Here is a 230,686-nt window from a genome sequence, read left to right on the forward strand (position 1 = left end):
CGTGCCGTCGGGTTGGCGGAACTGAGTGTGACGCTTGGGGGGAATCTCCCCGACTTGCTGGTAGAAAGGCATCGTTGACTCCTCGTGCGTTGTGAACGGCCGATTGCGTCGGCCCTGGGACGAAGCGGGATGGACGCTTCTTTCGGGGCCTCTCGTCACTCGATCGGAGTGGGATCGTGCCCATGAGTGGGCCCCTCCCTTCAGTTTGAGACTAACCCAACATCCCCCGCTCGCAAAAAGCCGGTTATGATGCACGCCCGTTCACCAGGTACCGCGCCGATGTACGGCGCGAGCTGCCACGGAAATAGACACCGTGAACGTCCTTGCGTATGCTCAGTCACATGGCTTCACTGATACCGAGAGTTTTCCAAGGTCTGGTGGACGATGCCGCAGTATTCCCCCCGGGGAACGCTGACCTGGCCGATGCGCTGGTCAATCACCGCAATTATCGCAACAGTTGGTATGCCGATCTGGTCGGTCCGCTGCTGGTTCCCGCCAGCCGGCTCAGCGACGTTCCCGCGCTCAGCGATCACCCGCCCGCCGTCGGGGTGGTCGTCGACGTCGATCCGGCGGCGGTGGTCCTGCCTAAAGGACTCATCGTGACGCACTTCGAAATGAAGACCCCCACCACCGACGTGATCGCCCGCCTGGGGGCTGAAGGCGGATGCCTCCCCGGATTCAGCCAACCGGTATTCGCCGAATTGCCGTTCGAGGAACGGCTCCCCGAGCTGCTTGACGCCGTCGCGAAAGCCGACCTCACGCCCAAATTCCGCACCGGAGGACTGGAGGAATCGTTCTTTCCCAGCCCGGAAGTCCTAGGCGAGGCCCTCTGGGGATGCCTGCGGCGCGGACTGGGATTCAAGCTCACCGCCGGACTGCATCGGGCCGTGCGCCACACCGACCCGGAGACGGGATTCGTTCATCACGGTTTCCTCAACGTACTGTCCGCGAGCCGTGCGAACAGTCAACGCGAACTCATCGACCTGCTGAAACTGAGGGACCCGGAGGAACTCACCGAGGCCGTTACACTTCACATGAGCCAGGCTCGTCAACACTGGGTCGCCTTCGGCTCGTGTTCGATCCAAGAGCCCCTGGACGATCTCATGGCAATGTCGCTAGTGGAGGAAAAATAAAACATGGTTCTACGCACTTGGGTACCCGACGCTGAATCCAGCGGTTTTGGAATTCACCACCTACCGTATGGAGCGTTCGTCGGTCCCACCGGTCAACCTGCACGGCTCGGAGTGCGCATCGGCGAATACGTCCTCGACCTGCATGCGCTCGCCGACCGGCTATCCGATTCCCAGGCGGAGGTGGCCACGGCCCTGCGGGCCTCGAATCTGAACCCGTTCTTCGAGCTGGGCCCCGAAGCCTGGAACGCGGTGCGGGAGCGAATCCAAACGTTCCTGAGCGAGGAATCGAATGCGCAGACGGCGGCTCTCATTCCCCTGAACGAGATCGACATGCGCGCCCCGTTCGAGACGGCCGATTACGTCGATTTTTATGCCTCGGAACATCATGCGACGAACGTGGGAAAGATGTTTCGCCCCGACGGCGATCCCTTGATGCCCAACTGGAAACACCTGCCGGTCGGTTATCACGGACGTTCGGGAACCGTGGTTCCCTCCGGAACCGACGTGAAACGCCCCAACGGTCAGCGCCGTACCCCGGACGGCGGGATCGAATTCGGCCCCAGCAAGCGTCTGGACATCGAAGCGGAAATGGGATTCGTGGTCGGCCGTCCCAGCCGACTGGGCACTGCGGTCGGGGTCGACGACTTCACCGAGCACGTATTCGGAATGACGCTGGTCAACGACTGGTCGGCCCGCGATATTCAAGCGTGGGAATACCAACCTCTGGGGCCGTTCCTCGGGAAATCCTTCCTCACCTCGTACTCCGCCTGGATCACTCCGCTGGCGGCCCTGAGCGAAGCTCGGACCGAGGCACCACAACAGGACTTCGAGCCCCTGCCGTACCTGCGGGAGAAGGACCGGTTCGCCTACGACGTCTCCCTGTCGGTGCGGCTCAACGATACGACGATCGCGCACCCGAATTTCGACGCGATGTACTGGACTCCGGCGCAGCAACTGGCACATATGACCGTCAACGGCGCCAGCCTGCGGGCGGGCGACTTCTTCGCCTCGGGTACGATCTCCGGGCCAAACCAGGAGCAGCGCGGTTGCCTGCTGGAACTGACCTGGGCGGGGAAGGAACCGGTGAACCTCGCCGACGGTTCGACCCGGACATTCCTGGAAGACGGCGACACCGTGACCATTGCGGCCGAAGCGCCCGGCCCCGAGGGCAGCACCTTGACGCTGGGGGAGGTCACCGGCACCGTCACCCCTGCCGACTAGGGGTCGCATCGTAGCGACGAGACGAATTGAGGGTCGAGCGTGGGCAACGCTCGGCCCTCAACGTGGTTGGGGAGGATTCGTACCGGCTTTCATGCCCGGGTTGGCCGATGCGGCCACCAAGGGAAGCGTCCGGTAGGGAATGCGATCGGCCAAGGCGATCACCGTGGAAGCCCGCTGCACCCCGGGGGTGGCCAAGACCTGGTCGATGACCCGTTGCAGATCGGCGTTGGTGCGTGCCACGACGCGGCAGAGCATGTCGCCCGAGCCGCTGACCGTATGGGCCTCCAACACGTAGGGAATCCTGGCCAGCTCGGCACTGACCGAATGGTGTCCGTCGTCCTGGCGCAGTTCCAGGGTGACGAAGGCGGTCACGGTGTATCCGAGGGAATCCGGGTCGATCTCCGGTCCAAAACCGGAAATGACACCGCGATCCCGCAGTTTGTCCAGGCGTGCCTGAACGGTTCCTCGGGCGACGCCCAGCCGACGCGAATACTCCATCACGCCGAGCCGGGGCTCGGTGTTCAGCAGGGCGATGAGCTTGGCATCCAAAACGTCAAGATTCGGGGCATTGGTCATAGTGACCAGAGTAACGTACATTTATGCGGTAAATCTGTACAAGGTGCGCAGGAAAGAGGTGCACAGTTGCGCGCCCGCCCGTCCCGGGTGCACTATCAAGACAGGAACGCGAGTGCGACGTGTCACCACTCGCCTACCGGATGTCGCCGGCGGTCGACCCAAAGACCGTCGCACGTCCGCGTACAAACCCAACAGTGCTCAGCGAGGAGACGAATCATGGTTGATACCCCAGTCAACGACGCGCAACTGGTAGGCGCGGTGGAGCACGACATTTCGGCCGACAGTTTTCCGATCAAAGGTTGGGACCACGTCCGCTACTTCGTCGGGAACGCGAAACAGGCCGCCCACTATTACTCCACGGCCTTCGGCATGACCTGCATCGCCTATCGTGGGCCGGAACAAGGATGGCGGGAACACGCCGAATACGTCCTCAAATCCGGCGGCGTCACCTTCGTCATCGCCGGGGGAGTCCGCTCCGACTCGGCGGCCACCAAACATTACGCCGCACACGGCGACGGCGTCATCGAAGTCGCCCTCGAGGTTCCCGACGTCGACAAGAACTGGGAATTCGCCATCAAACAGGGTGCGATCGCCCTGGAAGAACCCCACGACATCAGCGACGAGCACGGCACCGTTCGGGTGGCCGTCATCGGAACCTACGGTGAGACCCGCAATGTGCTGGTCGACCGCAGCCAGTACCACGGCCCCTTCTGGCCCGGATTCGTCGAACGCGGCCCGATCGTGGACCGTAGTGCCAAAATCGACGCCGGAATCGAACCCAAACGTTTCTTCCAGGCCATCGACCACGTGGTCGGTAACGTCGAAGAAGGCAAGATGCGCGACTGGGTCGAATACTACGAACGCGTCATGGGATTCACCAACATCGTCGAATTCACCGACGACGCCATCGCGACCGAGTACTCCGCACTCATGAGTAAGGTCGTCGCCAACGGGACCCGCAAGGTCAAGTTCCCCATCAACGAACCGGCCGTGGGGAAGAAGAAAAGCCAGATCGACGAGTACCTCGAATTCTACGGCTCCCCGGGTGTACAGCACATCGCCTTGGCGACCAACGACATTATCGCCGCCGTCAGCGCCATGCGCGCCAACGGGGTCGAGTTCCTCGAAGCGCCTGACACCTACTACGACGATCCAGAACTCCGCGACCGGATCGGTGAGGTGCGCGTGCCCATCGAGACCCTCAAGGAACACCGCATCCTCGTCGACCGCGACGAAGACGGCTACATGCTGCAGATCTTCACCAAACCGCAGCAGGACCGTCCCACGGTGTTCTACGAAATCATCGAGCGCCACGGCTCCCTGAGCTTTGGAAAGGGCAACTTCAAGGCCCTGTTCGAAGCCTTGGAGAAGGAGCAGGAACGGCGCGGAAACCTGTAGAACCACGCCAGGCGGTGCCGGGAAGAAGCGCTACGCGCGATCGGCACCGCTGAGAGCGGGTTTACCGGCCCGCCACCGTTTCAGGGCCGTCGACCTGGCCTCGCGAGCCGCGCGTCGGCCCGCGCGGTTCGCCCCCACAGTGGACGCCGACGGGCCGTACCCCACGAGGTGTACGCGCTCGTCGGCGGCCGCCACAGTCCCGTTCATCCGGATTCCCCCGCGAGATGAACGCAGATTCAGGTCATGAAGATGATCGAGATTCGGGCGGAAACCGGTCGCCCAGAGTATGACGTCGACGTCCAGCTCACGCCCGTCGGGCCACTCGACACCGGTGGAGTTGATTCGACGGAACATCTCCCGACGATCCAATACCCCTGAATCCAGTGCCGCACGAACCTCGTCGGTCAGCGGAATACCGGTCGCCGACACCACCGGCTGCGGTGGCAGACCAGCGCGAACGCGGCGTTCCACCTCGTTGACGGCGGCTAGAGCGCGCTCGCGAGTGAAGGCACCGTCCAGCCAGCGCGGCTGTGAACGAGTCACCCAGGTGACTTCGGCGGCGTAGCGGTGGATCTCCATGACGTGTTGCACCGCCGAGATGCCGCCCCCGACGACGAGGATCTTTTGTCCGGTGAACTCGTCGGGTCCCCGATACTGGGCGGTGTGCAGGTGCCGACCGCGAAAGTCGCCGAAGCCGGGGTAGTAGGGCCAAAAGGGCCGCTCCCAGGTGCCGGTGGCATTGATGATCGCGCCGCTACGCCAGCGTCCGACGTCGGTATCGATCTCAAGCAGTCCGTCCGGCAGGCCGCGGACGGATCGAACCGACACCGGTCGCCGCACTCGAAGCTCGAATTCCTCCTCGTAACGGCGAAAGTAGTCGGATATGACGCCCGCGACCGGGGTGTCGACGTCGACGTCGGGCACGTCCAGTCCGGGAAGCTTGAAAATGCCGTTGACGGTACGGAAGGTCAGAGTCGGCCAGCGAAACTGCCAGGCACCACCGGCATGGGGTGCGTGGTCGAGTACGACGAAGTCGTCGGGAGCGGTCAGGCCTGCGCGACGCAGGTAATAGGCCGCTCCGAGCCCTGCCTGTCCCGCCCCGATGACGGTCACGTTCACGTCCGCATTCACATGGTCTGTAACAGACGTGAACGCCGATCTATTTCGTGGCCGGTTCCTCAACGCCGAGAAGGTAAGGGGCGTCACCGACCGGGATGCGGTGGTAGAACCGCACCGCCAGATCGACGAGATCCCCCGGACGTTCCAGGTGGATCAGGTGGTCGGATTCCTTGATCTGGACGAACTGCGCGGACGGGCAGGTTTGCGCCAGACTGCGGCACAGATGCGGCGGAGTGAAAGTGTCGTGTTCACCCACTCCGAACAGTATCGGAGCCTGCGGGCCGACGGTGGTGTCGATCAGGTTCGGCTCCAGGAGGCGGCGGGTATTGGCGACGAACTTGTCGATTTCCGCGTCTTCGATCGCCACGAGCCGTCCCCACAGAATTCGCCGAATCACATTGAGCATCTTCACCGTGACCCCTTCCTTGCGAGTGGTCAACCACTGCAGGGACATGGCGGCGAACTCCTCTTTACGTCCCGCCAGGGCATGCTCGATGCCTTCGTAAACCGCAGGCCGGATGTCGTCGGGAATCGCGGGCATGGTGCCGATGAGGACCATGCGTTCGAGAAGGTCGGGGCGCAGTTGCCCGAGGCGGTAGCCGATGGCGGTTCCGTAGGACCCGGCCAAGACGTTGATTCGGGTCAGACCGTAGTCGTCCAGCAGTCGAATCAACGCGTGAGTGAGAAAGTCGATGTCGTATTCCGGAGGGAGAAGATCCCCGGCACCCCAGCCGGGCAAGTCCACCGCCAGGACATCGGCATGCATGAGCAGGCCCTTTTCGATCCTTCCCCAATCCTCTTTACGCTGAAACGCACCGCCGATCAGGACGACGGGAAAAAGAGTGGGTTCGGACGATCCGGTGTTGTCTGGGGAGTTGCAACCGTAAGGGGAGAAACGGCTCTCGTAGCGGAAACCCTCGTAGTGGTGTTCCTTGACAGTCGTAGTATTGATGCGAGTCGCCGTAAGCACGTAATTGCTGCCCTTTCTAGAACGATGGCGCGTCCGATCACCATAGAACGTGCAGGGCAGCCAACACGTGAAGCGAACTTTTAATCGGGGCGTGTCGCCCCGATTGATCCTCGGAATCGCCCGTACGAGTGAGTACGTCACCTTTCGTTCTTCCACGCGCGCCACAGGTGCGCGTACTGACCGTCGTGATTGACCAGCTGTTGATGCGTGCCCAACTCGGCAATCCGTCCCTCGGAGACGACCGCGATCTGATCGGCGGTGCGAGCCGCGTCAAGCTGGTGCGCGATCGCCAATACCGTACGGCCCTCCAAGGCCCGGGACAAGGCCCGTTCGACCCCACCGGCGTTTTCGGGAGCGATGCCGGCGGTGGCCTCGTCCAGGATCACCACCGGTGGGTCGGCGACGATCACTCGCGCCAACGCCAACTGTTGTGCTTCGGCGGGGTCAAGTTGATTCCCACCGTCTCCCAGCACGGTGTCCAGCCCCTCCGGCAGTGAATCCACCCAGGTGGCTCCCACCGATTCCAGGGCCGCCTTCACTTCCGAATCGTGGGCCTCCGGTCGTGCTAGACGCACGTTGTCACGCACCGAGGAATTGAATACGTAGTGCTCCTGGGTGATGAGGATGATCGAGCGACGGAGCAACTCCGTTTCCACCTGCGAGGCCTCCGCGCCCCCAATGGTCACCGAACCCGAACGCGGACAGTCGATGCCGGCCAGCAGGCGTGCCAGCGTGGATTTTCCGGAACCGGACGGACCCACGATCGCCAAGCGTCGTCCCGTGGCCGGAATGAGATTGACGTCCTTAAGCACGTCCGGACCGTCGCCGTATCCGAAGGTGACGTGGCGAAACTCGATGTCATGGCCGTGAGGAACCGCCGATTTACGGGGCGGCTCCAATGCCGCGACCCCCTCGACGCGCGCCACCGCCGCCGCGCCCTGCTGGAAGTCCACCAGGCTGAACAGCACCCGATACAAGGGGCCGTCGAGTCGCAGGGCCAACATCGCCACCGCCGAGATCGCCCCGACCGATATGCCGCCCCAACCCAAGTACCACAGTCCTCCGGCCAGCGTCACCAGCACAATCGGTACGGTCAACGTCAAATCGGCCGCCGGCAGGAAGAAAGCGAACAGACGTCGAATCCGATAGAGAAGACGTTGATGCCCGGCCGCCTCGGTCTCCACCGCGTCCTCGCGCCGACGATGCAGACGATAGTTCTCCACCGTCCGCGAACCGTCCACCGTCGCTCCCAGATTGTCGGCGATCTCGCTCATGGCCGCTCGTTCGGCGACGAAGAGCCCCTGAGAACGGCGCCAATAGATCCGAGACGTGACTACCAAGGGCACGATCACGATTGCCACCCCCAGACCGAGCACGGGCTGGACGATCAGCGCCGCCACCGCGAGAACGGCGATTTCCAACGCACCCGACAGCAGATCCGGACCGTTGGTGTGAAACAGCCGAGTCGCGGCCGCGATATCGGCGGACGTGCGGGTAGCCAGATCCCCGCGTCCCGCCGCCTCCACCGTTCCCAGATCCAACTCGAGGACACGGGCGGTGAACCGCTCCCGCAACATCGCCGCCGCCTGTTCACCGAAACGCCGTCCCAACAAGGCGCCCGACCGCACGAAGACCCCGGCGGTCACCAGCGCCAGCACCAAAGCCGCACAGGTCCAGTTGATGCGGGTCACACTCCATCCGGCCGCCAAACCGTCGATGAGAGAGCCCAAGAGGACGGGTATCAATGCCGTAGCGGCGAAACCGACGGTAAAACACAGGAGAAAACCGGTGACCAGAGCCTTATGCGCGCTCGCGACTTCTCGCAGAGTCCGCAGAATCCGTCGACCGTCCGCCACCGGCAACCGGCCGGCACGGTGCTGGAGATCGGAATCGGTGGGGGCGTCCTCCAGAGCGCCGCGGGATTGCGTCTTACTTGTCGTCGGCATGGTCGTCTCCATTGTCGTCGAGGTCGATGACGTGGTCGGCCAGCCCCGTCCACAGTCGCGAAGCGGTCAACACCACCGTCGTACGTCCCGAACGGAGGTCGGCGACACGTTCGGCGATGACGGCCTCGGTCGCGGCGTCCACCGCCGAGGTCGGTTCGACCGCGATGAGCACGTCGGAATCGTCCGCCAGAGCTCGTGCCAGGTTCAGGCGTTGGCGCTGGCCTCCGGAAAGATTGCGTCCACCGTTCTGCACGAGGCCGTCGGGGCCTCCCAAGGAGTTGCCGACGTCGCCGGCCGCGGCTTGCCACAAGGCCGTATCGACGTCTGCGGCAGGCACGTCCAGCGTGTGTTGCAGCGTGGTGGGGAACAGGTAGTCGTCGTCCAGGAGGTTGACGCGTCGACGCAGCTCCTCTTCGTCCACCTCCGAAATGCGGGTGTCACCCCACCGCGCCGCGGACGAATCGAAACCCGTCAGGCGGCGTGCCACGCCGCGAGCCGACGGGCGATGATTGGCGACGATGACGGTCAAGCCGCCCGCTGGGACGGTTACTCCGCTGTCGGGGTCGTACAGATCCCCGCCGGACGTCGATACGGTACCGGGGTGACGTTGGGCCGGAATCGAAAAGAACCGGGCCAGTTTGCCGGCTGCCACCCACGTGGTCACGAAGGCATGGAAGTTGCCGATGAGGTTGCGGGAATACATGACCAGGACGGTGGTGTAACCGGTGACGGCCACCAATTGGCCGACGGTGATGTCGCCGGCGGCGGCCCGGTTGGCCCCCAACCAGATGATGGTCACGACCAGGCCGAGGGGGAGAATCTCGCCGAAGGTCTTGACCCAGGAATCGTGTCGCGCCACGTGGTAACCGGCGTCCAGGACGCGCTGTGAATGCCCTCGGTAGTGGTCGTAGAACTGTCGTTCCCCACCGAGTCCTCGCAGGATGCGGAGACCACCGGCGATGTCGCTCGCCTGCGTGGTGAGATCGGCCGTGGCGTCACGATATTGGTCTTGTTTGGCGTGCAGTTTATTGAGGACGGGACCGGCGATGACTCCGGTCAGAATGGAACCGAGCAGTGTCACCACGCCCAGCACCGGGTCGATCCACCACACCATGACCGAACCGAGCCCGAACGCCGCTATGTTCATGACGAAGAAGCCCAGGTGCATGCTGCTACTGGCCACGTGAAAGGTGTCGTCGGTGGCCAGATTGGTCATGTCGCCGGAGGTGGTGCGCCCGTTGACGTTCGTTCCCACGGCGCTGAGGTGGCGGCCCAGGCCGGTGGCGATGCGGTAACGATGGCGGATTTCGGCTTTGAATATCAGCTGAAAGGCGAAGATGAAAACCACCGCGTAAGCGATCCCGGCAAGAAGAATGAAGCCGACCCAACCGAACAATGCGGTGGTGGAGCCGGACGGCAGCGCCTCATCGATGATCTTCGACAGTCCCCAAGGGACGAACATCCAGCTGGCGCCGGACAGGCAATATCCGATGGTGCCGATGATCAGCCGAAATGTTTCATTGCGGAGCAGCCAGCCGATTTGTTTGCTGCGGGTGTCGGGGGAATAAGACTCGATTGCCACGGCTAATGAGGTTAGGCTAATCGCGCAGAATTGTCGACGATTTTTCCGTCGGCGGTATCAAAGGCCACTGGAAGAACATGACGTGGTTCAACACACCGCCACCCAGCTTGAAACGTGCCAGATTGATAGCGTAATGTCTGATTCATACGGAATGACTGCTTACTTCAACATTCCGATGACCTCGGGGAAACTAGTGCCCAAGAGACTTTTTTCAGGGGGATAGATTGGCCGGCGGGGAAACCCGTCGGCCAATTCTTTGTGTACTTCCTTATGCGGCCGAACCGGGTGTGAGGCCGATGCTTTGAGGACATAAAAAATGTGCCGGAGGCCACCCCAGACCTCCGGCACTCCCCCCGGTTTGGTTTATCCGCTAGTCACGAAACATCTCGTCGTGACCTTGCGTGCTTATAAGATTACTCCATGATTTGACTCTGTCAAGTCGGTAGCCCCAAAAAGTCCTAAAAACTTGTAGTGGAACGAATCACTATAACGCGCCGGTTCGTTGACCACCTACCAAGCGGCTGTTTCGTCACGCCGTACCATTTCCACATGGGCAAAACTCTCCAGGCGAACGACTTCAAAGTAGCCGACCTCAGCCTCGCCGATTTCGGCCGTCACGAGATTCGATTGGCCGAAAACGAAATGCCGGGCCTGATGTCCGTGCGCGAACGATACGCCGACAGTCGGCCGTTGGCGGGCGCTCGCATCACCGGCTCTCTCCACATGACGATTCAGACCGCCGTGCTCATCGAGACGCTCACCGTGCTCGGGGCGCAAGTGCGCTGGGCCTCCTGCAATATCTACTCCACTCAGGACCACGCCGCTGCTGCCGTGGTCGTCGGTGACGGTACCCCCGACGATCCTCAGGGAGTCCCCGTCTTCGCATGGAAGGGCGAGACCCTGGAAGAGTACTGGCAGTGCACGGCCAATGCCTTCGACTGGGGTGAACTGGAACCGAACCTCATCCTGGACGACGGTGGCGACGCCACCATGCTGGTCGTCAAGGCCGCCGAGTTCGAGTCCAAGGGCGAGACGCCTAAGCCCGCCGACGGTGAAAGCGACGAAGAGCAGGTTTTCCTCGGCCTCATTGCCGATTCGCTGCGGGACGACGATACCCGCTACAGCCGTAAACTGTCATCCCTCCAGGGCGTGACGGAGGAAACGACGACCGGGGTACACCGCCTGTACGAGATGGAACGCGCCGGTACGCTTCCGTTTCCCGCCATCAATGTCAACGACGCGGTGACCAAGTCGAAGTTCGACAACAAGTACGGTTGCCGCCACTCGTTGCCCGACGGGATCAACCGCGCCACCGACGTACTCATCGGCGGTAAGACGGTGGTGGTCTGCGGCTACGGCGACGTCGGCAAAGGCTGTGCCGAGGCCATGCGCGGCCAGGGCGCGCGCGTCATCGTCACCGAGATCGATCCGATTTGCGCCCTACAGGCGGCCATGGACGGATTCCAGGTTCTGACCTTGGACGACGTCGTCTCCGACGCCGACATCTTCGTCACCGCGACCGGCAATCGCGACATCATCACCGTCGACCACATGCGCCGCATGAAACATCAGGCGATCATCGGCAACATCGGCCACTTCGACAATGAAATCGACATGGCCGGTCTGACCGCCGAACCCGGAATCACCAAATTGAACGTCAAGCCACAGGTCGACGAGTGGCGTTTCTCTCCGAGCGAGTCCGGGACCGGTCACTCGATTCTGGTTCTGTCCGAAGGGCGACTGTTGAACCTTGGCAACGCCACCGGCCACCCGAGCTTCGTCATGAGCAATTCCTTCACCAACCAGGTTTTGGCGCAGATTGAACTGCACACGAAGCTGGAGGACTACCCGGTCGGGGTGTACACCTTGCCCAAACACTTGGACGAGGAAGTGGCACGGCTGCACCTGGACGCGCTGGGAGTCAAACTCACGACCATGACGCGGACCCAGGCCGACTACATCGGTGTGAGCGTGGACGGCCCCTATAAGAGCGAACACTACCGCTACTGATCGTCCAGACGTGAAGGCGGGGCCCCCGGACGTCCGGGGGCCCCGCCTTCACGTTGTTCGGGCTTAGTACGACGGTAGGGAAGGGTCGACCTGGTTGATCCAGGCGGTAATTCCACCCTGGACGTGGACGGCGTTTTCCAGGCCGGCGGCCTTGGCCGCCGCCAGCGCCTCAGCGGAGCGGACCCCGCCCTTGCAGTAGAAGACCGCCTGCTTCTCGGCGGGCAGCTGATCAAGTGCGGCACCAGAAATAATGTCGCCCTTGGGAATCAGCCGTGCGCCCTCGATGCGGACGATGTCCCACTCGGCCGGTTCACGTACGTCGATGATGTCGATGTTGCGTCCTTCCTTGATCCAGTCGTTCAATTCGGACGCGGTGATGGTGGAGTTCTCCACGGCTTGTGATGCCTCCTCGGTGACGGTTCCGCAGAAGTCGTCGTAATCGATCAGTTCTTTAATGGTGGCGTTGGGCCCGCAAATTTCGCAGTTCGGATCCTTGCGGACCTTGATCTTGCGGTATTCCATTTCCAGGCCGTCATAGACCATCAGGGAGCCTACCAGGGGCTCGCCGATTCCGGTGATGATCTTAATGGCTTCGTTGACCTGAATCGAACCGATCGAGGCGCACAGCACGCCGAGCACACCGCCCTCGGCGCAGGAGGGGACCATTCCCGGAGGCGGCGGTTCGGGGTACAGGCAGCGGTAGCAGGGTCCCTGTTCGGACCAGAAGACGCTCGCCTGGCCGTCGAAACGGAAGATCGACCCCCACACGTACGGCTTGTTGAGCAGAACGGCGGCATCGTTGACCATGTATCGGGTGGCGAAGTTGTCGGTCCCGTCAATGATGAGATCGTAGTCGGCGAAGATCTCCATGACGTTGTCATTGTCGAGAGCCCGCTTATGCAGGACCACGTTGACGTTGGGGTTGATTTCCTTGATGGTCGAGGCGGCGGATTCGGCCTTGGGACGGTCCACGTCGCTCTGTCCGTGGATGATTTGACGTTGCAGGTTACTTTCGTCCACCGTGTCGAAATCGACGATTCCGAGGGTGCCGACGCCCGCGGCGGCCAAGTACATCAGGGCGGGGGAGCCCAGTCCGCCCGCACCCACACAGAGGACACGTGCGGATTTGAGACGACGTTGTCCGTCCATACCCACGTCGGGGATGATGAGGTGTCGGGAATAGCGCTGGATTTCGTCCACGCTGAGTTCAGCGGTTGGTTCTACTAGTGGCGGCAAACTCATACTTCGATAATGCCGTACCAGGATGTGGATATTCCACAGGTGGCGCCCAGGTGACGTTTTCGGTACCCTCAGACGGAATAATTCGAGCTAATCGTCGTACGAATCCGCCGGTAGCCGTGGTCCGCCGTACTCGCCCGGCGGACCGCTGAGGTATTCCTCACCGTTTGGATAGGGCCAGGCGTTTTCCTCGCAGCCGCCCAATTGATACGTCTGTTGCGCCATGACAGGTGACGGGGTGTCGTCTTCCCCGCATACTTCGTGTCCGTAGCCGAGACGGTGCCCGACCTCGTGATTGATGACGTACTTGCGGTACGACTCGAGGTCGGTCTCCCAGTGTTCGACGGCGTTCAGCCACCGCGCGGCGTTGATGACCACGGCGTCTCCGTTACGGCACGACACCGACACGTCCTGGGACTCGCACAGAACACTGCGTTGGTGCGGGCTGACCAGGTAGAGAGTGAAATCGGCCTGGTCGTCCTCGCCGACCAGCTCGAAGGAGACGTCGCCCGCGATCCACGAGCGTTCGTCGCTGAGCGTGTTGACCGCCGTTTCGGTGAACTCGTCGAGGTCGAGTTCCGTTCCCTCTTCGACGGCGATGTTGAAACGATAGTGGTTCGAGCCCTCGCCCCACGTCTGACCGGTGCCTTCGGTGTAGCGGAACGTACCGTCGCCTTCGTAATAGAGCGGAGTCGGCTCGGGAGTCTCCTCGGGGTCCGGCTCGTCGACTTCCACGGGATCGGGTTCCGACGAGGTGTCGGCCTCCAGTTCGGTTTTCGCCGTCTCGTCCAGCGAGGTGGATTCCTGGTCGTCCGACAGTTCTCCGTAGGCGATGGCACCGCCGACGAAAGTGCACACGGTGACCACAAGAGCCGTCAACCCCGCACGTGACGTCCGCTCCGCACGGCGTTTACCTTTGCCCTTGCGGTGATTGCCGCTCGAAGGTTGGGCCATATTCCTACCTTACTCACCGGGAACTCGCTTTTTCGCCACTGCCCGTTCTCGTCGTCTCCGTTTCAGGGGAGAGGTGTCGGGGCGGCTCCAAGAGTGGCACTATCGCCCGTGCCACCACGTCCGGGGCCTCGATTTGAGCGACGTGCCCGACATCGGACAGGATGAGCAGTCGGCCGTCCCGAAATGCGCGCGCCGTCCGAGGAGCTTGGCGCACATCGATAATACGGTCTTTGTTCCCCCAAATTACCAAAGTGGGAACGGTGATTACCTCCGCCAAGCGCCACAGGGTGGCGGCTTTGGGGACGAGCGTCTGAAAGAACACTCCCATGAGGCTGCGGAAGGAATGAATATAGGCGGCGGTGGTCCAGGGAGTCATCTGTCGCCATCGTGCTTCCGCGACCGCCTCCTGGAACCGTTGCGCATGCATGCGGTCCGGACGGGCCCAGGTCGACTCCACGATCTCGCGCACGATCTGATCGGGAGAACGACTGCGGAACACCTTACCGGCCATGATCTCCAGCCCCGGCAGGGCCAACATGGGGACGATGTGCGACTGTCGCGATCGGTTGGGATTGCGAAAGGGCATCGCCGGTGAAATCAACGTCAACGTCCGCACCAGGCGCGGCCGAGTCGCGGCCAGGTACACGGCTACCGCACCGCCCAGGGAATTGCCGATCAAATGCACCGGGCCCCGTCCGGACCTGACGATCCAACCGGCCACGATATCGGCGAAATGTTGAATCGACGCCGAAGTACTGGGAGCCGAGTGTCCGAACCCGGGAAGATCGATCGCATCGATCGACAGGTCATCGGAGAGACGATCCGCCAGATCGGTCCAGTTCTGCGATGACCCGCCGAGTCCGTGAATACACACCGCCGGTTCGGCGTCGGCGGAGGTGGCGGGCGTACGGCGTACGAAGACCCGCACACCCGCCACAGTGTATTCACGCCCCGGCCATGGTGGATGGGGGCGGCCCGGTTGTCGGATTCGGTCCTTTCCTACCCACTGTGCCCTGCGCATGGTCCTAGTGTGTCATTTTTTGCGTCAGTGCGCCTACGGCCGCGAAAACCACCGCACGCATCTGCTCGCCGTCGACGACGTGTGCGCCCGCCAAGCGACGCGGTCCATCGGAGTCCATCCACAAGAGGGTGACCACCGCCGTCTGAACCGGTGCCGTATCGAGCAGGGAGACGTGTTCGATTTCCACACGGGCTCCGTCCGGAACCAACCAGGGCCGCAAGGCCTCCAAGGAAGCGGTCGCACAGGCCCGCTGCACGTGCCAATCGGACGCCGCGGCGGTCGCGCGCCCCCGAGCCTCCTCCGCGCCGACATTGAAGTCCACCAGGACCTCGGCGGTCAGTTCCTCGGAATCGACCGTCAAACGATTGAGCCCGATGGACAAAACCTCGTTCGGTTCCTCCGGCAGCGACAATGCGGGTGGCAGCGCCTCTTTCACCGGAACGGTGGGAATCGCACGTCCTCGGCCCACAAACGTCGCCTCCGTGTCCGCATCGGAGTCCGGCCGCGTCACCACCGACGGCTCCGAATCACTGCGATGCTGTGCTTGCGGTATCGACGGCTCCGACCGTTGCGACAGGTCTTCCGCGCCACGACGCGGTCTACTGGGTTCGGCGGGTGCGACCGGCTCTTCGGGAACCGGCGGCACTGAAGACACCGGTTCGGGAGCCGGGCTCACGTCGTCGTCCGACACCGGCTGAGCGGAATCGACCGGCTCGGAGACCTGTTCGGGCTCCCGTTCGTCGGCCGCCTCCGAATCGTCGGCCTCCGGCGGTTCCATCTGCTCGGCCACGACCGCCGAAACCTGGTCTTGAATCTCCGCGGGGTCCACGCCCTCCTCCAAATCCAGCCGCAGGCTGGGCGAACCGTCCCGCGCGGTCACGTAATACGCGTCGCGTACGCCGACCACCTCGCGCACCCGCGAGAGCAGGGCCTCGCGTTCCTCGTACTCCTCATCGGTGGTATGCGGCGGTGTCGGATGTGCCGGAGGCGGTTCCGGCGGTGGGGGAACGGTGTTGACCTCGGGCGACGGGGTTGGGGCCGGAGGGGCGGGCGTCTGTGAGGCGAGCGGCTCTCCCGAACGCGAGGCGGGACGGGGACGACGGCTCGGGGCCGGTGTCGGCGATTCCGCGGCAGGACCCGGCACTTCCGGAGTGACAGGGGCGGGACCGGCGAACTCGGCTTCCCCGGCCGGAGTCGGCCCTGGAGGAGACATCGACTCCGGAGCGGTCGTCTCCTGGTGCCCTTCATACCGTCGCGGCATCTGTGGACCGCGCGCCCGGGGAGACGGCTGTGGAGTGGCCGCCACGTCTCCGTACTCCGGAACAGGTGGTGCCTCGGGGGTATCGGTCCCCGCCTGCTCCCGGTGCGCCGCGGCCTCGCCTACCTCGTCGGCACGCTCGTTCGGCCCCGGTTCGGGGCGGCGGCGCTCGGCGAAGCGATAGCTTTCCGGTGGCTCCTGGCGTGGTATGGGTTCACTGGTTTCTTCAGGCGGACGCGGGGGACGGGCCGCCTGGTTGTGTTCGTAGGTCACGGTTACTCCTTCTGACTTCCTTGGGAACGGTACCCTGCCATCGCTAGCGAAGGCCATCCGAAAACCGTTGGCTGGAGATGGAACACGATTCGGCTAACTTCTGCAACCTCGACTGATCGACATCCGGTCGCCTGCCGGCCTGCCGTATCGCCGTGATGGACGGAGATACCCTGCGGCGGCGTGGTGGACAATGTCCGATACGGCCCAGTTTATTGGTTCGGTCGGACACGAAACAACCACCGCTAACGGTGAGTGTGTTGCGCGGTAACGTCTGTGGGGAAAGGAAAGGTGCGTGATGGCAAAGATCGTTCTGGATCTACACGATATTTATAACAAAGGTCGTGAAATCGACAAAGCCCTACACGAGGTTGTCCAAGAAGCGATCGACAAGCGTATCGACACCGTCGAGATTATTCCCGGCAAGGGTTCGGGGCAGCTGAAGAAGAAGGTCCTGCGGTTCCTGGATCGGAAGGACATCAAGGCGCTCTATCATCGAGTCGACAAGGACTCCAAGAACTTCGGTCGCCTCTTTGTCTACTTTAAACATAAGCGGGCGCAAGGGCGGCGCGGTAAGAAACGCTAGAGCGTCCCGCGCTCGCAACCTCGCGCCCGCGTGCCAGGGCGAAGGTTCACCCAGGATGGTGAACGCGATGAGAATTATTCGGACAAGGAGCCCGTGTGAGCGGTCACCACTCCGTTTTTGACGACCAGATCGGGCTGCGGGTGGGTCATGACGGCCTCCGGGGCGTTGCGCGCCTGGACGACCAGCAGGTCCGCACGCGATCCTTCGGCCAGTCCATAGTCCGGCAGTCCGAGGATGTGCGCGCCGCCGTAGGTGGCCGCCTCCAATGCCAGCTCGATGTCGGGGTCCTTGCTGAAACCGGAATTGCGAGCGAACCACAGGGTCCGCTCCAACATCTCCCCGGTCCCATAGGGCGACCAGAGGTCGCGCACGCCGTCATTGCCGATTCCCATGGCGACGCCGGCGGCGTCCAAATCGCGGAGAGGCAGCACCTTCCGGGGTGCCACGGAGGTGACGTTGATGCGGTTCTCCGCCAGATCGTCGATGAGCCGTTGCCGCGTCGCCGGGTCGGCGTCGAAGAGGGCGAACGCGTGGCTGACGGTCACTTTGCCCTGCATGGACAGGGCCTTGGTGCGTTCGATGATCAGGTCGAATTCGTAGACACCGAGGTTGTCCCCGTCGTGGAGGTGAATATCGAGACCGATGCCGTACCGTTCCGCCAGCTCGAAGATGTGATCGAGATGCCCGACCGCGTCGCCGTCGAATCCCCCGGGATCGATGCCACCGACGAGCTCCACTCCGGCCTCAACGGCCTCACGCATGTAATCGAGAGTGCCGGGGCTGGTCAACAGCCCGGTTTGGGGGAAGGCCACCAACTCGACGTCGATGCGGCCCCGCAGACGGTCGACGGCCTCGCGCACGGCGTGGACGGCGTTGATCCCCAGATCCGGATCGATGTCGATGTGGCTGCGAGCGTGGGTCGTGCCGTGCACGACCATGTTCGTCAACAGGGCTTCGATGTAGTCGGGATGGGGTACACCGTATTTGCCGCGCTCCACCCGGCCGTATTCGATGGCCGCCGCCAAACCGGGACCGGCCGTGCGAGGGACCCAGGGGCCGCTGAACAGGGTCTTGTCCACGTGGGCGTGGGCGTCGACGAGTCCGGGAAGGACGAGCGCTCCCTGGAGGTCGTACTCGGAGGCGTCGGCTCCGACCTGCGATCGGCCGTGCTGCAGAATACGACCGTCACGAATCGTCATGTCGGTTGGCTCTGGAATGCCCCACAAACGCGCATTGCGAAGTACGAGATCGGACATGTTCATCCCCCTTTAGTTAATGGTATACCACTAAAAATAATGGTATACCATTAATGGACTGTCAAATGAGGCGTGCATCGGACACGAGGTGAAGTCATGACCAGTAGACGCTCCACGGCCGTGGAGGAGATCACAGGACGTATTATGCGGCTGGAATACCGCCCCGGGCAGCGTCTTGTGGAGAGAGATCTTGCCGCCGACCTGGGGCTATCGCGAGTGCCCGTGAGAGAGGCACTGCATCGCCTGGAAGTCGACGGCCTGGTCATCAGCGTTCCACGTCAGGGCACCATAGTGAGCACTTGGAGTCGGACTGATATTACCGACCTGTTCGAGATTCGCGCCGCCTTGGAACCCATGGCGGCGGAGTTCGCCGCGCACAGGCGTACCGACGTTCAGTTGCGTCGGCTGGAGGAGACCACTCGCCTGAAGCCTGAATCCGGAGTCGTAGAACAGACCGAGTACAACGCCGAGTTCCATCGTCGCTTGGTCGAAGCGGCCAATAGTCCGCAGCTGCGGGACGCGATGCGTCCGATGTACGCGCGGATGCGGTGGCTTTTTCATCTCACCCGGGAGCGCGGTCCGCTGCATCAGGGTACCGAGCATGTCCGCATTGCCGCGGCGATACGTGACGGCGACGCGGACCGGGCGCGGCGGTTGACCGCACAGCACGTCCTCGACGGATTGCGTCCGACCTTGGCGGCCCTGGCGGACTGGGGTGAGGAGCGCGCCGATCCGGTCGCCGCTACGAAATCGCGTCGCAGGTGACACCGTCGGGCGCCGGTCCATTGCCGGTCATTTCCCGATACGAGCCCGGTCGTGGGCGTTGAATTCGTGTAAGAGCAGCACGTCGCGATCGTGGAAAGTGGTCTGTAGCAGGGCGTCCACAGCGGCGTCGTAGTGTTCGGTGCCCGATTCGGGGATGGAGGCCATGCCCGAGAACACGGCGTCGTCTTCCAACTCCACGAGAAGCAGGGCCACGTCCTCGTAGTCGTCCTCGGTGCAGTCGCCGCCGTCGTCCCAGCTGATGGTGGTGGTGGCCAGCGCGGCGGGATAGCCGTCGACGCGGGAATACGTGACGTCGATCGGGGAGTACTGCGGATTAACCGTGCAGGCGAAGGGGTTGCCGTGGGTCCAGGTTTCAAGGGCCGTATCCGCGGCTTCTTCGATGTCTGCGATATCGGCGTCCAGACTGAATTGGGAGAACTGGCCGACCGAAAAGTAGGAGATCCAGTTTCCGGTGTGTTGGACGCGAACCGAGTGAGAGTCGGTGGAGAATTCATCGGTCGCCCCCGGCCCGCGGTCATTGGTCCAAGGGCCCTTGGGGCGCGGGGTGAGGGCTCCGATGCTGGCCACGCCGAGGTGGTCGTCGGGGATCTCGAAATCACCGAGGCCGGGCTCGACGTCTTCGGTGCAGCCCTCTGCGTCCAGGCAGTTGTCGGCGCGATGGTCGTCGGGGCTCGGTTCCGAGGTGGTACAGGCGGCAAGAAAAGCGGTGGCGAGCAGGGCCGCCACTACGGTGGCCCGTTTCCCGCTTCGTTCGGGCAGGGGGAGGTTCCCGCTCGGCTTCGTTTGCGCGGAGGGTGAGTGGCGGGAGCGAACAAACATGACTCCATCGTAATGAGAGCCGTCATCGTATCGGTAGTGGTGGGGAGGATTGTGTTTGTTTGGAGATTTCCTGCCTTTTCACGGCGGGGAAATACAGGTGTGAGGGCCTATGAAGTCACCGAAACGGGAGACGCTCGGCGCCATTGACACGGATCGGGCAATACGGGGAGAAACGGTCCAGGACTGCTCAATGCAATGAGGTCGTGCCTATCTGTCGGACCATCCGCTGCGTGTACTGATTGGGCCCGGGACCAAAGCGTGGTCCCGGGCCCAATTTCAGCGCTTTTCAGCTGGGATTACGAGCCTGCGGATGTTTTCGGGCGGTCATCGTCAGCATCGGGGTCCCAACAGGGGACCTCTCCCGCGCCGTCGATGGAATCGCGTGTGAACACCGGGTCTTTCCCGTCCTTCAGCTGTCGACTGTAATCGTTGAGCAGCTTGAGAGCGACAGGCGCCAGCATGAGGATGGCGATCAGGTTGACGGTGGCCATGGCTCCCATGGTTACGTCGGCGAAGCCCCATACCGTGTCGAGCGACGCTACACCGCCGATGATGACCATTGCCAGAATCCAGAAACGGTATCCGGTGAATACGGTGTTGCTCTTGCTGAGGAATCGGATGTTGGATTCACCGTAGTAGTAGTTACCGAGGCAAGAGGTGAAGGCGAGGAACAACAGCACGATCGTAATGACGTGTACGGACCATCCGCCGAGACTGTCGCCGACGGCGATTTGTACCAGCTGTCCTTCGATATCGGAATTGCCGAGGTCCGGCTGCGACACCATGATGATCATGGCGGTGATCGTGCAGACGATCATGGTATCGAAGTAGACACCGGCCGCCTGAGTCAGACCCTGCTTGGCGGGGTGGCTGACCGAAGCGGTCGCACCGGCCACCGGGGAGGAACCCATACCGGCTTCGTTGGAGAACATACCGCGTTGGAAACCAACCACGATGGCAGTACCGATACCGCCGCCTACGAATTCGCGAACCCCGAACGCACCTTCGAAGATTGCGCTGAACGCGGGGCCGATTTGGTCGATGTTGATTGCCACCATGACAATCCCGACGATGAGGTACAGCAGTGCCATGGCCGGAACCATCAGCTGAGCAACGTGTGCAATGCGGCGGAGACCGCCGAAGATAATGAGGGCAATGATGGCCGCAAGAATGATGCTCACGGTGAGGAGACCGATATTGCCGATGTCGAAGCCGAACTCCTCTGCCGAGGAATTGACAGCGTCGGTGATGGTGTTGGATTGAACCATCAAGAATACGGTCGGGAACGTGATGATCAGAACGACGGCGAACAGTTTCGCCATCCACGCTTTGCCCAAGCCGTATTTGATGTAATTGGCGGGGCCGCCGACGAATGTATCCCCTTCGCGGGTTTTGTAAAGCTGCGCGAGAGCCGATTCGATGAATCCGACGGAGGCGACCATGATACCCATGGTCCACATCCAAAATACGGCACCGGGGCCGCCGGTTGAGATGGCGACGGAAACACCGATAACGTTCCCTGTACCGACGCGGGCGGCTGCCGACACCGAAAATGCCTGATAGGCCGAGATGCCTTTCTTGCCGTTGCTCTCAATTCCCGCCGGTTCGAAAAGGCTTTTGACCATTTTCGGGAAAAGGCGGAATTGTACGCCCATGGTGCGAATCGTGAAATATACGGCCGCGAATCCAATCAGGGGCACGAGGACCCACGTCCAATATTCGCCGCTGGCGGTCATGATCGCATCGACGATTCCATTCAAAAATTCATTTATGGCATCCAAAATTTATCCCCTTATTGTGATTTCCGGGTGCGGACACCCCAGGGAAGTTACCAGTGGAATCGCAGAATATGAGACGTTCTTATCGAATGGTTATGTATTGAGACGTCGTCGTGACCCATTTAGGTCGGTTAATATCAAGTGTTGTTGCAGGTAATTGGCGACTGACTGGCAGGGTGGCGGATCCGGAACCGAAACCGTGTGGGCGGGGATACAGTTCTCTGCCCATCATGCCGTCAAGAGCCGTCGGAACCCCCCAGGACTGACGGTAGTCAGTGTCCCGGCAATCCGGAACGCTTCCAATAAGCCACGACAATGGGACAATGAAGTTGCCAATCCAATGGCAACAGTCGTGGCGAGGTGAGGATCGTGGATGCGGCGTTGGCGGCTGACCTAGTGATGTACGCGCACTTCGCGTTCCTGGTGTACCTGGTTCTAGGCGGCTTTCTAGCCTGGAAATGGCCCTTGGCATGGTTTCCACACGCGGCCATATCCATGTACGCGCTGGCGATCATCACCTGGAACTTCACCTGCCCGCTGACACCCTGGGAGGACAACCTACGTCGCCAAGCCGGGCAAGAGGGCCTGGAGAGCGGTGGATTTCTCGGAACCTACATCGAAGGGGTGATCTACCCGGCGGAATACATCACCCCGATACGGTTCGCGGTAGCGGGAGTCATCGCCGTGTCCTGGCTGGGAGCGGCAATACTGATACATCGTCGACGTGCTCGGAAACGGGCGTTGAGCGCCTCATGAACCCTGATACGTGAAACGGTGCTGGTAATAGATCTGGCCGCGTAGCCGAAGTTCGGATTCGCCCCCGTCGAAGGCAAAGCCGTTCTTCCGGTAAAACGCCTTACCGACCTCGTTCTTATCAACCACCCACAAGCGAATCGGCTGGTAATCGTGCTCATGGAGCCATTCCATACCCGCTTGAAGCAATAGCTTTCCCACCCCGGTTCGCCAGTGGTCAGGATCGGCATAAATCGCCCAGATCTCTCCTCCCAGATCCGGACGTAGTTCCATCCCATCGTCCCCGTGCTCCCGCCACGGACCAACGGTGATGAAGCCGGTCAGATGCCCGTCCTCGAAACTGACGAACGTATCGCGATCCGTCACCTCGTCCTTGAGCCCGTGCAGGAACGAATCGTTCGGACGGGTCGGAAGCACATTGAGGACTCGATCGGAGATGATGCCGCTGTATACCACCCGCCATGACCGATTGCGGATTCGATAGATTTCCTCAGCATCGTCGACGGTGGCGCGGCGCAATTCCATACCGCGAGTATCGCACTCCACGACTACGGAGAACAAACGAATTCCCCTCCGCAACAACAATCGTGGCCGGGCACCATTACCCGACCACGACTTCTACCAGTGGGGCGAAACGACCATCATCCCCGGTCAAGCCACTTCTGCGAGGTCAACTGCAGCAGGAGTCCCGACTTTTCTCCGCCTCAGGCGACTCACTCTGTTCGTCACCTTCACGACCGTGAATCACTCCAGTGGCCAATCCACGGGACGGAGGTGCGACATCGCAGGACGTGCCACAGCCGTCATCGTCACCCGCTGCCTCATCCGCCGCGTCGGTAGAACACACTCCGGTCTCGGGCAGCTGTAGCTCGACCCTGTCCGCCGCCTCGCGGTCCCCCGCCAAAGCGGCGACAATAGAGCGAACCTGCTCGTACCCGGTGGCCAGCAAGAACGTCGGCGCGCGGCCATAGGACTTCATCCCGGCAAGATAGAAGTTCGCGTCAGGGTGCGCCAACTCGCGCTCGCCATGCGGCGGAACCGTTCCACACGAATGGAAGTTCGGATCGATAAACTCCCCGAGACGAGCCGGGGCCTCTACCACCGGGTCCAGGTCGAGGCGGATCTCACGCAGCATGTCGAGCCCGGGGCGGAATCCGGTCGCGGCGGCGATCCAGTCGACGGTGAGGGCGATCGGTTTCCCTCCACCGGTAGCCTCCACTTGGAGGCGATCGTCCTTTCTCTGAAATGACTCGATACGGAATTCCTTATGCAGCGTGACCTTCCCCGATGCGACGGCCTCCTTCAGCCGGGAACCGAGGCGGCCGCGCTCGGGCAGGGCATCGTCGTCCCCGCCGCCGTAGACCTTTCGGGCGCTGGAGGAACGAATGGCCCACGATATCTTCGTGCTCGGAGAGTCGTCAGCCAATTCGACCAGAGCGAGGATCGTGTTGGCGGCCGAGTGGCCCGCTCCCACGACGAGGGTGTGCTTGCCCGCGAACCGCTCCCGGTCCGTGCCTGTCACATCGGGAAGCGGCCCGGCCAAGTGCGCGTCGATCGTTTCCTCTCCCGGGACCGCCAAACCGCCGGTTCCCAGCGGATTGGCGTGGTCCCATGTGCCAGAGGCATCGATGACCGCGTCGGCGACGACGTCCTCGTAGCCGCCGTTGATACGTGCTCGGATCAGGTAGGGCGTTCCTTCGCGACCCAGTGTTCGGGTCTTGTCGATCCCTTGGCGAGTAACGGCGACGACCTCGGCCTGGTAGCGAATATGTTCCTTGATCCCAGGCAACGTGGCCAGCGGACTCAGGTAGTTCTCGGCGAGTTCGTTACCGGTGGGGTGTTCGTCCGGTTCGGGCTCACTCCATCCCGCTCGATCAAGCAGTTCGTGTGCGGCGGAGTCGATATTGAACTTCCAAGGTGAGAAGAGACGTACTTGACCCCATGCACGCACCGCTGCGGCAGGGCCGTCACCTTTCTCCAAGACGATCGGGGTGATTCCGCGTTTGACGAGATGCGCGGCCGCTGCGAGGCCGACGGGCCCGGCACCGATGACGGCGACGGTTCGGGCGGGGTGATTGTTCGGTTGTTCCATGGCGGAACTCCTTCACAGTCAATTTTTAATTGCAATCTCTATTATTAGCAGTGAATGCTGTTGTAAACAAGTCTTATGACATAATTTCCTCATGACCCGCCATGAAGTTCCACTGAGCGTCACCCACAGCGACGAGACAATCCTGCGGCGGTCCAAAGACGCCGCGCCCCTGTTCAAAGCTCTGGCCGATGAAAATCGCCTCATGCTCGTCCTGCTGCTGGCTGAACGCTCCCGCACCGTCCGCGAACTCAGCGACGCCACCGGCCTTTCCCAGACGCTCGTCAGCCACCACCTCAAGCCCTTGCGCGAACTGAACCTGGTGGAAGTGACCCCGAAAGGACGCTCCAACGTTTATTCGGTCTGCTGCGCACCCTTCTCCGACCCGTTGAAAACCCTGGCCGGAATTGCAACCGCGCAGGACAGAATTGACCAACTGTCAGAGGCAACGTTGTTGACGCGTGAATCGCCACCGCAGTGGGGCAGATAACCACCCCCGGGGTTGGCGGCTGATTTGAAATCAATCAAACTAGACGCATGTCGAAGCAACTCACGGACGGTTCAGACCTGTCCGATTGCCGCATCCCCCTAGTGAAGGAACCGCTGCTCCCAGATCAAGCAGAACGCCTCGCCCCCTCCTTCAAAGCCTTGGGCGACCCGGTGCGGCTACGCCTCCTGTCACTCATCGCCTCCCACGAAGGCGGTCAGGTATGCGTATGCGACCTGACCGAATCATTCGACCTGGCCGCGCCCACGATCTCCCACCACCTCAAAGTACTCAAAGACTACGGCCTGGTCACCTCGCAACGACGAGGCACATGGATCTACTACACCGCCACCGCCGCAACCCTCGACCTTCTGTCCACAGTCCTTTCCACCCGTGAGGTAACCACTGCATGAGCACGGACGTCGAAACACCCCAAACAAACAAAACGGGTGGACAACTCTCCACCCTCGACAAATACCTACCCGTCTGGATCGGCGCGGCCATGCTCGCCGGCCTCGCTCTGGGACGCTGGGTACCCGGAATCGAAAGCGCCCTGGAATCGGTGGAAATCGGAGGCATCTCCATGCCCATCGCCGCCGGGCTCCTCCTGATGATGTACCCCGTCCTCGCCAAAGTCCGCTACGACCGGCTGGACACCGTCACCGGCGACAGAAAACTGCTGATCTCGTCGCTGATCCTCAACTGGCTGGTCGGCCCCGCCGTCATGTTCGCGCTCGCCTGGACCTTCTTGGCGGATCTACCGGAGTTCCGCACCGGACTGATCATTGTCGGATTGGCCCGTTGCATCGCCATGGTCATCATCTGGAATGACCTCGCCTGTGGGGACCGCGAAGCCGCTACCGTCCTCATCGCCCTGAACTCGATTTTTCAGGTACTCGCTTTCGGATTCCTCGGTTGGCTGTACCTGTCGGCCCTGCCGAACTGGTTGGGTCTCGAAGGTGCCGGTCTTGACGTCTCTGGATTCGAAATCGCTCTGAATACCGCTGTTTTCTTGGGAATTCCGCTGGCCGCCGGATATCTCACGCGGAAATTCGGGGAGCGATCCCGGGGCCGCGAATGGTATGAAGACAACTTCATTCCCAAGATCGGACCGTTTGCCCTCTACGGGCTACTGTTCACCATCGTGATTCTCTTTGCCCTCCAAGGCGAGGCCATCACGACTCGCCCAGGCGACGTCGCCCGTATTGCCCTACCGTTGTTGGTGTACTTCGCCGCAATGTGGGCCGGGTCGTTCCTACTCGGCAGGGCGATCGGTTTGCCGTACGATCGCACGGCGACCCTTGCCTTCACCGCCGCCGGTAACAATTTCGAACTGGCCATCGCAGTGGCCATTGCGACCTTCGGCGTCACCTCTGGGCAAGCACTGGCCGGTGTCGTTGGTCCCTTGATCGAAGTGCCGGTATTGGTCGCCTTGGTATACGTCAGCCTGTGGGCACGTAAGTTCTTCCGCAATCCAGACGACGCCCTGCGGGCATGATGTGGTGCTCTATGGACTCTTCGGTTACGGTCGCATCGATCAAGACGAGCCGTCTATCGCTGGGCATTGAAAATTGGCCCTCGACACAACCAAGCAAAGGATGACTAGCATGTCCGAGATACCGTCCGTGCTGTTCGTGTGCGTCCACAATGCGGGCCGGTCACAGATGGCCGCCGGTTGGCTGAGGCATCTGGCCGGTAACCGTGTCGAGGTTCGCTCGGCTGGATCGGATCCGGCCGATGCGGTCAATCCGGCTGCCGTCGAAGCGATGGCGGAAGTCGGCATCGACATCACCCAGCAGGAGCCCAAGATCCTCACTACCGACGCGGTGGAAGCCTCTGACGTCTGCATAACCATGGGCTGCGGTGACGCCTGCCCGGTGTTTCCCGGTAAGCGTTACCTCGATTGGGATCTTGCGGACCCCGCCGGGCAAGGAGTCGAAGCGGTTCGTCCGATCCGGGACGACATCAGGGCTCGGGTGGAGGAGTTGTTGACGGAACTGCTACCGGAACAGGAAAGATGAGTTCGTTGGGGCTGGGCCTACGGGCGTGTCTCAATTCAATGAACTACCAAGCAAGTCCATAGGTATCCAGTTGGTCTATACGATCCGGCGAGATCCCGGACGCCTCGATGAGATCAGAGGCATTATCTCCACATCGGTTCAGCAGCGCCAAACTGGTGATGATGAACCCTTCCTGCAAGAGGCCGCCGACATCATGTCTGTACAGGCCAGAGTCGATCAGTGTTGATAGGAAGGACCGCAAAACGGGTGGGTCAATCTTGCACTCATCGGAAGTAATGTTACTGATACCAGAATCGAGATTGTGGTCCGTTTCCAAAGCTGATTTGATCGCGACAAATAGACGGCCCGGTCCATTTGAGGGATTCCAGATTGTTGTGTCCCCAACGTCAAACATAATGCTCATATTTCTCGATCCAATGTATTGTTCATGTTTAATCAATTGGGCTGTAAAGTATCACGACATCGACACGACTGGACATCGATTTTTGTGGGCGGCTTTGGTGCTGCCGCTTGGGCTCAGGCGAATCCGGCTGTGCCTTGCTTCGCCGTGAGGTGACGATGGTGCTCTGATGTATAGCGCGATAAGCAGAGTGACGTGGATTAGCCGTTAGTACTCTAGCCGTAGTTTGTGTTTTAGCGGTGGGAGGTGGTCGTCTCGTCGCTTGTAGTGGCATTCTTTTGCTGTTCGTGCGTGTCTTCGTTTTCTGTCTGACCAGGCTATAACCTGTTGTACGGTGGCGCGCATGGATAGGCAGAACACGGCAATCAAGTGAGCGGTGTGGGGCAGGCTGATCGGGTCGACGTCTTGTGACTGGTTGGTGGTTCTGAACTGGAGCGTGGCGATCAGATGGATGAGAAACGCCGTGATGACGAATGTCAGGTGTCGGTAGGTGGACGTCCAGGTCCGTACCTGATGGTGGTCGAGTCCGTGGCAGCTTTTGGCGTGTTGGAAGGCCTCTTCGATCGACCAGCGTGATCCGGCAACGTGGATCAGTTGGGCCAGTCCGGCCGGTGTGGGCCACCAGGCGTGGTAGAACGCTCGTTCACCGGTGGAGCGGTTTTCGCGAACCAGCAGGTAACGGTATCCGTCCGCGTGGTCGGGGTCGTCGAAGGTGACCATCGCCCACCGGTAGGTGCGCCTTCCTTTGGCGCCCTGTCCGATCGCTCGGGTCTGCCAGGAGTCGTCCGGGAGCCAATCGGTGACCCGTCCGGCTGGTTCGGCTCGCCGTCGGGGGGCGGGTGCGGATCCGGGTGGTGGCCTTGACGGCGAGAACGAACGGGATCTGTTGCTTCCAGAGTTCGTCCTTGAGGTCAGGGGATTGCCCGTAGACGGCGTTACCGGTGGCCGCACTGATCGCTTCTGACCCGATCCGGTCGGCCCACGTAGCGGTCATGGCCGCCGCCATCTGACCCTTGGTAGCGAATTCGACGTCCTCGTCGATGCCTGCTGCCGCGCGGCGGCCGGAATCGGCGCACCAGGATTGGGGAAGATAGACGGCCACATCTAGTGGAGCGAAACCCCGATCGGTCTTCCAGGCGGCCCAGACGTGGACTTGTGCGTTTTCGGTCCGACCGGCCGTCCCGGTATATTGGCGCTGAACCCCCAGCGTGTGGGTGCCTTTCTTGACGTGTCCGGTCTCGTCAAACACCAGAATGCCACCGGTCCCGAGAACGTCTGTGGTGATCTCGCCGAGCGTGGAACGGACGGCCGCCTCGTCCCAGCATGCGCGTTCCAACAAGTATTGCAGCCGGTCGGGAGTCGCGTGCCCGGCCCATTCGCTGATCGTCCAGGCGTTTTTCGACGCCAGCTCGCTCATCAGTCCCTGCGTATAGGTCTGGGCATTCCAGAACGTCTCCGGTCGTTTGAATTGTGATGAGAGGGCGGAGAACACCCGGTCGGAAGCGTCCTCGTGAACGTCGGTGATTATGCTGGCTTGAGCGGCCGCTGCTTTATTTTCTTCTGTCACAAGAGAAAACACAGGCAGCGGCCGTCTCTGGTTTCACCAACTTGTCCAGCGCCACACCAACCTAAGGGCTCAAAACTCCCTAAAACACAAACTACGGCTGGAGTATTAGGCTTCCTCGATTACGGCCATTTAATCCAAGATCTGGCGGACGATGATATCCCTGTCCGTGGCCATTTGATTCCCGGGCAGAATGATAGCTCAAGGGTTGGACACCCTTGCCTGTGGTGGCTTCAATAAGGCGGTATGAGTCACCAGTGGTGACGATGACGTGGGCATGGTGCAGCAACCTGTCGACAGTGGCCGAAGCCAGGGTCTTCGGCATGATCTCGTCAAACCCATCTGGGGGTGGAGGTTGGACGACCCGCCAAAGGATCGTTTCTCGTAGGCGGCAACGACCAGGCGGTAAAATCCTTCGGCGGGCGGTGTGTTCGTTCGTTACCAAGTTCGACCGTTGGCTGGTGCCCGTGGGATCGTCGGTTTAGGACAGATCGCAGTCCTTGCTTTATCTTGAGGTATTTACGATTCTATATTTAGGGGTTATTTGTGACCAGATTGGATACTAGTGGTGTCACCTACTTGACTCTAGTTCCCAAGTCTCGTAACGTGAAATATGGTTACGATCCGTGACCGTCCCTTCAAGATAGGAACCATTCCCAATGCATACGAAGATCCGTAGATCCAAGATCTCCGGAAAAATCCGTGCAGCAGTGGTTGTGTCTGCTGGACTTACAGCAGCCATCGCATGTCAACAATCCGTCTCAGCGTCTCCGGCTCACAGTGAGAACGCCCCCTCACCGGCCGAATCCTCCGAACAGGCATACACGACTGACGCTGAATGCACCACCGACTCAACCACGTACGAGCCGGTAGAGCTAATGGAGGACCCGAGCGAATGGGCGGACCTCACCCGCGAGGGAGTCAACAACGGGAGCATCCCTCTTGTGAATATCGGCGAAACAGACCTCCAATGGGACGGCGTTAAAGCCATCCCAAACCCGGACGACGGAAGAACCGCTGTCGTTGTCCCCGCCCACAAGTACGCCACTGACTCGTCAGGGCTGATTCTTGAATACTCCGCGTCGCAGGAACTCCTCCAGACTCGGGAGAACCACTTCGAGCGGATCGGCAGCCACGAGATCGAGTTCACCAACTCGGTAGACGGTGCCACCGTGACCACCGAAAAAATCCAGGAACCTGAGGTCTCCATCCAGGGGTTCAGCTGGAGCACGTTCAAGAAGTGCGCAAGCAGTCTGGGTGTTCCGAACTGGGCGGTCGGGATCGTCGTCGCGGCCTGCTTCGCTGGACCCGCAATCGCCGCCTGTATCGCCGGATCGGCCGTTTTCGGCGCCAGCAGGCTTGCACAGTGCGCTGATAGGGCGCAAGGACTCCCTATGGCCCTGAGCAACGAGAGCAACATGGTTGCGTAACATTGATGAAGGTTTCGCGGTACTGAAACTACCGGAATCATAGACGGTGGTTGCTGAAGCCCAATTTCCGGCCTCAGCAACCACCGTCGTCTAGAAGAGAATCTATGAGGCAACATGAGTAAAGAAAGAATCTGGGGCCTAGGGTACATCGTCTTTATTGCTGTCTGGGCGTACACGCTCGGGCAAAGTTGGTTCGACGGATGGTGGCCTGTTATTTCTTGGGGCATCTTTTTCGTCGTGAGCATAACCTTTTTCATTTTTATTCCCTCAGGATCCACAGAAGACACGGACGGTTCCACTACGGATCAGTCATAACCACTCTGGCAGCCCTGGCTTGCCGAGAGAACTCCACGGCATAAACACGAGTTCGCGTCATGGGCGCACCAAACCCGCCAGGTCTTGAACGCTGCCACGAAAGAAGCCCGGGCAGGGCGGCCTTCACACGCTAGATCACTTGACGGCGTGCGCAGGTAGTCGTCCCGGTAGTATCTCGCCAGAATCCAACAGTTTGACGTAAGCGATCGTCGATTCTTGACATGTCCGGTCTCATCGAATGCCAGAATACCGGCGGTGCCAAGAGCCTCGACGGCCATGGGGCCAAGGGTCGTGCGAACGGCCGACTCGTCCCACCGGGCACGTTCCAACAAATATTGCAGCCGGTCAGGACTAGAGTGTCCAGCCCACTCGCTGATCGTCCAGGCGTTCTTCGATTCCAGATGGGACATCAAGCCCTGAGTGTAGGTCTGGGCGTTCCAGAACGTCTCCGGTCGTTTGAAGTGTGACGAGAGGGCGGAGAACACCCGGTCGGAAGCTTCCTCATGAGCGTTGGTCATTACACTGGCCTGAGCGGTCGCTGTTTGATTTTCTTGTGTCACAACTAGAAACACAACCAGCGTCCGTCTCTGGTTTCATCAACTTGTCCAACATCACAAGTCCCCTGCCACCTCCCGAAACTCCCTAAAACACAAACTACGGCTGTAGTATTAGTCGGAGGTCCATACGCTATGGGTATGGGCAGATACACGAAATTTATGCTGGCGGAGCCCGGTCGCGAAAGCTCGAAACTAGCTCCAACGCTGCTCGGCCTCCGGGTTTTTCTTAGTATTTATATGGTTTTGGCAGCATTGTTTTTCGCGCCGATATTGTTTGCTGTTATTGGAATCAGCGTGATGGTCACCGAAGATGAGGCAAAAATACTGGGCTATGCCATGGGGGTCGTCGTCCTAATTGTTCCCGCCCTGTGCCTCTCAGCTATCACTCTAGGACTGCTGTGGAAGTACCCACCTGCCGCCCGAGGGTGGCTGGGACTAGCAGCGATATTTGTCATGATGCAAGGTGCGTTCGTGGGGATAGTCGCGTTCGAGGTTCCTCTGTTCCTGGTTGTGTCACTGCCTTGTCTAGGCGGACCGATTTGGTTCTTGATCGTGGCTTCGCGGGACAGTATCTGGGATCGAGAGAATTACGGTAAACACCCTGGTGTCTGGGTCCTGGTGCTTGCAGCGGTTATTCCGCTGGGGATTTCTTTTGCCATCGTCGGCACCGCACTATATGTGGGTTGGCATGGTCTTTGACCTGGAGTGAAAGTGATTGCACTGGTGCGCTCGGTGTTGGATGAGAGATAACCCGTTTTCGGGGTAATTACGTGCTGAAACGATGCGTGGACGATATTCCATATTATGGATTTATGAGTGAAACTACTGATTCGGAATCGACTGCCCTTGAACGCCCTAAGTTTCGATCATCACCAATTTTTATTGGAGCGCAGTCTGTTGTGTCGGGTTATATCCTAATAATGGGCTTCCTTTCTGTATTTTCCCTGGTTTTCGCCAATGCCTTGACAGCGATGACGTCGGACGAAGATAAAACCGCTTCTCAGCTGATGCTCGGGGTAGTCATGTATTTTGTGCCGCCCCTGGTGCTTAGCGCTGTTTCAGTTGGTCTATTGTGGGCGTATCCTCCCTCAGGAAGAGGCTGGTTGTTTGCATTGGCTATGTACGTATTCCTTCAGGGGCTCGTGCTTATTGTCCTAGGCTCGAAACTTCCACCTCTCCGAGAGATGTCAGTAACCCCAATTGTGACGTTGTGGAGTGTGGCGACCTACCTATTCGTCATCGTTGGGCGAGGTCGTAATTGGGCGCGTGCGGAATTTGGGCCTACTCCAGATAGCGGTCGACTAGTTGTTGCCGCAGTTGTTCCCACCGTTGTGGTGTTGGCACTGGTTGCCGGCGGCGTAATGGCAATCCAGTTTGCTCTTTAAACAAGGGTAGTGGACCGATTGTCGAGCTTCCGGACTATTCCATGCAAGATTCGTGCTATTGGCCCTTGTCTGTTGCACAACGTTATCCGGCCATGTCGTAAGTTGCTGATACGTTTCCTGCGAAAGGGAATGACGGGAGGAGGAACCGCTGTCGTGACTGTAGAACTGCGACCGGTCGAGGATGTCGATCTCGACGCGCTGTTCGACCTCATGCGTGATCCGGAGTCGGTGCGGATGGCCGCCTTCACCGCACAGGATCCCAACGACCGGGAAGTATTCGACGCACGCATGGCAAGGTTGCGAGCCGCTCCGGACGTCACCATTCGCGCGATCATCCGCGACGGTCGGCTCGTCGGCAGCATCGCCAGCTTTGTCATCGACGGCGACACCGAGGTCACCTACTGGGTTGACCGTTCGGTCTGGGGCCAGGGCGTGGCAACCCAAGCTCTCACACGTTTCCTAGAGATTCTCGACACCCGACCCGTATACGCCCGCGCGGCCAGTGACAACGCCGCTTCGCTTAAAGTGCTGCGGAAGGCGGGATTTCAAGCGATAGGCACTGAGGTCGCCTATGCCCCCGGGCGAAACACCGAGCTGGAAGAAACCATTCTCCGTCTCTACTAAGCCGTTGCCTGTCAGGCCAATCCCCGACATCGCAGTCTGTTGGACTCTGGTGCCCATGGAGTGCGGCTATGGGAGAGCCACAGCACGATGCCCTGTTCGTCTAAAACAGATATGTCTGCGTGCCTAGACACGCATAATCGGGTCAGCCGTCCAAAGTGATATCTATGGAAGTGGTTTCTCCACGTGTCGCTGTGACCGTTTCAGTTGCTCTGTTGCTGCCGTCCGGCATTGTCACGGTGAAAACGTAGGTGCTGGGCGAAACGGTCCATGTGAAATGCCCTTGAGCGTCGGTGGCAATGACCTCCTCACTGCTGTCTCCGGTCTCTCCCTCCGCCGGTGTACGGCTGACAGTCGCTCCTTCGATCGGTTGCCCATCCTCGTCCAACACGGTGCCTTCGACAACCGCCTCATCCTGTGTTACAGCGTCTTTGGTAGGCGACGGGTCATCTGATGAGTCAAGTACTTCGTTCTGGGACACGTACCATGACCCTGCGGCCAAGGTGATGATGGCGGCAGTGGCTCCGATGACCAGTGCAATCCGATGCTTCATCGATTCCCTAAGCAAACGTTGAGTGTGTTGTGGCAGGTGTTTGAAATTGAGACGAATGACAGCCCGGCCGCGTTCCCGGTTTGTTCCAACAGGTGCGGCCGAGCCGATTTCATAACTTCAGCGACTGAATGGCGTCAAACGCCGCTTCGGTGATCCGCCGACCATGGTTGTATTCCCCGTGCGGACCGTCAGCGCCGGATGCGACTCCGTTGGTGTGGACGGCAAAGGCCGCCCAGCCGTACTCGCTGTGATTGCGGTACACCGGACTTCCCGACTGGCCGCCTTCAGTGTCGTTTCGGTAGAACACTTGGTTCGTCGTGGACTCCTCGACCGTCTGGTTCGCATGCGTCATCTGTAGCCGGGCGAACCCCGGGTACCCGGTCACAGTCGTTGATTCTCCATCAAGGCTGGCAGATTGCCACCAGTATCCGAACCACCCCGTCTGATTGCCGACCGTGCAGTCCAGGTCGATCAAACCGAAGTCGTACTCTTCGTCGCCGTTGTTCGTCCAACCGTTGAACGCGTACAGCGTGTTGGCTCCGCAGGTGCCGTACGGATCGACGCCGTCGTTACGGGCCGGTGCGATTTCGTATGAACCGACGTCGTTCCATTCATCAGAACCGTTATGTACGCAATGTCCGGCGGTGACAAGCAGATCCGCGTCCACCATCCAGCCGGTGCACGCGGAGCCGTTTCCGGCGGCATTGGTGAATTCCATTGCCACAACCGCACGATGCGGGAACGTTGTCGTTGGATCGACGCGGGTGCGGTCGTCGGTACCGATAATGCTGTCGGTACCGAAGTCGCCTTCAGCGTCCGTTTGGGAATTGGTGGACGGGCTGAGAGTGCCGGTACCGGAGTAGGACGAAGAGCCCGTCGCGTCTGACTTGGTGACGTCATCGACGTCGACCGACGTGCCCTTGGACGATTCAAGAGTGAACTTGTCGGTGGGCGTCGGATCGACTTGTGCTGCTGCTGGAAGAGCGGTGAAGAGAGAGATTATGGAAAAGCCTGCTGTAGCGGCTATGGCGGTAAGCCGTATTCGCTTGGAGTGAGTCACCGTTGAGTTCCTTTCGGTGGGAGACAGTGACATGCACAATCGTATGCGAAATGAACACGTACGGCTATTATCTATTCATAATTGTCTATAATATGACACACGGATGTCTACTGCATCGGCAAGGTCAGAGAGCTCCAGAATGGGCCTGTGATTCGCAATGGCTTTTATGGCTTGGATGGGATACAACGCCGAGAGCGCCTGTCGAACACGGCGTTTAAGCGATCCTCAGTTCATTCTGTTCCAAATTCATCGAAGGAGACGAACAACGATGGATTGACCCCTTATGAACGGCGGCTCGTAAAACACAGGCAGAAAAAGCGGGTTGACCACGCACATGGACGACATGTGGACGGCAGCCCACTCATAAAATAAAACCGCGGGATAGATAGCGTTGCTGTAGATTACTGCTGTAGAAACGATTCAGGGCCGGATTTCCTCATTGGGAAACCGGCCCTGAACTGCTGTGGAGCTGAGGGGAATCGAACCCCTGACCTTCTCATTGCGAACGAGACGCGCTACCTACTGCGCTACAGCCCCAACTGCCTTTGACAGCGACTCTTACTTTAGCACGGCTCGAATCACTGTTGTCACCCGTGGGGTCTGGTGCCAGAGAGACCACATCAGTATGTTTCGGCCGCCGTGCGGGCCGCGTCCCGGCTGTTCAACATCCTCGTGCTGTATCTGCTAAATCCAGCGGTCACTCAACCAAATACGACTGTGCCAATCGTCATAGTTCATCGGCTCCCCGGTATAGAGCGGCCAGAAATAGGCGAAGCAGAGTACGACCGCAGCGACGTAGGCCCCGACGATCAGGGCACCGATCAAGCGTCGTTCCGATGACGAACCGGCCGGACCGAGAATCAAGCCCAGCATCCACACCACGGCGATGATAAAGAACGGGACCACTGGAGCGATGTAGAAGAAGAACATGGTGCGGTCCGGGTAGAACAGCCACGGAAGTATTCCGGCGGTCACCACGACGACCACCAGGCCCGCGCGCCAGTCCTTACGCGCAATTCCCCACAGAGCCATGGCCAGAAGGGCCGGAATAAACAACCACCACAACAGGGGAGTTCCCAGGAGCAGAACCTCGGCGGCGCACTTATCGGCTCCGCAGGACACGTCGCTGCTCCAGTAGAAGACGACCGGACGTAGATTGAACAGCCACTCCAGCGGGGTGGATTGGTAGGAGTGCTCTGCCGACAATTGGGCGTGGAAGTTGTAGATGTCCAGGTGATATTGGAACCAATTGGCCACATCGGTGACGACGGGAATATAGGTCGACCCTTGCTCTTCGAGTTGGCGACGCCCGTACGCCTCTGAATTCGCGAACCAACCCCACCAGCTCGCCAGGTATACTCCGACGCTCACCGCCCCGGGCAGGAGGACGCTGGGAAGCGCCCGCCACCACGGTCGGCGGCGTTTGACCGCCGTATTGCGACAGGCGTCCCACACGACGACGAGCAGCAAGGCGGCAAGAATGAACCACAACGCGGACCATTTGATGCCCATCGCGAGTCCGAACGCCGCTCCACAGGCGATACGCCACCGATGACGCACAAGAAACGCCGTTCGCTTGCCCCACAGCTCGTGGTCATGCGTCTGGCGATCCCTCACCAGACAGTAAAAGCCAAGCAATACGAAGAAGGCGAGAAACACGTCGAGAAGCGCGACTCGCGACAGCACGACGTGCGAACCCTCCAAGGCAAGCAGGAGTCCCCCGAGTGCCGAGAGTGTCATAGACCCGGTCATACGCAGGAGCAATCGGATCAGAACGAACACCGTCAAGACGCCGACGGTCGCTGAAGCGATACGCCAGCCGGTTTCGTTGTATCCGAAGGTCAGCTGGCCGAGTCCGATGAGCCATTTGCCGAACGGGGGATGTGCCACGAAGGCGGCCGTATCGCTTGCCAGGTCCCATTCCACCCCGTGTTGTAGCAGGGTTCGGGCGTCTTGAGCGTAATAGACCTCGTCGAAGATCAACCCGGACGGGTGACTCAATCCGACCAGCCGCACGATGGCCGCGACGGCGGTGACGAGGAGGGTCGCCGTCCAAGCGTGGTTCTTTTCCGGATGGTGGAAGCGTCGGCGCAGCCAGGGGGTCGGTCCCGGCGGTCGCTTGGGATGCCATCCGGGCGGCATGTCGGGGGGTGTGGGGAGTCCGGTCGTGGTGGTCACGGCTTAGTCCGTTGGATCGGATTGTGCTGGCATGAGCGTATTTTAACCGGCGGGGCGTGGGGGTCGACCGTGCCCTATTCAAGCCTCGTGGTCCTGAATAGGGCCGTCGTCCGTTTAGTTGAACCAGAGGTCGATTTCACGCTTGGCCGATTCGGGTGAATCGGAGGCGTGAATGAGGTTCCTCTGTTGGGAGAGTGAGTAGTCGCCTCGGATGGTTCCCGCTTCGGCCTTGCGACCGTCGGTGGCTCCGGCAATTGTCCGCACGGCGGGAATGGCCTCGTCGCCGGTGGCGATGAGCGCGACGAGCGGCCGGGAGGTCATGAACGCCTTCAGATCGGGGTAGAAGGGCTTTTCAACGTGTTCGGCGTAGTGAGCGTCGGCGAGTTCACTCGTCATGGTGCGCATTTCCATCTTTTCGATGGTGAGGCCCTTGTTTTCGAGACGGTTGAGGACGGTACCGATGAGTCCGCGCTCGACCGCGTCGGGTTTGATCAAAATAAGTGTGCTTTGTTCTGCCATGCCGTCCATGATAAGTGTCCTTGTGCTTGTGGTCGGTGGCACGTAGCCTGGTTGGGAGGTGTTGTTCATCAACGTTGCGGCAGCGGCGTGTCGGTTGCTTCCCGGCTCCGGAAGGTTCCGGTTTCGCAGGCGAGACGCCGAGATGAGCGATATCGATAGAGCTGGTTGTCAGGCGTCTTGAATCGGTGAGGTGTGTACTTATGGCTCGTGGTGGCGGCGGTGGCGGTGCGTCTAAACCCTCGGCCCGTCCGACGCCGAAACCGTCCCGTGGCGGCGCGAAGGCCGGCGCCAAGGTCGGTGGTGCGAAGCCCGGTGGTGCCAAACCACGCCAACCGGTCAAGAAAGCGGCCCCGAACGGCCAGGCGAGAAAAGCGCAGCCACCGACCTTCAGTGGAAAAGACGCGGCCCGTTTGCAGATGGAGCGGTCCTGGTGGGCGGAACATTCGGACGCCAAAGATCACCTGGCGTCGACCCAGGGGCACGCCATGAAGTCCGAAGCCGTTGGCACGATTCTCAATGGGGACCGTCGGCTGCGTTGGCGGACCTCGCATGCGACCGGAGCGATTTTCTTCCTGTTGTTGGCCCTGTTTACCACGGCGATGGCGGTCGGGTCGCAGAACCTGATCGTGGCGATCATGGCGTTCGTCTGTGTGGCCTTTGCTCTGGTTTTCGTGACCATTGAATTCGCGGCACGGCGGTTCCCCGACCCCGTCCCCCGTCCGCATTCGATCAATCAGACGCGGGTGGAGGACCTGCTGCTGGTCGACGACATTCCCGGCCCGCGTCAACCGTCCGAGCCTGGTGGTCGCCTGGACGACCTGTTCACCCCCGAGACGCCGCCTGCGCCGGCGTCGGGTCCCGGTGCGTCGATCGGGGTCAAGGTGCCGCAGGTCGACCTTCCGAAACAGGAGGAAGAGGAGAAGGACCCGATCCGCCTGACGGGGGAGTCCGAGCGGCGGGAGAAACCGCGCCCCGTGCGTTTGCCGGACAATCTGACTGAATTGATGACCTCGGGCAAGGAAGTCGACATCGGCGAGGTGACCGGTACGTCTACGACGCTGGTGGTGGAGGATCTGGATCGGTCGCTTGATTTCTATACGCGTTGCCTGGGGCTCGACACCGTCGACCGGACCTCGGAGGCGGCCGTGGTGGAAGCGGGCTTTGGCAACATTCTCCTGTGGCAACGTCCGGACGCTCCGTCCGAGGCGGTCGGCGTCATGCATCTGACCTTCGAGGTCAATGACGTGCAGGCCGCCTTCGACCGTATGAACGAGGCCGGAGTGTCGTTCCTGCATCGTCCGCGAACCGCATTGCTGGGTGAACACTACGAACTCAAGGCCGCCGGTTTTCGTGACCCCGACGGCCACGGCCTGGCCATTACGGAGCACCGGCGTAAGTGCGAGGCGTAAGGGGCCGAACGGCGTTCGTGACATCGATGTTCCGATAAAATCCGCGCTGTCGCGTCAGGTATGGGGCGTTTGTCGTGATTTCGAGCCGAATTCGAGCCCAGAAGATTTGCTAATTATTTGATCGATTTTGATGCCGGGGTAAAATGAGGTATCCAGTCAGCCTTCCGACAATGGAACCGTGACAAATGGTTCCAAAAGGAGGAAAGATGGCCTCGCTTCTGGTATTGCTGGCGTTGATCGCCTTGGTCACTCTACTACGGATTATTTTGACTCCGACTGGTTCGTGGGGTGGGAACCCGTATCGCGCGCTGGGCCATCATGTTCGTCATTTCCGTCGGAAACGGTGGTTCAATCATCCTGACCGGGAACGCGAGACCGCCGACGACTAGGAACGTCGACCTGCGGTCGCCGGGGCGGCCGCAGCAGCTCATTGCGAACCTTCCAACAGTAGCCCCATACGGCCGCGCTGATGACACCGGCGATGCCGAGTGCCGGATGTACTGTCCAGGAAGCGACCAATACGACCTGTAGTCCCATACCGGCGGGCCATATCCAGCCGTGTCTGGAGAATCCCAGCAGGACGAGGCAGCCGAGGGCGAGCGCGCCCAGAATCACCAATGCCCAGGTCGGATCGGGCAGGACCATGTTCATCGGTGCCATTCCCAGGAGCAATGAAATCGACTCCAGGATGAGGGCGGCTGTGGCCAGGCCGCGTGCCGCCGCCGGGGGATTCTTCAAACCCGACCGTGATTCATCCGTGGGCGGGTTCGTATCGCTGTCTGACATGCCGCTTGCCTCTATTCGCGCACCAGAAGGCGGCGTGCGTCGCTGACGGTGAAGACCGATCCGGTCACGAGTACCCCGCCACCGGCCTCGTAGGCGTCGTCGTCGTTTTCCGCTTCCTGCATCGCCGTGGAGATCGCCTCGTCCAGTCGGGATACGACGGTGACCCGTTCGGGACCGAACACGTCGTTCGCCTTCTCCCCGAGTGTGGCGGCGGGCATGGCCCGGTCACTGGTGGGACGGGTAATGACCACCTCGTCCAGTACCGGCTCCAGCAATTCCAGCATGTAGTCCGCTTCCTTGTCGGCGAGAATACCGACGACCCCGATGAGCTTGCGGAAGGTGAATTCCGAGTCCACCGCGCGTACGGTGGCGTCCATGCCCGCTGGGTTGTGTGCCGCGTCCAGAATGACCGTGGGGCTGGTACGCACGACCTCCAGACGTCCGGGGGTGGAGAATTGGCCGAAGGCCTCTTCGAGCACCTCCCGGTCCAGCTCTTTCTGCTCTCCGTTCCCCAACAGCGTCTCCACCGCCGCTACGGCGGTGGCGGCATTGTGTGCTTGGTGTTCGCCGTGAACCGGGAGGAACAGGTCATCGTAACGAGCGGCCTTGGTTTCAATGCTGACCATTTGCCCGCCGACGGCCAGCTCTCGGCTGACCACCTGGTAGGAGCGACCTTCCGCTACCAGCCCCGAGCCCGTGTCCCGAGCGCGACGCAGCAGCGCGGCCATCGCCTCGGTCGGCTGTTCGGCGGTCACCAGGGTCGAACCGGGGTGGACGATCCCGGCCTTGACGGAAGCAATTTCAGCGAACGTCTCGCCCAGGTATCGCGTGTGGTCCAGTGCGATCGGCGTGATGACGGCTACCTCGGAGCCCAGCACGTTCGTCGAATCGGTGGCTCCGCCGATCCCCACTTCGACGACGCCGACGTCCACCGGAGCGTCGGCGAAGGCGGCGAAGGCGAGTGCCACGTTCACGTCGAAATACGTCAGCGATTCGGTGAACTTCTCGTCGACCATGTCCACCATCGGCGCGATTTCCGAGTACACCTCGGCGAGGCGTTGCGGGTCGATCGGTTCGCCGTTCAGGCTGATGCGCTCGGTGACGTCGTGCAGGTGCGGGGAGGTGAACCGTCCGGTCTTGAGGCCGTGAGCCTGTAGTAGTTGGTCGATGAACCGTGAGGTCGAGGTTTTCCCGTTCGTACCGGTGATGTGAATGGAGCGGAAGGTCTTTTGGGGATCTCCCAGCAGGTGCAGGAGCATTTCGATGCGTTCCATGGTGAATTCCCACCGGGCGAAGCCGCGGGCTTCCAAGGTCGCTTCGACCGCTGCGAGTACGGCCTGTTGTTCGCTCGTGTAACGAGGCATGACTTCCCCACCTTTGTTGTGCCCGGTCGCGGTGACCGTCGTTAACCTGTCAGTTCTGTTGACGTCTTGGCAGACATTGACCGGTCCACACCACAGAGGGCAGGGACCGGTCATTCGACGATAGCCGACGGGAGGGCGGGCTGGAAGGCTATTGAGGTCTATCTTGCAGGCCCGCCCACCTCTTATTTCAAGCGTTCTAGCTGGGCGTTGACACGTTCGATGTCGTTCTCCGCCGCAGTCTTTCGGGACTTGATCTTCTCTACGACCTCAGCGGGTGCTTTGGCGAGGAAGTTCTCGTTGGCGAGTTTCGCCTCGCACCCGTCGAGTTCCTTCTGGGCGGCACGCAACGCCTTGTCGAGGCGGGTGCGTTCGGCGGCGACGTCGATGCTGCCGGAGGTGTCGATCTCCACGTTCAAGGTGTCGGTGACGGCCAGGGTTCCGGTGGCTGCGAACTCGTCTCCGGGCTCGTCGAGGCGGGCCAGGTTGCGAATGAGCGGTTCGAGGTCGGCGAGCCCGGCGGTGTCGAGGCCGACCAACCGTGCCGCCACCTTCTGCGAGGGCTTGATGCCCTGTTCGCTGCGGAAGGAGCGGATTTCGGTGACGAGGTTCTGCAGGCTCGCGACGGTCGTTCCGGCGGAGTCGTCGCGAGCGTCGATCTGCGGCCAGGCCGCGACGGTCAATGAAGCGTCGTCGTTGACCAGAGTGGTCCAGAGTTCCTCGGTAATGAACGGCATGACCGGGTGGAACAGTCGGAGGAGCTGATCGAAGACGTAGCCGAGCACCCGTCGGGTGGTTGCGGCGCGTTCGCCGCCGGCGGCGAGGACGGGTTTGGTGAGTTCCAGGTACCAGTCGAATACGTCGTCCCAGGCGAAGTGGTACAGGTCGTACATGGCCTTGGCGTACTCGTACTTTTCCCAGTACCGGTCGACGGCGGCGACGGTTTCTGTCAGGCGCGACAGAATCCATCGGTCGATGACGCCCAGGTCGTCGGGTAGTGCACCGTCGACGTGTGCCCCGCTCATGAGCGCGAAGCGGGTACCGTTCCACAGTTTGTTCCCGAAATTGCGGGCAATCTCGGCGAGTTCTTCGGAGGCGACGATGTCGGATCCGGGCTCGACGTCGCGTACCAGCATGAACCGTAGGGCGTCGGCTCCGTAGCGGTCGATCACGTCCAAGGGATCGATACCGTTTCCGGAGGACTTCGACATTTTCTTGCCGTGTTTGTCACGGATGAGGCCGTGCAGGAAAACCTCGGTGAACGGGGCACGGCCCATGGCGTAGGTCCCGAACATCATCATCCGCACCACCCAGAAGAAGATGATGTCTTGACCGGTGATGAGACTGGCGGTCGGGTAGAACTTGCGCAGGGCGGCAGTGTCGTCGGGCCATCCGAGGGTGGAGAACGGCCAGAGCCCGGAGGAGAACCAGGTGTCGAGGACGTCGGGATCCTGTCGGTAGCCTTCCGGTGGCACTTCGTCGGGCCCGAGGCAGATTTCCTCCCCGTCGGGTCCGTACCAGATCGGTATGCGGTGTCCCCACCACAGTTGACGAGAGATGCACCAGTCTTGCAGGTTGTCCACCCAGGAGAAGAATTGTTTTTCCTGTTCCGGCGGGTGGATGGTGGTTTCGCCGCTGCGCACGGCGTCTCCGGCGGCGCGAGCGAGTGGTTCCACGTTGACGAACCATTGCAGGCTCAGACGCGGTTCCACGACCGTGTCGCACCTGTCGCAGTGGCCGACGGCGTGGGTGTACGGGCGTTTCTCCTCTACGATGCGGCCTTCGGCGCGCAGGGAGGAGGCGATCGCGGACCGGGCCTCGAAGCGGTCGAGGCCCTCGAACGGACCGCTGGCGGTGATGACGCCGCGCTCGTCCATGATCAGGGGCATGTCGAGGTTGTGGCGTTGCCCGACGGCGAAGTCATTGGGGTCGTGCCCGGGAGTGATCTTCACGGCCCCGGAGCCGAACTCGGGGTCGACGTATTCGTCGGCGATGATCGGGATATGGCGTCCGGTGAAGGGCAGCTCGACGGTCCGGCCCACCAGGTGCCGGTACCGTTCGTCGTCGGGGTGGACGGCGACGGCGGTGTCGCCCAGCATGGTTTCCAGACGGGTCGTGGCCACCACAATGGAATCGTCGCCGTCTCCGTATCGCATGGACACCAGTTCACCGGCGTCGTCGGAGTGTTCCACCTCGATGTCCGACAGTGCCGTCATACAACGTGGGCACCAGTTGATAATGCGTTCGGCACGATAGATCAAACCGTCGTCGTAGAGATTCTTGAAGATGGTGAGCACCGCGCGGGACAGGCCGTCGTCTAGGGTGAAGCGCTCGCGGTTCCAGTCCACGCCGTCACCGATTCGCTCCATCTGGGTGGAAATCCGGTCGTGGTAGGAGTCCTTCCATTCCCAGACCTTGTTGATGAACGCTTCGCGGCCCATGTCGTGTCGTGACAGGCCCTCTTGGTCGGCGATTTTGCGTTCCACGACGTTCTGCGTTGCGATTCCGGCGTGGTCGGTTCCCGGCAGGAAGAGAGCCTCTTTACCGCGCATGCGTTCCCGACGCACGTGCGCGTCGATGACGGCGTGGTTGAGGGCATGTCCCAGGTGCAGTTGTCCGGTCACGTTCGGAGGTGGGATGACAATGCAGTAGGGGTCGCGGTCCGACGTGTCGGAGGCAGCGAAACGCCCGTCTACTACCCATTTCGCATAACGCCGACCTTCTACTTCGGTGGGCGCGAAATTCTTTGCGAGTCGGGTCGTCGGGCTCTGGGTTTGTTTCGCTGAATCAGTCACCCGTCAATGATAGCGACCTCAATAAACGTGCCTCAAGCGACTTTCCGGCGAGTGCGGTCAAGCAACCCGGTCGGGCCTATTGAGCGACCGTCTCGTTGGGCTTCTTTTTCTTCTTGTTGCCCCCGCCGCTTGAATTACTGTTTTTAGTCTTCTTGGCCGAGCCGCCGTCGTCCGCGTCGTCCTTGGCGCCGACCTCTTCGCGGGCCTGCTCAAGAATCTTGTCCGCCTCGGCGCGCGCCTCTTCCTTGACGGATTCGGCCTGAGCTTTCGCGGTGGCCAGCATGGCCTCCACGTCGCGCCGTCCGGTCGAGTTGGCGGACTGCTTGATCTCATCGGCGCGCGCTTGTGCGCGTTCGATCTTCTTCTCGGTGTCGGCCAGACGCGTTTGTGCGTCTCGGACGGTCTCCTCGGCTTCGGTGCGGGCGTCGGCGATCAACGTGTCGGCCTTGGCCTGCGCGTCATCCTGTTGTTTCTGGGACTTGGAGGTGGCTTCGGCCAGAATGTCGTCGACTTCCCGTTCGGTGTCGGCGACGATGGTGGCGGCCTTGTCCTGTGCCTCGGTGAGCTCACGTTGAGCCCGTTCCCGCGCGTCGGCCAGTTCCTTCTGCGCGGTGTCTTCGGCCTCCGACAATTCCTTTCGGGCGGTCTCCCTCGCCTCTGCCAGTTCCTTTTCGGCGGCCTCACGTGCGTCGGCAAGCTCTTTCTCCGCGTTCTGAGTCGCGTCGGCGAGCTCTTTTTGCGCCTGATTGCGGTCGGCACGGGCCTTTTCCGCTTCGCTGTGGGCGGCTTCGTACTCGGAATTGGTTTCAGTGGTGAGGCGTTCGGCCTCCTCGCGTGCCTCCCGGCTCAACGTCTCCCGTTCGTCCTTCGACTCATTGTCGAGGCGTGCCCGTTCGGTCTCGGCCTCCGCGTTCAGTCGTTCGATCTCCTCTTCGACGGCCGACAGCTTCCGCTGCGATTCGGCTTGGACCTCCGCCAGGGTCTCGTCACGTTTGCGTTCGGCTTCCGCTTGAGCTCGCTCCGCCTCAGAACGGAGGCGTTTGGCCTCGTCGGTCGCCTCGGTCCGCATGAGAGTAGCGGCGTCGGCCGCCTCCGCACGAAGCCGAGTGGCCTCGACATCGGCTTCGGAGAGCTTCTGCTGTGCGACCGCTTCGGTGTCGCGCTTGTACTTCTCCATTTTCTCCACCGCTTCGGTGTGGAGATCGCGCAGTTCGTTCTCCGTCTCGAGATGGCGACGTTCGGCCTGTTTATCGGCTTCCGCTACGATCTTTTCGGCCCGATCGCGAGCCTCGGCGACGGTTCGTTCCGACTCCTGGGCGGCGTCTTCCCTGAGCTGAGTGGCCTCTTCGCGGAGCCGTTCCACATGGGCGACCAATTGCCGGGCCTGCTCGTCGGCGGCGGCGCGCTTGTTCTCCGCCTCCTGTTCGGCCTCGGCGATCAGATTCGCCGCCTTGGTTTCGGCCTCCTCCACCGCTTCCTGGGCTTTGCGTGCCTGCTTGTTGATTTCGGCATCGATGATGGCGCGACGGTCGGCTTCGGCCTTATCGGCGGCTTGACGGCGGTTCTGCAGGCTGACTTCGAAATCGTGTTTCGCCTTGGCGATTTCCTGTTCGGCCTCGGTGCGCAAACGGTCGACTTCGGCGCGTCTGGCGTCAACGTCCCGCAGGGCCTTTTGTTTGATGTCGTCGGCCTGCTCTTCCGCCAAGGTCAACATGTCTTCGATCCGTACGCCCAGGTGTCGATAGGACACGTTCTCGCCGGACGCCGACCGCCGACGGAGATCTTGAATCTGCGCTTGAAGCTGCTGAACCTGCACAACGAGGCGATCGATTTGAGCGAGAGCCTCGGCGCGTTCCCCGGCAAGCGTGTCGAGCTGCAGTTGCATGGCTGAGAAGTGCCGGTTGACCTGAGCTCGATCGTAACCGAACATCGCAGTCTCGAACTCGCGTTCGACGGTGTCGGATTCGAAATCGACGATGAGACTCTCGTCTTTGCCGTTATCCTTGCGCGCCATCGTTATCTTAACCTCACTTGCCTGCCGTGCCGTCTGGATCTGACTTTAAATGACAGTTATTCGACCTAAGTTCACATAGGGCACTCTACCGAGTAGCGGGGTAGTGCGCGGAGCATAATCCTGAATTTAACCCCGCACTGAACTATTTTCGCAGACTCCCTTGTTCCAGGCTAGTCCGTGCCCATGATCGAAGAAACAATCGGCAGGATCCATTGTTAATAATCTTATTCCCGGACCCTACTCAATACGGTCGATTCGGCGCGTCGAAACCGAGTCGGACCTCTATAAAACATGTCCGGTGGAGTGTCGAGGGGGAGCGGTGGGTAACTCCGGTCCGCCAATGCCGTGGGGGCGACCGCATGAGCGGCGTCCCTCACTCCTCGCCTCCTGCCTCGCTTCGCGCACCATGGCCCGTGACGTGCAGGGAAGTATGAGGATCCGGAAAAGAGTGGCGGTCGGCCAAGGCGCTGTGCAAGCCTGGTGCCTCAACCGACCGCCGCGGTCACTGATCGATCGATTTACTCGTCGTCTTTGGAACCGCCCATCATGCCGGTGAGCTGTTGGGTCATGTTCCGCAGAGTTCCTTGAATCTCGTCGCGCTGCTTGGTGAGTTCGTCCACCTTGTTCTGAGCGGTCGTGGTGATTTCTTCCGCGTCGCTCTTGGCGTCGGACAACAGCCGCTCGGCTTCCTTCTTGGCATCCGAGACGGCTTTTTCGGCGTCCTTTTTGGCCTTGCTGGTGGTTTCTTCGGCGTACTGCTCCGCATCCGCCCGCTTCTGCTCGGCCTTGGTTTCGGCCTGACGAGCGCGTTCTTCGGCTTCCCCGGCGCGTCCTTCGGCATCGCTGACCAGCTTCTGGGTCTCGGCGACCGCCTTCGAGTGGCGTTCGGATTCGTCGCGCTCGGCTTTTTCCTTGCGCTCGGCCAGTTCCAAGTCCAGGGCCTGCAAGTCCTTGTCGCGCTTTTCTTTGGCTTCGGCGAACAATTTGGCGGCTTCGGCCCGCTTTTCCTCGGCCTCACGAGCGGCTTTGGCTCGCAACTGGGTGATTTCCCGGTCGGCCGTCGCCCGCAGAGTCGCCACTTCCCGTTCCACACTGGCTTTCAGTTCAGCAACTTCATGCCCGGTCGACGTCCGCAGCTGCTTGGTCTCGCGTTCCGCGTCGGCCCGCAAGGTCTCGCATTCCCGGCGCGCGTTGGTGCGCAGCTCGGCGACTTCACGTTCCACTTGAGTGCGGAGCGAGGTGGCTTCCCGCTCGGCGTTCTGCTTGAGATTGTCCGACTCATTGCGTGCCGCATCGGTGATTTCGCGGGCCTCTAGGCGAGCTGCCGACAGAATGCCCTCGGTTTCGCGTTTAGCTTCAGCCCTATGCTCATTGGCCTGTTCCTCAGCCAACCGAAGAATCTGTTCCACACGAGTGCCCAGCCCTGACAGGGTGGGTTTGGAATTCTCTTCCAGCTGTTTGTTCTGCTCGGCCAAACGCTGTTCCAAGCCTTGAATGCGCTGCTCGGCCTGGCGCAGGCGACGCTGCGCTTCCGACATGCGCTGTTCTACCTCAGTGCGCTGTTGCTGCGCCTGGGACAGCTTGGTGAGATTCTTCTGGATGAAGTCATCCACCTGGTGCCGGTCGTATCCACGCAATTGAACGGGAAAATCCGGAACCGACGATTCATTGTCAAAAAATGTGTTATTGGAGGGCTGTTGCTGCGACATTGCCCTATAGTTGCAGATTAATTTTCAGTTATCAACACCAAGGTAGGTACTTTGTGCGGTGTTTTTCATTTGTGGCACCACTGTTGAGATACAGTGCGAACGATGGTTACCGACCACAGTGGTGCCACCCGGTCGTTACATATCGACATCGCGTCGGTGACGCGGATGACGACTACCGCTTGGCGGGTTCCACCAATTCCAAAAGCACCCCTTCGGCGTCACGCGGGTGCACGAAATTGATTCTGCTGTCTGCGGTGCCGTGACGCGGCCGCTCGTACAGTAGCTCCACCCCTTGTTCGGTCAACCCGGCGCACACCGCGTCGATGTCGTCGACCGTCAGCGCCATCTGCTGTAGGCCCGGACCGCGCTTGTCCAAGAATTTTCCGATCGGGGAGTCGTCGCGCAGCGGAGCGAGAACCTGCAATTGCGTATCGCCGTCCGGCCAGGACACCATGGCCTCGATGACGCCTTGTTCCTCGTTCTCCTCGCGGTGCACGCATTCGCCGCCAAAGAACCCCTCATAGCGTTCCAGGGCTTTGTCGAGGTCGGCGACGGCGACGCCGACGTGGTCCACCCGCCGAATGTGAAAGCTCGTTTCAAAGGACATATCATAGAGATTACCGGCAGTGTATCGAGCGCTAGACTGCGGTTGGCGCGCCGTACGGGCGACGCCCGCGCACCTGCGCTCTACTGACATTGTTCAGCGAGTCTGCCGTGGTCGGAGGTCGGCGGACCCCGTCGGGTAGCGTAACGGCTCCCGGACGGATCGCCGGTCGCGAAACCGGCCTCAGCAACGACGATTTTGGAGGACACCGTGGTCAACGACGACACAACCGTCATTCTTGCCGCCGCCCGCACACCCATTGGGCGGTTCACTGGGGGCCTCGCCGACTTCAGCGCACCCGCGCTGGGAGGAGTCGCGATCAAGGCCGCCCTGGAACGTTCCAACGTCCAGCCCGACCAGGTCGGACAGGTGATCTTGGGACACGTACTACCGGCAGGCAGCGGGCAGAATCCCGCCCGACAGGCCGCGGTGGCCGGGGGCATCCCCATGTCGGTGCCCAGCCTATCGGTCAACAAGGTCTGCCTCTCGGGGATGACCGCGATCGGCATCGCCGACCGGTTCCTGCGCTCGGGAGACGACGACTTCATCGTGGTGGGCGGAATGGAGTCTATGACCCAGGCCCCGCACATGCTGCCGAAATCCCGTCGGGGATACAAGTACGGTGACGTCACCATGCTGGACCACCTGGCCTTCGACGGACTGACCGACGCCTACGACGGCATTTCCATGGGCGAATCCACCGAACGTCACGTGCAGAAGACCGGAATCAGCCGTCAGGACCAGGACGGCTACGCCGCCGAAAGCCAGCAGCGCGCCGCGAAGGCGGCCTCGGCCCGTGCGGAGGAAATCGTTCCGGTCGAGACCCGAAAGGGGACGGTCGACGCCGACGAATCACCGCGTGGCGACACCACGGCCGAGGGACTGGCCGGATTGCGGCCCGCCTTCGCCAAAGACGGGACCATCACTCCGGGAACCTCCTCTCCGATGAACGACGGAGCGGTGGCGCTGGTGCTGACCACCAAATCGAAGGCCGAGGAACTCGGCCTGGAATGGGAATCGGAGATTCTCTCCTACTCGACGGTCGCGGGCCCCGACAACTCTCTTCTACGGCAGCCGTCCAACGCCATCAAGGCCGCGCTGCGGGACACCGGATACGGTGCCGACGACCTGGAGGCCGTCGAAATCAACGAGGCGTTCGCCGCGGTGGCGCTGGCCTCCATCGACGATCTCGGTGTCGACCCCGCACACGTCAACCGCGACGGGGGCGCGATCGCTCTGGGGCACCCGTTGGGAGCCAGCGGGGCACGCCTGGTACAGACGCTGTCACGTCAACTCTCCAGCGGAGCGGTCGGCGCCGCCGGACTGTGCGGCGGTGGCGGACAGGGCGACGGAATTATCCTGCGCGCCAAGTAAGTTCAAGTCATACTCTCCTGGCACCGCGGACCGGCCCACCCTAAGCCGACGCGGTGCCGCAGCGAACACAGCGAATAGGGCCGGAATGTCGAAGAAGATTGACGTTGACAAACAGGTGGCCGAGGCCCGAGCCGGTTCTCGTCGCGCCACCGCGCGGCTCCTGACGGCATTGGAATCCGATTCCGAGCAGGTACCGCACATCACCGCCGCTACGGCCGGAGGAAACGCCAAGGTCATTGGACTCACTGGTTCACCGGGAGTCGGAAAGTCCACCCTGACGTCAGCGCTTATTTCCGCGTGGCGGGCGCAGGGCCTGCGGGTGGCGGTTCTGGCGGTCGACCCCTCGAGCCCCTTCAGCGGCGGGGCCATCCTGGGCGATCGGGTCCGCATGGCCGACCACGCTCTGGACGACGGCGTCTACATCCGTTCGGTGGCCACTCGCGGACACCTGGGCGGCCTGGCCGCCACCACCGGTGCGTCGGTGCGCCTGCTCGAAGGCCTCGGATTCGACGTGGTCATCGTCGAGACCGTCGGCGTCGGACAGGCGGAGGTGGAGATCGCCTCGCTGGCCGACACCACCTTGCTGCTGTTGGCCCCCGGTATGGGCGACGCGATTCAAGCGGTGAAGGCCGGAGTCGTGGAAATCGCCGACGTATACGTGGTCAACAAGGCCGACCGTCCCGGTGCCGACGCCACCGTGCGCGACATGCGCGCCATGATGAGTCTGGTCCGGCGGGAGGCCGGCGAATGGCGCCAACCGATCGTCAAAACCCAGGCCGAGGACGCCGGTGGGATCGACGAACTGACCGCTGAAATCGACAACCATCGTGAATGGCTGATCAAACACGACCGACTCGCCGCGATGCGTCGGCACCGGGCGTGGGCGGAGATCCGCGCGGCCGTCGACGACCGCTTGCGCCACCACTACCGGGTAGGAGACGACCTGGCGGCCCAACTGGCCGACGGAGACATCGACGTCTACGCGGCAGTGCGGAAGGTACTTGACGATTGAGCGCCTCCTCGCCACTTGTGCCCGGAGGAAATCTCCGGGCACAAGTGGCCGGTACGGTGCCGCCGCGGACACCGCCGGTTCGCGTCACGTAGGCCATCGCTGTCGCCCGCGCGTGGCCGACCGGTGTCGTACGGGTGCATCGTGCCCCGGTCACGACGACCGCTGCGCGGAGTCACGACGGGTTCATCGCCGCTGCAACTGGTACGCTCAGGGGCCGAGCCGGGGCCCGACCTCGCGCCACCCTCTCACACCACGAATCGCACTCAATACATTACCTAGGGCAATTCCCTTGGCGTGACCAGTAACTCGTGTAAATTTGCGCGACCACACCTCAACAATGAGAGGGAAACTTGATAGCCTCACATTTGGGATAAAACCTACTACTCGGTCAGAACGCTCAAAAGGGAGGTGACACTTGACTTCCGCAAACGCCGTTGGCGCCGCCACGATCGACCGTTTACTGCATCGCGACCCGGTTGCCAGCGTATTCAGTGGAAATCATAGTGACGATCCCGCCTCCCCCGTCACCATCACCGTCGGACACGAACGCGTCGACGGCTCCCGACGCGAGGTGTTCCTGGAATGGGCCTCTCGTCTCGCCGGTGCGACCACGCACCCGCATCTCAGCAACTGCGCCACCGCAGGACTCACCGAATCCGGGCGGCCCTACATGGCCTTCCAGACCACCCGACGCACCCTGACCGACCTGCTGTTGGAAGGCGGGCCGCTACCGACGGGGCAAGTACGAGCCGTCGGTGTCGCCCTTGCCGACGCGCTCGCCCATTACCATCACCACGGCCTCATTCACGGTGCCGTACAACCCAGCTTCATCCTGGTCGGACGCAATAAAATCCTCCAGCTTACCGGCTACGACAATACCGCCCCCGTCCTTGCCCGGCCCTTGCCCGCGAGCGTCTACACCGCCCCCGAACACCTCGACGCCGCCATCGCCGGTGAAGTGGCGGCCTCCCCGGCTTCCGACGTCTACGCACTCGGGTCCGTTCTCTATACGGCTCTCGGCGGCGTCCTTCCATGGGCGCGTCCGGAAAGCGCCAGTATCACCGATCCATTGACCCGCGCCGCGCCGGTCGGCCCCATCCCCGGGGTCAGCCGGACCATCAGCGAACTTCTCGCCGCCTGCCTGTCGTCGGAACCGCAGCAGCGACCCAGCGCCTCGGACCTGGCCTCCTCCCTGTCGGAGGTCGATATAGCCTCGATCCCCGTGCAGCGAATGGCCCCCGTCAACATCCCCAACACTCAACTGCCGCAGACGGGTCTTCGTCCGGTCACGGTCAATACGTCCACCGAACTCGAGATCAGCTCCCGGAAACGTGAACCCGACGGTTTTCGCCGTCGTCTGCGCAAGGTGACGACCGGTACGGCCGGACTCGCACTGACCGGTGCACTGTTGGGCGGCGTGGCGCTGGCGACCTACGCGGCCACCAATACCGAAGAGCCGCCGCTCTGTCCTGATGAGACCGAACTGAGCAAATTGGTCGACAATACCTATCCCGACGGAGAGGTCGTCGACCGCGACTGCGGTTCGTCGGGTTTCATTACCGCCTATGTGGAGACCACGGGCGGCAGCGGGGGCGGAGAAGAGACCGAATCGGCGGCCGTTCCCATCGCCTGGCAGGTACGTAATGATCGTCTCGAACGGATTCGGGACTGCACGGCGGCAACCGTGCCCGAAGAAGTGAAGGTTCACCTGGAATGCGCGGATTGAGCGAATGAGGTCCGTCCGAGCTCCGTTCGATCGGCTGACCATCGGCGGCACAAGGCGGCAGCGCTGCCAAACCCATGACACGAATGTTGACGTACCCTGATTTGATGCATCCTTCGGACTCCCATCGGCATTACTCACTCGACATCGACCCCGGTCAATCTCCGGAACCTTCGCCGTACACCGGGCCGCCTCCGCCCGTGCCGCAGCAGCACCGGAGACGCCGTTGGAAAGCGGCGGCCGTAGTTCTGAGCCTGCTGCTTGCCTTTACGTTCGGTTCGCTCGCCACGTACCTGTATCTCGACGGCGAACTGCACGAAGACACCGCCGTCCCCGGCGTCGACGCCGAGGCGGAGACCGACGATTTTCCCGACGATCACCGTCTGCCAGGTCCGCAAGGGACGGACACGACGATCCGCGTGATCGCCGATCCTCCGGAGTCCTACTTCGACGGCCTTATGGCGGATTACTGGACCAGTGCGCTCAAGCGGAGCGGCTGGAACGTCGAGTTGGTCGAGATCGACGCCCTCGAATCGGACGCGATTGACTCCGCTTTTCGCAAAGGCACGGCCGATGTGCACCTGAGCGCCTTCTTTCCCAGTCGAATACAGAGCTCAATCGAGGATGTTCGTTATGACGACTACGGGGCCTGGAATGAGAACGTCGGGCTACACATCGCTCTACCCGATGAGATGGAAGGGAGGGTGGAGTCCCTGCGTGACCTGCAAGGTAAGGCCGAGGAGTTCGGTGGAACCCTCTTGGTGCCGAGATTCTGGGAGGCGGAGGGGAAGCGTTTTATCGAAGACGTTTTCCCCTACTACGGCATTGAGGGATTCGACATGGAGGTAATGGAGGAAGCCGAGGTGGACCCCGAGTTTCGATCCATGCGTGAGGACGGCGAGACTCCGCTGGCCCTGGTGTTCATACCGATGATGTCCACGATGACGTCCCACTCGATCGTGGTTCCCGACCCCGATGATCGAGGATCGTATGGCTCCAACATGCGTATTTTGACCAGGGACGGGTTCAAGTTGGATCACCCGGAACTCGCCGAGGCCTTCGCGTCGTTCAATATGGACACCATACACCTGCTGGAGATGCAGAGTACCGCGGCCGTCTATACTGATCTGTCGGTGGATTCCCGGAACTTTTCCGAGTGGATCATGGATAATCCGATCGGGGATTTCCTGGACGACGAACCTCGGGAGATCACCTCCGGTGGAATCGGTGACACTGAAGAGAACGACGAGTGAGTTCCCCGGTGTTCGCCTGTACTATTGCGGTTTGGGTGGGAAGCCGCCGTAGACGGCGACGGTCTGGTTCTTATAGGCGGAGGTTTCGCCTTTTTCCATGGGATCGTTCCAGGTTGTCGGCAGAGGAGAACGGCGTGGTGTCACCCGCGCCACGATCCCGTCCCAGTATCGTCTCCGTTTGACTTTCGGTGGCACTAGGCGTCAACGCTGCCGTTTCCATCACACGGATACTGACGTATCCTGATTTGATGTATCCTTCGCATTCCCATCAGCATTACTCACTTGATCCTGGCCCCGGTCAAGCTCCGCCGCCTCCGCCACCACCGTATTCCGCGCCGCCTCCACCTGTGCCGCAGCCACCCCGGAGACGTCCCTGGAAAGCTGTGGCGGTGGTTCTGAGTCTGCTGCTTGCCTTTACGTTCGGTTCGCTCTCCACTTACCTGTATCTCGACGACGAACCACGCGAGTACGCCGCCGTCGCCGGCGTCGATGCCGAGACGGAGAGCGACGACGAGGAAGAGAGCGGCGACTTTCCCGACGACCACCGTCTGCCGAGTCCGCAAGGGACGAACACGACCATCCGTGTGATCACCGATCCACCCGAATCGTTCTTCGACGGCCCTACGGCGGAGTACTGGACCAGTGCTCTCAAACGGAGCGGCTGGAACGTCGAGTTGGTCGAGATCGACTCCCTTGATTCGGATGCGGTTGACACCGCATTTCGCAATGGTACGGCCGATGTGCATCTCAGCGCCATCTTCCCCAGTCGAGTACGCAGCTCAATCGAGGACGTTCGTTATGACGACTACGGGGCCTGGAACGAGAATGTCGGAATCCACATCGCTCTACCCGATGAGATGGAAGGTACGGTGGACTCACTGCGTGACCTGCAAGGAAAGGCCGAGGAGTTCGGCGAAACCCTCCTGGTTCCGCAATCCTGGGAGGCGGAAGGGGAACACTTTATCGAAGAGGTTTTCCCCTACTACGACATTGAGGGATTCGACATGGAGGTATTGGACGACACCGAGGTGGCCATCGAGTTTCAGTCCATGCGTGAGGACGGCGAGACTCCGCTGGCCTTGGTGATCATACCGTTGTTGTCCACGATGATGTCCCATTCCATCATGGCCAGTGACCCCGACGATCAGGGGTCGTACGGTTCCAACATGCGTATTCTGTCCAGGGACGGGTTCAAGTTGGATCACCCGGAGCTCGCCGAGGCCTTCGCGTCGTTCAGTATGGACACCACGCATCTGCTGGAGATGCAGAGTACCGCGGCCGACTTCTCCGATCTGTCGGTGAATTCCCGCAATCTCTCCGAGTGGATCATGGACAATCCGATCGGAGATTTCCTGGACGACGAACCACGGGAGATCACCTCCGGTGGAATCGGTGACACTGAAGAGGGCGACGCCGAGGAAGACTAGCGAGTTCCCCGGCGTTCGACGGTGTTATTCCGGTTTGGGGAGAAAGCCGCCGTAGGCGGCGACGGTCTGGTTCTTATAGGCGGAGGTATCGCCTTTTTCCATGGGACCGTCCCAGGTTGTCGGCAGCGGTGAACGACGTGGTGCCACTCGCGCCACGATCTCGTCCAGCACCGTCTCAGCCTGACCGACCCAGAGATGTTTACCGTTGTCCACCGGAACGACCTCGGCATGCGGAACGGCGGCGAACCGTTCCTTCGCCTCCGGCGGCTGCAGATAGTCGTCGTGCTCGGGAATCAGCGCCACGACCGAGCGGTCTTCCTCGGCCCACGCTCGCAGTTCGTCCTCCGTGGTGTATCGCAGGGGAGGAGACAGGAGAATGACGCCTTCGACTCCGGGCTCGCGGCCGTATTTCAGAGCCAGATCGGTACCGAAGGACCAACCCACGATCCACACGTTCGGTAGATCGCGGAATTCGGCGAATTCAACGGCCGCGGCGACGTCGAAGCGCTCGGCGACGGCGTCGTCGAATTCGCCCTCGCTTTTACCCTGCTGAGATTCCGTGCCGCGTGTGTTGAAGCGCAGTACCGCGATATTGGCCAAGGCCGGTAGACGCCACGCGGCCTTACGGTAGACGTGCGAATCCATCATCCCGCCGTGGGTGGGCAGGGGATGCAGCAGAATAAGGGTGGCTTCGGGTTCGGAGTCGGCCGGTAGAGCCAACTCTCCGACCAGATCGAAACCGTCCGCCGTGGTCAGGGTGATGGCCTCGCGTTTGGCGGGCAATCGACTCGAAGAACGTATAACAGACACGTCCCAATGGTAACGCCCCGACATGCACGACCGCTGTGTCAGCGGACACGTGCAGACCCGTACGCCGTTATTTAAAGCCCGGCGAACGCCGTTTCCGAGCGTTCCAGCAGCCCTTGTGCCAATGGCGGCGGTCGTCGCCGTCGCCATCGTCGTCCCAGGCCACGATATGCGCGTGGCCAACCTGGATGAGGTGGTCGCAACCGGGGCAGCGGTAGAGCTTCTCGGCCTTCTGCGAGGTGATGTGCCTGATCTGCCAGCGCTGATCGCCGTCGTTCACGACGCGGCGTTCCATGCTCGCACGCAGCGGTGGCGGATTGTTGGGTTGCCGTCGATTTCGCCGTGGCATGCTACTTCGCGGCGCTGGGACCGGCTTCGTCGTCACCGGCGTCGCGGTGCGCCGCGTCGGCCTCGGTCTGCAGCCGAGTGTTGAGGCGGCGTATGTGCTTGTTCATGCCGCGGATCAAAAAGATCACCACGACGATGAGGAAAAGGGTCAAAAACAGGCCGAACGGCCCGGCCAGCGCCGGTGCGCGGTCGGGGCCGAAATCCTGTGCCATCAGTGCGAGCTCATCCACACTTCCAGATTAGAGCACGGAAACGTTACTCCGCCAGTGGCGGCAGCTCCCAGTGAACTGGCTCCGCCCCCTGCTCTTTCAGCAGTTCATTGGCGCGGGAAAACGGCTTGGAACCGAAGAATCCGCTCCGTGCGCTCAGAGGAGACGGGTGCGGCGACTCGATCGCGGGAATCGGCTTCAGCATGGGCGCCAGATTACGGGCGTCCCGACCCCACAGAACGGCCACCGCCGGTTTATCCCGAGCGGCCAAGGCCCGGATGGCCTGTTCAGTGATCGCCTCCCAGCCCTTGCCGCGATGCGATGCGGCCTGACCCGGTGCCACGGTGAGCGACCGGTTGAGAAGCAGTACGCCTTCGGTGGCCCACGGACTGAGGTCGCCGTTGGCGGGGAGCGGGTGGCCGAGGTCGTCGCGGTACTCGTTGAAGATGTTGACCAGGCTGCGCGGTAGTGGACGCACGTCGGCGGCTACGGCAAAGGACAGCCCGATGGCATGGCCGGGTGTGGGGTAGGGGTCTTGCCCCACGATGATGACCTTGACGTCGTCGAACGGTTGCTGGAACGCACGCAGAATATGTTCGCCTGCCGGGAGGTACTGACGTCCGGATTCGACTTCGGACCGGAGGAATTCGCCCATGTCGGCGATCTGATCTCGAACGGGCTCGAGTGCTTTGGCCCAACCCGGATCGAGTAGTTCGGTGAGATCTTTAGGCATCGTATTCGGAAATCCCATGTGTGTTTTGTCTGGTTGCACGTTAAACGAGGATATTGGCGGGGTGTGACAAAAGTGGACACACCCCGCCAATACTCCTGTCCATTATGCGTGACTGACGTGATAGTCGTGCGCTCGGAGGGTGTCGGCGACGTCCCGGGCGTGGTCGGGGCCCCGGGTTTCGATGGAGATGTCGATGGAGACCTCGCCGATTCCCAAGCTCGGATCACTGCGCATATGGGCGACGTCGACGACGTTCCCACCGTGTTCCCCGATGACTTGGAGGATATGACCGAGGTTTCCGGGGCGGTCGGGGCAGCGTACGTTGATGCGCAAAAAGCGCCCGGTGGCGCTGAGGCCGTGTTCGATCAGACGCATCAGCAGCAGTGGGTCGATGTTTCCGCCGGACAGTACGGCCGCAGTTGGTCCCAGCGGATCAATCGCTCCACTGTGTATGGCGGCGTAGGCGGTCGCTCCGGCCGGTTCCACAACGAGCTTGTTGCGTTCCAACAGCGACAGAAGAGCACGGGTGATGTCCTCCTCGCTGACGGTGATGACCTCGTCGACGTATTGACTGACGTATTCGAAGGGGACGGCTCCAGGGCGTCCCACGGCGATTCCGTCGGCGATGGTGTGCATGTCACCGACCGGAGTGGGTTGTCCCGCTTTGAGGCTTTCGGGCCATGCGGCCGCCTCGGAGGCCTGGACCCCCACAATCTTCACGTCCGGCTTCATGGCCTTGGCGGCGATGGCGATCCCCGCCAGTAGACCGCCGCCGCCGAGCGACACGACGATGGTCTGCACATCCGGGAGGTCATGGAGAATTTCCAGGCCGCACGTACCCTGACCGGCCACGATATCGGGGTGGTCAAAGGGGTGGATCAGTTCGGCACCGGTTTCGGAGGCGAAACGATGGGCGGAGACGAGTGCCTCGTCGACCGAGTGTCCGGTCAGGACGACCTCGGCGCCGTACCCCTTGGTCGCCGCTACCTTCGGAAGCGGTGCCGCCTCGGGCATGAATACGGTCGCCTTGGTGCCCAGCTTCTCCGCCGCCAGCGCCACTCCCTGGGCGTGGTTACCGGCGGACGCGGCGACGACTCCTCGTTTCTTCTGTTCAGCGCTGAGGTTCGCAATGCGGTTATAGGCCCCTCTGATCTTGAAGGACCCCGCTCTCTGAACGTTTTCGCATTTCAGAAAGACATTGGACACGCCCGGGTCCCGGGCCGGTTCCAAGGGCGTGTGTCGAACGATGGCGCTTACGAGATCCGCGGCGCTGCGGATCTCGGCGACGTTTACGGTTTCACTCACGTCCTTATGCTAACTTTCCGCGGCGGCGGCACCGACCGGCAGGAGCTGCGACTCGAGTAGCTCACCGCACACGAAAAAATCCCGGCACTCGAATGCCGGGATGAAGCCGTCACGGATGACGAACTCCGCGCGCCTGATACAAGTTCATTCCTTGGCGCGGAACCCGATCCGGGCGGTGGCGTTATCCTTCGAAAGGTTCGATGTTCAAAATTTTGACCGACAGCTCGGCGCCGTTGGGGGCCTGGTAGGTGACGGTGTCATTGACCTTGTGTCCCACCAGTGCGGATCCCAGGTCGGATTCGGCGCTGTAGACGTCGATATCGGTGGTCGCTCCGATTTCGCGGGACCCCAGCAGGAACCGTTCGGTGTCGTCGGGGTCGCCGTCGAAGGCGATGGTGATGACGGAACCAATGGCGACTTCGTCGGTGGTGGATATTTCGCCGACCTTGGCGTTGCGCAACAGGTCTTCGAGTTGACGAATTCGGCCTTCTTGTTTGCCCTGCTCTTCCTTCGCCGCGTGGTAACCGCCGTTTTCCCGCAGATCGCCCTCTTCTCGACGTTCGTTGATCTCGGCGGCCATAACGGGACGGTTGGCAATGAGTTCGTCAAGCTCGTTCTTCAGCCGGTCGTAGGCGTCCTGGGTCAGCCAGGTGGCTTTGTTGGCGTCGGTCGTCGTCATTGGTTAATTACCTCCCACTTAAGATACGTATAAATAAAGCCGCCGAGTCGAAATGACCGGCGGCGGCTTTAACAAGTAACGTTAATTCCGTCGGCCAACATCGTTGGACTTCGCCGGTATTGGGTGTTCCCTCAACGGTCAGTTTGTAGGTCACCTGAGTGCGTCGGGCTTCTGACGCGGGGATCTCAACCTCGGCATGACCGATTTCCGCACCGGCCACATCTCGGGATCTCACCCGGCAGGTAGCGCCTTCACCTGCTGGTTTATTAACCACAAACGTCACCTCGACGTATCCTTCCTCACTGCTGAACGCCAAAACATCGGCGCTGTATTCCGAACCATACAGGTATTCCATCCGAAGGGCCACCACAATTCCAATGGCCACGACTGCACCGGTAAGGCCGACGGCGATCCACTTGCGCGACTTTCGGGGCTCGCGGCGACGTCCGTACCGTCCGGGCGGAAAGGATGGCGCAGAATCCCTTCGCCGTTCGGATGTAGCAGTCATCACACTACTTTCTAACACATGGCTGCATGTTCCGGGAAGAATCAGTTAACGGGTATCGTTGCACAGAATGCGTGACCTGACAAGTCGCATCAGACCTAGTCAGTCCCCAGTCACATAATGAGATTTCTTCGTATCTCGCTCATTGCGACAATATCACTACGGTTGACCACTGTCGTGACGTGCGGATCGTCGGAGAGCTCTGAGAGTAGCCGAACCGTGGGCTCGGTTCGAACGACCGCTCGTGTCACGCTGGTAGGTCGCCGTTCTGCGGTGGTCGCCATAGGGGCAAGAGCGTCGCCGAATCCGGCCCATTGATAAGCGACGAGGACCCAACCATGCCTGAAAAGCTCAAAGCCATGTTCGTCCACGCCCATCCCGACGACGAATCCTCCAAGGGGGCCGCCACCATGGCGCGTTACGTCGATGAGGGCATTGAGGTGCTTGTCGTCACCTGTACGGGAGGCGAACGCGGCTCGGTCTTGAACGAGAAAATGGATCGTCCCGAGGTTTGGGAGAACATCACCTCCATCCGAGCGGCGGAAATGGCGACGGCACGGGAGGTTCTCGGTGTGCGGCAGTCGTGGCTCGGCTTTACCGACTCCGGTTTGCCGGAGGGCTGGACCAGGGATTCCGATGTAGAACTCCCGGAGGACTCCTTCTATCGGGTTCCCACCGACAAGGCCGCCGCTCCGCTCGTAGAGCTCATCCGTGACTTCAAGCCGCAGGTCATGGTGACCTACGACGAAGACGGCGGGTATCCGCACCCCGACCACATCAAAACCCATGAAATCAGTGTGGCGGCGTTCGAGGCCGCCGGTGATCCGGAGGCCTACCCCGACCGTGGAGAGCCCTGGCAGCCGTCCAAGCTCTACTACGACGTGGCCTTCACCGTCGACAAGCTGCGAGCCTTGCACAATGCCATGCTGGATGCGGGCCTGGAGTCTCCGTACGCCAACTGGATCGAACGCCGTTCCAAGATGCCCGACAAGAGCGCCCGCATCACCACCAAAGTCGAGTGCGCGCAACATTTTGCGGTGCGCGACGAGGCGCTCAAAGCACACGCCACCCAGGTCGATCCCGACGGCTTCTGGTTCGCGGTACCGCTGGACCTGCAGCAGAAGACGTGGCCGTGGGAGACTTATCAGCTTGTGAAGTCGACCGTGGAAACCGATCAACCGGAAAACGACCTGTTCGCCGGCTTGCGCTAGTCGGCTGAGAGGCCTCCATCGGCTTGGGGCGGGGGCTCCAAGCCGTTTCTGTATGTCCCGTAATAGTCTAGATCCCGACACAAGAGTGTTATTCGGAAAAAAGTGCGGGAATGTGGGTGCATAGCTTTTTAACACGCTACCGTGCGTAAAACGGTTATCTGCCTGGAGGTGAACGCCATGATCACCAACACCAACAGTACCCGCCCCGTCATTCGCGACTCCTACGTCGGTTCGCTCCTCGTCGCGACTCCCATCGTCAAGGACCCGAACTTCGATCGAACCGTTGTGATGGCCGTAGGGCAGGAGGACGACGGGGTGCTCGGGTTGGTGCTCAACCGGGCGACCGAACTACCGGTCATGGAGGTTCTCGGAGATTGGGGCGAATTGGCAGGTGACCCTGCCGTCATGTTCGAAGGCGGTCCCGTGCAACCCGACGCCGCGATCGCCCTGGGGTGGCGCAAGGAGTCCGCGCCCAGTTCGACGGTGTTTCGCCCCGTCACCGGGCGTTTGGGGACGCTCGATCTGTCACAGGGCCCGGAGTACTTCCACGATCAGCTGGACGGAATGCGGGTCTTCGCCGGATACGCGGGGTGGGAGACCGGGCAGCTGCAGGCAGAGATCAATGCGGGCGCTTGGATGGTGTTCGACGCACTTCCCACCGATCCGTTCTTCGGTGCGCCCGACGATCTTTGGTCGACAATATGGAAACGCCAAGGCGGTATGTTGGCGGCCATGGCCAACTATCCGCCGGAAGCCGAGTACAACTAGACCACCGGATTACGGCTGCCATGTCATGAGGATGATGACGGCGCTGTACAGGGCGATGTTGGCCCAGGCGAATCCGGCCAGACGTCCGCTTCTGCGTTCGATCTTCTCCACGTCCAGATCCGCCGCGCCGTCAGCCAAGGCGCTGGCAGCATTGGCCATCAGCGGTGGAAGAAGCACCAACCCGTTGATGAGCGCCAAAACATAGAGAGTGGCCGAGATGACCATCCATACCTCGGCGAAGACGTTCTCATCGGCGGTCAAGGCTGCCAAGATACCTAGCACCGCCGCTACCAGTGTCAATCCATTGAAAAGCAGAGTGCGGCGACCGGCCAGGGACACGCGCTCAGCGTCATGGGCGTGCAGGGCGGGAATGGCGGTGAACGGCAAGAGCATCGCCGGTCCTACCACTACCACGACCGCAAGTATGTGAATGATCACCAATAGTGTATTCATTCCCTTATGCTAAGAGTTTCTCGCCGTTCGCGTGGGACTTGACCACCATTCGGTCCAGAACGGGACGCGTGCTCCGCAGCGGTAGGGAGCACCTGGGGTGGGGCCAATGCCGACTGACGGAGATGTCACCGGGTGAAACGGCCAGACCTGCGATAACAGACACAATTCGGGCTGAGGAAATCCGTTTGAGAACACTGTGGCCGGTAGGATAGGATGGATACATAATCGAATAGGGGAGCTTACTCCCTCAACCAGGGGCTGATCGGTTTCGACTCTGTATGTTGAGGTGAGGGAAGCGGGCCGAGGAAGCCAACGCTGTCTCGTTAACCAACGTTGGAAACCAATAAGTGCCAACGCAAAACGCACTGACTTCGCCCTCGCTGCTTAAGCGATAGCGAAGTTGTCGCACCGGATAAGCATCCGTTCCGGATTCGCGGCATCATTAAGGATGCTAGGTTGACATCTTCGTCGCTGGGGTGTTGACGACACAAACGGCGACTAGAGCCCGTCACACCGACTTGTCCGCGTGATCAGTGGGGCTCAATAAAAGACACAGCGGACTGCGCCCGGAGAAGTCTCACTGAGGCAACGGAGGACCTGGGTTCAATTCCCAGCAGCTCCACGAAAACCTGGTTTACCAGGTAAAATGCCGAGCATACAAAAGGCGTCCTCGGCTCGTCCATCGTTTACACGGACGAGCCGAGGACGCCTTTTGTGTACGAATTTATGGACGAAGCGAATCCCGCTATGCGACGCCGATGAGTCCGTCGAACCCCGTACACGGCGGAGCCGCCACCTGGTTCCGAACGTCGTCGTCGGACTCGTGGCAGCGGACCGAACGCCTTTGCTCACGGCGGTTACTTTGGATACGAGGACGTGTGATGTCCGGTCGACCCCTCTCAGGAAGGTACCGCGATGCAAATCGATTCGGAGACAACATCGGACCCGGTGGAACCCACCAGACGACAACGTATCGTTCGCCTCCTCTGCTGGGCGGCGTCAGTCGGGGCCGGGATCTTTCTGTTCCTGCGTTTGTTCGGTCTCGAGTTCGGATACCCACTGATCGGGCTCATTGCCTACACGCCATGGGTTGCGGCCGCCCTCTTGATAGTGGCCGTGGGGCAGTTGCTGCTTCGGGCACGTCTTCCCGCTCTCTGCAGTGCGATCGCGGGCGTGGTGCTGCTGTCGCTTCTTGTCCCTCGTATGGTGCCCAGCGACCAGCGCGAGGTCACGGGTGCCGAAGTGACGATTATGAGCGTCAACGCCTATGTGGGTTCGGCCGACATGGACGCCGTGTTTACGCTCGTGGAGCGGCATCAACCCGATGTTCTGTGCGTTCAAGAGCTCACCAACGAGGTTCACCGAGTGGTCAACACCCGAGACGATTGGGACTTCGAGCACGGCTTCGTCGCCCCCAACGACACCAACGCGGCGGGAGCGGGCTGTTATTCACAGTTGAGCGCGACGGAGACGAACGCCTTCGACGGCGACAGCCTGTTCCATCAGAACGAGTTCGAAGTACGGATCGACGACGACGTGGCCTTCCGGTTCGCCAATATTCATACGGCCGCCCCGGTCAGCTCCGAGCGAGTGAGTATGTGGCGTGACGATTTCGCGGGTATTCCCCGTCCCGAGGGCGACGTGCCGTGGATTCTTGCGGGAGATTTCAACGCCACCGTAGACCACGGAGTCCTTCGCGGGCTTCTCGACGACGGATACCAGGACGCGGCCTCGCTCATGGGTGATGGGCTCACCGCGACCTGGCGAATGCCCGGGTATTTTGACGGCAACCTGCGTGCTCCGGGGCTGGTTTTGGACCATGTCCTTGTCGACGAATCGATACGGGTGGAGGACTTCCAAGTATTGAACGACGTCGGTTCGGATCACCGACCGATCCTGGCAACGCTGACCGTGCCGTCTACATGATTTTCCTGCAACCGGTGAAGCTTCGGAGTGCAAATGTATATGGGAGGGCACTTTAGGTGAACGAAACAGACCCGCATGGATCTTGTGGAATCATAGATGTGGTGGTAGAGCACGTCTTTAGCATTCGTGACAATATGTGGATTGCGTATTTCGCTTACAGCAATGCGTAGGTGTTCGACATGCATATGAACGGAACGCCAAGGTAAAGCCCCTCACCGAGGGGCACTCACAGTTGCCGGGGCGGCCGTCGCATCAAGCGTCGCTTCCGCAACCAGTGTCAGCGCGGCCCAAACCAGGATGACCGCATGAAACCTCACACACCACGGTTACCGCTCAGTCGGAAGTGACCTCCACAGGCTAATCTGCCAGGCTATTGCATATACCATCCCGAGTGCGACTATGAACGTAAAAAGGTGGGGATTCCGGATACTCCACAAACGACTGCATTCTGGACTTGAACGGCTGGTACTTCACTTTCTAGTAAAGCGTATTGAGGTGCATATTGTTACCATGGCAACGGTGGGTTCGCCTATGGCCGCGACATTCATGGAGTCAGGAGTCATGGCTGAGGCTCTAATTGTCACCTCGAGGGCCAAGAAACTTTCCATTGATAGGAATGTCCAACATTTCAGGCCATTGTTCGGTGATTAGACTGATGAATGCTTGACCGCTGAGCCGATCTTCTTCTGGCACTGACAGTAGTTTCTCGAATATGAATCGCGAATTTACTAGGGTGAATGTATCATATGCAACGTCGCTTTCAGTGAGATGAGCATTAAGCCATACGCCGCACCGGTGCTCCCAGTAGAAGAGGTCGAATGGGTTGCAAAACCGCTGTCCAACGTTGAAATCTGTCGTATCAATATACTCTTCGAACGATTTGACGAGCTTCTCATCATCGGATTTGCGACCAGTTAGCATCTTGGTCATTTCAAGAGCATCAATCTTGTCCATGTATGGACGTTTGGCCCGGAAAAATGCACGCCCGACTTCATATAGGTTGGATCGGATGTGTAGCCCATTGGGAAATCCAGCATCCCGATGGGCGGGCCCGATTCCCGGATAACTGGACCTGGCAGAGTTATCACGCATAATGGAATTCAACGGCTCAGCCGGAAAGCGTGATGGAAGTTCGATCAGCGTGTGAGACAGATTGAATCGCTGCGCGATTTGCTGAGAAACTTCGACGTCCCTAGCTTCGGACGCTTGTGTTGCATTCTTCGCGCCACGGGAAACATACGTGAAGTACTGCGCCTTCTGTGAGATTTCCCGTGTCATGGCTAGGGTGGTTCTACTATCAAGACCTGCGGTTACCGATACGATAAGTGGTGTTCGAGCAGCAAGATGACGCAATTGATTGGTCATGAGTGATCCAACGGTCTCAACGACGTCTTTAAGCGAGTTTTGTTCCAATTCGCGTCGAGGGTATATACGTCGTACCGATCCATCAAGAATATTCAGCTCGGTGTTTGGGGTGAGTGTATATACACCTGTAAACGCAGTCGCGCGACCCGGTAGGGCATATGCGTTGAATTCAGATTTCAGGGCTTGGGGATCACGGAAGTGAGCGTCATATGCGGCTCCCACGTAGCTGGCAACAAGATGCGCGTGGGACCCAACGCACGCCCCATTCGGGCGTTCAGAATAGAATATAGCTCGCATTCCAGCGGCATCACCCTGGATATGGAACGTATCCTCATCCCCATCAATTACTACATACCGGCCAGACAGCATGTCCAATCGCCGGTTGAAGTTTTCTCGACCCTCTGTGCGGCTGTTGAGTAGCAACTGAGCGATCTCACGTTCAGTGGACGCCCATGTTTCCAGGTCTACCGCAATTCCTAGGATGATGACGAATGTGCCTCGTCGTTCAGCCAACGCGAATGGGAGGCGAGGATCGTATGTAAAGTGATAGTTGCCTAGAGCTATCTGTCTCCAATGCCGCACCGGCTTGGCTGCTGATTCGTGGGTAAGTAGATATCCACGTGCATACCGTAGTGAACTCTTGTCACCGTCATCCCGAATTTTGGATTCAGCTAGAGGCTTTGACACCGAAATGTTGTCCGCATTCCTGGGAGATAGGATATCTGCTATTTTTTGACGAAATCGAAGGATTGGTGAGATGGACATTGATTGATTTCCTAACTTCCAGGGTGGCAAGGGTAGATCACGTCAATAATATATCGTTTCGATTACGTGTGCTCAATGTGGTTCGTCGGTAGTGCCCTTCAGGTATTGGTGAGCTTGCCCCTATAGAGCCAGGTGAAGGGAGTGCTGGGTTTGCGTTCTTAACGCTGAGAGCGTTTGAGCCCACCCTGGGCACGACCCTTGGGTGCTAGGCACCTAATCAATGTAAAATTCGAATCGTAAAGCCCGTACATTGATTGCCTTTGGCTTCAGTCGCCCCCGATTGAAAGGTCTCCCCATGAGGATTCGTGGACTTTCCCGCTTTTCGGTTAGACAACTTCAAATTCTAGCCGCGGTCGCGCTGTGCGGGGTAGTTGGATTTGCTGCCCTACTACTCGGGTACGCGACTGTGGCTTGGGTTGCGGTATTCGCTGTGTGCTCTTTGCTTATTGCGATCGTGTTGATTGTTAAAAACCGGATTGAGCACCAAATTCAACAACAAAACACGTTTATTTTCGAAGTTACCGAACGTCTTCGGTCGATTGACAATAAGGTATCTAAGGATGTATCGGCTGCGACCCCAGAACACAATGAGTTTTCCTTGCGTCGGATTCTTGCTGCGGTAGAGAACGAACGTTTCGAAAATGCGGTGCGCCATCACGAAGTCAAGCAGTGTATATTGATGGGCTCGGCTGGCGATCAGCCTGATATCCCCGCTCCCCGCAAGGCAACGGATAGGCGTTGAGACCATAGTCTGGGGTTGGTGCAGGCGGGATCTACTGGGATCGATTGTGTCGTGGTTTTGACCGACACCCTATAATGTGCTTAACGACGGTACAACCGTATTTAAATCTGACACCCCATTATTGATTGCAGAGGTCGGTTATGAGAAGGTCCGTTTCAAGCGTCATTCTGGCGGCAGTGGTCGTACTTGCGGCTGCTTGTGGGGATTCCGGTAAGGACTCAGAATCTACAGACTCTGAAGGAACATCGGACGTCCCTGACGCGAAGCCGGTTACCGCCCCCAGCGGTGTACCTTCGTTCAGCCCGCCTGACGGTACGGCCGAGATCGAAGACGAAGTGAACGATTTCACTCTAGATCTTCCCAGTTCTGGTACGACGTACGGTTTTAATGACGATGAAATCGCAGAAACCAATCGCTTCTTCTTGACTCGTTATGAAATCGAAGATGATGATGATTTTTCAACTCATGAATCATTGCAGGAACTTGTAGCTGAATTCGATAAGTTGGTAAATAACTCAGCGAAAGAGTTCAGTATATACCGCAGTCAAGTTGGTGGGCATCCGGCTATTTCCCGCTATACTCGGCTGGGCGATGGTATTCAGCAACAGAACTACTTCATTCCTGCTGAATCAGAATTGATTCATGTCAGTTGTCAATGGGACGGTGCGAGAGAAGATGTTCTGGCTGGTTGCGAGGAGCTGCTTTCTAGCGCTACTTGGTCCTAGTGCTAATGGCCTATGCAGAGGAATACCAGAATCGTATTACTCGGCGAAGAACCTGGAATTTGAGGAAGAAGGGGTAAGCCTCCCATGCGTTAAAAGTAAAGACTCACCCCCTTCTATTCAGTACTTTTTTTCCAGTAGTTCAAGCCTCTCCACATGGCTCTCATGGCTGAATGTGTTCCGTACATGCTCTATGGCTCGCTCAGTGAGCTCACGATAGCGATTAAAGTCTGAGTATATTTCTCGCACTGTCGGAATAACGTCTTCTTCAACGCAGTACACGGCCGCATCACCAAAGGTTGGTTCGAAATGTGGTGGCAGAATGACAAGACATCCGGATGTGATGGCTTCCAAAATTGCTCGGCCAAATGATTCGATACGGATGTCATGGTGGAAGTACACCCAAAAGTCGAGTTGATAGAGGAACGACTGTATCGCCATCTCATCGTATTCAAACGAGACCCAGTTGGCAGGAATGGTGTCCCTCTCAAGTACACGACGTGCGGATTTGGTTCCTCCCATACTTCGAATATCGAATTCAGGTGAATCCGGGTAAACATTCAGCAACTGCTCTTTAGTCCCGGGCCATTTGGTGTGGTTGTCACGTGAGTGACGGCCGATAACCGGGATGTCGTTTCGGAATCGGCTCCTGGGAAGATACCATTCCGAGATGTTCAGGATGCTGGGAAGGTCTATGTCGGCGATTCGATCCGATGGAATCGTGCCGTCGTCGAGAAGTGCCTGCCGAGTCATTGGTCCTTGCGGGACCCATACTGCTTCAGTCCCAAACATCCGTTTGGCGTTGTCAGCACAATGCCGGCCCACGTAGCGGAGGTCGCTTCCATCTAGTTCTCGAGGTGGTTGATTCGCCAAGAGAAATACTCGATCGGCAGTCACGTTACATGGACGAGATCTTTGAAATTGCAGTACTGGTGGGTATCGAACGACTAGAGTTCGAATCTGGGCCTCTTCAGCCGGAAGAACTCGTTCGACTGTCCCGTCGTCTATTAGCCGTTGAATTTCCTTGCATAGTGGTTTTACATGCAAGGAAGCGAATCGATAGGCGTCGAGCTGCATGATTCCCAGTCGCTTACCGGACTCTGCCAAGGTTCGTATTTCCTCTAGCATCGATTTAGCAGGGCCGCCAAGGTATCTCCATTCCCCGGCCCATACATAGTCGTATTTGGGTGTCGCACCTTTCTCCGCTCCACGATTGGACCGCAAATACGACGTAGCGCGAACCTGCTCTGGTTCCTTTCCCCGGGGGAGGTACGGTGAATCGTCGTTATTGCTGATACGACTGTGCCATGAGGAATAAGAAAAGCGGTAGGCTTCTCGAGCAGGGTGTATCCATCCACCGGGGCCGAAGTCGGAACGGGAAAGGGAGCCGTCACCTTGCCTCATAATGACGAGACAGTTATTGGAATCAAATCGGACGGAACCATCCCCATAATACGCTTCAATCCTACGAATAAATTCACCGTCAGCTGACTTCCTAAGTTCATGAAAGTAGCCGATATCGGATTGGATCTCCGATTTGCGGAACATCATGCTGGGAAAGCAGGAATCCCGTTTAGGGCGCTCGAGGCGCTTATATAGGAGGTTGCCTTGCAACTTCAATGCGTAGACCGCAATCAGCTTGAGGTTGTCGCTTTTCTTTAGCTGCGACACCTGGACGGCGATACGTTCCGGATGTGACCAATCATCGGAGTCCTGAAATGTGACATAAGTTCCCTGTGCTTTATCAAGACCTAGATTGCGGGCGGCATACGTGCCACGGTTCTCTGCCTGCCGTATAAGTCGAACCCGCGTGTCGAGGTCAGCGCACTCATTTAGGATACCGTCGTACTCATTTCCGGATCCATCGTCGATCAGAAGAACTTCCAATCTTGTCCATGATTGCCGTAGGATCGACCGAACTGACGTAAGGAGTTGCCGGTTAGGCTGATAACAGGTGACGATAACAGTAATCAGTTCGTCACTGTTGATATCACTTCTAGGCTCCGCGGTAAGCCGATCGAGATTCTCTCCTTCAACGGTAAGGTCGAGATTATATGTGGTAGCCGGCATAATCTTGGCAAATGAATGAGTCCAGTCAGACCAATCGTCCGTCTTTTGGACGATTGGGTGTAGTAGGTTCATTTTAAGTACCGTCTTGGCTGAGGAGTGGACTCCCTGGTAGGTCTTAAGAAGATCGTGCAATCTCTGGTAATCGGCCTGAAAATTGGCAACTTCGCAGTGGAGAGTTTGGTATCTCGAGGGGATCGAGCGTGGACCGTACCGTGAAAGTACCAATTCGAAGAGGTCAGAGCCAATATTGAGGTCGTCGTCTTCAATTTGTTGCGCGACCAGAACACGGGCTAGTTCAAGTGCCGGCTCGATAAGGAGTTTGCACGAACGAAGCATTCGTTTCCGACGTTTGTCACCGTAATGGGCGGCTTTGAGGTCGGCGACAAGGCCAGTTTGTCCTGTTGCATAATATTCGAGCAGTTCTCGTGCATCAAGCGAGCGATGGCGAATCGCTGTACTTCCCAACCGGGTAAGCTTGTGTCCCCTCCGAAAGGCTGCTACATAATCATGTAGCAGCTGGGAGGGGTGAAATTGATGGTATCCGGGCTCAATTGACACGGGAATCCTTCCAGGCACGTCGGGGGTACTACCCAATATTCTTCAGCTAGATTAACACCGGAGTCAGAAGCGAAGAACTGACTATATGGGGTTGATATCCAACTGGAGATTAATTGTGTTAGCCGGCAACATAGATAACCTAAGGTAAGTTAGTTCAAGTCAGGCAACTCAGATTCAAGTAGATCGGTGAGGGTCAGTACGAATGGAACACTCATGTGGTGCGCATCTCGATAAACTAGCAGGTTGTCCGCTATTACAGGACAGATTTCATTGGTGCAAAGCCATTCAGAAGTGTCAATTGCCTTACCATCTGCGTTGCTAAAAAGTTCTGCGGTGTACTGACGCCTGTCTTCCATTCGTAGAACTTCTGAGCGTTCGCCATTACAGTCTGCGACGTTGTCGTTTTGTGCGATGCAGTCGGGTACACGGCTAGGGAAGAATGGGGTATCTTGGATATAGACCAACTTGGAAGTATGATTCTTGACCTCGGATATTGTCGAGCGCCACCCTTCGAGCCATTCAGTTGTCGCCGTTCCGTCGACGCCGACAACCTGATTGGTTTCCGTGCTGCCAAATATGATCATATCGGGTTTAGTATCCGCTACTTCATCAAAGATGTTTTGGCGCCACTTAAGGCATTCGTCATATGGTCGTTCTTGGACGGCAAGGTACGAATCAAGGTTAGACGGTGTACATGAGCTCTTAGTACGGTTTACTAGTTTCCATTCGGAGGAATCAGCTATATTGTTCAAAGCTGGAAACCATTGAGCAGCGTGGGAGTCGCCTATAAGGTACATAACCTTCTCAGAATCTGTGTCTCCGTAGGCACATCCACTGGGTAGCTGAGTGTCGTCGAACCCTAGATGACAATCATCGTCATAGATAATGGGCTTATCGTCTGTGACGGTGGCCAATGAAGGCGTGAGGTTATCGGGAACCTCTGTGATGGAGAGTGCCTCTTCAATGCGCTTTTGCGATTCGTTCTCATCAACGGCTGAATCTGCGTGCTCGAGGTTGGAAGTGTCGTCGCCGGTAGGTATGACAACAATGAATACGACCAAAGTGGCCACACTTGCCATCGTGACGCTAACCCCGACAAGGAGTCCGTACATTTGACTTTCTCGCCACCGTTTTGGACTTCTGAGCGGTTGTTCAACGTAATGGTAAGAAAGATGGCTCAGGGCAAAGGCCACGATCAATAGAGTGAGATTCAGAGCCAATCCTGCGGGAACTCCAACGGCGAAGGGCAAAATGATCAAGACCGGCCAATGCCACAGATAGAGACTATAGGAGATTTTTCCGACGTACTGCATAGGTGGCAGCTTGAGAAGATACCCTGCCGTGGTTGAAGCGGTCCGAGCGCCGGCCGCAATAACAAGGGCAGTGCCGAAGACCGGTAGAAGTGCGTGATATCCAGGGAAAGCGGTCGATTCGGTGAATCTGACAGCGCTGTAGATTACTGCAGCCAAACCGACGGGAGCCATAATATGTGCTAGGACGATGGGTATTCTGGTCCACCACCGCAGTGTCAGAGCGAGAAAGGCACCAACGAGCAACTCCCAGATTCGGGTGTGAGTCCCGAAGTAGGCGAACGGTTCCGAAGTGTTCGTCTGCACCACACTGTAGGACAGGGAGAATAGGAAGAGCAACATTAGCGCGGCGAGCGTCGGATACAGCGGTGCTACCTCGAGTTTTCGAGCTAGTGCCAGCATTCCTAGAAGTAGCAACGGCCAGAAGAGGTAGAATTGCTCTTCCACCGCCAACGACCAATACTGTTGAAACGGTGAGGGCAAGGCGTCCGCGTTGAGGTACTCCACGCTTTCCGCGGCGAATCGATAATTGACAAAATAGGCTACCGCGGTAAAGGCGTCCTTCAAGACACTGTTGATTTGCGTAATGGGAAACCAGAGCCACGACGCTATCAGCGTGGTGATGAGAACAACGCCCGATACCGGCAGAATTCGGCGAGCGCGCCGAGAGAAGAAGCCGGATAGAGAGATGGAGCCGGTTTTGGTGTATTCCTTGAACAACAGTGACGTGATGAGGAATCCCGATATGACGAAGAATACGTCGACACCGATATAACCACCGGCAAAGTAGGGTATCCCGGCGTGCGCGGCGAGAACCAGGAGAACGGCGACTGCTCGCAGTCCTTGTATATCGGTTCTGTGGCCTAGAGAGGGATAGTTCGGCATCTGCTGCCTGCGTTGGTGTGGGGCCGTACTGGGGCGAAAGTTGCCCTGGGGAGGTGGTGGCTGGAATTGTGTCGCGTTCCCGGGCATGTGTCCCTGTACTCGTGCCTCCGGGGGAAACGGGCGCGGAGGAGCTTGGCGAGTAGGCGAATTATGGTTGTTTCCCGTGGGACGCAGGCGGTACGTTCCATCGGATTCAACCTCGTTGGTTGAATGAGGCTGTTGGTAACCTGACATATTATGCGACTCTGAGTCCCCACGCGTGATGGTTGGAAGCGATTCCGTTTCTCCCTCGATAGAAGTTGGTTCTGGTGGTCCGGAACTCGCCTCAGGATTCGCAGGATTGGAGGCTGTCATATCGTGGTTCTCTCCATACGTCGGGGGACGACCGATGTTGTTGAGGTGGCAGACTGGAAAATTCTTCTTGATCCTATGGTAACCAATCCGGGCGAGTAATACGTGGGAGCACTGAATGGGATGCGCGCCATGGAAGATTAGCGAATCAGGCAAATTCGGGGGCCAGGGGAAGGTCTACTGAGTGTCCACTTGGGGTGTTGATGACCCAAGTGGACGGTTCCTTGCTGTAATGGTCCGATGTTATTCGGTGTCAAGGTCGTGGACGTATAGATGATCCGAATGGAAGATGGCCCGTTTTGTCAGTACAGTGTTTTAACCGCGTCGGGATGGTATTCGGTCAGTTCGCCGAAGCGTCCCTGCAGTACTTTGCCTGCCCACGTCGGATCTCCCAGCAAGGCACGGCCTACGGCGGCCAAATCGAACTCGTTGTTCTCCATACGGTCGAGGAGGCGCGAGATATTGGTGGCTTCAGCGACTTCCCCGGCAAACGAATCGGTCATGCGTTTGTCGAGTCCAATCGATCCGACACTGATCGCAGGTTTTCCGGTGAGTTGACGGGTCCATCCGGCCAGATTGAGATCGGAGTCGGCGAACTCCGGCTCCCAGAATCGTCGGGTGGACGCGTGGAACACGTCGACGCCTGCCTCTGACAACGGTTCCAGGATCGTTGCCAGTTCGGAAGGACTGTCGGCGATTGTGGCGTGGAAGTCGGACATCTTCCACTGCGAGTAGCGAAGAATAACGGGGAAATCCGGAGAAACCGCTCCTCGGACCGCAGCTACGATGTCGGAGGCGAACTTGACGCGCTCCTTGACACTGCCACCGTAATCATCGGTACGGGTGTTGGTTCGTCCCCAAAGGAATTGATCGATCAGGTAACCGTGCGCGCCGTGCAGTTCCACCGCGTCGAATCCAACGGCTTCCGCTTGGCGAGCACCTTCGGCGAAGGACTCGACGATCGCGTCGATGTCCCGCAAGGAGAGCGGATCACCTGTCTGCCGCCCATCGGGGCGTCGACCGGACGGCCCCACCGGCGGCGCCTCTGGGAACGGTGGTTGGCCCGGTTCGCGAACCATACCCACGTGCCAAAGTTGGGGAGCGATTTTTCCGCCTTCCGCGTGGACGGCGTCAACGACCCTCTGCCAACCTGCCAGCGACTTCTCCCCGTAGATACGGGGTACGCTGTCTCGTTCGGAAGCGGAAGGGTGACTGATATGCGTCCCTTCGGTGATGATGAGACCGACATCGGCGGCGGCTCGACGAGCGTAATAGGCGGCCACGTCGTCTCCTGGAATGCCGTCGGGTGAAAAATCGCGTGTCATCGGAGCCATGACGATGCGGTTGTTCAATTTGAGGTTTCCGACGCCGAAGGGGCGCTGTAGCAGTCGTTGGATACGTTCGATTTCGGCAGAGGCGTTCATCGGTTTCCTTTCCTTGTCGCTGTCTGCCTTGAACGTGCGGGGAACGAACACTATTCCCCAGCCTGGACGACCCGTCTGCTGCGTGACTGTTGGAATTTGACCTCCTCCCCACGGCTAAAGCCAGGGCCCTGCGCACTACGAATCTCCGATCACAAATCGGCTCAAGGGAATCGGGGGCGCAAATGTGGCGCTTTGACCGCCGCTGGAGTGGCGGTAGGGGAAGGTGGGTGAGAGATTGAGGGGTTAAGAGGTGGATTCATCGGGCCTTTCGGCGGAGAGGACGTCGCCGACTGCACGATACGGTTCAGCCGCCTCCGCGCATGAATCCGGGGCGTATGTTCTGCGTTTGGGTCGAATGCTGATTCTGAGCCTGTTCGATCGTCTGCGTAACGATGCGCCCCAGCGACTCCCGCATTTTCAACCCCGTCGGAGTGATGACGATGTCGTCGATCTCGCCTCGCCCGGACACCGTGACCGTGACGGCACCGGAATCGTCGGTGATACTGGTTTTAGTGCTGGTGAGCTCGGCTTTGGCGGCCTCGAGGTCGTCCAGCCGCTGCCGCATCTTGGTCTGCATCGATTCCAATTTGTCCAGTGTCGCCTGGGGATCACGCATGGCGTCACTGCCGCCGCTTGTATCGCTCACGTACTCTCCTCGTCGTGAATCGTGTCGTTCCGACTAACCGCGCATCCGACGAACATGCTCACTGAGTTCGTTCTCGGATTGCTTGTTCGCCTGCTTGATCATGGTGAGTGTCAACTCGCTCAGTTCCTCTGAACCGAGACGAAAGGCGCGTTGTGAATAATTCACCTCGCGGACCTTGAATCCCGGTTTCACCGTGGCCGAAACCGAGTGGTCGTCCGAGGTCGCGGTCGCCTCGGTCTCCTCCGCAAGGCGCCGAACCTCATCGAGATCGAACGTGGAATCCTCGGTCATCAGCAGCCTCCTTCTCTCTAAACTTGAACGGGTCCATTGCCTGTTCCCGGACTGGTCCCGGGGCTATTGGGTAGAGGCTTGACTTCTATCCCGTCTTCGACGGTATGTGGAACATTGGAAAGGAAATCCAATATCTCCGAGGTGCTTTCGAACGATTCTTCCAACTGTGAGCACAATTGGCTCCCGGAGAGGAAGATTCGGGCCGCCTGCATCACAATGCCAAGTAGATCGAGGAAAAGGCGGGTCAGCAGAATAGCCAGGTCGATACCCACCGGAACAACCGCGACCCAGCCGTACTTCGCGATGTCTTCGGCCGCTCCGATGACGGCGCCGGCGACTTCGGCGAGGGTCTGTTTGGCACGGTCTTGCAGTCGGCCGGCAAAGTCGGCAAAGAGCGCCACGAGGTCGGAAAGATGGTTCGCCGACGTGGTCGCGACGTTGATGGCCTGCAAAAATTCATTACTCCGCACGATCGCGGCGTCAAAGGCGTCGCCTTCCCAGTTGGGGACGATGTTGTTGTTCGCCTCGTCGCTGTAGGCCTGCGCCAGCTTCTCCGTGGATTGGGCGACCTGTGTCCACATGTCACTGGTCGTTTCCAAACGTTCGGGATTACCGGTCACCATTCCCACAAGGTCCTGAATCGGTTGGAGCGAATCCCAAATCCAGTCCAGCCCCGCCTTGATGGCGGCTCCGGCGATAAACCCGATGTCGGGTCCGTCGATATTGGCTTGAACGGCATCGACCAGATCCAGAATCTGTCGCGAAATGTCGACGATCATTTGACCGATGGCCAACAGGTCGTCCATGGTGGCCTCGCCGTCGAACAATCGATTGACGGCACCGGTATTGTTTTCGATATCTTCGGCGATATTGGTGGCCTGAGCGATGACCGGCACGTTCCCCACTACCGCGCTCTTGGCGTTCCCCAACGGATCGTTGATGATGCCACCGTCTTGATTGACGCCGAATTGCTGCTGTCGTGGTGCTTCGGATAGGTCGACGACAGTGCCTTCGTTGTTGTCGGTCATATTCTTAGATCTCCCTGGCCTGACGCAGCGCCTGAGCGGACTTCTCGTCGGCGTTTTCGTAACGGGTGCAACTATTGTCAATGAGTCGGCCCAAGCCGGCGCCGGCCGATTCCAACTTCTCCATGAGCGACTGCACGGAGTCGGCACACTGGTAATACTGTGTGGCCAGAGGTGTACCGATGACTCCGAAGACCGTGACGTCGCCTTCTTCGTCGTTGGCGTAGTCGGCGACCATACCGAAATCCGAACTCATAGAATTGAAATTTTGTGCCGCACTACGACACTCCTCGACCTCCATGCGGAAACCCTGATTAGACATCGCTTCCCTTTTCGCGGATTGTGAATGTAAGTCTTACTATTCTAGGTTAGCCGTGCGAGGCGACGCATCATCTTTGTCGCGGTCGCGAGTGCGACGCACGAGTCGTTACGATTGACCGTAGGCCTACTCAAGGGGAGGAATGGGGATGTCACAACCACCACCCGCACATGATCCGCGATATCAGGACGGTCACGGCTATCCATCGCAGTCTCGGCAACCTCCTTGGCAGCCCAATGTGAAGAAGATAATCAAATTCAAAATAGCCACATTGGTGCTGTTGGTCCTCTTCTACGGGACGGCCATTGGTGTCGTCATTGCTTCTGCCGCGACGAACTTATCAGACATTTGTAGCGCGTAGCCCCCGCATGAGCCGTGGGGAAGACGTTAGTGAAACGGGGATCTCCATGTACCACGGTCCACATCACGATTACCGTGATCCCAGCGACCCGCCGCCGCACCAGCCGTCCGCGCCACTACCTAAATGGCCCGGACGCCCGCGGGACTGGCGGCCGTTCATGAACGCCCGTCAGTGGCGTCTGTTCCTGTTCCTGCATTGGGCAGGTTGGGGCGTCATGGGGGTGGGAACGATCGTATTGCTGGTTCTGCTTATCGTGCTCGACGTTCCCCTGGATTAGGCGTCTCGACGATTGAGTGACCTCGCTGCTCCCCAAGAGGAGTGCTGAGTTTGTGAGGGTTGTCTTCACGGTCAACGACTCTAAACTCGGAACATGGATCTTACACAATCACCCTCTGACCTGGATTCCTGTGGCAGTGTGCTGGGTCTGGCGTGCCTTATCCTGATTGTTTATCTCATTGTCAAGGCAGTCGACAAGGGCGGCAGCGGTTCCACGGGAGGTCGTTACGGCGGCGAGTCGGGAGGCGGCGGTTACAGTGAGGGTAGCTCCGGCGGCGACGGTGGCGGTGATGGAGGTGGAGGCGATGGTGGTGGAGGCTCCTAGGAACCGGCATTAATCCCGCCAACGGCACCACTGCGCCCCTAGCCCCAGGTCACTCCCTTTCCGGTTTCTCACACATGTGTTCTGTCTCGTCGTGGACACCTGTCTTGCTCGGTGGGGCGGCCATAGTGACACTATCGAGGCGTGCATGTGCGTCAGCGACCGTTCCGGGTACTGCGTGCGACGGTGTTCGCCGCCGTATGCGTCACCGTGTCCGCGATCCTGCACATTCTGGCCGGGGGGATGCCACTGAGCCCGAGCGCCATCGCCTATACGGCGGTGGGCCTCAGCGGTGTCTCCTATGCGTTGACCGCTCACGAGCGTGGGGCGATTCCGGTCTTCCTGTGGTGCGCCGGTGTACAGACGGCCCTGCACGTTCTGTTCACCCAATCGTTCATGTGGGCGTCGAGCGCGTCGCATCTCTCCCACGCCGGCGATCACCTCAGTCCAGGAATGGTCGTCGTGCACGCCTTGGCGGCGGTCTTGTCGGCCGCTTGGCTGTGCCGCTGGGAATCGGCCTTGGCGCGGTTTCTGGGGCTGGCAACGGCGGCCTTGGCGGACCTGGTGTGCCTTCGTGTCGTTCCGGGGCGATCGTCGTTTACCGTCCGTACGGTCTCCTCCGTCGGGCCACGAACTGCTCCGGGGCGTCCGACCGTCGCGGTGCTGGCGGTGAGTCGTCGTCTACGAGGTCCTCCGAGTCGATCAATTCATTTCAACTGAACGAATCATGAATTAATCGACCTTTGCAAAGGAGACCTCTATGTCATTTCCTCGTTTCCCCCTGCCCGATTGGCGGCGTAGTGGGGCCGTCGTAGGCGCGGTGAGCCTCGTATTGGGCGTGTCCGCGTGCGGTGGTGACGATCATTCCGACCACTCCCACGACGACCATTCGGTGAGCGTCGACGACGCCTGGGTCAAGGCCACCGGAGCGAACATGTCGGCGGTGTTCGGCACGATCACCAATGACACCGATGCCGAGGTGGTCATCGAGTCGGTGGAAAGCTCGGTCACCGACTCGGTGGAACTCCATGAGGCGGCCACGGACGGCGATCAGTCGGTCATGCGGCCTATGGAAGAGCCCCTGACGATCGCGTCCGAAGAGAGCCACACTCTGGAAGCCGGCGGTGATCACATTATGCTGCTGGCCCTGGACGAGCCCATTGAAACCGGTCAGGAAGTCGTTCTCACTCTCAATCTGGCCGAGGGCGACGACCTCGAATTCACGGCCGTGGCCAAAGAGTTCGCCGGGGCGGACGAAGAGTACGACCCGGGACATGCGGACGATCACGGTGACGGTGATTAGCCTTGTCACCTCACGAAAACGGTTTTAGTCGGCGTCGCTTGTTCACCACGGGTGCGGCGGCCGCTGTGGGCGGAGCCGCCGTGGGGGCGGCCGGTTCATATTGGGTGTCGGGTGAGGAGGGCGACCGTTCCGCCGCCGACCTCGGCGCGCGGACCGTCCCCTTCCACGGCCGCCACCAGGCCGGGATCGACACCCCGCCACAGGCACACGGTCTGTTTCTGGGGCTCGATCTCAGAGAGGGCATTGACCTGGAACGGTGGGCCGGGGTGATGCGGATCTTGACCGATGACGCCGCTCGGCTGACACAAGGACGGCCGCCGTTGGCCGATACCGAACCGCAGTTGGCGCAGCTGCCCGCGAATCTCACCGTCACCTTCGGGTTCGGTCCGGGGCTGTTCCACAAACTGGGAGTGGCCGAGGCGATGCCGGACAACTTCGCGAGCCTGCCGTCGTATGAGATCGACGAGCTTGATCCGGCATGGAGCGGGGGTGATCTCTTGGTGCAAATCTGCTCGGACGATCTTCTGGCTCTCACCCACGCCCAGCGGATGCTGGTGAAGGACTCCCGTGCGATTCTATGGGTGGTGTGGGCACAGCGTGGTTACCGCAATGCGAGTGGGGTGAGCGACGAGCGTACTCAGCGCAATGTGATGGGCCAGCTCGACGGGACGGCCAACCCCGTTCCCGACGGCGGGGAGTTCGACGAAACGGTCTGGGCGGCGGGCTCCGGCTGGTTTTCCGGCGGGACCACGCTGGCACTGCGCCGGATTCGTGTCGCGATGGAGACCTGGGATCGCCTGGACGACGGCTCCAAGGAAATGCACATCGGCCGCACACTGGACAACGGTGCTCCACTGACCGGGGAACGGGAGTCGGACGCCCCTGATTTGGACGCGACCGAGGGCGGTATTCCGGTGATTCACCGCAACGCCCATATTCGTCGTGCCACCCCGGCGGACGGTCGCCGTATTCTGCGGCGATCGTATAACTACGATTCCGGTCCGACGGCGGACGGTGACTCCGACACCGGGTTGCTGTTCGCGTCCTATCAGGCCGATCTGTCCCAATTCACCGCTATACAGGACCGACTGGCAGAGTCGGACCTGTTGAACGCCTACACGACTCCGGTCGGTTCGGCCGTATTCGCCATACCGCCCGGTTGCGAGGAGGGCGGCTGGATCGGTGAGGGTCTGGTGGATCTCTAATCCTTGGTGGGGCCCTAGCCACAGAGGGCCCCACCGATATCGGGTTGACGTTGATGTCGTTCGGGCCGTATAACCTAGCAGGGCACGAAACACAACCATCCCGAGTGGAACGCACTCGGGACTTTTTGACGGAGTAGGTCATGACGACAGACAATGGCGACGCCCCCGACGGAGTCGTCGCACGAGCACCCATCGGCCGCCTGTGGTTTTACGCCCGCCAGCATCTGTCCCTGCTGTTGATCGGGGGAGCGATCAGCTTCGGCGGCGGGATTATCGGGCTGGTGCAACCGGTCATCGCGATGAACATCATCGAGGCTCTCGGTCGCGGTGACTCTCTCCGCAACCTGTTGATCATCCTGGGAGCGGCGGTGGTTCTCGGTACCGCTCTCGACGCGGTGGGCCCGTACCTGATGCAGCGTGCGGGGCAGAACATCATTCTCACCGTGCGGCGCCGCCTGGTGTCGCATCTGATTCATTTGAAGGTCGGTGAAGTCGACCGCCTGCGCCCCGGCGATCTGGTATCCCGACTGACCTCCGATACCAATCTCCTGCGCACGGTCGCCAGTACCACCGTCATCGGCGGCGTCACCGCGCTGATCATGCTGCTCGGCGGTCTGGCCATCATGGCCTGGATCGACATTGTTCTTTTCGGCATCACCGTCGCCATGGCCGTCGTCGTGACACTCGTTCTGGTCTTTGTCATGCCCCGCATCGGTCGCGCCGCCGTGGCCTCTCAGACGGCATTGGGGGAAATGGGCTCGATTCTGGAACGTATCTTCGGCGCCTTTCGCACCATCAAGGCCTCTGGGGCCGAAGACGCCGAAATCGAACGGCTCGACAAAGCGGCGGTGACGGCACGTGACAAGGGCGTGCACGCGGCGGTGTGGGAGGCCTTGGCCGGAGTGACCGCGTTCCTCCCGGTCAACATCGCCTTTATGGTGGTACTGGGAGTGGGAGGTGCCCGCGTTGCCTCCGACACCATGACCATCGGCGCGCTGATCGGTTTCCTCCTCATGCTGTTTTACCTGATGGGGCCGATCAACTCCCTCGTCCAGGCCCTATCGCAATTGCAGACGGGGCTAGCGGCGGTCAAGCGCGTCGAAGAAGTGTCCCAACTGGATGAAGAGCGACCTGAAGTCGATTCTGAGCTGGAGGGAAACGGCCGCGCCGCCGCCGTCGAATTCACGGACGTGTCGTTCCGTTATGCCGAGGACTTGGAGTACGTCCACCACGGTGTCAGCTTCACCGCCTCCGGGCGTGGGCTCACGGCTCTCGTCGGGCCGTCCGGAGCAGGCAAGACCACGATCTTTTCCCTGATCGAACACTTCTACCCCGCGACCTCGGGCCGAGTCGTCGTGGACGGTCGGGACGTCAACGACTGGCCCTTGCACAGTCTGCGGTCGATCATCGGTTACGTGGAACAGGACGCCCCGGTCATGCACGGGACTTTGCGGGACAACCTGATCATGGCCGCGCCTGAGGCTTCGGAGGATGAGATTCAGGAAGTGGTACGCCTGGCGCGTCTGTCGGACCTGACGCGGCGACTACCCGACGGTCTGGATTCGGTGGTCGGCTACCGTGGTCTGACGCTGTCGGGCGGGGAACGGCAGCGGGTGGCCATCGCGCGAGCGCTGCTGCGACGTCCGCGTCTGCTGCTTCTGGATGAGGCGACGTCTCAGTTGGACGCTACGAACGAGGCGGCTCTCCGGCAGGTCATGTTGGAGGCGGCCGGGCGGACGAACGTTCTCGTCGTGGCACACCGGCTGTCGACGGTCACCAGTGCCGACCAGATCGTGGTCTTGGACGCGGGGGTGGTGCGTGCCAGCGGAACTCATGAGGAACTGGTCAGGTCGGACAGCCTGTATCGCGATCTCGCGGCGGAACAGTTGCTGACGCCCGAGGAGAACTCCGACTGAGTGCCTTGTAGCGACGGTGCGATAACGGTAAAGTAATCGAACCATTCATTGATGGAGCGATGACGATGAGGAGATTATCGTGGCCACTGGCACCTATCCCACCCGTCCCGCGCCGCGCCTGCGGCGCGATGATGCCGAAGCTGTGGAGGTCGCTCGCGCCTTTCACGACACCATGAGTCAACGCCGTTCGGTCCGCGACTTCGCCGATACCCCGGTCCCTGCCGAGGTGCTCCGGGAGGCGGTCGCTACTGCCGCGACAGCTCCTTCCGGGGCGAATCTGGAGCCGTGGCGTTTCGTCGTCGTGCGCGATCCGGAACTGAAGCGGCGTGTGCGGGAGGGCGCAGAGGAGGAGGAACGGGAGTTCTACCACCGCCGGGCCTCGGAGGAGTGGCTGGACGCCCTGGCGCCGTTGAACACCGATGAACACAAGCCGTTCCTGGAAGAGGCGCCCGCCCTTATTGTGGTGTTCGAAGTGCATAAGAGCGAGACCGAACCGCGCCCGTACTACGTGAAGGAGTCGGTCGGTATCGCGGTCGGTCTGCTCTTGGCCGGTCTACATCAAGCCGGGCTGGCGACGTTGACTCACACCCCGAGCCCCATGAAGTTCCTCGGCCCCATTCTGGGGCGTCCCGCGAACGAACGGCCCTATGTGGTGATCCCTGTGGGTTATCCGGGAGAGAACGCCACCGTGCCCGACATTTCCCGCAAGAGCGTGGAGGAAGTGATGGTGGAGCTGTAGTCAGCCTTCGCTGCGAAGGAACAGTAGCGCCGCCGTGGCCAGCCCGGAGGTGAACTGCGCGTTGGCCTTCATCTGCGGCTCGGCTCGGGCCAGCGCGCGCCAGGCTACGTCGCGGTAGCCGGTGTCGCCGATACGCTTCCAAGCGACGACGAACGCTTCGGCGGCCAGGGCCCATCCCGACGGGGTGGGCCCGTCATGGACCTCGGACAGTCGGGTGATGAGACGTTCGGCATCGTCGGCGGTGTCGTAGAAGCCGCCTTCACCGTCGCTGAAGTGGCTGGTGATGTGGTGCAACAGTTGAACGGCGCGGTCATTCCATTCGCCGCCGAGTTCGAAGTACGCGAGCGCCAAGGCGGCGTAGTCTTCCAGAACGCCGGGGTTGTCGGAGGCTTGTCCGTCCTTGCTGCTGCGGATCAAGCGGCCGGACTCGTCCTGGTGTACGGTCCGCAGGTGACCGGCGGCGGCTACGGCGGCGTTACGTACTCGGGAGTCGTTGTGTCGTTCCGCGTGGCGAACGAGCGACCGGATGGCCAGGGCGTTCCAGGCGGTGACGACCTTGTCGTCGCGGTGCGGTTGCGGGCGTTGATCCCGGGCTTCGCGGAGCAGTGATCGGATGCGCTCGAATCGGCTGCGGTCATTGACTGGACTGCGTCGCGTGGGTACGGAGGCCACACCTTCGAAATTGGGGTGTTGGTCGTCGATGCCGAACACGTGAGCGGCCCATTCGGCGTCTTCGGCGGGTAGCGCCTCGCGTAGTTGGATTTCGGTCCACACGTAGGTGAGTCCCTCTTCACCGTCGGTGTCGGCGTCGTAGGCGGCGGCGAAGGCTCCCTCGGGAGTGGTGAAGTGCGTCAGGAGGAATTCCGCGGTTTCACAGGCGATTTCGATGGTCTCAGGCGTGTCGAGACCGGTGTACAGGTCGAGGAGTTCGGCCTGGTCGTAGAGCATTTTCTCAAAGTGGGGGACGGTCCAATCGCGATCCACGCAGTAGCGGGCGAAGCCGCCCGCTAGCTGGTCGCGCAGGCCTCCGTGGGCCATGGCGTCGGCGGCATTGTGGACCACTTCTCTGCCGGCGGTTGAGCCGTATTGCCGCAGTAGCCGCAGCATCGGCACGGCGGGGAACTTCGGCGCACCGCCGAAACCGCCGTGTTCGGGATCGGCGACGCCGATGAGCTTGGTGACGGCGGAGTCGACCAGTTCGGATTTGATGGGCGGAGCCGGTGGGCACGGGCCGTCGATGGGGCAGTAGACGGTGGTGTCGGCGAATTCGCTGCCGCCCGTGGACGTCGCCTCCACCACGGCGTTACCCTGTTTGCCGAGTTCGGAACGACGGTCGGTCCAGGCTTCGGTGACGGCGGCGAGCAACTGCATGAAATGCGGTTTGGGGTAGTAGGTTCCCGCGTAGAAGGGGGTGCCGTCGGGGAAGGCGAAGACGCTCATGGGCCAACCACCCTGCCCGAGCATGGCGAGGGTGGCGCGCATGTACACGCCGTCGACGTCGGGGCGTTCTTCGCGGTCGACCTTGACGGAGGTGAAGTGCTCGTTGAGAAACTCGGCGACCTCGTTGTCTTCGAACGACTCGTGGGCCATCACGTGGCACCAGTGGCAGGTGGAGTATCCAATGGAGATGAACAGCGGGCGGTCGTGTGCGGCGGCGTCGGCCAGTGCCTCGGGGCCCCACGGTCGCCAGTCGACGGGATTGTCGGCATGTTGTAGCAGGTAGGGCGAGGTTGTTTCGGCGAGTCGATTCATGGCTCCATCGTGTCACAGATGACGGCGGGTCCGAGTGACTCGCGCGGGCGAGGGGTGACCGTCGCGGCTAGGTCGCGACGTCGGGTAGCGGAACGCCGGTGGCTTTGAGCTTCGCGGCGAGGTAATCGGCGACGAAGGCGGGGATGCCCGGGGTGATCGCGATGTCGGGAAGCAGGTGTTGGTCGATCAGGCGGGCTCGGAAGAGCGTGGCGATGGTGATGTCGTGCTGGGGCTGGTCGAGTATCTCGATGTCGTCTCCCGCCTGGATGGTTCCTTCCTGAAGCACTTGGAAGTACGTCCCGGGGCGCAGGGCGGCGGTAAAGGTCTTCAGCCAGCCGTTTTCGTCGATCCAGCCGCGGAAGGTGGCGCAGGGGACTCGCGGGTGGATGGCTTTAAGAACGGTGGACCCCACCCGGATGCTTTGCCCCAGTAGGAGGTCGTTGACGTCGATTCCGGAGGTGGTGACGTTTTCGCCGAACATTCCGGGGCGTAGGGAACGACCGAGTGCCGTTTCGAAATACCGGTAGTCCTCTTCGGCGTAAGCGTATACGGCGTTGTAGCGCCCGCCGTGGGACTTAGCGTCGGCGATCCGGTCGCCGTCGACGCCGCTGGTTCCGTCGGAATACGGGCCGGGGTCGGTGATCGGAACGGGTCCGGTCACCGGTTGCTTATCGATCCCGGTGCGTTCGAAGTCGGTTCCCCAGGGGTTGTCGTGGAGCGTGCCGATGTTGACCGAAGTGACGTTCATGGGGCGAGTTTAATGCCCCTGTGAGTGAGGCTCAAGTTCATTACATCGGTCGTTCTCCACGGCGGCCTTGTCGTCGGGATTGATCAAGCCGCAGTTCTTGGCCGACAGGCACCCACAGCCGACGCATTCGTCGAGGCGGTCGCGAATCCGTTCCAAAGTGGCGATCTTGTCCTCCAGACGTTGGTGCCAGTCGATGGAGATGCGATTCCAGTCGGCGGGTGTGGGAGTGCGGTGGTGCGGCAGCCGGTCGAGGGCGTCTTTGATCTCCCGCAACGACATCCCGACGGCTTGGGAAGCGCGTATGAAGGCGACGCGGCGGAGTTCGCGGCGATGATAGCGGCGTTGGTTTCCGGGCGTGCGATGGGAGTGGATCAGCCCCTTTTGTTCGTAGAACCGGAGGGTGGGTGCGCTGGTTCCGCTGCGCCGGGCGAACTCGCCGATGGTCAGTTCACCGAGAGTCATGTGCTGTTCCTCACTTCCCCTTGAGTTCAAGTCAACTTTAACTTTGATACTAGGTGACATGACATCGACCGACTTCGCCACCCTCAAGAACTTCGCTCCCGAGATCCAACCCGACGACCGCTACATCGACGAGCACCATACGCTTGACCTGCACTGGGTTATGTACGACTCCGTCCTCAACCTCACCCCCGAAACCGTCGACAGTCCGGATCGGGACCGGTACCTGATCTCCAAGGGACACCGATCGACCGCGTACTACCTCGTCCTCGCCCAGAAGGGATACATCCCATTCGCATGGATCGACGACATGTACGGCCCCGAATCTCCGCTGGGCGGACACCCGGACCGAACCCGCATACCCGCCGTGGAGATTTCGTCCGGCTCTCTCGGCCATGGGCTACCCCTTGCCCTTGGCATGCATGAAGTATTGCGTGCCCGTGGGCGGCGCCGGCCCCACGTATACGTGCTGATCGGCGACGCCGAATTGGAGGAGGGGTCCAATCACGAAGCCATTGCCTACGCGGGTTTGCGGTCGATGCGGGGATTGACCGTCATCGTCGACGACAACCGCTCCGCGCTGCGCGCCTGGGGCGGCGATATCGCCCCTAAATTCGCCGTACACGGGTGGTCGACTCGCAGTACACCGGCCTACGACCACACGGCGCTCGCCGAGGCCGTGACCGCTCACCATCCCGATAAGCCCAATGCCGTCATAGTCGAGCAGCCCTAACCCGAGGAGTAACGATGACCCAGGTGATAACCCGCGCCGAAATGCGCGAACAGTTCATGGAAACCACCACCGAGCTCATGGATCGCTACCGACATTTGAGTTTGGTTTTGGCGGCCATCGGAAGTGGACCCTCCGAACTCGGTCCCGTGCTGGACAGGTACCCGGAACGTGCCTTCAATGTGGGAATCCGCGAACAGCTCATGATGGGGATGGCGGCGGGGACGGCACTGGAGGGATTGCGTCCCATCGTCCACTCCTACACCCCGTTTTTGATCGAGCGGGCCTTCGAACAGATCAAGCTGGACTTCGGGCATCAGGGCACCAATGGAATCCTGGTGAGTACCGGAGCGTCCTATGACTGGTCCCAAGGAGGGTTTACCCACTACGGGCAGACCGACATCAGTCTGCTCAGCTCGATACCGGACTGGACCCTGCACGTCCCCGGCCACGCCGAAGAGGTGGACGCCATGCTCTGGAGCGCGGGAATCAGCAGCGACAGCGTCTACGTCAGACTGTCCACTCGCAGCAACCGGGAAGCGTTCCCGGAAGCGATCAACGGTTTCCAACGTTTTGCCGACGGGCATCAGGCGGTAGTGGTCGCCGTCGGCCCCATGCTGGACAACGTGTTGGACGCCGTGGAGGGACTCGACGTCGGCGTGGTGTACACGCCCACTCCGAGCGCACTGGACCGGTTCCCCGTCCACGACTACGATCACGGCGTATTCATCGTGGTGGAACCGTATTTGGAAGGAAGCAGTTCGGCACGACTGACCGCTGCACTGGAACACCGCATGCACCGACTGCTGAACATCGGGGTGAAAAACGTCGATCTACATCGGTACGGCACCCCGGAGGATCACGATCGTCGACACGGCCTCGATCCCGCCGGTCTGCGGGAACGCATTGTCGACTTTCTCTATTGACGCGTTGGCACCGGCCTGCCGAGCAGTGAGCTCGGCAGGCCGACACGGGCTACTGCATGTAGTTCGGCGGGGGAGTTTCCTTACGGAAGTAGTCATTGGCCTTGGGCATGGCCAAGAAGATGATGATGAGGATCGAACCGAGCGTCAACATCAGCAAGGACACCCAGTCGATCACGTTCAACCAGGCGGGAATCTGCGCCTCCATCTCCTCGGTGATGACCTGATCGAATTCGGCGTTCTCGCCCGTTCCGGTCATCGAATCCGGCATGGCGAAGCTGAGCATCTGCGGCAGGCCGCAGCAAAGCAGGGCGATACCGGAGAGAATCCAGCTGAGAATCCGGGCCGGGTTCTTGCCCTTGGAGTTGAACACCGCCAATATGGCGTAGGAGACGGCGAACACGATGTAGATCGCGGCGATGACGACAAAGAACATCGTCATGAATGTGGGAATGGCGTCCATGACCTCTTGCCGTTTGGCCTCGGACATCCCGTCGAAATCGGACGATTTCGGTAGTTGCTCCTGCAGGGCTTCTTCAACGCTGCTCTTGACGGCGAAGAACGCCAGAGCACTGAGAACCAAGAAGGCGGCGGTGGCGTACTGTATCCAGACCGCGGCCGATACGATGCCGGGCATCGGCTTCGGGCTGCCCGGGTCGTTACCGGGGACATTGGGTATGTTCGGTTGGGCCATTCTCTCTCCTTTAGGCACGGTGGGTGTTCACCGGTCACGGGCGATCGTGTACCTGTCGTCTTGCTGCTTGCCATTCTAGGGGAGAGCGTCTTGGCGTGTCGCGTCAGATTGTTCCGGGGACAAATCGCAAGGGAAGGCGACCGTGCACCGGGCGCGTCACCCTCCCTTACGGACGGTTAGTGCTTAACCGGCGCGGAGGCGTTCAAAGCCGGAATGAATCCGTCGGAGTGCCCGGTCGCATTGGGGTGGTAGGACTCGGCGAGATCGCTGCTGAGGCCGTTCACATACGACGTCGACGTGCAGACACCGTGTCCGGCGAACTCGTCGATCGGGTCGACGAAGGTGAACCCGGCGTTGGTGGCGGCCGTTTCGGTCACGTTCTTCAACGTGTACGTGGCGTCGTTGATGTGCGCCTGTTCGTTGCGGCTGATGCCTAGGCTACCCCAGCAGGTTTCATCGCTGAACAGAAGCGGGTAGCCGATGATGACGACCTCGGCGTTCGGAGCGGCTTGGCTGATGGTGGAGTAGAGATTCCCCAGTTCTCCGGGAAGGCGACTCACCGCTTCGGCCTCGGCATCGTTCACGCGGTCGATGCAGGTGGAGTCCGACCACAGGGTGCAGTCGGTGATGACGTCGGCGAACCCGACGTCGTTGCCGCCCACCGACAGGGTAATCAGGTCGGTGTTGGAGTCGATGGTGCCCAACTGATTGGAGTGAATATCGGGAATGGTCGCTCCGCTGCAGGCCTGAAAGTCGAACTGCGCGTTCAATTGACCGGCCCACAACGGCGCGTAGGCATTAGTGGACTGATAGCAGCCGGAACCTTTCCAGCTGTTGGACTCGAAGTAGTCGCCCGCTCCGGCTCCAGAGGCGAAGGAATCGCCCATGGCTACGTAGTCGAGCGGTTCGGCACTTGAGGCGCTCGCGGGTATTGACAACGCGGCCACCACGGCGGCCACGAATGTCAGGGCAAGATATCGGAAACGTCTCATGACGGGAACCTCCGGCGAGATAGCAGGAATTACGACAAATGCCGCTTTCGGTGCATAAGCGACATTTGAATTCTTGGAATTGAATATATCAATGTGAATTGCCTAAGGCAATACCCAGAAGTAACCGAAGCTCGGCCGGGATAAAATAGAACAAAAAGTAAGACTTATTACTATAAACCCGGCAAAGCTCCATAAACCTCACTTTAAAGCATGGCGGATCGGGCCTAAAACACGGTGCCGATGTCGCTCGCATGCGCTACGATCGACCGGTTCTCGAATCTCAACGGCGGAGTGGTCCCACTCGTGTGGGGACTTCACTCGCGACGAACCCACCGGCAAGGTAGGACGGAGAACCGAAAGCGATTGGTATCCTCCTCGCCAGGAGCAGCGGGAGCGACTGCGTGAATACCACCGCATAATCCAGCAAGCGACCATCATCTCGGGAGCATTTCAGTGCCAGCCACCACATCGCCCACCACACCCGAACACGCGCCCGCCGCACTCAGCGCGCTTCTCCAAGCCGCCGCGAACAACCCCGGGTTGCGTCGGCTCACTCGGCTGGCCGAAGACCGACACTCTGATGTAGACATCGTAACCGTGCCCGCCGCACACTCCTTGACCTTCGCCCACCTCAGCGTCACCAGCGACCGCACGGTCCTAGCCGTCACCGCCACCAGCCGGGAGGCCGAAGAACTGGTCGAGGCTCTCAGCTCATATCTGCCCGAAAACGACGTGGCCTACTATCCCGCCTGGGAAACCCTGCCGCACGAACGCCTCTCACCCCGCAGCGACACCGTCGCGCAACGTCTCGACCTCCTCCACCGTCTGCACACCGGCGACACCCCACGCATCATCGTGACCCCGGTGCGCGGAGCGCTACAGCCGCAAATGAAAAACCTCGGCCATCGCGCCCCACTCGAAGTGCGAGTGGGCGACGAAATCGACCTCACCGAACTGACCGAACAACTCACCGGCCTGGCCTACCATCGCGTCGACCTGGTGGAAAAGCGCGGCGAGTACGCCCTACGCGGCGGGATTCTCGACCTCTTCCCACCGACGGGCGCCCACCCCGTTCGTATCGAGTTCTTCGGCGACGAAATCGACACCATCCGAGAATTCTCGGTGGCGGATCAGCGCTCCCTCGACGAAGTCGACTCCGTACGTGCCCTTGCCTGCCGAGAGCTACTGCTCACCGACGCCATCCGCTCCCGCGCCGCCGACATCGCCACCGAGACGCCCGGCCTCGCCGACATGGCCGAAAAAATCTCCCAAGGCATCCCCACCGAAGGAATGGAATCCCTCATTCCTCTCTTGGTGGGAGCCGACCAACTCGAACTGTTCAACGAGACCCTGCCCAACGACACCCTCACCGTCGCCATCGACCCCGAACGCATCCACACTCGCTCGGTCGACCTGGCACAGACGTCCAATGAATTCCTCGCCGCCTCCTGGGAAGCGGCGGCCGCCGGCGGTTCGGCCCCCGTGGATCTGGGCGCAGCGGTTTTCCGCGACCTCGCCGAAGCGCGCACCACGGCACTCAAATCCGGCCAAAGCTGGTGGAGCCTCTCCCCATTCGCCTCCGAACCCGACGACAACGACCCGGTCGCCGCCGAACTGGCCGCCATCACCGGCGAAGGAGAATCCGCGTCCGTCGCCGACCACACCGCCACCGTCGACCTCAAAATCAGCTCCACACCCCGGTACCACTCCGACTCCGACAAACTCATCTCCGACATCAGCAGGTGGAAGAAGGACGGAAAGGCCATCGCCGTCGTCTACCCCGCACTCGGAGGGGCCGAACGCGCCGCCGAACAACTGCGTGACGCCGGAGTGGGCGCACACGTCGCCTCCCTACCCGAAACCTTCACCGCCGGTGAGGTCACCGCCTGCACCGGCAACATCCAACAGGGATTCCTCGACGACAGCTCCAACCTCGTCGTCGTGACCGCCGCCGACATTCTCGGCGGCAAGGCGCTCGCGGCGGTGCGGCCCCGTAAAGGCAAGGCCGTACGGCGACGCGGCGCGGTCAATCCCCTGGAACTGAAACCGGGCGATTACGTCGTCCACGACGCCCACGGGGTCGGGAAGTTCGTGGAAATGGTGCGCCGCAACATCGCCGGAGCCGAACGCGAATACCTGGTGCTGGAATACGCTCCCTCGAAACGCGGCCAGCCCGGAGACCGGCTCTTCGTCCCCACCGATGCCCTCGACCAGTTGTCGCGCTACGTCGGCGGCGAAACTCCCACGGTGCACAAGCTCGGCGGCAGTGACTGGCAGAAGACGAAACGACGGGCGCGTTCGGCGGTCAAAGAAATCGCCGGCGAGCTCATCCAGCTGTACGCGCAACGCCGCGCTGCCGAAGGCTACGAATTCTCGCCCGACAGTCCCTGGCAGCGGGAACTGGAGGACGCCTTCCCCTACATCGAAACGCCCGACCAGATGTCGGCGATCATCGACACCAAGTCCGATATGGAGCATCGAATCCCGATGGACCGGCTCGTCAGCGGGGACGTCGGATACGGCAAAACCGAGATCGCGGTTCGCGCCGCGTTCAAGGCCGTACAGGACGGTAAACAGGTCGCACTGCTCGTTCCGACCACGCTGCTGGCCAGTCAGCACTACAACACCTTCGTCGAGCGTATGGGACAGTTCCCGGTCAACATCAAACAACTGTCACGCTTCCAGACCCCCCGCCAAGGTGCGGAGATCCAGAAGGGACTCACCGACGGCAGCGTCGACATCGTCATCGGGACGCATCGCCTCCTTCAGGCCGAAACCCGCTTCAAGGACCTAGGGTTGATCATCGTCGACGAGGAACAACGCTTCGGGGTACAGCAGAAGGAACAGCTGAAGGCCCTGCGGGCGACGGTCGACGTACTGACCATGTCGGCGACGCCCATCCCGCGCACCCTGGAAATGGCGGTGACCGGCATCCGGGAGATGTCGCAGATCACCACTCCACCGGAAGAGCGTCACCCCGTCTTGACCTACGTGGGCGCGTGGGAATCCAAGCAGGTGGCCGCCGCGATCCGACGCGAACTCCTCCGCGACGGGCAGGTCTTCTATCTCCACAATCGGGTGGAAACCATCGACCGTTCCGCCCAGAGGTTGCGCGAGCTCGTCCCCGAGGCGCGGATCGTCGTAGCGCACGGCAAGATGAGCGAAAAGGAACTGGAAACCATCATGCAGGGTTTCTGGGAGGGCGAGTACGACGTCCTCGTGTCCACCACCATCATCGAATCCGGCATCGACATCCCCAACGCCAACACCTTGATCGTGGAGAGGGCCGATGTACTGGGGCTCTCCCAGCTACACCAGATCCGAGGCCGGGTCGGTCGCAGTCGCGAGCGCGCTCACGCCTACTTCCTGTACCCGTCGGAAAAGCCGCTCAGCGAGACGGCACATGAACGACTGGCCACCATCGCACAGCACACCGAACTGGGCGCGGGTATGTACGTCGCCATGAAGGACCTCGAAATACGCGGAGCCGGTAACCTCCTGGGCGCCGAGCAGTCCGGGCACATCGCCGACGTGGGATTCGACCTCTATCTCCGCATGGTCGGGGAAGCGGTCGAACAGTACAAGGAGGACGGCGAACAGCCCGCCGAGCCGGTGAAGGTGGAGTTGCCGCTCAACGCGAACGTCCCCATCGACTACATTTCGGTGGAACGTCTCCGCCTCGAGGCGTACCGCAAGATATCGGAAGTCCGCACCGATGCGGAACTGAAGGAAGTCGAGGAAGAGCTGACCGACCGCTACGGCCCCGCGCCCGAGCAGGTGCAGAATCTCTATCACCTCGCTCGGTTCCGCATCATGACGCGCAATGTGGGGCTGCGCGACGTCAGCCTGCAGGGACGCAATCTGCGGTTCTCGCCGGTGACCCTGCCGGATTCGAAACAGCTGCGACTCAAGCGGCTCTATCCGGAGGCCACCTATAAAGAACCGGCGCAGCTCATCTCGCTGCCTCGACCTAAGACCTCCCCGGTCGGTGGAAAACCGATCGAGGGTATCGCGCTCCTGCAGTGGTGCGCGAACTTCATCGACGACATCCTCCCGGCGGCGGAAAAGCGGGAATCATGACCGACATCGTTCTCTTTCGTACCAGCCCACGCGTCTCCCCGGGCCTGTACAGCGCTGCGGCCTGGAAAGCCTTGCACGAGGCCGTGAGGGTCGCGGCGTCCTTTGCTTCGGAGACGACCAAGGCCCTCGTGGACGCGGGAATCGACGTGCACACAGATGCCGCCGTCGAACCGTTGCGAGACGGAGGCGTTTGGATCGAGCAGGCGGGAGACGAGAGCGTCGTAGCCCGCTTTCGGGCCTGGCAGGAGGCGGGGCGGGTGACCGTCACCGAACTGCACGCCAACTGGGATCGGCCGGGCGCCCGTGTTCTCGACCTCGTCGACACCGTGGACGCTCTGCATGCCGATATCGGCGGCTGTCCCTGGCACAAGGGGCAAACGCACACCACTCTCGCGCCGTATCTGCTGGAAGAAACGCACGAGACCTTGGAGGCCATCGACGCCAGGTCGGACGCTGACCTGCGGGAAGAACTCGGCGATCTCCTCTTCCAGCCCCTGCTGCATGCCCGCATCAATTCGGAGTTCACTCTGGACGACGTCGCCGACGACGTGGTGGAAAAGATCCGGCGCCGTCACCCCCACGTCTTCGCCGACGCCAAGCCCGACGATCTGTACGACAATTGGGCCGCGATCAAGGGGGCCGAGAAGTCACACCGCTCCCGGCCGGACGAGGGTATTCCGCGTGATCTGCCTGCGCTTGCTTTCGCGCAGAAGCTGTTGAAACGTACCGATCCGCACTGGGCGCACGGCGATCATCCCGATAACCGCGAACGCGCCTACTCCACGGAGGAGATCGGGCAGCAGTTGCTGGAGCTGGTCGATATCGCCCGTAACAACGGTGTCGACGCGGAAACGGCGCTGCGCCGGGCCGTGCGGCGTCACAGTGAAGGCCGTTAGCGTCGGGTTCGAGCTTGTTGATGGAAAATCGGGGCGGCGACCCGCCGTTTTAGTTACCAGCTATGGACTGGCGGGTCGCCCAAACACTGGTCCTCATAGAGAGGGGACGTGTTCTTACTCAATAGTAATATATCGCTCTGTGTAAATCCATGGCTGAAGCTGGGCGGTTCGTGGCGGCGCGCCGATTCAGTGTGAATATTACTCATTTGTAGATATCGACTATAATGTGCGGTTTCGAATGCGAAGCGGCCATGACCAGGCCGCATGTGACTACCTATTGTCATTCTTTAAATCCGCACGGTGTTTTTAAGTCGATCACATGAAAATTTTTAGTGATGTGGCTCAAGTTTTTTCGTGGGACCGCTCTCGTATTTACGGTCATTTATAACAAAAACGTAACAATTTTTCGGGCGGAGAGGCCCATTGACCGTATATCCCTTCACAATACCGTTCACAGCGGCTTAACAATCCCAAGAAGGTCTGCTATTCTCGTGGACATGCCACAAGGCGATACGAATACCAGTGACCCTGACAAACGTAAGCTGTCGGAGATAACGTTCGACCGTCCAACGATCAAGGACGGGCCGACTCTCTGGCAGCTGGTTCTGGATGCGGGCAACCTGGATGTCAACAGCAGGTACGCCTACCTACTCTGGTGTCGCGATTTCGCCGACACCACGATCGTGGCTCGCCACGGAGATCAGATTGCCGGTTTCATTACCGGTTATATCCGACCTGACTCTCCCCAGACGTACTTCGTCTGGCAGGTAGCGGTAAACCCTGCGTTCCGTCGTTTGGGACTGGCCCTGCGGATGCTCGACAATGTTTACGAGCGTCTAGGCCGCAATCAGATCCGTTTCATCGAAACGACGGTCACTCCCGATAATAAAGCGTCTTTGCGTCTGTTTGCCTCCTTCGCGGAAGCGCACGATGCAGACCTGAAGCAAGACGTGCTGTTCAATGAGCATGACCTGGGAGAAGGGCACGAGCCCGAAGTTCTCCACACCATAGGTCCCATGCCCTACGCGGATACCAAATAGCCGATCGGCGTAAGTGCCAGAGGAATCTGGAAGCATGAACAGCTCAGAAGGCCGACCGAAAGTTATCATGGAAGTTTTCGAAAAGGTCGAATCACAAGTACGTTCCTACTGCCGTAGCTGGCCCACCGTCTTCACGACGGCACGGGGTAGCAAAATGAGCGACGAAGCCGGTAAGGAATACATCGACTTCTTTGCCGGAGCCGGCTCGCTCAACTACGGGCACAACAACCCGGAAATAAAAAAGAAGCTCCTGGAGTATTTGGCGGAAGACAACGTCATCCACACCCTGGACACCTACAGCACGGCCAAGCGTGAGTTCCTGAAGACGTTCGACGAACTCATTCTGCAGCCGCGTGGGATGGACTACAAGATGATGTTCCCCGGTCCCGCCGGGAACAACGCGGTGGAAGGGGCCCTGAAGCTGGCCCGTAAGTACACCGGACGTGAAACCGTCATCTCCTTCACCAACGGCTTCCACGGCATGACGCTGGGCGCACTGGCCGTCACCGGTAACTCCATGAAGCGTGGGGGTGCGGGTGTTCCACTGAACAACACCGCGACCATGCCGTTCGACGGTTACATGGACGGTCAGACCCCCGACTTCCTCTGGCTGCGCACGCTGCTGGAAGACCCGGGCTCCGGTCTGGACAAGCCCGCCGCCGTCATCGTCGAGACCGTTCAGGGTGAAGGCGGCATCAACGTCGCCAGCCCGGAATGGTTGAAGGGTCTGCAGGAGGTCTGCCACGACCACGACGTCCTGTTGATCGTGGACGACATCCAAATGGGTTGTGGTCGTACCGGTTCCTACTTCTCCTTCGAAGAGGCTGGTATCAAGCCCGACATCATCACCCTGTCCAAGTCCTTGTCGGGAATCGGACTTCCGCTGGCGGTCACTCTGATGCGCCGCGAGCTGGACGTCTGGGACCCGGGCGAACACAACGGAACGTTCCGTGGCTTCGCGCCCGCGTTCGTCACCGCGACCGCCGCGCTGGAGACCTACTGGAAGAACGACGCGTTCGCCAAGTCCGTCGTCGCTCAGGGCGAGTGGCTGCACGAGCAGCTGGAGGCCATCGTGCGGGAATTCCCCGGACTGGGGCTGTCCACTCGTGGCCGCGGACTGGCTCGTGCGCTGGAGTTCTCTGTAGCCGAGCACGCCGACGAAACCGCCGCCGAGTCGTTTAAACAGGGTCTGCTTATGGAGACCTGCGGTGCCGAGGACGAGGTCATCAAGTTCCTTCCGCCGCTGAACACCACGCAGGAAGAGTTCATCGAGGGTCTCGACAAGCTCCGCGCCGCCCTGTCGATCGTGGCCGAAAAGCACGCGAAAGTACCGGCCGCGGTCTAAAACCCAATAGTCGTCAGCAGCGGCAATATTTCATTGCCGCTGCTCTTTCGGGTACCATTACGGTACACGACAACAACTCAGGGTCACCGACCCTGCCAGACTCGTAGACTTTAAGGAAGTACATCATGCAGGTAACCAAACTCGAAGACCTCATCGGCACGGACCGCGACGTCGAAGGCAACGACCGCGACAAGGCCAAAGGCACGTGGCGTTCGCGTCGCCTCCTGCTGGCCAAAGACCGGGTCGGTTTCTCCATGCATGACACGGTTCTGAAGGCCGGCACGTCCACCACGATGCAGTACAGCAACCACACCGAAGCTGTTTATGTCATCGAAGGGAAAGCGAAGCTGACCGACCACGAGACCGGCGATGTTCACACGCTGGCTCCCGGAACCCTGTATCTCCTCAACGGGGGTGAGAAGCACACCCTCGACATTGAGGACGACCTGCGCTGTGTATGCGTATTCAACCCGCCGGTCACCGGAAGGGAGGTGCACGACGAGAACGGAGTCTACCCGCTACTTACGGAGGACGACGATGTTTAAGGAGGCACTCATTCAAACCCGTGATTATTATCCGACACGGATCGAAAAAGAACCGCGTTTGATCTACCGTTCAGAGGACCCGGTCGTTTGGGGTAACTCCGACGACGGCCCGCTGAACACCGATCAGCTTAACAATCACGAGAACAACGGGTACACCTCAATCGACAGCCTCATCGAAGGCGATGACCTGACCAGCGCCCAGAACGAGCTGCAACGTCTGATGAGCGAACCGTCGCTCGCCGACGACGAGCGCGTGATTCGGGAGCCGAAGTCCAACCAGGTGCGTTCGGTGTTCGACGTCCACAAACTGTCGGACTTCTTCTCCGAACTCATCCGGGAAGAGCGGATCGCCGGTGTGGCGCGTCAGCTGCTGGGCTCGGACGTTTACCTGCACCAATCGCGGGTCAACTACAAGCCCGGATTCGGAGGCAAATCCTTCTACTGGCACTCCGACTTCGAAACCTGGCACGCCGAGGACGGCATGCCGCGGATGCGTGCGGTCAGCCTGTCGATCTCCTTGACCGACAACTACGAGTACAACGGGTCGTTGATGATCATGCCTGGATCACACACCACGTTCGTGTCCTGCGTCGGTGCGACGCCGGAGGACAACTATCATCAGTCCCTTCAGGCACAGAAGGTCGGCACCCCCGACGAGACGTCGCTACGATGCCTGGCCGATAAGCACGGCATCGATCAGCTGACCGGAAAAGCCGGTTCCGGACTGTGGTTCGACTCGAACTGCATGCACGGATCCGGCGGGAACATTACCCCGTATCCCCGTTCTAATTTGTTCCTGGTGTTCAACAGCGTCGAGAACGAGCTGGATGAACCGTTTGGGGCCGACAAGCCCCGTCCAGAATTCCTGGGTGCACGTACCTGGGACATAGTGAAGTAGGCTCCTCCGAGCGGGTGTTCCCCGGAGTAGCCGAAGGCGGGCCGACCGCGGTTCAGCGTGGAGTCGCGAGACGGCCGAGAAATGATTTCGTAAGGCGCGGTTGTGGCTTTCTTGCCCTCCGCGCCTTATTGGTCTCCTGGGCGGTGCGACCGTGGAATTCGTCGTTAGCCGAGGCGTTCCACCGCCCCTTCGTCAACCGATGCCACGGTGGCGGTTGTCATTCCAAGGTGACGGGAGACGACCACGATGCGCGTTCGGTGAGCGGTCATGGAAGAATAAGATTATTGTATTCGATCTTAGGACATGAATAATAAGGAGTAACGGTGAGTTCCACCTCCGACGATAGAGTTCGTCTGCCGCGCAGTGAACGGCGCGCCCAACTTCTGCAGGCCGCGCAGTCGATGTTCGTCGCCAATGGATACCACGCCACCGCCATGGACGACATCGCCGACAAGGCGGGCGTGTCCAAACCGGTCCTCTATCAGCACTTCAAGTCGAAGCTGGATCTCTATCTCGCTCTGTTGGAACAGCACGCGCAGGGCCTGGTGGACAACGTCCGCACCGCCATGGCCGCCTCCGACGACAACAAAGACCGCGTGAACCTGGCCATGAAGGCCTACTTCGACTTCGTGGACGCGCAGGGCGAGGCCTACCGGCTCCTGTTCGAGTCCGACCAGCGCAACGACCCGGCCGTCGCCAAGGTCATGGGCGATGCCGAACGCGATTGCGTCGAGGCCTTGGCCGAAACGATCATGGGCGACACCGGAGTGGACAAGGCCCGCGCAGAGCTGCTCGCCACCGGTCTTACCGGTACGGCGGAAGTGGCCGCCCGCAAATGGATGGCGACGGGCCGCCCCATCCCCAAGGAAGAAGCGGTCGGACTGCTCAGCGTCCTCGCTTGGCGAGGAATCTCGTACTTCCCCATGGAAGAAGGGCAGGCACTGCCGTTCGTCGAGCAGTAGGCCCGATACCGCGACGGCTGCCGCCCATGCGGGCATGTTCGTCACCACAGGGGTTCGAGTCGGAATCGTCTCAGCAGGGTATGGGTCCGTCTATCGTGTTACGGTCCAGCGTGGGCCGTGCGTAACTTCGCCGCTCAACCGTACAAAGAGTAGTCTTAATGCTGTACTTGGACGGACGATCCTAAATTGCGTTTAAAGGAGAAGCTGATGGAAGTCAAGATCGGTGTGCAGTACGCTCCCCGTGAACTCGTCGTGGAGACGGAAGAAAAAGCCGATGCACTCGCCGACTCGATCGAGAAGGCGGTGAAGGCAGGAGGAATTCTGCGCCTGTCCGACCGCCTGGGCCGTCAGGTGATCGTTCCCGTCGAAAAGCTCGGTTACGTCGAGATCGTAGGTCATGAAAAGGGCCAGGTGGGTTTCGCCGTCGATTAGGGTTCTCCACCGGCCGCCGTTTCGCTCGGCGGCCGGTGCCGATTAATCGGGCAGTTCGTTCGGCACCGGTTGCAGAGCGACGAACGGCGTGCTGCCAGGGTCGGTACCGGCGTCGTTGTTCATCCAGTCCAGCGTTGTGGAATAGACCCGAACGAGCGTGTTGTCGATGACGGCCATGATCGGTTCCCCATGGGTGGCGGTCGAGCCGGTGGGATCGGCAGGCCGGGCGGCGATACTGTCGGCGGGCGTCGTCGTCGACGACGTAGCCCCCTGAGCGTTGACGACGGCATTGTCGATCGATACTTCAAACAACCATTCCTGGCGCCCGTCCCGATGACCGGCGATCCACAGTCCCGTTTCGCTGGCCCAGTCCAAGTCGGAAATCTCGTCGATATCGTGCCCGATACGTTTGGGATTGCCCAGCGAAATATTATTGTCGCTGTCGTAGATGAGCGGGGCCAGATAGGCCGCTCCATCGTTCACGTACGCCAGGCGACGGCCGTCCGGCGCGAGACTCAGCCGTGAAATCTCGGTATCCGACAGCGGAGTCACCTCTGATTCGGTCACGTTAATCGCACTGGGCAGCCCGTCGACAATGGCAAGAACGGTCCCCGAGTCGATCCATTCCGGGTCGCGCAGCGAATCGGCCGACAAGCGTTCCTGCATATCGGTCTCGGCTTCGCCGACGGTGGCGGTGAACAGGCGATTGTCGGCGGTGACGGCCGCGATGGAATCCACCGTAACGTCCATCTGCGTCATCCCGTTCAACTGTGTCCCGACCCAGGGAAAACTCGGGGTCCGCGTATCGGAGAGCTCATTCGAACGGGCCGAGGAATACTGCCAGACCGTACTATCGTGAACGTAAAAGGCCATCTCATTGCGGCTGGTCGGATTGCCCTCCCCGGACGGGATCGCATTCCACGAACGCAGAGTGGAAATGTCGTCCTCGCGCTTGCGCTCATCGTCGATCGACAGAAGCAGACGCTGCGACTCCGAGATGTTCAAACTCCACACCAACTGTGCGGCAATCGCCTCTAGATAGGGTTCAATGTCGATCACCTCGGAGGTGACGAGATTGACGTGAACATCCTGACCGTCCTCCGACACGTTCAATTGCGGAGTCACCGACGAGGGAATGGCACTGCGAGCCGATTGCCGCGTGAACTCGGAAGGACCGTTCAACAGCCAGGAGAAACGCTGCGTCAGCAGTTGATCGACACTATTGGTGGACTGAAACGACTCGCGGTACGTCCAGCGTAGATCGGGAACCAGATGCTGAGCCGCGTCGCCGGTGGCCACGAAATACAGCGGAGCCCGTTCGTAACGCGAATGGAACTGTGAGGTCAACATGGTGAGCTGTTTCGGAGCGCTTACGATCGACCAAGCGTCGGAATGATTCTCCCGAACCAGCTCGAAACTCTCCTCGTACTCCCGGGGACTGGGAGTGGCCCGAACCTGCCCGTCCGGCAAATACGAGCCGATAATACGTCCGGTGACCTCCACCGTGGCCTTCAACCCCGAATTACTCGTGGGAGCGACGTTCTCCGACTGCAGCAAGGCGATCCCATCGGCGGGGTTCGAATAACTCAAGTCCTCGTCGGTGAAGTTGTTCAGACGCGAAATCCGGTTCTTATCGTTACCGGCGGCGGCTCGAAGGAAATTCTCCACCGAATCCTCCGCGTCCGTCGACGGCTCGGGAGTGCGCAGCTCCTCGTTGTTCTGACTCGAACGAATCGGGTCGTCCTGGACGACCTCTACCGAGGAATCGGACGGAACCCCACAGGAGGTGACCGTCAAACCCGCCAAGAGACCGAAGGCGACGATCGCGCCGCGCCTACCGTGAACCATCAGAGTCCCCCTCATCATCGTCCAACGCCAAGGCGATCGGGGAGTTGACCGCCCGATTGCCCTTCTGCAACGGCAAAGTCAACAAAAACAGCGTGCCCCGTCCCGGCTCGCCGACCGCCTGCAAAGTACCGTTGTGCAACTTGGCGTCCTCCGAACTGATCGCCAAACCCAAGCCGGTCCCGCCGGTCTTACGATTACGCGACGGATCAGCCCTCCAGAACCGATCAAAGACCCGCTCGGCCTCCCCCGGTTTCAAACCGATACCACGGTCACGCACCGACAACGCCACACAGGTGTCATTGTCGCGAATCGTCACCGTCACCGGCCGCGCCTCCGCGTGCTCAATCGCGTTACCCACCAGATTACGAACGATCCGAGTAAAGCGAGGAACATCCACCTCCGCCACGACATGGTGCGATGGAGCGTCCAACTCGATCTCGACGCCGCACTCCTCCGCCAAAGCGGAGAACCCGGCGATCACCTCCGCCACGATCGGCTCCAAATCCACCGCCTCGGTGTCCAACTGCGCGAAACCCGAATCGAACCGAGAGATCTCCAACAGCTCCGACAGCAGATCCTCAAAACGATTCAACTCCGTCGCCAACAACTCGGTCGAACGCCGCGTCGGCTCATCGAAGTCCTCCCTACCCGCATACAGCAAGTCCGCTGCCATACGGATAGTCGACAACGGAGTCCGCAACTCATGGCTGACATCGGACGTAAACCGCCGCTGCATCACCGACAGCGTCTCCAAACGCCGAATCTGAGTCTGCAGATTAGCCGCCATCAAATTAAACGACCCGGCCAAGCGCGCCAAATCATCCTTACCCCGCACCGCCATGCGCTCATGCAGCAAACCGGCGGCGAGACGATGCGCGGTAGCGGCGGCCTGCCGCACCGGGCTCACCACCAGACGAGTCACCAAACCCGCGATGACGCCCAGAAGAAGCACCAACGTACCCCCGGCGACCACCAAGGACGTCCGCAGCAGATTGACCGCCTCGTTCTGGTTGGTCAACGGATAATAGGCGTACAGCTCGTACTCCACCGCAAGATTATCGATCGGCACCCCGACCACCAGATACGGCGTCTCACCATCGTCCAAGCTCAACGTCTGATACTGAGTCGCCATGTAGCCGCCGTTGACGCTGTCGGCCAACTCCGGCGACACCGTCGTATCGGCCTCCACCGGACGCGTCTGCGCCACCGTCCCATCCGAGGTCGACAGCGTATAAGCAGTCGCGGAATTGGTCTGATCCAACAGATTCGTCAAATAAGTGGAAAAAGCGTTGCTCAAAGCCGCGTCACGCGGCGACGTGTAATCACTCAGATTGTCCGCAAGCGTGACCGCCGCGTCCCGAGCGTCCTGCACCGACACCTCACGCTGATCGGACAACAGCCCGTTGGTCACCGTAGCGGCCACAACGAAGCCGAAGATCACCACCAACGACGCCGACGCCGCCAACGTGGCCGTTACGACCCGCAGCTGCAGGGAAGCCCGGAAACGTTCAACGACAGGGCGAGCCAGGCGCTTGCAGAGGCGATGAGCCCGGCTGCGAGGGCGTCGCGAAGGACGTGGCGCGGCATCGCCGGTCGCCTCCTCGCCCTCCAACGGCGTCTCCTCGCTCATGGCGCGGTCCTCTCGACGGCGGCGCGCGGAACCTGGTCCACACGCCGGTCGGCCAATACGGTGAAGCTGCGGATACGCGGCACGTCGCTATCCCAGTCCGGCTTTGTACCCAACCCCTCGCACGGTTTGAATGAGCTGAGGTCGTTCGGGGTCGGGCTCGATCTTGGCGCGGAGGCGCTGCACGTGGACGTTGACCAACCGCGTATCGGCACTGCGGTTGTATCCCCACACGTTCTGCAGCAGGACTTGGCGAGTGAACACCTGACGGGGTTTACGGGCCAGGGTCACCAGCAGGTCGAATTCCAGTGGGGTCAGCTTGACCTCTTCTTCGTTCAACATGACCTGGTGACCCGGTACGTCGATGGTGACCTGCAGCCCCGGGCGACCGATCTCCAGGCGTTCCGGAGTGACGTCATCACCTCGGCGCAGACGCGCACGGATACGGGCGACCAGCTCTTTGGGCTTGAACGGTTTGACGATGTAGTCGTCGGCCCCGGATTCGAGTCCCAGCACGACGTCCACGGTGTCGGACTTGGCCGTCAGCATGACGATGGGCACCCCGGATTCGGCGCGAATCGCCTTGGCGACGTCGAGCCCGCTCATGCCGGGCAGCATCAGGTCAAGGAGGACGATATCGGGGCGATGCTCCTTGAAGGCGGCCAAAGCCTCTTCGCCGTCGGATACGAAGGTGGGAGAAAAACCGTCGTTGCGCAGGATAATCCCCAGCATTTCGGCCAAGGCCGGATCGTCGTCTACGACAAGTACTCGTGCTCTCATACGACTAGTCTTCCACCTATAGGAATTGCAAAAGCACCACGGGTGGTACCCGCGGTGCTTTCCAGGTTAGCGACTAACTTCCGAGCGCAACGCTCTTCTGTGTTGTCGGTTACATTTGACACTATTTCGGCTTAGTCGGTTCCGTGGTCCACGGGACGGTACGGCTTTCCACCCGAAGCGATGGCCTCGAAGGGACGCCGTCCCTCCTCGATCTCGCTCAGCTGAGCCATCTCACGACTCGACAGCGACGTCACGATCCAGTCCACGAGAATACGGGCCTTACGGCTCGTTCCGGGAACCTTCATCAAGTGGTAGCCACGGTGCATCAGCCAGGCCATGAAACCACGGACCTTCATGCCGTACACGTGAGCGACGCCCTTGTACAGTCCCAGACCGGCGACCGAACCGATGTACTTGTGCTCATAGGCCTTGAGCTCGGTGTTGATGTACTTGGCGTAGACGTTGTCGGCCAAGACCTGCGCCTGCCGGACGGCGTGCTGCGCCGACGGCGTGCAGTAGGGAATGGGGAAATCGGAGGTGTCAGGGATCTGCGCACTGTCACCGGCGGCCCAAGCGCCCTCGATGGGACGACCGAAGTCGTTCTTCGGATCTTCCACGTCCTCTTCGATGACCTGCAGACGAGTGTTCCCCATGATGTGGCCCTTCGGGCCGAGCGGGAAGTCGGTGTCCTTCAGCATCGGCGTGGGCATGACGCCGGCGGTCCAGATGATGGTGTCACAGTCGAACTCGTCCCCGTCGGCCAAAACCACATGGCCGTTCTCGCAGGACTTCATGACCGTTTCCAAACGGACGTCGACACCGCGCTTGGTCAGCTGACGGGCGGCATAGGCACCCATCTCCGGGCCGACCTCGGGCATGATGCGCCCGGTGGCCTCGATGAGGTACCACTCCATCTCGTCGGGATCCAGCTCGGGATAGCGCTTCTTAATGATCGCGTTACACGCGTCCTGCATCTCGGCCATCGCCTCGCAGCCCGCAAAGCCCCCACCGATCGTGACGAAGCGCAAGGCCGCTTTACGGACCTCGGGGTCTTCGGTCGATGCGGCGACGTCAAAGCGAGACAGAATGTGACTGCGCAGCCAGATGGCCTCACCAATGGACTTGAAACCAATGGCGTTCTCAGCCAGACCTGGAACCGGCAGCGGGCGGGAAACCGAACCGGGGGCGACAACGATGTCGTCGTATTCGATTTCGCGGGCAGGACCCGTGGCGGGCTGGACGGTGACGGTCTTGTCGGAATGCTGAATCCGAGTGACCTCACCGGTAACAAGCGTGCAACTTTTCAGTACGGAACGTAGAGGAATAATCGCGTGACGGGGCGACAGTGACCCGGCGGCGGCTTCAGGTAGAAGCGGTTGGTAGGTCATGTGCTGGTTACGGTCGATGACCATAACCTCGACTTGACCCTTCTTTATTTCACTTTTGAGTTTTTTGCCCAATCGTTCGGCAACGTAAAGACCGACGTGACCGGCACCTATCACGACTATACGTTTCACTCGTTCAATTCTGCCGATCAAAGTCGGTCCTGTGTAGCGAATACGTAAGGAGGTACATCACGTTTCCTCCACGTTGCATAAGGTGTTTCCCCGGTTACGTTGAGGTGAACGCCGAAAACACTGGCAAAAGCGCAATCAAGCGCGACGAGAGGGTTACAACGATGCACCGACCCCAAAGAACGAACAACCCGTGAGTAACCTCTCAACGTTGGTTGGTGGGTGACCGCTGCGGGCGGCTGAGGCACTACGCCTTCGCGCTCCGGGGGATTCTCACGACCTGAAGGTCGCTACGAATCCTCCTCGCACGAATTCGCAGCACCTCAGCCGCCCGCAGCTCCTCTCCAGCTCTACCGCCGCTGCACTCCGCGCCTGCGGCGCGTTGTTAGCGGCTCGCCAGTTGCGTTAGGGCTGATGTGGTGGGTCGAGATATCGGAAACGCTAGGCCAATACGGTTCCTCCGCTGTTTCGGAGCTGCCCGGTTTTCAGCCTGCGTCTCCTGAAAATTTAGAGGTGGCCCTATCGGAGTTGCCCACCTTCCAGAGCTCCGACAGGGCCTGGTTCCCCTCTCCCGCAGCGCCGGTTGTCAGGAGAAGGAAACCGGAGTAAAGACAATGCACGCCTCACGGCTCGTTCGATTTGTGGTGCCGTGTGACGTGGACCGGTGCGATCACTTGGGCCGCAACATCCGACGCGGTCGAGGTGGGCTGCCCGTGCGGGGAACCCTTGCTCGTTGGGGGTCAAGATGCGGCCCAACCGTCTTCTGGAGCGTGGCCGATAGACGGTGTAGCCAGTTGGGATCGGTGACGGTACGTTGAAACAGTTCGTCGTCGTAGAGCACGATGGTGGGTTTGATCAGATCGGCACAGTTGGCCAACACGTCCGGAGGCTCGCGTTCAAACGACATATCGACGTAGCCCTGGCCTGTACCTGAACCGCCATTGGCGCCCGTACGTGCGCTTGATCTTCGAGCATAATCACGTGAACCACAGCCATCCGCTTCATCGATGTGGAACAGGAACACGTTCGAAGAACAGACGTCCAAGCGTCCATGGAAGCGATACTCCTCATGCGCGATGGTGCCTAGATTGAACGTACCGATCGGCATATAACGCACTGGCATGGTTAGCCGTCACCTCCCTGGGATCCGAGACCACCGATGCTGGCCGGGTGCGGTCGTGGAAGACCTCCTCCACCCGAGCAATGAGGCGTTCGTTGAGCCAGAAGTAGTTGAAACTCCCATTCGGCACGAGACTCTGACGGGCTGGCGTGTCGGCCCAGAGGACATGATCGGCATACTTCGCGTCCCACAAGATCGAACCCAACACGATCCTCTGCGCAGTAGTGGGGTAGACGGCAACGATCGTGGCCGACATGAGCGACACACGCCGCACCTCCACCCGGTAGCCGAGGAAGTCCAGACCCGTCATCAATGGCCCGTTCATGGACCGGTGTGGGTCGGTGTGCGGAGTCAACCACCGCCGACGCGACCCCACAAACTGAGCCCGACCATCCACCGACCAATCAACCACCAGCGGGTGGGATACAGACCGGTGGGCCGTCGCTCGTCGGGTGGTGTATCGGTGGGAGACGTGACGGCGACCGGTTACCTTTCTGCCGGTTTGGTGGGAGTAGGAGTCCGACCGACGCGCCGCCCGATGACGACCCGGGCTCTGCTTCTGACGGCCCGCACCCCAGTCGCGATAAACCGAACCCCAGACCCCGTCGGCTGAACCCCGAGACTGGCCGACTGCACGCTGCAGGCCGGCTGACCGGTGTTGCTGTTGCCCCGCAGTAGACTCCGGGCGCGGATCTGTAACACTTGCCCTCTCCCGGCGCTGTGAGGGCTGAGCGGTGACAGTGGAGTCGTCGGGCCAGGTGGATCGACCCATCGGCACTTGATCGTGGGTATCGCTGCGGCGCAGCCGCTCCCAGAGTTGCCGAGACCAGGTGGCACTTCCCAAACCTCTGCTGTGGTTGGGTTGCTGACCTCCGGAGGCTGCCCCAGCGGTCGCGGGCTGTGCTTCCCAGGCTCGCGCGCGGAATAGCACGAGTGGGACCGCCAAGAGGTAAGCAATGAGCAAGACCTCGTAGATGGCGAAGAGTGTGGAGGTGTTGGTGTTCATTGGTCCGCCTCCTCACCGGTGCGGTGGAAGGATTGGAGAATATGCGCGGCGATGGCTTCGCGTAGTAGCCAGATTTGGATGTCGTTGGGGATGGTCCGGCTATTGTGTGGACGGATAAACTGGCCTGTCACATGCACCAGTGCGGCCAGTTCCTGATCGATGGTGATCCAGACGGTGTCGCGTCCGAACCGTTGAATAATATCGACACGAGAGTCGCCCCATGTCAGTGTGCCCAAGAGTTGAGGCATGACGGTGGGTCTCCATTCTCCCCGGGGATCGGGGGATAGGTGAGAAACGATGAAAAAGCACAAAACAGCCTGCCGAGACCGGCCACCACACACACCGAATCAACCCCAGCTAATGACCACCCACGATTGGTGCCATTCGTTCCGCTCCAGGCGCTGCCTACTGACGCAACGGCTTGCTTTAAGGCATGACGGGGTAGACGAGTGCCCCCAACGGCGACCACGGTCGACCGTTTCTAGACACACGCGGATACGGAATTAGCTGGTATCAGTAGCGAATGCGGTGAAAACGCCGGTCAGGCGATCGGTCAGTAGTAACTGACGCGCCCAGCGACACCGGCTCGTGACTGGAAAAGACGCGCACGATGCATTACGATGTGTGAGAACACGAAACCTCCTTTCGAGGAGTTGGTGTTTTGGCGGCGGCTTGCCAGTCACAGTTGCTAGCTAGTTCTGGCAAGCCGCTGATTCAGACAAACTGGATGTCTGTCTAAGAATCCCTGGATGACCATCGGGATCACCCAGCGTGCGTTAGTGTCGCGCATTGCTAACTTAAAGTCAACAACCATGATCGCGTGTCGGATAGTTTGGCTCAAGCGTCTAGGCCTCCAATCACCGGACAATTACCAACTTGTTCCATTCGCACGAAGTGAACGTGATCAAAGGAGTTGGGATCCAACGATGGATGCAATGGGTATCGTATGGCAGTGCAAAATATTCATTTAATACCATGTTGCTAATCGGTTACGTTTACATAGTGCTGCCCCTTCTTGTGTACGAAAACCGATGTATTTGGTAAGGATCAGGATGGTAGATGAGGTAAAACTGGGTAACCTGCTTTCGGAAGTCGATTGGCTATCGATGAAAGATCCCTGTGGATATAGGATCGACCTGGGTCAAGCTATCTATCGTGTTGCCACTGACGATTTGACAGTGACGGAACGAAGGTATTTTGGCACAATCCTATATACGCACGTGTCGAACCAAGGATCGTTGGGGGGAAATATCTCCGGCTGCTGCAAAGTCGATAATCGATATTCTTGATATGCGACTTTGCAAGGTGCCAGAGTATTTCTACCAGGTGCTGGTTGCTCTGATGGAAGGTTGGGGAAATGGGACTTGCATTAATGGGGAAACTGGATTCAAAGAACCCCTTTGGAAACCAGTCAGGCGTATCATCTTCAATAATTCAGCCGTCTTCGAACGAGATTTGTACGACTACAGGGCGATTGATGTTCCCTCGTTGCTTGAACTTACTGAGTGGATCGCTCCAAAAATCCCAAAGATTCGTAGTGTACTTTCATTGCTGGGCGAGACGGCGGACATTGAGTCAAAGAGGCTCATCACTGAAGCGATACAAAACTGTGAAGATGCCATCGCAGAGAATAAATCTGATCCTGATGAGCGATTTGAAGTATAAAACTTCAGTATCTACTTGTGATGTAATTTGCACGAACTATCTAGTGAGGGATGCGCAAATTATTCGTCTTGAAACGGCCTAGTCTCCTATATGCTTAACTAAATCCACTAATTTCAATAAAGCTGTTAATCTAATGAAGAAGCGTCTCATTGCTCGGTATTTTTCGATAGTGTCAAGCTAATATAGAGGTGATTTAGCTATGAATTGCAATTTTGTTCGATCTTGGGAAATATTCATTCTGCATTTTATAATTGAAATAGGTGATCCGGAGGGTCTGGAATATCCAGAGTCTGGAAATGGCCATGAACCATATATTGCTAGTGATGAAATGCTATGTATTAATGTGCCAGAATGGGTGAAAATTAGTAACGGAGTTGAAGTTGTCCCAATGCATCTCGTTCCATTTGGAGGGCGCTATCAGGGATTCACTAGTCTTTTCAAGGGAGAGCTCCGATTTGATTCAGGTAAACTACAATTTGGAAACGAAGTTAGCACTGATACGTATACAATTACGCTTCCTGAGCCTGGATGGAGAGGAATCGAAGTAGCAGTTAAAGATAGGTATGCAGACTTTCAAGTAGCATTCATGATCGAAGGAATTAGTCGAAATGAGATTGAATATCTGAATGTAGAGCCAAGATTTAATGACCAAAATCTTCCAGAATTAGACGTAAGCTACGTTTAACCAATATTGACAGGGTACTCAGAGGTCACCGATGAAATCTACTGCAATATCAGTTCACAGTCTTGCAAGTTGGAAACCCTTCCAGTACTCCGTCAATATGTGCCAGGCCCTGTGGATCATACCGATACACCGCGTACGCGAAGGAAGCGAGAGCTTAACCTGATGACAGACCCGCTACATTACAGAAAACTCGTTGAAGCGATTGCCTCCCAGGATTTTGCGATGGTTGATGAGCTGCATCAGTCTCTACCCGTCGAGCAGGCGGAGCAATACGAGAAGTATCTTGCCGCTCTCTTCGCTGTCCTGTTGGAGGACAAGTTTAAGGACGGTCTCGACCACGAGGCGATCATCGCGTTCGTCGATGAGCTGCGTGAACGGTTCCGTGACTCCGAACCGCGTTTCAAAGCATTCGTGGTCGAAGGCGTTATTCGCGCGAGCGCGGGTGAGACCCATATATTCGATGACCTTCCGCAGGAGGAGATCATTCCGTCGCGGGTTCAGGTTATCGGAACATTGGCTATGGACGGTACATCGGTGCGGTCGGATCTTTCCAAGCTGCTTACCGTGGCAGACGAGCTAATGAACGATTTAGGTTTAGTCGGTGGTGAACCGATAATTCGTCGGTAGTCATCGCCCATGCCGGTTTAGAAGCGTCGGTAGAATTCGTGGTCGGGTAGTGGCACAGTGAACCGCGATTAAGCCGGCTGTCAAGCGGTGTGGGGAAGCAGGGATTAAACCGTCTACCCGCCGCGACACTGTTCAGACGGTTCACCTGAGTGGTTGAGCATCGAGTACTGTTTCCTCCCGTACTTGCCATGAGCGGTTAATTCCGTTGGCCTCTGCCAGAGATTGACGATTCTCGGTGACTGACGTTCCGTTAGCGTGCTTTTTGTATCTCTCAAACGCAGTGTTATCCACGTGATCCCCTCCACTGCAATAGAACTCACTGTGGAACTATTCCTTGCCGATGTTTTCCCTACTGCTGTAATAGTCATACCTCCTGTGCCGCAGTAATACTGCTGGATTGGGCTGGATCAGTGTTCATTGCCTGGAGAAGTCCACTGTTTTTATCGCCCTCGTTCTGTATCTCGGGGCTTGCTTTTGTCGGCCATGGGATGACGTGAGTGCGGGGAACAGGGTTGGAAGGGCTGGAGGGGAAACCGTAAAATACTCGCATGGAGGGAAGCGACTTCAACAATCAGGCAGCGCGCATGCGAGAAGCGGCGGCGGATGTTCGCGCGGAGGCGCAGTCGGACGATTTGGCCGTGAAGGTGATTGCCTCACCGGGCGGCGGAATCGTGGACATGGAGCTATCGCATCGTGCATTTCAAATGTCGGGTAGAGAATTGGGCTCGACGATGGTCGAGGTAATCGGTCGAGCTCGGATTGAGGCGGATCAGCAGCTCTCCGCGGAAGTTCAGCGAATCATGGGGGTTGATCTCCCGGGGCAAGGAGGGGCTTGAGATGGCTGATGAACAGCCTAAAAGTTTGGGCGAGGTTTTGGCCAAGCTGGAGCAGATTCAGGAAAACGCCCAAGGCACATTGGACAAAATGTCCGAAATGGAAGAAGAGTTCGGTGGGAGCGAGACGGTATCCAGTTCGCCGGACGGATCGGTAACCGTCACGTTGAACAGCGACGCGGTCATAACCGACATCGACATCCAAGACTCCGCACTGCGGTTGCGCGGCAACCTTGTAAACGTGGTGCTGGAGACCATCAAGGAAGCTCAAGCCACCCACGCGATGAAACTCGCGAAGATGGCCGATCAAGCCGTTCCAGAGGGCAACCTCTCGCGGCTCGTTGAGGGCCACATGTCTTCGACGGTCCGCGACCGGGCACGCGACAACTTCGATTAGGGGACTGAAATGACGAACGTTCAAGACATTGACGCGATCGACGATGCGAAGAAACGATTGCAAGACTTGGCGAAGGATTCAGAAAAGCTGAAAGAAGCCGCTGCAAACGCCGATCCGGGACCGACCACCTGGGGAGTGATTCTGGGACTCATCATCGGCATCGCCTACGAAACGACAGTCGGTGAGGACGTCGAAGCCACCCTCGAGGACCTGCCACTCGCCCTTGAAGGCAACGCGATGCGGCTCGAAGCGTGCGCCAGGAACTACGAGAGCACGGACGAAAGCATTGCGGCGGCTCTTACCGCGATTAATGGGGAACTCAGCGTCCATACTTCCGGGCCTTGCTGAAGGAGTAACACATCATGGCAGAGACAGACTACGACTCCGCAATGAGTAGTTTGGACGATCCGGCAAGCCGGAGCGTATTCCAGACTAACGGAGTGGACTCCGGGGTTGGCGCTACCGCATGGGGTACCGGCAGCAACATCATCAGTGGTGCGGAGGAAGGCGACATCACCCAGGTCGTCGCCTCAAGCACCGAAATGTTCGCTCAGGGTTATGGAGCTGTCGACGACCCCTTGAGCTGGTTGATTGGAAACGGAGTCGATTTCCTTGTCGCCTATATCCAACCACTGCAGGATATTTTGGGTCTGGTCGCCGGGAATCCCGAGCGTTTCGACGACGCTATTAGTCGTTGGTCCGACATTGAACAAGCCGCTTACGCTCTCGGGGAGGAAGTCCAATCGATCTTCGACGGTGGAATCGGCGATTGGCACGATCAGGCCTCTCAAGCCGCCGAAAACCGACTGGCCGAACTCGGAGAGGCGATCGGTGCCATCGGGATCAAAGCAGGTACCAGCCAAAAGTGGCTGGGTGCGGCACAGTTGTTGGCGGAAGTGTTGATGGCCGTGATCAAGGGCATCATCACTGAAATCGTCAAGGAATTGATCCTTACCTGGACGGCAGCTCTGGCGTCGGCAGTAGTCACCGCCGGTGCGTCCACCGCCGCAGCTGGAACGTGGACGGTAAAAGCGATTGCGCAAGCTACCTTGAAAGCCACCGCAAAAGTCCTCAGAGGAAAGGAACTTGCCGAGATCCTCAAGAAGGCAATGTCGAATTTTGGCAAGGACATGAACATGATCAAGAACCCTCTTGATTGGGCCAAGAACGTCAAGAAAATAGACGGTTTGGCAGGTAAGGCAGGCGAAGTTGGCAAGCAACTCGGCGAAGTCGCACCGTTCGTCACCAGCGGGTCGAACAACTACTTCGCCAGGGACCATAGAGATAACGATCCTGATGCGGTTTCCCCCGACGACCTCGGATACGAATCCCAGTCGGAAGACGAGATCCAAGACGTCATCGACGACAACTCGGCGACGTATTACCACAACGGTCGGCAAGTGGATCCGGAGTTTTACGACGTTCGACCAATGGAGCAGGAGTAGACCCTCCCGTGTTCGAAGGGCAATGGAAGATTGCGCGGCATCCAGCGGCGACGGTGGACGTTCATTTCAACAAACCCCATCGTCGCCCTGGATTCGGTCGCGTCAACTTCGTCATAGAGAGCCGAAAGCCCGACCGGGCGGGCTTCAAGCGAATGGCCCCGGTCGTTCCCTACCCCAACACCCCGGTTCTCCTGGTAGACGGCGAGCCGGTATCACAAGGTATCGGGTCCATTTGGCTGGAGCTGGCACCCGGACGTCATCTGGCCGAAGTGCAGGCGGGACGGACATCGGGGTATTGGATATTGGATGTCGAGGAAGACAACGACTATTCGGTGCGCGAGTTTACGCGGTACGGCACCAATTCAATTCGTCAGGACCAGCTTCTCTCGGAGTACGCACTGGGAAATACCGGCGGCCACATTCGCGGTAAACTCCGCACGATCGTAATGATCATGTTTGGATTGCCGATGATCATCAGTCTTCCGTATCTGCTCTACATGGTCGTGGTTGATACCGTATTCGGCTCTGGCAATCCACAGTCCGACCAATGGTTGATGACCGGTCTCTGGTACTTTCCGATCGCACTGTCCCTGCTCGGATTGTGGTTGTTCCGGACATACCGGAAATCGAAAACATCGACTCGCGATCCATTGCCATGTCTTGAGAAGAACGGAATGACTCTGGTTCCCTACCTGCCACAGGCCCTTCCAGAGGGACAGACCGGAGTCGCTATAGATCTGCGTTGGGCCATCACCGAACAGGTTCTCTACGGTGAGGCGTACGAATTTCTGGACCTCAGAGAACACGGTCAGCCGTTCATGCCTGACTGTCTTTATTGGATGCGTGAACCGCGGGTTCGGATCGGCGAATGGGAGGCCGAGGCGTTTTGGGGGCGCGTGTGGCTGACTTTGGCACCGGGCGTGTATGAGATGAGTGTGGGGGTTCCGTCGCGAACCAACCTTGATAATAAGAAGCTGAAACCGGATTACGTCTGGAGCAGCCTCTCGATCGATGTCGGTCCGGATCGGATCGCTTACGTTCAGGCGCAAGCGGCCATGCGACACGATGTCTTCAATAAGCGATACGAGGTTTCCACCACCGACCTGGACGTCAGTGTCGACTCGGTGGAACGTGGGGCGGAGTTGCCGATGTTTTTCGGACCGGATCTCCCCGAACGATCCGCTCGTGACATCGAGGAGAATCGGGTCAAATAACGTATCGGCGCAGCATCCATGATCCGGAAAAGTCTGCGGTCACAAGCGGATCGCTGGCCGTCGTTGTGGATATGTTGACGGACGCCCGACGGTGGCTGATCGCCGCCGGGTACGAGTAAGGTGCGCCGACTGCTCTTGGTCGACGCACCCATTGGTTTCGAGATTGCCGGCGGCCATCGTGGCCGCCGACTCAAAGGATTTTAGACCTGTGCGGGTTCCTTCGAGGAACTATCGTCGGAACTTTCCGTGGAATCGGCGAGGGTGGAGACGCCTTTGTCCCGCACCAGATCCTCCGGGAAAACATAGGAGGTCTCGCCGTGTTCGGCTGAATCGATACCAGCAAGTTCCTCTTCTTTGCTGACCCGAATTCCAACGGTGAACTTCAGGGCCAGGCCAATGAGAAGGGCGACGCCGAACGAATATACCGCCACTATAGCGGTGCCTGCGGTTTGCAGTCCGAGCAGGGAGGCGCCTCCGCCGTAAAACAGGCCGTTGACACCGGCTTCGGTCTCCTTGACGGCGAACAGCCCGACGGCGATGGAGCCCCAGAATCCGGCCACCATGTGGAGGCCGACGACGTCCAGCGAGTCGTCGTAGCCGAGCTTTTCCTTGAGGCCGACCGCGAGCGGGCAGATGGCCCCGGCGACCGCTCCTACTCCGATGGCTCCCAGCGGGCTCACATACCCGGCGGCCGGAGTGATGGCGACCAGACCGGCGATGACTCCGGAGCAGGCTCCGATGATGGAGGGCTTGACGCCGCGCATGCGGTCGACGGCCAGCCAGGCGAGGATGGCGGCGGCGGTGGCGACTTGAGTATTGAGCATGGCGAGCCCTGCGATGGCGTTGGAGGCGAAGGCCGAACCGGCGTTGAACCCGAACCAGCCGAACCACAGCAGTCCGGTGCCAAGGAGGACCATCGGCAGGTTGTGCGGCGCGAAGTTGCCGTTCTTTTCGCGCCAGCCGATACGGCGTCCCACCACGACGGCGAGCGCAAGCGCGGCCGCACCCGCGTTGACGTGGACGGCGGCTCCTCCGGCGAAGTCGAGGACGCCCCATTCGGCGAGGAATCCGTCGCCCCAGACCCAGTAGGCGACGGGATAGTACACGAGGATCGACCACACGATGGTGAAGAGTATCCAGGCGGAGAACTTCATGCGGTCGGCGACGGCTCCGGCGATGAGCGCGACGGTGATGATGGCGAACATCATCGCGAAGGAGCTCATGGCTCCGTCGGAGACTCCGGCGTCGTCGGCGGAGAGGTCCATGACTCCGCGTAGTCCGAATCCGCTGGAGAGGTCTCCGAAGAACATGCCTCCGTCACCTTCGGCGAGTGAAGCGCCGAGCAGTGTCCAGGAGATGGTGACGATTCCAAGCGCCGCGAGGCATTTCATCATCATGTTGACGACGCTTTTGGCGCGGGTGAGACCGCCGTAGAACAGGGCGAGTCCGGGGGTCATGAGTAGTACTAGGGCGGCTGATATCAGTATCCAAGCATTTGATCCTGTGTCGATATCCATGGGCGTGCCGCCTCCTTCCGGTCTGTAGATGGTACTGAGTCCGGGACTGGTCAGGTGGGCACCGTCGCCGCGTGAGAAGTTCTACTTCCGTACCAGTCTTACGAGTCCGCCGGATAGGTAGATCGGTACGAGGAGGGGCCGATACCCTCCTGCGGATATCGGCCCCTCCTGTGGACTCCTACCTACCGGAGTGTTCTCCAGTGTGGTGGTCCGGTGTTTCAGTTATGCGGCACGCCTATTACATCCACGTCGCCAATTGTTTCAAGACTGTGAATTCTTGCGAATTCACACTTGGTAGGTTTCTCCCGGTTTGACGATCGAGGTGGGCCCGGAGTAGGCACTGCGGGCTTCGTTGAGCGTCGTGTCGGCCGACCCCCAGGGTTCGACGAGGTGAGTCAGCAGGAGCTGGCGGGCACCGGCTTTGGCGGCGAATTCGCCCGCTTCCTTCCCGGTGAGGTGAACATCCGGCGGGTTGACGCGACCTTCCAGGTACGACGCCTCCGCCAGGAGGGTGTCGCTCTGGTAGGCGAGTTTCTCCAGCGATTCACAGGGACCGGAGTCCGAGGTATAGGTGAGCGAGGAACCGTTGTGCTCCACACGAACCCCGAACGTTTCGACCGGGTGCGCGACTCGGTCGACGCGAATGGAGAACGGCCCGAGGTGGAAACCTCCCGGCTGTAGCGTGTGGAAGTCGTACACGTCGGTCATGCACGGGCTCTTCAGTTCACCGTGGCCGCCGTAGGACTGCCGAATTCGGTCGGCGGTGGCGGAGGGCCCGTACAGCGGAACGGGATGGTCGGGCGCGTTGGGCCCGTAGCGACGCATGACCGCGTAGGCGCAGGCGTCGAAGAAGTGGTCGGCATGCAGATGCGTGATGATGATGGCATCGATGCTGTTGGGATCCGTGTACTTTTGGAGTTCACCGAGCGCCCCCGTGCCGTAGTCCAGTAGGAGCTTGTATCCATCGGCTTCTACCAGGTACGCCGAGCATGGGGTGTCAGGCGCGGGGAATGAGCCCGCACAACCGATAATCGTCAGTTTCATGGGAGTGGCACCTCTTAAGTGTCGGCTGAACCGTCGCCGTCGGGTTCAGTCTGTCCTATAGAGTCAGTCGCCCGTTTGGAGGCCGGGACACCTGCGTCTGTTTCGGGGATGAGCTCGGGGAGATCCTCCAATGGTTTTGCTTGCTGGACAAATGAGCCGCCTAGATACCGTTGCGCGTTTCGAGTGAAGGCGTCGGGATCGGCGGTACAGCGGAACTCGTGGTGGCCCACTTCGCCGGGAGCGGCCAACAGGTCGTGTTCGGTGAGGAGTCGATACAGCTCGCGGGCGCATTCGGTCGCCGACGACACCAAGGTGACATCGTCGCCGAGTACCAATCCGATCAGCCCTTCCAGGAGCGGATAGTGTGTGCACCCCAGTACGACCGTATCGACGTCGGCCTCCTGTAGGGGGCTGAGGTAATTCTGAGCCAGCCCCAGTAGCTGTCGCCCGGTCGTGATGCCGCGTTCGACGAAGTCGACGAACGCGGGGGCGGACACTGCGGTGAGATCGATGTCGGGAATAGCGTTGAACGCGTCGAAGTAGGCCCCTGAGGAAATGGTCGACTGCGTGCCGATGACTCCGACCCGTCCGGTGGACGAGGCCGCGACGGCACGGCGAACGGCGGGGCGAATGACTTCGACGACCGGGATGTCGTAACGGTCGCGGATGTCGGCCAGGGAGGCTGAGGAGGCGCTGTTGCAGGCGACGACCAGAGCTTTGACCCCTTGGGCCACGAGATTGTCACAGATGTTCAACGACAGTGCCCTGACCTCGGATATGGACCGAGGCCCGTACGGCAGGTGGGCAGTATCGCCCACGTAAAGGAGGTTTTCGGAGGGAAGAAGATCGGCGACCGCTCGGGCTACGGTCAGTCCCCCAATACCAGAGTCGAAAATCCCGACAGGCGCGTTGTTCATCAGATTGTAAGCCTACGTCTACAACGGGCCTGTTCGCCGCCGCCAACCCATACAATGTCATCAAAATGACATCGTGTCCATGACCACATATCCAATGAATTACCTGGTCACGTCAGTGAAATGAGCATGAAGGCCACCAGCAGGGTGATGGTGGACGCAATCAAAAAAAGCCACGGAATCCCCCGAAAGCGTGCCGTGGCGAACGCCATCATGGTCAGCAGCATGCCGATGATGCCGGTTGTGGTGAAGACGGTGAAAAACCAGTCTGGAGCGCCCCGAATCATGGCGACGACGGCGAAAACGGAGGTCGCGACCCCTCCGAGCACGAGAATCAGCGCCCAGGTCGCGATCCCGGCCAAGGACGGGAGCCCGGCGGGCCGCGCCGTTGGGGAGGCCGTAGCCGTCTCTGACGGAGATCCATGTGGGTTGTTCATGAACCTAGAGTACCGATGCCGGGACACGGGACTCTGAGTGAGGTGGGCGGGACGTAGACCGCCCACCTCTATTGCCTTAGGCCCAGATTTGGCCCTCGAGTGCTTCGGCGGCGTCGTCGGCCGGTGCGGAATAAGCACCCGTCGACAGGTACTTCCAACCGTCGTCGGCCACCAGCACCGCGATATCGGCCTCACGGCCCGCGTCGACCGCCTTGCGTCCGAGGTTGTAGGCCGCGTGCAGGACCGCTCCGGTGGAGAGGCCCACGAACAGCCCTTCGGAATTGAGCACTTCCCGAGTGCGGCGCAGCGCGTCCTCGGTGCCGACCGACAGGCGGCGGTTCAATACCGAGGCGTCGTAGAGTTCGGGGACAAAGCCCTCTTCCAGATTGCGCAGGCCGTACACCAATTCGCCGTAGCGGGGTTCGGCGGCCACGATCTCGACGTCGGGACGGTGTTCCCGCAGGAAACGTCCGACGCCCATCAGTGTCGCCGTGGTTCCCAGACCTGCCACGAAATGCGTGATCTCGGGCAGATCGTCCAGAATCTCCGGGCCGGTCGTCTTGTAATGTGCGGCGGCGTTGGCCGGATTGGCGTACTGGTTCAGCATCACCCATTCCGGGTGCTCCTTCGCCATTTCGCGGGCCTTCGCCACCGCCGCGTTCGAACCACCGGCGGCGGGAGAGAACTCGATCTCGGCTCCGAAGGCCCGCAACAGTTGAGCGCGCTCCACCGACGTGTTCTCCGGCATGACGGCGATCAGGCGATAGCCTTTACGGCGCGCCAACATCGCCACGGCGATTCCGGTGTTTCCCGAGGTGGGCTCCAGAATCGTCGAGTCCGGTCGCAAACGTCCGTCACGTTCGGCCTGCGCGATCATTTCGGCGGCCACCCGATCCTTGACCGAACCGGTGGGATTGTGGCCTTCCAACTTGGCCCACAACCGAACTCCCGGTCCGGGTGACAGCTGCGGCAGACCTACCAAGGGCGTCTGGCCGACAGTGGAGGCGAGGTCGGTATAGCGAGCCACGGTACCCCCTACATGCCGCCGGCGACCGCCGGCAGGATCGTGATCTCGTCTCCGTCGGAGAGCTCGGCGTCCAGACCGCCGTTGAAACGCACGTCCTCATCGTTGATGTAGACGTTGACGAAGCGGTGCAGCGAGCCTTCCTCGGTCACGACGCGCTCTTTGATTCCCTTGAAGTTCGACTCCAGGTCGTCGAACAGGGCCGCGAGGGTCTTTCCCTCTCCCTTAACGAGTTTTTCCCCATCGGTGTGGGTGCGCAGAATCGTAGGTACACGGACTTCAACGGTCATAGCAATCTCCTGAAAAGACAAAAAGGCAGAATAAAGCCGGAATGATGTAATGAAGGAAAATCAGCGACAGTCGTAAACGGTGCGCTCAGGAGTATGAGCGAACTTATAAGTCTGCACGGCGTCAGGCGCGCCCACGACCTCAATCGGTTCCTCTGAAACGTCGGCGTTCGCTGAAATCGTAAAGGAACGGACCTCGGCGATTTCAGGATCACGGGTGGTCACCAGTACGTAGTGAGCCCCTGGCAAGCCCATCTGGGCGGCGATACCGGCATCCGAGCGCGACGGATAGGCCTCGGTGGCGGTATGCGAATGATAGGCCACGACGACCTCTTCGTCATTGGCCCACATCTGGTCATAGACCTGCTTCCACTCCTGAGCGTCGAACTCGTAGAAAGTGGTGGATCGTGCCGCATTCGTCATAGGAACATGGCGCAGCGCCTCACCCGAACCTTCGGGCCCCACAAGCAGGCCACAGGCCTCCTCGGGGTGGTCGGCCCGAGCATGGGCGACCATCGCTTCAACCATCTCATGCGCTATTCGCAACACGTCCCCAAGACTACACGGCTCTCTGAAATCCGCCATGAAGGTGTTCACGTTCTGAGAAAAACGCGGAATGCTAACCGGCGTCTGCGTGGTCGCTTTGCGTAGTGGCCGTAGCGATGTGTTCCGCGTAATAGCGGGGGAGGGGAACGACGACCGCAGCCACCAGAACCAGGAGCGGAATGAGCGCCGAGTACCACAGTACGGAGGTAAAGGAGCCGGTCCAGTCATGGAATTTGGAGTACAGCAGTGGTGCCACCGATGTTCCGGCGATCATCACCGAAGCCATAACGCCACGGATGGAGGCGATATTGGCCGTTCCGAAATAACGCGGCGTCATACCCGCCTCGATCGCCTTGGGGGCGTTCATTCCGGCCCCGAAGACGAGACCGAAACCGATGGCCGCCCAGCCGGGAGTGACGAAAGTGGCCAGCACCAGTCCAGCGGACAATAGGAACATCGACGTGACCAGAAGAATACGCGGCCCCATGCGATCGACCAGGTAGCCGGTCAACAAGGTCGCGGTCGTACCGGCGATCGTTTGCGGCAAGAAGTTCGAGGCCGCCTCAACCGTGGACAGACCCTGCTCGCCCAACAGCGCGATCTGGTGGAACCCGATCGAGGTGCCGAAGAATCCGGCAGCGGCGACGGCCGACACCAAAACCCAATAGAAGGGAGTACGAATGGCCTCGCCGCGCGTCGCTCCCGTTTCCGTTCGTGACTCAGCTGCTTTATCGGGATCGCCGTCCACATACTGGTCCACGTCGGCGGGGCGGTTACGGATTCCAATGAGAGCCATGGGAATGAGGATGAGCACGACGAGCACCGCCTCCACGGCCATGGCCAGACGCCAGTCACCGAAGTAGGAGATGAGCCGCTCCAACGCCACCGGCGACAGCGAGATCAGGCCCGCGCCGAGAGCGGCTTGAATCCCCAGCATGAAGCCGCGTCGCTTGTCGTACCAGCGCGACACCAAAGCCGAGGCGGCCAAGGTCAACGAGCCCTGGCCGAGCATGCGAATGCCGATGAACCCGACCGCCAAGCCGAAAATGCTTGACGCCATCGCCAAGATTGCCAGAGCCGCGCCAAGACCCGCGCCGATACAGGCGGTAGCGGTGCGGACTCCGAAACGATCCACCAATCGCCCAATACTGGGCAAAGCTATGGCTCCGATAAGAGTCCCCACCAGGTAGGCCGTCGAGATCGCCGTACGGCTGACACCGATGTCGGCGATCATGGGGTCCAGGAAGACCGAGATCGTGGCCGTCTGGCCCGGCGCGGAAAGGCCGTACATCATGATGGCGATGACGACCATGCGAGGACCGAAGAAACGACGATTGGCTTCAGCCGGTGGAGACGTAACGGCAGACACACAACACCTCTATACGGATTTGGACAACCCTTCCAGGCTACGTCGCGATGAAAGGCGATGATCGTTCGTATCCGATCTGTAGGAGTGGAACGTGCCACGCCGAAGGTCGCGGAGGTGCGAGACGCCCACTGTCGCCGATTCCTTGCGAGCAGGGAAGCCCGACGGGTTAATCTGTTAATCATGCCTTTCCTCGACGAAACGGTCGCACCGGTTCCCACCCGCACCGACCACTATGAATACACTATGGTCGATGCGTCGCTGCAGGACGGAACCGCCGACCGACAGTGCGCCTTCGAAGTCTTCGCACGACGCCTCCCCACCGGACGCCGCTACGGAGTCGTCAGCGGAATCGGGCGCCTGGCCGAAGGCGTCGCTCGCTTCCGCTTCGACGACGACACCCTCGCGGGCCTCGTGGAACGAGAAGTCATAGGAACCCAGGCGGCGGAATGGCTCGCCGACTACCGGTTCTCCGGCGACATCGACGTCTACCCCGAAGGGGAACTGTACTTTCCCAACTCGCCGATCGTGACCGTACGCGGTTCCTTCGCCGAATGCGTCGTCCTGGAAACACTGGTACTGTCCATCCTCAACCACGACAGCGCCGTCGCCTCCGCCGCCGCCCGCATGGTCACCGCCGCACGCGGACGCCCCATCCTCGAAATGGGAACCCGACGCACCCACGAAGAAGCCGCCGTCGCCTCCGCTCGCGCCTCCTACATCGCCGGATTCGCCGCCACCTCCAATCTCGAAGCCGGACGACGCTGGGGAGTACCGACCGGAGGAACAGCCGCCCACGCCTTCACCCTCCTACACGACACCGAACTGGAAGCCTTCCAAGCCCAGATCGAACGTTTCGGCCCCAACACCACCCTGTTGGTCGACACCTACGACATCACCAAAGGAATCGACAACGCCATCGCCGCCGCCGGAACCGGCCTACGCGCCATACGCATCGATTCCGGCGACCTGGACGTCATGGCACACAGCGCCCGCGAACAACTCGATTCACTCGGCGCCAACGAAACCAAGATCGTCGTCTCCGGAGATCTCGACGAGTACTCCATCGCCGCGCTCGCCGCCGCACCCGTCGACTCCTATGGAGCCGGGACATCGGTGGTGATCGGATCCGGGCACCCCACCGCACAGCTGGTGTACAAACTAGTCGAGGTGGACGGAAAACCGGTCGCCAAGCGCTCCGAGAACAAAGGAACGGTCGGAGGCCACAAAACAGCCGTCCGGCGGCACAAACCCACCGGAACGGCCACCGAGGAAATCGTGGTGTCCCAAGGTGAACCCGAATCTCAACCGGGTGACCTCAACCTTCAGGTACCGCTCTATCGCGGTGGCGAACTGGTCCACACCACCAGTATGGACGCCGCGCGGGAACGCCTGCGTAAACGCCTCATCTCCATCCCCTGGGAAGGATTGAAACTCTCACCCGGCGACCCCGCCATTCCCGTCATCGCGTACTAGTCGATACGCGTCGGGCCGCTTCCGGTTATGGAGCCTGGAGCGCTGCCAGTTCGTTGTATGTATTCGGATTGAAGCGCCGTACGGGTAGAGACGCCGGGCGTCAAACCGTCCGGGCACGGGCAACGGCAATTCCCGCCACTGCCAACGCACCCGCCCCTACGACGAGAGCGATATCCGCCCCCGCCTTACCGTTCCCGGTGTCGTAACCACCCGCCGAATAGTAGGCATGCAGCGCGGCGACAACCATTCCCACTACGCTCAACCCGACGGCGCTCCAGGCCAGAGTCCGAACCCGAGCGGCAGAGTGACGCCGAATCCCACGGAGCGCCACCATGCTCACCACGGCGGCCGTCACCACCAAAATCAGTGCGGCAAACGCCCACTCACGCCCTACCCCAAAACCGAGCGGACCGGACGAACCCTGGGAAACGTCCATCGAGACCGGAGCCGTCCGGCCCGCAACCATATTCGATCCAGCGGAGCTACGGCCTACTCCAGCACTCGGCGGAACGCTCGATGGCGAAGCCGCAGCGATCAGAACCAAACCCAGCACGGCCATTCCCGAAACGGCGAGCATACGCCGGATCACCTGACCGGCGGTCGATGCGATGAACATGACGTCCTCCTAGACGAAGTATCGGAATTTCGAAGGGATACGTGCACATCATGGTCGGAATATCAGCGGGATACATCGGTCGTACGCAGACACTTCCCCATGCCGCCATCGCGGTAGGGAGCGTCGGCACTTGATGCGGATCGACCGGAACTACTGCGCTCGCGGTAGGAAACCGATGGTCCCGTCGCTGGATTACGAATTCGCCGTGGTTCGATAGTCTGTGTCAATGCGCGCATGGCTGTCCACGGCTTGGCACCGGAGCATGACCTGGACGATCCCCCTTGGGGTGACAGCGGTTTTGATCGCTGTCGCTTTGGCCGACGACGTCACCGACGTGCGGTTTGCTCCAGTGGCGATGACGGTGGTTGTAGGCAGTGGGCTCGCCTTGGCCGCCCAGCGCACTTGGCCTCGAACGGTGTTGGTGGTGACGGGACTGTGCGCCGTCGTATACCAGTCCTTGGGGGTCGACCTACCGGCGATCGCCTTTCTGTTTGCCGTATACGCCGCCATGCGTGCCGGTCGTCGTGGGTTTACCGTCGCCGTTTCAATCGTGATTGTGGCGGCGTTTCCCCTCATCATGCTGGCATCGGGATCGGATGTGGGATCAGCGATCGCCCGGGCGCGGGACATTCTGGAGATCGCGTGGGTGGTGGCGGCTGCTGCGGCCGGTGAGGCGGTACGGCAGGCCGAACGGCGCGCTGACGAAGCAGAAAGGACGCGGGAAGAGGCACTGCGGCGTCGTGCCAATGAGGAACGGCTGCATATCGCGCGAGAACTGCATGACTCTCTTATCCATCAGATATCGGTCATCAAAATCCAGTCCGATGTGGTGGTGCAGACCGCCGATAAGCAGGGAACCGCGGTGTCTGATTCCGTGCGGGCCATCCACGAAGCGAGCCGCGAGGCCGACCGGGAGCTGCGGGCGACGCTGGAAATGTTGCGCGACAAGCATAACGAGTGCTCCTATGGCTTGGATGATCTGCCTGATCTGGTGCGGCGGGTGACGACGACCGGGCCACAAACGCGCTTGACGGTGCGAGGCGAACCGTACGACGTATCGCCGGAGGTCGGTCTCACGTCGTATCGCATTGTTCAAGAGGCACTGACCAATGCCTCCCGTCACGCGAGCGCCGCGAATGCCGACGTCTACGTCGATTATCGGACCGATGGACTGGCGCTTCTCATTGAGGACGACGGTGATGGCACACCAGGCTCACCGGTTGTGTTCGGTACGGGATTGACGGGAATGCGGGAACGGGTCCACTCGCTGGGAGGCGGTTTCGTGGCGGGTCCACGAGACGAAGGGGGCTTCAGGGTGCGGGCGGATCGGCTCAGGAAGGGTGGCTCATGATTCGGGTGGTTTTGGTTGACGACCAGGCTCTGGTGCGCAGTGGTTTTCGTGCGCTGCTTGATCTGAACGACTCGATCGAGGTGGTTGCGGAGGCGGCGGACGGAGTTGCGGGATTGAGCGCGATCCGCGAGTTCGACCCTGACGTCGCTCTGATCGATATTCGGATGCCGGAGATGGACGGCATTGAGTTGACTCGGTGTGTCGCGGCGGATGACGCCTTGTCGGGTGTGCGCGTGGTGATGTTGACGAATTACGGATTTGACGAATATGTCTTCAATGCTTTGAAGGCCGGTGCGGCCGGATTCCTGGTCAAGGATATCGAGCCCGAAGACTTGGGCGCTTCGGTTCGTGTCGCGGCGCGTGGAGATGCCTTGCTCGCGCCCTCTATCACGCGGAAGCTCATCCGACAGTTCACGGCGCGGCCGCCGGTGGGTGACGTTGACGTTGTCATGCGTCGGCTGACGGATCGGGAACGGGAGTCGGTCACCTTGGTGGCGGCGGGAATGTCGAACGACGATATCGCCGCTCGGATGGTGATCAGTCCCGTGACTGCGAAAACACACGTCAATCGGGCCATGATGAAACTCGGGGTGCGCGACCGGGCACAGTTGGTGGTGCTGGCGTACGAATCCGGTCTGGTGGTGCCGCGCGGTCGCACGTGATCGCCTGACGGCGCATGGTGGGCGAGTGTGGAACACTCGCCCACGCGACTCCATGATTGTCGACGAGGCGATCAGTCCTCGTTCGTCTCCTCATCGTCGGCTTTGACTTCGCGCATCAGGACGATGGTGTCGCTGTGGCTTCCGGATTGACGTTCGATACCTTCGGGTCGGGGTTCAAACCCCGGCACGTCCTCCAGACCGACACTGGAATCGAACACCGTGATCGAATCCAGGGGCACATCGAGCGTGACGGTGACGCCGTCTTCAGGAGGATCGAAGAACCGGACGATCGTGGTGTCGGCGTCCGTTTCGTCGTCAGCCTCAATGGTGACGGGTTCTCCGTCTCCGTAGTCGGCGGTGATGCGTCCCGGGCTTCTACTGAGTGACAGGCCCAGATGGTTGACGTCGCGTTGGGCGGTCAGACGCACGGTCACCTTGTAGGCGGAGGCGTCGACGATGTCGTATTCGGGCGGGAGGAGATCCACTGCGGGTGTGGGGGAGCTCCTGGTGATGGAACCGTAAGCGTCATAAGCTTCGGGGACACCACTACGTGTTCCCTCGCGGGAGGCGAACCGTCGGGACCAATCGGTGTCGGCCCGGTCGGTGGTCACCCAGAACGCCGTTCCACCGGACTGTACGTAGCTTAGATGGGTCCGCTGTGGTTCGGATTCGTCGTAGCGATTGACGGCGATGCCGACGGCCGCCACCGCCACGCCGACGGTGAGCAGTGCGGCGGGAATGCCAGCGTTCCAACGCCAGGACAGAGGGGTGTTCTCCTGTCCAGCAAGGGAATCGAAGAGGGGAATCATGACGGCAAAAGCCAGGGTGTACATCGGAACGGCAATGTCCAATCCCGGTACACCGAACAGCGTCAAGGTGCTCCACCCGGTCCAGGCGTAAATCGCGACTGCCGGGACGAGGGCGAGCGTTACCAATCCGACGGCCGTCCAACGCACTCCAGGGCGGTCCACCCGGCGGCGTCGTATAACGAGAGCGATCACGAATGCGATTGCGATGGTCATGGCGGGCACGGCTGTCAAGAACGATATGCCCGGCATGGTCACGGCACTGAGGATGGCGGCGACCGTCATCCAGGTGAGAACGCCACTGGACAGCGCCAGACCGCCGAGTCGGCGGCGCAGGAGGAGATACCAGGCGGAGATGCTCACGAGGGCCAGGATGACGGCCATGACGGTAAAGACTACCGGGTGATAGACGAGGCCGCCGCTGTCGACGAAGTCGGGGCGCAGTGTGCTGAGAGCCTTCCAACTACCCCAGCCGATTCCAAAGGAGAGCAGGATGGGAACGGGGAAGGAGGCGACGGCGCCGAGGAGGCGGGGGAGGCTGAGCAGGCGTTGGGCGCGTCCGATGAGGATCGCGGCGAACAGGGCGATGGCGGCGAGAATTCCTGGGGCCAAAGCCCATTGTGCGCTGTAGACGATCTGGAAGCCGAACAGGTGGAAGTACACGGCGTCGTGGTCGGACTTCATGCTCGTCAGGTCGGTGCCGCCCAGGGCTTGGGTGAGCGCGAGGGTGTTGTCGCCGTGGTGCTGCAGGCTGGCTTCGTCCAGGTGCTCGACCGAGTCTCCGGGGGTGTGGTACCACTCGGGCGATTCCACGAAGGCCGAGTTCAAGCCCGCATAGCCGGATTCGAGGAAGCGGGTGAAGTCGGTGTCGTTGGGCATCGTGCGATAGATTTCGACCGTGGAGGAGTCCCCACGGGGAACCGGGGCGGTCTCGGTGAACAATTTGGCGAGTTCGTAGTTGTCGCGAGAGGTCTCGAACATGACCGAGGCACCGCTGGAACCGCGTGCTTCCAAATTGAGGACCACGGTGGGCTGTTCGGGCGGGTTGTCCCGGGTGTAGGCCTCCGCTCCGAGGAGCCCGGACTCTTCTCCGTCGGTGAAGAGGACGACCAGGTCATTGCGAAGTGGGTCCCCTTTGTCAATGGCACGAACCACTTCGACGACGGAGGCGACGGCACTGGCGGCGTCGGCCGCGCCCGGCCCGGCCGGAACCGAGTCGTAGTGCGCCACCAAAATGACCTGACCGGTCGGGTCGGTGCCTTCCTTGGTGGCGACGATGTTGTCCACCTGACCGAAACCGCGTTGGTTGCCGAAGGTGGCCATGCCGATTTCCGACTGGGACTCTACGGTGAAGCCAAGCCCGTCGAGTTCATCGCTCAAGTAGGTGAATGTTTCGTCGGAGGCCTCGGAACCGATGGGGCGCGGCTGATCGGCCAGCGTTCGTACCGTGTCCATGGCGCGGGCGGAACTGAAGTCCGTGGCCGCCACCGTGCTTGGTTGCGGTTCGGGGCTGGAGCCGTCAATGGTGATGTGGAGCCAACCGGCGAGAATCAGTACGATGGCGCCGAGAGCGGCAGCGCCGCGTCCGTGCCCGGTGGGGAAGAGCGATCCAATCACAGCACACCTGCGTTCGAGTCGAGGTAAATCCAGGGGCATGAGTCCATGCCTGGAAACATCATAATCTGACCGATCAATATGATTACCAGGTACTCCGACCGAATACTTTACGACGACGTGCTGACCTCGATTAAACCGCGATACGGCTGCGCCACGTTGTCACCCCGAATGGAACGTTGAAATTTCCTTCCCGTTCTTCCAGCGCGGTAGGTCGCATCGTGCGTATGCGGTGGTAGAGCTGCCTGTACCTTCAGAAAACTCGACCACCACGTACGTCCCTGACGAAACCGGCGAGCTTCGAGCGCAGTGCAGCGGCGGTAGAGCTGCCTGTGATCCCTAAAGAGCTCAACCACCGCACAGTTCCCACAGATAAACCAACTGGCGAGCCGCGAACGAAGCGCCACAGGCGCAAGTGCAGCGGCGGTAGAGCTGGAGAAGAGCTCAGGTTGTTCCAGGTGCTGCAGATTTGCGCGAGGAGGATTCGTCGCGACCTTCAGGTCGTGAGAATCCCCCGCAGCGGAAATATGGAGTGCCTGGGGCAAGCTGAGCGGTCACCTCACCACAAAATAAGTACCAGCCGGCGGCTTCGCTTTGTTGCCACGCTCCGCAGGGGCTGGCGTATTTGCCTTCGATGTAGCCCAGGCCCCATTCGATCTGTGTGACGGGGTTGGTTTCCCAGTCCGAGCCTTCCGACGACATCTTGGAACCGGGGTTGGCCTGCGGAATGCCGTAGGCGTTGCTGGCGGGGTTGGCGGCGGTTTCGTTCCAGCCGGATTCACGGCTCCAGAGGGCCTCTAGGCAAGCGAACTCTTCCAGATCGAAGCCGTGCTCCAGAGTTATGGCGCAGCCGGTGGCCCGGTTGCCGCTGAACTCGTCGCAGGATCCGGGAATCGGCACGTTGACGGGGTTGGTGTTGGCCTCTTCGATGGCCTGTTGCTCTTCGGCCTCGGACTGGTAGGTCTCTAGTGATTCGGATTTGTCCGCCGCGTAGGTCGCCAGGGCGGCCGCTTTGGTGTCCGCGTCGGCTCCTGCGGTGGCGGGGATGTAATCGGCATGGCCGACTTGCAGTTCGGCGTACGCCTCCTCGGCGCGACGTTCCTGGTCCAGTGCCGCTTGGCGTGGATCCGCCTGTTCGATGTCGTTGAGGTCTGTGTCGTTGAGCTGTACGACGACGAATGCGGCCAGAATCAGGACGGCCACGGCAGCGAGGCGAGCGCCGTATTTTGTCAGAAGCGGGATCATGTCAATCAGGTCCTCTTGTCTTCCTTTCTGACAGACAGAATGCCAGACGAGGTTTTCTCCGGTGAGGGAGGGGCGGTGACAAGGTGTTATTCGCTCGGGATGTAATCGTCCAGGAGCGCCGGGGTGAGGCCGGCTTCGTCGATGGCTTCCAGCGCCGCGATGTAGTCGTCGACGAATTCGTCTCTGAAGTGCATGAGAATGATGTCGCCCGGCTGTACGGTATCCCCCTCTTGGAAGTGCACCGTGCCGTCCTTGACGGCCTGCCGCCAGTGCAGGACGGCGTCCATGCCGCATTCGGCCGCCGCGCGTAGCGTGTCGTCGTCGTATTCGCCGAACGGCGGTCGGAAGAGTCGCGGACGGATGTCGTAGAGCTCGGCCAGGGTCTCGCTGGACGAACAGATCTCTCGTTTCTGTTCGGTGTAATCGAGATCGGGGAGTGAACGATGGGAATCGGTGTGCGGGTGGATGGTGGCTCCGGTTTCGGCGATCTCGGCGAAGTATTCGGGATGGTCTTCGGCCACCGGTCCGAGTAGGAAGAGCGTGTTGGGGACGTCGGCCTCGGCGAGCAGTTCGATCGCGTCGGGGTTCTGGACCCAGCCGTCGTCGATCGTGATGAAGGCGACGGGGTCGTCGGTGGGGATGCTGAAGTACAGCGGTGCGTCGTCACTGGGGACGTGGCCGGTGGTGGGATTGGCGGGGGGATCGTCGAAGTCGGGAATGCGATCGTCGAACCGTCCGGGAGTGGGGGACGGTTCAGGGCTGGGAGACGGATCGGGTTCGGTCGACCGAATCGGGTCGCCGGATTCGGCGGCGTCGGTTTCATTCGGTGTGGCGTCTTGGCAGGCCGTCAGGGCGATGAGACAGGAGGATAGCAGTCCGAACCAGACGCGTTGCGACCGTGACGGAAAAGATGTCATGAGCTCAGGTTAACGATCATCGGGGGATATTCCTAGGTGCCACGAGGGCTGAATCGAGGGAATTCTGTGGTGGGGCAAGGTTGTGACCTCACCCCACCGATTCCGGTTAGGTTTCGAGAAGATTGGTGACCATCTCGGCGATGGGGGATCGCTCGGATCTGGTGAGCGTTACGTGTGCGAAGAGGGGGTGTCCTTTAAAGGATTCGATAACGCTGGTGACACCGTCATGGCGACCTACTCGCAGATTGTCCCGCTGAGCCACGTCGTGGGTGAGGACCACGCGTGAGCCACTGCCGATTCGCGACAGAACAGTGAGGAGGACACCACGTTCCAGGCTCTGTGCTTCGTCGACGATGACGAAACTGTCATGGAGCGAACGCCCTCGGATATGGGTCAGCGGCAGTACTTCCAACATCCCTTGATGAATAACTTCATCGATGACGTTCTCACTGGTGAGTGCCCCGAGAGTGTCGTGTACCGCCTGGGCCCACGGTTCCATCTTCTCCGATTCGGAACCGGGCAGGTATCCCAGGTTCTGCCCGCCGACGGCGTACAACGGCCGGAAAACCACGACCTTCTTGTGGCGCTGCTGCTCCAGCGTTTTCTCCAGGCCCGCGCACAGGGCCAAGGCCGATTTTCCGGTACCGGCCTTGCCGCCCAAGCTGATGATTCCGACGTCGTCGTCCAACAGGAGATCCAGGGCGATCCGCTGTTCGGCCGAACGTCCGTGCAGTCCAAAAGCATTGGAATCTCCCTTGACGGGAGTGATGCTCTTGTCGACCGCGACTCTTCCGAGTCCGGACGAGCCGGGAGCACTGAGGATGACCCCGGAATGGCACGGCAGATCGTGTTGGACGTCCAAACCCTTGTCACTGAAGAGTTCCGACATCTCCTGATCGGTGACCGACAGTTCGGCGGTTCCCGTCCACGTTGGATCGAGAGCTTGGCCGTGGCGGTATTCTTGGGTCTCCACTCCGACGGTGGAGGCCTTGACCCGCAACGGCATGTCCTTGGTTACCAGGATCGCCTGGTCACCGAGGTTGGCCGCTACCGCGAGAATACGGCTGTCATTGGTATTGACGGCCATGTCGGGCGGTAGATTACTGGTATCGATGGAGTTGATTTCAACTCGGAGATCACCCCCTTCGTCCCCGATGGGAACGGGCTCATCGAGACGCCGGTACTTGATGCGGAGGTCGTCAAGGCGGCGAAGCGTTTCACGGGCGAACCATCCCAGTTCGGGATGATGACGTTTTCCTTCCAGCTCGGTGATGACGATCAATGGAATGACGACGTGGTGCTCATTGAATCGTGAGAAAGCGCCCGGATCGGAGAGAAGGACGCTGGTGTCGAGGACATAGGTGCGTTGGTCTGGCACGGGTGCCTCCTCGCTGCTCTTCGTCGCTCTATGTGAGCGACTCTCGGCTTAGCGTTTGCTAATCCTTTAATGACCTCACTGTAGTCGGTTTATGTGACATTTTCCAGAGAGCGAGGTTTAAAGGCTCACATGGGGTAGCGAAGTGCGAACGATTTGTGTGAGGCGGCGAATGTGACTCAATCTTCATGAGGGATACTTTTATTCGATCAAGGTGAATATGGAGTTACCGGTGAGAATGCGGACGACGAACCCTGGAACCGGTAAGAGTCAGAAATCCGACAAATCAGACAGCTGAACTCACGAAAACGACCGTGTCGCCACTTGATGTCAGTGACAATACCCCCGTGTCTACAGTTAGTGTTTCCGAACTCAAAGTCGCCATCAACTCCGCACTCGAGCAGGTGCGCGGTGGTCAAGCAGCGATCAACGCCGCCTCACAGAACATCGAAGAGGCCCAGAGCCGACTCGGGGCCGTCTGCAATGGAACCGGGCATCAGTCGGTCGTCAATGCGCAAGCCGCGCTCGCACAAGCGGCGAGTGAGCTGGAACAGTCGTTGGCCGCCACCAACGCCGCCACCGAACAAGCCGAAACCTACGCCACCAGCCTCTAGGAGCCACAGTGGATATCGCCACCCTCGCCACCCGCCTCCATCAATTGATCGACGAGCTGCCCCAAGCCGGTCTTGCCGCCGCCGACGAGCACCTGGAAACCGCGTACTGCGAACTGACCGAGGCAGCAAGGGAATCCAGCCATGACCCCGGTCTGACAAGTCTGAGCCAAAGTCGCCATCACCTGGACGCCGGTCGCCGGAAACTCGTCGAGACGGTCCAGTCGATTGAGGAATACCTCGCGGCGATCGGGGTCGGGATCGCCGCGACGGCTCCGGCTCAAACCGCGAAGCGACAGGACGCCTCGGATCAAGTCGCTCCGGATCCCGACGCCTGGTGGCTGGACCGCGTCAGTGAACTGTGCCAACGCAAGGGTCGCCCGAATCCGCACAATCTGACCCCGACTCGTTTGGTCAACGAGTTGACCTACAGCGCCGTGGACGTCAACGCCGGACGCTATTGGCAGCAATTGCGTGACACCCGCCCGGCCACGGCCGCCAAACTGCCCGCGCTCACCTGGCCGACCGTACGGAGCCTCACCGAAGACCGACTGGGAGGGGCGCCAAACGACAAGCAGCTCAAAGAACTCGCCAAGCGCACCCACAGTCCACTGAAGTCCCTGCTGCCCGGAGTGGAGCTGGACGACGTCCATACCAGCCTCGCACGAGCATGCAACCACGTCGACGAGTCGACCGCCTCCGACCCGGCCACCCATGCCGTGCTCGGCCCCGCGCTCATCGCCGAACTGCACCGCCTCACCGCCGCCACCCGCTGAACCAGCAAAGGACCAGCCCCTATGACCGCATGGAAACGACGTCTCGTCTCGGCCGCCGCCCGCCGCATCGCCACTCTACGAGCACAATCCCGCGACCTCACCGGGCGTCGCCGCGCGGTGCTCCAGACCGTCGGAGCCGAATCCGCCGCCGTGACGGAGGAAGGGGAACGCACGCTCGACAGTCTGGCCGACATTCATCGGCGTGCCAAGACCACCATGCGGCAGCGCCACGTCGAACAACTGCGGCATCAAGCCGACCGGGTCCATCGTCTGGCCGCCCTACACAGTGGGGGCGCGGCAGGGTATCCCTGGAACATCTGGGAGTCCGACGCCGACCACTATCCCGCGACGGCACCGCTCTACCGCGTGGGACACCTCAACGGGCCACATCGCCTGCCCGCGCTCGTAGAACTTCTCGACCGCTCCCACCTCAGTCTCGCTCCCGACGCGATCCCGGCATTGCCGGGCCTCCTGCTGCGCGCCATCGGATCGGCCAAACCAGGTGACGTGCGTATACATATTTACGATCCCGACTCGCTCGGGCAGACCCTCGCCGCCTTCGCCCCCTTGACCCGCTCCGGCCTCCTGCGCTTCATCGGTCCGGCCGGACTACGCGACACCCTCGACGAATTGGTCGAACACGTTCGTCGCGTCAATGCCGACGTACTCGGGGGAGAATACCAATCCCTCGCCGAACTGACCGCGCACAATGGAACCGGGCCCGAACCGCGCCATCTCCTGGTTCTGCACAAGGCGGGAATCCACGGTTGGAACGAGCACGATGACGCACAACTCAAACGCCTGCAACGCACGGGAATCCCCGCCGGAGTCACTCTCCTGATCGCCGGAGAGTCGCTGGAGGGTACTCCGGTTCTCGATTCCACCTCGTACAGCTCACTGCCCAAAGCCGCGCTGACATTGGACGCACCGCCTCCCACCCAACTGATCACCGACACCGCCCGAACCGTCGGCGAGCGATACGATTCCGGCGACGAACTGCACCTGAACGATCTACTGCCGCGCGACTACGGCACCAAACAGTCCACCCACGGGCTGTCGGTCCCCATCGGACGCCGCCGCGACGGCTCCATCGCCGCCCTAACGTTGGGAGACAACCCCCCACACGCTCTCATCGGAGGGCCGTCCGGATCGGGGAAAACGAATCTCATCTACACCTGGATCGCCGGTCTGACCACCGGTTACGACCCCTCCGAACTCGAGATGCACCTCCTCGACTTCAAAGAAGGCGTTTCCTTTGCCCGATACGCCGAAGGACGCCGCGATCGAACCTGGCTGCCCCACGCCAAACTCGTCGGCATCAACATCAACGACGACCGCGAATTCGGTCTGGCACTCCTGCGACACCTCAAAGAAGAACTGCGCCGCAGAGCCGACGCCGCCAAACACCACGAAGCCACCAAACTCTCCGAACTGCGCGCCGCCGATCCCGGCAACACCTGGCCCCGCATCGTCGCCGTCATCGACGAATTCCAGATACTGCTGGAAAACCGCGACAGCGTCACCGACGAAGCCGTAGCGCTCCTCGACGACCTCGCCCGCCGGGGACGCAGCCAAGGCATTCACCTCATTCTCGCCAGTCAGGACGTCGCCGGAATCGAGGCCCTCTGGGGACGCCCCAGCCTTGTGGCCCAATTCAGCCTACGCATCGCCCTGCCTAAAGCCCGCCGAGTCCTCGCCGACAACAATCACGCCGCCGACACGCTCCCCAAACACCACGCCATCATCAATTCCGAATCCGGCCAGAACGACGCCAATCACGTCATCGCCCTTCCCAACGCCGGAGCCAACGACACCTGGCAACCGATCCAGGAACAACTCTGGAACCAACACCCCCACAGCGGGCCACCACGCCTGTTCGACGGTGAGGACACCCCCAGACTTCCCACCGCCCCGCCACCGAAACAACACGTCTACGTCGGTCAAACCATCGACGTCCGCCAACGACCGGCGACCTTCGACCTGCGCCGCTCACCCGGCCGCAACCTCGCCGTCATCGGGACCCGCACCGCCGACGCACACGACCTGATCGCCACCACCGCCCTCCATCTGCGCGACGCCACGGTCAACATCTGCAGCTGCGATATCGACAGCGACTCACACGCCATGCGGCTCGCCGAAACCCTGGAAAACCACGGCACCACCGTCGCCTGGTACGAACAACTACACGACCTCGTCAACGAGAGACATCGACGTCCCGCTACGACAACGGTGAACCTCCTCTACGCCGTCGACGCCATCTCGACTCGACTGGACCACCGTGACCGAGAAGCGTTCCGCACCCTGCTGGTCGACGGGCCGGAAAACCACGTGCACACCGTCGGCTGGTGGCGATCGGTGCCACGCCTCCGAGACGACCTCGGCGGATACAATCCCCGATTCGACGCCATCGACGCCTGGGTCGCACTCGACTGCCACGGCAACGACCTCGCTCCACTGACCCCGGGAAACCACACACCACAGTGGTATCCACGGACTCGGCGCGCCCTGTACTTCGACCGCGCCCACGATCGCGAACCCGGTGTCATCATTCCCTACGACCCGCACGAACAGCTCCACGAGGCACCCGCCAGTCCACTGATCGAGGTCACCCATGCGCAATAGTTACGTCAGTGCCGTCAGCGACTACCTGGAACTCGACGGAGTCACCCAGGAGGAAGCCACCACGCTGCACGACGAATACGAGCGCGACCGCACCCGTGTCGAAAACCGGATACACCAGGCACAACAGCGAGAACAAGCCGCTCGGCGCGACCTTGCCGAAGCCGAAGAACTCCAAGACGACCTCGACCGCCGTACGACCAGGCTGTGGGACCGGCTCGCCGCCCTCGTGGGCCCCGGCACAACCGGAGACTTCCCGCAAGCCGTGCATCGATTCAACGCCCCGTCAAGTGAACCGACACGACTCCGCGCCGACCTCGCCGATCTCGAAAGACTGGTCGCCACCGCCAAACGCGGCGAGCTTCCCTTCGAACCACCCGTGATGAGCAGCATCGTAGCGGGAGTCATCGGTCTCTGCTGCGGAAGCGCGGGGGTATACGGCGCGCTCGCGCTCCTGGGCATCGACAGTTCCAGTCCGATGTGGAATGCTTTGCAGCCGGCCGCCGCGACCGTATGCGTCCTCGCGAGCGCCGGGGTCGCGCCGATCGCCTGGGGAATGTGGCAAGCGGCCTGGTATCGAGTGCGGCCGCGACCGCAAGGTGTACTACTGGCGGTGAGTCTCGCCGCGGTGGCCATAGTCGTCGGTTCGGTCCTTTTCCTACGCGGGTATTAATTCGTCGTTCGTGAATCTCGGCGGTAACCGGGCGGTACGCCTAGCGTCCGAGTTCGAACTCGCCAATACGACCGAGGGTCGCCTCGCCTACTATTCGGGAAGCCCGGCGACGACCTCGGTGGAGGGCGATAGTCGTTCGGCGAGCGCCGCGCAACGGTGCTGAGGCCCGACCGAGTGGTATGGCGCTGTGCCGCCGTACAATGCGGCGTGGCGCCTTTCACCGGACACGATCTGCTGTGTGAGTGGTGAGGCGTTAACCTTGTAGGGAGCATGCCTCACTCAACCGCGTCGCGGTGCCGATCGCGCCGAACGACGTGTTGTGGAGGGGCGGAATGTACACCCGATCACTTATAAAAATAACCACCGACATTGCGAGGGGATAACCAGTGTTCGACGCACTGTCAGACCGGCTGTCAGGGATTTTCGCTTCAATCCGGTCAAAGGGCCGCCTGACCGATGCCGACATTGACGCCACCGCCCGCGAGATCCGCCTCGCGCTGTTGGAAGCCGACGTCGCTCTGCCGGTCGTCAAGGCCTTTATCGCGCAGCTGAAGTCGCGCGCGAAGGGAACGGAGGTTTCCAAGGCCCTCAATCCCGAACAGCAGATCATTAAGATCGTCAATGAAGAGCTCATTGCCATTCTGGGTGGGGAGACCCGCCGCGTCAACTATGCCAAGCAACCGCCGACGGTCATCATGCTCGCCGGTCTCCAGGGTGCCGGTAAGACGACCCTGGCGGGCAAGCTCGCCCGGTGGCTGAAGAAGGACGGGCATTCGCCCTTGCTGGTCGCCGCCGACCTGCAGCGCCCGAACGCCGTGGATCAGTTGAAGGTCAACGGGGAACGCGCCGAGGTTTCGGTCTACGCACCGGAGCCGGGCTCCGGAGTCGGTGACCCGGTCAAGGTCGCTTCCGATTCCATCGAAGAAGCCAAACACACCGGGCGTGACGTGGTCATCATCGACACCGCCGGTCGTCTCGGTATCGACGAGGAAATGATGCAGCAGGCCCGCGACATCCGCGAGGCCACCAACCCCGACGAAGTCCTGTTCGTCATTGACGCCATGATCGGTCAGGACGCCGTGACCACCGCCGAAGCCTTCCGCGACGGAGTGGGAATCAGCGGTGTCGTACTGTCCAAGCTTGACGGTGACGCCCGTGGCGGTGCCGCCCTGTCGGTTCGTCACGTCACCGGTCAGCCGATCATGTTCGCCTCCACGGGTGAGAAGTTGGCCGACTTCGACCTCTTCCATCCCGACCGCATGGCTTCGCGCATTCTCGGCATGGGCGATATGCTCACCCTCATCGAGCAGGCCGAAGAGGCCTTCGATGCGGACCAGAAAGAGGAGATGACCCAGAAGCTACTCGAGGGTGAGGACTTCACCCTGGAGGACTTCCTGGAGCAGATGCAGTCGCTGCGCAAGATGGGTCCGATCGCCAACGTCATCAAGATGATGCCCGGTGCCGGTCAGATGAAGGATCAGCTCGAGCAGATCGACGATAAGCAGCTCGATAAGACCACCGCCATCATTCGGTCGATGACCCCGGAGGAACGACGCAATTCCAAGGTCATCAACGGCTCGCGTCGTCTGCGCATCGCCAACGGTTCGGGCGTCACGGTCAATGACGTCAATCAGCTTCTGAACCGCTTCAAGGAAGCACAGAAGATGATGAAGAACATGCCCGGCATGATGGGTATGGGCGGTGGTGGAACCAAGGCCACCAAGTCCAATAAGATCAAGCGCAAGGGCAAAAAGGGCAAGAAGAAGTCGATCAAGCGCGGCGGCGGCTCGGCCCGCAAACAGGGGATGCCGCAGCTGCCCGGTGGAATGCCGGGGGCCGGGGAGATGCCGGACCTCAGCCAGACGAAAGCGTCCGACCTGCCCGACATCGACATCGATAAGTGGATGAAAGAGCAGGGTAAAGGTCAATAGTCGCCGGAGGCGGCCGGGTTCGGCGTCGGTATCGTATAAGACGAATGGTCCGCCGATTGTGAATCGAGGTCAACGATGACGACTCCCGGCCCTCTCCACATCCGAGCCGTATGGTTGCCGGATGATCGTGAGCGCGATATCTACATCGACGGCGATCGCCTGGGGTTCACCCCGGTGCCGAACGCCGAGACCGTCGCCGACGGCGGTTACGCGCTCCCCGGCTTGGTGGACGCTCACTGCCATATTGGAATCCGGCGCGGTGCCTCACCGATCGAGTCGCTGGATGAGGCCCGTGAACTGGCGTATCAGGATCGCGACGCGGGAGTTCTGGCGATTCGGGATGCGGGCTCTCCCTATCCTTATCCCGAACTGGTCGGGGAAGACGGTATTCCGCGGCTGATTCGCGCCGGACAGCACATTGCCGCCTCCAAACGGTATCTGCGGGGAATCGGCCTGGAATGTGAGCCCGAGGAAGCGGTGGCGGCTCTGGCTCGTCAGGCGCACGAGGGTGACGGCTGGGTCAAACTGGTGGGCGATTGGATCGATCGTTCACAGGGCGATCTGGCGCCGAGCTTTGAACCCGAGGTCCTCACGGCGGCGATCAAGGCCGCTCAACGTGAAGGTGCCAAGGTCGCCGTCCACACCTTCAGCGAGGAGGCCGTGGAGTGCGTGGTGCGGGCCGGAGTCGATTCGGTGGAGCACGGTACCGGGTTGTCGGTTGACGTCATCGACACGATGGCCCGGCAGGGAACGGCACTGGTGCCCACCATGATCAATATCGAGACGTTCGACGACATCGCCGATCAGGCGGAGAGTAAGTTTTCCACCTATGCCGCCCATATGCGTGATTTGAAGCGTCGTTTCCCGGAAGTCGTGGCGCAAGCGGTGGAAGCCGGGGTTCCCGTCTTCGTCGGTACGGACGCGGGAGGCGGAATCAACCACGGCCTGGCGGCGCGGGAGATGCGTTTGCTGCGGGACAAGGCCGGTCTCGCGGCGGAGGACGTGGTGGGGGCGTCGTCGTGGCGTGCCCGTGAATGGCTGGGCTTGCCCGAGGGATTGGGTGACATCGTCGTTTACGATCGGGATCCGCGAGTCGATCTGGATACGGTGTTCGATCCGCGGCGTATTGTGCTACGCGGTCGGGTAGTGCGCTTAGGTGGCGTCGTCGTAGCGGGTCGCGTCTCCGGTACTGCCGGTGTCGCCGCCGGCGGCGGGGGTTTCCGAGTCGCCGCCGCCGGACCGGAACGATCGCCGAACCGAGTTCTTGGTCTCGCCGATATCGCGATTGAGACGGCGTGATTCCTCCGACAGCGGTTCGGTGGTCTTTTTGAGGTCGTCGACGGTACTCTTCAGCGGATTGGACAGCAGCTGCTGGTCTTCCTCGCTGAGGACGTGCTTACGCACGAAGGAGCGGGGATTGAGGTCTTCGGGTTTGACCTCGGTGCCGATTTCCTTACTGAGCGAGTCGGCGGCGTTGCCGGCCATGCCCCGGATTTTGGTGATGAATTTACGCAGGTTGGCGAGCGCCTGGGGTATCTTGTCCGGCCCCCACAGGAGGAGCAGGAGAAGCAGGAGGATGATGAATCCCGGGGTACCTATGTTGGAAAGCACGTCTACCTCGATATTTACTGCGTCGTCGACGCCGGTGCGCCGACGTGGGAGGGCATCGCCGTGCGGGCGACCAGTACCAGACTATGTCGTCGACGGCGGCCTTGGCAATGTGGGGACATACTCGGGGACCGCGCCGGGGCGGCCCCCGCTTTTATCACTTTACTTTATTGAATATAATTTGCAGGCCGGAGCCCGGGCGTCAATCGTCCTTCGATTTTGCCGCGAGGGTGACCTGTGCGCTCTGTTCCTGCCCGTCGCGTTCGAATGTGACGGTGACGGTGTCACCGGGGGCGAATTTACGCACCAAGGCGACCAGTTCGGTGTTGTCCGAGACCGTGCGGTCGGCGAAACTGGTCAGTACGTCGCCGTCGCGCAGGCCGGCATCGTCGGCCGGTGAACCCGGAACCACTTCCTCGAGTTCGACGCCGATGCCCACCTTGGTAGTGCCCAGGCTCGCTCCGAAGACGGTGTGGCTGGCCTGGCCGGTGTCGATGATTTCATCGGCGATGCGCTTGGCCTGGTTGATGGGGATGGCGAAGCCGATGCCGATGTTTCCCGCTTCGCCTTGCTCGTTGGCGAATCCGGCGATCGCGGTGTTGACCCCGATGACCTGGCCTGCGGCATCGGTCAGTGCCCCTCCGGAGTTCCCGGGGTTGATGGCAGCGTCGGTCTGAATGGCGGCCATGACCGATTCGGTGTTACCGTCCAGGCTTTCGGTGACCACCGGCCGATCGAGGGCCGATACGATCCCGAGGGTGACCGTCGAGGTCAGTCCCAGGGGCGCTCCGACGGCGATGACCGGGTCGCCGACCGCGAGCTCGTCCGAATCGGCGATGGCGACCGGTTGATGGTCGTCCCCCGCGATCTTGATGACGGCGACGTCCGACTGCGGGTCGCTGCCGACGACCTCGGCGTCGCTGACCTCACCGTTGGAGAGGCGTACCTGCAGTTGGGAGGCTGAGTTCTCCCCGCCCATCGCCACGACGTGATGATTGGTCATGATGTAGCCGTCCTCGGAGACGATGAACCCCGAGCCGTTGCCGCCGTCCGGGGTGAAAATCGTAACGACGCTGGGAAGCAACTCGTCGACCACGCCTGAGACCGATTCGGGGTCCCGATCGACCACGGGGGAATTGGCGTCTCCGATGGAGCTGGAAAACCGGACGTCCCCCAGCAGGAGACTGCTCACGACCGTTCCCGTGATTCCGGCCAGAAGCGCCGTGATCGCACAGATCACGGTGACCATGCCGAGCCCGACGCCCTGCCGAGGCGGAGACGTGGGGGGCAGGGCCTCCGTCGCGGGAGGCGGCGGAGCGGGATAGCGCACGTAGGCCTGGCTGTGGGGATTGCGCCACGGGTCGTGGGCCGCGTTGGGGTTCCAGGTCGCTTCGGACAGTGGTGGCTGAGGTCGGGGCTGGTGGTGTGAAGGTGTTGCGTCGTTACCAGAGCTCATAGTGGAATTCTCATCATCTCTGTGGTCCGGCGGGCTGTCGTACGCGAAGGCGAGAGCTGGAGTCGGTTCTCGTCGTCTTCGGCCCCTCACTCGAGGCTCTCTTGTTCAAGCGATTATGTCGGTCGATTGCACCATATGTTCGCCACTCGACGTGGAGAGTGCCGCCGCGCCCTGAGACACGGCCGTCACCGGTGGCGCTCACGGAATCGTCGTCCCATATGAGGCAATGACTGGTTTTGGTAACTCCAGTCTGCCTTACGCGCGCGACAACGGCACTGGGATGGGCGATAGAGTTCGTTGTGGAACGGAGCGGTGGGCCGAAGCGTGCGCGGAACGCTCCGATTGTTAATGGAGGGACGGTCGGCCTGCTCTGTCGTATGGCAGACCGACCTCGGGTTAAAGGGGTGCGCAGGAAATCGATGAAAGCGGCGTGGGGACGGGGCACCCGACGGCGATGACGGTCGCATCGCTCAGGGGCCGACCGCTGAGACGGGTCAGTACTCGGCAGGACTATTCGACCAGTGAATCGTGCAGCTGCTTGTTGAGCGATTCGGCTTCTTCTTCGGTCATCTCCACAACAAGACGTCCGCCGCCTTCCAGTGGCAAACGCAAGATGATTCCGCGACCTTCTTGAGCAACCTCCAGCGGGCCGTCGCTCGTTCGCGGTTTCATGGCCGCCATATCTGTCTCCCCTCGGTGAGCAATGTCGCGATCGCGACCTGACGTAGCTGCTCCCAATTTTCCCCTACCGAGGTGACACGGTCGAACCCGCCCCTGAGTGTTAGGGCGAAATCTTCCCGTGCCCGCCTCCGGAGACGCCGTTTCCGGCCGAAACGACATGGTGGAACACGAGATCGACCCCGTACGCATCGTGAGTGCGGTATTTCACAGCATGGCCGTCGGGGCGTCCACGTGCTTGCGACCCGGTCCGCGCTAACGCAGGTGTTTGGGGCGAATGACCAGCCAGAGGACGAGAGCGGCAACGCCCGCACCGGCCGCGACCGCAGCCACGATGGTGTTGAACACTCCGGGGAGGCTCAGGTCGAACAGCCAGGAACCGACCGGAGTGAACAGAGCCAGTGAGAAGGCACCCCCGCACGCGGCCACCAGGCCGAACTTCCACAGGCGGTAGGGGCGCGACACGATGGCCAAGGCCGTCAGAGCCACTGTGAACAATACGATCGCCGAGGTCGTTTGACCGGCCAGTTCATCGGCGCCGTGCCATCGGACGGTGACATAGGCGACGAAGGTCGCCAGAGAGCAGGCGATTCCGGCGGGTATGGCGAACTTCAGGACGCGCTGCACGAACCCCGGTCGGGCCCGATCAAAGGTCGGAGCCAAGGCCAGGAAGAACGCGGGAATCCCGATGGTCAACGAACCGATGAGCGTCACGTGAATCGGCAGGAAGGGATACGGCAGGGGATCGTTGTCGGTTCCCCAGGCGAGGACGGCGCCGACGGCGACGAACAGCGCGAGACAGATCGAATAGATCGTCTTGGTCAAAAACAGGTTGGAGACGCGTTCGATGTTGCCGAGGACGCGTCGCCCTTCGGCGACCACATGGGGCATGGTGGCGAACTCGTCGTCCAGAAGAACGATCTGAGCCACCGAGCGGGCGGCCGGTGAACCCGACCCCATGGCGATCCCCAGGTCGGCGTCCTTGAGGGCGAGCACGTCGTTGACGCCGTCGCCGGTCATCGCGACGGTGTGGCCCCGGCTTTGCAGGGCCCGCACGAACGAGCGTTTCTGGTGGGGATTGACGCGACCGAAAATCGTATTCTCTTCCAGTGCGTCGGCCAAGGCACGTTCGTCATCGTCCGGCAAGGTGCGCGCGTCCACCGTTTGCCCCGCACTGTCGACGCCGAGCTGCGAGGCGACCGCTCCCACGGCCGCCGGAGAGTCGCCCGAAATGATCTTGACGTCGACGTCCTGGTCGGCGAAGTACGCCAAGGTCTCCTCCGCCGTCGAACGCAGACGTTGCTTCAAGATCACGAGGGCCCGGGCCCGGACTCCTTCGACTCCACCGGTGGTGCTGGCACTGTCGGCAGTGGCCAGGACCAACACCCGCAGCCCTTGAGCCGAGAGCATGTCGGCGTCCAAGGCGGCGTCGTCGTCACGGGACAGCAGTACGTCGGGGGCACCGAGCAACCAGTTCCCATGGTCGGTGAAGCGAACCCCGCTCCACTTTCGGGCCGACGAAAACGGCATGGTGTCGATGACCCGCCAAGCGGGGTCGGGGACGTCATTGGACTCCAGATACTCGGCCACCGCCGTCATGGTGGGATTGGGGCTGTCGTCGCTGTGCGACAAGGCCGCCAAGGCGGTCTCGACGTCCACGTCCGAACCCTCGCCGACCGGGCGGATCTTCTCGACGTCCATTCCGCCTTCGGTCAGGGTCCCCGTCTTATCCAGACAGAGCACACTGGTACGTGCCAGGCCCTCGATGGCCGGTAGTTCCTGTACCAGGCATTTGCGTTGGCCGAGACGTATGACGCCCACCGCGAACGCGATGGAGGTGAGCAGCACGAGGCCCTCGGGAATCATGGGAACGATACCGGCGACCGTGGAGAGAATCGACTCCGATATCCGGGAACCGCTGACCAGCAACTGGCCGACGATCAGCAAAAGTCCGATAGGGATGATCAGCCATGTGACGACCTTGATGAAACGATTGATGCCGTCCCGTAGGTCGGAGTGAGCCAGCGTGAACTGACTGGCCTCCTCGATCAGGCGAGCCGCGTAGGAATCCTCGCCGACCCGCTCGGCACGGAAGACACCCGAGCCCGCCACCACAAAGGAGCCGCTCTTGACCTCATCGTCCGGTTCCTTGGCCACGGGATCGGCCTCCCCGGTGAGCAGGGATTCGTCGACTTCCAAATTAGAGGACTCCACGACGGGACCGTCGACGGGAATCCGATCCCCGGGCGACAGCTGGATCAGGTCGTCCTGCACCAGTTCGGCGGGATCGATGTCGACCTTCTCGCCGCCCCGGATCACCGTGGTCTTCGCCAGATTGACCAGTGACAGCTTATCGAGTGTGCGCTTGGCCCGCAGCTCCTGAAAGGTCCCGATTCCAGCGTTGAATACGATCACGAGGCCGAAAAGGCCCTGCTTGAATCCACCGAAGGTGATGGCGATGACGGCGAGGACGCCGATGACGGTGTTGAAAAGAGTGAAGAAGTTTCCGCGCAGAATGGCGGACAGGGGGCGTGAGGTACGGCGTTTAACGTGATTGACCAGGCCGGACGACTGTCTTTCGCTGACTTCGTCAGGAGTCAAACCGGTGTGGGAATCAAGAACGGGTGTGGTCACAATTGAGAGTTTAAAGTATGTCCTCAAACAAGTGGACGTGGTCGTCAACCTAGCGTCACGAGCGCGACGATGCTCGGAATCGATCGCGACGCACGCTCGTACCCGGCACACGAGCCGCTCAACCGGTTCGACGGCCGCTGGAACATACCCGTAAGATGTATAACCATGGCCAAAGTACTCACAAGTCAAGCCGAGGATTTTCCTCGCTGGTATCAAGATGTCGTCGCAAAAGCTCAACTGGCCGAGAACGGCCCGGCGAAGGGCCAGCAGGTAATCCGACCGACGGGCTTCGCACTGTGGGAACGGATGGTCGACGAACTGGACGACCGCATCAAGGACACCGGGACGGAAAACGCCTCCTTCCCCCTACTGATCCCACAGTCCTACCTGTCGAAGGAAGAACAGCACGTCGAGGGCTTCGCCCCCGAAGTCTGGATGGTCACCCACGGCGGCGGAAAAGAGCTGGAAGAACCCTTGGCGATTCGCCCCACCTCAGAGACCGTCATCGGCGAATACATGGCCAAATGGACCAAGTCGTATCGCGACCTGCCCCTGCTGCTGAACCAATGGGCGAACGTCATGCGCTACGAAATGCGCACCCGCCTGTTCCTGCGTACCTCGGAGTTCCTCTGGCAAGAGGGACACACCGCCCACGCCACCTTCGACGACGCACACGAATTCACCCTGCGCATCCTGCACGAAGTCTACGCCGACTTCATGGAAAACGTTCTGGCCGTTCCGGTTCTTCGCGGAATCAAGACAGTGGAAGAACGATTCGCCGGAGCGCTCAACACCTTCTGCGTCGAAGCGCTCATGCGCGACAACAAAGCCCTGCAAATGGGAACCTCGCACGAACTCGGACAGAACTTCGCCAAGGCGTTCAACATCGTCTACCAAGGCAAAGACGGCCAGGAACACCACGCCTGGACGACCTCGTGGGGCACCTCCACGCGGATGCTGGGCGGCCTGATCATGAGCCACGGCGACGACAACGGCCTGCGCGTTCCGCCCAAACTGGCGCCGGTCCAGGCCTACGTCATGGCCGTCAAGGACTCCGACGAGGTCCACGACGAAGCCACACGCGTGCACGAACGCCTCAAGGCCGCCGGAGTGCGCAGCAAACTGGACCTGCGCGGTGACATCGCCTTCGGACGACGCGCGGTGGACGCCGAGCTGAAGGGCTTCCCCGTGCGTATCGAAATCGGTCCTCGCGACCTGAAAACCGGTGAGGTCACCGTGGCGCGTCGCGTCCCGGGCACCAAAGAGGCCGTCGCGCTGGACGGGGTGGTCGACGCGGTCCAAGACGCGCTCGCCGTCGATCAGAAGAGCCTGTTCGACGAGGCTCTGCGGCGCCGTGAAGAGGTCACCTCGCAGGCGGCGAATCTGGAAGAGGCCATTGAAATCGGTCAGTCCGGAATGGCCGTGGTGCCGTGGGCGGAGGTCGGCGACGCCGGTGAGGCCAAGGCCGCCGAGTCGAAGGTGACCGTTCGCTGCCTGCAGCGGGCCGACGGCACGGTCCCGGACTCCTTGGACGAGGACGGCCTCGTCGCGTTCCTGGCGCGGGCCTATTAGATAGCGCACTCTCACCTCCGACGCTCTGCGGATTTACGAGGTGAGAGTGCTAAACTTCGGGTTTGTATTTGGCTTTCAATCGGCCGCCCTCTTGTTACCGAGTGAAAAGCCCAGTCGAACGTGACAGTAGTAGCACAGTGTCTCCATTTTCTCCACGTGGATGAGCGTTGTGCTGTGAGACCGCGTGTGAACTAATGAGGTAAAACAAAAGTGGCAGTTAAGATCCGCCTGACCCGCATGGGAAAGATCCGCAACCCGCAGTACCGCGTGGTGGTCAAGGACTCCCGTGACAAGCGTGACGGTAAGTTCATTGAAAACCTGGGCATCTACCAGCCGAAGGCTAACCCGTCGATCATTCAGGTCGACTCTGAGCGAGTGCAGTACTGGCTCAGCGTGGGCGCACAGCCTTCCGAGCCCGTTCACAGGATCCTGTGCCGCACCGGTGACTGGCAGAAATTCAAGGGACTTCCCGCTCCTGCGGAAATAAAGGTCGCCGAGCCCAAAACCGAGCGTGACACGCTGTACGAAGCGGCTCTGAAAGAGGCGGGAATCGATCCGGCCGCTACAGTGGTTGTGGAAGACACCAAGACCAAAAAGAGCGAGAATAAGGCCGACGAGTCCGCCTCGACCGAAGAGGTCAAAGAGGAAAAGGCCGAATCCGCTAAGACTGAGGAAAAAGGGGAATAGCCCATGTTGCGACCAGCGCTTGAGCATCTTGTAAAAGGTATCGTCGCCAATCCAGACGATGTTCGGGTCCGACTGGTCGATTCGCGACGTGGCAAACGCCTCGAAGTGCGCGTCCACCCCGATGACCTGGGTACGGTCATCGGGCGTGGGGGCCGCACCATCAATGCCGTCCGTCAGGTCATCACCTCCATCGGTGGGCGTGGCGTTCGGGTAGAGGTCGTCGAAGGCTAGTAGGGCCCGAAACGATCGTGAACCGTTTGCGACGGTTCCTTATTCATTGAAAAGCACTGCCCCACGGCAGTGCTTTTTCTTATTGGACGACAAGTGCGAGCGGGAAGACAGGCGACAATGACCGATGTTGTGGTGGGACGGGTGGCCAAACCCCATGGTTTGAAGGGGGAGGTGGCCATTGAGGTCCATACCGACCGTCCCGAGGAGCGATTCACCGTCGGAGCGCGGGCCGAGACCGATCAGGAGAGCTTGACGGTGGAGTCCGTCCGCTTCCACAAGGGGCGGCCCGTCGTCCGTTTCGCCGAGGCGCGCGGACGTGACGCGGCGGAGAAACTGCGCGGGCGCTTCCTCTACATGGATGTGGCGACGGACGAGGACGTCGATGACGACGAGATTCACGACATCGACCTTATCGGCATGGAAGTCGTGGAACACGACGGCGACGCCGTCGGAACGGTGCGGCGCGTCGATCACGGGCCCGCTCACGAGACGTTGGTGGTGTCGCGTTCTGACCGTGGCACGGCCTTGATCCCCTTCGTGGCCGACATGATCATCGATATCGACGTGGAGGAAGGCGTCATTTCGGTGGACCTTCCCGACGGACTTCTGGACTTGTAATGCGCCTGGACGTAGTCACCGTATTTCCCGAATACTTCTCTCCTCTTGACCTCTCGCTCATCGGTAAGGCCCGGGAACGCGGTCTGATCGATCTGCGCGTCCACGACCTGCGACGTTGGACGCACGATGTGCATCATTCCGTAGACGGCACCCCTGCCGGCGGAGGGGCCGGAATGGTGATGAAACCACAGCCGTGGGGGGAGTGTTTCGACGAGGTCATCGACGGTCAGCGACGGCCGCATTTGCTGGTGACCAGCCCGGCGGGGGAACCGTTCAGCCAGAAGAAGGCGACGGAATTGGCGCGGGAGGACTGGCTGATGTTCGCCTGCGGGCGCTATGAGGGCCTCGATCAGCGGGTGGTGGACTACGCCGCCGAACGGATGCCGGTGACCGAGGTGTCGCTGGGCGACTACGTTCTCTTCGGTGGGGAGGTGGCCGCGTTGACCATGATTGAGGCCGTCACCCGTCTGGTTCCGGGCGTGGTGGGGAACTCCGCGTCTCTCGATGAGGAGTCGCATGTCAACGGGTTGCTGGAAGCGCCCGCGTACACCAAACCGGCGGAATGGCGGGGACACGTGATTCCCGACGTCCTGCGTTCGGGGGACCACGGTGCGGTCGACCGCTGGCGGCGCGATCAATCTCTCATTCGCACTCTGCGGCGGCGCCCCGATTTGGTGGCGCAACTCGACGAGAGTACGCTGGACAAGCGTGACCGGCACCTTATCGAACGGGCCGGGATCGACGAGCCTGACGCCGATCAGGCATAATATTTCAGTCGACTGGGACGACCCTCTCCAATTTCCTCCGGAGTTCCGCGCCGGTGCGCGGTGGACAGGGGTTCTCCCGAGCCGACGGCCGTGTTCGCGAGCGTCGACTCGCGCCGACTCTGACGTCCGACGTTACGACTTTGGACCTCTCAGAGTTATAAGACAACTACGACTTGAAGAGGTTCCCATGAACGTTCTGGATGAATTGAACGCGCAGTCGATGCGCGCCGACGTACCGGATTTTCGCCCCGGTGACACCGTTAATGTGCATGTGCGTGTGCAAGAAGGCTCCCGTTCCCGTATCCAGGTGTTCCAGGGACCGGTTATTCGTCGTCACGGTGAGGGACTCGGCGAGACCTTCACCGTTCGTAAGCTGACCTTCGGGACCGGTGTGGAGCGTACCTTCCCGGTACACGGCCCCATGATCGATAAGATCGAGGTCGTCACCCGCGGTAAGGTTCGTCGCGCCAAGCTGTACTACCTGCGTGACCGCATTGGTAAGGCAGCCAAGGTGAAAGAGAAGCGCGACCAGTAACGCGCCCCACCCTGGTGTGGAGGAACGGACCCGTTAGCGTGCGGCCCTTTTCCGGCCGTACCGGCGTCCCCTAGACTTTGGATGTGAGTAGATCACGTCGACCCGGTAGACCACCGTCTCGAGTCCGAGGCGGTGGTCTCCTGCGTTCCAAGGGGCCTCCCGACTCCGAACCGCGTGATTCGACGGTCATGATTCCGAAGCTCCGCATGCGGAAACCTCGGCGACCGGTTGCCGATTCACGTCTGGCTCAGGCCAATCGACGACACTACTTGTCATTGTGGATAGAACTGCCCCTGTTGTTGGCCGTCGCGTTCTGTGCGGCGGTCTTGCTGCGCACCTTCGTCGTCCAGCCCTTTTACATACCTTCCGGGTCGATGGAGCAGACCTTGCAGGAAGGCGATCGCGTCCTGGTGCTCAAATTGACCACCGCGCTGCGTGAACCGCAACGCGGTGAAGTGGTGGTGTTTCGCGGCACCGATCAGTGGGATCCCGAGGGCAATGAACAGGCACCGGAGGGGGCGGCCGCCTCGGTTCTGTCCACCTTGTCCGACCTGGTGGGCCTGGGGCAACCCGACGAAAAGGACTTCATCAAGCGCGTCATCGGGATTTCGGGGGACACCGTTTCATGTTGCGACGCGGACGGGAAGGTGACGGTCAACGGAGTCGGTCTGGACGAATCGGAGTACGTCTATGACAACGCGCCTCTGGACATCCCCGCCGGGACGTGTCACTCGCGGGTCTTCGATGAGGTTACCGTGCCGAAGGGCCACGTGTTCGTCATGGGCGACCATCGAGGGGACTCCCGTGACTCACGGTGTCAGGGACCCGTTCCGGTGGAAAACATCCTGGGGCGGGCGGTCCATTTGGTCTGGCCGACCTCGCGGGCGGAGGCCTTGGACATCCCTCAGGTCTTCGATGACATTCCCTGACAGCCGTTCACGGGCGGTATCGCGCTCTGAGTCGACTGTCGAACGCGGCGCCTGAATTTCGTGGGTGTCTTGGGTATTACGTGCGGTTGGTCGTAGACTCATAGTGTGATTGATGAAGGCAGCAATGCGAAGAACGACCCCTCGGAACCCGATGACTCCCAGGACGGGGAACCCAAGTCGGACGGGAAGAAGTCCACGAGGAAGAAGACCTCGGTATGGAAGGAACTTCCGATTCTGCTGGGAATCGCCATCGTGGTGGCGATCGTGGTGCGCACCTTCGTGATGCAGACGTACTACATTCCGTCCGGTTCGATGCAGAACACTTTGGACCTTGACGATCGCATTCTGGTCAATAAGCTCGTTTACACCTTTGGTGAACCGGAACGTGGCGAGGTCGTCGTCTTCCATGCTCCCGATTCCTGGAAGACCTTTCCCAACAGTGGTGATGAGGAATTCGTCAAGCGTGTCATCGCCGTTGGGGGCGATACGGTGGAGTGCTGCAACGCAGAGGGGCGGATCCTGGTGAACGGAACCCCTCTGGACGAGAGCTCGTATCTGTACGTGGATCCGACGACCAAGGAACAGGACGCTCCGTCGCGGGACGAATTCGAAGTGACCATTCCCGATGACCGAGTCTGGGTCATGGGTGACCACCGCTCGGACTCCGGCGACAGTCGGGAAAGCTTCATTCGCACCGGAGGCAATGTGGCCGCCTCCACCATTCCCGTCGACGACGTGGTGGGGAAAGCCTTCGTTCTATTCTGGCCTTTTGATCGTATGACCTGGTTGGATATTCCTTCCACCTACGACGACGTTCCGGCCGGGTCGTGACGGCAAGGGTATTGGCCTCCTTGCGCCCCAGAGCCGCTCGCTTGAGTCGGTCCTCCGGGATGTATGCGGCGGAGTCGGCCTTGCGTCGCAACGGTTTCGGCCCCGTGGTCGGTGTCGACGAGGCCGGTCGTGGTCCGTGCGCCGGCCCCTTGGTCGTCGCTGCCGTGGCGTTGCCGGCCACCGCCCGGATCCAGGGCTTGGCGGATTCGAAATTGCTGTCGGAATCGGCTCGCGAACAGGTCTTCGCCGCTCTGCGTCGATCGCGAGCCATCGACGCGACTGTAGTGTACGAGGCTGCCGAGATCGATCGACGTGGCGTGGGGGTATGCAATCAAGAGGGAATGCGACGCGCTGCGGCGCGTGTGTTGGCGCAGGTCGCAGGGAATCCGTCTCTTGCCTATGCCCTGACCGACGGGTTCACGATCCGGGGTATGCCCTGTCCGTCGGCCGCCGTGATCAAGGGCGACCGGCACGTCGCGGCCATTGCGGCGGCAGGGGTTGTGGCCAAGGTAACCAGGGATCGGATGATGTATCGCCTGCACGAGATTTATCCTGAATACGGCTTCGCCGACCACAAAGGCTATGGGACCGCGGCACACTCGGCGGCATTGGAACGGTACGGGTCGTGTCGGGAACACCGTATGAGCTATTCCAACGTACCCAGCGGCTCGCGCTGAAAGTTGTCCGTGGCGCGTACAGTGGGGAGCTGCGGCACATAGTGGCGACGCCTGTGAGCCGCAGTTCGGTGAGGAGCAATGCCGATCCGGGACGGCGAGCGACGCATGACATGGTCAACCAATATGTTCAGGGGGAGCATTGAGCGCTGAAGATCTCGAAAAGTACGAGACCGACATGGAGTTGAAGCTCTACCACGAATACCGTGACATCGTTCGTCAGTTCACCTATGTCGTGGAGACCGAGCGACGTTTCTACCTTGCCAACGCCGTGGAGGTGAATGTACGCGGCAGCGAGACCGAAACGTATTTCGAGGTGGACATTCGCGACGCCTGGGTGTGGGACATGTACCGTCCGGCACGCTTTGTGAAACATGTTCGTGTACTGACGTTCAAGGACGTCAACGTCGAAGAGCTGGACAAACCGGAGTTGAGTCTGCCATAGGCGGGAGCGACGGCCGCCGTAGGGGACGGACTCCTCACTCTCGCCACCGCCGCCGAAACCGCGCGGGCCCGTTATCATGGGGACGTGTCCACTCTTCGCGATATCGTCGGTGCCTATACCAACCTGTCTTCGAACTCCGTAGCCCATTTGCAGCGGCTGGTGGCGGAATGGCAACTCCTCGCCGACCTGTCCTTCGCCGACTTCCTTCTCTGGGGAGAGGTCTCCAGTCGCCCGGGTGCCTACGTCTGCCTCGCCCAGGTCCGGCCGACCACCAGCCCCACCGCCTACGAGGAAGATCAGGTCGGACGCATTATCGACGGGATCGAGGCGCAGGGTATCCATGCCGCCTTCGCCTCAGGCGGCATCCATCGGGAAGGCGACCCCGTCTGGCACGGTGACGTGGCGGCACGGCACGAGTGCATTCCGGTCCGCCGCCGTGATCGCAACAAGGTCATCGCCGTGGCCGCGCGCGATACCAACCTGTCCGACACCCGCTCCCCCTCGCATCTGGAACTCAATTACCTCAAAACGGCCGACTATCTGGTGCAGATGCTCGCCGACGGCGGCTTTCCACCGCCGTTGCTGCCGGGCGAACCGACCACCGCACCGCGCATTGGGGACGGTCTGGTCCGTATCGGGGCCGACGGTCTGGTGCGCTACGCGTCCCCCAACGCTCTTTCCGCTTTCCGCCGTATGGGAGTGACCGGTCATCTGCGCGATCGCAATCTCACCGAGTTGACACGGCGACTGCCCAGCGATCCCGATGCGGGAGCCGACGCGGCCAAACGGGTCGGGGAGGCCCTTGACGGCGACACCCCACGTCGTCGTGAAATCGAGGCCAAGGGGGCGATCGTCCTCATGCGTGCGCTGCCCCTGCGTCCGGGCGGAAAGGCCGCCGGCGCACTGATTCTGGTGCGCGATGTGACCGAGGTGCGTCGCCTGGATCGGGAGTTGGTCACCAAGGACGCCACGATCCGCGAAATCCACCACCGCGTCAAGAACAATCTGCAGACGGTGGCGGCCCTGCTGCGCTTGCAGGCGCGCCGGGTCGGTGTTCCACAAGCCCGCCTGGCACTGGAGGAATCCGTTCGCCGGGTGGCGTCCATTGCCATGGTGCATGAAACTCTCTCGCAATCCTCCGACGAGGCGGTCGGCTTCGATCAGATCGTCGATCGCGTCGCGTCGATGGCGGCGGAGGTGTCGGCCGCCGAATCGAAGGTCAGTCTGCGCCGCGAGGGCTCATTCGGAGTATTGCCCAGTGAGATCGCGACTCCCCTGGTCATGGTGATCAACGAGCTGATTCAAAACGCGGTGGAACACGCCTATTCACCGGGTGTCGCAGGTGAGGTCGTCATCGAGGTGGAACGGCAGGATGACCAGTTCACCGTCGTGGTACGCGACTTCGGTCAAGGACTGCCGGAAGGATTCTCGATCGCCGGATCCAATCGTCTTGGACTCCAGATCGTCCATACCCTGGTTACCGGGGAATTGCGGGGGAGTATTGAAATGTACCCGGCGGAAGAGACCGGTACCCGGGCGGTGTTGGAGTTTTCGCTGCACTGAGCGATGGAAGCGGAACACGAACGGCATCGGTCGGTATCGCGCCCGAACGAACCGACCGATGCCGACGAGGTCACTCCGTACCGAGCTCGACGTCGACCGTCTGTGAATCTTCCTCGCGTATAAAGGAAACGGCGATGGAGTCGCCGGGATTCTTCGCCTGGACTGCGGACACCACGTCGTTGGCCGAGGAGATGTTCTTTCCGTCGATGGCGGTGATGACGTCTCCCGGTTCCAGTCCGGCGTCGGAGGCCGGTGATTCCGCCTCGACTTCGATGACCATCGCGCCGTTCTGGACTTCGGCGACTCGGACCCCCAGGTATCCGCGCTCCACCGAGCCGCTTTCAATCAACTGGTCGACGATGTCTTTGACCTTGTTGGAGGGAATGGCAAAGCCGAGTCCGATGTTGCCCGATTCGGTCGAGGCGATGGCGGTATTGATTCCAATCAGCTCCCCATTGCCGTTCACCAGAGCCCCACCGGAATTGCCCATGTTAATGGCCGCGTCGGTCTGGATGAGTCCGTCAAGCGTCTCATTCGAATTCTGATTCAAACCGGGCTGCTGCTTATCCGAAATCGACAGCGAACGGTTGAGTGCCGAGACGATGCCCTGCGTGACCGTCCCCTCCAAACCCAGCGGCGAGCCGACGGCGATGGCCACGTCACCGACCTTGAGCCCGGCCGAATCACCAAAGTCGATCGGGTGCAATTCCATGTCGTCGCTGACCTGAACGACGGCCAAGTCTTGGGACTGATCGGTGGCGAGCACCCGCCCCGCCGCAGTGGTCCCGTCGGTGAAGCGCACCTCTACCTCATTCGCATTGGCCACCACGTGATTGTTGGTCACAATATAACCGTCCTCGGAGTACACCACCCCGGAACCTTCGCTGTTTCCGGCCAGAACGGCCACCACCGAAGGCATGACGCTTTCCGAAACCTCCGAATAGGTCTTTCCGTCTCCGGCGTCCATGGAAGGAGACGAATAGATCGTGGTGCTCGTTCCCTTGCCGGCAAAGTACCCGGCCAGGCCACCGATGCCTCCGGCGAGTAGAAGCAGGATCACCGCCATGGCAATCCAACGGCCCGAGCCTCGCCCGGAAGAGGGCGGCTGAGCGGCCGTCGGTGGAGGTCCATACGCCCCAGGGGGAGGGCCGGCCGAGTACGGCGGGGGAGGTGCCGCCGAATGCGACATGGGGGGTGGATTGGAGGATTCTGATGACGCGTTCGGGCGCGTCGCGCCTGGCCCGGGCGTTTCGGACGCCGAGGGCCCTTGGGGCGTGGAGTCGTTCGACGACGACTCTGCCTGGGGCTGTGGTGCCTCTTCCTCGGGCTGTGAAGATTCACCGGGCTTGTCAAACCGGTTGTCGTCATGTGTGCTCATGACATAGAGGATGCCTGCCGCGTGTGTACTCTCGCTGAGAAAATCAATTTAATCGTCTTAGAGATGGCCTATTCGTGAGGAAGTATTTCCTTATCCGCATGTCGGACTACGAATCCGAGGAGTCCTCGCGGCGAGTGCGGCGTAGGATTACCGTAAACGTCGTTCCCTCTCCCGGGCGCGAATCCACGTCCACCTCACCCCGATGGGCCTGCACGATAGCGGCCACGATCGCCAGCCCCAAACCATGACCACCCGACTGCCCGGGAAGCGTAATCGGACCGGACGAACGATAAAAGCGTTCGAAAACGCGATCCCGGTCCTCCCGTTCCATACCGGGGCCGTTGTCGGCCACCTCAATGGCCACCGTGTCGTCCCTCAGCTCCAAACTCACCACCACGCGAGTACCGGGCGGGGTGTGCTGGACGGCATTGTTCAACAGATTGTCGAAGATCTGCCGAAGTCGCGAACGGTCCCCCGCCACCGTAATCTCCGAATCGGGACCCTCATAAACGAACTCACGGTCCGACCCCGACACCTGAGCGGCCGACACCGCGTCGCTCAACACTCCGGTGATCTCCACGGGCATGAGCTCAATGGGACGTTCCTGGTCAAGACGCGCCAACAGGAGCAGGTCGCTGACCAACAGCCCCATGCGCTTAGCGGCCTCTTCGATCTGTCCGACATAGTAGAGCCGATCGGACTCGGGCATCATCGGATTGGTGCGTACCAACTCCGCATAGCCTCGCACACTGGTCAGCGGCGTACGCAGTTCATGCGAGGCATCGGCGATGAATTCCCGCATGCGTTGCTCCGACCGCAGCGCGCGGTCTTCCGAGCGCTCGCGTCCCCGGATGGAGACTTCGATCTTTTTCAGCATGGAGTTGATGGCGACCCCGACACGTCCCATCTCGGTTTGCGGGTCTCGGTCGGGAATACGGCGGGAGTAGTCACCGGCCGCGATGATGGCGGCCGTGGTCTCAATGTGGCGCAGCGGAGACAGAGAGGCGCGCACCAGCCCGGCCCCGAGGGTGGCCAGCCCGGCCAGAACCCCGGTTCCCACCAAGATGATCACCCAGACCAGTCCGGCCACGGATTGGTCGAAATGTTCCAACTTATAGGCCATGACGTAGTGCGTGGGACCGTCACCACCCGTATCGGTCTCCGCGGTATCGACCGGCATTCCCATGACCCGCCACCGTACCGAGCCGTCTTCGGCGAGTGCGTTGAACGCCTCTCCGTCAGCGTCCACCAGATCGTCATAGGTGAACGACGGGGCGTTTTCGCGATTGTCGGGGCGAATGAACTGACTGCCCTCGGCATACTGCACGATGAAATAATATTGATTAGGGCGGATATTGCTTTCCGCCTGAGTGGACTGATCGATCTCTTCGAGTTTGAGCTGATCGAGGCGGTCTTCCAATTCGGCGTCGACGGTGGAGAGAAAGTAGGTGTGCAGCGCCACCAGGGCGGCGATCGAAATCAGAATCAACGCTCCGGCCACCAAGACCAGCACCGAGGCGGTCAGCCGGACGCGCAGCGGCGTCCGGTCCCACTTGGTGCCCACCGCCTCCTTCAACCGCCGCCACATCAGTTATTGGACTCCCGCAGCACGTAGCCGATCCCGCGCAGGGTTTGAATCAACTTCGGTTCCCGAGTGTCGACCTTGCGGCGAAGATAGGAAACGTACGACTCCACGATTCCATCGTCACCACGAAAGTCGTAGCGCCACACATGATCCAGGATCTGCGATTTCGAGAGAACCCGACCGGCATTGATCATGAAATACTGCAGGAGCTTGAACTCGGTGGGCGACAACTGGATCGCCTCGCCACCTCGCCAGACCTCGTGCGTCTCCTCATCCAGCTCCAGGTCGGCGTACTTCAACCGGGACGGACGCGGCAACGTCCCCTCGGCGCGCCGCAATACCGCGTGAATGCGCGCCACCACCTCTTCCAAGGCGAAGGGTTTGGTGACGTAGTCATCGCCACCTGCCGCCAGGCCACGAACCGTATCGGAGGTATCGTCACGCGCCGTCAGATACAACACGGGCGTGGCGTCGGAGCCCGAGCGCATCCGCTTAACGATCTCAAACCCGTCCACATCCGGCAGATTGATGTCCAACACCACCAGGTCCGGACGGATGCGCGCCAAGGTACGCAGAGCATCGGTACCGGTAGCGGCGGTCTCCACTCCGAAACCGGCATAGCGCAACGACGTCGCCAGGAGCTCGCGAATGTTCTCCTCGTCCTCCACGACAAGCAAAGTGGTCTCAGGTTTAGGTTGTTGTTCGGGCATGACACCTCCATGCGATGGGGATTTCGAGGATACGTCGCGGGTCGCCCCACGGCACATACCGGGTGTTATTTCGTCGGTCACGAGTACGTCCCGCTTCGAGTATGACGATGGCCTTGTGGGCGTCTGCGGTCGCCTGAGCCGATGTCACCACCATGCACTAGAATTCTTTGACGCCTTCCACACGGGGAGGGGCGGTGATTGTGCATGTTGTGCCGATGGCCCGATGTCGGATAGACTTTGATGGGCAAGTCAGCACTTAATGTGCATAGCCACTGACGACCCTGGGCCGAGGGAAGGCATTGGCCAGTGACAACTCTGTGATTGCAGGTGAGCCATAGTGACGCTCTCTATTGAGACCAACACTTCCAACGGTGGAGTGGTAACGGTAAAACTCGCGGGCGAGGTCGATTACGCCACGGCGCCGCAGATCCGTACCGCCATCACCGAATCCCTGGAAGCCGGGGAGGTAAGTGCTCTACAGGTCGATGTAGCCGAAGTAACAGTACTGGACTCGACCGGTATCGGCACGATAGTTGTGGCCTATCGCATCGCACGCGATATGGGCGTGACCTTGAGCGTGGTGAACCCAAACCGATTCATAACCAGACTCTTCACCGTCGTCGGCGCGGAAGAGCTCCTCGCCGAACCCACTGATACTTTTGGTGACCGCTCAGCCGATCCACAGCACGCTTGATTGGTGGGTGACCGCTCAGCCGCTCCACAGTACGTCGCCTAGCGGTATTCTCAGAACCCGACGTGCTGAAGCACGCCTGGAACCTGAGAACTCCACTATTCAACGCACTGTGAACCGACTGAGCTCCTTTCCAGCTCTACCGCCGCTGCACTCCGCGCTTGGCGCGTTGTTGGCGGCTCGCTTGTTGCGTGGCCTTGGGGTTGGTGGGGTGGGTGTGTTCATTTCAGGGGGCATAGCCGGATTTGTTGCCACGTAGAACTACTGTGCTTGTGTCGTGGAACACCGTAGGCCTTTCGTCAATCGGTCCTCCTGGAATGCTGTCGCAACCCTGGAGATTGTGATTGCCGGTTGTGCTGTTCATAGCCGTTGGTCATCCGGTATTAATATTGAAATTCAATTAGTAATGTATTTGAGGCGAGCTTGTGGAATTGCCGTCACGGTTTTGGTGGTGGGCAATTCCTAGAACGTCGATGCCGGGGGTGGTGGCGGTTTTACCGAATGCAGTAAGGGCGAAATGAAGCGGCAAGGTCGTCAAGCGTTGCAGTGATTTAGTCCGCATGGCTGCGGCCCATACTTCATAATTATCAAATTCCGCACTATCCTGGCAGTAAGAGGACTACTGTCTTCTCTCCATCAACCACCGCGAAAACGTCATTCGCAGCCGGTTTTGGAGCAACCGAAAATAGCGCACGCTACAGAGAAGGCGATGAAGCCGTGTCGAGTTCGACTCCGGGCAAACCGTTGACCGATTTTGGAGCCAACGAATGGCTCGTCAACGAAATGTACGAACGTTATCTAGAAGATCCACAGAATGTCAGCCCGCTATGGCGTGACTTCTTTGGGGAAGAGGGACCTGGCCCCTCAGAGGAGGACTCAGCCGACGCCGACAGTGATACGGATTCCGGCGCTCCCGTTAAATCTCAACCGACCCCCGAAACGAAACCCTCTCCCGTTTCCTCCTCGGGCGATTCCGCAGCCTCCGCACAGCCTCAGGCCGCCGCGTCCGAATCCTCCCCGAAAAAGACGACATCGCCTTCATCGACCCCGGTGAAAGCCAGCCCGACTGCGGAGACGAAAGAGAAAGACACCGCCGTGAGCGAAGCAGGAACCAAGACCCTCAAAGGTGTTGCCGCCAAGGTGGCCAAGAACATGGATGCCTCCTTGAGCATCCCCACCGCGACCAGCGTTCGCGCGGTTCCGGCCAAACTCCTGTTCGACAACCGGGTGGTCATTAACAACCACCTCAAGCGCTCGCGTGGGGGTAAGGTCTCCTTCACCCACCTCATCGGGTATGCGCTGGTGCGCGCCATCCAGACCCACCCCAGCATGAACAACTCCTATGCCGAATCGGACGACGGTAAGCCTCAGCTGGTGACTCCCGAGCACGTCAACCTGGGCTTGGCCATCGACCTGAACAAGCCCGACGGCAGCCGCACCCTGGTCGTTCCCTCGATCAAGGCGGCCGAGGAGATGGACTTCCGGCAGTTCTGGCAGGGTTATGAGGATTTGGTCCGCAAGGCCCGCAACAATAAACTGACCATGGAAGATCACGTGGGGGCGACGGCCACGCTGACCAACCCCGGCGGTATCGGCACCGTGCACTCGGTGCCTCGTCTCATGCAAGGTCAGGGCCTCATCGTGGGCGTCGGCGCGATGGAGACTCCCGCCGAGTTCGCCGGTGCGTCGGACGAAACGCTCGCCAAGGCCGCTATCTCGAAGATCATGACCGTCACCTCGACGTATGATCACCGCATCATTCAAGGTGCCGAGTCGGGAGAATTCCTGAAGACGGTCCACGAACTGCTCTTGGGCGACGAGTTCTGGGATTCGGTGTTCGAGTCCCTGCAGATTCCCTATGAGCCGGTGCGCTGGACACGCGACGTGTCCAAGACCCGCGAAGGCCAAATCGACAAGGCCAGCCGGGTTATCGAACTCATTCACGCCTATCGCGTTCGCGGTCACCTGATGGCCGACACGAACCCGCTCAGCTATGAGCGCCGTCAGCACCCTGACCTGGATATTCGCTCGCACGGTCTGACATTGTGGGACCTGGACCGGACCTTCGCGGTCGACGGTTTCGCGGGAGAGCAGCGTATGACCCTGCGCGACATTCTGGGGGTACTGCGCGACTCCTATTGTCGCCGCATCGGGGTCGAGTACATGCACATCCAGGACCCCGAAGAACGGGCCTGGCTGCAGGAACGCATTGAGATTCCCTTCGAGAAGCCCCGGGTCGAAGAGCAGAAACACATTCTCGGTCGTCTGAACGCCGCCGAAGCCTTCGAGACCTTCTTGCACACCAAGTTCGTCGGGCAGAAGCGTTTCAGCCTGGAAGGCGGGGAATCACTGATTCCGCTGCTGGACCAGGTACTGACCTCCGCGGCTTACGAGAAGCTCGATGAGGTCGTCATCGGCATGCCGCACCGTGGCCGCCTCAACGTACTGGCCAACATCGTCGGTAAGCGGCTTTCGAAGATCTTCACCGAGTTCGAGGGCCACATCGATCCGAAATCGATCGGCGGTTCGGGAGACGTCAAGTATCACCTGGGTATGACCGGGTCGTTCGAGACGCCGAAGGGCAATGCCGAGACCACCGTGTCGGTCACGGCCAACCCGAGCCACTTGGAAGCGGTCAACCCGGTGGCCGAGGGGATCGTACGGGCCAAGCAGGACCGTATCAACCTGGGTGAAGACGGGTTCACCGTCATGCCGCTATTGATTCACGGTGACGCCGCCTTCGCCGGTCAAGGTGTGGTGGCCGAGACGTTGAACCTCAGTCAGCTGCGGGGTTACCGCACGGGTGGAACGGTCCACGTGATCGTCAACAACCAGGTTGGTTTCACGACCGCCCCGGCGTATTCGCGTTCGACGCTGTACTGCACCGATGTGGCGCGTATGGTGCAGGCTCCGATCTTCCACGTGAACGGGGACGACCCGGAAGCGGTGTGCGAAGTCGCGAAGCTGGCCTTCGCCTACCGGCAGCAGTTCCACAAGGACGTCGTCATCGACATGATCTGCTACCGGCGTCGTGGTCACAACGAGGGTGACGACCCGAAGATGACCAACCCCGAGATGTACAACGTCATCGACTCCAAGCGTTCGGTCCGAAAGCTGTACACGCAGGACCTCATCGGTCGTGGCGACATCAGCATGGAGGACGCCGAGGAGGCCTTGGCCGACTATCAGAAGCAGCTGGAGCGGGTCTTCCGCGAAACGAAGGAAGCCCTGGGAGACAAGGCCGGTCCGACACCGTGGCACAACGAGCCGGAACCGCTCAGCTCCATTGACACGACGGTGGACGCCGGCACCATCGGCCTCATCGGTAAATCCCACGTCGCCCTGCCGGAAGGCTTCGTGCCGCACAAGGCGGTACGGAGGGTCCTGGAAAAGCGGGCCGAATCGGCCGTTTCCGGCGGAATCGACTGGGCGTTTTCCGAAATTCTCGCGTACGGATCCTTGTTGTTGGACGGCCGGGACGTGCGTCTCGCGGGGCAGGATTCGCGTCGCGGTACCTTCGTGCAACGTCATTCGGTCATCATCGACCAGGACGAGCAGGTCGAATACACGCCGCTGAGCAACCTGGCCGAGAACCAGGGGCGGTTCTTCGTTTACGATTCGCTGCTCAGCGAATTCGCCGCGATGGGCTTCGAATACGGATATTCGGTGGAGAACCCGGACGTTCTGGTCAGCTGGGAAGCACAGTTCGGTGACTTCGTCAACGGCTCGCAGACCGTCATCGACGAGTTCATCTCCAGTGGGGAAGCCAAGTGGGGACAGCCCACCGGCGTCGTTCTCCTGCTGCCGCACGGTCATGAAGGCGCCGGTCCCGACCACACGTCGGGGCGTATGGAGCGCTTCCTTCAGATGGCCGCCGACGATAACATGCGCATTGCCAATCTGACCACGCCGGCCAACTACTTCCACCTGTTGCGGCGTCAGGCCATGGACGAGGTCAAGAAGCCGCTGGTAGTGTTCACGCCCAAGTCGCTTCTGCGTCACAAGGGTGCCACTTCTGAGGTGGAGGAGTTCACCGACGGCGGCTACCAGCCGGTTCTGCGGGATCCGGGATTGGCCGACGGCACGGTAGACCCGACTCGAGTTAAGCGCGTCCTGTTGTGCTCGGGCAAGATCTATTACGATCTGCTGAAGGCCCGTGAGGAGCGTAACCGCTACGACATCGCCTTGGTGCGTTCGGAACAGCTGTACCCCTTGCCGGTGGAGGCGATTCGTTCGGCTCTCGGCGAGTTCACGAACGCCGAGGAGACCGCCTGGGTCCAGGAGGAACCGGCCAACCAGGGAGCCTGGTCCTATATCGCGCTCAATCTGCTGGAGAACATGGACGGAGTGCACCTGCGGCGCATCTCGCGGCCCGCGTCGGCGGCCCCGTCCACCGGTTCGCCCAAGGTGCACGAAGTAGAGCAGAAAGCACTGATCGACGTGGCGATTCCCAACTCCTAGGAGTCGCATCGACCACTGAACAACGGTGTCGGGGCCTGGTAGGCCTCGGCACCGTTGTTGTATCGTCGGCGGCTCTCGATCGGATTATGTGGCTGCGGCTCGCGATTGCGGTGCCGATATGCTAGTGGTGAATTCACGCTTGCCTGTTTAGAATCCAGATTTAAAGTTGAATCGAGGAAGAATGACCTACCCACCGAACGGCGGGGGATATCCACCACCCGGTTCCCAGGACCCCAATGCCCAATCTCCTCAATCTCCCGGCGGCGGCTTCCAGTACAATCCCAACGCTCAACCCGCGGGGGGACAGGGGCTGCCCCCGCAGCAACCACCCCCACAACAGCCGCCCCCGCAACAAGGCGGCTACGGACCTCCGCAGCAACCGCCCTACGGCGCGCCTCCTCCCGGTTACGGTGGTTATCCGCCACAACAGCCGCAGAAATCGAATACCGGTCTCATCATCGGTATGATCGCGCTGGTCGTAGTTCTGGCACTGGGTGGCGGTGTCGGCTATCTTTTGGTCAGCGACGACGGATCAGACTCCGACGATTCCGCTTCGGACTCCACCGACGGGGACAATACGAACGACGACGGTGACGACACCGACGATATCGACGACGGTGACGGATCGCCTGCGAAGACCGCGGAGGAGTTCGTCGAGGATTTCGTGTCCGGCCCGGTAGTAGGGATCATGTCGGGGGACCAAGGACAAATGTCGGCTTATACGGACGCCATTTGCTCCAGTGCGATGAGCGACCCGGACATGCAGATCGACGAGGACCCCACCGAGGACCTGGAGACGGAATCCTTTGACGTGACGTATAAGGTGCTGTCGGTTGAAGACGACGGCACGACCGGAACGGCAACGGTTGAGCTCACCCTCTCGATGGAGATGAATGGAACCGAATACGACCATCCGGTTGAGCTGACGATCGACCTCGCGCAGGACGACAATTCCTGGTGCGTGGAATACATTGAGTGATAAACGGGGAATCGGCGACTAATACGTGTTGTGGGGCGATCGAATGACCGCCCCACAACAGTCCGGGTGATTGAGGTCTTGATCGGCCAATACGGTGCTCACTTTCCTTGGCTGGTGCGTCACACGCGTTTTCAGGTCTGTTTATCCAGGCAGGATGACGGTGCCCAGCCGATGATCGTTCCGGAACGGACTCTGATCCATTCGTTGTCCAAAGTGAGACCCTTGCAGCTGAGTGCTTTGCCGCCTTCGGTGATATGGCAGGAGCCCTCCACCTCGGTTCCGGAATTGAGCCGCACGATCCGTTTGGAGCTGAAATCAGTATCGGTAAACACCGAAACACCGAACGCCGCGTTGACACGATAGGTACACCCGAGTTGGAGTTCCGCTGAAAGATCCTCGTTATAGATCGCGTGTTGCGCGCGGATCGTTCGTCGTTGACTCTGGGCGGTATCGTTATCGGCGCTGTAGGCCTCCGTTGCGACGGTCGTTTGGTCTCCGTGCCTTTCGTGGCTCTCTGTCGGTGGACTGGTCGAACCGCCTTCCTGTGCGAGTACTACGATCGTCAACACCGCAGCGGTAGCGACAGCCAAGCGCTTCACGAATTTTTGGTTTCCCACTGTCTTGGCACCCTTGGTCACTGAGTTTCCCAAGGTCTGCAACAGCTTCATCGTCGCCTCCTGAAGAGTGGAAACCGAGGAGGCCGGTCGCCGTATGGAGAGGTCGACGATACGACCGCGTCCTCGGTCTCGGTGTACTCTTTCAGGGTGAAGGCGATTCACGTGTGGCGCGGGGGAACGCGCCAAAAGTCGATGAAACGTCGTAATTACGACAGTGCGAATCGTGCATAGGACTTAAACGAGTCGAACACGTGTCTGCATCAGTCGTTCAGAATGGCGATCTTTCCAAACGCTTGTGTCGACGAGAGACGTTCAAAACCCTTGGCGGCCTCAGGAAGCGGGTAGGAGGCATCGATCACGGGACGGACTTCACGAGTGGAGCAGAAGGACATCACCTCGCGCAATTCCTCCATGGTCCCCATAGTGGAGCCCAGAATCTGCAGTTGCCGGAAGAAAACCTGCCGCATGTCGAGCTCTACATTCCATCCGGCGGTGGCACCGCAGGTAACCAGACGGCCGCCCGGACGTAGGGACTTCAACGAGTAGCCCACGGTTGACCCGCCGACCGAATCGATCACCGTGTCAACACGTTCCGGGAGACGCTCGCCCACTTTCGCGGGAACGACACCGAAAGCCTCGGCCGCCCGTTCCGCTCGCTCCGAACTGCGACTGGTGACATAGACACGCGCTCCCAGTGCGCGAGCCAGCTGCAGGGTCGCCGTCGACACTCCGCCTCCGGCTCCGTGGACGAGAACGGCGCTGTCGGCGGTCACATTGCCGCGGGTGGTCAGCATCCGCCAAGCGGTCAAATAAGTCGTCGGGAGGCAAGCGGCCTCCGCGAAGGACCATCCGTCCGGGACGGCGAGCAGATTGTCGGCGGGTGCCGCCACCGATTCGGCGATCGTGCCGGGATGCTGCTCGGACAGGAGCGTGCGTTTCGGGTCCAGGGTTTCATCGCCGTCGACCGGTGTGCCGATCACCGAATGGATCAAGACCCGGTTTCCGCTGTCGTCGAGACCGGCGGCGTCGGTGCCCAGCACCATGGGAGTCTGTTCGGACTTCAGCGCGACGCCCTGCAACGCCCACAGATCATGGCGATTCAGTGTGGCGGCCCGGACCTGGACACGTTTCCACTGCGGTGGTGCTTGCGGCGTGTCGAGCTCTCCGACGGTCAGAGCCTCAAGCGGCTGCTCGGGATTGACGGCATGTGCGTAGGCGGCGAGCATTAACGACCTCCCTTGGTGCGTTCCACTGTTCCAACTCCGAACTGTACGCCGGAAGCGGTATCGGTTACTTCCGGGTTCAGCGCGACGCGGGTGGCACGATTGCCACAATGTGGACCGATCGCGAATAGACATTCACTATGTGGACGTTTATCACGTTGTGATTGACGTCTGTCTCTCTCGCAGGGGCTTGGGATGACGCGGCGGCGTCTGCGCGGTATGGTCAATGTCGGAAACACAATTCGCTATTTTGAGAAGCGGGAGGGGCCATGTTCAAGCCTCTGATGAAGCGGCTAATTCCGAACGTTCACGTATCGGCGCACTGTGACCTGCCGTGTGGGGTCTACGACCCGGCACAGGCCCGTATTGAAGCCGAAAGCGTCAAAGCGATCTGCGACAAGTACCAGGCCAATGAGGACCCCGAGTTCCGGGCTCGCGCTCTCATGATCAAGGAGCAGCGCTCGAACCTGGTGAAAGAGCACCTGTGGGTACTGTGGACCGACTACTTCAAGCCACCTCACTTCGAGGCGTACCCGCAGCTGCACACCCTGGTCAACGAGGCCACCAAGCTGGCGGGAGCCGCGGGTACCAAGGGCCAGGCCGACCCGGATGTCGCCAACGAGCTTCTGGCCAAAATCGACGAGATCGCCAAAATCTTCTGGGAAACCAAGAAATAGTCGGTGAAACCACCGTTCCTGCCCGAACATCCGGGTTATGAACGGTAGTTCGCAGATACGAGCGGCAAAAGGTGGGTACGCGTTGCATGCGTGCCCACCTTTTGCGTGTCGACCACAGGATCGGACGTGCGTCGATTCTCGTCAGCGTGTGGAACGCACGGCCGCGGACCCGTGTCGCCGCCTGTGCGAGGAGTCAGCAACGTATGCGCTAGATTCCTTGTATGGCTTTCTTAGCCGAAATAAAATGTTGACATCAATGACGAGTATCGATCAGGAAAGGGGCCGATGTCTTACCACGAAGGACGAGACGATGTGGTCCTCCTCAGTATCCCGGCCCTCAGCGGATACTTCAGTGTCCTGCCGACCGCCGCGGCAGCCGTGGCCACCCGTTTGGGGTATTCGCTGCAAGAGATAGAGGATCTGCGAGCGGCGGTCAACACCGGCGCGCATCTCCTTTTCTCCGATGCTCGCGGTGAATCGGACTTGGAATGCCGGATGGACGTGACCGACGACCAACTGTGCATCACCATCAATGGAGCGCTGACACCTGTGGAATCAGGGTACGAGTGGAACATGTTGACCGCGCTCGCCGATGTCGTGGAGATCGGCCCGCAGCGCCTGACGATCAGGCACGGTCTGCCGGGCGGCGATATCGAGGCCGATACTCAGCGCCACGAGATTTGACCCGGGTTTCGGAGGTCGCCGATCAAAGCCGATTTAAGTGACATCGTGGGGGTCAAGGCATAAAAATGGTCGGCACATCCCACGACTGTGGATGTACCGACCAGATGCTCCCTGGATTGGGATCCGTTTAAACCTGCGCGGCGAGCGTCTGCAGGCTGCTGCGACGTTTCAATTCACGGCGCTCAACTTCGCTGAGGCCGCCCCATACGCCGGCGTCCTGACCGCTGGCGAGCGCCCACTGCAGGCACTGCTCCCGAACGGGGCACCGGTTGCACACGGCTTTGGCCTTCTCCACCTGTACCAGGGCCGGGCCGGTGTCTCCGATGGGGAAGAACAGTTCCGGGTCTTCATCGCGGCAAACGGCTTCGTGACGCCAATCCATTGGTTTCTCCTTGCTTGACTGTGGTGGTCGGGTTCCGTGTGTGTGGTGCCAATACCCGAAGCGACACGTGCTACGACCGTGGCATTGTCTCGTTGCCGGGCGTCGACCTGCGTCTGGACCGTGCGCGATTGCGACGGCATGCCGTGGCCGGTGGTGTCCCGCAACGGAACAAATGCGAGGATTCCTTGTGAAATACTTCACAAGGAAGGTGACAAGGGAGTGCGGACAAACCGGTCACTGCGAAAATCCAATCATTCACATATTGTGAGTGACATGCCGACGGATCTCACGCCGATCACGTTGGCGCTCAGGCTATTAGCCAATGAGCGTCGGTGACCGACAATGAGGCCGGCGATACAGTCTGTGTCATCCTTGTCGGACGCCTGATTCGAACTCGGTAGGGGGCCGCTGACATTCGCCTGAAGCGATATGACAAACTCCAATAGTAGTAATGACACACCGAAAACTGAATAGATGATTTGCATCACATACAGTATGACGGCGATGGGATCGTTGTCATATCGGTATCCGGGTAGCGAAAACCTCTCCTGTTCGTTCCCTCGTGTGGAGTCTCGGGCAGATTCGACATAAACGTCACCAGCGGTTAAAGCTAAGGTCCGTTGGCGAATGTGATGTCATAACCATGCTGATGACACGGCACGGGGGAGGCGACAGTCCATTAGTCGGCAGTCCTCCAACCGGTGAGATTCGACCGTACGTGACGCGAACATCATTGTGCGGTCAAAACGGGAACGTGTTCGTTCATCTCACGATCTCACCACTTGTCACTGAATGCTTTGTAATTGCTTCAGAACAAAATTGGCGGTACCCGAACTATAGGGCTTCCTTGTGCATCCATCACACACCATAATTCAATATTCTGTTTTTAAGTCTTAACGCCCCCGCAATTGGCGGCGTGTTCTACACTGCCTGTTCTGGCCGCAATTGTCAATAGGCCCTCTCAGGTTTTTCCGCCGCTCGGGCGGTAATCCCCGCCTTACACGAAGGCCACCATCTGAGCGGCAAACTAATGCATTACTTCCGTTCTACAGTTTTACCTGCAATTTAAGCGGCCACTCTGAGTGCCCGCGGCACGGAAGACAAGATCAGTTCCCGCCGTTCCCCAAGATAATCCCCATCGAGATGAAACGGTTGAGGTTGATCAGCTTGCAATTTGATCGATGACAAATCGTGATAAGTAACCGAATGTTTACCATCGGGAACCTCACGACCCGACAACAATCGGGCGGCCGTCTGGGCGGCTGTAGACATACCGAGTCTACGCAACAAGAGGGCATCAAGTCCAGTGTTAAACGAAGCGCGCGCGTTGAGATTTATCGGGATGCTTCCCACGTAGGTCCACGGCGCGCAATTCTGCACCACGACCATGCCAATCGACAGATCTTCCTCTCCATCGGCAAATGACACTCGAAGTGAATCGCCGTGCGTCCCATGCGTGTTGATTTCGGCCATAATCGCGCGCAGATAAAGTGCGGGGGAGGAGCTCTTTCCGCGTTTCCGATAGGATTCCACCCGCCGTATGACGGCGGCGTCCCAACCGAGACCGGCGGTGAAGGTGAACAGCCGACTTCGAGGCCCGTCGGTGACGCGGCCCAGGGAGACGTGCCGATGGTGTTTTTCGTCGAGACGATGGCCGATCGCCCATACCGCACGACGTGGATCGGTCGGGAGACCGAGCGAGCGCGCGAAGACGTTCGTAGAACCGCCGGGAAGCGGTCCCAACAACGGGGCCTCCTCAGCGGTGCGCGCCTCGGCGAGCATTCCGTTGATGACCTCATTGAGCGTGCCGTCTCCCGAAAGTGTCAGAATCACATCGACGGCCTCCTGCGTGGCCTTTGCCGCCAATTCCTCACCGTGTCCACGTGCTCGGGTGAAGAGGACTCGGAGCTCGACGAATTCCTCCAAAGCCCGCACCACCCGTTTGAGCCGACGGTGAGAGGTGGCGGTGGCTTTCGGATTCACAATCAGGAGGGCGCGCATACCGTAGACTCTAACGCTTTCCGGATGGTCACGGCGTCGAGAACGTCTCACTTTCGTGGTGTCGTTCTCTTTCCGCGTTTATATGCGTGTGCCGGTCATTCGAATACGTGTTTCGTTGAGGCGTGGTGTGGACGACACCGCGCCATGGGGAAAGACCCGCTCGGTCGGTTATTGTTGTCGGGTGAATGAGCCACCGACAGAATCGGACGGAACATCCGAGGTAAACCCGAGCCGTCCCGCCACGATTATCGCGGCGAGCGCCATGCTTGTCGCCATGGCACTTGGATTCGCCGGTCTGGCGATCTATGCCGTCTACGATGCCGTTCGAGGAACCTCGGACGGCCTGATGCCGATGCTCGGTCTCACGCTGGCGTACCTGGGCATGGCGGCCTTTTACGGCACCACCGGGCGGGCTCTGTGGCAACGAAGGAACGTCGTCTCCCGAGGTGTGTTCGGTGCCCTCGTTCTGGCTCCGGTCGGATATTTCATCCGGCAAGTCGGGCAGAACGATCTAGCGATCATGGTGTGGCTGGTGATGGTCTTGTTGCTGGTATCCCTCCTGGCGGCCCCCACTCGTGACGCGGTGGACTTCGAGAGGACCGCCGACGGACGGTGAGCGGAGGCCGAAGAGGGCCCCGACTTAGGGCACCGGCTCCAGGTGCGGCACTGTCGACCGCTCCAACAGCCGCAGTAGCTCGCGAGACGGGCCCAGCGGGTGCCCGAGGAAACACGCCCCGGCATCCCGGGCCTGTTCGGCGGCCAGATCGCACAGCAGACCGGGAGCGATGAAGTAGTGCAGCGCGCCGACACGTTCGGCACCGTCGCTACGCAGTTGCCGCACCGCTTCGTCGGGGCGGCGTCCCGGGCCCGTGGCGAACGCCTCCGACACGGGAACCTCCAGAAGGTTCCCCACCGTACGCGCCACTTCGGCGACATGAGCGCGGCCGTGTTCCATCGATGTACCGGCGGCCGACACGACGACCGCGTCCAGTGGTGGGAGCGCCCGGGTGAGCGAATGTGCCAGGCTCGTATCCCCGATGGCCGGGGCCAGTTCAACGGTTGTGTCAGGGTGTCGGTTTCGAACATCGGCGGCGACGGCGGGAAGGTCCACCGTCGAATGGTAGGCGTCGGTCAACAGCAACGGTACGAGCCGAAGCGTTCGGTGACCGCCTTCAAGCAGTTCATCGGCGATATCGCAGGGATGTGGAGCGTTGAACTCCAGGAAGCTGGGATGCATGCCCGCCGCCAAGGCGATATTGTGAACCACCGCCGCTGAGCGCGGGTCGCGACTGCCGTGTGCGACCAGGATCGTTGCCGTGCTCATCAGTGAATCCCGCATTCGGTCTTGTCGAAACCGGCCCATCGTCCTTCACGGCCGCCCGCGCGGGCGGTGCACGGCCAGCATCCCACCGATTCGAATCCCTCGGAGATCAGCGGATTGACCGGTATGTCGTGCCGGGCGATATAGGCGTCCACATCCTCCTGGGTCCACCGTGCGATCGGCGCGATCTTGGCCTTCTGACGCTTGAGATCGAATCCCACCACCGGTGTGTTCGCCCGGGTAGGGGATTCGTCGCGACGTAGTCCGGTCGCCCAGGCGTCGTAATCGCGCAGTGTGCGGTTGAGTGGGAGAACCTTACGCATCGCACAGCATTCATCGGGGGAACGGTCGAACAGTCGGGGACCGAACTCGCCGTCCTGGCCTCCGACGCTCTGTTCGGGTTCGATCGAGCGAACATTGACGTTCATGGTCTCGGCCACCAAATCACGTATGGCGAGAGTCTCGGGGAAGTGCAGGCCCGTGTCGAGAAAGACGACATCGATGCCGGGCGCCACCGAAGCGGCGAGGTGAACCATGACCGCGTCGGCGAATGACGAGGTCACACACAGGCGCTCACCGAATTCGGCGAGGCCCCATTCGAGTATGTCGGTGGCGGAGCGACCTTCGAGCCGCGTATTGGCCGTGGAGGTGAGATCGCGAAGTTCAAAGGGGTCACGTGCGGACTGTATTCCTGTCGAACTCATGTTTACTCCCAATGGGTATGTCTCGACCCGGACTGTCGGGCCGTGGAGTCGAATGGCCGGTAGGGCGGGGGAGCTGTTCGCGGCGATCGAGTGACCGCCGCGAACAGGCTAGTCGAACGGGGACGGGGTCTTCTGCGGAGCAGAGAGACCGTGGAATTTCACGGCGAAGACGCGGCTACAGCCGTGACAATGCCATCCGGCGGTGATTTCGTCGTTTGGATCGTCGTACGGGACCAGGTCGTCGTCGCCGCAGTAGGGGCAGAGATAGGGAACCACTCGACCGCTCATGTCAGATCGGCCTCCTCGGCACGGTGCACCCAGGCGGCAAAGGACTCGTTGCGTTCCCGCTGCGAGAGATAGCGTCGGGTGATCTTCTCTACGTAGTCGTCCAGATCGGCGGAGGCGACTTTAAGCCCGCGCGCTTTACGCCCCAAGGAGGCTTCCGAGGCGAGACCGCCGCCGAGATGTACCTGGAACCCTTCCACCTGTTCTCCGTCCACGTTAATCAATTGCCCCTTCAGACCGATGTCGGCCGTTTGGGTGCGGGCGCAGGCGTTGGGGCACCCGTTGACGTGAACCGAAATCGGCACGTCGAGTTCGGGGATGCGCTTTTCCAATTCGGATACCAGATCACGACCCCGGTCTTTCGTGTCCACGATGGCGAGCTTGCAGAACTCGATACCCGTGCACGCCATGGTGGAACGTCGCCACAGAGACGGGTTCGGCGACAGTCCGGCCGCCTCCAGATCCTGGACGGCCGAGTCGACGTCCTCTGGTTTAACGTCGAGAAGCAGAAGTTTCTGCATGGGAGTCGTGCGGATGCGATCGGAGCCGTACTTCTCGGCAACGTCGGCCAAACGATGCAGTAGGCTGCCCGAGACCCGGCCTACGACCGGTGCCATGCCGATGTAGAAGTTTCCATCGGCCTGTTTGTGTACTCCGATGTGGTCGAGTACCTGTTCGGGCGTATCGGGCTTATCCAGGTCGGGAAGTTTCCGGCCCAGATACTGTTCACTTTCCAGGACCGCTCGGAACTTCTCGGCCCCCCAGTCTTTCACCAGGAACTTCAGACGGGCGCGAGTACGCAGGCGTCGATATCCCCAGTCACGGAAAATCCGCACCACATTGACCCACACCTCCGCGATGTCGTCGGGAGCCACCCAAACGCCGAGGCGTTGCGCGAACATGGGGTTGGTGGACAGGCCGCCACCGACCCACAGGTCGAACCCGGGGCCGTGTTCCGGATGATGCGCGCCGAGAAGCGAGATGTCATTGGTTTCGTACGGGGTGTCGGGAAGCCAGGAGATGGCCGATTTGAACTTGCGGGGGAGATTCGACAGCGACGTGTCACCGACGAAGCGGCGGTAGATCTCATCGATCTGCCCGCTGGGGTCGACGACCTCGTCCTCGGCGACACCGGCGACCGGTGAGCCGAGGACCACGCGCGGGCAGTCTCCGCAGGCCTCCTGGCTGTCCAGTCCGACTTCTTCCATCCGACGCCAGATTTCGGGGACGTCCTCCACTCGAATCCAGTGGTACTGGACGTTTTGGCGGTCGGTGACGTCGGCGGTGTCCCGGGCGAACTCGGTGGAGATGTCGGCCAGCACCCGCAATTGCGCCAGGCTCAGGCGGCCGCCGTCCATGCGCACCCGCATCATGAAGTAGCGATCGTCGAGGTCCTCGTCGTCGAGGATGGCGGTCTTTCCTCCGGCGATCCCGGGGCGACGTTGAGTATACAGCCCCCACCAGCGGAAACGGCCTCGCAGATCGGCGGGGTCGATCGAATCGAATCCACCGTGAGCGTAAATGTTCTCGATACGGTCGCGAACGTTGAGCGGGTTGTCGTCCTTCTTCGACTGCTCGTTCTTATTCAGCGGCTCGCGGTGGCCGAGCGCCCATTGTCCTTCGCCGCGTTTACGACGGCGGGCGCGCGGAGCGCGGGCAGCGGTTTGATCGGAAGACACAGTGCGACACTCCTTGACAAAAATATTGAAAACCATAGAAGCAACCGGGGCGGATCGACGACCCCGGGCTCACAGAACTAGAGAAGCGAAGAATCAGCGCATTCGCCGCATGTCAGAGAAACATGCGGCGCTGAAGACACGACACAGGTCAACGTGGCGACGGGCCACCAGCCAAAGGTCGTGCGCGGAAGACATGCCGCCAAGTGTGCCACAACCCGAGCGAAGAGACGACCCCTATCCCGCTTGGTGGACGGTGACCGTTCAGCCGCTCCGCAGCACGTCGCCTAGCGGGGTTCTGAGAATCCCACTATTCGACGCACTGTGAACCGCCTGAACTCTTTAGGAGACACAGCCGGCTCTACCGCTTCTGCGCTTCGCTGGAAGCTCGCCAGTGTCGTAAAGGACCTGTGTGGTAGTCGAGTGCCCCTGAAGGTACAGTCGGCTCTACCGCCGCATACACACGCGCTACGTGCGTTGTTAGCGGCTCGACAGTTGGTATATCCGTGGGAACTGTGCGGTGGTTGAGCTCTTTAGGAGACACAGGCTGCTCTATCGCCGCGTCGTGCTTCGCACTTGCGGCTGACAATAAGAAGTACCTGGGCGGTTGGGCATTTTCATAGAGCACTGGCTGCCCCACCACTGCGTGCTGCTTGCAGTTTGCCAGGTGGGCGGTGTATTTCCCGATCCGTTTTGACAGCACAGATTGCGACACCGCTTCTGCAGTACGTTTGACGATTTTGAGTCGAGCGGTGGTAACCGGTTCCCGATGGACGGCCTGTAGTGGCTGTTGTGATGCGGTAAGGGGTGGGACGGCGGCGTTGTGCTTAAGCACTTCACCGCCGCTTGGGGCGTGACGGGTCTAATGCCGCCTGAGCACTGATTTCACGGGGAAGGCGTGGACGTAGGGCTGCCGGGGGACTGCCCGAGTCGAGCCATTCGGCCAATCGTTTCCGGTCGATGAGGGTGATTCCCAAATGACGGGCCAGCTTGTCGTTGCGAGGCCCGTGATTCATCCAGTGAAGATCGGCCGAGGTCAGCAGAACCGCGTGATCGCAGTTCCAGCGTGGTTTGGTTTCCCATCCGAGCGCTTTGAGGTGACGTTCGCCCATGCGTCGCATGGTGCCGTCGTTCTGCTTCGCTCGGACGATGATGCGTTTTCCGTCGGTCAGGGTGACGACGAAGTTGCATCCCAGGTCAGAGCCTTTGTGGCCAAATTTCTTGACCTGTTTGGCGTTGAGCCCGGTCAATAGCTGACCGATCGTCGCGTCGAACTTCTTGCTAGGCAGCTGATCAAGTTCCCGCATGATCTGCTCGTGGTGCCTGGCTTCGGGATCCATGGGTTGAGGAGGTTCGGTATGGAATAGAACCCAAGCACACAGGCTGGTTGCGGAGACGATGATCAGACCGGACAGGAACCAAACCCAGTTGTTGGCGATGAAATTGAGCGCAAAGTACCCCGCAATCAGGACGGCGGCCGGAATACCCAGCCGGACCAACCAAGACATATGCCACTCCCAGAACTTTCCATGTTGTTATCGGGTGTACACGGTTCGGTGAACCGGTCGGGCGGTCAAGAGCTCCTGGTCGACGATCGTGGAACCGGCCTGAGCCGCCCGGCCAATTTCCTGAGGTTTTGGTCAGCGTTCAATCCGTTGCCGGGTGAACGCAATCCCTACTTACCAGCTTCGCCTATAATCGTGATTTTGAACACCTATATGTCCCTAAAACGACAAGGCGGAGAGACAGAATGCATATGCAGGACACGCATACTGGCCCGCACGGCGAATTCTGTAACTCCATTGGGAACCTGACCGACACCGCCCCATATCTTAGGCAATACTGGCAAGGTGTCAACACATGAAACCGGCCGACTTGTGCTTGTCGGCGCGCCTTTGGGGAACGTCGCCGATGCCTCCGTTCGGCTGAAAACGGTACTGCACAGCGTGAATGTCATTGCGGCAGAAGATACTCGACGGCTCAAACGCCTTTTGTCGGATTTGGAAATCGATACCGACGCCGATATCGTCTCCTATTTCGAGGGAAACGAGCAGACCAAAACCGGTCAGCTTGTCGCTCGACTTGAAGGTGGCGACGACATCGCCGTCATCACCGACGGTGGCATGCCCTCTGTCTCCGATCCCGGTTATCGGCTTGTCACCGCCGCCATCGACGTCGGTGTGCCTCTGACCGCCGTTCCGGGTCCCAGCGCGCCCACGACGGCTCTGGCGGTGTCCGGCCTGCCAAGCGATCGGTTCATATTCGAGGGGTTCCTGCCGCGCAAATCCGGGGAAGCGAGTCGCCGATTGGCGGAGGTGGCACACCAGTCGCGCACGACGGTCTTCTTCGAATCGCCACGGCGCATCGAGGCGACCTTGGCGCAATTGTGCGAGTCGTTCGGTTCTCAACGGCAGGCGGCATTGTGTCGGGAAATGACCAAGACCTACGAGGAAGTGCGGCGCGGGACACTGGCATCGCTACTGGACGGCGCGCGGGACGATCCGCCGAGAGGGGAGATCACCCTGGTGGTGGCCGGTTGGGACGGACCCGATGGGAGTGAAGCCACCCCGGAGCGGCTCGCTGCCGAGGTGGAGGCGTTGGAAGAGACGGGGCTACCTCGCAAGGAAGCCATGCGTCAGGTAGCCCGTCAATACGGCCTCAAACGTCGGGACGTCTATGAGGCTCTTCTGTCACGTTAAAGTTCGTCGAACTTAAAGGTGCGCCAAGCGATCAGCGCGAACAGAGCGGTGAAACCGAGCATCGCGGCGATCTGAGGAATCACGTCGATCGGGTTGAGCCCCTCGACTCCGACGCCCATGATGGCGTCATTGAGGTACCGCATGGGGTTGACCGTAGCCACGGTTTGCAGCCACTGCGGTGATTCGTCGATGGGGTAGAACGCACCGGAGGTGAAGGCGATCGGCATGGTGACCAGGTTGGACAACCCGGCCGCGCCCGGAGCGGTCTTCGCGATACCGCCCACGATGACGCCCATGGCGATGAACATGGTGGTGCCCAACAGAGCCAAGGGAACGGAGAACCAGGCCCATCCGGTGGGGCGAAGCCCGAACACCGCGATGGCGACCGCTGCGAAAACGGCGACCTGTACGCACGCTACCAGGAGGTTGACGGTGATGCGCGAGCCTACGACGGTGCCGGCTCCCGCAGGGGTCAACCGTAGTCGCCGCAGAACCTTCGTCTTCTTCCAATCCACCAGCGACCCGGCCGAATTGAAAACCCCGGAAATCGCGATGGCCCAACCCAACATGCCGGGTGCCAGGTATTGAATGGGATCGGTGGTCGCGCCGTTGTCGGACTCGAAATTCAGTGAATAGGTGGAGTCGAGCCCGGACGATTCCTCCAGAATGTCGGCGTTGGTGGAATGAACGGCATTGGAGATCCCGTTTTTCGCCGCATCGGAAATTATAGACATCGATTCGTTATAGCGGACGGTGACATCGTCGCCGGACTGGCTGACCACGGCCGCTGCTTCGCCGTCCTCCAACTGGGCGACGGCGGAATCGAGGTCGTCGACACGGCTGACGTCCAGCTCCGAATCGTCGAAACCCTCCAGTGCCGCAACCTCGCCCACGATCAGTACCCGAGGCGAGGAATTGATGCCCGAGCCGAACACCAACGACAACAGCGCCATCATAATGAGGGGAAACCCCAGGGCGAAGAACACCGACGCTCGGTCGCGTGTCCAACCTTTCCACTGGGCCCTCACCAAAGTCTTAAAAGGGGTCAATCTCTCCACTCCCGTCCGGTCACGTTCAAGAACACGTCCTCCAGATTCGAGGTACGAACCGTCAAGCCTTCCAAGGCGTCGGCCTCGGCGAGCTGAACCAACAACTCCTTCGGACGGCGGGTGCGGAATACCGTCGCACCGTTTTCGGAAACGGAGTCAATGGCCGTGAGATCGTCCAGGTTCACCGCTTCCAACTGGCCGGTGGAGATCTTCACCGCCGTCGGAGCGTCGAGCTCCTGAATGAGCGTTTCCGGGGAATCGAGGGCGAGAATACGGCCCCCGTCCATGATCGCCACCCGATCGCACAGGTACTCCGCTTCCTCCATGTAATGCGTGGTGAGGACCACGGTGCGACCTTCGGAATTGATCGTGCGCAACAGTTCCCACATGTTACGGCGCGCCTGAGGGTCGAGAGAGGCGGTCGGTTCGTCGAGAAACAGCACCTCCGGATCCGCTACCAGGGCACAGGCAATGGAAAGTCGCTGTTGCTGACCACCGGACAGCTTCTCACATCGCTGTGAACGGTGCTCGGACAGACCGACCGTCTCCAAGACTCCCTCAACACGATCCGCCGACTGTCCGTACAGTTCGGCGAATGTGGTGAGCTGTTCGGTGACGTTCAAGAATTCAAAAAACGTATTGGTCTGCAGCTGCACCCCCATCCGGCGCGTCAAATCCGGATTATGCGGCCACGGTGACGTACCCAGGACCCGAACCGAGCCGTCGTCCGGACGCTGGACCCCCTCGACCATTTCCAAGGTCGTCGTCTTGCCCGCTCCGTTCGGACCGAGAATGCCGAAGAACTCACCCTCTCCGACAGAGAAATTCACCTGTTTGACCGCTTCGACCGGGGGTCTATTCCGAGGGCGGAATGTTTTAGTGAGGTCATTGACCTCAATTGCGGATTCCATTCCATCAGACTACCCCGCAGCCGGTCCGGCAAAAGATCACGATACGTAGATGTTCGCTGTATAACGCTGCGACCGGGCCGCGAAAATCAGACGATTTTAATGACCGACACACACGAAACCGTCGAAAATCCGGATATCCCCACCATGGGTATTCGAATAATTGCGACACAAGAGAATTCAGAGCACCCCTCACCCTTTCGTTCCGCAATGTCATGGCATAGTTCAAATGTTGACTTCTGTACGGAACCGTGCCTATCGGATGCGGGTTCCGTTTTTGACGCCCCAGGTTCGCCCCATGAAACGGAGAATCAAATATGGTAATGGGACCCACTCACGCCATGAGCGGTGCTGCCTTGTGGTTGGCCGGTTCAGCCGTCGCCGCGGCGGGTTTCGGATTGGAACAGTCCGCCGCTGAACTCGTCGTCGGTACCGTCGCGTGTTCCGGTGCCGCGCTGTTTCCCGACATCGACTGTGCGGGAAAGGTGACCACCAACAAGGGAGGCTCCACCGTCGCCCGCGCCTTCGGGCCGCCCTCGATGATCGTCGCCGAAGGGACAGAACGAATATGCTATTGGTTCTACCTCCTGACCAAAACAAAGAAGGACCGAAAACGAAGTAACGGGCACCGAACCCTCACCCACACTCTCATGTTCGCCGTCCTCATCGGTTTCGGTACCGGGCTACTGGCCGCCAAATTCGGCAAGCCCGCCGTCATCACCATCCTGTTCATCCTCACCGGACTGGCGGTACGCGGACTCATGTCCACCACCGTCAAGAAGAAGGGCTGGGTGGTGACGACAGGAGCGTCACTCGCGGCGGCGTTCGGAATGTTCCATCTGCTGCCCGACGACCGCTCCTACTGGCTCCTCGGCCTGGCGATGGGCTTCGGTTGCGTCATACACGTCCTCGGCGACATGGTTACCAAGATGGGTTCGCCGCTCCTGTTCCCCGTCCCCTTCAAAGGAAAAGTCTGGCAAAACCTGGGTCTACCCCGCAAAGTCGCCCTGCGCGCCGGCGGAAAACACGAAACCCGCTACCTCATGCCCGCTTTGACCATCATCGTGGTGCTCGGGTGGTTGTGGAACCTTCCCGAAACTCAGAACATGATTTTTGGAACCGCTATGGATTAGCGGCGCTCGCGAAAAAGCCGTCTCCTAGACCTTGTCGGTCTACGAGACGGCTTTTGTCGTATCAGGTTCCGGTGTTTAGTCGGCGGACGGGTCGATCATCGTCCCGGACGCTACGGCCGCCACCCGTCCACCGACGGCGACCGAGCTCAGGTCCCCGTCGGTGACTTCAACGGCGACGTCCAGGGTCGAAGGGCGCCCCATTTCGGTGCCCTGTGAAATCGACAGTCGGTGCGTTCCATTGCCTTTGACCATGCCGACCGTGTGCAGATAGACGCCCAGCGCGAGGGCCGCAGATCCGGTGGCGGGATCCTCGGTCACTCCGATGCCGGGGCCGAAGAGGCGGGCGTGGACGTGCTTCTTCGCGGCATCGAAGTGGAAAAGGTAGACCTTCGATGCGAAACCTGCGGTGGAGGTCGCCTTGGCGACCGATTCGCGAGCCACGGGTAGGAAATAATGGGTCAGCCCGGCTCCGGCGGTTCGCGCCGCCCCGGCCTGATCCGCTTCACCGAGTCCGGCCGCCGACAGCAAGGGGGCCGCCTCCATGTCCTCCCCGGAATCGAGGTTGGTCGACGTCAGCCAGGCGTGGTCGCCGTCTACCGCGATGGTCATGACGCCTGCCTGGGATTCCTGCATGACGGTGTATACGCCGTCGGGATCGGCCGTCAGCCGGTCACTGTTGCGGCGGACGAATTCGACCGCGGCTCCCAAGGTCGGATGTCCGGCAAAGGGAAGTTCCACGGTGGGGGTGAAGATTCGTACGCGATAGTTGGCCATCGCCTGAGTGGGGGCGAGGAAGAAAATCGTCTCCGAATAGCCGAACTCTCGGGCGATGGATTGCATGTGGTCTGCGGTGAGGTCGTCGGCGTCAAGGACGATGGCGAGTTGGTTCCCGGCAAAGGGCGCATCGGTGAAGACGTCGACGATAGTGAAATCGAGCATGTATGCATTGTCGGCCATCTAGGCAGACGACGCCAGGTTTTTAGTCGTGGGGTGTATGAGCCGTCGGGATCGCATGGTCTGACAAACACCGGTTAACGACTCATTCGTATCCGCTCGTGCAAATGTACGTGGAAGTGCCGATTACAGGCGATATAACTATGAGGTTTCCGGAGGAATGGTTTGACTTGCACTGAGTCCGGTAGTAGTTCTCCTCTTGCGCGGTATCATAGGTGATCCGATCATACGATCCTTTAGGGAGACTGGAGGCTGCGCTTTCGGCGGTCCAGACGACGCGCTGTTTGGTTGCCGCCGACCAACAGGGAACCTGCACATACGGATACAGGGAATCATCCTGTGCCATGCGCTGGATGCAGATGTCGTCTTCCGGTAGGCCATCGACATCCTCGTGCAGGGCCTGGCTGACGAAGTCCGCGAAATTCTGGTTCGACAGGTACAGGACGAAAAAGAACACGGCGAAACCCAGTCCGGTCTTTCCCCAGGGGATCGGCGGTGTAGGGCTTTCGTTGCCGGAGGATTCGTCGTTGGGCTCGACATCGCCTTCATCTATGTCCATGAGGGTACCGTTCTGTCGTCACAATAGAACATGCCGATTTCAGAATATGTAAGGCTTGCAACTCAGACGGTGATGTGGTTTCTGTGCGCAGAGGTGCCGGCCCGTACCTGGAATCGCCGGACGATAGGACGCCGGACAACAACTGAGGTGGTTGGCCGGCGGATGTGGGCGACCGTCACCGCGTCGACGGTTCTCGGGCCGTGCGCCCACACCCGCTCGATTGTCAGCGTTCGTCGGTGAGGCGCAATACGTTACCGATCAGACGCAGTCCCGAGGCGCGCTCGGACGTCAGGATGGATTCGGGGTGGAATTGCACGCCGTACCATCCGCGCATGGGGTCCTCAATCGACATGGCGATGTCGTCGAGGGCCGAAGTGGTGACGAATCCGCCTTGTACCTGGTCGATGGTGGCGTGGAGCGAATGGTAGCGGGCCGTGGTGAGCCGATCGCCCACGTCGGAGAAGAGTCCGCCTCCGAACACTTTGACGTTGCCGGGTTTTCCGTGGGCGGGTTCGTCTAGAAGCGATAGCTTTCCGCCGGTGTACTCCACCATCGCCTGCAAGCCGAGGCAGACGCCGAAGACCGGCAGCTCGCGACGTTCCAAATCCCGCAGTAGAGCCTGACAGGCAAAGTCCGTCGGGCGTCCCGGTCCCGGAGACAGCACGACCAGGTCCGGATTGATGTCGTCCAGCGCCTGTCCCAGATCGAAACCGTATCGCAGCGTCGTGACCTCGGCATCGTGCTGGCGGAAATAATCGGCCAGGGTATTGACGAAGGAATCCTCGTGGTCGATGAGCAGCACACGTCGGCCGGTACCCGCCGCTCCGCCGGCCACATCAATGGCCGCCGGGGGTTCGGGCCGCATCCGGTGTTTTCCTTCGGCCGCCTCGAGCAGGGCACTGGCCTTCAGGAACGTTTCCGCCTCCTCCATGTCCGGATCGGAGTAATAGAGCAGGGTGGCACCGGCCCGGACACTTGTCAGTCCGTCCCGGATATGAGCGGTGCGCAAGGTAAGACCGGTGTTCATGGAGCCGTCGAAACCGACGTAGCCGACGGCCCCTCCATACCAGCGGCGTGGCGTCGTCTCGTTCCGCTCGATGAATCGCATGGCCCAGGTCTTGGGAGCACCGGTGACCGTTACCGCCCACATGTGGGTCAGGAACGCGTCGAAGGCGTCCATGTCCTCGCGTAGCCGCCCCTCGATGTGGTCGACGGTGTGAATCAGGTGAGAGTACAGCTCGATCTGACGTCGCCCGATCACGCGAACGGACCCGGGGACACAGACCCGTGCCTTGTCGTTGCGGTCGACGTCGGTGCACATGGTCAGCTCGGCCTCTTCCTTCTCGGAGTTCAGCAGAGACAGGATCTGTCCGGCGTCCTGGAGGGGATCGTTGCCACGTGCGATGGTTCCCGAAATCGGGCAGGTCTCCACACGGTTGCCGTTGACCCGCACGAACATTTCCGGCGAGGTGCCCACCAAGTACTCGTCGTGTCCGAGGTTGAAGAAGAACTCGTACGGTGAGGGGTTGGACTTCTTCAGACGTTCGTAGAACGATGCGGGGGAATCGCAGGTGGTGTACATTTCGTGGCCGGGGACGACTTCGAAGAGGTTCCCCTCGCGGAACTCCTCCTTGGCCTGCCGTACGACCTCTGAATACGCGCCCGGTGTCGGCCCCGCCGGAACCTCCTCGGCAGGTCGGTAATCGAAGTGTTCGCCCGTGCGTTCCAGTCCGACGGTGGACGCGCCGTCCACCTCGAAGTCATAGCGGTACAGGCTCGCCGTTTCCCGTTTCCTGTCCACGACGTACACCTCATCGGCCAGATGCAATACCGCGTCGCGTACGTCCGACGGTCGCTCCTTGGCGAACTCGATCGGTTCGAACTGGTAGGCGAGATCGTAACCGAACGCGCCCCACAACCCCAGGTAAGGGTCCTCGCATCCAAAGGCCGACACAATGGCCCGCAACGCGGTGAACACCGTCAACTGTCGGGAACGTTGTTCTTCGGTCACCACACCGGGATCGGTGGGAACCTCGATCGACACTGCATCGCCCTCGACCTTAACCGGGGCTACCTGGGACAAAGCGTGTTCAAAGACCGGCAGGACGACCTGGCCGCGTTCGTTCAAAGCCTGGGCGGTAACCGTGCGCCCGCTGACGACGACTTCGGCGGCCGGATTGACATAGGCCAGGTGGAAACGTGAATAACGTCCCGGGTACTCCATTCCCGAGGAGAGCACGCCGCCGCGGCGAGACTCGACCAGTTCGGAAATATAGTCCAGGTCGTCGGTGTTGAGAGTGGCGGCGGTGCGGGTGATGCGCGCTCCGCCCGCAGTGGTGTAGACGGTCATGGCCTGAGGCTCCTTATTATTTGAGAACCGCCTGGGAGCCGTGGCCGAGATACACGCACAGCGACCGCCCCCCCAGGCGGTCGCTGTGCTGTGTGTTCGCAGAACCAAGCAGCGCCGCCTCAGCGACGCCACCACCAGTTGAATGCGAACGTTGTCATGACAGCGATGCTACCCGGTCCGAGTGCTGAGATCACCTCGGGTGGAGGCATTGTTTTTGTGGCGCTGCCGACAGTTCGTTGTTCGGGGCAAGACGCGGCAATGGGAGTTTCGTCTTTTCCCGTCGACGCGCTAGACTCAATAGCGAACGACGTTGACCCGGCCATCACCGGCGAGTCTCCGGAAGAACGGGCCACGGCCTCAGTAGAACCGGACGGGACGGCCCGTTACAGCCCCGAACGAGAGGACGCACGACTTGGAAGGTCGTGACGTCAAGCGAGGTGGTACCGCGGGTACAGCCACTCGTCCTCGCACACCCAGGTGTCAACCAGAACTATCCGGTGTGTACGAGGAGCCAAACGATGACCTATCCGCTTGACCAACCCGATCGCGGTGTTCCCGCCAGCCCCGACCTCCCCGGCGTGGAACGACGAATCCTGGATTTCTGGAAAAAGGACGACACCTTCCAAGCGTCCATCGACAACCGTGACCCGGGCGAACGTGGCGAGAACGAATTCGTCTTCTACGACGGCCCTCCTTTTGCCAATGGGCTTCCACACTACGGTCACCTGCTGACCGGCTACGTCAAGGACGTCGTCCCCCGGTACAAGACAATGCGCGGCAAGCGGGTGGATCGCCGATTTGGTTGGGACACCCACGGTCTCCCCGCCGAAGTGGAAGCGGAAAAGGAACTCGGCCTGAAATCGAAGGCCGACATCGAAAGCTACGGCATCGAGAAATTCAACCAGGCCACTCGCGCCTCGGTGATGAAGTACGCGGGCGAATGGGAAGACTACGTGACGCGACAGGCCCGGTGGGTGGACTTCGAGAACGACTATAAGACCCTCGACCTGTCGTACATGGAAAGCGTCATGTGGGCCTTCAAGTCCCTCTACGACAAGGGACTGATCTATGAAGGCTACAAGGTGCTGTGGTACTGCTGGCGCTGTGAGACGCCGCTGTCGGCCACGGAAACGAAGATGGACGACGTCTACCTTCCCCGTCAAGACCCCGCCGTCACCGTCGGACTTGAAGTGACCGGTGACAGCTCCTTGCAAGGCGCTAAACTGCTGGTCTGGACCACCACTCCGTGGACGCTGCCGTCGAACCTGGCCGCCGCGGTCGGCGACGACATCGACTACGTGGAAGTGGAAGCCGAAGGCAGCCGCTACGTCCTGGCGGAAGCCCGACTGGGCGCCTACGCCAAGGAACTCGGCGAGGAGCCGGTCGTTCTCAACCGGTACAAGGGAACCGACCTGGTCGGGCTGACCTACCGGCCTCCCTTCAACTTCTTCGAAGGCCGGGCCAACGCCTTCCAGGTGCTGTCGGCCGACTACGTTTCGACCGACGACGGTACCGGTCTCGTCCACATCGCTCCGGCCTTCGGTGAAGAGGACAAGGTCGTCACCGACGCGGCGGGAATCGAACCGGTCGTGCCGGTCAACAGTCAGGGCCGCTTCACCGGCGAGGTCCCCGACTTCGAAGGCAGCCACGTGTTCGACGCCAACAAGGAGATCATAAAATGGCTGAAGGTCACCGAGAAGCTCCTGAAACACGATACCTACCAGCACAATTATCCGCACTGCTGGCGGTGTGACTCGCCGTTGATCCAGCGTGCCCTCTCGTCGTGGTTTGTCAACGTCACCTCCTTCCGCGACCGCATGGTGGAACTGAACCAGCAGATCGACTGGACGCCGGAGCACGTCAAGAACGGCCAGTTCGGCAAATGGCTGGAAGGCGCTCGTGACTGGAACATCAGCCGAAACCGGTTCTGGGGTTCACCCATCCCGGTGTGGGTGTCGGACAATCCCGAATACCCACGGACCGACGTGTACGGTTCACTCGCCGACCTGGAGGCCGACTTCGGTGTCACAGTCGGCGACCTCCACCGTCCCGAGATCGACACCCTCACGCGCCCGAATCCGGACGACCCGACCGGCCAGTCGACCATGCGACGGGTCTCCGAAGTGCTCGACTGCTGGTTCGAATCCGGGTCCATGCCGTTCGCGCAGGTGCACTATCCCTTCGAGAACCAGGAATGGTTCGAACAGCACTACCCGGGCGATTTCATCGTCGAATACACCGCACAGACGCGAGGTTGGTTCTACACCATGCACGTGCTGGCCACCGCGCTGTTCGACCGTCCCGCCTTCCGCACCGCCATCGTGCACGGCACTCTGTTGGGAGACGACGGACAGAAGATGTCCAAATCCCTGCGCAACTATCCCGATGTGCGCGAATCGTTCAACACCTACGGTTCCGACGCGGTGCGCTGGTTCCTGGTGTCGTCCTCAGTGCTGCGCGGCGGCGACATGCCGGTCAACGAACAGGGATTCCGCGACGCCACCCGGCACATCATCCTGCCGCTGTGGAACGTGTGGTACTTCTACACCCTGTACGCCGATGCCGCCGGTTACGACAAGAGCGTGGAGGAGTCGCGTGCCATCGCGCTCGCAAGCGACCACCAATTGGACCGTTACCTGCTGGCCAAGACGCGTGAACTGGTGGAGGGAATGACCGCGGCGTTCGACGCGTACGACCTGTCGGGCGCGGCCGAGACCTTCCGACTCTTCCTGGAAAGCTTGACCAACTGGTACGTACGTCGTTCGCGGGATCGCTTCTGGGAAGGCGAGGAAGCGGGATTCGCTACGCTCGCCACTGTCGTGAAGACCGCCACCGAGGTGGTCGCCCCGTTGCTTCCCATGGTGTCGGAGGACATCTGGAAGGGCCTCACCGGAGGACGTTCGGTACACCTGATGGATTGGCCCGACTCCGAGGATCTCCCCGCGGAGCGCGACATGGTGGCGGCGATGGACCTGGTCCGCGACGTCGCTTCGGCGGGCCTGTCGCTGCGTAAGGCTCGCAAGCTTCGGGTTCGCCTGCCTTTGGCGTCGTTGACGGTGGCGACGGCCGACGCTGAGAAACTGGAGCCGTTCGTCGGTTTGATCAAGGACGAGGTCAACGTCAAAGACGTCATCCTGGATCCCAAACTGGAGGACTATTCCACCAAGGACCTGAAACTGGTGCCGCGAGTACTGGGACCGCGACTCGGTAAGGACGTGCAGCGTGTCATCAAAGCCAGTAAGAGCGGAAACTGGGAGGTCAAAGGCGATACGGTCGTCGTCGACGGGGTCGAGTTGGAAGACGGGGAATACGAGCTGACTCTCGCGCCGGTGGCCGCCGACCGTACGCAGGCGTTGCCGGACGGGTCCGGGGTGGTCGTACTCGACACCGAACTGACTTCCGAACTGGAGGCCGAAGGCGTCGCTCGGGATGTGGTGCGCGTCGTACAGCAGGCCCGCAAGGACGCCGACCTGGACGTGACCGATCGCATCCACGCCACGGTGAAAGCCGAACAGAGCGTGCGGGACGCCGTGGAGCGGCACCGCGACTTCGTGCAAGGCGAGACGTTGGCTCTGGATCTGGCCTTCGGCGACGTATCCACCGAAGCCACCTCGGGCGAAGCCGGTGACGGTTCGGTGGTCCAGGCGAGCGTCGTCAAAGTCGACCGCTAGGTGATCCGCGGTGTGGTCGGAATCCGGCCGCACCGCCGATATCAGCTGTTCGAAACGGGGAATCGACGTAAGATTCGTCGATTCCCCGAGCGGCTTAGGATTCGGTACCGATGTCGGGACAGAGCTTCCAGCTTCCGTCCTCTTGCGTCAGTTTGACCGTCTGCTCCTCATTGTCGACGACCTCTCCGGTGACGGGATCGAAGCCGCTGGCTTCAACGGTCACGGTGGCCTCGTCGCCGTCGACCTCCACGTCGGTGACTTCGAAGTCGTATTCTTCGAACTGGCGGCCCTTTTCCGACTTGACTTCCTCGAGCTCCTCGTCGGACAGGTCCTCGTAGGCCTCGAAGCTCTTTTTGAACGGGTCGACGATCTTCTCGCACAGGCGGTCGTCCGCCACCTGATAGATGGTGTCCACATCGGCCTCGCCGATCGCCTTGCTCAGACTCTTGAGGTCCTCTACCGAGTCTTCAAGTGCCTCTTGTGCTTCCTCCTCGGGGGAGGAACAGGAACCGACAGCCAGGGTCGTGACGGCGGCCAGGGACAGGGCGGTCGCAGAGCGCTGCAGAAGTTTGTGCATCGTAGCTTCCCGAAATCGACGTACAGTCGGACGGTTGTCCGACTCTGCTGCGAGAATATATCAACTCGGAATGACGGTTGTAAAGGCCTTCCACAGCCTTCCCCAGACGGAAATGAGCACCGATGCGGGTGTCGGCCTTGCCGTTAGGCTTGTTCGAACATTCCGCAGATCTCCCACGTTCCCGAATCGTTTTCCAGCACGCTGACATTATGGGTGACATCCACCCGTTCACCGTCCGCCGACGGGTCGTTGTAGAGAATGTGGGCTTCGACGTTGCCGGCACCGGCGTAGGCGTAAGCGTCCATGATGTGTACTTCCAGTTCGAAGTCCCCCGGATCGGCAAGAGAATCGAGCTGCTCCTGTTTTGCCTGCTCGGGCATTTCGGCGAACATATCCGACATCACGGCGAGATCGGACTCGCACAGATACGGTTCGGCGGCGTCGGCCGCCGCGTCTCCGTCGATCAGGTAGAGCGATGTCTGTACTTCCTCGAAGGCGGCGGTGTAATAGTCTTCGACGAGATCGGATACCTCTTCGGAATAGTCCTCGGAAGCGGATTCCTCCGGGGGCGTCGACGCGTCGGAATCCGGCGTGGGGTCGTCATCCCCGCAGGAAGTGAGTCCCAGCGTTCCGAATGCGACCACCGTGGTCGCGGCCAGGAGGCGGTTGGGGCGGTTGAGGGTCAAACGTGCCGTCATAGGTATGGCGCTCCCATTTGTGAAACTTTCCTATTAAAACAGGATCATAACTCAATTACTACACCGGTTCGCCACGACCCCGGCACCGACACTGTCGTCACCCGAAACGCAACTCGGGCAATGACTCCGGACGGACCGTCTGATTCGCCCCGACATAATAGAACGCCACGTGAACCCGCGAGGGATCGACCGAATTCAACCGCGCCCAGGCATGGCGATACACCGCCAACTGCACGGCCGCCCGTTCGGCGCGCTCGCCGTGGGGAGGCTTGCCCGTCTTCCAGTCCACCACGTCCCAATCCCCGTCGTCGCGAGCGAACACCGCGTCGATCCGCCCACGCACCGGAGTGCCGTCGACCGACACGACGAACGGAACCTCCTGGGCCACCAGGCTCCTTTGCGCCCACTCCGACCGTTCGAACCGTTCCTTCAACTCGCGCAACTCCACGTCGGAGACAACCAGGTCGGCATCCGAGGCCCCCGGCATGTCCACGGGGTCGAACAGGGGGCGCTGCCCGAAGAACTCCTCCACCCAAGCGTGGAAATCCGTTCCACGCGCCGTCGCCTCCTGCTGGACCGACGGCATCGGCCGCCGTCGAGCGCGGGCGAAGGAATCGGCGTCACCCCACAATGCCACCAGCTGTGAAGTGGACAGTCGCGACGGGTACTCCACGGGAATACGCGCCGAATCCCGTTCGGCGCGCTCGCGAAGCAGTAGTTCGGTATCGCGGATCCACTGTGCCTCTTGCCCGTCCGGATCATCGTCGACCGCGTCCGTGGCGGTGGCGACGCGCAAGGCGGCCTCGGCGACGACTTTCTGGCGTTCACCCAATGGATCGGGCGTGGGCCAGGTGGCCGACCAACTCTGATTTTCATACGGATTCGTGTCGGGCTTGGCGTCCCACCGCGTTTTGACGGCTCCCGCCTCAATCGCGTCGTTGAGGTAATCCGACGGCGGACGTGCCCCTTTGGTCCCGCGCTCGAAATAATACCCGCTCACCAGGAGCGTCTCACGGGCTCGCGTGAAGGCAACGTAGGCCAGACGTCGCTCTTCATCGAGCTTGTCGTCGGAGTCGTCGCGGCTGAATTCGCTGAGTCCGGTCTTCAATTCGGAGGATGTGGTGGTGTCGGCGAAATGAAAGGTCGGCAGGTAATCGCGATCGCCTCGGAGTGGGTAGGGGACATGCTCGGGTTTGACCGGCCATTTCGTCGTCTTCGGCGCGGAGGGAAACACTTTATTGGACAGACCGGGTACGGCCACGATGTCCCATTCCAGCCCCTTGGCGGCATGGACGGTCAACAGCTGTATCGCCCCGAGCTCGGTTTCGGCGCTTTCGATCACCGCTCCGCGCTCTTTTTGATTCAAAGCCTCCAAATAGGATAGGAACCCGGGAAGTGAGGCGGCGTCGTTGTGGAACTCGTATTCCGCCGCCAACGAGACGAACTCATCGAGGTTGTCGACACCGCCTTGATGCAGCAGCGTTTCCACTTCCAATCCCGTCACCGACACGACCTCGGACACCAGATCGGGAAGTGATTGTTGCAGGCGGCCACGCAACCAATCCGTCTCCGCCTGAAAGGCCGCCAGCCGTTCGAGCAGAACAGGGGAGTAGCGGTCGCCCTCCCCCGGATCGGCCACCGCGTCCGACAGGAGAGCCTCCAATTCGGACTCCTCGTTGAAGTGCGTGACCTCCGGTTCAAACCCGTGTGCTTGGGGAACCAGCTCGCGAGCCCGCTCCCACAACGCTTTGATGTCCCGTGGCCCGATCCGCCAACGCGGACCGGTCAGTTGCCGCATCAATGCGGGACCGTCGGCCGGGTCGGCGAGCACACGCAACATGCTGACGACCTCCAGAACCTCCGGGTAATGCAGCAAACCCACCGAACCCACCACCCGAACCGGGAGTCCGGCGGCTTCCAGCGCCGAGCGCAGTGCCGGAATGAGTTTGCGCGACCGCACCAGGACCGCGGCCGACTTGTCCCGATTGGGTCCCCAACTATGCGTCAAGTGCCGGGCGACCCAGGCGGCCTCCTCGTCGGCGGTGGTGTGCATGGCGGCGTCCACCTGAGCGGGGCCTTCGACCCCCGCTTGAAGTGGAGGGATCACCATTCCCGGTTCACTGCCACGGCTGTGCCCTTCACGTAGGGGACGAGATATCGCATTGGCGACGGTGAGAACGTTCCGGCGGTTGCGCCACGACCGGGTGAGATGCATGATCTCGGCATCGTCTCCGGCCGGATCGGAAAAGAGCGAGGGAAAGCGCGCCAAGGCTCCGGTGGACGCCCCGCGCCAGGAATAGATCGCCTGAATCGGGTCGCCGACCGCTGTGACCGGGTGGCCCCCACCGAACAGACCGTGCAGCAGTTCGGTCTGCGACACCGAGGTGTCCTGGTACTCGTCCAGCAAGACCACGCCCCAGCGGTTCCGTTCCTCGGACACGATCGCGGGATGTTCGGCGACGACGGTATTGGCGAATTTCAGTTGGTCGGAAAAGTCGATGACGCCGTGCTCGCGTTTCACCTCGTCCCACGCTTCCACCAAGGCCAGGAGCTGCCGTCGTCGATCGCCCAGAGACACCATGTCGCGCGATTCCTGATTGGACGGCTTCGCGTCACAACGGGCGAGAACCTCCTCGGCGAAGTCATTGTCGAAGTCTCGCACGCGATCGGGAGTGACCAGATGCTCCGACATCTCCGCCGACAGCTGCAATACCAGGTCGGTCACGCGCGCCACCGACACATCAAAGGCGCTCAGGTCGCCGCCCCAGTTCGCCACCAGGTCATAGGCCAGCTGCCAGCGGGCCGCATCCGTCACCACCCGTGTTCCCGACTCCAGACCCACCCGCATGCCGTGTTCCGCCACCAGATTTCCCGCATAGGCGTTGTACGTCGACACCGTGGGTTCCCCATGGGACAGTTTAAGCTCGGGCACCGAATGATTGAGGCGCGCCAAACGAGAACGAATCTTACGTCCCAGCTCTCCGGCGGCCTTTCGGGTAAACGTCAAACCCAGAATCCGTTCCGGGGCGACCACACCGTTGGCCACCAGCCACACCACGCGATCCGACATGGTGGTCGTCTTGCCGGAGCCGGCCCCCGCCACCACCAACATCGGACGCACATCGGCCTCGATAACCCGACGCTGCTCCTCGGTCGGGTTAATCGCCTCCGAACGATCCAAATGCCAAGCGATGTCATAAGCACTGAAACGCGGTCGCATAAATCGGTTACCCGCTTTCCCTCATCCCACAATGGACAACATGTCTTCACCGAACACGTTTGACACTGATTCTGATCATCCCGGTGAACCTCGAACGAACTCCCCGACATCTGCTCCGCACTGTCAACCACCAAATCACGCGCCCAATCCGGGTTCGCCGCCTCCGACAGCGGCCCTTGAACCCGCTCCGTCGCCTGTTTGGCCTTATGACGCGGATACACCAGCACCGCACCGCCCGGAACCTCGCCCTCCTTTGGGAAGGCTCCCTCCGAAATCGCAAACTGATAGGCCGCCAGCTGCGCATTGCCGTCCGTCTGCACCTTCGACGCCGCCGTCGTACCGGTCTTGATGTCCACCACCACCAAATGACCGGACCCATCGCGCTCCAGCCGATCCACACGACCCGACAAACGAACCTCCACCTCGGCCGCGTCGAACGGAACCTCGACACGAAAATCGCGTTCCACCCCAACCAACTCGCGGGGATCCTTCGCCCACCATTCCGCGAACTTCTCCAGAGCCCGGTCCACCGATTCCCGATCCTGTCGCCGCTTCCACTCCGCCTCATGCGGAAGCTCATCAAAATGCCGATCGATAACCGACCGCATCGCCTCCAAACGGTCGCCGGCCGGAACCGCGACCGCCTCCTCAGCCGCCAAATGGAACAACGACCCCATGAAACGATGAATCGCCGCACCCGAATCAGCGCCGTGCGACTCCAACACCCACCGCAGGCCACACTGCTGCACCTTCTCCACCTTCGAAGGGGAGATATTCAAACGGTCGCCGGCCCGATACAACGCCTCCGATGACGACAGATCAGCCGTCCCCCACCACGAACCCGGATCGGCACCGGTCACGCCCTCGGAAGCCAAACGCCGCAAGAGACTCGCCGCCGTCGCCAACCGCGCGGGCGGCCCCTCACTCATCACAACCGAACGCAAGGACGCCACCAGCCCCGTCAAACTCAACTCCCGCCGCGTACCACGCACCCGCTGTGGAGTCACCCCCACCTCGTCAATAAACCGACTGGACTGTTCGTCCTCACTGTCCACCGCCGACAACACCAAAGTAGAACGCGCTCGCGACATGGCCGTCAGGAACAGGCGACGTTCCTCCGCCAACAATTCCGCCACCACATCCACGTCAGCGCGCCCTTCCAGCAGCTCCACCAAGGCCTCCGCTCCCAGAACGGAACCACGCGGACGCAGGTTGGGCCACTCGTCCTCCTGTACCCGGGCTACAACCACCAGGTCCCACGACCGTCCATGCGCCCCGTGCACCGTCGTCAGCGTCACCGCCTCCGACAACTCCGCTCGCGCCGAAAGCGAATCGCCGGGCAACTGCTGCGCCAACACGTGCTCGGCGAAAACCTCCACCCCGACACCGGGCTGTTTCTGTTCGAAATCCGCCGCCAAATCCAGCAGCGCGATAACGGCGTCCAGCTCCGCGTCCGCCCGTCGCGCGCGCCTGTCGGGAGACACGGCACGCCTTTCCAAGCGCTCGGCCACACCCGAGTCTTCCCAGACCCGCCACAACGTCGACGCCACACCGCGAGACTCCGCAGCGGCAAGCAACAGACGCGCTACCCGCAACGCGGGTTCGTACCATCGTTCCTCCACCGCCTCACTCACCACACTGAGCGGATCCGACATGAAGGTGGCCAAAACATCCCGATTATTACGGAATTCTTCCGACGTCCCATGCACACGACGAATGTGCTGTTTCAAACGTCGAATATCGTACGGATCGGCGCCGCCATACAGAGACAACAAAAGAGCCGGCGCCTGATCCTCCGACAACCACACCGAATCGTCCGCCGCTCGCCAACGCACACCCGCCGACGACAGCTGCAACAGGTCACGCACCACGCCGTACGAGCCCAACGGCATGTCGTCCGAAGCCTGCGCCGTCGGAACCCCACTGTGCTGCAATGTGCGCCGCAAGGCGGCCAACTCGGACGCCGACTTCACCACCACCGCCATCTCACTCCAGGCGACACCGTCCAATAGATGCGCGCGCCGCAGACGGCCGGCGATGTGGCGCGCCTCGACGTTCGGACTGCTTGCGACGAACGCCTCCACCGAGCCCTTGACATCGTGCCCCGCCGACCGGTTCCGCAGACGATGCGAGCCCGACATATGGCTGCGGGCGAATCGGTCCACCACCTCGGTGACCTGAAGCGCGGAGCCGTGAGCGCACTCCAGGCGAACCTCTTCGGCCGCACCCGCATGGCGAAAGTACTGTTCGGCACGGGCCAGGTTGTCGGAGACACCGCCCTGAAAACCGAAGATCGCCTCGTCGGGATTACCCGCCACAATCACCCGCGACGCCTCGCGTGACGCCCACTGCGCCAACTCGACTCCGGCCGGAGTGAAATCCTGAAAATCGTCCACCAACACCACGTCGAACGACCCCACCGAAACCTCACCGGTCCGCAGCAGATGTAGAGCCACCCGAGTCAACTCCGCCGAGTCGTATACCTCCAACACCGACGCCGATTGGATCGCCAAGGTGTCGCGATAGCGCTCCAATACTCGCGCCGCCGACGTCCACAGCGGTCGGTCGTGTTCGCGGCCCAATGCGGCCAGACGTCGCCCTGAAATCCCACGTTCTTCGCACCGCAGAATCAAATCCCGCAACTGTGCGGAGAACGCGTACGTACCGATCGCATCGCCAAACTCCTCCGGCCAGGCGAAGTCCTCATTGCGCAACAGTTCTCGCAGCAACGCGTCGGATTCCGGTCCCGTCAAGAGGCGTGGAACCGCTCGGCCGTGATGCTGTGCACGCGATTTCACAACCGCGTGGGACAGTGCCGGGGGAGTGAACACCGCGACCTCCGCAGCGGAGAAAGGAGCGGTGGCGGCATTGACACGTCGACGAAGATATCCGGTGTCCTGCCGATTGAGTCCGAGCAGGAGGACGCGTTCCGGGGCGACGCCCGCTTCGACCGCTGCGACCGCGCTGTGAATCAGCGATTCGGTTTTGCCTGTGCCCGGGCCGCCGGAGACGACCAAGGGGCCCCGGCGGTGGCGCAGAACGTGCGCTTGGGCTTCGTCGGGAACGAAGTCGTGGTGCCGTCGTTCCGGATGGACCCAATGGAACTGCTGTTGGTGACGCTGCTGTGACACCACTCCATGAAATCACAGTGCTCAGACGTGTTTCCAAAGGTTGGTGTCGGGTGGGACGGATTCATAGCGTCCCGCCCGATGTCGGTCAACGGCTGAGGGTCGAGCCAGGAGGCGATGACCGTAGTTGACTTCCTATTACAGCGGATGGCCCGTCGGCTTACACGGGCCACAATATGAGGGGGGTGCGCTCCTAAAGCAGAGTGAAGCTCTCTGGAATGTAGATTGCGATGGTCCCACTCGGGGTCGGTGAATTGCGGCACTCCTCATTTTCATCTCTGATGGGAGGCTACCCTTCGAATGCGCACCTTGACCTCCTCCCACGGATAAATCCGGGGGAAGAGGTCAAGGCGGCGGACGATAAGGAAGACCTTTACCCGCAGTGTCTCGGCAGCGGTTGGGACCTGTAGGGTGCGTCCGTCCCCAAGATCCAATCGGGCGGTTTCCAGCGGTAGCTTACGGATCCTAACGGCCTGCGTACAGTGCTGCAGCCGAACCACCGACAAGTTCGGCGTCGGGGACCAGTTCTTGCAAATGCGCGGCGGAGTCCAAAACACCCCGAAGAGTCGAGCTTGCTTGGAAGTAATTCGCGTGGATAAGCCCCGAATTTCATCGGTTGCTCTCCATTTTATTGAGAAGTTGTATTTGAAGCGGCAATCGAGCCGTCCGCCTGCCGATCAGATATCGCTCTTCGGCGGACAGACGGCCGTCGTTTAGGAGAATTGCAGGTTCCGATGCCGTATCCCGAGGTATCCGGCCACACCAAGCACGATCGCGATTCCGGTCATGGCAACCATCGGAGTCCAGGCGACGTCACCGACCGGGTAGTTCGGTGTGTGCTCAAAGGGCGATACGTTCATGACGGCGTCGTTCAAACTCAGCATGGGCCCGAACAGCATGATGAACAATACGAACATCCACGGTAGCCAGCGTGCGATACCCCAGCGGGGCAGATAGGCGTAGCAGACGAAGGCCAGTGAGATCAGAATCCACACGGCCGGAAGATAAACGGCGGCGGCAAGGAAGAGCGTGCCGAACCAGTCGGAGTCCCCCGTCGACTGAGCGGACAACGCCCCCAACACCACGCCGTACACCAGCAATCCCACCGACGTAACGAGCTGCGCGGCAATGAAGTACGCCCCGGGCCAAGCACGGCGGGAAACGGGTAGCGCCGCGAGGACTTCACCGGCCCCCTCGGTTTCCTCCTTTCGTGCTCGTCCGATCATCATGATCCCGAATACGACCGCGACCAAGGCACCGAACGACGCGATAAGGACCGCGAAACCCTCCTGGAAGGTGTTGTCCCCCATCTCCAGCATCTGATCACGGAACTCCGGACCGGCTTCGAATTGGCTCTCCGCCTCAGCGAAGATCGACCCGTAGGACAAGCCCAACAGAGCCAATGTCACGACCGCGGTGATCGTCAAACCACGAGTCAGTCGCAAGGTCAACGAGCGAATCCCACGCAATGAAGAGGGCGCGTGGACTCGTCCTTTTCGAGCGGGAAGCAGTCCGGCCCCGAAGTCTCTCCGAGTGACGACGGCAAAGGCGGCCGCGAACACCACCACCGCCACTCCGACGAGCAAGACCATCGGCCACCACCGCTGTTGCTCGGTGCCGACAAACGTTTGCTGTGCCCAGGCCAAGGGGGAGGCCCAGACCGCGGCGGTCCCGTTGCTGTTCCCCAATGCGGCGAACACGAATGCCGTCCCCAACACGGTGAAGCTCAGTCCGTTGGCAGTCGAACCGAAGGAGGCCAGCTGAGCGGTCAATGTCGCGATGGCGCTGAAGAAGATCCCGACCGCACCGGTAGCGGCGCCGAAGAGGAGGGCCTCTCCCCAGCCCACTTCGCTGAGCGGCCCGGTCACCAGAGTCAAACCGAGAGCCATGGCGACGCTCGCGAGGCAGGTGAGCAGGACTGCCGCAGCCAGATCACTGTGCCTGCCAACCGGTTCGGAACGAACCACCTCGAGACGGGATGTCTCCTCGTCGCTGCGAGTGAGGCGTGTGACCAGTAGGACCACCATGACCGCCAACAAGGCACAGTTCCACAACAGGAAGTTGTGCGCGATCATCGACATGACCGAGTAGTCCGAAATGTACGTCTCCGGCCCCGTCATCGCCAGAGACGGAGGATTGTTCAATGATTGCGCGAAGGCGGCCCGGTCCGTCGCATCGGGATACATCTCCATGACCGCCGGGACGGTCACGGCATTGAACCCCAGCAGCCCGAGGAACCAGAAAATCAAGTAGCTGCGGGTGCGCCGCAGTTGGAATCGCAGCAGCGCGCCGGTTCCACTGAGCGTTCCTGCGCGTCGGTCAATCACGGTTGTAGTGGGCATCAGCGTTCTCCATTACCGTTGTTCACTCCGCGCGCGGCCAATTCGTCACCGTAGTAACGCAGGAACAGCTCTTCCAGCGACGGCGGTTCGACCGTGAGAGAGGTGATTCCGGCGGAGGTGAGTCGTTCCATGACCTCGTTGAGAGCGGGGGAGTCCACGTGGGCTCGGACGGTGTCGGCATTGACCGTCAGGTCGTGCACCCCGTCGAGTTCGGCCAACCCGGCGGGCGTTTGTGTCACGGTGGCACGCAATTGGGTGCGGGTCAGGTGGCGCAGATCGTCGAGTGTTCCGGACTCTACGATGGAGCCCTGGCGAATGATGCTGACGTTGTCACAGAGTTGCTCTACTTCGCTCATGACGTGGCTGGACAACAGTACCGTGGTGCCCTCTTGAGCGGCTTCGCGAACCGTTTCGGCGAATACCGCGGCCATCAGGGGGTCGAGGCCACTGGTGGGTTCGTCCAGGAGGAGTAGATCGACGTTCGAACTGAAGGCGGCGATCAGGGCCACCTTCTGTCGGTTTCCTTTGGAATAGGACTTGGCCTTCTTGCGGGGATCGAGGTCGAAGCGGTCGATCAGTTCGTCGCGTCGGCGCGGTTGCAGTCCGCCGCGCAGACGTCCGAGTAGGTCGATGATCTCCCCGCCGCTCAGGCTGGGCCACAGGTTGACGTCTCCGGGGACGTACGCCAGGCGGCGGTGCAGCCGAGGGGCCTGTGACCAGGGGTCGGACCCGAACAGGGTGGCCTTGCCTCCGTCGGCTCGCAGCATTCCCAGGAGTACACGGATCGTGGTGGATTTTCCCGCTCCGTTAGGACCGAGAAAGCCGTGGGTCTGGCCCTCGGCGACGTGGAGGTTCAGATTGTCAAGGGCGGTGACGTGACCGAAGCGCTTGACAAGGTTTTCGGTTTCGATGACGCGTGTCATGAAATCAACGTATCATAGTTTTCATGAAATTGTGAAAAGTATGATGATTGTAGGAGGTTGAATGAAGGACGACAATGAGACCCTGCTGGACTTCGTGGAGCGCTTCGCGCAGCTACTCGCCGACGCCGGCCTACAGAAGATGACCGCTCGAGTCTTCGCCTATATCCTGGCCGACGACGCCACCAGCTACACCGCCGCTGAACTCGCTCACGGATTGAGCGTCAGCCGAGCCGCCATTTCAGGGGCGGTGCGTGAGCTCAACACCATGGGGCTGATCGCCAAGACCCGACGTAGTGACACCCGCTCCGACGTGTACAACATCGACAGCGGTGACGTCTGGGGCAGAATCATGTTCGCCCGCGTGCCCTTGGTGCGGCGCTACCGTGAAGTGGCGGAAGCCGGAGCGGCGGAATTGCCGGCGGGACCCGGTAGCGAACGCTTGCGCCAAACCGCTGAGTTCATGGCCTTCATGGAAACCGAGATGTCGGCCATGCAGCGAAAATGGGAACGTCACTTGGAGGAACAAGAACGACAAGGACGATGATCGCTCCCCCGGTCGGAAAGTCCTCCTCGCCCGCCGGTATCGTGGCCGCCAGGCAGTCAGGTATGCTAATGGCATACCCCCTGGCATTGTTCCGACCCCGCCAGGTTTGACCTAAAGAGCCCGCAACGGAGGACGCACAGTGGCTGACAACACCGCGAAAGCTGGAAAGAACGCCCCTCGGCCCAAAAAGGGCCCGGCTGCGGGTAACAGTGGTCCCTTGGCTCGGCTCGCGCTGTTCTTTCGTCAGGTCATCGAGCAGCTTCGCAAGGTCGTCTACCCCACTCGGAAGCAGCTGATCACCTACTCCATTGTGGTGCTGGTTTTCGTTCTGGTCATGATGGCCTACATCGGCGGTATCGACTGGGTGTTCAAGGACGCGATGCAGCGCGCTTTCGGAGCCAAGACCGACTCCTAAAACCCGCTACCGACGACCGTCTCACTCCACGTCAACGATCGGTTATTCTTACCACTGGGCATTGCGGTCGACTCCAGTACGGTTCTCGGTATGAGCGCTGGAGTTCGGAGTGTCTCAGGTTCGTCCGGCATCATTGCCTCGCCGGACGGTTGAATCGCGTTGATACGCCACATCGGTTATTCTGGAAACGCGCCCAAGACCGGGCCGATCGTCGCATTCGACGCCGGTTGAGGGGCAGTGGGTGGACATCACGACAAGCGACCGTGCCCGGCCGAGAGGCCGTGCGCACGATTGGTTGACCGACCCGCCTCCTCAGGCGTACGCGATGAAATCACGCTGTAAGAAACAAGGACCTGTATCCCAGGACATGGGGTTTATCGGTCCCTACTACACAACGAGTTGGAATGTGAGCGAGACGTGTCGGAGTTCGACGAAGCCTTGAAAAAAGACGCCGAAGAGGCAGCCGAAACCGCCGAGGCTGAAAAAGAGGCCCAGGAGGTCGAGGAGACCGAGGCCGAGACCGAAGAGCCCGAGGTGGACCCAGCCGATGCCCTCCGCGCCAAGTACCGCTTCGCGCCCGGTGAGTGGTATGTGTTGCATTCCTACGCGGGATTTGAGAACCGTGTCCGTTCCAACCTTGAAAGCCGGACTCAGACGTTCGACATGGAGGACTACATCTACGAGGTGAAGGTCCCCACTCACACCGAAGTCGAGATCAAAAACGGTAAACGCAACAAGGTCGAGGCCAAGGTCTTCCCGTCGTACGTCCTCGTACGGATGGAGATGACCCCGGAGTCGTACTCGGTGGTTCGGCAGACCCCCGGGGTAACCGGTTTCGTCGGCGTCGTGGACCGCACCGACCGTCCGAGCCCTCTGTCGTTGGAAGAAGTCATCAAATGGCTTCTGCCGCGCGAGGAAAAGGTCGAAGTGGAAGGCGAGGAAGCCGCCGAGGAAGAGGAGAAGAAGAAAGTCAAGATCGACTTCTCCGAAGGCGAATCCGTCACCGTCGTCGACGGCGCGTTCGCCTCCATGCCGGCCACGATCAGCGAAATCAACGCCGAAGCTCAAAAACTCAAGGTACTGGTTTCCATCTTCGGCCGTGAAACCCCGGTCGAGCTCAACTTCAACCAGGTCGCCAAGCTTTAACCCCGTCACGCACGGGCGGAGCACCGTAACGGCCTCGTGGCCACTCGCGAGTGTTACCGGTGGCATAACGCACTGGGAGGAGTCTCCCGGCCGCCTGACGACACGAGTAGGCTAGAGAGGTTGCGTATCGTCAATCGCTGACGACCTCCATCGTCAATCGATGGGGCGCGGCCACCGCATGGTCACACCGCAGTGGTGGCTGAGCAACGAATCCAATGAAAATCGAGATTCACAAGGAATCTCGCTACTACGCCCAGGAGAGTAGATACACGATGGCTCCCAGCAAAAAAGCCGTTGTGACGTTCAAGCTTGAACTTCAGGGTGGTCAAGCGACCCCGGCTCCGCCGGTCGGTCCTGCCCTGGGTCAGCACGGCGTCAACATCATGGAGTTCACCAAGGCCTACAACGCGGCCACGGAAGGTCAACGCGGTGAAATCATTCCCGCCGAGATCACCGTGTACGAGGACCGGTCCTTCACGTTCAACCTGAAGACCCCTCCGGCCGCCAAGCTTCTTATGAAGGCCGCGGGAACGAACAAGGGTTCCGGCGAGCCGCACCGTAACAAGGTGGGCAAGGTCAACATGGACCAGGTCAAGGAGATCGCCGAGAAGAAGATGCCCGACCTCAACGCCAACGACATGGACTCCGCCGCCAAGATCGTGGCCGGCACCGCACGTTCCATGGGGATCACGGTCGAGTAGTCAGCCTCGCGATCGGCGCCGGCGGACAGCGAAACCGCCGCCGGTAAACGCCATGATCGGCTTAAGACAATTTTCACACGTGGAAGGGGAGCGCTCGCCCCCACCACAACATCCAAAGGATGATTTCATGAAGCGCGGAAAGAAATACTCCGACCTCGCTAAGAAGGTCGAAAAAAATCAGCAGTACACGCCGGATGAGGCGATTCAGCTGGCCAAAGACACCAACCCGGCGAAATTCGACGCGACCGTCGAGGTCGCCCTGCGTCTCGGGGTGGATCCCCGTCAGGCCGATCAGCTGGTTCGCGGTACGGTCTCCCTTCCCAATGGAACGGGTAAGAACGTACGCGTCATCGCCTTCACCGAAGGGCAGTCCGCCGAGGCCGCCACTGAGGCCGGTGCCGACGAGGTCGGTTCGGACGAATTGGTCAAGCGGATTCAGGAGGGCTGGCTGGACTTCGACGCCGCCGTCGCCACTCCCGATCAGATGGCCAAAATCGGTCGTATCGCGCGCATCCTGGGGCCGCGCGGTCTGATGCCGAACCCGAAGACCGGCACCGTCACGCCCGACGTGGCCAAAGCGGTCAAAGAGATCAAGGCGGGAAAGATCACCTTCCGGGTGGACAAGCACGCCAACCTGCACTTCATCATCGGGAAGACCTCGTTCCCCAATGAACAGCTGCTGGAGAACTACCAGGCCGCGCTCGACGAAGTGCTGCGTTTGAAGCCTTCCAGCTCGAAGGGTGTCTACCTGAAGCGGGCAGCCGTCACCACGACGATGGGACCCGGAATTCAGATGACGACCAAGTAGCCACCGCTGTGGCGCCGGCGTCGTCGCCTCCCGGTCTTTAACGCCGGGGTGGTCGGACCTAAGTGTGATATGGCCCAGGACAGCTTGCCTGTCCTGGGCCGTTTTCGTTTCGGCTGGTATCATTAAACTGTTTTCCACAACCCAAAGACCGTCGGTCGCTCGGGTGCACACCCGTAAAGCTGTAAAGAGTCGATTGACTCGGCCAACGTAGGGCGACAGAAATTTAGCTTCCATTGTCACCATGATGATCTTTGAGGGACGGATTCCGTCCATTTCATCGCAGCTAGATTCATGACGCCCGCGAGGCGTCATTTTTTGTGTCGCCTCCTGAAATCCCTGAGGATTTTTGCCGGTTGAGGATTGCATTTGCCATCTCCAATAGGCCGAAGAAAGGAGGGAAAATGGCTGAGAGGGAATACCCCGCAGACAAGCAGGCCGCTATCGCCGAGCTGACCGAGGGCTTCAACAACGCCAATGCCGCAGTGCTCACCGAGTACCGCGGACTGTCCGTTGCCCAGCTCCAAGAGCTTCGGCGTTCCCTGGGCGAGGGTGCCAGCTACCGTGTAGCTAAAAACACCCTGGCCAAGCGCGCTGCCAATGCCGCTGGTGTGACCGATTTGGACGACCTGTTCGTCGGTCCGACCGCCATCACCTTCATCGAGGGTGACCCGGTAGAGGCTGCCAAGGGACTGCGCGAATTCGCCAAGTCCAATGAAGCCCTTGTCATCAAAGGCGGAGTCATGGACGGAGACGTCCTGACCGTCGATCAAATCACGAAGCTGGCCGATCTGGAAAGCCGCGAGGTTTTGCTGTCCAAGATGGCTGGCGCGCTCAAGGGTGGAATGCAGAAGGCCGCTGGTCTCTTTGCCGCTCCCGCTTCGCAAGTGGCCCGCCTCGGTGGCGCTCTTCGCGACAAAAAAGAAGCTGCCGGCGAGTAATCGCCGAACTGGAAAGGAAACATCATGGCTAAACTATCGACTGAAGAACTGCTTGAGCAATTCGAGGGCATGACCCTGCTGGAACTGTCCGAATTCGTCAAGGCCTTCGAAGACAAATTCGACGTCTCGGCCGCCGCTCCCGTGGCTGCCGTCGCTGCCGGTGCTCCCGCCGGCGGTGGCGAAGAAGCCGCTGCTGAGAAGACCGAGTTCGATGTTGTTCTCGAGTCCGCCGGCGACTCCAAGATCAAGGTCATCAAGGAAGTCCGTGGACTCACCGGCCTGGGCCTCAAAGAGGCCAAGGAACTGGTTGAGGGTGCGCCCAAGGCCGTTCTGGAAGCCGCCAACAAGGAAGACGCTGACAAGGCCAAGGAGGCCCTCGAGGGCGCCGGTGCCGAGGTTGCTCTGAAGTAATCTCTTACGAGCGTCATTTCGACACGAGCATGCTTCGGTTAATCTGAGGATGTTCGCATCGGAATGCGACTCCGGGGACTCTCCCGGTCCCAGTGTCTGAAGAGTGGAGGGGTGAGCGCCTAACGGCGTCTCATCCCTCCACTCTTATTTGTAGGAAGTTGTGGAGGCAACTGGGAAACCGAAGGCGACGGTCGGCTAAGTCGGGACGGTAACGGTGGCGGGAGAGCCCCACAAGCGCCGGTGTGGCCTTACATCGGGTGCGGGATCAAGCCTCCGCGCAAATGCGACGGTCTGCGGGCAAGGCACGTCGATTTCGTCCCGCGTGGGGTAGTGTCCAAAAGGGATAAATGCTGTGTGTATGGTGGTTTGTAGTGAGGCGCAAGTGGTCTCATGATTGTCGACCTGCGCCGCCCGAACACCGATGTGAGGGTGTCGATGAGCATTCGGGAATGCCTCTGACGAGCGCCGTGTCCCGAGTAAGGCGATACGGTGGTTGTCGCCGTCGGTCGGAATCCACGATTGACTTGACGTGCGCCGACCTCATGCGTCACACTAGGGCGCGAACCTGCTTGGTCACAATGCGGAAGCCAAAGTGGGGAGGTCGTGACGAACGATCATACCTTTGGGTTAAACTTCTGCTAAACGGATCGCGACCGTGGTTTTGCTGGCATGGTTGATGGTCTAAAGCGCAAATACATTCGCCCGCGGGCGAATGACACAACCGCCCCCTGCGGTTGACGAACGGCGGTCGGGATTCGACACGAATCGTGACGCATGGAAACCAACGAGCCGTACGAGAGGCTCTTGAAGGAGGAATATCGGCGTCAACGGCGATGCACGACACGTTACACGCCTCACTCGCGTCCGGATTTGACGCACTTGATATTCTCCTATACACTATTAATTTGCGCTGCCCTGTTCACGTCCGTAATGTGCTCAGGGACATAGACCAGAGCTTCCAGGTGGAGATCTCATCGACGAGACGACAACTGCGTCGGCGCGCTTTCGACGACCGTGGTGGTCGATGGTAATCAAAGACGTGGTTGTTCTCGGATCATGAGGTGTCTGACTGGAGGATTGAGAGATCAGCACCCAGTAGTCAGCAACCTAAAGTCGATGTTCGACATGACTTGTCTGTGACTTTTCGGATGCCGTTTTCGCTGGTTAGTCTCTGTGTCCAAGACGTAACTTGCAGTGCATCGGCCGTCATTCGCATCTGTCCTCGGAAGGACGTATCTTGGCAGCTTCCCGCACTGGCAAGACCAGCTCTAGGAGTAAGCACGCACCTCGCCGTACCTCGTTCGGCAGGATCGATGAAATCCTGGAAGTACCAGACCTTCTGGCGCTTCAGACACATTCGTTCGACTGGCTCGTCGGCAACGACTCCTATCGTTCGCGCTACGGGCAGGACGCCGCATGTGGCTTGGATGAGATCCTGAAGGAGATCAGCCCGATTGAAGACTTCTCGGGCGCGATGTCGCTTTCCTTCTCAAACCCCCGGTTTGACGAAGTGAAGGCTTCGATCGAGGAATGTCGCGAGAAGGACCTAACATACTGCGCGCCTCTATTCGTTACCGCAGAATTCATCAACAACACCACCGGCGAAATCAAGAGCCAAACGGTCTTTATGGGCGACTTCCCGATGATGACCCCGAAGGGGACGTTCATCATCAACGGGACCGAACGTGTCGTCGTCAGCCAGCTGGTGCGTTCACCCGGTGTCTACTTCGACAAGCACCCGGACAAGACCTCCGACCGTGAACTGACCAATGCCAAGGTCATTCCCGGGCGTGGCGCATGGCTCGAATTCGACATCGATAAACGCGAGACCGTTGGCGTTCGTGTTGACCGCAAACGCCGTCAGGCCGTCACGGTCCTGCTGAAGGCCCTCGGTTGGGATGCCGACCGGATTAGGGAGCGTTTCAGCTGGTCCGATCTGATGATGGCCACCTTGGAAAAGGACACGGTCAATTCGCAGGACGAGGCGCTGCTGGACATATACCGCAAACTACGCCCCGGCGAGCCTCCGACGAAGGACAACGCTCAGGCTCTGCTGGAGAACCTGTTCTTCAACGAAAAGCGCTACGACCTCGCCAAGGTCGGTCGTTACAAGGTCAACAAGAAATTCAATCTGGATACGCCGATTGAGAACGGCGTTCTCACCGAAGACGACCTGGCCTCCACGCTGGAGTACATGCTGCGCCTCCACGCCGGAGAAGAGAGCTACGACGCCGATGACATCGACCACTTCGGTAACCGTCGTCTGCGTACGGTCGGGGAATTGATCCAGAATCAGATCCGGGTCGGGTTCTCACGTATGGAACGAGTCGTGCGTGAACGCATGACCACCCAGGACGTCGAGGCCATCACCCCGCAGACGTTGATCAATATTCGCCCGGTCGTGGCCGCGATCAAGGAGTTCTTCGGAACCTCGCAGTTGTCGCAGTTCATGGACCAGGTCAACCCGATCGCCGGTATGACCCACCGGCGCCGTCTCTCGGCGCTGGGACCCGGTGGTCTGTCACGTGACCGCGCCGCGATGGACGTTCGCGACGTCCACCCGTCTCACTACGGACGTATGTGCCCGATTGAGACTCCGGAAGGCCCGAACATCGGTCTGATCGGCGCCATGTCGACCTTCGCGCGGGTGAATCCCTTCGGCTTCATCGAGACTCCCTATCGGAAGGTTGAGGAAGGTCGCGTCACCGACACGATCGACTACCTCACCGCCGATGAGGAAGACCGTTTCACCATTGCGCAGGCCAACGCGCAGACCAACGCCGACGGCACCTTCAAAGACGACCAGATTCTGGCTCGGGGTCGTGGTGGCGAAGCCGAACTGATGTCGCCCATGCAGTTGGACTACCAGGACGTATCGCCGCGCCAGATGACGTCGGTGGCCACGGCCCTGGTTCCCTTCCTGGAGCACGACGACGCCAACCGCGCCCTGATGGGTGCCAACATGCAGCGTCAGGCCGTGCCGCTGATCCAGCCCGAAGCGCCCATCGTCGGTACCGGTATGGAATACCGCGCCGCCGTGGACGCCGGTGACGTCGTGGTGGCGGAAGCCGACGGAGTCGTCGAAGAAGCCAGCGCGGACTACATCACGGTGGTTCAAGACGACGGAATGCGGCGTACGTACCTGCTGCACAAGTTCCGCCGCTCGAACGCCGGTTCCTGCATCAACCAGATCCCCGTCGTCACCGAGGGACAGCAGGTTGAGGCGGGGCAGCCGATCGCGGACGGACCGTCCACCGATAAAGGTGAGATGGCGCTGGGTAAGAACCTCTTGGTCGCCTTCACCTCGTGGGAAGGTCAAAACTTCGAAGACGCCATCGTGTTGTCGTCGCGGCTGGTGGAAGAGGACGTACTCACCTCGGTTCACATCGATGAACACGAGGTCGACGCCCGTGACACCAAGTTGGGACCGGAGGAGATCACCCGCGATATCCCCAACGTGAGCGAAGAAATGCTCTCCGACCTGGACGAACGCGGTATCATTCGCATCGGTGCCGAAGTCAACGACGGCGACATTCTCGTCGGTAAGGTCACGCCCAAGGGTGAGACCGAATTGACTCCGGAAGAGCGCCTGCTGCGCGCCATCTTCGGAGAGAAGGCCCGTGAGGTTCGGGACACGTCTCTGAAGGTTCCGCACGGTGAAACCGGTACCGTCATCGGGGTTCGGACCTTCAGCCGTGAAGACGGCGATGAACTCTCCCCAGGAGTCAACGACCTGGTGCGCGTCTACATCGCCCAGAAGCGCAAGATCGGCGTCGGTGACAAGCTGGCCGGTCGTCACGGTAACAAGGGTGTTATTTCCAAGGTGGTTCCCGCCGAGGACATGCCGTTCCTCGCCGACGGAACGCCGGTGGACATTCTGCTGAACCCCATGGGTGTGCCCGGTCGTATGAACATCGGGCAGGTTTTGGAAGTGCACCTGGGTTGGGCCGCGAAGGTCGGGTGGAAGCTCGACGGCTTCGACGAAGCCTGGCAGCAGGCGTTGCGCGACATCGGAGCGGACGAACATCCGGCCGGTACTCCGGTCGGCACTCCGGTGTTCGACGGGACCAACCCCGACGAAGTGCAGGGAATCCTCGCCAACACGCATCCGGACCGCAACGGGGACCGACTGGTCGCTCCCAGCGGTAAGGCGGAGCTGTTCGACGGTCGCACCGGCGAACCGTTCCCGGATCCGATCAGCGTGGGCTACATGTACATCTTGAAGCTCAACCACATGGTTGACGACAAGATCCACGCCCGTTCGACCGGACCGTACTCGATGATTACGCAGCAGCCCTTGGGTGGTAAGGCGCAGTTCGGTGGACAGCGCTTCGGTGAAATGGAGTGCTGGGCCATGCAGGCGTACGGCGCGGCCTATGCTCTGCAGGAACTGTTGACCATCAAGTCGGACGACGTGGTCGGTCGAGTCAAGGTCTACGAGGCCGTGGTCAAGGGCGAGAACGTACCGGAGCCGGGTATTCCCGAATCGTTCAAGGTGCTGCTGAAGGAACTGCAGTCACTGTGCTTGAACGTTGAGGTACTGTCGGCGGACGGTACCCCGATTCAGATGGCCGACAACGATGATGAGGTCTTCCGCGCGGCTGAGGAGCTGGGTATCGACCTGTCACACGACGAGCCGGCCACGGCTGAATACGATTCCGGTTCATCGGAATCCTCACAGGGCAGCTCTGCGCAGCCGGCCGGCGGTTCACCCGGTCTGGGCGGCTCCGCGCTGGGCGAGGTTCTGGGGGATGCCGGATTGGGCAATTTGGCTTCCGGTGGCCTCGGCGATGTTTTCAGTAGCGGCTCCTCGGAGGGCGGTTCACTGGGTAACGATCAACTCGGGGACAACAAGTAGCCATTGACGTCGAGTGGGGGCCGTTGGCCCCCGCCCACGTCCCGTCCGAATATCTTGCTTGCGCAAGATCTTTATATAGGATCTTTATATAAGGGGAAGAGTTTAAGTGCTCGACGTCAACTTCTTCGATAAGTTGAAGATCGGTCTGGCGACCGCCGAGGACATTCGCCAATGGTCGCACGGTGAGGTCAAAAAACCCGAAACCATCAACTACCGCACCCTGAAGCCGGAGAAGGACGGTCTTTTCTGCGAAAAGATCTTCGGTCCCACTCGTGACTGGGAGTGCTACTGCGGTAAGTACAAGCGCATCCGCTATAAGGGCATCATCTGTGAGCGCTGTGGTGTCGAGGTGACCCGTTCCAAGGTCCGGCGTGAGCGCATGGGCCACATCGAACTGGCCGCTCCCGTCACCCACATCTGGTACTTCAAGGGAGTGCCAAGCCGTCTCGGTTACCTGCTTGACCTGGCTCCAAAGGACCTGGAAAAGATCATCTACTTCGCCGCCTTCGTCATCACCGAGGTGGACGAAGAGGCCCGACAGCGTGATCTGCCGACTCTGGAAAACGAGATCGTAGCCGAGAAGCGTGCCATGGAGAAGCAGCGCGACGAGGCCATCGCCAATCGTGGTTCGCAGTTGGAGGCCGACATGGCCGAACTCGAGTCCGAGGGAGCGCGTGCCGACGTCCGCCGTAAGACCAAGGACGCCGGAGAGCGCGAGATGCGCCAGATCCGCGATAAGGCACAGCGGGAGATCGATCGCCTGGACGAGGTTATGGACATGTTCCGTAAGCTCGAAGTGCGCCAGCTGGTCGGCGACGACATGCTGTACCGCGAATTGGATCTTCGCTTCGGCGAATACTTCAAGGGCGGCATGGGCGCTGAGGCCATTTACTCGCTGCTGGAGCGTCTTGACCTGGACGCCGAGGCCGAGTCGTTGCGCGACGTCATCGCCACCGGTAAGGGACAGAAGAAACTGCGTGCTCTCAAGCGCCTGAAGGTGGTGGCCTCGTTCCAGGCCACGGGTAACTCTCCGCTGGGCATGGTGCTGGATTCGGTACCGGTCATTCCGCCGGAGCTGCGCCCCATGGTGCAGTTGGACGGTGGTCGATTCGCTACCGCCGACCTCAATGACCTGTACCGTCGTGTCATCAACCGCAACAACCGTCTGAAGCGGCTCATCGATCTGGGAGCACCCGAGATCATCGTCGCCAACGAAAAGCGTATGTTGCAGGAATCGGTGGACGCCCTGTTCGACAACGGACGTCGCGGTCGTCCGGTTACCGGACCGGGTAACCGTCCGCTGAAGTCCTTGTCCGACATGCTGAAAGGTAAGCAGGGACGTTTCCGTCAGAACCTGTTGGGTAAGCGTGTGGACTACTCCGGTCGTTCGGTGATCGTGGTCGGTCCGCAGCTGAAGCTGCACCAGTGCGGTCTCCCCAAGCAGATGGCGCTGGAGCTGTTCAAGCCCTTCGTCATGAAACGTCTGGTGGACCTCAACCACGCCCAGAACATCAAGAGCGCCAAGCGCATGGTGGAAAGGGCCCGTCCGGTCGTGTGGGACGTCCTTGAAGAGGTCATCGCCGAACACCCGGTGATGCTCAACCGTGCTCCCACGCTGCACCGTCTCGGTATTCAGGCCTTTGAACCACAGTTGGTCGAAGGTAAGGCCATTCAGCTGCACCCGCTCGTATGTACGGCGTTCAACGCCGACTTCGACGGTGACCAGATGGCCGTCCACGTACCGCTGTCGGCCGAGGCTCAGGCGGAGGCGCGCATTCTCATGCTCGCGTCCAACAACATTCTGAAGCCGTCCGACGGTAAACCGGTCGCTCTGCCGACTCAGGACCAGATCATCGGTCTGTACTACCTGAGCCACCAGGAAGACGAGGCTACCGGCGCCGGTCGCGCCTTTGCCTCCGTTTCCGAGGCCATCATGGCTTACGACCGTGGTGAACTGAACATTCAGGCACCGGTGAAGATCCGCCTGACGGAGCTTCCCGGAGTGGACAACGGCCCTGCGGAGGAATGGCAGGCTCCCGAGGATTGGCAGCCTGGACTTCCCGCCGTCGTGAGTACCACTCTCGGGCGTGTGTTCCTGAACGACTGCCTGCCTCCGAACTTCCGTTTCATCAACTATGAGATTCGGAAGGGTCAGCTCTCGGACGTCATTTACGATCTGTCCGAGCACTACTCGAAGGTCGAGCTCGGTGCCTGCCTGGACGCCCTGAAGACGTACGGCTTCAAGTGGGCCGGTTGGTCGGGTGTCACCATCGGTATCGACGACGTCGTTCCGCCGGCGCACAAGGAAGAGATTCTCGGCCGTTACGACGCCGACGCCGCCAAGATCGACAAGCAGTACAACCGTGGTTTGATGACCGCCGAAGAGCGGCGTGGTGAACTCACCGAGATCTGGACCAAGGCGACGTCCGAGGTCATGGACGATCTGGACAAGACCCTGACGACCGATAATCCGCTCTGGCAGATGATCAACTCCGGAGCGCGCGGTAACATGCTGCAGCTGCGGCAGATCGCCGGTATCCGTGGTCTGGTGGCCAACCCGAAGGGTGAGATCATTCCGACTCCGATTAAGTCGTCTCTGCGCGAGGGCTTGACGGTGCTGGAGTACTTCATTTCCACGCACGGTTCCCGTAAGGGTCTGGCCGACACGGCTCTCCGTACCGCGGACTCCGGTTACCTGACTCGTCGTCTCGTGGACGTCTCTCAGGACGTCATTGTTCGGGAAGAGGACTGCGGAACCGATCGCGGTCAGGAATTCGAGATCGCCACTGAGATCGACGGCAAGGTCATCCCGTCCGAGATCAATGAGATTTCGGTCGACGCCCGGTCGCTCGCGACCGACGCCACTGCCGACGGCCAGGTCGTTCTGCCGCGGAACTCCGCGGTCACCAACGACCGTATCGCCGAAATGATCGCCGGCGGCGTCAAGAAGGTCAAGGTGCGGTCGGTTCTGACCTGCGAATCCCGTCAAGGGGTATGTGCTCTCTGCTATGGACGTTCCATGCCGACCGGTACGAAGGTCGACCTGGGTGAAGCGGTCGGTATCATCGCCGCGCAGTCCATCGGTGAGCCCGGTACTCAGCTGACGATGCGTACCTTCCACACCGGTGGTGTGGCCGGGGACGACATCACGCAGGGTCTACCGCGTGTCGCGGAGGTCTTCGAAGCCCGTATTCCGAAGGGTAAGGCGCCCATCGCCGAATCCAGCGGTACGGTTCGCATTGAAGACGCCGAGAAGAGTCGCAAGATCGTCATCACTCCGGACGACGGTTCCGAAGAGGTCGTCGTGGACAAGGTTCCGCGTCGTCTCCGCCTGCGCTACCACGACGGAGACCACGTCACCGTCGGGGAGAAGCTGGTGGAAGGTGCCATCGACCCGCACGAACTGCTGCGTGTACTGGGACCCCGTCAGGTGCAGCGTCACCTGGTGGAGGAAATCCAGAACGTCTACCGTTCGCAGGGTGTGCAGATCCACGACAAACACATCGAGATCATTGTGCGCCAGATGATCAAGCGCATTACGATCATCGATTCCGGTACGTCGGAATTCCTTCCGGGCTCCTTGGTGGACCGGCTGGAGTTCAACGAGGTCAACCGGAGTTTGATCGAAAACGGTGGCGAACCGGCTTCGGGCCGTCCGCAGCTGATGGGTATTACCAAGGCCTCCTTGGCGACCGAGTCGTGGCTCTCGGCGGCCTCCTTCCAGGAGACCACTCGAGTACTGACCGAGGCGGCCATTTCCGGCAAGTCCGATGCGCTTATGGGACTCAAGGAGAACGTCATCCTCGGTAAGCTCATCCCGGCCGGTACCGGGTTGCCGCACTACCGCAATGTGTCGGTGGAACCGTCCGCTGAGGCGAAGGCGGCCGTGTACAGTCTCGGAGGTTACGAGGACAATGCGGCTCCGACCTTCTCCTACGGCGGCGGTGCCGCGGTCAGTCTGGAAGACTCGTATGATCTGGGGACTTACTGACTGACCTAATGTCAATCTGAAAGTGGGTGGGCGCGAACGCGCCCACCCACTTTTTGCTTTCTTATTGAACTGTTCGGTTCGGTCTTTCTCTACCTACTCTCTGGCCTTGAACTGCACCATATTCCGCAGTTCTTTATGCTGGTACTCGACGCCGCGTTCAAACTCGGTGACGAGATCCTCGTCGGCGTTGTCGGGAAGGGCGGCTACCGTGAGGACCATATAACGACCGCCGCCTCCGACGTGATTGATGAATGTCGCGCCCTCCAGCTTTTCGGAGGAACAGTCGCCGTAATGCCACGTCGGATCGTCTTCATTGGTCTTCATACCGTCACGTAGGAACTCGCGGCTGGCGGCGGCACCGTCGTCACTGTCGAATTCAAAGAGCCACGTACACATTCGCCCATTGATGTCTCCATGCGTGAACATGGCCTCCACTCCGTACATGCAGCCGTGATTAGCGAGGTAATCCTCGCGGTAGTCATCGGAAACCGCGTTGCTGCATTGGTCGTGATCGGACTTTTCCACGAAATTGATCACGCCGACGGTCGTTTCGCCTCTTTCTTTGCCGCGTAGGCTCACCGTCTCTCCAGGTTCGAAATGAAACACCTCTTCAGCGGTGAATTCCCGATCGATGTCGCCGGAGCCGTTAAAGGGGTTGGCGAAACCTCGTTCGCCCATGGTGTACCACGTTACGACCAAAGCGCCGGTGACCACCAGGGTCAATAGGAGAGCAACCAGGGACTTGACGTGGGTTGGGGTATTCCTGTCGCCTTGCGACGGGGGGTCTTCATTTACGGACATCTGTGGATCTCCCGTGCATTTTCGGGGCCGGTCCTCCTGGAGGGCAGTAAGAAGGCAGGGGCCAGGCCGGTCTTCCTCATATATTCATCCGCTGCGGGGAGCGGAATCCAATTTCGATGGGAACGAGCGAGTGTCGAGTGCCGACCTCACACGTTCTCTGTACGGATCCCTCGGGGACCTCATTATGTCCAAAGGAACCGGGCACACCCGATTGAATCCGGCAATCTCCGCGAAAGCCGGTAGAACCGAATCAATCAGGCAACACCAAACTAGTCAAACGCCGCCACCCGCAGCCGTGCCGAGATAATCGACAGGGCGCGGGGCAGGCCGACCGTTCCCGTCGGGAGACGTTCCGGGGCCCGGGCTCTACCGTCCCGGCACCGTGGAAGCCTGTCGGCCGCCGCGATTACCGCCTTGGGGAAGGCGGGTGGAGTACAAACCGGCTCCCTGAGATTCGGTTCGTGCAGAACGGATTCTCAATGGGCTATGGTGTCGGCTCATAGCCTTTGGCGTTTGTCCCAGTCCTTGGCGCAATGTCCTTTTTCGCCTTTGGAACGAATATCATTGTAAGGGTTTAGATCCGGTTCGTATAGTCCATGTCTAGATGTGCCCAACTGGAAATATTGCAGACAATTGAAGTGGTGGTGCGGTGCTGAGGCGTTACGCGGACGTTTAGCGGGGTTTTCGCACTGGACTGGCGATGCGGCAACGGGGATGGCAACATGGGGGTGTGTATGAATCACCCGTCTCCCAGGCTCCGTCGGTATCTCCGGGGCGACATCCGAACGACCCCGAACCGGTCCTGAACACCAAGATTCTCGCGGCGCAGTCGTTGTCGATGATCGCGGTCGTTCTGTCCCCGCTGGTCGGTGGTTTCTTTGCCGCCACGGTGGCATTGCAGCTGGTGAGGCAAGGAGAGAAGGACGTACGCGATTCAGACGGTTTCATGCTCGGAGGAGGCCGGGTCGCTCGGATTCGACGCCGCGCGAAGCTGGCATTGGGCGTCTCGACCATTGCCGCCGTATTCGCCGTGTGCGTCGTGGTATTGTGGTTGCTTCAATCACTTTTGAGCGAGGGGGCCTCGTTCGGCGGCGACACCGTTTAGCCGTCGTAGTCGATTCCGGGCAAGCGGCCGTATTTCGGAATTTCGAGGCCTGCGTTCCGCCCCGCCACGCTGGCGGAATACCGGCAATACAGTGGCCTCCCTCATGTCCTCCCCGCTTCGTGACCGCAAGTCAGATGAGGTAAGATAGTCCCGGTTTAGGCTGGAATTCTGCCTTGAATAATGAGCCCGCTGTGATAGGTCCTACGACCGAATCCGTGGGAATTTATTCCATTGCGATCGGTGGTTAAACTACCTAGACTCTTCCCTTGTGCTTGGACACCGCGTCTTGCGGCATGACGGCCCTGTCTACTCCGGCAGCTTGGTCTTCGTGAGTGCCAGGCCAGGTTGCGTGCCTGTCCCAATGACGTGTCACTGGGATGATGTCATCGGCACGCACGCCGCCCGCTGATGGATGCGATCGCATGATCGCCGATATCCATGCGGGGTTCGGCTCTTGGGCCGAACAATAGCCGTGGGGCTCCGAGGAATGCCACTGTCGTGTGGAAACAACCACACGCCTTGGGTGCCGTCGGTCCGGACTGAGGTCGCGACCGATGCGCCCGTGGAAATCGGACACGTCTGCCGAGAGTGAATACTTTGGGCTTTGACCGGAGAGACGTGACACGCCCGAGTGCGGGGGCGGGAACGTACAGCATAAATGCTGAATGCGATGACATCGAAGCCACTTCGGTGGTTGCCCAGGAACGTAACCATTCGCCGAGCATGCGATGACTTGAACGGGTCACAGTGTGCTTTGCGACCGTTGCAGTAGAGGAGATTGGCTTAATGCCAACAATTCAACAGCTGGTTCGGAAAGGCCGTCAGGCCAAGGCCGGCAAAAACAAGACGCCCGCGCTGAAGGGTAGTCCTCAGCGTCGCGGTGTATGCACTCGTGTGTACACGACCACGCCGAAGAAGCCGAACTCGGCCATGCGTAAGGTCGCTCGTGTCCGTCTCATGAGTGGCATCGAAGTTACCGCTTACATCCCAGGTGTCGGTCACAACCTCCAGGAGCACTCCATCGTGCTCGTCCGTGGTGGTCGTGTCCGTGACCTTCCCGGTGTTCGTTACAAGATCGTGCGCGGCGCACTTGACACCCAGGGTGTTCGTGACCGCAAGCAGGCCCGCAGCCGTTACGGAGCCAAGAAGGAGAAGAAGTAACCGATGCCACGTAAAGGCCCAGCGCCCCGTCGGCCCCTGACAGCCGACCCCGTACACAATTCAGTGCTCGTCACTCAACTTGTCAACAAAGTCTTGAAGGACGGTAAGCGTCGTCTCGCTGAGCGCATCGTCTACGACGCGCTTGAAGCTACGCGTTCCAAGACCGACGCCGAACCGGTATCGACCCTGAAGAAGGCCCTCGACAACGTCAAGCCGACCCTCGAGGTTCGGTCGCGCCGTGTCGGTGGTGCCACTTACCAGGTTCCGGTCGAGGTTCGTCCGCAGCGTGCGACGACCCTCGGACTCCGCTGGCTGGTCGGCTTCGCCCGTGACCGTCGCGAGAAGACCATGGTGGATCGGCTCACCAACGAGATCCTCGACGCTTCCAACGGCCTTGGCGCCGCTGTGAAGAAGCGCGAAGACACCCACAAGATGGCCGAGTCCAACAAAGCATTCGCCCACTACCGTTGGTAGTGAGACCAGGAGAGTTCCGTGGCTAAAAAAACCAATGCCGCCCTTGAAAAACTGCGTAATATCGGCATCATGGCACACATCGATGCCGGTAAGACCACTACTACAGAGCGCATTCTCTACTACACCGGTGTGAGCCACAAGATCGGTGAGGTTCACGACGGTGCCGCCACAATGGACTGGATGGCGCAGGAGCAGGAACGTGGTATCACGATTACCTCCGCTGCGACCAAATGTGAGTGGGACGGCCATGTCATTCAGATTATTGACACGCCCGGTCACGTCGACTTCACCGTCGAGGTGGAGCGCTCCCTGCGCGTTCTGGACTCCTCCATCGCCGTTTACGACGCGGTGGCCGGGGTCGAGCCGCAGACGGAGAACGTGTGGCGTCAAGCCGAGACGTACGGCGTCCCGCGGATGTGCTTCGTTAACAAGATGGACCGCACCGGTGCGGACTTCTACCGCAGCGTCGCCATGATGGAAGAGCGTCTGGCCGGTTCCAACCCCGTCCCGATTCAGCTGCCCATCGGCTCTGAGTCGGACTTCATCGGGGTTGTCGACCTGGTTGAGATGGACGCGAAGGTCTGGCGCGGCGAGACCGGTCTCGGGGAAGACTACGAGACCGAGGAGATTCCCGCGGAACTGGCCGACAAGGCCGCCGAGTACCGCGAGAAGCTGCTGGAAGCGCTGTCGGACCTGGATGACGACTTCGCCATGAAGTATCTCGAAGGCGAAGAGATCACCACCGCGGACATCAAGATGGCCATCCGCGTGGGAACCACCGGTAACAAGCTCAACCCGGTCATGTGTGGTACCGCGTTCAAGAACAAGGGTGTGCAGCCCTTGCTCGACGCGGTCATCGACTACTTGCCCTCCCCGCTGGACGTGCCCGCCATTGAGGGCACCAAGTTGGACGGCGAGACCACCATCGAGCGTCACCCGGACGTCAACGAGCCCTTCGCGGCCTTGGCGTTCAAGATTCAGACCGATAAGCACCTCGGTCGCCTCACTTACGCCCGGATCTACTCCGGTCGTATCGAAGTGGGTAATCAGGTGATGAACTCGACCAAGTCCAACCGCGAGCGCATCGGTAAGATTTACCAGATGCACGCGAACAAGCGTGAAGAGCGCGGTTACGCCGAAGCGGGCGACATCATCGCCATCCAGGGTCTGAAGAACACCACGACCGGTGACACTCTGAGCGACTCCAAGGATCAGGTGATTTTGGAATCGATGGTCTTCCCCGAACCGGTCATCGACGTGGCGATCGAGCCCAAGTCGAAGGCCGACCAGGAGAAGCTGGGTGCCGCTATTCAGCGTCTGGTGGAAGAAGACCCGACTCTGCGCATTCAGACCGACGAGGAGACCGGTCAGACCATCTTCTCCGGTATGGGTGAGCTGCAGTTGGACATCCAGGTCGACCGTCTCAAGCGTGAGTTCAACGTGGAAGCCAACATCGGTAAACCACAGGTCGCCTACCGTGAGACCATCACCAAGCGGGTGGAAAAGGTTGAATACCTGCACAAGAAGCAGTCCGGTGGTTCGGGTCAGTTCGCCCGCGTCATCGTCAACCTGGAGCCCAAGGAGATGAAGCCGAACGAGGACGCGGTCTTCGAGTTCGACGATCAGATCACCGGTGGACGCATTCCGCGCGAATTCATCCCGTCGGTCAAGGAAGGTGCCGAAGCGGCCCTACCCGACGGTGTGCTGGCCGGATATCCGCTCGTTGGCGTCAAGATGGAACTGGCCGACGGTCAGTACCACGATGTTGACTCGTCGGAAATGGCGTTTAAGATTGCCGGACGCATGGTGCTCAAGGAAGCCGCCAAGCGTGCCAAGCCGACGATCTTGGAACCGATGATGTACGTCGAGGTCATCACTCCGGAGGAATCCATGGGTGACGTCATCGGTGACATTAACTCCCGTCGCGGTCTCGTTCAGGAAATGGGCGAGCGGGGCAATGACCGTACGGTCAAGGCTCTGGTTCCGCTGTCGGAGATGTTCGGTTACGTCGGAGACCTTCGGTCGAAGACTGCCGGTCGTGCGAACTACTCCATGCAGTTCGACAGCTATGCCGAAGTCCCGGCGAACGTCGCTAAGGAAATTATCGCCAAGGCGACAGGCGAATAAGATTGCCCGGTGGCGGTCCAGCCATCGAGTAATCTGACAAGCGTTGGGCGGGCTTCCGCCATGGCCGACGCGACGTCTGAAGACCGTTGCGATTATAGGGTTCACAGCCCTTTAGCGACAGCAACGGGCAAAGTAAGTCAAACCAGATTTAACTAGTCCACAGGAGGACAAGTGGCTAAAGAAAAGTTCGAGCGGAGCAAGCCGCACATTAACATCGGTACCCTTGGTCACGTCGACCACGGTAAGACCACGTTGACCGCGGCCATCACCAAGGTTCTGCACGAGAAGCACCCGGACCTCAACCCGTACACCCCCTTCGACGAGATCGACGACGCTCCCGAAGAGAAGCAGCGTGGTATCACGATCTCGATCTCCCACGTGGAGTACGAGACCGAGAAGCGTCACTACGCTCACGTAGACTGCCCCGGTCACGCGGACTACATCAAGAACATGATCACCGGTGCCGCTCAGATGGACGGCGCCATCCTGGTTGTGTCCGCCGCTGACGGCCCCATGCCGCAGACCCGTGAGCACGTGCTTCTGGCTCGCCAGGTCGGTGTTCCCTACATCGTCGTCGCCCTGAACAAGGCCGACATGGTTGACGATGAAGAGATCCTCGAGCTGGTGGAGATGGAAGTCCGTGAGCTTCTGTCCGAGCAGGACTTCCCCGGCGATGACGCTCCCGTCATCAAGGTTTCGGCTCTCAACGCCCTGGAAGGCGACGAGAAGTGGTCCGACGCCGTTGCCGACCTGATGACCGCCGTCGACGACAACATTCCGGAGCCGGAGCGTCAGATCGACAAGCCGTTCCTGATGCCGATCGAAGACATCTTCACCATCACCGGTCGCGGAACCGTTGTCACCGGTCGTGTGGAGCGCGGTGTGCTGCTTCCGAACGAAGAGGTCGAGATCCTCGGTATCAAGGAAGACTCGATCAACACCAAGGTCACCGCGATCGAAATGTTCCGCAAGGTTCTGGACGACGCTCGCGCCGGTGAAAACGTCGGTCTTCTGCTGCGTGGTACCAAGCGCGAAGAAGTCGAGCGTGGCATGGTCGTGACCAAGCCCAACACCACGACTCCTCACACGGAGTTCGAGGGTGAGGTCTACATCCTGGCCAAGGACGAGGGCGGCCGTCACACGCCGTTCTTCAACAACTACCGTCCGCAGTTCTACTTCCGCACCACCGACGTGACCGGTGTTGTGACCCTGCCGGAAGGCACCGAAATGGTTATGCCCGGCGACAACACCTCCATGAAGGTGGAGCTGATCCAGCCGGTCGCGATGGAAGAGGGCCTCCTCTTCGCCATCCGTGAGGGTGGCCGCACCGTCGGTTCAGGTCGTGTGACCAAGGTTGTCAAGTAAGTAGCGACTGTGCAGTCGTAAGGTCGATCGCCGATTGAGTTCGGTGAACGACGAATCCGGTCGGAGCGATTAGGCTCCGGCCGGATTTTTTATGGGCGGATGAGGTGGTCTTGTTTCCGGATATCGGTGAGGGACGGGTTCGGCGGTGGGAGGCCGAGTCGCTCGGGTGGATCCGGTTATTCGTCCAGCGAGGTGGGCCGGTACGACGCGGGATCGAGTGTAAAGGTGAGTAGCCTGATATCGGGGAGCGGTGCCCAATCGCGATGCGGCGCGCGGTTGAATCCGATTTTGCGGTAGATGTGGTGAGCGGCGTGCATCGTGTCTTTGGAGCACAGTGCGATCGCGGTAGCTCCCAGTTCGTCGAAGGCCGTGGTGACGGCTCGTTCGGCAAGGCGCGTCCCCACGCCGCTTTTCCCGGCGGTGGGTGCGACGGCGAGGGCACGGATTTCGGCTTCACCGGGCAAGGCGACCTCGGCCTTCTTCGAGCCCGGGGGAACGACTGATATCCCACCCACTATCTCGGTGGAGTCGAGCGCTACGAGAACCGTGCCCGATTCGGCTCGCGCGCCGACGTCTCGAAGGTAGTCGGCGTATCCGCTGTTGGCGGTGAGGAAACCGGAGGCGAGATACGATGCGACCGTGATCTCGCCGAGTGTTTCCCACTCGGATGGTTCGATGGGGCGAATCGTCAGAGACATGAGGCCATCTTACGACGCGGAGCCGACGGTCGGCATCGTCATGGTGTCCCGTATGTGGGGTCACGAAGCCCCAGGTGCCGGCTTCGCATTTCGCGCCGGTACCTGGGACTACCACGGATTAATAGTGGATGTAGGCGCCGCCGTTCACCGCCAGTGTCTGGCCCGTGATGAAGGAGGCGCCGTCCGAGGCGAGGAAAACCGCCGCGGAGGCGATGTCGCTGGGACGTCCGCCCCGTTTCAGCAGCGTCTCATCGATCAGGGTGTCGTGATGCGGGGCGCGCCCGGCTTCAAAGAACTCCGTGTCCATAATGTAGCCGGGTGCGATGGTATTGGCGGTGATTCCCGCCGGGCCGCCTTTACGGGCCAGGCCACTGGTGTGCCCGATGAGGCCGGCTTTGGCCGCTCCATAGGTGCCTCCGCCGCGTTGTCCGGCGATCGAACTGATGTTGATGACGCGTCCTCCGGGGCGAGCGAGGTTGTCCCAGAGAGCGTCAACGACGTTGACCGCGGAGGTCAAATTGAGCTCGATCATGTCCCTGGTGGAGGCGATACGGTCCGCTCGCGTTTCTCCGCCACCGCCCACAAGACCACCGGCGTTGTTGATCAGCACATCGATCGTCCGGTCGTGGAGAGAAGTCGCGAGGGTATCGATTCCGTCCGTCCTCGTGAGGTCGGCGGCTATCGTGTTGACGTTGATGTTCGCCAGTTCCATGGAGACTTCACTCAATTTGTCGTCGCGGCGTCCCACGATCGTTACGGTATTGCCCTTCTGCGCGAAGGCGTGGGCGATGGCGCGGCCGATTCCGGTGCCGCCACCGGTAACTACGATATGAGTCATGTATGGGGCCCTTCTAGTTTTAGGGCCAGTCTAAACATGGAAATGTAATCGGCTCAAGCGGTTTGATGAGTTTAGCCATTGAGAAAGGCCAATACTGCCTTGACTCGCCGGTGCTGTTCATTGTCCGCTTCCTTGAGCTCCAGTTTGGTGAATATATTGCGGATGTGCTTTTCCACCGCCCCGCCGCTCACGACCAACTTGCGGGCGATGGCTTGATTGGAGAATCCTTCCGCCATCAGCCCCAGAACCTCGCGTTCGCGATGTGTCAGCTTTTCCAACGGTTTACCCTGCCTGGTCATAAGCTGTGCGATCACTTCCGGGTCGAAAACGGTGCCGCCTGTGGCAACGCGATTGAGCGCGTCCATGAAGTCGTCTACGTCGATGACCCGTTCCTTCAGAAGGTAGCCCACGGCTCCGATGGGGCTGGCGACGAGCTGCTCGGCGTAGGACGATTCGACGTATTGCGACAGGATCAAGACGGGACTGTCGGGAATCGACTCCCGCACTTCGAGCGCCGCACGCAATCCCTCGTCGACAAACGAGGGAGGCATTCGAACGTCGACGATTGAGACGTCAGGGCGGTGATGGACGATGGCGTTGACCAAATCGGTGGGCTCGGCGACCGCGGCTACCACTTCATGACCGAATTCCTCCAGGAGCTTGACGATCCCGGTTCGAATGAGAACGGCGTCGTCGGCTATGACTACTCGCATGGCACTTCGGCTACGATCACGGTCGGTCCTCCCTCGGGGGAATCAATGGAAATTTGCCCTTCTACCGACTTTACCCGCTCGGTCAGCCCCGCGAGGCCATGGCCCTTCCCGGTCGATGCTCCGCCGACGCCGTTGTCGGCGACGCAGACCGAGATGGCCGTTCTAGTGCTCCGCAGGGTGATGACGAGCTGTGAGGCATGTGAATGCTTGGCGGCGTTGGTCAATGCCTCGGCGGTGGCGAAGTAGATGGTGTTCTCCGACTGTTGTGGATAGCGACGATCCCACAGCGCCACATCCAATTCGACTGGAATCGGCGAGCGCGCCGCCAGTGCCTCGATGGCGGCCGTCAAGCCCTTGTCGGTCAAGATGGGCGGGGCGATGCCACGGGACAGCGAACGTAGTTCGTCGATGGTGGTCCGCGTCTGTCCGATGGCTTCGTCGAGTGCTTCGCGGGCGGCGTCCGGGTCGCGATCCATCTGTCGGCGCGCACGTGACAGTTCCATCCCCAGGCTGACCAGTTGCTGTTGTGGGCCGTCGTGGATATCGCGTTCGATGCGACGCAGCGCTTCGTTCTCCGCTGATTGAGCGGCGCTTCGGCTGGCGGAGAGGTCGTCGATGCGTTGGGTCAATTGGGAGGTCGCGGTGAGCAGGGCGCGGCTCAGCTCTCCTTGGGCCGCAGCGCACCCCCGCACGACGAAAGGGAGTGTTACCGCGAAGAAAAGGCCTCCGATGACGTAGAGCGTTGACTGTGCCAGGTATGAGGTGCCCCATCCCAGCCATTCGGTGGCGTATTCGATCCCGCTGGGGCCGGCGGTATTGATGATGATCCACCCCCAGAGTGGCCAGGTGAAGCCTGCGATGACGCCTGCCCACCACGTGACCGTTAGTACGAAGGTGACGATGGAGATGGGGAAGACCAAGAACATCCAGAGGATATTGAGCCAGGATTGTCCGTCGAAGATCGGTTGTACCAGGGTACGGATCTTTCCGGCTCCTCGTGGGGCCGTGGTGTAACTGACCGAGGGGATCTCGGAGTAGGTCACGCCCCGTACCAGAAATCGCTGTGCCGCGGAGAACCCACGACCCGCCACGAGTATGGCCGCGAGGATGGGAACCCCGATCCAAATGATGGCGGTGGAAATGCCGAGAACCACTCCAACGACCGCGACGACGAAACCGGCGATGGCGAGGGGAAAGGAGACCAGCAGGTAACGGGAATCGGTTGTCAGGCGATCGAAGAGACTGTGTCTCTTGGGAGCGTCGATGTCGTTCATACTTCCAATGTAAGCGTCGGACGCCGCTGAAACGATCCCGTTACCTGGCTTTTCCGGGGTGGGGTTAACCCCACCCCGCGCGTCACCCCTTTAGAGGAGTCCGTTTTCCCACGGCCCCCAGATGGCGACGGTTCGTCCACGAGTGGACGGCTGGGCGGGGTCGCCCGAGGTAGAACCCTGCAGATTGGCGAACAGGATCTCTCCATTGGGAGAGAAGGTGGCGCCGCACCATTCGTCGTTGCTGGGATCGAGACAGAAGGGGAAGACCCTTCCGTCGTGTGTGAGGCCTCGCAGCGCGGGGCGGCTGCGGCTGGTGTCCTCGCAGAGGATGAGCGCTCCGCTGGGAGTGACGGTGACATTGTCCGGGAACGAAAGGACGTCGCTGTCGGGGGACTCGAACACGAGCCGGAGCGTGCCTCCGCTCATACGCCCGTTGCCCTTGCCGGGGCGGTACTCCCAAATCTGTCCCTGGCCCTCGTCGCCGCCGTTGGTGGAGGCGATGTAGGCGGCACCGCCACCCCACCAGCAGCCTTCCAGACGTCCGAAGGTGGCGGCTCCTTGAGCGTGTCCTTGCTCGTAGACGGCTGAGGAATTCTCCTCGGCTTCGGCCGGGTCCGGGTCGTCGATGTCGACCCATTCCACTGCCAGCGGGCGAGCCGCGTGTTGTCCGGTGCGGGTGTCGTATTGCCATTCGTCGACGACCTTCAGCATCTGCAGTCGACCGCCCTCGGCGAGTTGGCCTGGTGTGTGGGGGAGGAATCGATAGAAACCGGCGGCACCACGATCCTCGGTTTCGTAGACGTAGCCGGATTCGGGGTCGATGGCGACCGCTTCGTGGACGAACCGCCCCATGTCGGTGAGTGCGATCGGGTCGACCTGATGATCGGAATGAGCGGGGACTTCAAAGACGTATCCGTGTTTACGGTCCCAGCCGTCACCGTATCCCGAGGTGGTTTCCTCACAGGACAGCCAGGATCCCCAGGGGGTGGGTCCTCCGGCGCAATTGACGATCGTCCCCGACAGGGACATCCAGGAATCGGTCACGGTTGGGGCGGATCCGTCCGTTTGAACGACGAGAGTGGAGGTGCCGCCGCTGCCTTTGGGGTCGTAACGGTATTCGAGGTCCCCGGAGGGAACGGCCTCCGGTTGGTCGGTGCGTTCCTCGTGGTTGCGAACCAGTCGAACCGTTCCGGGCTCGACTCCTTCGAAACATGCCATGGCGTCCGGGCCCAGTGGAGTCATATGGTTGTCGCCCAGGGCGGTTCCGCTCAGACTGAGCAGGGTGAAGTCGAAGCCCTCGGGGAGTTCCAGGGTCTGCTGGAATCCGGTCTCGGGGTCGGTTCTGGTGACGGGGCGCAGTGGGCCGTAACCTCCGTTGTCTTCTGCTTCTCGAGGTGGACGTCCCTGTGCGGCATCGGCGGCTCGAACGGTGAAGCCTTCCATCGCGGTGACGGCGAATACGCCCATACCTGCGGCGGCCGTGCCTTGCAGGAGGCGACGTCGACTTGTGGAGGCGGAATTGTTGCCCATTAACTACTCCTTGACATCGGCTAATCCCGGTGATTTCCCGAAATAGGTGAACAAATTTCAGTATTGAGTCTGGTATCGACGAGTAGGGGAGCGCAACCTTAAGTCGGAGTTACCTATTCATTAAGATTATGCGACCCCGCTGTGCGGATTGCCGTAATTGGACAGACGAGGGGATAAGCGGAGACTCTTGCCGGTCGTCTCTTCGTCCACCGTGGTCACGGTCGTTCGTTAAGCTTGGCCGACGTCGCGCCACATTGGAATCAATACCGGACCGGAATCGGGGAGGGGCAGGCGTTTCCCTGTGGCAGTGAAACCCATGCGCCCGTACAACCGTGCCGATTGCGTCGTACTGGCTTCGAGGTATTGCGGTAGGTTTCTCCCATCGGCCCATTCGGTCAAGCGACGGAGGAGCGTCCGGCCCGCCCCTTTGCCGCGATGTGCGGAATCGGTGACGATGGAATTCAAATACAGGTGCGGGAACCGTCGCGGATGCGAATCCGCTACCAGTCGTGTCGCGGCCGCGAAGCGGTGCAGGGGATGCAGCCCCGTTTCGCGAGCGGCGGACTCCGTCTCCACGGCCTCGGCCTCGAGCCGCTCAGTGTCATGGACGACGGTGCAGATCGCGACGGTCCATATTTCGTGGTCGTCGCCCGCAATCCAGATCTCGTCGCGCTCCAATGCGCCGTCGAGGTAAGTGGGAACCCGGTTCTCCATATGGCGATCGATAAAGTCAGTGTTATCGCCTCCGGCCCAAGCGAATACCGCCTCGTCTCGGCAGCCTGCTTGGAAGGCCTCCACCAGTTTGTCGCGGTCTTCGCTAAGCGCGGGTCGGGCGATGATCGATTGTGTCATTGTCTACCTTTAGGTTGAGTTGGATACAATGTTCGGTTCCTGGTCGTGGAAGAACCCGGCCTTAAATCGTCGTGGTTATAAAACCATGTGTCGTCGTAAAACCAAAGTATTTCATCACGAAAATCGAGTGTGACGGAAGAGATTAGTGTGCGAAGAATGTGGAGAGCCACTGGCGGAGGCGTACAAGGGCCGACCTCGGAAATACTGTTCGCGGAGCTGTCAGGCTAAAGCTTACCGGCGTCGCAAACAGAAGAAGGAAGCACAGAGGTCGGTATCGTCCCACTATCTCGGGAGCCTGAACACGGTCTCGATGACCAGAACGGCGATCGCCCGAGCGGATGCCACGGGACTTGACTCTCTCACCATGCGGCGATTGGCCACAGACCTTGGAGTGGCGACTTCGACGGTGTATCGCTACTTCGGTAACCGCGACGAACTGCTGGCGAACATGGTGGAGCTGGCCTTGTCCGATATCGCACCTCGTCGCCTGCCGACCGGAACGGTACGTGAACGGATGTCGGCCGAAGCGTGGCGAGAATGGCAACTGTACCAACGTCATCCGTGGATATTGCCCGTGCTGGCTCGTGTGCATCCGCCACTGAGCCCGGCATTGCTCGACATGGTGGAACGATACGCCGTTGCGATATCCGATCGTTCGGAATCAGGGGAGCACAGCGTCGTAAACGCGCATAGAATTCCGGGTCGTTCCCCTTTCATGGTGGTCTTCCTGGCCATATCGGGTCTCGCGCAAGGGCTGGCCATGGTACCGATGTCAGGATCCATATCTGATTCGGAAAAGGCAGCCGATCGGAAGGCCCTAGGCGAATGGTTGGAGTCCGGAGACTTTCCCTATCTGAAGGAATGTGTTTTGGCTGAATCGTGGGACGAAATAACCGATTTCGACGACGTTTTCGAACAGGCCCTCGGCATTATGTTGGACGGATTGGAATACAGGCGAAGGCAAGAGGAATGACACAGGCCTCGAAGGTCACGAACGATCTGCTTGTCAGGGCCGTACAATTTTCTCTGACACACTTGGGAAATGCGACCGGGAGTTCTGGAGACGATTAAAATTGGGGATAAAGCGTCCAGCGTCCAGCGTCCAGCGTCCAGCGTCCAGCGTCCAGCGTCCAGCGTCCAGCGTCCAGCGTCCAGCGTCCAGCGTCAACTTACACTCCCGAGTGAACGTCAGATTGTCCTCGCCGGGCGAACCCAACAAGCGCTTGCTCGACTCCACTTTGATCTAGCGCCGCTGTTTGCCGCCGATCCCCGCATCGATTATCGCTACGCGATCGTTCCAGGATCGGATCATGCCCTTCCCGCCAAGCGGTTCATCCTGAAATACGATCTACCGGAAGTGGATTGGGAAGACGTCACTAAATCCAATACCGATCTTGTCATTACCGCTAGCCCGCGTGGATTCATATTCGATCGTGGTATCCCGACAGTGGTCATTCCACATGGAGCCGGGCACAACCGATTGCTACCGGACACCAGCGGGGTTGCGGGCCTCTGTCGTGAACATCTGGTATCGGATTCGGGAGCGAAACCGAGTTTTATCGCCCTACCGGGAGCTGTGGCGTATCGGCAGCTGAGGCAGGAATGCCCGGAAGCTCTGGACCGAGCTGACATTACCGGTGACGTTTGTTGGGAACGGTTTCACATCAGCGAAGACCGACGTCAACACTATCGGCGCGCGCTCGGCGTCTCCGACACCCAGAAACTGATCGTCCTAGCCTCCACCTGGGGGAGAGATTCCCTTGTCGGCCGGGACCATTCCGCGATACCAAAGTTGCACGAGTGGCTGTCCGACCCGGAAACCGTCGTCGCATTCGTGCCACACCCGAACATCGACAGCGGTAATCCACCGTCAACGGATCATCGCTATGCCTCCCATGTGCGTAACGGCCTCATCATGGTTCCACCCGAAGAAGGCTGGCGCTCGCTCATCGTAGCCGCTGATTACATTGTCGGCGACCATGGTTCGGTAACCGTATACGCTGCCGCTTTGGGGAGGCCGGTTGCCATTGGGGAATTCGGCTTCTCGGAGATGCCCGCTGAGGGTGCCTTGGCACGATTGGGCAGGGAGCTCCCTCGACTGCAGTGGAGTGAGCGGCCGTCAGTGGAACGGCTCACTAGCCAATGCGAAAGGGTCGATGCGAGCGTGATCGGCGATATTTTCGACCTATCACGGGACTCACCGGCTCAATTGATTGTCGAACGCTGTTACGAGCTGCTGGAATTGTCTCCCACGCAGGCGTCGTACCCGATCGCGTTTCCCGAACCCGGTTTTCGGATCGATTACAGGCCGACTTCCTCCTGGCAGGTTCACTATTCGAGCGATGGTGCCGATGTCCACCCGCTCTGTTCCTTGGGTTCACGCGATTCGCCGGATTTCATCGTTACCTCGACGCAGACGCTGGATTATAGAATCAAGGGTATAGCCGAGGTCGTCACGAGTCTGGAACGGCCCGTTGAGGACGTGGCACACGCGTGGGAAGAGAACGCCCGGATTCTCGACGAATCCCAAGTCCACGGTATGGCGGTTACCGCGTTCGGGGTCGACCGCTACGCCGTCACCTTTAAATCCGGCTATCGCGGAATCCTACGTGTCAAAGGAAATCCGATTCGGGCGCTTGCCGATCTGTTTTATTACCGAACACTCGGGAGTACCGTCGACGGCTTGGATTTTGAACCCATGCCATACAAACCGGGTGTTTTACGCACGGATATCCTGCTCCAATGCCGCTATCCGGTGTTTGACGTCGTTGGCCCGGGGAGAGTGGCCGCTTTCCCAAACGGCGAGTGCGGATTTCAGACACCGCAGTTGAAAATCCTTATCGCGTGAATAAGCGGCCAGTCGTTCCCAACCTTCGGCTTTATCCTTCTTAGACGAGAGTTTCGTCAATGCGTTGTGCGCGCGTAGAAGTGACGGCCGATTCGCACTTTCCTCAGCTTGGAGCAGAGCGAGTTTGGCGGCGACCTTTGGTTCGATATTCTGTTCGCCGATGGAACGGAACAGGTTTATCGAACGCTCGTAGTGGCCTTTCGCGTCCTGATGCCGCCCCATTCGTTCCAGGATTTCGCCCTTTTGCTTGGTATATAGAGCTTTGGAACGAATGCGACGCTGTTCGTCGGCAAATTTCGGGCACAGTTCGAGAGCCTGGTCGGTACGTTCTTCGGCCTCGAGGAGGTCTCCGCGAGCGGCAAGCGTGCGGGCCTGTTGTTCGAAGACGCTGGCTTGAAACATGTGACGCGGATAGGGCTTGTCGCCGATCATGTCGCACAGCAGCTCAGCTTCTCGCAAGTGCTGTAGCGATTCGTCGAAACCGCCGATCTCACTGAGGCTTTTGCCAAGCCACAACCGTGCTTGCAGTTCCACCGCAGGGTCGTCGAAGGCTATGGTTTCGGCAGCGACGAGGGCGTCGGAATAACAATCGACCGCTTCTTCCGGGAACGGCTGATTGTTGTAGAACGCCCAGAGCGCTTCCGCCAGGCTAACGGCGCGGGTCCACCACTGATTGTGCAGCGCAATGGTCACCATCGTTTTCAGCGCGGTATGGCGTTCGAAGAACCATTTTTCGGCCTCCCACTTGCCCGAATGGCCGTGTAGTCCTTCCAGCGGGGCCTGCGGCATGATCCGACGGCGGTTGCCCATGATGATCCTGTCGGCTTCCTGTGCAAGGGCGAGAACCTTGTCGAAGTACGACTCGAATGACAGTCGGAATTGCGTTCGGTCGGCGAGGGAAGTGCTGTGAGGTTCAGCGGCCGACGACCGGTGCAACCGGAAATAACCATGATTGTCCGGGATAACCAAATCCAGCCGAATAAGCTCATCCAGAGGAGACGGGTCCTGCGGTTGAGGCCCGATCAGGATTTCGGCCGTCGTCTCGTCGAAGAGCCGTTGTGGCAATAGGTGCAGGAATCTATAGAGCCACAGTGCCGCGTCGCTCAAGGAAGCTTGTAGTACACCATTGCTCGACCCCAAGGTCACGATGTTCTTCAGCTCTTCTTGGCTTTCACCGGCAAGATCGGGATCGTTCGAGATGAGTCGCGCGATCTGTAGCAGTTCGTGGGGTCCGAAGAGCTCATCGTCGTTAATGGTGGGGCGCAAACGGTGGTCCAGCCCGACCTGATCGAAGAGTTCGGCACGTTGCTCAGCGTCGAACGGCGGCAATTCCAACTCGAGGAACTCCATGTCGTTTGCGGAATCCGGACTGACAAGTACGAAACCACAGACATCTCGTGAGGGTCGGAAAAGACGTGCGGAATCGGTATTTCGATCGCTACGCACCATGATCAGCCTGACGTCCTCGCTGGCGGCGTCATTGAACTGCCGACCCAAGTTCTTGACTGTAGACGTCAGGAGATCGGTGGGCACTCCGAGGCGGATCAGGCTCTCACGCAGGACGGTAACAAGGTCGGATCCACGAAGGTCCACGAACAACTGACCACCTGGATAGTGGTCGTTGACTTCCTGGGCGATGACCCGAACTACGCTGGATGCTCCCCGGTTTTCGGCGGAGCGCAACCATACGGGTCGGGGACGTAGTTTTCTGAGTTCGGCACTAAGCCTATCGGCCGTCGGGCCTCTGTTCACCCAGATGTGAGGGGGACGAATTCCGTCTGCTGGTTGTGTAACCATATACATCACTATAATGGTTGCGGTATAACGTGTTGACCTCCTCCCCATTCGTAATGTGGGGGTCGGTGCACCGCGTAATTCCGATCAACCATGGAACGTGTCACGCCCGCAACCAACGAAGGACTCCTATGATCGAACCAATCTCCGCCGCGATCGCATCGGCGGCTGCCGGTTATACCACGGACCTCGCTGCGTCTTGGACGAAAACGGCCTTGACGAAAATAACCGATATAACCACGGGTCGACTGAAACGCAAAGACGCAGACGTCGATCTGCTGTTGGCGGCCAAGAGCGATCCCGAGGAGCTGGAGGCTCTCGCGCAACGCATCCAGAGCCTACTGGCGGACGACGCGGATTATCGTGCTGACATGGAGGGTTACACCGGGCAGCGCATTCAGATCGACCAGTCCGTCAATCACTTCCACGGAACCGTCAATCAAATGCAGATCAGCGGTGACAACCACGCCCCAATGTTCGGTGGGCAGCCCAACGACGTTGCCAAGGAATTATGCGGAAAGCCTGGGCCTTGTGTCTATATTAGTCGGCGAAGATCTCCGCGACCGGAACGGGCGGCTGATCGTCTCTGGGCTCGGATTTCTCCATTTCCCAACCCAGCAGGCTCAATACCATCATCGGTACCGCGACCGCGCTCAGTACGATGGCGGTCAAGAAACGCCGTGAGTAACGTTCGGACGACATGGTTCCAGCCTAGAATCGACCCACGTTCTCACGAACCGTGGTTCCTCGAAATTGTGACGTGGGATGGGAAGCACGTGGTGGTCGGTACGGTTCTGCGGCGGTGCTCCACGTTCGCCCTGTTCTCTTCGTACGATGAATGTATGAGTTTGTTCCAAAGCAATGAGATTTCGCTGCAAACCGGCCACCGCCAATGCGTTCTTGACATCACGGACAAATGTCGACGTTTTCTCGTGGATTTTGACGCTTACAGCGGTCTCCTCAACATCTTCGTGCCTCACGCGACCGCTGGGGTCGCCATTCTGGAGACCGGAGCCGGGTCGGACGACGACCTGTTGGCAAGTCTTGAGGATCTGCTACCGCGCGATGATCGCTGGCAGCACCGCCACGGATCCTATGGGCACGGGCGTGACCACGTGCTCCCCGCCTATATCGCGCCTCATGCCACGATCCCGGTTATCGACGGTCGCATGGCCCTGGGGACTTGGCAGTCGGTGACACTTGTAGACACCAACGTTGACAATCCTGACCGGCGAGTTCGATTGTCGTATTTGGGGTAACTGCCGATTTTCCGAGGGAAAACGGGACGATAACACGGACGTCAGTCACGTATTGTGACGGCCCGCGACCTATTGAGATAGTGTACGGCTGCAATTCTGGACCGACTGGCCGATTGCGGCAATATTCGGAACCGGCATCCCCTGCGCCGAGTGTGTTCGACCCGAAGTGCATGGGCACCGGCGCGGTGGTGGGATATCGGATGCAGAGCCTGTTCCGCAACAATCGATTTAACAAGTGCCTCGACTCAAACCGTTATGCGCTCGCGGCCGCGAGCGTGCGACGTTGTCTTACCGTGAACAAACGCCCCGGAGTAACGAACGCAGGCGTCCAAGGTAGTAGCTCCCCTCCTCCACACTGCCTGGGACGACCTCGAATCGGAAACGGTTATCGAAGATCTATACCGGTTCCTGGCCAAGCTTCTGCAATGTGCAGAGTGGGCCCGGGCCGAAACGAAGGCCTGGGCCACCGATCCGGAACGGGTCTCCCGTTTACTTCGAGATGTCGTGGACGAAGACACCTCTCAACGATCGTTATGGTTTCGCCACACCGCATTCCCATGTAGGAGTCGTGGTGGTCCAGGAAGCTACTTCATTGACCGCGTCGTACAAGGGTGAACGATCCCGCTCGGACCATTCGGCGGCCTCCACGACCAATTCGTTGCGACGACGTCGCAGCGCCACGCGACCCGGGATGCGCGAACCAACCACTACCGGCATACACCAGTACCCGAACGTTCGTTTCGCCTTTGGAACGTAGATTTCGATCTTCCAGTCGTGCCCCCACAAGCGCCTCAATCGCGCTCGGTGCCAGACCAGGGGATCGAACATCGACACCGGCACCGTGTTCTCCTCCGGTGTGGGAACGTCGTCAACGGACGTATCCTTCCACGCCGGAACGTCCCAGCCTTCCACCTCAACCCGAGGTACCTCCATGCGTTCCAGCGACTCGCGCACTGCGGCGCTGCGGAGTCGAAAGTAATCGGCGATATCGTCCAAGGTGCCCACGCCGAGGTTTCGCAGCGCGATCGCGACAAGTGCGTCAACACAGTCGGAATCATCGGCATCCCATCGATACTCGGTCGGAATGACCTCGTCGGCAGCCTGATACACCCGCTGAAAGCCTTGCCGCCACGTGCACGTGACCTCCCCCGACTGCACCATCCAATCCAAGGCGCGTTTATGGTCACTACGTGGATTCCAACCGGTGACCCCGGCCGGTTTAGGTAGGGTGGCACCGTCCGGCAGGTGCTTTGACGTGATGGAACCGTGGCCCTGCAACAGTTCTCGAATGCGGTCGA

207 protein-coding genes, 1 tRNA gene, 1 other RNA gene and 3 pseudogenes (2 of these 212 only partly in view) are annotated in these 230,686 nt (G+C 60.5%); 99 read left to right on the forward strand and 113 right to left on the reverse strand.

Annotation, left to right across the window (positions count from 1 at the left end; all coding sequences use genetic code 11):
* Positions 1-72 carry the beginning of a homogentisate 1,2-dioxygenase gene (locus tag HALAL_RS0108625; RefSeq protein ID WP_025273617.1) on the reverse strand. It extends 1,116 nt beyond the left edge of the window, so 72 of the gene's 1,188 nt are visible here — the first part of the coding sequence; its start codon is at positions 70-72; the stop codon falls past the left edge of the window.
* Between the two features lie 269 nt (positions 73-341).
* On the opposite strand from HALAL_RS0108625, the gene HALAL_RS0108630 reads away from it, so the two are divergent.
* Both HALAL_RS0108630 and fahA read left to right on the forward strand, forming a co-directional pair.
* A complete protein-coding gene (locus HALAL_RS0108630; RefSeq protein ID WP_025273618.1) occupies positions 342-1,133 on the forward strand; it encodes a hypothetical protein in 792 nt (263 codons plus the stop codon).
* Between the two features lie 3 nt (positions 1,134-1,136).
* On the forward strand, positions 1,137-2,354 hold the full coding sequence (gene fahA, locus HALAL_RS0108635; RefSeq protein WP_025273619.1) for a fumarylacetoacetase: 1,218 nt from the start codon (positions 1,137-1,139) through the stop codon (positions 2,352-2,354).
* 57 nt (positions 2,355-2,411) lie between these two features.
* Here the strand turns inward: fahA and HALAL_RS0108640 are convergent, their stop codons facing one another.
* Positions 2,412-2,930 (reverse strand): Lrp/AsnC family transcriptional regulator, encoded by a 519-nt coding sequence (locus HALAL_RS0108640; RefSeq protein WP_025273620.1) that lies wholly within the window; start codon positions 2,928-2,930, stop codon positions 2,412-2,414.
* Between the two features lie 216 nt (positions 2,931-3,146).
* Between HALAL_RS0108640 and hppD the strand changes: the two genes are divergently transcribed.
* Positions 3,147-4,328 carry a 4-hydroxyphenylpyruvate dioxygenase gene (hppD, locus tag HALAL_RS0108645; protein ID WP_025273621.1) on the forward strand — a complete coding sequence of 394 codons (1,182 nt, stop codon included), beginning with the start codon at positions 3,147-3,149 and terminating at the stop codon, positions 4,326-4,328.
* A gap of 30 nt (positions 4,329-4,358) precedes the next feature.
* On the opposite strand, the gene HALAL_RS0108650 is transcribed toward hppD, so the two are convergent.
* The 4 genes from HALAL_RS0108650 to HALAL_RS0108665 all read right to left on the reverse strand — a co-directional run bounded on the left by HALAL_RS0108650 (position 4,359) and on the right by HALAL_RS0108665 (position 9,945).
* Entirely contained in the window at positions 4,359-5,447 is a 1,089-nt protein-coding gene (locus HALAL_RS0108650) for an NAD(P)-binding domain-containing protein (RefSeq protein WP_245598064.1), read from the reverse strand.
* Between the two features lie 40 nt (positions 5,448-5,487).
* A complete protein-coding gene (locus tag HALAL_RS0108655) occupies positions 5,488-6,417 on the reverse strand; it encodes an alpha/beta fold hydrolase (protein ID WP_025273623.1) in 930 nt (309 codons plus the stop codon).
* 137 nt (positions 6,418-6,554) lie between these two features.
* Positions 6,555-8,363: an ABC transporter ATP-binding protein gene (locus HALAL_RS0108660; protein WP_025273624.1), complete on the reverse strand. Its 1,809-nt coding sequence runs from the start codon at positions 8,361-8,363 to the stop codon at positions 6,555-6,557.
* Positions 8,347-9,945 carry an ABC transporter transmembrane domain-containing protein gene (locus HALAL_RS0108665; protein WP_025273625.1) on the reverse strand — a complete coding sequence of 533 codons (1,599 nt, stop codon included), beginning with the start codon at positions 9,943-9,945 and terminating at the stop codon, positions 8,347-8,349. The genes HALAL_RS0108660 and HALAL_RS0108665 overlap by 17 nt, the downstream gene beginning before the upstream one ends.
* Positions 9,946-10,494: 549 nt before the next feature.
* On the opposite strand from HALAL_RS0108665, the gene ahcY reads away from it, so the two are divergent.
* Positions 10,495-11,955, forward strand: a complete 1,461-nt coding sequence (gene ahcY, locus HALAL_RS0108670) for an adenosylhomocysteinase (RefSeq protein WP_025273626.1) — start codon at positions 10,495-10,497, stop codon at positions 11,953-11,955.
* 63 nt (positions 11,956-12,018) lie between these two features.
* On the opposite strand, the gene moeZ is transcribed toward ahcY, so the two are convergent.
* From moeZ to HALAL_RS0108690, 4 genes are all read right to left on the reverse strand, one after another.
* On the reverse strand, positions 12,019-13,197 hold the full coding sequence (moeZ, locus tag HALAL_RS0108675) for an adenylyltransferase/sulfurtransferase MoeZ (RefSeq protein WP_025273627.1): 1,179 nt from the start codon (positions 13,195-13,197) through the stop codon (positions 12,019-12,021).
* A gap of 87 nt (positions 13,198-13,284) precedes the next feature.
* The gene (locus HALAL_RS16775; RefSeq protein ID WP_025273628.1) at positions 13,285-14,148 is read right to left on the reverse strand and encodes a DUF3152 domain-containing protein; all 864 of its coding nucleotides are present in this window, start codon (positions 14,146-14,148) and stop codon (positions 13,285-13,287) included.
* 13 nt (positions 14,149-14,161) lie between these two features.
* Complete coding sequence (locus tag HALAL_RS0108685) at positions 14,162-15,169, reverse strand: alpha/beta fold hydrolase (RefSeq protein WP_025273629.1); 1,008 nt, start codon at positions 15,167-15,169, stop codon at positions 14,162-14,164.
* 4 nt (positions 15,170-15,173) lie between these two features.
* On the reverse strand, positions 15,174-16,700 hold the full coding sequence (locus HALAL_RS0108690) for a hypothetical protein (RefSeq protein ID WP_025273630.1): 1,527 nt from the start codon (positions 16,698-16,700) through the stop codon (positions 15,174-15,176).
* Between the two features lie 295 nt (positions 16,701-16,995).
* Here HALAL_RS0108690 and HALAL_RS0108695 point away from each other — a divergent pair, with 295 nt between their 5' ends.
* On the forward strand, positions 16,996-17,283 hold the full coding sequence (locus tag HALAL_RS0108695) for a Smr/MutS family protein (protein ID WP_025273631.1): 288 nt from the start codon (positions 16,996-16,998) through the stop codon (positions 17,281-17,283).
* A 74-nt stretch (positions 17,284-17,357) separates the two neighbouring features.
* On the opposite strand, the gene HALAL_RS0108700 is transcribed toward HALAL_RS0108695, so the two are convergent.
* Positions 17,358-18,539, reverse strand: coding sequence for an amidohydrolase (locus tag HALAL_RS0108700; protein ID WP_025273632.1), 1,182 nt, complete (start codon positions 18,537-18,539; stop codon positions 17,358-17,360).
* A gap of 96 nt (positions 18,540-18,635) precedes the next feature.
* On the opposite strand from HALAL_RS0108700, the gene HALAL_RS0108705 reads away from it, so the two are divergent.
* Positions 18,636-19,304 carry a GntR family transcriptional regulator gene (locus HALAL_RS0108705; protein WP_029767635.1) on the forward strand — a complete coding sequence of 223 codons (669 nt, stop codon included), beginning with the start codon at positions 18,636-18,638 and terminating at the stop codon, positions 19,302-19,304.
* A 27-nt stretch (positions 19,305-19,331) separates the two neighbouring features.
* On the opposite strand, the gene HALAL_RS0108710 is transcribed toward HALAL_RS0108705, so the two are convergent.
* Positions 19,332-20,144 carry a hypothetical protein gene (locus HALAL_RS0108710; protein ID WP_025273633.1) on the reverse strand — a complete coding sequence of 271 codons (813 nt, stop codon included), beginning with the start codon at positions 20,142-20,144 and terminating at the stop codon, positions 19,332-19,334.
* A 296-nt stretch (positions 20,145-20,440) separates the two neighbouring features.
* Entirely contained in the window at positions 20,441-21,925 is a 1,485-nt protein-coding gene (locus HALAL_RS0108715; protein ID WP_035534458.1) for an alanine/glycine:cation symporter family protein, read from the reverse strand.
* A 366-nt stretch (positions 21,926-22,291) separates the two neighbouring features.
* Between HALAL_RS0108715 and HALAL_RS0108720 the strand changes: the two genes are divergently transcribed.
* Positions 22,292-22,678, forward strand: a complete 387-nt coding sequence (locus HALAL_RS0108720; RefSeq protein ID WP_025273635.1) for a DUF2784 domain-containing protein — start codon at positions 22,292-22,294, stop codon at positions 22,676-22,678.
* Here the strand turns inward: HALAL_RS0108720 and HALAL_RS0108725 are convergent.
* On the reverse strand, positions 22,673-23,200 hold the full coding sequence (locus tag HALAL_RS0108725; RefSeq protein ID WP_025273636.1) for a GNAT family N-acetyltransferase: 528 nt from the start codon (positions 23,198-23,200) through the stop codon (positions 22,673-22,675). The two genes, HALAL_RS0108720 and HALAL_RS0108725, sit on opposite strands and share 6 nt — an antisense overlap.
* A 145-nt stretch (positions 23,201-23,345) precedes the next feature.
* Positions 23,346-24,767 (reverse strand): FAD-dependent oxidoreductase, encoded by a 1,422-nt coding sequence (locus HALAL_RS0108730; RefSeq protein ID WP_025273637.1) that lies wholly within the window; start codon positions 24,765-24,767, stop codon positions 23,346-23,348.
* A gap of 91 nt (positions 24,768-24,858) precedes the next feature.
* Between HALAL_RS0108730 and HALAL_RS0108735 the strand changes: the two genes are divergently transcribed.
* The 4 genes from HALAL_RS0108735 to HALAL_RS0108750 all read left to right on the forward strand — a co-directional run bounded on the left by HALAL_RS0108735 (position 24,859) and on the right by HALAL_RS0108750 (position 27,272).
* A complete protein-coding gene (locus HALAL_RS0108735) occupies positions 24,859-25,254 on the forward strand; it encodes an ArsR/SmtB family transcription factor (RefSeq protein ID WP_025273638.1) in 396 nt (131 codons plus the stop codon).
* A gap of 47 nt (positions 25,255-25,301) precedes the next feature.
* The gene (locus HALAL_RS0108740) at positions 25,302-25,664 is read left to right on the forward strand and encodes an ArsR/SmtB family transcription factor (RefSeq protein WP_025273639.1); all 363 of its coding nucleotides are present in this window, start codon (positions 25,302-25,304) and stop codon (positions 25,662-25,664) included.
* Positions 25,661-26,749 (forward strand): ACR3 family arsenite efflux transporter, encoded by a 1,089-nt coding sequence (arsB, locus tag HALAL_RS0108745; RefSeq protein ID WP_025273640.1) that lies wholly within the window; start codon positions 25,661-25,663, stop codon positions 26,747-26,749. Before HALAL_RS0108740 ends, arsB begins: the two co-directional genes overlap by 4 nt.
* Positions 26,750-26,849: 100 nt before the next feature.
* Positions 26,850-27,272 (forward strand): arsenate reductase/protein-tyrosine-phosphatase family protein, encoded by a 423-nt coding sequence (locus HALAL_RS0108750; protein WP_025273641.1) that lies wholly within the window; start codon positions 26,850-26,852, stop codon positions 27,270-27,272.
* A gap of 43 nt (positions 27,273-27,315) precedes the next feature.
* On the opposite strand, the gene HALAL_RS0108755 is transcribed toward HALAL_RS0108750, so the two are convergent.
* From HALAL_RS0108755 to HALAL_RS18915, 4 genes and pseudogenes are all read right to left on the reverse strand, one after another.
* The gene (locus HALAL_RS0108755; RefSeq protein ID WP_025273642.1) at positions 27,316-27,675 is read right to left on the reverse strand and encodes a DUF6086 family protein; all 360 of its coding nucleotides are present in this window, start codon (positions 27,673-27,675) and stop codon (positions 27,316-27,318) included.
* 204 nt (positions 27,676-27,879) lie between these two features.
* Positions 27,880-28,392 (reverse strand): hypothetical protein, encoded by a 513-nt coding sequence (locus HALAL_RS17565; RefSeq protein ID WP_051462846.1) that lies wholly within the window; start codon positions 28,390-28,392, stop codon positions 27,880-27,882.
* Positions 28,316-29,239, reverse strand: coding sequence for an IS701 family transposase (locus tag HALAL_RS16780; protein WP_051462849.1), 924 nt, complete (start codon positions 29,237-29,239; stop codon positions 28,316-28,318). The genes HALAL_RS17565 and HALAL_RS16780 overlap by 77 nt, the downstream gene beginning before the upstream one ends.
* Positions 29,240-29,468: 229 nt before the next feature.
* A pseudogene (locus HALAL_RS18915) lies at positions 29,469-29,549 on the reverse strand (ATP-binding protein); the annotation flags it as partial.
* A gap of 346 nt (positions 29,550-29,895) precedes the next feature.
* On the opposite strand from HALAL_RS18915, the gene HALAL_RS0108765 reads away from it, so the two are divergent.
* Positions 29,896-30,666, forward strand: coding sequence for a hypothetical protein (locus HALAL_RS0108765; protein WP_025273643.1), 771 nt, complete (start codon positions 29,896-29,898; stop codon positions 30,664-30,666).
* 305 nt (positions 30,667-30,971) lie between these two features.
* On the opposite strand, the gene HALAL_RS17570 is transcribed toward HALAL_RS0108765, so the two are convergent.
* Positions 30,972-31,499, reverse strand: a complete 528-nt coding sequence (locus HALAL_RS17570) for a transposase (protein WP_156937675.1) — start codon at positions 31,497-31,499, stop codon at positions 30,972-30,974.
* Between the two features lie 177 nt (positions 31,500-31,676).
* Here HALAL_RS17570 and HALAL_RS0108780 point away from each other — a divergent pair, with 177 nt between their 5' ends.
* The 3 genes from HALAL_RS0108780 (at position 31,677) to HALAL_RS0108790 (ending at position 33,547) form a co-directional block, all read left to right on the forward strand.
* Positions 31,677-32,237, forward strand: a complete 561-nt coding sequence (locus HALAL_RS0108780; RefSeq protein WP_156937676.1) for a hypothetical protein — start codon at positions 31,677-31,679, stop codon at positions 32,235-32,237.
* A gap of 113 nt (positions 32,238-32,350) precedes the next feature.
* The gene (locus HALAL_RS0108785; protein WP_156937677.1) at positions 32,351-32,923 is read left to right on the forward strand and encodes a hypothetical protein; all 573 of its coding nucleotides are present in this window, start codon (positions 32,351-32,353) and stop codon (positions 32,921-32,923) included.
* A gap of 129 nt (positions 32,924-33,052) precedes the next feature.
* Positions 33,053-33,547 carry a GNAT family N-acetyltransferase gene (locus HALAL_RS0108790; protein WP_029767642.1) on the forward strand — a complete coding sequence of 165 codons (495 nt, stop codon included), beginning with the start codon at positions 33,053-33,055 and terminating at the stop codon, positions 33,545-33,547.
* A 142-nt stretch (positions 33,548-33,689) separates the two neighbouring features.
* Here the strand turns inward: HALAL_RS0108790 and HALAL_RS0108795 are convergent, their stop codons facing one another.
* From HALAL_RS0108795 to ndk, 5 genes are all read right to left on the reverse strand, one after another.
* A complete protein-coding gene (locus HALAL_RS0108795) occupies positions 33,690-34,097 on the reverse strand; it encodes a carboxypeptidase-like regulatory domain-containing protein (protein WP_025273649.1) in 408 nt (135 codons plus the stop codon).
* A gap of 109 nt (positions 34,098-34,206) precedes the next feature.
* Positions 34,207-35,157 carry a trypsin-like serine peptidase gene (locus HALAL_RS0108800; protein ID WP_025273650.1) on the reverse strand — a complete coding sequence of 317 codons (951 nt, stop codon included), beginning with the start codon at positions 35,155-35,157 and terminating at the stop codon, positions 34,207-34,209.
* A 464-nt stretch (positions 35,158-35,621) separates the two neighbouring features.
* Positions 35,622-35,694 (reverse strand) — tRNA-Ala (locus tag HALAL_RS0108805).
* Positions 35,695-35,841: 147 nt separating this feature from the next.
* Entirely contained in the window at positions 35,842-37,335 is a 1,494-nt protein-coding gene (locus tag HALAL_RS0108810; RefSeq protein ID WP_025273651.1) for a dolichyl-phosphate-mannose--protein mannosyltransferase, read from the reverse strand.
* Between the two features lie 114 nt (positions 37,336-37,449).
* Complete coding sequence (gene ndk / locus HALAL_RS0108815) at positions 37,450-37,854, reverse strand: nucleoside-diphosphate kinase (RefSeq protein ID WP_156937678.1); 405 nt, start codon at positions 37,852-37,854, stop codon at positions 37,450-37,452.
* A 200-nt stretch (positions 37,855-38,054) separates the two neighbouring features.
* Here ndk and HALAL_RS0108820 point away from each other — a divergent pair, with 200 nt between their 5' ends.
* Complete coding sequence (locus HALAL_RS0108820) at positions 38,055-39,263, forward strand: VOC family protein (protein ID WP_025273653.1); 1,209 nt, start codon at positions 38,055-38,057, stop codon at positions 39,261-39,263.
* A 206-nt stretch (positions 39,264-39,469) separates the two neighbouring features.
* Positions 39,470-39,652 carry a hypothetical protein gene (locus tag HALAL_RS18135; RefSeq protein ID WP_084471928.1) on the forward strand — a complete coding sequence of 61 codons (183 nt, stop codon included), beginning with the start codon at positions 39,470-39,472 and terminating at the stop codon, positions 39,650-39,652.
* Here HALAL_RS18135 and HALAL_RS0108825 read toward each other — a convergent pair.
* From HALAL_RS0108825 to mce, 6 genes are all read right to left on the reverse strand, one after another.
* On the reverse strand, positions 39,612-40,049 hold the full coding sequence (locus tag HALAL_RS0108825; RefSeq protein ID WP_025273654.1) for a DUF4233 domain-containing protein: 438 nt from the start codon (positions 40,047-40,049) through the stop codon (positions 39,612-39,614). The genes HALAL_RS18135 and HALAL_RS0108825 overlap by 41 nt on opposite strands.
* An 11-nt stretch (positions 40,050-40,060) precedes the next feature.
* A complete protein-coding gene (locus HALAL_RS0108830; RefSeq protein WP_025273655.1) occupies positions 40,061-41,413 on the reverse strand; it encodes a bifunctional folylpolyglutamate synthase/dihydrofolate synthase in 1,353 nt (450 codons plus the stop codon).
* Between the two features lie 182 nt (positions 41,414-41,595).
* Positions 41,596-44,205 carry a valine--tRNA ligase gene (locus tag HALAL_RS0108835; protein ID WP_025273656.1) on the reverse strand — a complete coding sequence of 870 codons (2,610 nt, stop codon included), beginning with the start codon at positions 44,203-44,205 and terminating at the stop codon, positions 41,596-41,598.
* A 76-nt stretch (positions 44,206-44,281) separates the two neighbouring features.
* On the reverse strand, positions 44,282-46,219 hold the full coding sequence (locus HALAL_RS0108840; protein WP_025273657.1) for a hypothetical protein: 1,938 nt from the start codon (positions 46,217-46,219) through the stop codon (positions 44,282-44,284).
* Positions 46,220-46,737: 518 nt separating this feature from the next.
* A complete protein-coding gene (locus HALAL_RS0108845; protein ID WP_025273658.1) occupies positions 46,738-47,928 on the reverse strand; it encodes a cell division protein DivIVA in 1,191 nt (396 codons plus the stop codon).
* A gap of 172 nt (positions 47,929-48,100) precedes the next feature.
* Positions 48,101-48,535, reverse strand: coding sequence for a methylmalonyl-CoA epimerase (mce, locus tag HALAL_RS0108850; RefSeq protein WP_025273659.1), 435 nt, complete (start codon positions 48,533-48,535; stop codon positions 48,101-48,103).
* Between the two features lie 207 nt (positions 48,536-48,742).
* Between mce and HALAL_RS0108855 the strand changes: the two genes are divergently transcribed.
* From HALAL_RS0108855 to HALAL_RS0108870, 4 genes are all read left to right on the forward strand, one after another.
* Entirely contained in the window at positions 48,743-49,906 is a 1,164-nt protein-coding gene (locus HALAL_RS0108855; protein WP_025273660.1) for an acetyl-CoA C-acyltransferase, read from the forward strand.
* Positions 49,907-49,991: 85 nt separating this feature from the next.
* Positions 49,992-50,918 carry a methylmalonyl Co-A mutase-associated GTPase MeaB gene (gene meaB / locus HALAL_RS0108860; RefSeq protein WP_025273661.1) on the forward strand — a complete coding sequence of 309 codons (927 nt, stop codon included), beginning with the start codon at positions 49,992-49,994 and terminating at the stop codon, positions 50,916-50,918.
* A 415-nt stretch (positions 50,919-51,333) separates the two neighbouring features.
* Positions 51,334-52,644, forward strand: a complete 1,311-nt coding sequence (locus HALAL_RS0108865; protein ID WP_025273662.1) for a protein kinase domain-containing protein — start codon at positions 51,334-51,336, stop codon at positions 52,642-52,644.
* A 104-nt stretch (positions 52,645-52,748) separates the two neighbouring features.
* On the forward strand, positions 52,749-53,894 hold the full coding sequence (locus HALAL_RS0108870; RefSeq protein ID WP_169732426.1) for a glycine betaine ABC transporter substrate-binding protein: 1,146 nt from the start codon (positions 52,749-52,751) through the stop codon (positions 53,892-53,894).
* A 21-nt stretch (positions 53,895-53,915) separates the two neighbouring features.
* Here the strand turns inward: HALAL_RS0108870 and HALAL_RS18590 are convergent, their stop codons facing one another.
* The gene (locus HALAL_RS18590) at positions 53,916-54,089 is read right to left on the reverse strand and encodes a hypothetical protein (protein WP_156937679.1); all 174 of its coding nucleotides are present in this window, start codon (positions 54,087-54,089) and stop codon (positions 53,916-53,918) included.
* Between the two features lie 194 nt (positions 54,090-54,283).
* Here HALAL_RS18590 and HALAL_RS0108880 point away from each other — a divergent pair, with 194 nt between their 5' ends.
* A complete protein-coding gene (locus tag HALAL_RS0108880) occupies positions 54,284-55,321 on the forward strand; it encodes a glycine betaine ABC transporter substrate-binding protein (protein ID WP_169732427.1) in 1,038 nt (345 codons plus the stop codon).
* Positions 55,322-55,345: 24 nt separating this feature from the next.
* Here the strand turns inward: HALAL_RS0108880 and HALAL_RS0108885 are convergent, their stop codons facing one another.
* The 7 genes from HALAL_RS0108885 to HALAL_RS17575 form a co-directional block, all read right to left on the reverse strand.
* Positions 55,346-56,131, reverse strand: coding sequence for an alpha/beta hydrolase (locus HALAL_RS0108885; protein ID WP_025273665.1), 786 nt, complete (start codon positions 56,129-56,131; stop codon positions 55,346-55,348).
* Between the two features lie 67 nt (positions 56,132-56,198).
* Entirely contained in the window at positions 56,199-56,477 is a 279-nt protein-coding gene (locus HALAL_RS0108890) for a hypothetical protein (RefSeq protein ID WP_025273666.1), read from the reverse strand.
* 1 nt (position 56,478) lies between these two features.
* Complete coding sequence (locus HALAL_RS0108895; protein ID WP_025273667.1) at positions 56,479-56,706, reverse strand: hypothetical protein; 228 nt, start codon at positions 56,704-56,706, stop codon at positions 56,479-56,481.
* Positions 56,707-56,731: 25 nt separating this feature from the next.
* Entirely contained in the window at positions 56,732-57,418 is a 687-nt protein-coding gene (locus HALAL_RS0108900) for a uracil-DNA glycosylase (RefSeq protein WP_025273668.1), read from the reverse strand.
* A 102-nt stretch (positions 57,419-57,520) separates the two neighbouring features.
* A complete protein-coding gene (ilvA, locus tag HALAL_RS0108905) occupies positions 57,521-58,723 on the reverse strand; it encodes a threonine ammonia-lyase (RefSeq protein WP_025273669.1) in 1,203 nt (400 codons plus the stop codon).
* 181 nt (positions 58,724-58,904) lie between these two features.
* Entirely contained in the window at positions 58,905-59,402 is a 498-nt protein-coding gene (gene greA, locus HALAL_RS0108910; protein WP_025273670.1) for a transcription elongation factor GreA, read from the reverse strand.
* A 7-nt stretch (positions 59,403-59,409) separates the two neighbouring features.
* A complete protein-coding gene (locus HALAL_RS17575) occupies positions 59,410-59,910 on the reverse strand; it encodes a DUF4307 domain-containing protein (RefSeq protein ID WP_084471930.1) in 501 nt (166 codons plus the stop codon).
* Positions 59,911-60,245: 335 nt separating this feature from the next.
* Between HALAL_RS17575 and mca the strand changes: the two genes are divergently transcribed.
* Positions 60,246-61,118 (forward strand): mycothiol conjugate amidase Mca, encoded by an 873-nt coding sequence (mca, locus tag HALAL_RS0108920; RefSeq protein WP_025273672.1) that lies wholly within the window; start codon positions 60,246-60,248, stop codon positions 61,116-61,118.
* 177 nt (positions 61,119-61,295) lie between these two features.
* Positions 61,296-61,886, forward strand: coding sequence for a YqgE/AlgH family protein (locus HALAL_RS0108925; protein ID WP_025273673.1), 591 nt, complete (start codon positions 61,296-61,298; stop codon positions 61,884-61,886).
* A gap of 9 nt (positions 61,887-61,895) precedes the next feature.
* Here HALAL_RS0108925 and HALAL_RS0108930 read toward each other — a convergent pair whose 3' ends face one another.
* Complete coding sequence (locus tag HALAL_RS0108930) at positions 61,896-62,339, reverse strand: DUF2269 family protein (protein WP_084471931.1); 444 nt, start codon at positions 62,337-62,339, stop codon at positions 61,896-61,898.
* A gap of 254 nt (positions 62,340-62,593) precedes the next feature.
* Here HALAL_RS0108930 and ssrA point away from each other — a divergent pair.
* Positions 62,594-62,964, forward strand: a transfer-messenger RNA (tmRNA) gene (ssrA, locus tag HALAL_RS18140).
* A gap of 290 nt (positions 62,965-63,254) precedes the next feature.
* Entirely contained in the window at positions 63,255-64,265 is a 1,011-nt protein-coding gene (locus HALAL_RS17580; RefSeq protein ID WP_025273675.1) for an endonuclease/exonuclease/phosphatase family protein, read from the forward strand.
* Positions 64,266-64,838: 573 nt separating this feature from the next.
* On the opposite strand, the gene HALAL_RS0108940 is transcribed toward HALAL_RS17580, so the two are convergent.
* Positions 64,839-66,395: an asparagine synthetase B family protein gene (locus HALAL_RS0108940; RefSeq protein WP_156937681.1), complete on the reverse strand. Its 1,557-nt coding sequence runs from the start codon at positions 66,393-66,395 to the stop codon at positions 64,839-64,841.
* A 295-nt stretch (positions 66,396-66,690) separates the two neighbouring features.
* On the opposite strand from HALAL_RS0108940, the gene HALAL_RS0108945 reads away from it, so the two are divergent.
* Together HALAL_RS0108945 and HALAL_RS0108950 are read left to right on the forward strand one after the other, a co-directional pair.
* Complete coding sequence (locus tag HALAL_RS0108945; RefSeq protein WP_025273677.1) at positions 66,691-67,137, forward strand: hypothetical protein; 447 nt, start codon at positions 66,691-66,693, stop codon at positions 67,135-67,137.
* A gap of 176 nt (positions 67,138-67,313) precedes the next feature.
* Complete coding sequence (locus HALAL_RS0108950) at positions 67,314-67,862, forward strand: hypothetical protein (protein WP_025273678.1); 549 nt, start codon at positions 67,314-67,316, stop codon at positions 67,860-67,862.
* Positions 67,863-67,979: 117 nt separating this feature from the next.
* Here the strand turns inward: HALAL_RS0108950 and HALAL_RS0108955 are convergent, their stop codons facing one another.
* The 7 genes from HALAL_RS0108955 to HALAL_RS0108985 form a co-directional block, all read right to left on the reverse strand.
* Positions 67,980-70,487 (reverse strand): glycosyltransferase, encoded by a 2,508-nt coding sequence (locus tag HALAL_RS0108955; protein WP_156937682.1) that lies wholly within the window; start codon positions 70,485-70,487, stop codon positions 67,980-67,982.
* A gap of 149 nt (positions 70,488-70,636) precedes the next feature.
* Positions 70,637-72,682 (reverse strand): acyltransferase family protein, encoded by a 2,046-nt coding sequence (locus tag HALAL_RS0108960; RefSeq protein ID WP_169732429.1) that lies wholly within the window; start codon positions 72,680-72,682, stop codon positions 70,637-70,639.
* A gap of 653 nt (positions 72,683-73,335) precedes the next feature.
* Positions 73,336-74,457, reverse strand: coding sequence for an NADH:flavin oxidoreductase (locus HALAL_RS0108965; RefSeq protein WP_025273681.1), 1,122 nt, complete (start codon positions 74,455-74,457; stop codon positions 73,336-73,338).
* A 304-nt stretch (positions 74,458-74,761) separates the two neighbouring features.
* The gene (locus HALAL_RS0108970) at positions 74,762-75,103 is read right to left on the reverse strand and encodes a YbaB/EbfC family nucleoid-associated protein (protein ID WP_035534464.1); all 342 of its coding nucleotides are present in this window, start codon (positions 75,101-75,103) and stop codon (positions 74,762-74,764) included.
* A 33-nt stretch (positions 75,104-75,136) separates the two neighbouring features.
* Entirely contained in the window at positions 75,137-75,394 is a 258-nt protein-coding gene (locus HALAL_RS0108975) for a YbaB/EbfC family nucleoid-associated protein (RefSeq protein ID WP_025273683.1), read from the reverse strand.
* A gap of 17 nt (positions 75,395-75,411) precedes the next feature.
* Positions 75,412-76,422, reverse strand: coding sequence for a hypothetical protein (locus HALAL_RS0108980; RefSeq protein WP_025273684.1), 1,011 nt, complete (start codon positions 76,420-76,422; stop codon positions 75,412-75,414).
* A 4-nt stretch (positions 76,423-76,426) separates the two neighbouring features.
* Complete coding sequence (locus HALAL_RS0108985; protein WP_084471933.1) at positions 76,427-76,741, reverse strand: type VII secretion target; 315 nt, start codon at positions 76,739-76,741, stop codon at positions 76,427-76,429.
* A 365-nt stretch (positions 76,742-77,106) separates the two neighbouring features.
* Here HALAL_RS0108985 and HALAL_RS0108990 point away from each other — a divergent pair, with 365 nt between their 5' ends.
* The 7 genes from HALAL_RS0108990 to HALAL_RS0109020 all read left to right on the forward strand — a co-directional run bounded on the left by HALAL_RS0108990 (position 77,107) and on the right by HALAL_RS0109020 (position 82,860).
* Entirely contained in the window at positions 77,107-77,376 is a 270-nt protein-coding gene (locus HALAL_RS0108990) for a hypothetical protein (RefSeq protein ID WP_035534467.1), read from the forward strand.
* Positions 77,377-77,469: 93 nt separating this feature from the next.
* Positions 77,470-77,700 carry a hypothetical protein gene (locus tag HALAL_RS0108995; protein WP_035534470.1) on the forward strand — a complete coding sequence of 77 codons (231 nt, stop codon included), beginning with the start codon at positions 77,470-77,472 and terminating at the stop codon, positions 77,698-77,700.
* Between the two features lie 141 nt (positions 77,701-77,841).
* A complete protein-coding gene (locus HALAL_RS17585) occupies positions 77,842-78,417 on the forward strand; it encodes a hypothetical protein (RefSeq protein WP_156937683.1) in 576 nt (191 codons plus the stop codon).
* Between the two features lie 40 nt (positions 78,418-78,457).
* Complete coding sequence (locus HALAL_RS0109005) at positions 78,458-79,000, forward strand: copper chaperone PCu(A)C (RefSeq protein ID WP_025273689.1); 543 nt, start codon at positions 78,458-78,460, stop codon at positions 78,998-79,000.
* A gap of 2 nt (positions 79,001-79,002) precedes the next feature.
* Positions 79,003-80,205: a Dyp-type peroxidase gene (locus HALAL_RS0109010; protein ID WP_025273690.1), complete on the forward strand. Its 1,203-nt coding sequence runs from the start codon at positions 79,003-79,005 to the stop codon at positions 80,203-80,205.
* Positions 80,206-80,345: 140 nt separating this feature from the next.
* On the forward strand, positions 80,346-82,121 hold the full coding sequence (locus tag HALAL_RS0109015) for an ABC transporter ATP-binding protein (RefSeq protein ID WP_025273691.1): 1,776 nt from the start codon (positions 80,346-80,348) through the stop codon (positions 82,119-82,121).
* 79 nt (positions 82,122-82,200) lie between these two features.
* Positions 82,201-82,860, forward strand: coding sequence for a nitroreductase family protein (locus HALAL_RS0109020; protein WP_025273692.1), 660 nt, complete (start codon positions 82,201-82,203; stop codon positions 82,858-82,860).
* Here the strand turns inward: HALAL_RS0109020 and HALAL_RS0109025 are convergent, their stop codons facing one another.
* From HALAL_RS0109025 to soxR, 3 genes are all read right to left on the reverse strand, one after another.
* Positions 82,861-84,612: a thioredoxin domain-containing protein gene (locus tag HALAL_RS0109025; RefSeq protein ID WP_025273693.1), complete on the reverse strand. Its 1,752-nt coding sequence runs from the start codon at positions 84,610-84,612 to the stop codon at positions 82,861-82,863.
* 67 nt (positions 84,613-84,679) lie between these two features.
* A complete protein-coding gene (locus HALAL_RS0109030; RefSeq protein ID WP_025273694.1) occupies positions 84,680-85,360 on the reverse strand; it encodes an MOSC domain-containing protein in 681 nt (226 codons plus the stop codon).
* 9 nt (positions 85,361-85,369) lie between these two features.
* Positions 85,370-85,822 carry a redox-sensitive transcriptional activator SoxR gene (gene soxR, locus HALAL_RS0109035; RefSeq protein WP_025273695.1) on the reverse strand — a complete coding sequence of 151 codons (453 nt, stop codon included), beginning with the start codon at positions 85,820-85,822 and terminating at the stop codon, positions 85,370-85,372.
* A gap of 58 nt (positions 85,823-85,880) precedes the next feature.
* Between soxR and HALAL_RS0109040 the strand changes: the two genes are divergently transcribed.
* Positions 85,881-86,552 carry a thiamine pyrophosphate-dependent enzyme gene (locus tag HALAL_RS0109040; RefSeq protein WP_025273696.1) on the forward strand — a complete coding sequence of 224 codons (672 nt, stop codon included), beginning with the start codon at positions 85,881-85,883 and terminating at the stop codon, positions 86,550-86,552.
* 14 nt (positions 86,553-86,566) lie between these two features.
* Positions 86,567-87,475 (forward strand): transketolase family protein, encoded by a 909-nt coding sequence (locus HALAL_RS0109045; RefSeq protein WP_025273697.1) that lies wholly within the window; start codon positions 86,567-86,569, stop codon positions 87,473-87,475.
* A 49-nt stretch (positions 87,476-87,524) separates the two neighbouring features.
* On the opposite strand, the gene HALAL_RS0109050 is transcribed toward HALAL_RS0109045, so the two are convergent.
* Positions 87,525-88,166, reverse strand: a complete 642-nt coding sequence (locus HALAL_RS0109050) for a hypothetical protein (RefSeq protein WP_025273698.1) — start codon at positions 88,164-88,166, stop codon at positions 87,525-87,527.
* Between the two features lie 176 nt (positions 88,167-88,342).
* The gene (locus HALAL_RS0109055; RefSeq protein ID WP_025273699.1) at positions 88,343-89,158 is read right to left on the reverse strand and encodes an SGNH/GDSL hydrolase family protein; all 816 of its coding nucleotides are present in this window, start codon (positions 89,156-89,158) and stop codon (positions 88,343-88,345) included.
* A gap of 453 nt (positions 89,159-89,611) precedes the next feature.
* Here HALAL_RS0109055 and mfd point away from each other — a divergent pair, with 453 nt between their 5' ends.
* The 8 genes from mfd (at position 89,612) to HALAL_RS0109100 (ending at position 99,356) form a co-directional block, all read left to right on the forward strand.
* A complete protein-coding gene (gene mfd, locus HALAL_RS0109060) occupies positions 89,612-93,238 on the forward strand; it encodes a transcription-repair coupling factor (protein WP_025273700.1) in 3,627 nt (1,208 codons plus the stop codon).
* Positions 93,235-94,134, forward strand: a complete 900-nt coding sequence (locus HALAL_RS0109065) for a nucleoside triphosphate pyrophosphohydrolase (RefSeq protein ID WP_035534471.1) — start codon at positions 93,235-93,237, stop codon at positions 94,132-94,134. The genes mfd and HALAL_RS0109065 overlap by 4 nt, the downstream gene beginning before the upstream one ends.
* A gap of 497 nt (positions 94,135-94,631) precedes the next feature.
* On the forward strand, positions 94,632-95,174 hold the full coding sequence (ectA, locus tag HALAL_RS0109070) for a diaminobutyrate acetyltransferase (RefSeq protein WP_025273702.1): 543 nt from the start codon (positions 94,632-94,634) through the stop codon (positions 95,172-95,174).
* A 67-nt stretch (positions 95,175-95,241) separates the two neighbouring features.
* Complete coding sequence (ectB, locus tag HALAL_RS0109075) at positions 95,242-96,519, forward strand: diaminobutyrate--2-oxoglutarate transaminase (RefSeq protein WP_025273703.1); 1,278 nt, start codon at positions 95,242-95,244, stop codon at positions 96,517-96,519.
* Positions 96,520-96,644: 125 nt separating this feature from the next.
* A complete protein-coding gene (locus tag HALAL_RS0109080) occupies positions 96,645-97,064 on the forward strand; it encodes an ectoine synthase (RefSeq protein WP_025273704.1) in 420 nt (139 codons plus the stop codon).
* On the forward strand, positions 97,057-97,962 hold the full coding sequence (gene thpD / locus HALAL_RS0109085; RefSeq protein WP_025273705.1) for an ectoine hydroxylase: 906 nt from the start codon (positions 97,057-97,059) through the stop codon (positions 97,960-97,962). Before HALAL_RS0109080 ends, thpD begins: the two co-directional genes overlap by 8 nt.
* Before the next feature lie 323 nt (positions 97,963-98,285).
* The gene (locus HALAL_RS0109095; protein ID WP_025273706.1) at positions 98,286-98,924 is read left to right on the forward strand and encodes a TetR/AcrR family transcriptional regulator; all 639 of its coding nucleotides are present in this window, start codon (positions 98,286-98,288) and stop codon (positions 98,922-98,924) included.
* Positions 98,925-99,131: 207 nt separating this feature from the next.
* Positions 99,132-99,356 (forward strand): DUF3107 domain-containing protein, encoded by a 225-nt coding sequence (locus HALAL_RS0109100; RefSeq protein WP_025273707.1) that lies wholly within the window; start codon positions 99,132-99,134, stop codon positions 99,354-99,356.
* A gap of 42 nt (positions 99,357-99,398) precedes the next feature.
* Here the strand turns inward: HALAL_RS0109100 and HALAL_RS0109105 are convergent, their stop codons facing one another.
* The 7 genes from HALAL_RS0109105 to HALAL_RS0109135 all read right to left on the reverse strand — a co-directional run bounded on the left by HALAL_RS0109105 (position 99,399) and on the right by HALAL_RS0109135 (position 107,499).
* The gene (locus HALAL_RS0109105) at positions 99,399-101,204 is read right to left on the reverse strand and encodes an LpqB family beta-propeller domain-containing protein (protein ID WP_025273708.1); all 1,806 of its coding nucleotides are present in this window, start codon (positions 101,202-101,204) and stop codon (positions 99,399-99,401) included.
* Entirely contained in the window at positions 101,191-102,834 is a 1,644-nt protein-coding gene (mtrB, locus tag HALAL_RS0109110) for an MtrAB system histidine kinase MtrB (protein WP_025273709.1), read from the reverse strand. Before mtrB ends, HALAL_RS0109105 begins: the two co-directional genes overlap by 14 nt.
* 87 nt (positions 102,835-102,921) lie before the next feature.
* Positions 102,922-103,611 carry an MtrAB system response regulator MtrA gene (gene mtrA / locus HALAL_RS0109115; protein ID WP_025273710.1) on the reverse strand — a complete coding sequence of 230 codons (690 nt, stop codon included), beginning with the start codon at positions 103,609-103,611 and terminating at the stop codon, positions 102,922-102,924.
* A 131-nt stretch (positions 103,612-103,742) separates the two neighbouring features.
* On the reverse strand, positions 103,743-105,128 hold the full coding sequence (locus HALAL_RS0109120; protein ID WP_025273711.1) for an NAD(P)/FAD-dependent oxidoreductase: 1,386 nt from the start codon (positions 105,126-105,128) through the stop codon (positions 103,743-103,745).
* Positions 105,129-105,795: 667 nt separating this feature from the next.
* Positions 105,796-106,032 carry a hypothetical protein gene (locus tag HALAL_RS18595; protein WP_156937684.1) on the reverse strand — a complete coding sequence of 79 codons (237 nt, stop codon included), beginning with the start codon at positions 106,030-106,032 and terminating at the stop codon, positions 105,796-105,798.
* Positions 106,033-106,192: 160 nt separating this feature from the next.
* The gene (locus tag HALAL_RS0109130; RefSeq protein WP_025273713.1) at positions 106,193-107,251 is read right to left on the reverse strand and encodes a hypothetical protein; all 1,059 of its coding nucleotides are present in this window, start codon (positions 107,249-107,251) and stop codon (positions 106,193-106,195) included.
* Positions 107,248-107,499, reverse strand: a complete 252-nt coding sequence (locus HALAL_RS0109135) for a hypothetical protein (protein ID WP_025273714.1) — start codon at positions 107,497-107,499, stop codon at positions 107,248-107,250. Before HALAL_RS0109135 ends, HALAL_RS0109130 begins: the two co-directional genes overlap by 4 nt.
* A gap of 949 nt (positions 107,500-108,448) precedes the next feature.
* Here HALAL_RS0109135 and HALAL_RS0109140 point away from each other — a divergent pair.
* From HALAL_RS0109140 to HALAL_RS0109170, 8 genes are all read left to right on the forward strand, one after another.
* Complete coding sequence (locus HALAL_RS0109140; RefSeq protein ID WP_156937685.1) at positions 108,449-108,916, forward strand: hypothetical protein; 468 nt, start codon at positions 108,449-108,451, stop codon at positions 108,914-108,916.
* 199 nt (positions 108,917-109,115) lie between these two features.
* Positions 109,116-109,601: a hypothetical protein gene (locus HALAL_RS18600; protein ID WP_156937686.1), complete on the forward strand. Its 486-nt coding sequence runs from the start codon at positions 109,116-109,118 to the stop codon at positions 109,599-109,601.
* Positions 109,602-109,763: 162 nt separating this feature from the next.
* The gene (locus tag HALAL_RS0109145) at positions 109,764-110,228 is read left to right on the forward strand and encodes a hypothetical protein (RefSeq protein ID WP_025273716.1); all 465 of its coding nucleotides are present in this window, start codon (positions 109,764-109,766) and stop codon (positions 110,226-110,228) included.
* A 548-nt stretch (positions 110,229-110,776) separates the two neighbouring features.
* Positions 110,777-111,064: a YbaB/EbfC family nucleoid-associated protein gene (locus tag HALAL_RS0109150; protein ID WP_025273717.1), complete on the forward strand. Its 288-nt coding sequence runs from the start codon at positions 110,777-110,779 to the stop codon at positions 111,062-111,064.
* Position 111,065: 1 nt separating this feature from the next.
* A complete protein-coding gene (locus HALAL_RS0109155) occupies positions 111,066-111,458 on the forward strand; it encodes a YbaB/EbfC family nucleoid-associated protein (protein WP_025273718.1) in 393 nt (130 codons plus the stop codon).
* Positions 111,459-111,467: 9 nt separating this feature from the next.
* Positions 111,468-111,806 carry a hypothetical protein gene (locus HALAL_RS0109160; protein ID WP_025273719.1) on the forward strand — a complete coding sequence of 113 codons (339 nt, stop codon included), beginning with the start codon at positions 111,468-111,470 and terminating at the stop codon, positions 111,804-111,806.
* Between the two features lie 14 nt (positions 111,807-111,820).
* Positions 111,821-112,903, forward strand: a complete 1,083-nt coding sequence (locus HALAL_RS0109165; protein WP_025273720.1) for a hypothetical protein — start codon at positions 111,821-111,823, stop codon at positions 112,901-112,903.
* A gap of 8 nt (positions 112,904-112,911) precedes the next feature.
* Positions 112,912-114,117, forward strand: coding sequence for a hypothetical protein (locus HALAL_RS0109170; RefSeq protein ID WP_025273721.1), 1,206 nt, complete (start codon positions 112,912-112,914; stop codon positions 114,115-114,117).
* Between the two features lie 200 nt (positions 114,118-114,317).
* Here HALAL_RS0109170 and HALAL_RS0109175 read toward each other — a convergent pair whose 3' ends face one another.
* From HALAL_RS0109175 to HALAL_RS0109210, 8 genes are all read right to left on the reverse strand, one after another.
* Positions 114,318-115,634 (reverse strand): ammonium transporter, encoded by a 1,317-nt coding sequence (locus tag HALAL_RS0109175; protein ID WP_025273722.1) that lies wholly within the window; start codon positions 115,632-115,634, stop codon positions 114,318-114,320.
* A 285-nt stretch (positions 115,635-115,919) separates the two neighbouring features.
* On the reverse strand, positions 115,920-116,678 hold the full coding sequence (locus HALAL_RS0109180) for an MBL fold metallo-hydrolase (RefSeq protein ID WP_025273723.1): 759 nt from the start codon (positions 116,676-116,678) through the stop codon (positions 115,920-115,922).
* A gap of 14 nt (positions 116,679-116,692) precedes the next feature.
* The gene (murI, locus tag HALAL_RS0109185) at positions 116,693-117,595 is read right to left on the reverse strand and encodes a glutamate racemase (RefSeq protein ID WP_025273724.1); all 903 of its coding nucleotides are present in this window, start codon (positions 117,593-117,595) and stop codon (positions 116,693-116,695) included.
* 107 nt (positions 117,596-117,702) lie between these two features.
* Positions 117,703-118,029 (reverse strand): hypothetical protein, encoded by a 327-nt coding sequence (locus HALAL_RS0109190; protein WP_025273725.1) that lies wholly within the window; start codon positions 118,027-118,029, stop codon positions 117,703-117,705.
* Between the two features lie 76 nt (positions 118,030-118,105).
* Entirely contained in the window at positions 118,106-119,056 is a 951-nt protein-coding gene (locus HALAL_RS0109195) for a PLP-dependent cysteine synthase family protein (RefSeq protein WP_025273726.1), read from the reverse strand.
* A gap of 8 nt (positions 119,057-119,064) precedes the next feature.
* Positions 119,065-119,343 (reverse strand): MoaD/ThiS family protein, encoded by a 279-nt coding sequence (locus HALAL_RS0109200; RefSeq protein ID WP_025273727.1) that lies wholly within the window; start codon positions 119,341-119,343, stop codon positions 119,065-119,067.
* Between the two features lie 60 nt (positions 119,344-119,403).
* Positions 119,404-119,889: a M67 family metallopeptidase gene (locus HALAL_RS0109205; protein ID WP_025273728.1), complete on the reverse strand. Its 486-nt coding sequence runs from the start codon at positions 119,887-119,889 to the stop codon at positions 119,404-119,406.
* A gap of 70 nt (positions 119,890-119,959) precedes the next feature.
* Positions 119,960-121,255: an MFS transporter gene (locus HALAL_RS0109210; protein WP_025273729.1), complete on the reverse strand. Its 1,296-nt coding sequence runs from the start codon at positions 121,253-121,255 to the stop codon at positions 119,960-119,962.
* A 180-nt stretch (positions 121,256-121,435) separates the two neighbouring features.
* Here HALAL_RS0109210 and HALAL_RS0109215 point away from each other — a divergent pair, with 180 nt between their 5' ends.
* Positions 121,436-122,728, forward strand: a complete 1,293-nt coding sequence (locus HALAL_RS0109215; RefSeq protein WP_025273730.1) for a nicotinate phosphoribosyltransferase — start codon at positions 121,436-121,438, stop codon at positions 122,726-122,728.
* Between the two features lie 100 nt (positions 122,729-122,828).
* Here HALAL_RS0109215 and HALAL_RS16790 read toward each other — a convergent pair whose 3' ends face one another.
* Entirely contained in the window at positions 122,829-123,344 is a 516-nt protein-coding gene (locus tag HALAL_RS16790; RefSeq protein WP_025273731.1) for a DUF6223 family protein, read from the reverse strand.
* A gap of 226 nt (positions 123,345-123,570) precedes the next feature.
* On the opposite strand from HALAL_RS16790, the gene HALAL_RS0109225 reads away from it, so the two are divergent.
* Together HALAL_RS0109225 and HALAL_RS0109230 are read left to right on the forward strand one after the other, a co-directional pair.
* Complete coding sequence (locus tag HALAL_RS0109225) at positions 123,571-124,695, forward strand: sensor histidine kinase (protein WP_051462854.1); 1,125 nt, start codon at positions 123,571-123,573, stop codon at positions 124,693-124,695.
* Entirely contained in the window at positions 124,692-125,357 is a 666-nt protein-coding gene (locus HALAL_RS0109230) for a response regulator (protein WP_025273733.1), read from the forward strand. Before HALAL_RS0109225 ends, HALAL_RS0109230 begins: the two co-directional genes overlap by 4 nt.
* 71 nt (positions 125,358-125,428) lie before the next feature.
* On the opposite strand, the gene HALAL_RS0109235 is transcribed toward HALAL_RS0109230, so the two are convergent.
* The 4 genes from HALAL_RS0109235 to phoH2 form a co-directional block, all read right to left on the reverse strand.
* Positions 125,429-127,780, reverse strand: coding sequence for a M28 family peptidase (locus tag HALAL_RS0109235; RefSeq protein WP_025273734.1), 2,352 nt, complete (start codon positions 127,778-127,780; stop codon positions 125,429-125,431).
* Positions 127,781-128,221: 441 nt separating this feature from the next.
* Positions 128,222-129,022 (reverse strand): aggregation-promoting factor C-terminal-like domain-containing protein, encoded by an 801-nt coding sequence (locus tag HALAL_RS0109240; protein ID WP_025273735.1) that lies wholly within the window; start codon positions 129,020-129,022, stop codon positions 128,222-128,224.
* A gap of 86 nt (positions 129,023-129,108) precedes the next feature.
* Positions 129,109-129,939 carry a polysaccharide deacetylase family protein gene (locus HALAL_RS0109245; protein ID WP_025273736.1) on the reverse strand — a complete coding sequence of 277 codons (831 nt, stop codon included), beginning with the start codon at positions 129,937-129,939 and terminating at the stop codon, positions 129,109-129,111.
* A gap of 106 nt (positions 129,940-130,045) precedes the next feature.
* Positions 130,046-131,317 carry an RNA 5'-3' helicase PhoH2 gene (gene phoH2 / locus HALAL_RS0109250; protein ID WP_025273737.1) on the reverse strand — a complete coding sequence of 424 codons (1,272 nt, stop codon included), beginning with the start codon at positions 131,315-131,317 and terminating at the stop codon, positions 130,046-130,048.
* Positions 131,318-131,661: 344 nt separating this feature from the next.
* Between phoH2 and HALAL_RS0109255 the strand changes: the two genes are divergently transcribed.
* The 7 genes and pseudogenes from HALAL_RS0109255 to HALAL_RS0109285 all read left to right on the forward strand — a co-directional run.
* The gene (locus HALAL_RS0109255; protein WP_029767661.1) at positions 131,662-131,928 is read left to right on the forward strand and encodes a hypothetical protein; all 267 of its coding nucleotides are present in this window, start codon (positions 131,662-131,664) and stop codon (positions 131,926-131,928) included.
* An 8-nt stretch (positions 131,929-131,936) separates the two neighbouring features.
* Entirely contained in the window at positions 131,937-132,701 is a 765-nt protein-coding gene (locus HALAL_RS0109260) for a hypothetical protein (protein ID WP_025273739.1), read from the forward strand.
* A 21-nt stretch (positions 132,702-132,722) separates the two neighbouring features.
* Entirely contained in the window at positions 132,723-135,323 is a 2,601-nt protein-coding gene (locus tag HALAL_RS0109265) for an FtsK/SpoIIIE domain-containing protein (RefSeq protein WP_025273740.1), read from the forward strand.
* Positions 135,313-135,993 carry a hypothetical protein gene (locus tag HALAL_RS0109270; RefSeq protein ID WP_025273741.1) on the forward strand — a complete coding sequence of 227 codons (681 nt, stop codon included), beginning with the start codon at positions 135,313-135,315 and terminating at the stop codon, positions 135,991-135,993. Before HALAL_RS0109265 ends, HALAL_RS0109270 begins: the two co-directional genes overlap by 11 nt.
* Positions 135,994-136,003: 10 nt before the next feature.
* Complete coding sequence (locus HALAL_RS18605; protein ID WP_156937687.1) at positions 136,004-136,156, forward strand: hypothetical protein; 153 nt, start codon at positions 136,004-136,006, stop codon at positions 136,154-136,156.
* 223 nt (positions 136,157-136,379) lie between these two features.
* Positions 136,380-137,924 (forward strand): signal recognition particle protein, encoded by a 1,545-nt coding sequence (ffh, locus tag HALAL_RS0109280; RefSeq protein ID WP_025273742.1) that lies wholly within the window; start codon positions 136,380-136,382, stop codon positions 137,922-137,924.
* A gap of 75 nt (positions 137,925-137,999) precedes the next feature.
* Positions 138,000-139,076 (forward strand): annotated as a pseudogene (locus HALAL_RS0109285) (amidohydrolase family protein); the annotation flags it as partial.
* Here HALAL_RS0109285 and HALAL_RS19325 read toward each other — a convergent pair.
* The 4 genes from HALAL_RS19325 to HALAL_RS0109310 all read right to left on the reverse strand — a co-directional run bounded on the left by HALAL_RS19325 (position 139,077) and on the right by HALAL_RS0109310 (position 144,300).
* Positions 139,077-139,535 carry a twin-arginine translocase TatA/TatE family subunit gene (locus tag HALAL_RS19325; RefSeq protein ID WP_342670457.1) on the reverse strand — a complete coding sequence of 153 codons (459 nt, stop codon included), beginning with the start codon at positions 139,533-139,535 and terminating at the stop codon, positions 139,077-139,079. It abuts the pseudogene before it with no gap.
* Positions 139,536-139,734: 199 nt separating this feature from the next.
* Entirely contained in the window at positions 139,735-140,988 is a 1,254-nt protein-coding gene (locus tag HALAL_RS0109295; protein WP_025273745.1) for a S1C family serine protease, read from the reverse strand.
* Positions 140,989-141,498: 510 nt separating this feature from the next.
* A complete protein-coding gene (locus HALAL_RS18145) occupies positions 141,499-141,669 on the reverse strand; it encodes a DUF3117 domain-containing protein (protein ID WP_084471936.1) in 171 nt (56 codons plus the stop codon).
* A 252-nt stretch (positions 141,670-141,921) separates the two neighbouring features.
* Entirely contained in the window at positions 141,922-144,300 is a 2,379-nt protein-coding gene (locus HALAL_RS0109310; protein ID WP_025273746.1) for an HAD-IC family P-type ATPase, read from the reverse strand.
* Between the two features lie 165 nt (positions 144,301-144,465).
* Here HALAL_RS0109310 and proS point away from each other — a divergent pair, with 165 nt between their 5' ends.
* From proS to HALAL_RS0109365, 11 genes are all read left to right on the forward strand, one after another.
* Positions 144,466-145,872: a proline--tRNA ligase gene (proS, locus tag HALAL_RS0109315; protein WP_025273747.1), complete on the forward strand. Its 1,407-nt coding sequence runs from the start codon at positions 144,466-144,468 to the stop codon at positions 145,870-145,872.
* Between the two features lie 210 nt (positions 145,873-146,082).
* The gene (rpsP, locus tag HALAL_RS0109320; protein WP_025273748.1) at positions 146,083-146,559 is read left to right on the forward strand and encodes a 30S ribosomal protein S16; all 477 of its coding nucleotides are present in this window, start codon (positions 146,083-146,085) and stop codon (positions 146,557-146,559) included.
* Between the two features lie 3 nt (positions 146,560-146,562).
* Entirely contained in the window at positions 146,563-146,790 is a 228-nt protein-coding gene (locus HALAL_RS0109325; RefSeq protein WP_025273749.1) for an RNA-binding protein, read from the forward strand.
* 117 nt (positions 146,791-146,907) lie between these two features.
* On the forward strand, positions 146,908-147,408 hold the full coding sequence (rimM, locus tag HALAL_RS0109330; RefSeq protein ID WP_025273750.1) for a ribosome maturation factor RimM: 501 nt from the start codon (positions 146,908-146,910) through the stop codon (positions 147,406-147,408).
* Entirely contained in the window at positions 147,408-148,175 is a 768-nt protein-coding gene (gene trmD / locus HALAL_RS0109335) for a tRNA (guanosine(37)-N1)-methyltransferase TrmD (protein ID WP_025273751.1), read from the forward strand. Before rimM ends, trmD begins: the two co-directional genes overlap by 1 nt.
* 187 nt (positions 148,176-148,362) lie before the next feature.
* A complete protein-coding gene (gene rplS / locus HALAL_RS0109340) occupies positions 148,363-148,710 on the forward strand; it encodes a 50S ribosomal protein L19 (protein ID WP_025273752.1) in 348 nt (115 codons plus the stop codon).
* Between the two features lie 83 nt (positions 148,711-148,793).
* The gene (gene lepB, locus HALAL_RS0109345; RefSeq protein WP_245598068.1) at positions 148,794-149,639 is read left to right on the forward strand and encodes a signal peptidase I; all 846 of its coding nucleotides are present in this window, start codon (positions 148,794-148,796) and stop codon (positions 149,637-149,639) included.
* 231 nt (positions 149,640-149,870) lie between these two features.
* The gene (gene lepB, locus HALAL_RS0109350; protein ID WP_051463060.1) at positions 149,871-150,470 is read left to right on the forward strand and encodes a signal peptidase I; all 600 of its coding nucleotides are present in this window, start codon (positions 149,871-149,873) and stop codon (positions 150,468-150,470) included.
* Positions 150,467-151,147, forward strand: a complete 681-nt coding sequence (locus tag HALAL_RS0109355; protein ID WP_245598070.1) for a ribonuclease HII — start codon at positions 150,467-150,469, stop codon at positions 151,145-151,147. The genes lepB (HALAL_RS0109350) and HALAL_RS0109355 overlap by 4 nt, the downstream gene beginning before the upstream one ends.
* Positions 151,148-151,286: 139 nt before the next feature.
* Positions 151,287-151,589 carry a DUF2469 domain-containing protein gene (locus HALAL_RS0109360; protein ID WP_029767671.1) on the forward strand — a complete coding sequence of 101 codons (303 nt, stop codon included), beginning with the start codon at positions 151,287-151,289 and terminating at the stop codon, positions 151,587-151,589.
* Positions 151,590-151,673: 84 nt separating this feature from the next.
* Complete coding sequence (locus tag HALAL_RS0109365; RefSeq protein WP_029767672.1) at positions 151,674-153,152, forward strand: sensor histidine kinase; 1,479 nt, start codon at positions 151,674-151,676, stop codon at positions 153,150-153,152.
* Positions 153,153-153,222: 70 nt separating this feature from the next.
* Here the strand turns inward: HALAL_RS0109365 and HALAL_RS0109370 are convergent, their stop codons facing one another.
* From HALAL_RS0109370 to HALAL_RS0109380, 3 genes are all read right to left on the reverse strand, one after another.
* Entirely contained in the window at positions 153,223-154,530 is a 1,308-nt protein-coding gene (locus HALAL_RS0109370; protein WP_084471937.1) for a S1C family serine protease, read from the reverse strand.
* Between the two features lie 106 nt (positions 154,531-154,636).
* A complete protein-coding gene (locus tag HALAL_RS0109375; protein WP_029767674.1) occupies positions 154,637-156,094 on the reverse strand; it encodes a sensor histidine kinase in 1,458 nt (485 codons plus the stop codon).
* 23 nt (positions 156,095-156,117) lie between these two features.
* Positions 156,118-156,825: a response regulator transcription factor gene (locus tag HALAL_RS0109380; protein WP_025273758.1), complete on the reverse strand. Its 708-nt coding sequence runs from the start codon at positions 156,823-156,825 to the stop codon at positions 156,118-156,120.
* A gap of 337 nt (positions 156,826-157,162) precedes the next feature.
* Here HALAL_RS0109380 and HALAL_RS0109385 point away from each other — a divergent pair, with 337 nt between their 5' ends.
* Positions 157,163-157,519 (forward strand): STAS domain-containing protein, encoded by a 357-nt coding sequence (locus tag HALAL_RS0109385; RefSeq protein ID WP_025273759.1) that lies wholly within the window; start codon positions 157,163-157,165, stop codon positions 157,517-157,519.
* Between the two features lie 397 nt (positions 157,520-157,916).
* Here HALAL_RS0109385 and HALAL_RS18610 read toward each other — a convergent pair whose 3' ends face one another.
* The gene (locus tag HALAL_RS18610; RefSeq protein WP_156937688.1) at positions 157,917-158,078 is read right to left on the reverse strand and encodes a hypothetical protein; all 162 of its coding nucleotides are present in this window, start codon (positions 158,076-158,078) and stop codon (positions 157,917-157,919) included.
* Positions 158,079-158,299: 221 nt separating this feature from the next.
* Between HALAL_RS18610 and HALAL_RS0109390 the strand changes: the two genes are divergently transcribed.
* Positions 158,300-161,977, forward strand: a complete 3,678-nt coding sequence (locus tag HALAL_RS0109390; protein WP_084472088.1) for a multifunctional oxoglutarate decarboxylase/oxoglutarate dehydrogenase thiamine pyrophosphate-binding subunit/dihydrolipoyllysine-residue succinyltransferase subunit — start codon at positions 158,300-158,302, stop codon at positions 161,975-161,977.
* A gap of 181 nt (positions 161,978-162,158) precedes the next feature.
* Positions 162,159-162,956, forward strand: coding sequence for a hypothetical protein (locus tag HALAL_RS17590; RefSeq protein WP_025273761.1), 798 nt, complete (start codon positions 162,159-162,161; stop codon positions 162,954-162,956).
* A gap of 131 nt (positions 162,957-163,087) precedes the next feature.
* On the opposite strand, the gene HALAL_RS0109400 is transcribed toward HALAL_RS17590, so the two are convergent.
* The gene (locus HALAL_RS0109400; RefSeq protein WP_025273762.1) at positions 163,088-163,624 is read right to left on the reverse strand and encodes a hypothetical protein; all 537 of its coding nucleotides are present in this window, start codon (positions 163,622-163,624) and stop codon (positions 163,088-163,090) included.
* Positions 163,625-163,833: 209 nt separating this feature from the next.
* A complete protein-coding gene (locus HALAL_RS0109405) occupies positions 163,834-164,799 on the reverse strand; it encodes a zinc-binding dehydrogenase (protein WP_025273763.1) in 966 nt (321 codons plus the stop codon).
* A gap of 266 nt (positions 164,800-165,065) precedes the next feature.
* On the opposite strand from HALAL_RS0109405, the gene sodN reads away from it, so the two are divergent.
* A complete protein-coding gene (sodN, locus tag HALAL_RS0109410) occupies positions 165,066-165,473 on the forward strand; it encodes a superoxide dismutase, Ni (protein ID WP_025273764.1) in 408 nt (135 codons plus the stop codon).
* 285 nt (positions 165,474-165,758) lie between these two features.
* A complete protein-coding gene (locus tag HALAL_RS0109415) occupies positions 165,759-166,157 on the forward strand; it encodes an ATP-binding protein (RefSeq protein ID WP_025273765.1) in 399 nt (132 codons plus the stop codon).
* Positions 166,158-166,284: 127 nt separating this feature from the next.
* Here the strand turns inward: HALAL_RS0109415 and HALAL_RS0109420 are convergent, their stop codons facing one another.
* Both HALAL_RS0109420 and HALAL_RS0109425 read right to left on the reverse strand, forming a co-directional pair.
* Positions 166,285-166,539 carry a WhiB family transcriptional regulator gene (locus HALAL_RS0109420; protein WP_025273766.1) on the reverse strand — a complete coding sequence of 85 codons (255 nt, stop codon included), beginning with the start codon at positions 166,537-166,539 and terminating at the stop codon, positions 166,285-166,287.
* Positions 166,540-167,604: 1,065 nt separating this feature from the next.
* Entirely contained in the window at positions 167,605-168,540 is a 936-nt protein-coding gene (locus tag HALAL_RS0109425; RefSeq protein WP_025273767.1) for a diacylglycerol/lipid kinase family protein, read from the reverse strand.
* 181 nt (positions 168,541-168,721) lie between these two features.
* Between HALAL_RS0109425 and HALAL_RS0109430 the strand changes: the two genes are divergently transcribed.
* Positions 168,722-169,156, forward strand: a complete 435-nt coding sequence (locus HALAL_RS0109430; protein ID WP_156937689.1) for a hypothetical protein — start codon at positions 168,722-168,724, stop codon at positions 169,154-169,156.
* A gap of 24 nt (positions 169,157-169,180) precedes the next feature.
* Here HALAL_RS0109430 and HALAL_RS0109435 read toward each other — a convergent pair whose 3' ends face one another.
* The 6 genes from HALAL_RS0109435 to HALAL_RS0109455 form a co-directional block, all read right to left on the reverse strand.
* Positions 169,181-169,864 carry a sirohydrochlorin chelatase gene (locus tag HALAL_RS0109435; RefSeq protein WP_169732430.1) on the reverse strand — a complete coding sequence of 228 codons (684 nt, stop codon included), beginning with the start codon at positions 169,862-169,864 and terminating at the stop codon, positions 169,181-169,183.
* A complete protein-coding gene (locus HALAL_RS0109440; protein WP_025273770.1) occupies positions 169,864-170,565 on the reverse strand; it encodes a phosphoadenylyl-sulfate reductase in 702 nt (233 codons plus the stop codon). Before HALAL_RS0109440 ends, HALAL_RS0109435 begins: the two co-directional genes overlap by 1 nt.
* A 108-nt stretch (positions 170,566-170,673) precedes the next feature.
* Positions 170,674-170,853 (reverse strand): hypothetical protein, encoded by a 180-nt coding sequence (locus tag HALAL_RS0109445; RefSeq protein WP_025273771.1) that lies wholly within the window; start codon positions 170,851-170,853, stop codon positions 170,674-170,676.
* Positions 170,850-172,565 (reverse strand): nitrite/sulfite reductase, encoded by a 1,716-nt coding sequence (locus tag HALAL_RS0109450; RefSeq protein WP_051462858.1) that lies wholly within the window; start codon positions 172,563-172,565, stop codon positions 170,850-170,852. The genes HALAL_RS0109445 and HALAL_RS0109450 overlap by 4 nt, the downstream gene beginning before the upstream one ends.
* A 57-nt stretch (positions 172,566-172,622) precedes the next feature.
* Positions 172,623-172,724 (reverse strand): putative leader peptide, encoded by a 102-nt coding sequence (locus HALAL_RS19475; protein ID WP_425402648.1) that lies wholly within the window; start codon positions 172,722-172,724, stop codon positions 172,623-172,625.
* A 638-nt stretch (positions 172,725-173,362) separates the two neighbouring features.
* Entirely contained in the window at positions 173,363-174,034 is a 672-nt protein-coding gene (locus HALAL_RS0109455; RefSeq protein WP_025273773.1) for a restriction endonuclease, read from the reverse strand.
* Between the two features lie 342 nt (positions 174,035-174,376).
* Here HALAL_RS0109455 and rsmI point away from each other — a divergent pair, with 342 nt between their 5' ends.
* Positions 174,377-175,225 carry a 16S rRNA (cytidine(1402)-2'-O)-methyltransferase gene (rsmI, locus tag HALAL_RS0109460; RefSeq protein ID WP_025273774.1) on the forward strand — a complete coding sequence of 283 codons (849 nt, stop codon included), beginning with the start codon at positions 174,377-174,379 and terminating at the stop codon, positions 175,223-175,225.
* Here rsmI and HALAL_RS0109465 read toward each other — a convergent pair.
* Positions 175,222-176,274, reverse strand: coding sequence for an ABC transporter permease (locus tag HALAL_RS0109465; protein ID WP_025273775.1), 1,053 nt, complete (start codon positions 176,272-176,274; stop codon positions 175,222-175,224). The two genes, rsmI and HALAL_RS0109465, sit on opposite strands and share 4 nt — an antisense overlap.
* Positions 176,271-177,185, reverse strand: a complete 915-nt coding sequence (locus HALAL_RS0109470; protein WP_025273776.1) for an ABC transporter ATP-binding protein — start codon at positions 177,183-177,185, stop codon at positions 176,271-176,273. The genes HALAL_RS0109465 and HALAL_RS0109470 overlap by 4 nt, the downstream gene beginning before the upstream one ends.
* Positions 177,186-177,499: 314 nt before the next feature.
* On the opposite strand from HALAL_RS0109470, the gene HALAL_RS0109475 reads away from it, so the two are divergent.
* On the forward strand, positions 177,500-178,315 hold the full coding sequence (locus tag HALAL_RS0109475; RefSeq protein ID WP_051462863.1) for a metal-dependent hydrolase: 816 nt from the start codon (positions 177,500-177,502) through the stop codon (positions 178,313-178,315).
* Positions 178,316-178,390: 75 nt separating this feature from the next.
* On the opposite strand, the gene HALAL_RS0109480 is transcribed toward HALAL_RS0109475, so the two are convergent.
* The 3 genes from HALAL_RS0109480 to HALAL_RS0109490 all read right to left on the reverse strand — a co-directional run bounded on the left by HALAL_RS0109480 (position 178,391) and on the right by HALAL_RS0109490 (position 182,178).
* Entirely contained in the window at positions 178,391-179,254 is an 864-nt protein-coding gene (locus HALAL_RS0109480; protein WP_025273778.1) for a PhzF family phenazine biosynthesis protein, read from the reverse strand.
* A gap of 100 nt (positions 179,255-179,354) precedes the next feature.
* On the reverse strand, positions 179,355-179,828 hold the full coding sequence (locus HALAL_RS0109485; RefSeq protein ID WP_025273779.1) for a hypothetical protein: 474 nt from the start codon (positions 179,826-179,828) through the stop codon (positions 179,355-179,357).
* Positions 179,829-180,051: 223 nt separating this feature from the next.
* Positions 180,052-182,178, reverse strand: coding sequence for an anthranilate synthase component I (locus HALAL_RS0109490; RefSeq protein ID WP_025273780.1), 2,127 nt, complete (start codon positions 182,176-182,178; stop codon positions 180,052-180,054).
* 518 nt (positions 182,179-182,696) lie between these two features.
* Here HALAL_RS0109490 and ileS point away from each other — a divergent pair.
* Positions 182,697-185,849 (forward strand): isoleucine--tRNA ligase, encoded by a 3,153-nt coding sequence (gene ileS, locus HALAL_RS0109495; RefSeq protein WP_025273781.1) that lies wholly within the window; start codon positions 182,697-182,699, stop codon positions 185,847-185,849.
* 94 nt (positions 185,850-185,943) lie between these two features.
* Here ileS and HALAL_RS0109500 read toward each other — a convergent pair whose 3' ends face one another.
* The 6 genes from HALAL_RS0109500 to HALAL_RS0109530 form a co-directional block, all read right to left on the reverse strand.
* Entirely contained in the window at positions 185,944-186,426 is a 483-nt protein-coding gene (locus tag HALAL_RS0109500) for a nuclear transport factor 2-like protein (RefSeq protein ID WP_025273782.1), read from the reverse strand.
* 143 nt (positions 186,427-186,569) lie between these two features.
* Positions 186,570-187,124 (reverse strand): hypothetical protein, encoded by a 555-nt coding sequence (locus HALAL_RS0109505; RefSeq protein WP_025273783.1) that lies wholly within the window; start codon positions 187,122-187,124, stop codon positions 186,570-186,572.
* A gap of 97 nt (positions 187,125-187,221) precedes the next feature.
* On the reverse strand, positions 187,222-190,236 hold the full coding sequence (locus tag HALAL_RS0109510; protein ID WP_051462867.1) for an ATP-dependent helicase: 3,015 nt from the start codon (positions 190,234-190,236) through the stop codon (positions 187,222-187,224).
* Positions 190,128-193,475: an ATP-dependent DNA helicase gene (locus tag HALAL_RS17595; RefSeq protein ID WP_051462869.1), complete on the reverse strand. Its 3,348-nt coding sequence runs from the start codon at positions 193,473-193,475 to the stop codon at positions 190,128-190,130. Before HALAL_RS17595 ends, HALAL_RS0109510 begins: the two co-directional genes overlap by 109 nt.
* Positions 193,476-194,185: 710 nt before the next feature.
* The gene (locus tag HALAL_RS0109525) at positions 194,186-195,814 is read right to left on the reverse strand and encodes an ABC transporter permease (protein ID WP_025273787.1); all 1,629 of its coding nucleotides are present in this window, start codon (positions 195,812-195,814) and stop codon (positions 194,186-194,188) included.
* A complete protein-coding gene (locus HALAL_RS0109530) occupies positions 195,814-196,737 on the reverse strand; it encodes an ABC transporter ATP-binding protein (protein WP_025273788.1) in 924 nt (307 codons plus the stop codon). The genes HALAL_RS0109525 and HALAL_RS0109530 overlap by 1 nt, the downstream gene beginning before the upstream one ends.
* Positions 196,738-196,798: 61 nt before the next feature.
* On the opposite strand from HALAL_RS0109530, the gene HALAL_RS0109535 reads away from it, so the two are divergent.
* The 9 genes and pseudogenes from HALAL_RS0109535 to HALAL_RS0109575 all read left to right on the forward strand — a co-directional run bounded on the left by HALAL_RS0109535 (position 196,799) and on the right by HALAL_RS0109575 (position 210,549).
* Positions 196,799-197,281, forward strand: a complete 483-nt coding sequence (locus tag HALAL_RS0109535; protein WP_025273789.1) for a GbsR/MarR family transcriptional regulator — start codon at positions 196,799-196,801, stop codon at positions 197,279-197,281.
* A 139-nt stretch (positions 197,282-197,420) separates the two neighbouring features.
* Positions 197,421-197,696, forward strand: a complete 276-nt coding sequence (secE, locus tag HALAL_RS0109540; RefSeq protein WP_025273790.1) for a preprotein translocase subunit SecE — start codon at positions 197,421-197,423, stop codon at positions 197,694-197,696.
* 417 nt (positions 197,697-198,113) lie between these two features.
* The gene (gene nusG / locus HALAL_RS0109545) at positions 198,114-198,842 is read left to right on the forward strand and encodes a transcription termination/antitermination protein NusG (protein ID WP_025273791.1); all 729 of its coding nucleotides are present in this window, start codon (positions 198,114-198,116) and stop codon (positions 198,840-198,842) included.
* 272 nt (positions 198,843-199,114) lie between these two features.
* A complete protein-coding gene (gene rplK, locus HALAL_RS0109550; protein ID WP_025273792.1) occupies positions 199,115-199,543 on the forward strand; it encodes a 50S ribosomal protein L11 in 429 nt (142 codons plus the stop codon).
* 127 nt (positions 199,544-199,670) lie between these two features.
* Entirely contained in the window at positions 199,671-200,351 is a 681-nt protein-coding gene (gene rplA, locus HALAL_RS0109555; protein WP_029767682.1) for a 50S ribosomal protein L1, read from the forward strand.
* 401 nt (positions 200,352-200,752) lie between these two features.
* Positions 200,753-201,289, forward strand: coding sequence for a 50S ribosomal protein L10 (gene rplJ, locus HALAL_RS0109560; RefSeq protein ID WP_025273794.1), 537 nt, complete (start codon positions 200,753-200,755; stop codon positions 201,287-201,289).
* 24 nt (positions 201,290-201,313) lie between these two features.
* The gene (gene rplL, locus HALAL_RS0109565; RefSeq protein ID WP_025273795.1) at positions 201,314-201,700 is read left to right on the forward strand and encodes a 50S ribosomal protein L7/L12; all 387 of its coding nucleotides are present in this window, start codon (positions 201,314-201,316) and stop codon (positions 201,698-201,700) included.
* Between the two features lie 1,237 nt (positions 201,701-202,937).
* A pseudogene (gene rpoB, locus HALAL_RS0109570) lies at positions 202,938-206,351 on the forward strand (DNA-directed RNA polymerase subunit beta); the annotation flags it as partial.
* A gap of 313 nt (positions 206,352-206,664) precedes the next feature.
* Entirely contained in the window at positions 206,665-210,549 is a 3,885-nt protein-coding gene (locus HALAL_RS0109575) for a DNA-directed RNA polymerase subunit beta' (protein WP_025273797.1), read from the forward strand.
* Positions 210,550-210,642: 93 nt separating this feature from the next.
* Here the strand turns inward: HALAL_RS0109575 and HALAL_RS0109580 are convergent, their stop codons facing one another.
* Positions 210,643-211,350: a hypothetical protein gene (locus HALAL_RS0109580; protein ID WP_025273798.1), complete on the reverse strand. Its 708-nt coding sequence runs from the start codon at positions 211,348-211,350 to the stop codon at positions 210,643-210,645.
* Positions 211,351-212,080: 730 nt separating this feature from the next.
* On the opposite strand from HALAL_RS0109580, the gene HALAL_RS0109585 reads away from it, so the two are divergent.
* From HALAL_RS0109585 to tuf, 5 genes are all read left to right on the forward strand, one after another.
* Positions 212,081-212,455: a hypothetical protein gene (locus HALAL_RS0109585; protein ID WP_156937690.1), complete on the forward strand. Its 375-nt coding sequence runs from the start codon at positions 212,081-212,083 to the stop codon at positions 212,453-212,455.
* 786 nt (positions 212,456-213,241) lie between these two features.
* Positions 213,242-213,616 (forward strand): 30S ribosomal protein S12, encoded by a 375-nt coding sequence (gene rpsL / locus HALAL_RS0109590; RefSeq protein ID WP_025273800.1) that lies wholly within the window; start codon positions 213,242-213,244, stop codon positions 213,614-213,616.
* A gap of 3 nt (positions 213,617-213,619) precedes the next feature.
* Entirely contained in the window at positions 213,620-214,090 is a 471-nt protein-coding gene (rpsG, locus tag HALAL_RS0109595) for a 30S ribosomal protein S7 (RefSeq protein ID WP_025273801.1), read from the forward strand.
* Between the two features lie 18 nt (positions 214,091-214,108).
* On the forward strand, positions 214,109-216,217 hold the full coding sequence (gene fusA, locus HALAL_RS0109600; protein ID WP_025273802.1) for an elongation factor G: 2,109 nt from the start codon (positions 214,109-214,111) through the stop codon (positions 216,215-216,217).
* Positions 216,218-216,388: 171 nt separating this feature from the next.
* Entirely contained in the window at positions 216,389-217,582 is a 1,194-nt protein-coding gene (gene tuf / locus HALAL_RS0109605; protein WP_025273803.1) for an elongation factor Tu, read from the forward strand.
* Between the two features lie 176 nt (positions 217,583-217,758).
* Here tuf and HALAL_RS0109610 read toward each other — a convergent pair whose 3' ends face one another.
* From HALAL_RS0109610 to HALAL_RS0109635, 6 genes are all read right to left on the reverse strand, one after another.
* Positions 217,759-218,280, reverse strand: a complete 522-nt coding sequence (locus HALAL_RS0109610; RefSeq protein WP_025273804.1) for a GNAT family N-acetyltransferase — start codon at positions 218,278-218,280, stop codon at positions 217,759-217,761.
* A gap of 118 nt (positions 218,281-218,398) precedes the next feature.
* The gene (locus tag HALAL_RS0109615; protein WP_025273805.1) at positions 218,399-219,118 is read right to left on the reverse strand and encodes an SDR family NAD(P)-dependent oxidoreductase; all 720 of its coding nucleotides are present in this window, start codon (positions 219,116-219,118) and stop codon (positions 218,399-218,401) included.
* A 71-nt stretch (positions 219,119-219,189) separates the two neighbouring features.
* Positions 219,190-219,831 (reverse strand): response regulator transcription factor, encoded by a 642-nt coding sequence (locus HALAL_RS0109620; protein ID WP_025273806.1) that lies wholly within the window; start codon positions 219,829-219,831, stop codon positions 219,190-219,192.
* Positions 219,822-221,105 (reverse strand): sensor histidine kinase, encoded by a 1,284-nt coding sequence (locus HALAL_RS0109625; protein ID WP_025273807.1) that lies wholly within the window; start codon positions 221,103-221,105, stop codon positions 219,822-219,824. The genes HALAL_RS0109620 and HALAL_RS0109625 overlap by 10 nt, the downstream gene beginning before the upstream one ends.
* 90 nt (positions 221,106-221,195) lie before the next feature.
* Positions 221,196-222,635, reverse strand: a complete 1,440-nt coding sequence (locus HALAL_RS0109630; RefSeq protein WP_025273808.1) for an alkaline phosphatase PhoX — start codon at positions 222,633-222,635, stop codon at positions 221,196-221,198.
* 228 nt (positions 222,636-222,863) lie between these two features.
* On the reverse strand, positions 222,864-223,487 hold the full coding sequence (locus HALAL_RS0109635) for a GNAT family N-acetyltransferase (protein ID WP_025273809.1): 624 nt from the start codon (positions 223,485-223,487) through the stop codon (positions 222,864-222,866).
* A 310-nt stretch (positions 223,488-223,797) separates the two neighbouring features.
* On the opposite strand from HALAL_RS0109635, the gene HALAL_RS17600 reads away from it, so the two are divergent.
* A complete protein-coding gene (locus HALAL_RS17600) occupies positions 223,798-224,460 on the forward strand; it encodes a TetR/AcrR family transcriptional regulator (protein ID WP_051462874.1) in 663 nt (220 codons plus the stop codon).
* A gap of 1,746 nt (positions 224,461-226,206) precedes the next feature.
* On the opposite strand, the gene HALAL_RS0109645 is transcribed toward HALAL_RS17600, so the two are convergent.
* From HALAL_RS0109645 to HALAL_RS18615, 3 genes are all read right to left on the reverse strand, one after another.
* Entirely contained in the window at positions 226,207-228,132 is a 1,926-nt protein-coding gene (locus HALAL_RS0109645) for a tetratricopeptide repeat protein (protein ID WP_156937691.1), read from the reverse strand.
* Between the two features lie 335 nt (positions 228,133-228,467).
* Positions 228,468-228,596 carry a hypothetical protein gene (locus HALAL_RS19190; RefSeq protein WP_281171610.1) on the reverse strand — a complete coding sequence of 43 codons (129 nt, stop codon included), beginning with the start codon at positions 228,594-228,596 and terminating at the stop codon, positions 228,468-228,470.
* 73 nt (positions 228,597-228,669) lie between these two features.
* Positions 228,670-228,831 carry a hypothetical protein gene (locus tag HALAL_RS18615; protein ID WP_156937692.1) on the reverse strand — a complete coding sequence of 54 codons (162 nt, stop codon included), beginning with the start codon at positions 228,829-228,831 and terminating at the stop codon, positions 228,670-228,672.
* 140 nt (positions 228,832-228,971) lie between these two features.
* Here HALAL_RS18615 and HALAL_RS0109660 point away from each other — a divergent pair, with 140 nt between their 5' ends.
* On the forward strand, positions 228,972-229,388 hold the full coding sequence (locus HALAL_RS0109660) for a secondary thiamine-phosphate synthase enzyme YjbQ (RefSeq protein WP_029767688.1): 417 nt from the start codon (positions 228,972-228,974) through the stop codon (positions 229,386-229,388).
* A 531-nt stretch (positions 229,389-229,919) separates the two neighbouring features.
* On the opposite strand, the gene HALAL_RS0109665 is transcribed toward HALAL_RS0109660, so the two are convergent.
* Positions 229,920-230,686: the 3' portion of a DNA glycosylase AlkZ-like family protein gene (locus HALAL_RS0109665; protein WP_025273813.1), read on the reverse strand. The gene runs 340 nt beyond the window's last position; only the last 767 of its 1,107 coding nucleotides appear in the window; its start codon lies off the right edge, out of view; the stop codon is at positions 229,920-229,922.

Source organism: Haloglycomyces albus DSM 45210 (assembly GCF_000527155.1).
Taxonomy (GTDB): domain Bacteria; phylum Actinomycetota; class Actinomycetes; order Mycobacteriales; family Micromonosporaceae; genus Haloglycomyces; species Haloglycomyces albus.

What these genes read in the sequence shown, in the direction of transcription:
- HALAL_RS0109475 (WP_051462863.1), top strand. Translation starts at nt 177,500, where the DNA reads ATGGTAATGGGACCCACTCACGCCATGAGCGGTGCTGCCTTGTGGTTG.
- HALAL_RS0109100 (WP_025273707.1), top strand. Translation starts at nt 99,132, where the DNA reads ATGGAAGTCAAGATCGGTGTGCAGTACGCTCCCCGTGAACTCGTCGTG.
- ectB (WP_025273703.1), top strand. Translation starts at nt 95,242, where the DNA reads ATGGAAGTTTTCGAAAAGGTCGAATCACAAGTACGTTCCTACTGCCGT.
- HALAL_RS0108825 (WP_025273654.1), bottom strand. Translation starts at nt 40,049, where the DNA reads ATGTCAGACAGCGATACGAACCCGCCCACGGATGAATCACGGTCGGGT.
- HALAL_RS0109445 (WP_025273771.1), bottom strand. Translation starts at nt 170,853, where the DNA reads ATGAGCGGTCGAGTGGTTCCCTATCTCTGCCCCTACTGCGGCGACGAC.
- HALAL_RS0108685 (WP_025273629.1), bottom strand. Translation starts at nt 15,169, where the DNA reads ATGCGCAGGGCACAGTGGGTAGGAAAGGACCGAATCCGACAACCGGGC.
- HALAL_RS0109435 (WP_169732430.1), bottom strand. Translation starts at nt 169,864, where the DNA reads ATGAGCACGGCAACGATCCTGGTCGCACACGGCAGTCGCGACCCGCGC.
- HALAL_RS0109425 (WP_025273767.1), bottom strand. Translation starts at nt 168,540, where the DNA reads ATGCGCGCCCTCCTGATTGTGAATCCGAAAGCCACCGCCACCTCTCAC.
- HALAL_RS0108795 (WP_025273649.1), bottom strand. Translation starts at nt 34,097, where the DNA reads ATGAAGCATCGGATTGCACTGGTCATCGGAGCCACTGCCGCCATCATC.
- HALAL_RS0109405 (WP_025273763.1), bottom strand. Translation starts at nt 164,799, where the DNA reads ATGCTCGCCGCCTACGCACATGCCGTCAATCCCGAGCAGCCGCTTGAG.
- HALAL_RS0109055 (WP_025273699.1), bottom strand. Translation starts at nt 89,158, where the DNA reads ATGAGACGTTTCCGATATCTTGCCCTGACATTCGTGGCCGCCGTGGTG.
- HALAL_RS0109400 (WP_025273762.1), bottom strand. Translation starts at nt 163,624, where the DNA reads ATGAAGCTGTTGCAGACCTTGGGAAACTCAGTGACCAAGGGTGCCAAG.
- HALAL_RS0108960 (WP_169732429.1), bottom strand. Translation starts at nt 72,682, where the DNA reads ATGCCGAACTATCCCTCTCTAGGCCACAGAACCGATATACAAGGACTG.
- HALAL_RS0108700 (WP_025273632.1), bottom strand. Translation starts at nt 18,539, where the DNA reads ATGTCCGATCTCGTACTTCGCAATGCGCGTTTGTGGGGCATTCCAGAG.
- HALAL_RS0109040 (WP_025273696.1), top strand. Translation starts at nt 85,881, where the DNA reads ATGACATCGACCGACTTCGCCACCCTCAAGAACTTCGCTCCCGAGATC.
- HALAL_RS18145 (WP_084471936.1), bottom strand. Translation starts at nt 141,669, where the DNA reads ATGGCGGCCATGAAACCGCGAACGAGCGACGGCCCGCTGGAGGTTGCT.
- HALAL_RS0109265 (WP_025273740.1), top strand. Translation starts at nt 132,723, where the DNA reads ATGACCGCATGGAAACGACGTCTCGTCTCGGCCGCCGCCCGCCGCATC.
- HALAL_RS0108995 (WP_035534470.1), top strand. Translation starts at nt 77,470, where the DNA reads ATGGATCTTACACAATCACCCTCTGACCTGGATTCCTGTGGCAGTGTG.
- HALAL_RS0109105 (WP_025273708.1), bottom strand. Translation starts at nt 101,204, where the DNA reads ATGGTTCACGGTAGGCGCGGCGCGATCGTCGCCTTCGGTCTCTTGGCG.
- HALAL_RS0109155 (WP_025273718.1), top strand. Translation starts at nt 111,066, where the DNA reads ATGGCTGATGAACAGCCTAAAAGTTTGGGCGAGGTTTTGGCCAAGCTG.
- HALAL_RS0109245 (WP_025273736.1), bottom strand. Translation starts at nt 129,939, where the DNA reads ATGACATCTTTTCCGTCACGGTCGCAACGCGTCTGGTTCGGACTGCTA.
- rplA (WP_029767682.1), top strand. Translation starts at nt 199,671, where the DNA reads ATGAAGCGCGGAAAGAAATACTCCGACCTCGCTAAGAAGGTCGAAAAA.
- HALAL_RS0108940 (WP_156937681.1), bottom strand. Translation starts at nt 66,395, where the DNA reads ATGTCCATCTCACCAATCCTTCGATTTCGTCAAAAAATAGCAGATATC.
- HALAL_RS0109215 (WP_025273730.1), top strand. Translation starts at nt 121,436, where the DNA reads ATGCCTTTCCTCGACGAAACGGTCGCACCGGTTCCCACCCGCACCGAC.
- moeZ (WP_025273627.1), bottom strand. Translation starts at nt 13,197, where the DNA reads ATGAGTTTGCCGCCACTAGTAGAACCAACCGCTGAACTCAGCGTGGAC.
- sodN (WP_025273764.1), top strand. Translation starts at nt 165,066, where the DNA reads ATGTTCAAGCCTCTGATGAAGCGGCTAATTCCGAACGTTCACGTATCG.
- HALAL_RS0108990 (WP_035534467.1), top strand. Translation starts at nt 77,107, where the DNA reads ATGAGCCGTGGGGAAGACGTTAGTGAAACGGGGATCTCCATGTACCAC.
- fahA (WP_025273619.1), top strand. Translation starts at nt 1,137, where the DNA reads ATGGTTCTACGCACTTGGGTACCCGACGCTGAATCCAGCGGTTTTGGA.
- HALAL_RS0108845 (WP_025273658.1), bottom strand. Translation starts at nt 47,928, where the DNA reads ATGTCGCAGCAACAGCCCTCCAATAACACATTTTTTGACAATGAATCG.
- mtrA (WP_025273710.1), bottom strand. Translation starts at nt 103,611, where the DNA reads ATGAGAGCACGAGTACTTGTCGTAGACGACGATCCGGCCTTGGCCGAA.
- HALAL_RS0109175 (WP_025273722.1), bottom strand. Translation starts at nt 115,634, where the DNA reads ATGGATATCGACACAGGATCAAATGCTTGGATACTGATATCAGCCGCC.
- HALAL_RS0109635 (WP_025273809.1), bottom strand. Translation starts at nt 223,487, where the DNA reads ATGACACAATCGATCATCGCCCGACCCGCGCTTAGCGAAGACCGCGAC.
- HALAL_RS0109130 (WP_025273713.1), bottom strand. Translation starts at nt 107,251, where the DNA reads ATGAACACCAACACCTCCACACTCTTCGCCATCTACGAGGTCTTGCTC.
- HALAL_RS0108945 (WP_025273677.1), top strand. Translation starts at nt 66,691, where the DNA reads ATGAGGATTCGTGGACTTTCCCGCTTTTCGGTTAGACAACTTCAAATT.
- HALAL_RS0109230 (WP_025273733.1), top strand. Translation starts at nt 124,692, where the DNA reads ATGATTCGGGTGGTTTTGGTTGACGACCAGGCTCTGGTGCGCAGTGGT.
- HALAL_RS0108755 (WP_025273642.1), bottom strand. Translation starts at nt 27,675, where the DNA reads ATGAGCATTATGTTTGACGTTGGGGACACAACAATCTGGAATCCCTCA.
- HALAL_RS0109490 (WP_025273780.1), bottom strand. Translation starts at nt 182,178, where the DNA reads ATGACCGTCTACACCACTGCGGGCGGAGCGCGCATCACCCGCACCGCC.
- greA (WP_025273670.1), bottom strand. Translation starts at nt 59,402, where the DNA reads ATGACGACGACCGACGCCAACAAAGCCACCTGGCTGACCCAGGACGCC.
- HALAL_RS0109530 (WP_025273788.1), bottom strand. Translation starts at nt 196,737, where the DNA reads ATGACACGCGTCATCGAAACCGAAAACCTTGTCAAGCGCTTCGGTCAC.
- HALAL_RS0109240 (WP_025273735.1), bottom strand. Translation starts at nt 129,022, where the DNA reads ATGATCCCGCTTCTGACAAAATACGGCGCTCGCCTCGCTGCCGTGGCC.
- HALAL_RS0108780 (WP_156937676.1), top strand. Translation starts at nt 31,677, where the DNA reads ATGGGCAGATACACGAAATTTATGCTGGCGGAGCCCGGTCGCGAAAGC.
- HALAL_RS0108765 (WP_025273643.1), top strand. Translation starts at nt 29,896, where the DNA reads ATGCATACGAAGATCCGTAGATCCAAGATCTCCGGAAAAATCCGTGCA.
- HALAL_RS17565 (WP_051462846.1), bottom strand. Translation starts at nt 28,392, where the DNA reads ATGGTCACCTTCGACGACCCCGACCACGCGGACGGATACCGTTACCTG.
- HALAL_RS0109660 (WP_029767688.1), top strand. Translation starts at nt 228,972, where the DNA reads ATGAGTTTGTTCCAAAGCAATGAGATTTCGCTGCAAACCGGCCACCGC.
- HALAL_RS16775 (WP_025273628.1), bottom strand. Translation starts at nt 14,148, where the DNA reads ATGGCCCAACCTTCGAGCGGCAATCACCGCAAGGGCAAAGGTAAACGC.
- HALAL_RS0109370 (WP_084471937.1), bottom strand. Translation starts at nt 154,530, where the DNA reads ATGAGCACACATGACGACAACCGGTTTGACAAGCCCGGTGAATCTTCA.
- trmD (WP_025273751.1), top strand. Translation starts at nt 147,408, where the DNA reads ATGCGCCTGGACGTAGTCACCGTATTTCCCGAATACTTCTCTCCTCTT.
- proS (WP_025273747.1), top strand. Translation starts at nt 144,466, where the DNA reads ATGGCCAAAGTACTCACAAGTCAAGCCGAGGATTTTCCTCGCTGGTAT.
- HALAL_RS0108750 (WP_025273641.1), top strand. Translation starts at nt 26,850, where the DNA reads ATGACTAGCATGTCCGAGATACCGTCCGTGCTGTTCGTGTGCGTCCAC.
- HALAL_RS0109160 (WP_025273719.1), top strand. Translation starts at nt 111,468, where the DNA reads ATGACGAACGTTCAAGACATTGACGCGATCGACGATGCGAAGAAACGA.
- HALAL_RS17575 (WP_084471930.1), bottom strand. Translation starts at nt 59,910, where the DNA reads ATGACTGCTACATCCGAACGGCGAAGGGATTCTGCGCCATCCTTTCCG.
- HALAL_RS0108740 (WP_025273639.1), top strand. Translation starts at nt 25,302, where the DNA reads ATGTCGAAGCAACTCACGGACGGTTCAGACCTGTCCGATTGCCGCATC.
- HALAL_RS0108980 (WP_025273684.1), bottom strand. Translation starts at nt 76,422, where the DNA reads ATGACCGACAACAACGAAGGCACTGTCGTCGACCTATCCGAAGCACCA.
- HALAL_RS0108790 (WP_029767642.1), top strand. Translation starts at nt 33,053, where the DNA reads ATGACGGGAGGAGGAACCGCTGTCGTGACTGTAGAACTGCGACCGGTC.
- HALAL_RS0109165 (WP_025273720.1), top strand. Translation starts at nt 111,821, where the DNA reads ATGGCAGAGACAGACTACGACTCCGCAATGAGTAGTTTGGACGATCCG.
- HALAL_RS0109065 (WP_035534471.1), top strand. Translation starts at nt 93,235, where the DNA reads ATGACCGACATCGTTCTCTTTCGTACCAGCCCACGCGTCTCCCCGGGC.
- HALAL_RS0109610 (WP_025273804.1), bottom strand. Translation starts at nt 218,280, where the DNA reads ATGTCTCTGACGATTCGCCCCATCGAACCATCCGAGTGGGAAACACTC.
- HALAL_RS0108640 (WP_025273620.1), bottom strand. Translation starts at nt 2,930, where the DNA reads ATGACCAATGCCCCGAATCTTGACGTTTTGGATGCCAAGCTCATCGCC.
- ectA (WP_025273702.1), top strand. Translation starts at nt 94,632, where the DNA reads ATGCCACAAGGCGATACGAATACCAGTGACCCTGACAAACGTAAGCTG.
- ndk (WP_156937678.1), bottom strand. Translation starts at nt 37,854, where the DNA reads ATGGCAGAACAAAGCACACTTATTTTGATCAAACCCGACGCGGTCGAG.
- HALAL_RS0109615 (WP_025273805.1), bottom strand. Translation starts at nt 219,118, where the DNA reads ATGACTCATATCGTAGTTACCGGTGGCGGCACCGGAATCGGCCGCGCC.
- HALAL_RS0108830 (WP_025273655.1), bottom strand. Translation starts at nt 41,413, where the DNA reads ATGCCTCGTTACACGAGCGAACAACAGGCCGTACTCGCAGCGGTCGAA.
- HALAL_RS0109050 (WP_025273698.1), bottom strand. Translation starts at nt 88,166, where the DNA reads ATGGCCCAACCGAACATACCCAATGTCCCCGGTAACGACCCGGGCAGC.
- HALAL_RS0109580 (WP_025273798.1), bottom strand. Translation starts at nt 211,350, where the DNA reads ATGTCCGTAAATGAAGACCCCCCGTCGCAAGGCGACAGGAATACCCCA.
- HALAL_RS18135 (WP_084471928.1), top strand. Translation starts at nt 39,470, where the DNA reads ATGGCCTCGCTTCTGGTATTGCTGGCGTTGATCGCCTTGGTCACTCTA.
- HALAL_RS18615 (WP_156937692.1), bottom strand. Translation starts at nt 228,831, where the DNA reads ATGTCGTCCGAACGTTACTCACGGCGTTTCTTGACCGCCATCGTACTG.
- HALAL_RS0108705 (WP_029767635.1), top strand. Translation starts at nt 18,636, where the DNA reads ATGACCAGTAGACGCTCCACGGCCGTGGAGGAGATCACAGGACGTATT.
- HALAL_RS0109025 (WP_025273693.1), bottom strand. Translation starts at nt 84,612, where the DNA reads ATGAATCGACTCGCCGAAACAACCTCGCCCTACCTGCTACAACATGCC.
- HALAL_RS0109030 (WP_025273694.1), bottom strand. Translation starts at nt 85,360, where the DNA reads ATGAACGTCACTTCGGTCAACATCGGCACGCTCCACGACAACCCCTGG.
- HALAL_RS0109145 (WP_025273716.1), top strand. Translation starts at nt 109,764, where the DNA reads ATGACAGACCCGCTACATTACAGAAAACTCGTTGAAGCGATTGCCTCC.
- HALAL_RS0108730 (WP_025273637.1), bottom strand. Translation starts at nt 24,767, where the DNA reads ATGGAACAACCGAACAATCACCCCGCCCGAACCGTCGCCGTCATCGGT.
- HALAL_RS0109625 (WP_025273807.1), bottom strand. Translation starts at nt 221,105, where the DNA reads ATGAACGACATCGACGCTCCCAAGAGACACAGTCTCTTCGATCGCCTG.
- HALAL_RS0109485 (WP_025273779.1), bottom strand. Translation starts at nt 179,828, where the DNA reads ATGGACATAGATGAAGGCGATGTCGAGCCCAACGACGAATCCTCCGGC.
- HALAL_RS0109135 (WP_025273714.1), bottom strand. Translation starts at nt 107,499, where the DNA reads ATGCCTCAACTCTTGGGCACACTGACATGGGGCGACTCTCGTGTCGAT.
- HALAL_RS17580 (WP_025273675.1), top strand. Translation starts at nt 63,255, where the DNA reads ATGCAAATCGATTCGGAGACAACATCGGACCCGGTGGAACCCACCAGA.
- rimM (WP_025273750.1), top strand. Translation starts at nt 146,908, where the DNA reads ATGACCGATGTTGTGGTGGGACGGGTGGCCAAACCCCATGGTTTGAAG.
- HALAL_RS0109295 (WP_025273745.1), bottom strand. Translation starts at nt 140,988, where the DNA reads ATGAGCTCTGGTAACGACGCAACACCTTCACACCACCAGCCCCGACCT.
- HALAL_RS0109630 (WP_025273808.1), bottom strand. Translation starts at nt 222,635, where the DNA reads ATGGGCAACAATTCCGCCTCCACAAGTCGACGTCGCCTCCTGCAAGGC.
- HALAL_RS17590 (WP_025273761.1), top strand. Translation starts at nt 162,159, where the DNA reads ATGACCTACCCACCGAACGGCGGGGGATATCCACCACCCGGTTCCCAG.
- HALAL_RS0109015 (WP_025273691.1), top strand. Translation starts at nt 80,346, where the DNA reads ATGACGACAGACAATGGCGACGCCCCCGACGGAGTCGTCGCACGAGCA.
- HALAL_RS17570 (WP_156937675.1), bottom strand. Translation starts at nt 31,499, where the DNA reads ATGACCAACGCTCATGAGGAAGCTTCCGACCGGGTGTTCTCCGCCCTC.
- HALAL_RS0109180 (WP_025273723.1), bottom strand. Translation starts at nt 116,678, where the DNA reads ATGAAACTGACGATTATCGGTTGTGCGGGCTCATTCCCCGCGCCTGAC.
- HALAL_RS16790 (WP_025273731.1), bottom strand. Translation starts at nt 123,344, where the DNA reads ATGTTCATCGCATCGACCGCCGGTCAGGTGATCCGGCGTATGCTCGCC.
- HALAL_RS0108725 (WP_025273636.1), bottom strand. Translation starts at nt 23,200, where the DNA reads ATGGAATTGCGCCGCGCCACCGTCGACGATGCTGAGGAAATCTATCGA.
- rpsL (WP_025273800.1), top strand. Translation starts at nt 213,242, where the DNA reads ATGCCAACAATTCAACAGCTGGTTCGGAAAGGCCGTCAGGCCAAGGCC.
- HALAL_RS0109500 (WP_025273782.1), bottom strand. Translation starts at nt 186,426, where the DNA reads ATGCACAAACTTCTGCAGCGCTCTGCGACCGCCCTGTCCCTGGCCGCC.
- HALAL_RS18610 (WP_156937688.1), bottom strand. Translation starts at nt 158,078, where the DNA reads ATGCGGACTAAATCACTGCAACGCTTGACGACCTTGCCGCTTCATTTC.
- thpD (WP_025273705.1), top strand. Translation starts at nt 97,057, where the DNA reads ATGTTTAAGGAGGCACTCATTCAAACCCGTGATTATTATCCGACACGG.
- ileS (WP_025273781.1), top strand. Translation starts at nt 182,697, where the DNA reads ATGACCTATCCGCTTGACCAACCCGATCGCGGTGTTCCCGCCAGCCCC.
- HALAL_RS0109415 (WP_025273765.1), top strand. Translation starts at nt 165,759, where the DNA reads ATGTCTTACCACGAAGGACGAGACGATGTGGTCCTCCTCAGTATCCCG.
- HALAL_RS0109380 (WP_025273758.1), bottom strand. Translation starts at nt 156,825, where the DNA reads ATGCCCGAACAACAACCTAAACCTGAGACCACTTTGCTTGTCGTGGAG.
- HALAL_RS0109080 (WP_025273704.1), top strand. Translation starts at nt 96,645, where the DNA reads ATGCAGGTAACCAAACTCGAAGACCTCATCGGCACGGACCGCGACGTC.
- HALAL_RS0109450 (WP_051462858.1), bottom strand. Translation starts at nt 172,565, where the DNA reads ATGGTTTTCAATATTTTTGTCAAGGAGTGTCGCACTGTGTCTTCCGAT.
- HALAL_RS0108925 (WP_025273673.1), top strand. Translation starts at nt 61,296, where the DNA reads ATGATCACCAACACCAACAGTACCCGCCCCGTCATTCGCGACTCCTAC.
- HALAL_RS0109470 (WP_025273776.1), bottom strand. Translation starts at nt 177,185, where the DNA reads ATGGAATCCGCAATTGAGGTCAATGACCTCACTAAAACATTCCGCCCT.
- rplJ (WP_025273794.1), top strand. Translation starts at nt 200,753, where the DNA reads ATGGCTGAGAGGGAATACCCCGCAGACAAGCAGGCCGCTATCGCCGAG.
- HALAL_RS0108985 (WP_084471933.1), bottom strand. Translation starts at nt 76,741, where the DNA reads ATGTCTAATCAGGGTTTCCGCATGGAGGTCGAGGAGTGTCGTAGTGCG.
- HALAL_RS0109390 (WP_084472088.1), top strand. Translation starts at nt 158,300, where the DNA reads ATGTACGAACGTTATCTAGAAGATCCACAGAATGTCAGCCCGCTATGG.
- HALAL_RS0109510 (WP_051462867.1), bottom strand. Translation starts at nt 190,236, where the DNA reads ATGTTGGTGGTGGCGGGGGCCGGCTCCGGCAAGACGACCACCATGTCG.
- HALAL_RS0108900 (WP_025273668.1), bottom strand. Translation starts at nt 57,418, where the DNA reads ATGCCTAAAGATCTCACCGAACTACTCGATCCGGGTTGGGCCAAAGCA.
- HALAL_RS0108735 (WP_025273638.1), top strand. Translation starts at nt 24,859, where the DNA reads ATGACCCGCCATGAAGTTCCACTGAGCGTCACCCACAGCGACGAGACA.
- HALAL_RS0108930 (WP_084471931.1), bottom strand. Translation starts at nt 62,339, where the DNA reads ATGAATACACTATTGGTGATCATTCACATACTTGCGGTCGTGGTAGTG.
- HALAL_RS0108975 (WP_025273683.1), bottom strand. Translation starts at nt 75,394, where the DNA reads ATGACCGAGGATTCCACGTTCGATCTCGATGAGGTTCGGCGCCTTGCG.
- HALAL_RS0109005 (WP_025273689.1), top strand. Translation starts at nt 78,458, where the DNA reads ATGTCATTTCCTCGTTTCCCCCTGCCCGATTGGCGGCGTAGTGGGGCC.
- HALAL_RS0109525 (WP_025273787.1), bottom strand. Translation starts at nt 195,814, where the DNA reads ATGCCCACTACAACCGTGATTGACCGACGCGCAGGAACGCTCAGTGGA.
- ahcY (WP_025273626.1), top strand. Translation starts at nt 10,495, where the DNA reads ATGGGCAAAACTCTCCAGGCGAACGACTTCAAAGTAGCCGACCTCAGC.
- HALAL_RS0108840 (WP_025273657.1), bottom strand. Translation starts at nt 46,219, where the DNA reads ATGGCGCGCAAGGATAACGGCAAAGACGAGAGTCTCATCGTCGATTTC.
- meaB (WP_025273661.1), top strand. Translation starts at nt 49,992, where the DNA reads ATGTCGAAGAAGATTGACGTTGACAAACAGGTGGCCGAGGCCCGAGCC.
- mce (WP_025273659.1), bottom strand. Translation starts at nt 48,535, where the DNA reads ATGTCCTTTGAAACGAGCTTTCACATTCGGCGGGTGGACCACGTCGGC.
- murI (WP_025273724.1), bottom strand. Translation starts at nt 117,595, where the DNA reads ATGAACAACGCGCCTGTCGGGATTTTCGACTCTGGTATTGGGGGACTG.
- hppD (WP_025273621.1), top strand. Translation starts at nt 3,147, where the DNA reads ATGGTTGATACCCCAGTCAACGACGCGCAACTGGTAGGCGCGGTGGAG.
- rplK (WP_025273792.1), top strand. Translation starts at nt 199,115, where the DNA reads ATGGCTCCCAGCAAAAAAGCCGTTGTGACGTTCAAGCTTGAACTTCAG.
- HALAL_RS0109045 (WP_025273697.1), top strand. Translation starts at nt 86,567, where the DNA reads ATGACCCAGGTGATAACCCGCGCCGAAATGCGCGAACAGTTCATGGAA.
- rplS (WP_025273752.1), top strand. Translation starts at nt 148,363, where the DNA reads ATGAACGTTCTGGATGAATTGAACGCGCAGTCGATGCGCGCCGACGTA.
- HALAL_RS0109645 (WP_156937691.1), bottom strand. Translation starts at nt 228,132, where the DNA reads ATGGTTACACAACCAGCAGACGGAATTCGTCCCCCTCACATCTGGGTG.
- HALAL_RS19475 (WP_425402648.1), bottom strand. Translation starts at nt 172,724, where the DNA reads ATGTCTTCCGCGCACGACCTTTGGCTGGTGGCCCGTCGCCACGTTGAC.
- HALAL_RS0109505 (WP_025273783.1), bottom strand. Translation starts at nt 187,124, where the DNA reads ATGACGGCACGTTTGACCCTCAACCGCCCCAACCGCCTCCTGGCCGCG.
- HALAL_RS0109480 (WP_025273778.1), bottom strand. Translation starts at nt 179,254, where the DNA reads ATGCTCGATTTCACTATCGTCGACGTCTTCACCGATGCGCCCTTTGCC.
- soxR (WP_025273695.1), bottom strand. Translation starts at nt 85,822, where the DNA reads ATGACTCTCGGTGAACTGACCATCGGCGAGTTCGCCCGGCGCAGCGGA.
- HALAL_RS0108710 (WP_025273633.1), bottom strand. Translation starts at nt 20,144, where the DNA reads ATGTTTGTTCGCTCCCGCCACTCACCCTCCGCGCAAACGAAGCCGAGC.
- HALAL_RS0109455 (WP_025273773.1), bottom strand. Translation starts at nt 174,034, where the DNA reads ATGTCTTGGTTGGTCCGGCTGGGTATTCCGGCCGCCGTCCTGATTGCG.
- HALAL_RS18595 (WP_156937684.1), bottom strand. Translation starts at nt 106,032, where the DNA reads ATGTCGTTTGAACGCGAGCCTCCGGACGTGTTGGCCAACTGTGCCGAT.
- HALAL_RS0108695 (WP_025273631.1), top strand. Translation starts at nt 16,996, where the DNA reads ATGGCAAAGATCGTTCTGGATCTACACGATATTTATAACAAAGGTCGT.
- HALAL_RS0108965 (WP_025273681.1), bottom strand. Translation starts at nt 74,457, where the DNA reads ATGAACGCCTCTGCCGAAATCGAACGTATCCAACGACTGCTACAGCGC.
- mca (WP_025273672.1), top strand. Translation starts at nt 60,246, where the DNA reads ATGCCTGAAAAGCTCAAAGCCATGTTCGTCCACGCCCATCCCGACGAC.
- arsB (WP_025273640.1), top strand. Translation starts at nt 25,661, where the DNA reads ATGAGCACGGACGTCGAAACACCCCAAACAAACAAAACGGGTGGACAA.
- HALAL_RS0109620 (WP_025273806.1), bottom strand. Translation starts at nt 219,831, where the DNA reads ATGCGAGTAGTCATAGCCGACGACGCCGTTCTCATTCGAACCGGGATC.
- HALAL_RS0108820 (WP_025273653.1), top strand. Translation starts at nt 38,055, where the DNA reads ATGGCTCGTGGTGGCGGCGGTGGCGGTGCGTCTAAACCCTCGGCCCGT.
- HALAL_RS0109270 (WP_025273741.1), top strand. Translation starts at nt 135,313, where the DNA reads ATGCGCAATAGTTACGTCAGTGCCGTCAGCGACTACCTGGAACTCGAC.
- HALAL_RS0109325 (WP_025273749.1), top strand. Translation starts at nt 146,563, where the DNA reads ATGTTGCGACCAGCGCTTGAGCATCTTGTAAAAGGTATCGTCGCCAAT.
- HALAL_RS0109190 (WP_025273725.1), bottom strand. Translation starts at nt 118,029, where the DNA reads ATGAACAACCCACATGGATCTCCGTCAGAGACGGCTACGGCCTCCCCA.
- HALAL_RS0108630 (WP_025273618.1), top strand. Translation starts at nt 342, where the DNA reads ATGGCTTCACTGATACCGAGAGTTTTCCAAGGTCTGGTGGACGATGCC.
- HALAL_RS0109420 (WP_025273766.1), bottom strand. Translation starts at nt 166,539, where the DNA reads ATGGATTGGCGTCACGAAGCCGTTTGCCGCGATGAAGACCCGGAACTG.
- rpsG (WP_025273801.1), top strand. Translation starts at nt 213,620, where the DNA reads ATGCCACGTAAAGGCCCAGCGCCCCGTCGGCCCCTGACAGCCGACCCC.
- HALAL_RS0108785 (WP_156937677.1), top strand. Translation starts at nt 32,351, where the DNA reads ATGAGTGAAACTACTGATTCGGAATCGACTGCCCTTGAACGCCCTAAG.
- HALAL_RS18600 (WP_156937686.1), top strand. Translation starts at nt 109,116, where the DNA reads ATGAATTGCAATTTTGTTCGATCTTGGGAAATATTCATTCTGCATTTT.
- rplL (WP_025273795.1), top strand. Translation starts at nt 201,314, where the DNA reads ATGGCTAAACTATCGACTGAAGAACTGCTTGAGCAATTCGAGGGCATG.
- HALAL_RS0109200 (WP_025273727.1), bottom strand. Translation starts at nt 119,343, where the DNA reads ATGACCGTTGAAGTCCGTGTACCTACGATTCTGCGCACCCACACCGAT.
- mtrB (WP_025273709.1), bottom strand. Translation starts at nt 102,834, where the DNA reads ATGAGCGAGGAGACGCCGTTGGAGGGCGAGGAGGCGACCGGCGATGCC.
- HALAL_RS0108890 (WP_025273666.1), bottom strand. Translation starts at nt 56,477, where the DNA reads ATGCCACGGCGAAATCGACGGCAACCCAACAATCCGCCACCGCTGCGT.
- HALAL_RS0109535 (WP_025273789.1), top strand. Translation starts at nt 196,799, where the DNA reads ATGAAGGACGACAATGAGACCCTGCTGGACTTCGTGGAGCGCTTCGCG.
- HALAL_RS0108660 (WP_025273624.1), bottom strand. Translation starts at nt 8,363, where the DNA reads ATGCCGACGACAAGTAAGACGCAATCCCGCGGCGCTCTGGAGGACGCC.
- HALAL_RS0108870 (WP_169732426.1), top strand. Translation starts at nt 52,749, where the DNA reads ATGCATCCTTCGGACTCCCATCGGCATTACTCACTCGACATCGACCCC.
- HALAL_RS0109440 (WP_025273770.1), bottom strand. Translation starts at nt 170,565, where the DNA reads ATGAGTTCGACAGGAATACAGTCCGCACGTGACCCCTTTGAACTTCGC.
- HALAL_RS17600 (WP_051462874.1), top strand. Translation starts at nt 223,798, where the DNA reads ATGACCAGAACGGCGATCGCCCGAGCGGATGCCACGGGACTTGACTCT.
- HALAL_RS0109150 (WP_025273717.1), top strand. Translation starts at nt 110,777, where the DNA reads ATGGAGGGAAGCGACTTCAACAATCAGGCAGCGCGCATGCGAGAAGCG.
- HALAL_RS0109225 (WP_051462854.1), top strand. Translation starts at nt 123,571, where the DNA reads ATGCGCGCATGGCTGTCCACGGCTTGGCACCGGAGCATGACCTGGACG.